A 230,686-nucleotide genomic window follows, 5' to 3' on the forward strand; every position below is an offset into this window, starting at 1 on the left:
GCGGCAAACTCATCGTCCAGCGTGTAGAAATAGCATTCGGGTACGTTCAGGATGCGGGCAAACGCACAGCAGGTTTCAAAATTGGGACGATATATCCCATTTTCATACTGACTAATTCTGGAACGGGCGGTGGACTCATCGATGCCAGCCATGACCGCCAGCTTTTCCTGTGTCAGCTGGGCCCTGTGCCGGGCTTCTTTCAGGCGTTTTGGAATCATCTTCAAATATGAGTAAAGTTAGCTTGATAATCTGTTTAGCATCACTTAACATCAGAGTTGTTTAGAATAACTAAACACTTTATAAGAATAGAACACACATCAGGGTTAGGGCCGGTAATTACCGGCCTGATTTTGTGCTATGTGTAACGCCATCATTCCACTCAGTAAATTTCCCCTGCCCCGCAAAAATCCCGTGCTTTTAATAATTTCCGAGTTTTTTGATCTTTTCTGATTGCTATGACCGTCACGCAATGTCAATCAGAGGTTTACACCCGGTGGCACAGATTGCCGTGGTAGTAATAATTTATTAATGCCAAAAATTGTGAGCTTAATCACATTGAAACGCTTGCCGCCATCCCGCGCACAATGTTCCGCGGACAATTGCTTGAGATAATTTCAAAACGATGTTTTATTAAAAATAAATAAAAACTATTTTTTTTGAAATACATGAGATCAGTCACAACGGTAACCTCATGAAATTGGTTAGCATTGCCCCTCTTTAACGATGTCACTGGTAAGGAATAACCATGTATAAAATTGCAGGCGCGGCCCTTCTTTCATTGCTGTTGAGCAGCAGCTGTTTCGCCCAAAGCGCCGATGCCACGGCGGTAACCAAGGCGGTGGAAACCATGCGCCAGGCCATGGTCAGCGCCAAGAAAGCCGATCTGGAGAAAGTGGGCGCGCCGACGCTGAGCTATGGCCACTCCAGCGGTAAAATCCAGAACAACGCCGAATTTGTCGATGCCATCGTCACCGGTCAATCCAAATTCCTGACGCTGGATCTCAAAGACCAAACCGTGCAGGTCGACGGCGACGTGGCCATCGTCAGGCATATCCTGCAGGCGAAAACCGCGGACGGCGGCAAGCCGGGCGAAGTGAAAATCGGCGTCATGCAGGTATGGCAGAAAAATGCGGCGGGCGCCTGGAAGCTCCTGGCGCGCCAGGCCTATTCATTGCCTAAATAAACCCCTGCCAGCGCGGCTCTCGGATATGAGGGCCGCTGCGTCGTTTTCCCCGCGCCCACCGGGCTTTCCGCTGTAAAAAAAATGTAACTTTTTGTCAACGCAAAAAGAATTCATCTCCTGCTTTTTAGCCGAGCGGTGAAGTTTTACTGTTTTAAATCAATTGATTAAAAAAATAATTTCTTGTATTTCGCCGTTCAATTCTTTTTACCCGCACCACCCGCCGGCGCGGCTTGTCACAAAACGGTAATGAAATCTCGCGCCGTAGCGGATTAATTGCTATACAGATAACTATCACCCATCCCTTACCGGAAGACCGCCTTGAAACGCTGCTGCTATAGCCGGAGGTATTTCCCTTACTGCCCGATGGAGGGAGAACAATGTCAGCGGAAACCCTGTCGATAGTATTATTTATAGCGGCGGTTATTATTTATTCAACGAAAGCCAAAAAAAATAAATATTTGTTTTCATTAGTGCTGTTTGTTTTAGGTATTTATATTCTGCTTAATTTAGTCAGGGTCGCCAGTAATTACTTTACCGGCGCCGGCATCAATGATTCGGTGCTGTATACCCTGACCAGCAGTTTAACCGGCGCCGGATTAGGCAAGTACATCCTGCCCTTTGCCGGTTTCATCCTGGCTTCCCTGCTGGTGTTCAGCCTGATGTCATGGCTGTTGCTATTCAGAAAAGCCGGCGGCGGCCGCACGGCTTACGGCCTGCTGGCTCTCGTTTTGGCCGTGGTCGCCGTGGTTGCCACGCCGGCCAGCGGTGAAATTGCCGGCCTGGTTAAATCCCAGCTGGCAAGCGGCGATACGGACTTTAATACCTATTACAGGACCCCGTCCAAAACACTGGCGAAAGACAGCCCCAACCTTATTTATATCTATGCCGAAAGCCTGGAAAGAACCTATTTCGATCAGGACGCCTTTGCCGGTTTAACCACCGAGCTTAACAGTCAGAAAAACGATGCCATAGATTTCAGCAATACCACCCAATTGCCCGGCACCGGCTACACCATTGCCGGAATGGTGGCGTCGCAGTGCGGCATTCCGTTATTCGCCCCCTTTGACGGCAATGCCTCAAGTTCGTTATCGACCTTTTACCCCCATGATATTTGCCTGGGCGATATACTGCAGGCTTCCGGTTACGATACCTATTTTTACCAGGGGGCCGATATGGCGTTTGCCGGTAAAGGCCTGTTCCTGAAGTCCCATGGTTTTGAGCATATCTATGGTTTCCAGGAGCTTAAGGGACTGGTCAAGGATCCCGGCTACCGCAACGAGTGGGGCTGGTATGACGATACCCTGCTGGATCTGGTCTATGATAAATTTATTGCGCTGTCGCAACAAAAACAGCGGTTTGCCTTATTTGCGCTGACCGTCGACACCCATCATCCGGACGGATATATTTCGCGATCCTGCACCAATCGCTCCTATGCGTATGACAATATGGAAAACAGCTCCCTAAGCGCCGTGGCCTGCAGCCAGGAGCATATTGCGGGGCTTATCAAAAAAATCCGCGCATCGGGCTATTTCAAAAATACGGTGATCGTGGTGTCTTCCGATCACCTGGCCATGAACAATACCGCCTATGATATTTTGAATCAGCACGACAGAAAGGATCTGTTCTTTATCCTGCGCGGCGACAAGGAGCAGCCCCAGGTCAGTAATGTCAAGCGCAGCACGCTGGATAACGGCGCGACTGTATTGGATGTGCTGGGGGGCGATAACTATATCGGCCTGGGCCGGAGCAGTTTATCCTCCACATCGTTATCAACCTATTTTTTAAATCTCGATGATAAGATAACCGCATGGATACCGGATGTTATCCGGCAGTGGGATTTCCCGACCAAGATAAAAAAATATAAAATTGATGTGAATGCCAAAACCATCGGCTTTTCCGGCGTTCAATTTAAAATACCGTTGATTTTAAAAATTGATAAAAATAATATTGAGCCGATGTTCGACGTGTATTTATCCGCGCCGTTAAAACAGCAATTGGCGAAATTGAATGCCCGGGATAAATTTTTATGGATTGATGACTGTAATAAAATGGCCGATATTTGGGATCCATCGCTGAGCCAGGTAACCAATTATTGTGTCGCCGTCGGCAACCTGAGCACCCAGCCGAACATCGTTAAAATCGACTCCGACGTGTATCGCGGCAAGGTGTCGTTCAAAAAACTGCCGCAGGGCGATGAGGCGCAGTTTGAGCAGACCGTCGGCAGACTGAACTTATCCGCTCCCGCGACAAATTAACCCCCGGGCACCGGACGGGGGTTGCAGCGCCGGTGATAGCGCCCGTTGGTTTAGCCTGCCGCCCCTGTCCCGGCGATAAAATGCCGCAGCGATGGTTATTTATTAAACATCCTCATGCTGCGGTTTTATAAAATATCCCGCGCCACCGGCTTCAATTCATTTCTTATTGTCTTGAGTAATAATTATTATTCTTATTTGAATCGCCCGCGGCGCCGCGCCCGCGCCCCGTGTTCACTGGCATAAATGCCCGCCGGCCACTGGCCCGATAGGTCATAAGTTATTCTTATGCTTAGTGGTGATAAACATATGCTTTTTTATACGTGGTTAATTATCGTTGCCTATGTAATATTCCTCAGCAGAAAACCAGCGCCATGGAATAACCCCATGAAGTGGTTAAATTATATTAAAATTATATCAAGGAAAAGCAAATGGCCTTATTCATTAATAGCCGGCCTTCAGCGTTATCGCTGCTGACTGTGTTAGCGTTAGGCAGTATCGTCTCCGTTGCCGCCCATGCCGACCAGTTGGCCAATATCAAGCAGGCCGGCGTTATTCGTGTCGCCACCTTCGATTCCAACCCGCCGTTTGGTTCCGTCGATGCCAAAACCCATAATATCGTCGGCTACGACGTGGACTTTGCCAAGGCGCTGGCAGACGCGCTGGGCGTGAAGCTGGAGCTGGTGCCCACCAATCCGGCCAACCGCATTCCTCTGCTGCAGTCGGGTAAAGCCGATATTATCGTGGCCGACATTACCATCACGCCGGAGCGGGCCAAGGTCATTGATTTTTCCATTCCCTATTTTGTCACCGGGCAGCAGTTCCTGGTGCCGGTAAACTCGCCGGATAAACTGGACGGTTACGCCAACGCGCGTATCGGCGCGGTAAAGGGCACCACCGGCGAGCAGGAATTGCATCATCGTTTCCCGAATGCGCGCGTCTTGTCCTATGATGATATTCCGCTGGCGCTGACGGCGCTGCGCAACGGCAACGTGCAGGCCATCACCCAGGACAGCACCATCCTCGCCGGCCTGCTCGACGGCGCGCCGGATAAAGCCAAATATAAAGTGCTGCCGGAGCTGCTGAGTAAAGAAGAGATAGGCGTCGGGGTGAAAAAAGACGAGACCGCGTTGCTGACCTTCGTTAATAACGAGCTGCTGAAACTGGAAAAAAACGGCCAGGCTACCTCCATCTATAATAATTGGTTCGGACCCCAGACCAAATCGCCTCAACCGCGTCTGTTTACCATAACAGCGAAATAATCAGGCTGAATCAATGCAATCCCAGTACGACAATCTGCAACCATCCGCCGCCCCGGTGGCGGATACCCCTGCCCCACATGCCATCCCCGCCGTCGAGTTCCGCCAGGTTGATAAATTTTTCGGCCCCCACTACGTGATCCGCCAGGTGGATTTCAGCGTCGGACGCGGCGAGGTGGTGGCGATTTGCGGCCCCTCGGGGTCGGGGAAATCCACCCTGATACGCCTGATCAACCAGTTGGAAACCGTAAGCGGAGGTGAAATTCTGATCGACGGCCATCCCACCTCGGCGTTGAAAGGCCGCGCGCTGCGTGAACTTCGCACCCATATCGGTTTTGTGTTCCAGCAGTTTAATCTCTACGGCCATCTTAACGCCCTGGATAATGTCAGCCTGGCGCTGATCACCGTGCACGGCTGGACGCGGGCGAAAGCGCATGCCAAAGCGCAGAGTCTGCTGGAGCGGGTGGGATTGGGCGATAAGGCGTCTTTTCTGCCGTCCCAGCTGTCCGGCGGCCAGCAGCAGCGGGTAGCGATTGCCCGCGCCCTGGTCACAGACCCGACGCTGATTCTTTTTGATGAGCCGACCTCGGCGCTGGACCCGGAAATGATCGGCGAAGTGCTGCAGGTAATGCAGGAACTGGCCCATAGCGGCATCACCATGGTGGTGGTCACCCATGAAATGAGCTTCGCCCGCGAAATAGCCGATCGGGTGGTGTTTATGGACGGCGGCGTCATCCTGGAACAGGCCGACCCGGAGACTTTTTTCAGCGCGCCGGTGCACCCGCGCGCGCAGCGTTTTTTGCAGAAGGTGCTTAATCCGCTGCATGCGCGCCTGGAGGAGAGCTGATGGCCTGGCACCTGGATTGGGCCGGCGTGCTGACCGGCCAGCCCTGGCAATGGATCCTGTCCGGCTTTGCCGCCACCTTGTACGTCACCTTGTTCGGTTGCCTGGCGGCGACGCTGATAACCCTATTGATGCTGGCGCTGCGCCTGGCGCCGGGGCCGATTGGCCGCGCCCTGGCGGCGGCGTTTGTCTCGGTGTTTCGCAACACGCCGCTGCTGGTGCAATTATTGTTCTGGTATTTTGCCGCCTGGGGCGCGCTGCCGCAAGGCGTGCGCCTGTACATCGGCGATATGCACCCCTGGTCGATTCTGCCGGGCAACGTCCTGTGGCTGGCGCCGGAATTCCTTTGCGCCGCCTGGGGATTGTCGCTGTTCTGCGCGGCGTTTTTGCTGGAGGAAATCCAGGCGGGGTTGAACTCCGTGCCGCCGGGACAAACGGAGGCCGCGCTATCGCAAGGGTTCAGCCAGTGGCAAATCCTGCGCCATGTGCTGTTGCCGCAGGGACTGCTCAATGCCTGGCAGCCCCTGGTCGGGCAATACCTGAACCTGATGAAGCTTTCGTCGCTGGCCAGCGGCATCAGCTTCGCCGAATTGACCTATCAGATAGGCCGGGTGGAGAGTTTTAACGCCCACGCGCTTGAGGCGTTTGCGGTGGGCACCGGGCTTTATCTGCTCTTGGGCGTGGCGATGGGATCCCTGCTGATATATGTGGGCCCAAAGCGCCGCGACGGCAGGCAACCGCTGTTGCCGGCGGCCGGCCTCGATGCGCCGCCGGCCGGCAACCCGATAAGCGGAGCGCGCCATGACCTTTAATATCGACGTGATCCTCGCTAACCTGACCTACCTGCTATGGGGACGCCTGGCCGACGGCCAGCCGGGCGGCGTGCTGCTGACGCTGATGATGGCGCTGTGCGCCGGCGTACTGGCGCTGGCGCTCGGCGTCGCGCTGGCGTGCCTGGCCTGGCGCTATCCGGGCTGGACGCGCCGGGCGCTGTTTATCTGGGCTGAAATCATTCGCGGCATACCGCTGATTTTTGTTATCTTCTGGCTGTTTTTCCTGCTGCCCATCCTGTTCGGCGGCTCGATACCCGGTCCGCTGACGGTGATTCTGGCCCTGGCCTGGTTTACCTCGGCGGCGGTGATGCATACCACGCTCGCCGGCCTGAACGCCCTGCCTGCGGGACAGGTGGAAGCGGGCCTTGCCTCGGGACTGGGCGAGTGGCAAATCCTGCGCCGGGTTTTATTGCCGCAGGCCATGCCCAATCTGCTGCCGTCTTATATCGGGCTGATGGTCTCCCTGATCAAGGACACCTCGCTGGCGTTTATCGTTAACGTGCCGGAGCTGACCACCGTGGCGGGCCAGGTCAATAACCGCGAACAGATCTATCCCACCGAGATTTTTGTCTTTATCGGCGTCATTTATTACCTGCTGTGTTATGGCCTGTCCCTGCTGGCCACCCGACTGGGCGCGCCGAAGCCGCTGTCCCGGTAGCGCCCCGCCCGGCGCGTGGGCGGATGCTGCGCCATCCTTACCCGGCGCGGGCGCAATCGCCGGATTCGCTCCCGCGCCGGGCACCATTACAGCATATGGCGCCGGGCCTCGGTCCGCACCCGGTGAAGCACCTGTTGTTTAATGTCGCTGTAGCCTGGGGCCTGCGCCAGGGTCTCGATATCCCGCTGCGGGCCGAACGGCACCCGCACTTCCTCAACGATTTTCCCCGGCCGCGCCGACATCACCAGGATACGGTCGGCGAGAAACAGCGCCTCTTCCACATCGTGGGTGACAAATAAAATCGTCGTGCCGGTTTGCTTCCAGGCGGCGCGCAGCAGTTCCTGCATCATCATCCGGGTTTGCGCGTCCAGCGCGCCGAAGGGTTCATCCATCAGCAATATGTCGGGGTCGGGCAGCCAGGCCCGCGCCAGCGCCACCCGCTGCTTCATGCCGCCGGACAGCTGCCAGGGCGCATGCTGTTCAAAACCCGCCAGTCCCACCCGCTGAAGCCAGGCATTGGCGTCGGCATCGGCCGCCGCCTTTTTCCGGCCCGCCATGCGCGCGCCGAAGGTGACGTTAGCCAGCACCGACAGCCAGGGAAATAAATTGGGCTGCTGGAACACCATGCCCCGGCTGGGATGCGGCCCCCTGACCGGCCGACCCGCGCACAGGATCCGCCCTTGCCGTACCGGCGTAAAGCCGGCAATCATATTCAGGATGGTGGATTTTCCGCAGCCGGAGGGGCCGAGCAATACCACAAACTCCCCGGCGGCCAGTGACAGCGAGACATCGTCCAGCACCGTCAGGGGCGCCTGCCTGCCGGTAAAAACCTGCGTAATATGCTCAACAGCGATATGTGCCGTCATGCGTCCTTCCCCGCCCAGGGCACCAGCCATTTCTGTACTCCCACGATCGCCAGATCCAGCATATAACCGATGGCGCCGAGCAGCAGGATGCCTATCATCACGATATCGGTGCGCAGATAGGCGCTGGCGTTGATCACCATCCACCCCAGGCCCGACGTAGCCGCCACCAGTTCGGCGGCAATCAGCGACGTCCAGCCGACGCCGATGGACAGCCGCACGCTGGTAAATAGCTCGGGCAAGGTATCCGGCAAGACCACCCGCCAGAAAATCTGCCGGCGCGAGGCGCCCAGCGTCTGCGCTACGCGGATGCGGGCATCGCCGATGCGCTCCACCGCGGCGGCGGCGCCCACCACCACGCTCAGAAAAGTAGCGATAAAAATAAGGAAAAATTTCGAGGACTCGCCAATACCCAGCCAGACCACCGCCAGCGGAATAAGGGCGATTTTCGGCAAGGGCCGCAGAAACTGCACAAACGGGTTGAGCGCGGCGGCGATGGGCGCCGACAACCCCATCAGCAGACCCAGCGGGATGCCGCACACGATGGCGACGGCAAAAGCGCTCAGCGCCCGCGCCAGGCTCACCGCGATATGCTCCCAAAGCGGCACCTGGCGGTAGCCGTCGCGCAACAGCTCAACCGTGGTTTCTGCCAGATCCGACAAAGGCGGCAGCAATAGCGGGTCGACCCAGCGCCGTTCCCCGGCGATTTGCCAGAGCAGGAAAAACAGCGCCACCGAGACGACGCTGATAGCAAGATGATGAACAACTTTCATAACGGTATTTATTTACCCGCGGCCTGGCGGATATAGCTGGAATTAATCGCCCCGCTCCAGGTGGCCGGGATATCCCGTTGACGTACCTCGCCGGTGCTCTCCAGGAAATGGGCGGTTTTATTCACCGCCTGTCCGATGCCGCTGGCGTCGGTATTGGTGCCGTCGCCCAGCCAGGCGGCGGTGCCCTGATCGGCGATGGAGGGATATTCCAGGCCGGACAGGGTATTGGTGGCGGTGGTGACGGGCGCGCCTACTTCCCGGGCGACAATGGCGGCGGCGGCATCGGGGTCGCGGCGGAATTCATCCACCTTTTGCTGATGTACCTTCAGGAAGTTGGCCACGATCTCAGGATATTGCCGGGCAAAGGCTTTGCGTACCACGTAGTTGTTATAAATCAGATAACCGTCCTTTTGCAGATCCTTGGTGGCGAACACCTGATGGCCGCCGGACGCTTCCAGCTCCTGGGCAAAAGGCGCCCAGACATAACCGGCGTCGATATCGCCGCGTTTCCAGGCCGCCACCAGTTCCGCCGGGCGCAGCGGGATCAGGGTAATCTTGCCGCGATCGAGTTTATGCACTGCTATCGCCGCTTCCAGCGCGTACTGGGACGTGGAGTTGGGCGGGTAGCCCACACGTTTGCCCTCGATATCCTGCAGGCTATTGATGCCCGGTTTGCCGATCAGGCGCTCATAGGTGGCAATGACGCCGGAAATGCCGACGATTTCCACCGGCAGCTTGCGCACGATGCCGGCGGTGGCCGGGCTGGAACCAAAATTGGCGATATCGATGGCATCGCTGGCGAAATAATTCAGCGCATCGGCGCCCGAGGCGAACTGCACCCACTTCACCTTGGTGCCCAGCGCTTTTTCCAGACTGCCGTCCGCCTTCGCCAACATCAGCACTTGCGAACCGCCGCTGTAGGCAATCCGCACTTCCTGCGGCACCGCCGCAGCGGCAAAGGACGGGGATAATGACATTAACCAGCCGGCCGCGCCAAACGCCGCCGTTATTATTTTATGCATAAAATATCCTGTGAAATGAAAGCGAGTCATTTTATTGTTAGGCCAGTAGCACGGGGCACAGTATAAAGGCAAAGGCTCTGCCTTATTTAGCTAAGATATGAATATTCAAAGTGAATAACTGACTATATGCCGGCCAATACGCTCAACGCCGTCGATATGGCGATAAATTAGGCAGTCGTGAAAAATAATTCTTCTTCTCTTCCGTCAACGCTGTAGAAAAAGAGAATATTATTTCATCAATCTCTTTTCAATAGACTGAAATTTATACTTTTTATATTTTTGACTTGATTATAACCAAATAATAGGACCCCACGAATTGGGCGCTTTGGTAATATTCCGCTTATTTCTAAAAAATAACCGCACGGCAACCTTCGTCCAGAAATTCACTAAGGTTATGCGCTATTTTCATTTTAAGCTCAATTGCGAAATAGTGTATGGTTTTGCGCATGTCCTAATACTATTTATCTCATTATGAGGTTACCCATGACCACCGATACCCTGATCAAACGGATTGACGATGCCATTGATCGGCAGCGGGAAACGTATATTGCCGTCAGCCAGGATATACATGCGCATCCGGAAACCGGCAATAATGAATATTACGCCAATAAGATCCTTACCGGCCTGCTGACCGCGGCGGGATTTACGGTGACATCCAACGTGGCCGGGCATGAAACCGCATTTCACGCCGTCAGGGATAGCGGCAAACCCGGGCCGACGGTGGCCTATCTGGCGGAATACGACGCCCTGATCGGCATCGGCCATGCCTGCGGACACAATATTATCGGCGTGACCAGCATCGCCGCCGCCATTGCGCTCGCGGAAACCTTGCCGGAAACCGGCGGCAAAATCGTGGTATTGGGCACCCCGGCGGAGGAAGGCGGGCTAAAGGGACCGGGCGGGCGAAACGGCAATGTCAAAGCCCGTTTTGTCGAACATGGCTTCCTGCGGGGAGTGGACGCGGCGCTGATGATCCATCCCGCCGGCCGCACGCGCCTGTCGGGCCCGTCGCTTGCCAATAATCATCTTTATTTTAATTTTTACGGCAAGCCTTCCCATGCGGGCAGTTCCCCGCATCTGGGCATCAACGCCCTGGACGCGGTGGTGCTGCTCTATAACGGCATCAGCGTACTGCGCCAGCAGCTGCCGGCGAGCGTTCGGGTACACGGCATTATTACCGATGGCGGCCAGGCCCCGAATGTGATCCCGGAATTCGCCGCGGCGCATTATTACATCCGCGCCAATACCCGCGAGGAAGTGATAGCGCTGGAGCCGCGCATCCGCGCCATTGCCGAGGGGGCGGCGCTGGCCACCGGCACGCGCGTGGAGATAGAACACCAGGTGGGTCCGCGCGATTTTCGCATTAACCACACCTTGAATACCCTGCTGCTGGATGTCCTGTCCGCCCATGGCGAACAGGTGGATCTCACGCCTAAAGAAGGTCTGGGGTCCACCGACGCCGGCGATATCAGCCATGCCGTGCCTACCGCGCATCCCTATATCAAGATAGGTCCCGATGACCTGATAGGCCATACGGTGGCGTTTCGCGAAGCCGCCAATTCCCCACGCGGCTACCAGGCGCTGGTGACCGGCGCCCGGGTGCTGGCTAAAACCGGCTACCGGCTGCTGACCGACGCGCATCTGCTCGAACGTATCAAGCAGGAGCAAGCATGAGCTTAATCAATACCATGCGGTTCCATGCCGCCCTGTTTTTACTGTGCGCGGCCCTGCCCGGGTACACCGCCCCGGCCACCGGCGGCGGCGCCCTGAATATCGCCTACGGCAACCGGCCCGGCACCCTGGATCCTTATCTGACCACCAATAACGCCACCTCGGATGTCGACCGTCATATTTTCGAAGAGCTGTTCGTGATTAACGATAAGTTCGAGCCGGTGCCGGAACTGGTCGATCATTACCAGCTCAGCGACGATCGGCTGGTGTATACCTTTACCCTGCGCGACCATATCGTGTTCCAGAACGGCCAGCCGCTGACCGCGGACGACGTTGTCGCCTCCATGAACCGCTGGCTGGCGTTGTCCACCCAGGGTAAAGCCAACCTGCCCGGCGCCGCCTTTACTAAAATCGACCCGTTGACCGTGCAATTGACCCTGAAAACGCCGTCGCTTATCACGCTGAATATTCTGGCCGATGTGAAGAATATTGCCGCCATCATGCCAAAAAGCATCATAGATAAGGCCAACGAGACGAAAAGCCCGGTGACCGAGCTGATTGGCACCGGCCCCTACAGGCTGGCGGAGTTCAAACAGGGCGAATATCTGCATCTCGCCCGCTTTGACGGTTATGTTTCCCGCAGTGAACCGGCCAGCGGCCTGGCGGGCAAAAAGAACGCCTATGTGAAAGATATTTTTTTCCGGTATGTTACCGATGAATCCACCCGGCTGGCCGGCGCGCTGACCGGCGAGTACGATCTGGTGTTTAACCTGCCCAAGGACAATATCGACCAGCTTAAACAGGCGCCGGGCATTCAGTTATTTGCCCCGGAATCCGGCGGTTCGCTTATCACCTATTTGTTCAATAAGAAAACCGGACCCTTCGCCGACGTCAAGCTGCGCCAGGCGTTTAATACCGCATTGGATGTCAACAGCGTCCTGCTGGCCGGCTATAGCGACCCGCGTTTTTTCAGCGCCGATTCCTCCCTGGGATTTCCGCAGCAGGTGGATTGGTATAGCGGGGCCGGCAAACCTTACTATAACGTCAATAAGCTCGACGAGGCCCGCAGGCTGGTCAAGGAATCCGGCTACCAGGGGCAGGAGGTGGTGATTATCGCCACCAAGGAATATGCCGAACTCTACAACCTGGCGATCGTGGCCCAACAGGTGCTGAAACAAATCGGCGTTAAATCCCGGCTGGATGTCTATGACTGGCCGACGGTATTGCAGCGCCGCCAGGACCCGAAAAATTTCGACCTCTGCGCCCTGGAATTCTCCATGCGCCAGGTGCTGCATCAATATCCGTTCCTCGACTCGCGGGCCAATTTCCCCGGCTGGTCCAACAGCCCGGACATCGACAGCGTTCTGGATCGCATTAAGCAGGCGCCCTCGCTACAGGATGCCAAACCGCTGGTGGACAAGCTGCACGTCCTGACCTGGCAATACCTGCCGGTGATTGTGCTGGGCCATACCCAGCCTGAACCCATTGCCGTCAAGGACGGCGTCAAGGGCTACGCGGACCTGATCGGCCCGATTTTATGGAATGTGCAGGTCCCGGATAAATAACCTTTGCCCGGTCGGTTTTTTAGCGGCCCGCTGCCGGCCCGGTTACGGCGGGCAAGGATAAACAAATGGTATGGTATGCGTTACACCGGCTGTTGGCGCTGATCCCGGTATTGCTGGTGGTGGCGGTGGTGGTGTTCTGCCTGGTGCAGCTTGCGCCGGGCGATCCGGTGCTGGTGGTTCTCGGCAATGACGCCCGGCCGGAAGACGTACTGGCGATGCGCGCCAGGCTCGGCCTTAACCGGCCGCTGGTTGAACAGTTCTGGCTATGGTTTTCCCGCATCCTGCAAGGCGATCTGGGTTACTCCCTGTTTATGCGGGAAAGCGTGATCACGCTGTTCATGCAGCATCTTAAACCCACGCTATCGCTGGCGTTGCTGGCGCAGGGCATGGCCATGCTGCTTGGTATCCTGGGCGGCATCGCGGCGGCTTACCGGCGCGGGCGCTTTACCGATCGCCTGATTATGGCGCTGGCGACCTTCGGGCTGTCGATTCCGGGCTTTTTACTCGGCCTGTTCCTGATTTTCTTTTTTGCCGTCCATCTGCGCTGGTTTCCGGTGATCGGCTATAAATCCGGCCAACTCAGCCTGTGGCAAAACCTGCATTACCTGTTCCTGCCGGCGCTGGCGCTGGCCATCCGCATCGCCGCCCTGCTGGCGCGCATGACCCGCGCGGTCATGCTGGACGTGCTTCATGAGAACTACATCAAGACCGCGCGGGCCAAAGGCGTTCCCGAACGGGGGGTATTGCTGCGCCATGCGTTTAAAAACGCCTGGATCCCGGTACTGAATATCTGCGGCGAATCCTTTGGATCGCTTATCACCGGCGCCATCGTGATTGAAAGCGTGTTCGGCATTCCCGGCGTCGGGTCATTGATTATCGATTCCATCGAGCGGCGGGATTTTACCGTGATCCAGGGGTCGGTGCTGCTGATTACCACCAGCTACGTAGTGATTAACCTGCTGGTCGATCTGTCGTTTGGGTGGATCGATCCGCGCCTTAAGGTGAAGGCGTGATGCGCCGCCACCCCGCTTTTTCGCAACGCATGGCGCCCGCGCCATGGCAACCAGGAGGGCCGCGCCATGACGGGATTGTCGCGTCATAAAATGATGCTGGCCGGCGGCGTGATACTGCTGCTGCTGGTCGTGCTGTCGCTGGCCGCGGGGTATTTCAGCCCCTACGATCTTTATGCCCTCGATCCGCTCAGCCGGTTAAAAAGCCCGACCGCGCAGCATTGGTTCGGCACCGATAACTTTGGCCGCGATGTGTTGACGCGCGTGGCCTACGCCATTCGCATCTCCCTGCTGGTGGGCATGTCGGTCGCCGCGGCCGCCGGGGTATTCGGCTTGATAACCGGCCTGCTGTCCGCCTGGTACCGGCCGGTGGATCTGATCGCCATGCGCGTTTGCGACGGCCTGTTTGCCTTCCCTTCCCTGTTGCTGGCCATTGCCATCGTCGGCATCCTGGGGCCGAACACCCTGAATGTGGTATTGGCGCTGTCGCTGGTATATATCCCCTCCATCGCGCGGGTGGTGCGCTCGGCGGCGTTGGTGATTAAGGAAAAGAATTATATCGAGGGCCTGAGGGCCCAGGGCGCCACCGACGGGCGCATGATCTGGCGCCATATCCTGCCGAATGTGATGTCGCCCTTTATCGTGCAGATCACCTTTATTTTTTCCGTGGCCATTCTTACCGAGGCGGCGTTAAGTTTTCTCGGCTCCGGTGTGCCGGCGCCGATGCCCAGCCTGGGCAATCTGCTGCTGGAGGGTAAAAAAGTGATCTTTACCTCCTGGTGGATGACCTTTTTTCCCGGCATCTCGATCGTTATCCTGATCTTAGCCCTTAATATCCTCGGCGACGGCCTGCGCGACCTGCTGGATCCCACCATCCGCCCCTTGCCGCGACGCGTGCTGGGCATGTTAAGAGACAGGCCTTAGCGTTATGGCAGACAGTATGATATCCGGCGCCCCGCTGCTGGCGGTGAATGACCTGGTGGTCAAAATAGCCACTGAACAGGGCGTCGTCAGGCCGGTGCGCGGTATTTCTTTCGCCGTGAAGGCGCATGAAACCCTGGGCATTATCGGCGAATCCGGCTGTGGTAAAAGCGTCACCGCCGAAGCCGTTATGGGGCTGCTGGACCCCCGCATCACCGAGGCGCAGGGCAGCGTGCGCTTTAACGGCCGCGATTTGCTGGCGCTATCGCAGCGCGAGCGGCGCGCCATCCAGGGCAATACCCTGTCGATGGTTTTCCAGGATCCGCTGTCGAGTTTAAACCCGCTCTTTACCGTCGGCCGCCAGATCGGCGAGAGCCTCCAACTGCACGCCGACCTGTCCCGCCGGCAGCGGGCCGCGCGGGTGATGGCGCTGCTGGAACAGGTGGGCATCCCGGATCCGGCGCGTTGTTGCGCCGCTTATCCCCATGAAATTTCCGGCGGCATGCGCCAGCGGGTGATGATTGCCATGGCCGTGGCCTGCCATCCGGCGCTGCTTATCGCCGATGAGCCGACCACCGCCCTGGATGTGACGATTCAGGCGCAAATCCTGCAGTTGCTGGAGTCGCTTAAGGCCGCCAACGGCATGGGCATCATTTTGATTACCCATGATTTGTCGGTCGTCGCGCAAATGTGCCAGCGGGTAATCGTCATGTATCTGGGTGAAGTGGTGGAGGAAGCCGACGTCATGACCTTATTCGACCGGCCCCGGCACCCCTATACCCGGGGTTTGATGGCGGCAATCCCGTCGCTGCGCGGCGCGCGTCAATCCCGGCTGACGGAAATCAAGGGCAGCGTGCCCCCGCTTACCGACAGCCCGGCCGGCTGCGGCTTCGCCCCCCGCTGCCCGTTTGCCGGCGCCATATGCCGGCGTCATCCGCCGCTGGCGGCGATAAGGGATGGCGGCGCGACCGCCGGCCCGGAGGCTTCGCGTCATGCCGTTCGCTGCTGGAAAGCCGAAGAACTCGACCGGGAAACAGTATTATGAACCCAACTGCCGTTTACCCGCCGCCGCTGTTGCGCGTTAGTCACCTGACGAAAAAATTCAAAGTCCGCCAGGGTCTGCGCACTCGCTGGATCACCGCGGTGGATGACGTTAGTTTTCATGTTGATGAGCGGGAAACCTACGCCTTGGTGGGTGAGTCCGGCAGCGGCAAAAGCACGACCGGCAGGACGCTGCTGCGGCTCACCGACGCCACCGCCGGGCGCGCCGATTTTGCCGGCCGCGATATTTTCAGCCTGTCGGCGGCGCCCCTGCGCGCCCTGCGCAAAGATATACAGATGATATTCCAGGATCCGCTGTCCTCCCTGGATCCCAAGCGTACCATCGGTTACAGCGTGGCGGAGCCGTTAATTATCCACGGTATCGGTAATAGCGCCGAACGCGAGGCCCGCGTCGGGCAACTGCTCGCCAGGGTGGGTTTCAGCCCGGCGGACGCCAAACGCTATCCGCACGAATTTTCCGGCGGACAGCGCCAGCGCGTGGGCATCGCCAAGGCGCTGATCCTCAATCCCCGGCTTATCGTCTGCGACGAGCCGGTCTCGGCGCTGGATGTTTCGATTCAATCGCAGATCCTGAACCTGCTGCTGGAACTGCAGCGGGAAAACGGTCTTGCCTACTTATTTATCGCCCACGATCTCAGCGTTGTGCACCATATCGCCGATCGCATCGGCGTCATGTACCGGGGACGCCTGGTGGAGGAAGCGCCGGCGGACGCGCTGTTTGCCGACCCCCGGCATCCCTATACCCGCTATCTGCTGGCCTCGATACCGCCGTCGCATCCGCGTTTGAAAACCGTCGCCGCCACGCCCGCTCTCCGCGCCGATACGGGGCCGCATACGGGCCGGGGCTGCGTCTTCAGCGGCAAATGCCCGCACGCGATGCCACGCTGCTTTACACAGTTGCCGATTGATCGCCGCGTCGGCGACAGGCATCATGTTGCCTGCCATCTTGCCGGCTGATCGGCGCGCGCCGCAACGCCGGGGCGGGCGGGCATGTTTTCTAACCAATCTGGATTGTCATGGCCATTGTGAAAGATAACCCCCCTGAACAGGCTTTACCGGTCGCCCGCGCCGGCCGCAAAGTGCTGGGCGCGGCCAGCCTGGCGCATTTATATCATGATGGCGCGACAGACATGCACTACCTGCTGTTTGCCGTGTGGCAGCAGCAGTTCGGCCTGTCGATGATGCAAATCGGGCTGCTCAAGACGCTGTTTTCCGGCTCGCTGGCCGTCTGGCAGATTCCAGCGGGCGAACTGGGCAAAGCGTTTGGCGAGCGCAGGCTGTTAATCGCCGGCACGCTGCTGTTGTCCGCGGCGTTATTTTTATATGGTTTCTCCGGCGGCATCCTGCCGCTGATGGCGTTGATTATCGTGGGCGGCATGGGCGCCAGCGTGCAGCACCCGTTGGCATCAAGCTATATTTCACAGTATTTTACCGTCCGGCAGACCCGGCTGGCGCTAAGCACCTATAACTTTTTCGGCGATGTCGGCAAGTGCCTGATTCCCAGCGCCATTTCTGGTTTATTGTTACTCATCGCCTGGGGCTGGTCGGTACGGGTCATCGCGGTTGCGGGCATCCTGGTGGCCGTCGGCCTGCGCTTTTTGTTGCCCCAACGCGTTGCCGGACAAGCCGGCGTTGCGCCGTCGCCGGGACGGGAAGGCGCCGCCTATCAGCCGCTGCCCCGCGTCCCCGAGGCCAGACGCCGGTTAGCCTTTATCTCCTTATGCGTTATCGGCAGTCTGGATAACGCCACGCGCGCCGGCACCCTGACGTTCCTGCCTTTTTTACTGGCCGCCAAGGGCGCGACGCCCGCCGGCGTCGGCTTCGCGCTGACCACCATTTTTATCGGCGGCGCCTGCGGCAAATTAGTCTGCGGCGCACTGGCGCCCAGGCTTGGGGTATTACGCACCGTGGCCGTCAGTGAAATATTCACCGCCGCGCTTATTATTGCTCTGTTATTTACCCCGTTAACCGCCAGTTATCTGTTGCTGATTCCCTTAGGCATCGCGCTAAACGGCACGTCTTCCATCCTGTACGGCACCGTGGCGGAACTCGCCAAACCCGGCCAGCAAACCCGCGCTTTTTCCATTTTTTATACCCTCTCCCTTGGCTGCGGCGCCCTGATGCCTATCGTCTACGGCGCGCTCGGCGATCGTATTGGTATCGTTCCCGCGCTGAATATCGTGGCGCTGTTGCTTATCGGCGTGCTGCCGCTGCTGCTGCCGTTAAGGGTCATCAGCAAATAAAATTTTGCGGATGATGGATTAAAAAAAAAAGGATTTTCGCCCTCCAGCGGTTATATTCTACCGATAGTTCAGCGGCCTTACGGCAACCCATGTTCTGTCCGCCGCTGTTTATTTAGCGGATTAAGCGGGGCGCCATGGCTGCGGCTGTAACAATTTTTATCTTCACGATCGTATTGGTTATCTGGCAGCCCAAGGGACTGGGCATCGGCTGGAGCGCCATGCTCGGCGCCGGGCTGGCGCTCGCGAGCGGCGTGGTAGAGGTGGCTGATATCGCCGTGGTGTGGCGGATAGTATGGAATGCCACCGCCACCTTTATCGCTATTATCATTATCAGTCTGTTGCTCGATGAGTGCGGTTTTTTTTCCTGGGCGGCGCTCCATGTCGGCCGTTGGGGAAACGGCCGTGGCCGGCTGCTGTTCAGCTATACCATTCTGCTGGGCGCCGCCGTATCCGCCTTGTTCGCCAATGACGGCGCAGCGCTTATCCTCACGCCAATCGTGATGTCCATGCTGCTGGCGCTGGGGTTCAAGCGCAGCACCACCCTGGCGTTTGTCATGGCGGCGGGTTTTATCGCCGATACCGCCAGCCTGCCGCTGGTGGTATCGAACCTGGTGAATATCGTCTCGGCCGATTATTTCAAACTGGGTTTTAATGCCTATGCCTCGGTCATGGTGCCGGTCAATATTGCCGCCGTGGCCGCCACCCTTATTACGCTGCACCTGTTTTTCCGGCGTGAAATACCGGCAAACTATGACGTCGCGCGCCTGCCTGCGCCGAAGGATGCCATTCGCGACCCGGCCACCTTCCGTACCGGATGGGTGGTGCTGATCCTGCTGTTGGGGGGCTTTTTCGGCCTGGAACCGCTGGGCGTTCCGGTCAGCCTGATCTCCGCCGCCGGCGCGCTGATCCTGTTTGTGGTGGCGAAAAAGGGCCGCGCCATCAATACCGGCCGGGTGCTGCGCGGCGCGCCCTGGCAAATCGTTATTTTTTCCCTGGGGATGTACCTGGTGGTGTATGGCCTGCGCAACGCCGGTCTGACCCATGCGCTGTCCGCCCTGTTAAGCCGGTTCGCCAGCCAGGGCCTGTGGGTGGCGACGCTCGGCACGGGATTCCTGACCGCGTTCTTATCTTCCGTGATGAATAACCTGCCCAGCGTACTGGTCGGCGCGCTGTCGGTGGAAGGCAGCACCGCCACCGGCGTGGTTAAACAGGCGATGATTTACGCCAATGTCATCGGCTGCGATCTCGGGCCTAAAATCACCCCCATCGGCAGCCTGGCCACCTTGCTGTGGCTGCATGTGCTGGCAAAAAAGAATCTGAGCATTTCCTGGGGTTATTATTTTCGCGTGGGAGTGGTAATGACGCTGCCGGTACTGCTGGTGACGCTGGCGGCATTGGCCCTGCGCCTGTCGTTACCCTTTTAATGCCAGGCGCGGCCAGCGGCTATTCGCCGGCCGCGCCGGAAGATCAGTTTTTCATTACAGCATATTTACCCGGCCCTATCAGCATAATCACCAGGCCGCCGAAAAAGTAGAGCGCTTCCGTTTCCAATGCCCAGGCGCCGACATTCGTGAGTTTATAAAAATGCCCCATGCCAACCAGCAGGGTAGCCACCAGCAGATTAAAAGCGATAATAAACGCCGCCGGCCGGGTCATAAACCCGACAATAATCATGATGGGGGCAATAATTTCGCCGATAAAGGCGCCATAGGCGATAAAACCGGGCAACCCGTGGCTTTGCAATAAATCGGCGATCCAGCCGACGCCATGCTGGGTTTTGGCGTAACCATGAAATAACAGTAATATGCCGAAGGTCAGGCGTAACAGAAGCTTACCCGCGTTGGGGCCATCCACGAAACGTGCAAATCCGTTATTAATAGCAGTAAGCATAAGGGTTATCTTCAATAATATTCGTCACAATGTAGGGCTACGTTAACCGATATCCTCTCCGGCATCTAATCAAATAAACTGATAGAGATAGTCAAAAAAGTATCATGTTATTTAATCTGATGACGCCGACAGCAATATTGTCGCGGTTGATAAATAAAAGCATGAGGAAAATAGTTCAACCTGCCGTGGGTAATAATACCGCGATGGATTATAGCCGCGCCCGGTCAGCCGATCCCCGCCTGATGCAAATCGTGCAGATTAAGCGCGCCGACCAGGCGTCCCTCGGTATCCACGACCGGCGCGGCGGTGATATGGTGCTGGTGCAACGCCGCCAGCGCCGCCCCGGCCCGCCATTCCTGCGGCAACCGATAGCCCGGCTGGGTCATGGCATGCCCGACGCACTCGTCCAGTCCATGTCCTTTCACCAGCCAGCGGCGCAGATCGCCGTCGGTAAATACGCCCGCTACCCGATTTTCGCTATCGCATACCGCCACCAGGCCAAGACCGGTTCGGCTCAGTTCCAGCATGGCGTCCAGCACGCTGTCCTGCTGCTTGATCCTGGGCAAACGGTCGTCGCGGCGCATGACATGATGCACCCGGTTCAACAGACTGGCCCCCAGGCTGCCGCCGGGATGCGATCGGGCGAATTGCTCGGCATCGAATCCGCGGTAACGCATCAGCGCCATCGCCAGCGCGTCGCCGATCATCAGCGTGTTCACCGCGCTTGACGTGGGCGCCAGCCCCATCGGGCAGGCCTCCCGCTCAACGCTGATATCCAGCACGCAGGCGGCGGCCTGCGCCAGCGGTGAATCAAGGTTGCCGGTAATGGCCACCACCGGGATACCGCTTTCGGCCAGCAGCGGCAAAATCAGCCTCAGTTCCTGGGCGCGGCCGGAATAGGAGATAAACACCACCACGTCCTGGCTGCCTATCATGCCCAAATCGCCGTGCAGCGCCTCGGCGGGGTGGACAAAAAACGCCGGCGTGCCGGTACTGGCCAGCGACGCGGCGATCTTTTTACCGATATGCCCCGATTTGCCCATGCCGGAAATCACCACCTTTCCCCGGCAGCCGAGCAACAGCCGGCAGGCGCGCGTTACGCTGTCGTCCAGGCGGTCGCGCAGGCGCCGCGCTTCGGCGATCTCGATATCGAGGGTTTCCCGCGCGTACGCCAGCAACCGGTCACTCATCGTCTTCTCCCACCAGCATCACTTCAATGCCCCTCTCCCGCAGCGCGGCCAGGTACACCGGGTTAATATCGCGATCGGTGATCAGCAGATGGACGGCGTCCAGTTCGCAGACCACGTTGGGGCTTTTACGACCGAATTTAGAGGAATCCACCAGCAGGATGAGCTGCTGCGCCGCGCGGCACATGGCCTGGCTAACCGTGTGGACTTCGTTGAAGGTGGTCACGCCCGCGTTCAGGTCCACCCCGTCCGCGCCGATAAACAATTTATCGAAACTGAAATGGGAAAACGCCGCTTCGGCCAGGCTGCCGTGAAACGATGCCGAGTTTTTACGATAAGTCCCCCCCGGCATCAGGATGGTCTGATCGTTATCCAATTCTACCAGTTCATTGACAATCGTCAGGCTATTGGTCATCACGGTGATATTATTAAACTGCGCCAGATAGGGCACCATTTGCAGCACGGTACTGCCGGCATCGAAGATCAGGGAATCGCCGTCGTTAATCAGGCCGGCGGCCCGGCGGGCGATTTGCTTTTTCTTGGCGGTATTGATATGGGTCTTGCGGTCGATGGGCTGATCGCCCTCCTCCCGGCTTAATACTACCCCGCCATAGGTGCGGATAACCGCCCCCTCTTCTTCCAGCAGGGTTAAATCCTTGCGTATAGTGGTACCCGTGGTGGCAAAACGACTGGCAAGATCCTCCACGGCCGTTTTACCGTGCGTTTGCAGGTATTCCAGAATTGCCGCCTGGCGTTGCTTTGGTTTCATAACAATTTCCGAATCGATTGGCGAAATAGCCACTGACGGAGATTATACCTTGAATACCATTCCAAATGAAAGATACCAGCTTTTAAAATGAAAATATCCTCATTTCGGTTCAATCGCTAAAGACAGCGCGGTTTGCAATGCCGGATCGCGCGGAAATATGACATACGGAATGAGCTGTGCTTTTGACAGGCCGATTAACGCCGTCAGCCGCCGTGGCCGGGCAAATACCGTGATGCCGCGCAGGATAAAACCATCGCATACCCGCTGCTCGCCGTCAAAAGCCAGCGCCAGTACCACCCTGGCCTTAAAGCGGCCGGCGGAACGGCCCACGCCCACGTGTCCCCGCAGGCACAAGGCATCGAAAGCGCGGTTGAAACTGCGGATTTGCCATCCGCCCAGGATAATCTGGCCTATCCAGGCCACGATCGCGATTGACACCAGCAGCGCCGTTGCACTCATCCGGGCATCTCCTCCAGGAATAATTGCCCCGCCGGAGGCTTCCGGCGGGGTGGGTGCGGGTCAGAACATCACCTGCCCGCCGGTAATATTGATGGATTGCCCGGTGCAGTAAGAGGCTTTGTCACTGGCATAAAACAGCAGCATATTCAGCACATCCTGATACTCGCAGCCGCGTTTCAACGGCACCTTGTCGATATAATACTGTTCGACCTGATCCGCGCGCAGGCCAAGCTTTTTCGCATATTGCGGCAACAGCGACTGGAACATCGGCGATTTAAGCAAGTTGCCCAGCATCAGCGAGTGAACGGTGATGCCGTACTCCGCCAGATCCAGCGCCAACGATTGAGTCAGTCCCACGCCGCCGAACTTGGCGGCGCTGTAGCCCGAATTATGCTTACTGCCCACTTTACCCGACTTGGAGTTTATCTGGATAATCCGCCCGGCGATGCCGTCACGGATCATGAGTTTGGTAAATTCGCGCGCGCACAGGAAATAGCCCACCAGGTTCACCTGCAGCGACAGATCAAAATCCACCAGTGCAAACTGGGTGATAGGCGCCGCCTTGGCCAGGCCCGCGCTGTACACCAGCAGGTTGACCTGGCCGAACTGCTGGTCGACCTGCTGCGCCAGACGCGTCACGCTCTCTTCGTTCGTCGCGTCCGCGCCAAAACCAAATGCCGTTCCCTCCCCCAGGCGGGCGTTAATATCCGCCGCCACCTGCCAGGCATGCTGCGCATTTAAATCGGCCACCGCCACCCGGTACCCGGCCTGCGCCAACCCTGCGCATAAAAAGGCGCCGAGGGTTTGACCACCACCAATGACTACCGCAACCTGCTTCATACACGTGCTCCTACAGAATAATAAATCAAGACAAAATGGCTAATACGCTGCCGACGGGGATATCGGCCGGGGTCGGTCCCGCGACATGGACGGTGCCGGGATATTCCGCCTGCCCGGCGCCGTCAAAACGGATGGTGATATGGCCCAGTTCGCGCAGGTTGCTGGTCGCCACATCGCCCACCGCGGTGATGGCGAACGCCTCGTTCGCCAGGGTCAGCGTTTCGCCGGCCCGCAGTTCACCCTGCATATCGCCGTGGCGGTGGATAAAACAGTAGGCCTCGATATCTTCCGGCGCGCCCTCGCGGAAGGTAATCAGCATATTGTCGGCCAGCGACTCGCGCGCGTTTTCGCCGACGCGGGTAAAGGTGGTCTGGTAAATCGTCTGCATACAAACGCCCTCATCAAAAGACTTCATTGGTAAATAAAACCGGATACCGCCCAGGCCAGCAGAACGGTCGGCGCGCCGGTCAGGAAACGACCGACCAGTACCGACGGCACCCCTACCCGGACCGTATCCTGCTTGGCTTCGGCCAGCGACAGGCCGACCGGGATAAAATCGCAGGCCGCCTGGGCGTTGATGGCGAACAATGCCGGCAGCGCCAGATGGGGGGGAATATGGCCTTGGCCTATCTGTACGCCGACGAGGACGCCGATAACCTGCGCTATCACCGCCCCCGGGCCGAGAAACGGCGATAGCAGGGGAAAGGAGCAAATCAACGCCAGCGTCACCAGGCCGATGGGGCTATTGGCCAGCGGCGTCAGGCCGTGGGCGATAAAATCACCCAGTCCCGAGGCGATAATGATGCCGATAAGCGCGGAGACAAAGGCCATAAAGGGCAGTATGGTTTTCAGCACGGTATCAATGGTTTCGCGCCCGGCCTGGAAAAATACCGCCACCACCGATCCCATGCCCATGCCGACTTTCGCCAGCAGCCCGTCGCTTTGCTCGGTAATTTTTTTGCTGGTGTCGTAATCACGGCCGGCGCCCTTGGCCGCCGTGCCGGTATCCCTGACGCGCTCGTTGGCGGCCTGCGGCTGCGGCGACGCGTTGGCCGCCTGGGTATCATCATCCGCCAGCAGTTGGATATTCTGCTCACGCACGCCGGAGACATAAATGTCCTCCAGGATAAATTGCGCCAGCGGACCGGAGCGGCCGGTGGCATGGATATTGACCGTGGGAATGCGCCGCTTGGGGTAAATGCCGCAGCGCAGGGTGCCGCCGCAGTCAATCACCACCACGCCTATCTCATCCGCCGGCGGTTCCCCTTCCTTGAATCCGTCCACCGCCGGCCAGCCGGTGAGCCGGCTCAGGCGATCGACAATCGCCGGACGCGTGCCCGCCGTGATGTACACCACTTTTTTGCCCGGCACGGCCTCAATCAGCAAGGGCCCGCCCCAGCCGCTTTCGCCTTTTTCAATACGGATAAATGTATTCATCGCCTTCTCCTGGGATTACAAGCGGACATGCTGATCAAGTTGGATATGCATTTTGCGTTCAAAAATCGACGTGGTCAGATCGGTTATCCACCCGCGGAAAAAGTTGGTGAACATGCCGACCAGCAGGTAGCTGACCGCCAGCGGCCCCAGCGGCAGGTTCAGCGTGGTCAGCCCGTTGGCGATGCCGAGATAGACAAACAATTCGCCGGGGTTGATATGGGGAAACAGGCCGTTCATGGAGTGGCAGCTGTAAGAGGCGGCGGCGTAATAGCTGGGTTTGTATTTTTCCGGCATAAAGCGGCCGAGGCTTAAGGTCATCGGATTGCAAAAGACAAAGGTGCCGATAACCGGCAGCAGCAGATACCGCGACAGCGGATTACCCGCGCAGCGCTGCGCCAGGCGTTCAATCCTGCTCTGGCCCACAAAAACGATCAGGGCATTCATAATGACCAATAAACTGATAAGCAGCGGGAGGATGCCGGTAACCATGCCGACAAACACCGAACCGCCTTTTTGAAACAGGCCGATAAACCACTCGGCGCCGTGGGCGATCACGTCAATCATAATTTTCTCCATTTCGGGGTACGAACAAGGAAAAGCACCTTTGGCAATACGGGCGTCGATGTACTGCGCTGCTTAAGATAGGCGACTTAGGTTATGGTTTGTTAGATATACGTCACGTTTTGAAAGTTATTTCTTTTGAAATGAAATATTATTGATCGTTTTTGTAATCTTAATGAAATACTGACAATGATATTGCGGGGATCACGGCCCCGTTGGGACCGGCGGAACGGGCTGAAGAAGGAACAAGACAGCGCGCGTTAAGCGCCAAAACCGATACCGGCGCCATCCGGACATTTTCACTTGAGGTTAATCTGAAAGCGACGGCTTTTACATTGCCCCTGCGCCAGTGATAAAACGCTATATTCTCTTTAGTTCAACATCAGCATTAGCAGATTATTTCGCACAAAAATCATCGCCAACCGGATGCCCCTCGCCATGCGCCTCAACTACGCGTTGCCGCCGGCCTGATGAAGTAAAGATAGCGATAAGAATGTTAACCCGCCGTTACCGGGTTCTTCACAATGCCGCCATTCCATGTAAAACTGGATCCGCCGATTTCATCACCAAAAATAATTAAACCGGCCTGGTGTCAGGAGGGTCACTCCAGGAGCAGACCATTCCCCATCCTCTTTGGGCTTATTAATTTAAATGCTACCCCTTGGCGTAATCATGAATACTTCCAGCATTAAGGTTTTACTGGTTGAAGACGACGAACCCATGCGTATGGAGTTCGAGTCCATGGTGTTAAGCCATCCCCGCCTGACCCTGGCGGGAAGCGTCGCCACCCTGGGCGAGGCATGGGCGTTGCTGCGGCATACCGATCCCGATGTCGCCATCATCGATCTGGGCCTGCATGACGGCGACGGTATTGAACTGATCAAGTCGCTGCAGCAGCAGGCGGCGCGCACCGCGGTGCTGGTCGCCACCATCTTCGGCGACGAGGCCCATGTTATCCGCGCCATCGAGGCCGGTGCGCGCGGATATCTGCTCAAAGATACCGCCATTGATGAATTCGCCCGGGCGGTGGAGCTGGTGCACGCCGGCGGCGCCCCGCTATCGCCGCAGATCGCCCGCCATTTGCTTAAACGGTTCGAACCGGCGGAAAAATCCAGCGCCGCGGTGCGCCCGGATGGCCTGACGACGCGGGAAATCGATATCCTGCGGCATATTTCCCAGGGTTTTACCGTGGCGGAATCCGCACGCATGCTGAATATCTCGACGCATACCGTCGCCACCCATATCAAGAATATCTATAGCAAACTGGCCGTTCATAATCGCGTGGAGGCCATTATCCAGGCGCGGAACCAGGGCCTGATCTAATGCGCCCGCTCCTTCGGCGGCGCGGGCTGTGGGCCGGGCTGGCGCTGCTGCTAAGCCTGACCCCGCCTGCGGGTGCGTCTTCTTCCCCGGCCGGCGGCGCCGACGCGGCGCTGGCAACGCGGCTGTTGGATCGCGCGGAGTTTATCTACAGCCGCGATGCCACGCCGCCCGCACGGCATGGCGAGACGGTAGCATTACCGGATAACTGGCGTCTGCGCATACCGGCGTTTAGCGGCATTGCCTGGTATCGGCTGGATTTCCATCTTGACGCGCCGCCGGCGCAGCCGCTGGCCTTATACCTGCCGCATCTATCAGTGGCAGGGGAAGTCTGGCTTAACGGTTCGCTGCTTAACCCGGGCGTGCGTTTCAACGATGCCGCTGGCCGCCACGTTGAACCCATGAAGGAATCGCCATTATATATCGTGCTGCCGGCCGGGTTGTTCCGCAGCGGCGCCAATCAGCTGGCCGTCAGGCTGGAAGGGGACAGCGCGCTGCGCAGCGGGCTTTCCGCCATCCGCCTGGGGCCCGCGCTGGCGCTGCGTGACCTGTGGTTTGAGCGGTATCTTTTGCAGGTCATCGTCCCCTATGTCCTTCTGGTGCTGATTGCCGGTTCCCTGTGTTTCCTGGTGGCCTACACCTGGCGGCAAAAGCGCGTGTTCATCATCCAATTCGCCCTGCTGGCCTCGCTGGCCACGCTGCTCGCCTATCTCGCCGACCTGGCTATTCCCCTCGGGGCCCAGGAAGGGTTGCGGGTGATGATCACCACCATTATGTATTGGGCGCTGTGCGTGGCGGGTTATCGCCTCTGCGGCGCGCGGCTGCGCTGGTTCCCCCCATTGCTGCATGGCCTCACCCTGCTGACGGTTATCAGCGTCGTGGCGCTGATGCTGCTGGGCAAGGCGACGGATCGCGCCTGGCTGATAACCTGGCCCCACGTACTGCTGCGCCTGGTGCCCATCGCCCTGCTGCTGGCGCGGGGCTGGTCAACCCGTTCGGTAAAGCTTATCGCCCTGTCGCTGACCGCGCTGATATGGACGCTCAGCGTCGCCCAGTCTTATTTGATTATTATGGAATGGTTGCCTTGGGACAGTTTTCGCTGGAGTTTTGTCGGCGCGCTGCCGTTTTGTTTTGTCATGATCTATTTTTTTGCCGAGCGGTTTATCATCGATCGTGAAGGCAGCCAGATCGAAAAGCGCGCGGCAATTATCGCCGAACGCGCGCGCATCCTGCAGGACATGCACGACGGTATGGGAGCGCAGCTGATAACCGCGCTGCGCCTGGCGCGCCGCCGCGACACCGACCCGGAGGAACTGGCCCGCCATATCGAGGAGTCGTTACAGGACCTGCGTTTGATTATCGACTCGCTGGACCTGGCCGAGCATGATCTGCTGCCGCTGCTGGGCAACCTGCGCTTTCGGCTGCAGCCGCGCCTGAGGGCGCTGGGCATTGCCCTGGAATGGGATGTGGCGCCCATTCCCGCCCTAAACTACCTGACGCCGGCGTCGGCGCTGTCCATACTGCGAATTGTGCAGGAAGCCATTAATAACGCGCTGCAACATGCGCAGCCTTCCCGGATCCGCATCGAGGTCAAACCGATAGGCGATGAGGTCATGGTGCGGGTCGCCGACGACGGCCACGGCATGCTGCCCGATCTTATCCGGCCGGGTTCGCGCGGACTGGCGGGCATGCATGCGCGCGCCAGTAAGCTTGGCGTGCGCCTGAGGGTACAGGGTGGAGCGGGGGGTACCGAAGTGGCGTTATATCTGCCGTTTTTGGGCTAGCGTCTTTATTATAATCAGGAGAATACCGTAAACAGGGTATGCGCCCCCACCCTTGATTACGTACACTTTGCATCAGTAGGATGCTGGTTGCCGCACATTGCGCGGCAGGTTGTGGGCATGCTGCGTTTACTGCAGGTTATATCATTAGATACACAGCATAGTTAGATTACGTTAATATTGCACTAGGTGATAAAATGCAAATCATTTTACCTGTAATAGGTTTAATCTTGTTAATGGTTTTAATGGTATTTTCATTATTAATGCATCAAAAAAATAAAAGCAAAACAAGATTACCCAACAGATATACCGAAATCAAAGCCAGAAAACGGTTGCGCCTATTTCATTAAGAATAGGATTATCCTTACAAAGGCAAAAGCTATTCCACCCGGTGGCGACACGGGGTGGAATATTTTCTTTATTATTTCCCACCCCTTATTCTTTCATGGCTTCCTCCCCCAAGGTTCTATTGCCAAGCGCCCCCTACCGGCAGCGGGCCGTCGGGATAAAAACCGGCGCATCGCCGCCGGCGCGCGGGCAATGCATTGCAGGGTAGCGTTTACGCTTCAGTTTCCTTAAGATGAAGGTATCATCTGATGGCAAAAAGGATTGGCTCGCATTGAGGATCCCAGGGGTGACGCGATGACGGGCGATGGCACATTTTGCTGTACTTTTCTTATAGGGCTTAATTAATGGAAACGATTCTCAGGCACCTTCCGGTCAACCAACGCGTAGGTATCGCCTTCTCCGGGGGCCTGGATACCAGCGCCGCGCTGCTGTGGATGCGCCAGAAAGGGGCGGTCCCTTATGCCTACACCGCCAATCTGGGCCAGCCGGACGAGGACGATTACGACGCCATCCCGCGCAAGGCGCTGGCCTACGGCGCGGAAAAGGCCCGCCTTATCGATTGTCGCCGGCAACTGGTGGCGGAGGGCATCGCCGCGCTGCAGTGCGGCGCCTTTCACAACAGCACCGCCGGCGTCACCTACTTTAACACCACACCGCTGGGCCGCGCCGTCACCGGCACCATGCTGGTGGCCGCCATGAAGGAAGACGGGGTCAATATCTGGGGCGACGGCAGCACCTACAAAGGCAACGATATCGAGCGCTTCTATCGTTATGGTTTACTGACCAATGCCGAGCTGAAAATCTATAAACCCTGGCTGGACACCGACTTTATCGATGAGCTGGGCGGGCGCCATGAAATGTCGGAATTTATGGCCCAGGCCGGGTTCGATTATAAAATGTCGGCGGAAAAAGCCTACTCCACCGATTCCAACATCCTTGGCGCCACCCATGAAGCCAAGGAACTGGAGTTCCTGAATTCCAGCGTAAAAATCGTCAATCCGATCATGGGCGTCAAATTCTGGGACGAAAGCGTGCGGGTCACGGCGGAAGAAGTGACGCTGCGCTTTGAGCGCGGCCTGCCGGTGGCGATTAACGGCGTCGTCTTCAGCGATCAGGTCGAGCTGATGCTGGAGGCCAATCGGGTGGGCGGCCGCCACGGTCTGGGCATGAGCGACCAAATTGAAAACCGCATTATTGAAGCCAAGAGCCGCGGCATCTATGAGGCCCCCGGCATGGCGCTGCTGCATATCGCCTACGAACGCCTGGTGACCGGCATCCATAATGAGGATACCATCGCGCAATATCACGCCAACGGACGCCAGCTCGGCCGCCTGCTTTACCAGGGCCGCTGGTTCGATTCCCAGGCGCTGATGCTGCGCGACTCGTCGCAGCGCTGGATCGCCAGCGAGATCACCGGCGAAGTCACGCTGGAACTGCGCCGCGGCAACGATTATTCCATTCTTAATACCGTATCGGATAACCTGACTTATATGCCGGAGCGCCTGACCATGGAAAAAGGCGATTCCGTCTTCTCGCCGGAAGACCGTATCGGCCAGTTGACCATGCGCAACCTGGATATCGCCGATACCCGCGAAAAGCTGATCAACTATATGAGCACCGGCCTGCTGTCCGCCAGCGACAACAGCGGCCTGCCGCAGCTGCAGGATAAGACCGGCAAATAATAGTATGATATTTTCTGATAACCGGCGCTGTATTATCAGCGTGGGTTATCAGCCGCACCGCCTGCCACCGTTAATAATCCACGTCAAATATCGTTCATTTTGTATTTAATTTATTTACCCTAACAATATAGCTACAGTAAATTCGATTTCCATAAAACCCGATTTATTTTACTCCGCGTTATTTTTAGCGTATTAAAGGCATGGTTTATTACTTTGCAGAAATAGTTACCATGCTTATTGAAAATGAGAACGCTACAAATTACCTGCCAACGGATAATGCCCTTTCTTCCATCAATGGTAATAATGGGACTTCCTTAACCAACAAAATCACCGCTATCAATAACGGCGGCACCACTTCACTTAATAAAGAAATTCTCGATAGCACATCACATTCTGTGGATAATCCGGGGTCGAAGCACGCCGCGGTTTGGTCAAAGGCCATCGTGCAGCAAGGGCTGAATGAAGCGGCGCCCCTCCCCGGCCCTGACACGAGCAACGAAGAGGATGAATTTTGCATTTTTGACGTTCCGGCGCCAGGCGCGGGCGACACGTCTCCCGTTAAAGCACTCTGCCGCAATACCGAGCTGCCGGGTGGCCTTCAACCGCCAGAGTTTCGACAATCTTCGGGGAAAAATGCCATTTATAACATCCGTCTCGAAACCTATATCCAAGATACGCTGCTCACGGAGGTTAACCATCGCGGCAGACCGCCGTTTTGGTTAAGGCCGCTGGCCACCGTCGCCTCCTGGCTGGGGTTTCATGGCGTGGGTCAAACCAATTGCGTGTCATGCGCCACCGCGGTGGCTGACACGTTTAAAACGGGCACATTACACGGTGCCATACCCGATATGCGCGGCGGTAGCCTCAATACGTTTGAAACCTGCCAGGACGTCGCCATGACGCGATACGACTCGGTCGCGCAGTTAGCCGATAAACTCAAGAATTGCGGCGATATTAATGCGGTAGTGGCTTTGAGGAGACCGTCCTGGTACAAGCTGTTCAGCTCGGTGGACGGGCACGCCGTCAATATTGTCAAAGTCGGCGATACCCTCCATCTGATTGACGCGCAGAAAAAAATTCACATCCCCCTCGATGGCACCCTTGATCAGGGCACCAAATATCAGAAGCTCCTGCGGTTTATCGGCCCGATGTCGGCCGACGAGGGCGCTATTACCCTGGCCGATATCGGCTTCCCCCTATCCGCAAAACGGTAAGCCGCATCCTGGCGCCGGCCCGTTCTGGCGCTGATTCACTTGCAAGATGATAATTGATACGTATTATCAATTATCATCATTTTATTGCCGCGGCACCTATTATGGCTGTGAATCCTTCCCGTCCCGACCTGTCCACCGGCGACACGCCCCGGCCGGATATCCATACCGGCTGCTGTATCGTCGGCGGCGGGCCGGCCGGCCTGATGCTGGGCTACCTGCTGGCCAGGGCCGGCGTCGCCGTCACGGTGCTGGAAAAACATGTTGATTTCCTGCGCGATTTCCGCGGCGACACCATTCATCCTTCGACGCTTGAGATATTGCATCATCTCGGTCTGCTGACGGACTTCCTGGCGCTGCCGCACCAGCGGGTGGAGAAACTGCGCGGCGAATTCCACGGCGAGACCGTGACCCTGGCGGACTTTTCCCGCCTGCCGACCCGGTGTAAATTTATGGCGTTTATGCCGCAGTGGGAATTTCTTAATTTCCTGGCGCAGCGCGCCGAGGCCCTGCCGTGCTTTACGCTGCTGCGCGCCACCACGGCGCGGGAACTGCTTACTGCCGGCGGGCAAGTGCGCGGCGTGCTGGCGACCGGGCCGGACGGTATCACGCTGCGTATCCATGCCGCCCTGGTGGTGGGCGGCGACGGACGGCAATCCATGGTGCGCGCCGCCGCCGGCCTGCCGGTACGTGAATTCGGCGCGCCGCGCGACGTGATATGGCTGCGGCTGCCCAAGCAGGCCGACGACACGCAACAGGCCAGCGGCCACGGCGGCCCGAAAAATAATTTTATCATGCTCGATCGCGGCGACTACTGGCAGTGCGGCTATAGCATCGCCAAAGGCAGTTTTGACACCCTGCGCGGGGAAGGACTGGCGGCCCTGCTGCGGCGGGTGGCGGAGGTCGCGCCGTTCGGTTATGACCGCCTGGCCGGCGCCGTCGCCGACTGGTCGCAGCTTAAACTGCTGGTGATACGCATCGATCGTCTGCAGCGCTGGGCCGCGCCGGGGGTCTTGTGCATCGGCGATGCCGCCCATGCCATGTCGCCCATCGGCGGCGTCGGCGTTAATCTGGCCATCCAGGATGCCGTGGCGACGGCCAATCTTCTCAGCTTTCCGCTGTCGCGGGGCCGGGTCACCTTGCGTCAGTTAAATAAGGTGCAGCGGCGCAGGCGTTTTCCCACCTGGGCGTTACAATCGCTGCAAATTATGCTCACCGGCAAAAACAGCCGGCCGCGGGATCCCGCGCGCAAACCATCTGCCATCGGCGGCTGGATGCGGCGTCAGCCCTGGGTGCCGGCGATCGCCGGGCGCATTATCGGGCTGGGTTTTCGCCGCGAGCTCCCCCGGCCCTTGCCGTCGGCGACGCCCGGATCCCCCCGGTAGACACCGCCCGGCCGTTATCCGGTCATTAATTCCACAAGGAGACGATATTGATTTTGTCCGAATTCATTATTCCCGGCATGCTGATCCGCGATCGCCTGGTCACGGTGCCGCTGGACTGGGCGCATCCCGACGACGGCCGCACCATCAAGGTGTTCGCCCGTGAAGTAGTTGATCCGATGCAGCGCGACGCTGATTTACCCAGGCTGGCCTATATCCAGGGCGGCCCCGGCGGCAAAGGGCCGCGCCCGTCCGCCGGCGGGCCGGTATGGCTTGCGCAGGCGCTGAAAACCCACCGCGTGATCCTAATCGACCAGCGCGGCACCGGCCGCAGCACGCGGGTGGAAACCGCCACCCTGGCCGCGTTTGCGCATGCCGGCGCCGCCGCGGATTATCTCTGGCTGTTTCGCGCCGACAGTATCGTGCGCGACTACGAATACCTGCGCGATCGCGTATTCGGCGGCGGCCGCTGGGAAATCCTCGGACAAAGCTATGGCGGTTTTATCGCCTTAAGCTACCTCTCTATGGCGCCGCAAGGCCTGGCGGCCTGCTATATTACCGGCGGCCTGGCCGGGCTGGACGCCGATGCGGATGAAGTCTATCGCCGCACCTATCCCCGGGTCGCCGCAAAAAATGAGAAGTACTATCGGCGCTACCCGGATGATGGTGCGCGCATCGCCCGGCTGGCAGACGCTATCGCGGCGCAGGATATCCGCCTGCCGGATGGCGATCGCCTGAGCGTGCGCCGCCTGCAAACCCTGGGCAACGATTTCGGCCTGGCGCCGGGGTTTGAAAATATTCATTGGCTGGTGGAGGAAGCCTTCAGCGACGTGGAGGAAACGCGCTTATCCGACCATTTCCTCGCCGCGGTCATGGCGCTGACCTCCTATGACGGTAACCCGCTCTACGCCGTGCTGCAGGAAATTATCTACGGCCAAGGCGAACAGGCCAGCCGCTGGAGCGCGGAGCGCATCCGGGCGTCGTTTCCCGAATTTTCCCCGCAGCGCCGCCCGCTGCTGTTCACCGGTGAAATGATGTATCCCTGGATGTTCGAAGAGATCCGATCGCTGCGCCCCTTCCGCGAGGTGGCCGGGATACTGGCCGAACGCGGCGGCTATCCGCCCCTGTACGACCCGCTGCGGCTGGCGGCCAACGAGGTGCCGGTGGCCGCGGCTATCTATCACGACGATATGTTTGTCGATGCCGGGCTATCGCTGGATACCGCCGCCAGGGTCGGCAACCTGCAGGCCTGGGTGACCAATGAATACCAGCACGACGGCCTGCGCCAGTCGGCGTCGGTGCTGCGCCGGCTCATGGAGGATATCCGCCGGCGCGGCGGGGCCATCCGCTAAAGCGGACCGCTAGTCCTGGCCTGGTCGATACTGCAGGCAATAGACATTATGATCGACATAGCGATCGCCGATTTTTTCCGCCCGCACCTGGCAATAATCGAATTCAAACCCCAGCCGCTGGGCCAGCCGGTTGCTGGGACGATTCGCCACCCCGCAGCGGATGATAAAGGTGTCCAGCTTGCCCGTTTCGCCATACCAGGACATCAGCGCCGTGACCGCCCGCGACATCACACCCCTGCCTTCAAAGCGCGCGGCCAGCCAATACCCGATTTCCGCCTGTTTATCATTAATAGTGTTAAAGGAGAGGATGCCAGCGATATCCCCATCCCAGCGCACCACATACACGGCCGAACGGCCGGCGGCGAAATCGGCGCGGTTATGGCGGATATTGGCCAGGGTATCGCCGACGTTATTAATCAGCGGCGGCCAGGACAAATGGCGGCCCAGCCGTTGACGCTCGGCATGCACCAGATCAAAAAGGGCCTGCGCGTCGCTTTCTTGTTGTAACGCGAGCATGAGCGAGGGGGGACTGATAAGTTCACGGTAATCCAACATGCCGGTTCCTTATTATGACAAAAAGACGTTGAGCGTCTTGAGCCTGAAAGATTATATCGCCATGCCCGGCACCGGCGTCAACACCGGCCGGCCAGCGAAAAAGCGGGTTAAATTCTCCAGCACCCGTTCAAACATGGCGTCCAGCGCCTCCGGCGAGCGCGCGGCCACATGGGGCGTCAGGATAATATTGTCCAATGCCAGCAGCGCGGCGGGCACCTCCGGCTCACCCTCCAGTACATCCAGCGCGGCGCCGGCGATGGCGCGGCGGCGCAGGCACGCGATCAGCGCCCCGGTATCCACCACGCTGCCGCGGGACACATTGACCAAAAAACCGTCCGCACCCAGCGCCGTAAGCGCCTGGGCATTGATCAAATGCCGGGTCGCCGCGCCTCCCGGCGTGCATACCACCAGGAAATCCGCCCAGCGCGCCAGCGCGTCCAGACTGTCGCAATAGCGGTAATCGCTGTCGGCGCGCGGTGTGCGGCTATGGTAGGCCACGTCCATATCAAACCCCCTGGCGCAGCGTTGGGCGATTTTAAGGCCGATATTGCCCAGGCCCAAGATCCCCACGCGCCGCCCGGTCAACTGCGGCCGGGTTCGCCGCGCCTGCTGCCATTCCCCGCGATGGACCGCGCGATCGAGGTCGGGGATATTGCGCACTATCGCCGCCAGCAGCGCTACCGCGTGGTCGGCGACGGCGGTGTCGTTGGTGCCGGCGCCGTTGGTGACCATAATGCCGCGCCCGCGCGCGGCGTCCAGATCGATCTTTTCAAATCCCACCCCCTGACAGCAAATCAGCCGCAGGTTAGGCAACGCGGCGATATGCGCCGCACTCAGGCCGATGGAGCCGATAGTCAGAACGGCCTCCACCCTGGCGGGGTCTATGCTGCCCTCAGCCGGCAGGATCGGACTATGCTCGTTCTCGCGCAACGCGGGACACAGGCGGAAACCGGCCTGCTCGAAGGCGGGACGGAACGCGGCGGGGATATCGACATGCAGCAATAACGAAATAGGCATAGGTCACAGGAGAAAACGAAGCATATTTATAACCATACATGAGATAGTTGACGCATAAAAGTAGCCATGCTCTTAAATAGCGCCTGACGTCTTCAGGCCGATGCCGTTTCCTGAACGCACCTTTAGGGTGTACCGGCGCTTATTTCCCTGCCTGTGCTTTTTGCGCCTTGAACTGGGGATTCACCAGCATAAAACCGCCATCGATAATAAACGATTGTCCGGTGGTATAGGCGGCGCCTTCGGACCCCAGCCAGGCAACCATCGAGGCTATTTCATCGACATGGCCCGGGCGTCCCAAAGGGATGCCGGGCTCTTTGGCGGTCCAGGCATCCTCTTCGCGCATATCATTGATTGGCGTGGCTATCATGCCGGGCGCCACCGAGTTGACCAGTATGCCGTAGGGAGATAATTCCAGCGCCATGGATTTGGTCAGGCCGCCAAGCCCGTGCTTTGCCGCCGTATAGGCGACGGCCGCGGGCAATGGGGTATGTTCATGAACCGACGTGATATTGACTATCCGCCCGCCCTGCCCTTGTTTGACCATGTGTCTTGCGGCGCGCTGCGCGCAAAGAAAAGCGCCGTCCAGCACAATGGAGAACGTCGAGCGCCAATCTTCGTAGGACAAATCCAGAAATGGCGCACCGGCGCTGGCCCCGGCATTATTTACCAGCATATCAAGACGGCCGAAAGACCGGCTGAACTGGTCAATAACCTCCGCCGCGGCGGGCAACTGGGTCAGATCCAGCTGCAATACCTGGGCCTTGCGGCCAAGTTTTAACACTTCACCGGCGGTATCCTCAGCCCCACGCTGGTCTGAATGCCAGGTAATGCCGATATCAAAACCCTGTTTTGCCAAGGCGATGGCACAGGCTTTGCCGATCCCCGAGTCCGATGCCGTGACCACGGCGACGTTGCTTGCAGACTGAGTCATGGTGCTCTCCTCTGATAAACCGACGCGAATATCTTTATCGTTTCAGGACAATTGTCGGTTTCAAAAGTATAGCCTTTCAGCCGGAATCTTCCGGAACGCGGCGGGACGTCTGGGCGGAGGCTGGAGAGACATTTTTTTACCCTTTGGCTATCCTTAGAAAAACCTCAGAAAACGTACTACGTTATGTGCCCCTTTAATTACCAACAGGATTTTGCCAATACGGATTTCCGCCGCCATCCCGAACGGTATCAGGTAGGCCGCGGCGAGCAGGGCGTACTGCTGGTCGAGCCTTATAAAAGCGAGATTCTGCCGCACTGGCGTTTTAAAAACGCCGCTATCGCCAGAACATCGGCGGAAAAAATCCATGCTCTTTTCGAGCAATACCGCCGCCAGGATGATTTTGTCGGCATGGATATGGCGCGCAAATTTATCCAGATGGGCTATACCCGCGCCCGGCGTTACGCCAATCATCAGGGCGGCAAAAAATACGCCGCCGACGGTACCGTGCTGCCTTACATCGTTGACAGGCAAAAAGCCGATGCCGCCGCGGTATTTAAACACTATTGGGATCTGCTGCGCGCGGATGAGGATTACCAGCAACGCAAAAAACATCATCAGCGGTTGTACGGCTGACCGCGTGCCCAGCCCCCATTTGCCGCCTCGCTGATGATGTGCCACTTTGTCATCACTATAATTTTTATAATGGGTTTGTATTTTTGATGGTCAACTTGGGAGACACCGAATGGAGATGTTGAGGAACCTGAATTTTTTCCGCCTTATCACCTCCGGCGATTTTTGGCTGAACATCGCCATTATTATCGCCGCCACCCTGATCATCCACTGGATTATCTCGCGCACGATCCAACTGGTGGGTCGCCGGGTGAAGCAGTGTAGCACCGGGCGGCACAGCGCCTTGTACCAAATTGCGGTTGAGATGCTGGACAACACCAAGCGGTTGCTGATTCTATGCACCGCGTTTTTGATCAGCATGCGTTTTATCGAGCTGCCCGGCACATGGCACAGCGCCCTGGCGCACGGCTGGTTCCTGGTATTCGCCATCCAGATTGCCCTGTGGCTGGACAGCGCCGCCCACGTCTGGTCGCAAAAGGTGGTCAATCAGCCCGGCGCGGTGCGCAATACCGTGACCATGGTGATCCTGGGGGTAATGATTCGTTTGTTGATATGGGCGCTGATGCTGCTGTCCATCCTCGGCAATGTGGGCGTCAATATCACCGCGCTGGTGGCAAGCCTCGGCGTCGGCGGCATCGCCATTGCGCTGGCGATCCAGACCGTGCTGAGCGATGTGTTCGCCTCGCTGGCCATCGGTTTTGACAAGCCCTTTGTTATTGGCGACTTCGTGGTGTTCAATGATATCGCCGGCACCATCGAGCATATCGGGCTGAAAACCACCCGTATCCGCAGCCTGAGCGGCGAACAGATTGTCTGCGCCAACGCCATACTGCTGCAGCAGACCATCCATAACTATAAGCGCATGCAGACACGCCGCATCGTGTTCACCTTCGGCCTGGCCTATTCCACGCCCCCGGATAAGCTGCGCCTGGTGGGGCCGATGATTAAACGCATTATCGAAGAGATTGAGGAAACCCGTTTTGACCGCGCGCATTTCCTGTCATTCGATAATTTCCGCCTGACCTATGAAGTGGTGCATATCGTCGCCAGCGCCGATTATAATAAATACATGGATATCCAGCAGGAAATCAATATTCGCCTGATGGAGGAACTGGCAAAAATGGATATCAAGCTGGCGATACCCACGCAAAATATTTTATTTACCGAAAGGGAATTCCCGCAGATAAAGGTACTGGAGCCAGGATCGCAGGAAAAGACGGCGGCGCCGCAGTAAATCACGCCGGGATATAAAAGACAGGAAGCGTGTTGATAATGCCGGCCGGGGACAGCCACGCTGCCGCGGGTCTACCGGCCGGGATCACCGGCGCGTATCCCCGCGCAGGCGCGGGGCGCGTCGTCACGAAATATTCAGCGATACAATTCGGCATCGCCCGACCACGTGCTGGAATCACCCGGGTTATCCACGCCGATAATACGGTAGTAAGGGGCATTTTCCTCCCTGGCCTTTTGCCGCAGCGCGTGCACCGCGTCGTCGGTGGAGCCGGCCAGCCCGGACACTGACACCGTGCCGATGCTTTGATGCCCGGCCGCCTGCTGCTGGTTGATTTCCTGCGTCGCCTGACTGGAAAAAGAGATACCGGCGACGATGGCGGTAAATAGATAGGGTAATAGTTTCATAATCAGGTCCTCAGTGAGACGGGATCATCGACCCCCGCGCCGTTTTCTGGTGCCGGCGCGGTGCGATCATCGAGGCTTGGTAATAACAGCGTTACACCAGAACGGAACGGTATAGCGATAAAAGTAAGAGTAGGCCAGGACGGCGTCCACTGATATCGGGTGAATGTAACTTAATTTAACGGTGGCCATATATTAACAAAGTTTATACGTCTCCTTTTCCCCTTTAATTTACACCCAAGCGGGCCTCTCCTTTTTTTACTATTGAAAATCATCATATTTTAAATTTATGCCCATTCTCACCGAGAAGGGTTCATGCCAGCGTTATACAGCGTTGACAAATATTTACCTTAATAAGATACATTGGCTCACAGATGGTTTGAATATTACAATGGTATTTATAATCGGCATTATATTAATGACAAGGCCGTGTCCCATTTCCCGCCGAGAACGCCCCTGACCGCCGCAAGCGGTTTGGTAACAAATTTCAACATATTCCTTTATTGATGAACCCGCCGGTAAATCCGATACTTAGCCTGTATCCGCATAAAATTGACGGGTGTGCAATATCAATGTTTAAGGAGATAACATGGATACCGAATTATTGCTGCGTATCGCCCTGGCCGGCGGGTTAGGCGCATTGATCGGGGTGGAACGCCAGCTTCGGGCCAAGGAGGCGGGGTTGCGTACCCATATCCTGGTATGTATCGGCAGCGCGATGTTTATGATTGTCTCCAAATACGGTTTTGCCGACCTTCTGGCGGACAGCCATAATATCACCCTCGACCCTAGCCGGATCTCCGCCCAGGTGGTGAGCGGCATCGGATTTCTCGGCGCCGGCACCATTATGCTCAATAAGCAGTTCGTCCGCGGCCTGACCACGGCGGCCGGGCTATGGGTCACCGCCGCCATCGGACTGATTGTCGGCAGCGGCATGTACGCCATCGGCATTTTCGGCACCCTGATGACGCTGTTGGTGCTCGAGGGCATTCGCCAATTAAGCAACCGGCTTATCGGGCGGCGCTATATGATCATGCTGTCGCTGTCCCCCGCCAGCATTGAACTCGCCATGCAGGCCTTGAGAAAACTGCATATCCGTGTGGTGCGGTCGTCGGTAGTACGTAACGAGAACGACGCCAAAGACTGCAAAATGACGCTGGAAGTCATGATGCGCACCCGCTATAAACCGGTGGAAGTCTATCGCCAGTTGCTGGGCGTTGAGGGGATGCATAAGATTGACATTCGCTAGCCCCGCCAAAGCTAACCGCATTCTGGCCGTTTTGCAGTATAATGCCGCCAATCCCCTCCACCCCACACTTATGGCGAGCTTTTTATCAAAAATAATAGCCTTTCCCGATTCAGTCCGCGCCGTCCTCCCGCCCCGATGCGGGGGCCAAGGCGCGTCATTTTATTCAACAAACCTTACGACGTCCTGCCGCAGTTTACCGACGACGCCGGACGCCTGACGCTGAAACACTATATCCCGGTACCGGATATCTACGCCGCCGGGCGCCTGGATCGCGACAGCGAAGGACTGATGATCCTGACCAACGACGCCAAATTAAAGACCCGGCTGACGCAGCCGGCGGAAAAAACGGCTAAGATTTATTACGTGCAGGTGGAGGGCGAGCCGGAAGACGCCGCGTTAAAACTTTTGCGTACCGGCGTCACCTTAAGCGATGGCCCCACGCTGCCCGCCGGCGCGCAGCGCGTGAAGGAGCCGGCCTGGCTCTGGGCGCGCACGCCGCCTATCCGCGAGCGCAAGGCCATCCCTACCTGCTGGCTTAAAATCACTTTATATGAAGGCCGTAACCGTCAGGTCCGGCGCATGACCGCCCATATCGGCCACCCTACCCTGCGGCTTATCCGCTATCAAATGGCGGATCAGACCCTGGCGGACCTGGCGCCGGGCGAATGGCGCGAAGTGCAGTTGTAAGCAAAAGTACCATCACGGATGCCCGACCAGGGCATCCCGCAATCCGCAAGCGTTAAGGAGCGCGCATGTTCAAGCCGCATGTCACCGTTGCCTGTGTAGTCCAGGCGGAAAATCATTTCCTTATCGTCGAGGAAACCATTCATGGCAATCCCCGCTGGAACCAGCCGGCGGGCCATCTGGAGGCGGACGAAACCATCATCCAGGCCGCGCGGCGCGAATTGTACGAGGAAGCGGGCATCCACGCCCAGCCCCAGGCCCTGCTGCGCATCCATCAATGGATCGCGCCCGATAAGACACCGTTTCTGCGCTTTTTATTCGCCATTGATTTACCAGAGCGCATGACCGCCATTCCCCAAGACGACGATATCGATCGTTGCCTGTGGCTGCCGGCGGATGAAATCCTGGCCTCGGATTTGCTGCGCTCGCCGCTGGTGGCGCAAAGCATCCTGTGCTATCAACAGGATAAACGCTATCCGCTGGAGATGCTCGCCGCGTTTCAATGGCCCTTCGCGCTCTAACGCTCTTTCCGTCACCCCGGCGCGGTGGCGCGCGGGGTGCCTGGCGTGGTAAAATCCGCCCCCTCGTATCATCAGCGCGCAATGTGACATCAAGGCGCGCGCGCCCGTTTGTGAGAATCCCATGTCAGAAAACAGTCAGCTTAAAGTGATCGTCGGTATGTCCGGCGGTGTTGATTCCTCCGTTTCCGCCTACCTGTTGCAACAGCAGGGTTATCAGGTGGAGGGACTGTTTATGAAAAACTGGGAGGAGGACGACAATGAGGAATACTGCACCGCGGCAAGCGATCTGGCCGATGCGCAGGCGGTCTGCGATAAATTGTCCATTCCCCTGCACACGGTGAACTTCGCCGCCGAATACTGGGATAACGTGTTTGAACTGTTCCTGGCCGAATATAAGGCCGGGCGCACGCCCAATCCCGATGTGCTGTGCAATAAAGAAATTAAGTTCAAAGCCTTCCTGGAGTTCGCCGCCGAGGACCTGGGCGCTGATTTCATCGCCACCGGCCACTATGTGCGCCGCCGGGATGAGGCGGGTAAAAGCCAGCTGCTGCGCGGTCTCGACGACAATAAAGACCAGAGTTATTTTTTATATACCCTCGGCCACAGCCAACTGGCGCAGTGCCTGTTCCCGGTGGGCGAACTGGCCAAGCCGGAGGTCAGGCGCATCGCCGCGGAGCTGGGACTTATCACCGCGGCCAAGAAAGATTCCACCGGCATCTGCTTTATCGGCGAGCGCCGGTTCCGCGAATTTCTCGGCCGCTACCTGCCGGCCCAGCCCGGCCCGATCCTGACGGTGGACGGACAGCGGGTCGGCGAGCACCAGGGGCTGATGTACCACACCCTGGGCCAGCGTAAGGGGCTGGGCATCGGCGGCACCCGTGACGGCAATGACGAGCCCTGGTATGTGGTGGACAAGCTGATGGATGATAACATCCTGGTGGTGGCCCAAGGCCATGAGCATCCGCGGCTGATGTCGGTGGGCCTGGTCGCCGGGCAACTGAACTGGGTGGACAGGCGGCCCCTGGCCGGTCCCCTGCGCTGCGTGGTGAAAACCCGCTACCGCCAGCAGGATGTGCCCTGCCTGGTCGAGCCGCTGGCGGACGGGCGGATCAACGTGCTGTTCGACGCGCCGGTGGCCGCGGTCACGCCCGGACAGTCGGCGGTGTTCTATCTGGGTGAACTGTGCCTGGGCGGCGGCGTTATCGAGGCCCGGTTGCCGCTGCAGGAGTGATCCTGATCTGGGTTTACCACGCGATTTGTGGCATGATCGGCGGCAAAGACACGACAACCATTTTATCGCCGGGATAAGTCCGGCCGGCGGCTGAATGCCCCCATGCGTGATTAAACGCCGCCGCATCATCAGGGAAGTGTACAGGAGTAACCTTGGCTAAGAATTATTATGATATTACGCTGGCATTGGCCGGGATCTGCCAAAGCGCGTTATTAGTCCGGCAATTGGCCAATAAGGGCGTGTGCGACGACGACGCGCTCGAAGTCTCGCTGCGCAGCCTGCTTGATCTTAACCCGCCCACGACGCTTAGGGTATACGGCGACCGGCCGGCGAATCTCAAGCCCGGGCTGGAAGCCATGGCGGGCATGCTTAACGCCTCGCGCGAAGGCGTGGGAGCGGAGATAACGCGTTATACCCTGAGCCTGATGGTGCTGGAGCGTAAACTGCATGCCAATAAAGGCGCCCTGGACGAACTGGCGAAGCGCATCGGCCAGCTTGACCGCCAGCTGTCTCATTTCGAATTAATGTCAGAGACCCTGATAAGCGCCATGGCGTCAATTTATGTCGACGTCATCAGCCCGCTGGGTCCACGTATCCAGGTGACCGGCGCCCCGGCCATGCTGCAGAACCTGCAGGTACAGGCCAAGGTGCGCGCAGCGTTACTGGCCGGCATTCGTTCCGCCGTGCTGTGGCAACAGGTGGGCGGCGGCCGTTTGCAACTGATGTTCGCCCGCAATCGCCTGTTTGAACAGGCCCGGCAAATCCTTGCACAATGTTGAAATCTTATCCCAGGAGTCGCAATCGATGGAATTATCCTCACTGACCGCCGTTTCCCCCGTTGACGGCCGCTACGGCGACAAAGTCGACGCCTTGCGCGCTATTTTCAGTGAATATGGCTTGCTGAAATTCCGCGTCCAGGTGGAAGTGCGCTGGCTGCAAAAACTGGCGGCATGCGCCGATATCAGCGAAGTCCCGGCATTTGACAACCACGCAATCGCTTACCTTGATGATTTGGCCGCCAACTTCAGCGAACAGGATGCCGCGCGCATCAAAACCATCGAACGCACCACGAATCACGATGTGAAGGCGGTGGAGTATTTCCTCAAGGAACGGGTGGCGTCGGTACCGGCGTTGCACGCGGTCAGCGAATTTATCCATTTCGCCTGCACGTCGGAAGACATCAACAACCTGTCGCATGCGCTGATGCTGCAAACCGCCCGCCGGGACGTGATCCTGCCCTATTGGCGTAAAATCATCGACGGCATCAAGGCGCTGGCGCATTTGTACCGGGATATTCCGTTGTTGTCGCGTACTCACGGACAGCCCGCCACCCCGTCCACGGTCGGCAAGGAAATGGCGAACGTGGCTTATCGTATGGAGCGTCAGTACCGGCAGTTGTCGCAGGTGGAAATCCTCGGTAAAATCAACGGCGCCGTGGGCAACTACAATGCCCATATCGTGGCGTATCCGCAGGTGGACTGGCACCGGTTCAGTGAGGAATTCGTCACCTCGCTGGGTATTCACTGGAATCCCTATACCACCCAGATCGAGCCTCATGACTATATAGCCGAACTGTTCGACTGCATGGCGCGGTTTAATACCATCCTGATTGATTTCGACCGCGATATCTGGGGTTATATTGCCCTGAACCACTTTAAACAGCGCACCGTGGCCGGTGAAATCGGCTCTTCCACCATGCCGCACAAGGTGAATCCGATCGATTTTGAGAACTCCGAAGGTAATCTGGGGATGGCTAACGCCATCATGGGCCATCTGGCGGGCAAACTGCCGATTTCACGCTGGCAGCGCGACCTGACCGACTCCACGGTGCTGCGTAACCTGGGCGTCGGCATCGGTTATGCCTTAATCGCCTACCAGTCCACGCTCAAGGGCGTCGGCAAACTTGAAGTCAACGGCGATCGTTTGCTGGCGGAGCTGGATCAGAACTGGGAAGTGCTGGCGGAGCCGATCCAAACGGTGATGCGCCGCTATGGCATTGAAAAACCCTACGAAAAACTTAAGGAGTTAACGCGGGGCAAACGCGTTGACGCCGCCGGCATCCAGGCCTTTATCGACGGCCTGCCGCTGCCGGAAGAGGAAAAGACCCGGCTGAAGACGCTGACGCCGGCCAACTATATCGGACGCGCCGTTGCCATGGTCGATGAGCTGAAATAATGCCCGGCGTGTGAAATGCCCTAGCGAACGCTCCGGTTAAAGCTCCGTTGAACATAAGTTTAGCCATCCTCTGGGATACTCTCCCAAAAGACGTCCATCAGCCCAGGGGATTGTTTTTACAGATTGGCAGAGACGGGTGATTCAGGCTCGTTACTGGTGCTTTAACTTAGGAGTTGCGATGCGAGTTCTGGTTATAGAAGATAATTCTCTTCTTCGACATCACCTGACAGTACAAATGCGTGAAATGGGTCATCAGGTCGATGCCGCCGCCGATGCCAGAGAGGCGGATTATTTTTTGCATGAACACCCACCTGATATCGCCATTGTCGACCTCGGCCTGCCCGATGAAGACGGCTTGAGCCTGATACGCCGCTGGCGCACCCATCAGGTAAAAATCCCCATTCTGGTACTCACCGCGCGCGAGGGCTGGCAAGATAAAGTCACCGTGCTGGAAGCGGGCGCGGACGATTATGTGACCAAGCCTTTCCATCTGGAAGAAGTGGTGGCGCGCATGCAGGCCTTGATGCGCCGTAACAGCGGACTGGCTTCGCAGGTCATTACCCTGCCGCCGTTCCAGATTGATCTGTCGCGCCGCGAACTGATGATCAATAACGAACATATCAAATTGACCGCGTTTGAATACACCATCATCGAGACGCTTATCCGCAACGCCGGCAAAGTAGTCAGCAAGGACTCCCTGATGCTGCAGCTTTATCCCGACGCGGAATTGCGCGAAAGTCACACTATCGATGTCCTGATGGGGCGATTGCGAAAAAAAATGCAGGCCGATTATCCGTATGAAGTGATCACAACGGTTCGTGGGCAGGGTTATCGTTTTGATGTTAATTAAGATCTATGGCCCACTTCCCTTATCAACATAAGAAGCCCTTCTCGCTTCGCGTCAGATTCCTGCTGGCTACCGCCTGCGTGGTTCTGGCGCTTTCCTTATGCTACGGCATGGTGGCGGTCATCGGCTACAGCGTCAGCTTTGACAAAACCTCGTTTCGCCTTCTGCGCGGTGAAAGCAATCTGTTCTTCAGCCTGGCGCAGTGGAAAGACAACCAGCTGACTATCGCCGTTCCCCCCAACATCGACATTAACTTTGCCGCCCTGGTGCTCATCTATGACGATAAAGGCCAAATCCTTTGGCGCCAGCGCTATGTGCCGGCCCTGGAAACACGGCTGAAACCCGAGTGGCTGGCAAAAACCGGCTATTTCGAGCTGGATACCGATACCCGCACCAGCAGCGCGGTGCTGGGCGACAATCCCACCGCGCAGGACAAACTGAAAGATTTCGACAGCAGCGACAGCAACGCGCTGACGCACTCGGTGGCGGTGAATCGTTACCCGGCGACCGGGCGGCTGCCCCCGCTGACCATCGTGGTGGTGGATACCATTCCCCATGAACTGCAGCGCACCGACCTGGTCTGGGAGTGGTTCAGCTATGTGTTGCTGGCCAACCTGCTGCTGGTGGTGCCGCTGCTGTGGCTGGCGGCGCATTGGAGCCTGCGCCCGATCAAGGACCTGGTGCAGCAGGTCCGCGAACTGGAGGGCGGCGAACGGGACCGGCTGGATGAAAATCCGCCGCGCGAACTGGGCATTCTGGTGCGCAACCTGAATATTCTGCTGAACAATGAGCGCCAGCGTTACCAAAAATACCGCTCCACCCTGTCGGATCTCACCCATAGTCTGAAAACGCCGCTGGCGGTGCTGCAGACGACGCTGCGCTCCCTGCGCACCGGGAGGGAAACCAATATCGAGCTGGTGGAACCGATCATGCTGGAGCAAATCAGTCGTATCTCGCAGCAAATCGGCTATTACCTGCACCGTGCCAGCGTGCATTCCGATCATAACGTGCTCAGCCGCGAACTGCATTCCGTACCGGCGCTGTTGGACAGCCTGTGCTCGGCGCTCAACAAAGTGTATCAGCGCAAGGGGGTCTCCATTTCACTGGACATCTCCCCTGAACTGACCTTTATCGGCGAAAAGAACGACTTCATGGAGGTGATGGGCAATATCCTCGACAATGCCTGTAAATATTGTTTGGAATTTGTCGAGATCAGCGCGCGCGCGAACGAAAAAGAGCTGCACCTGCTTATCGAAGACGACGGACCTGGCATTCCCGCTTCTAAACGCACCCTGATCTTCAAGCGCGGTCAGCGCGCCGATACCCTGCGCCCGGGACAGGGCCTGGGTCTCTCGGTTGCGGCGGAAATCCTGGAGCAATATGAGGGCGATATCATCGTCGGCGAAAGCGCGCTGGGGGGCGCCCTGGTGGAAGTGATCTTCAAGCGCCAGCAGGGTTACCAGGACGACGACTGATCTACGCAAGCGGCCTATATTTTGATAAAGAAGCGCGTCCTTGGCCTATTTTATAGCGGTATTTTGCGGCATGTCGGATAATTTAACCCCCGTAGCCTACCGGCTTCCGTTATAATCCAGACAGGGTCCCTCACGGTGGAATAGGCTATGGATTATCAACTCGATCTTGACTGGAATGACTTTTTACAGCGCTACTGGCAAAAGCGGCCGGTCATCATTAAACGCGCTTTCAAGAATTTTATCGATCCCTTAACGCCGGATGAACTGGCGGGCCTGGCAATGGAAACCGAGGTCGACAGCCGCCTGGTCAGCCATGAGGACGGGCGCTGGCAGGTCAGCCATGGGCCTTTTGAGAGTTTTGATAAACTGAGCGAGACCAACTGGTCCCTGCTGGTCCAGGCCGTCGACCATTGGCATGAACCTTCCGCCGCGCTGATGCGCCCTTTCCGCCAATTGCCCGATTGGCGGATCGATGATCTGATGATCTCTTTCGCCGTGCCCGGTGGCGGCGTCGGCCCTCATTTTGATCAGTACGACGTGTTTATTATCCAGGGACAGGGCCGTCGTCACTGGCGGGTTGGCGATAAAAAGGCGCTGAAACAGCACAGCCCACATCCGGATCTGCTGCAGGTAGAACCTTTCGACGCCATTATTGATGAAGAAATGGAGCCGGGCGACATGCTGTATATTCCGCCCGGTTATCCGCACGAAGGGTATTCGCTGGAAAATGCGCTTAACTATTCGGTAGGCTTTCGCGCCCCCAGCGGCCGTGAGCTGGTCAGCGGTTTTGCCGATTATGTCCTGGCGCAGGAACTGGGCAGCCAACGCTATAGCGATCCCACCCTGACACCGCGCGCCGACCCGTCCGCCGTTCTGCCGGAGGAGATCGATGCGCTGCGCGCCATGATGATGGATCTGGTTCAGCAGCCGGACAGATTTAATCATTGGTTTGGCGAGTTTATTTCCCAGTCGCGCCATGAGCTGGATATCGCCCCGCCGGAACCGCCTTACCAGGCCGGCGAAATATACGATCTGCTGCAACAGGGCGACCAATTGCACCGTCTCGGCGGCCTGCGCGTATTAAAAGTTGGCGAAGAGTGTTATGTCAACGGCGAACAGATTGTCACCCAGCATAAACAGGCGCTGGCCGTATTGGCCGGCGCTTATGTCATTAGCGGCGCGCAGTTTGGCGCGGCGCTGGACGATCCTTCGTTCCTGGCATTGCTGACGGCGCTGATCAATAGCGGCTATTGGTATTTCAAGAACTAAAACGAGGGATTGAAGCGCCGTAGCGGGGGTTGCTGCTGTCAAACCCGCTGCAAGCCGACGTACACCAGGCCCGGTTTCCACCGGGCTTTTTCGTTATGCCTTATGCGGCAGGCCTTTCGCGCGCAACGCGGTCAGCTCGGCGATGCGCATAATCACCCGCACCGCTTTTTCCATGCCGTCCTGCGAGGCAAATTCATGTTTGCCATGGTAGTTATACCCGCCGGTAAATAAATTCGGACACGGCAGCCCGCGAAACGACAGCTGAGCGCCGTCGGTGCCGCCGCGGATCGGTTTCATTATCGGTTCCAGACCGCACTCGCGCAGGGCCTGCTGCGCCAGCTCGATGATATGCGGATGCTGCGCCACCTGCTCATGCATATTGTAATAACTGTCTTCAATAGTCAGTTCGATATAGCAATCCGGGTGTAGCCCCTTCCCCAGTTCTTCGGCGGTGGTGATCATAAACTGCTTGCGGTCTTCAAAACGCTGACGGTCGAAATCACGCACGATATAATGCATTTCCGCCCGGTCGACGCTGCCTTTCATACTGTTCAGGTGATAAAAACCTGCGTAGCCTTCAGTAGCCTCGGGCGTTTCGTCGGCGGGCATGCGCTGGTGAAAGCGCGTGGCCAGCGTCAAGGCATTCACCATTACCCCTTTGGCGGTGCCGGGATGCACGTTGTTACCGACAATTTTTACCAGCACCGACGCGGCGTTGAAGTTTTCATATTCCAGCTCACCGATGCCGCCGCCGTCCATGGTGTAGGCCCACTGGGCGCCAAAACGCTCGACATCAAAAAACTGCGCGCCTTTGCCGACTTCCTCATCGGGGGTAAAGCCGATACGGATATCGCCATGGGGCAGCTGTTTCTCCTTGATGCGCACCATAGCGGTAATGATTTCCGCTATGCCTGCCTTATCGTCGGCCCCAAGCAACGTTTTGCCGTCGGTAGTGATCAGGGTATGGCCCATCAGCTGATGCAAAACAGGAAACATTACCGGCGAGAGTATTTCATCACCGTTGCCCAAGGCGATATCACCACCGCGATAATTCTCGACGATCTGCGGATTGACATGTTTGCCGGTAAAATCCGGGGCGGTGTCCATATGGGAAATAAAGCCGATAACCGGCACCGGCCAGGCGACATTGGCAGGCAACGTCGCCATCAGGCAGCCATGATCGCTTAATGTCACCTGTTCAAATCCCAGGGCGGACAGCTCTTCCTGCAGCACATGAGCCAGTTTCCATTGCCCTTCGGTGCTGGGGACTTGTTTAACCCCCGGTTTTGATTGGGTATCGATGGAAACGTAATGTAGAAAACGATCGAGTAATTTGTCCATTTTTTCCGCCTGTCGCATCACTGGCACCTATTATGGGTAGCGATGATTTTGCAAATATTGTGTCAGGTCAGTTTTCATGGTTTTGACCTGCAAAAAAGCATAATTGCCTAAGCATAGCGTATTCCGTTTGCCGGCAGAACCTAAACCGGCGGGGTTTGACCTGAAGCATGATTTTATATCCTAGCGGGAAAGGGGTGTTGCCGGAGAATGCCATTGGCAGCCTGCGGGGGGCATATAGTGTGTAGGCTGGGATCGGCGGTTGCGCTTGCCGTCAGCGGGGCGGCGTATGTTGGCTGGGAGATGTTGCGCTTACCGTCAGCGGGGTGGCGTATGTTGGCTGGGGGATGTTGCGCTTGCCGTCAGCGGGGCGGCGTATGTTGGCTGGGGGAGGTTTTGCTTGCCGTCAGCGGGGTGGCGTGTGTTGGCTGGGGGAGGTTGCGCTTGCCGTCAGCGGGGTGGCGTGTGTTGGCTGGGGGAGGTTTTGCTTGCCGTCAGCGGGATGGCGTGTGTTGGCTGGGGGAGGTTTTGCTTGCCGTCAGCGGGGTGGCGTGTGTTGGCTGGGGGAGGTTTCGCTTGCCGTCAGCGGGGCGGCGTATGTCGGCCCGTGCGGGCAATCGACGAAGGGCCGGCAGTCGCCCCGGCCCTTTCGAATCCCGGGCTTCCGGCAGATCGCGCGCCGCTGCGCGGTGCCTTCCGTCCCGGCTGCCGCCCCTGGGACCGCACGGTACGCGCTCCCGGCGCGAACCGTGCTCTCGCCGCCTCCCTGCGGCTCGTCCGGTCGTCCGCCCTGCCGTCAGCGCGCTTGATGCCGGGTCAAGGTCAAGGTCAAGGTCAAGGTCAAGGTCAAGGTCAAGGTCAACATCAACATCAACATCAACATCAAAAATAAAATCAGATTGATGACCTTAGGCAAGTCTGTGGAAATACTGTCTTGCATGACCAGACTTTCGCACCGCCTGCACGTATTTACCCACTGATATAACAGTTAATTTAGACTCCAGTAGTCCACAATATTATTATTATCAAAGGTGACATAGAAACGATTGCCATGGATTTCAGTATTGCCGCTCATTTTCCCTGATACCTTGTTAGCTTGAGAAGAGGCTGAGCTGGCTGTACCAGCCAATCCTAGGGCACTGGAAATCGCGCCGGTACCAGGAATAAAACCGGTTAAACTGGATGCATCGCTTAGCGCGCCGTTTTTATGATAAACCCAGGTGACGCCATTGGATGATTTCTCATTTGAATCCGGTACGCCATACAAACTTTGAACTTGCTGTTGCGTGGTTTTACCCTTGATAATATGAGACTCAACGTAAGATGTGCTGAACTTATCTTCCCCTCCCATCATTCCACCCGAGCAAGCTGTAAGCGCGAGTACCATCATCAAGCCAAAAGCAGCCTTTTTCATTTTTATCTCCAGATATTCCTATAGTAAAAAAAAACAAACGAGCCAAACGAATCATAAATTTTTGTAACATGAAATTAATTAATATCCAACAATTTATCTTCACAATTTAAAAAATAATGCTTTACCTATTGATATATAAGCAATAAAACATTATGGGTTTGTAAAGAAAATGTGAGGAATGTCAATAATTGATTGCGCAGGCTGGATGAGATAATGCGCAGGACAGGCAATGGTGCGGCTCGCAGTTATTGATGTAGGAGAGTCTTCTGGGACCATTTTAATTAAGCATTATATTTTAATTAATAGGCTTTTTATAATTTTTCACCGTAGGCGACAGTAATATTGCCGTCGTAATATATCGCTTTTTTGTAATGAAATGGCGTTTAATCCTGGCGCCATCGAGAAAACCGATACGAATAAAACCTCAGACCGGGCGCTTCAATAAGCATTGTAACGCGGGACAGGTTTTGCCCTTGGCGCAGTCATGGCAAGCGAAACCCTCGCCGAACGACCAGATCCCGACCAAGCCCAAAGCAAACCTTACCCTCGCCGCGCGTCCCAATCCCTGGCAGCGGCAATTCTCCTCAACGCGCCACAGCGTTCCGATTTATCCCCGCTGCTCCACAAAGCCCTCAATAAACCGCGCCACATATGCCGGCACACATTCGCTCGCCGGACCGTAAATCCGCTCCTCGAACTGGCTCTCCACCTGGCTGGGCTCGAGGTTGAGCTCCACCGTCCTGGCCCCGCTTATTCGCGCCTCATGGACAAACCCCGCCGCCGGATAAACATGGCCGGAGGTGCCGATCGCCAGGAAATAATCCGCTTTGCCAAGGGCGTCGTATATGGCATCCATGCCCAGCGGCATTTCGCCAAACCAGACCACGTGCGGACGCAGCACCGCCGGGAATTGGCAGCAATGACAACGGTCGGTTTCCGTAATATCGTCGGTCCACTCGATAATCTGGCCGCTGCTGACGCAGCGCACCTTGAGCAGTTCGCCATGCATATGGATCACGCGCCGGCTGCCGGCCCGTTCGTGCAGGTTATCGATATTCTGCGTGACCAAAAGAAAATTATCGCCCAGCATCTGCTCCAGCTCCGCCAGCGCCACGTGGGCGGCGTTGGGCTTGATTTCCGGCTGCTGCAGCTGGCGGCGGCGGGCGTTATAAAACGCCTGCACCAGCTGCGGGTTACGCTGGAAGCCCTCAGGAGTGGCGACATCCTCGACCCGATGCTCTTCCCACAGGCCATCGGCGGCGCGAAAAGTACGAATACCCGATTCAGCCGAGATCCCGGCGCCGGTAAGCACCACTACAAAAGGTTTTTTCATCTTGGTTACCGCCATGGTGTCACGGTGAAAAATACGTGAGCGCAATCGCTGCTGCCTGAGCCGTTTACTTTTACGAAACCGGATTAACCGGCGATGAATACGCATGCTGCTGATTCCTTAATGCATGGCACGGATAGGCCGCAAGGCGTTTATAAACCGCTGAGCACTCTTGCCGGGTCGATACGGCTGGCCCGCCGCGCCGGATACCAACTGGCCAGCAGGCTAAGCAGCAGCGCCGTGCCCAGCACGATCGCCACGTCAAGCCAATGCAGTTCGGTTGGCAGGAAATCGATATAATAAATATCACCGGATAATAAATTATGCCCCAGCAAACGTTCGATCCCTTTAATCACATCCGTGAGGTTAAGCGCCACCAGCACGCCGGCCACCACGCCGCTCAGGCTGCCCGTAAGGCCGGCAAGCAGGCCATACCAAATAAAAATAGCACGGGTTAAGCGGTCTTTGGCGCCCAGGGTACGCAATATCGCAATATCGGTGCTTTTATCCTTAACCGCCATCACCAGCGTGGAAACGATGTTAAAGCACGCCACGCCAATCACCAGCACCATGGCCAGGTACATGATGGCGCGGATCATCTGGATATCCCGGTACATATAACCGTAGGTGCCCATCCAGCTGCGGATATACACATACGTTTTCGTCACCTCGCCCGCGTCCCGCACCAGCTTATTGGCGATGAAGGGATTATTCACCTTAATGGCGATGCCGCTGACGTCCTGGCCTTTATCCAGGTACTGCTGGGCATCCGCCAGCGGCACCATGGCAAAGCTGTGATCCAGCTGGCCGCTGAGCGCCAGGATACCGCTCACCTGCAGGCGGATACGCTTTGGCTCCAGCAGTTTCATTTGCGGATCGCTGTTGGGGATCATCACGGTCAGCCAGTCGCCCTGCTTGACATCCAGGGCTTGCGCCACCCCCTGGCCGATAATGATCTGCTGCTTACCGGCACTGAACGCCTGCCAGGCATTATCCTGGACATAGCGCGGCAGCGCGCTCAGGTTGGACTCTTGCCGCGGGTCGACGCCTTTGATCTGGATGGCCTTGAGCTTAACACCCCGCTCCACCAGGCCGGTGAAAGTGATGTAGGGCGCCGCCGCGGCGATGCCCGGCACTTTTTCAATCCGGGTTAATATCGCCGGCCAGTCGGTAAAAGGCGGGTTAACCGGCTCGATTTCGCCATGCGGCACTACCGCTAAAATACGGTTATTCAATTCGCGCTCAAAGCCGTTCATGGCGCTCAGGCCGATAATCAGTACCGCCACGCCGAGCGCGATGCCGACGGTGGAGATAATCGAAATCAGCGACACCATGCCGCCGCGACGCCGGCCGCGGCTAAAACGCAGCGCAATTTGCAACGAAAGCGGAAATCCCCTCATTCCTGCGCTCCCAGCAGGTCGCCGTCCCGCCGCAGCTGGCCGTCGCGCATTTCCAACTGACGGTTCAGGCGCCGCGCCAGGTGAAGATCGTGGGTGACGACTAAAAACGCGGTGCCCTGGCGCATATTCAGTTCGCCGAGCAGTTCAAAAATACTGTCGGCGGTGCGCTGATCCAGGTTGCCGGTAGGCTCGTCGGCCAGTACCAGCGCCGGATGGTTGACCAGGGCGCGCGCTATCGCCACCCGCTGCCGCTCGCCGCCGGATAACTCGGCAGGACGGTGATGGCCGCGTTTATCCAGCCCGACCGACGCCAGCATTTCCCGCGCGGTAGCCTTTGCCTGCTGCGGCGTGGTGCCGCCGATAAGCAGCGGCATGGCGACATTTTCCAGCGCGGTGAAATCCGGCAGCAAATGATGGAACTGATAGATAAACCCCAGCCGGCGGTTACGGATCTCCGCGCGCGCCTGGGAGGATAAGGCCGTCAGCTGCTGGCCTTCAAAAATCACCTCGCCGGAGGTCGGCTCGTCCAGGCCGCCGAGCAAATGCAGCAGGGTACTTTTACCCGAGCCCGAACTGCCGACGATGGCCATCATCTCGCCCGGCAGCATCGAAAAGGACACGTCGCGCAGTACATCGGTAAACAACTTGCCTTCCTGGTAACGCTTACTCAAATTGTTACACTGCAACAAAGGAGCATTATTCATAACGTAAAGCCTCAGCGGGATGAACGGCGGCCGCGCGCCAGGAAGGATAAAGCGTGGACAGTAGCGCCACGACCATCGCCAGCACGGCGATGGTGGCAACCTGCAGTGAGTCGATATCGACCGGCAGCTCCGCGCCATCGAGGAAAGCGCCGATCACCGGCATTAAATTATTCAGTTGGCTGGCCAGCAGCACGCCCAGGCCGGTGCCCAGAAGGGCGCCGATAATGCCGGCGCCGGCGCCCTGCACCATAAACACCAGCATCACCTGGCGCCGGGTCAGGCCGAGGGTCTGCAGAATGGCCACCTCACCCTGTTTTTCCATCACCAGCAGGCCGAGCGAGGTGATAATGTTGAACGCCGCCACCGCCACTATCAGGCTCAGCAGCAGGCCCATCATGTTCTTTTCCATGCGCACCGCCTGGAACAGCTCGCCTTTGCGCTCGCGCCAGTCCTTCCATTGGGTGCCTTCGGGAAGCCGCTGGCGGCTGACCGCCTCGACGTCCAGGGGCTTTTGCAGCCACAGGCGCCAGCCGGTGATATTGCCGGCCGGGTAGCGCATCAGGCGCGAGGCGTCCTGCTGGTTGGTCAACAGCTGGTATTGGTCCACCTCGCTGTTGGCGGCAAAGGTGCCGGCCACGGTAAACAGGCGTTGGCTGGGAATGCGGCCCATCGGCGTAAACTGGCTTGAGCCTGGCACCATTAACCGCAGCTGATCGCCGCGTTTCACGCCGAGTTGTCCCGCCAGCTGTTCGCCGAGGATAACCTGGTAACTCCCGGGCTGGAGCGCATCCATATGGATGTTAACCAGGTAGCGGGCCAGCGGTTCGGGATCCTGCGGATTGACGCCCAGCATGACCCCGACGGCTACGCTGCGCGCGCTTTGCAGCACCACGTCGCCGGTGGTCAGCGGCACGATACGGCTGACGCCCTTAAGCGCACCTAGCGCCGAGGGCGGAATGCGTTTAGGATCAAGCGAGCCGCCGGGGGTGGTAATCAATGCCTGGGGCATGACGCCGAGAATGTTACCTTCCAGCTCGCGCTCGAAGCCGTTCATCACCGATAATACGGTGACCAGCGCCATGACGCCGAGGGTAATGCCGATGGTGGATAGCCAGGAGACAAAGCGCCCGAAGCGGTCTGATGCCCGCCCGCGCATGTAGCGCAGGCCAATATATAATGCGACAGGTTGATACATTGAATTCCGTTTGGATGCCGGTTGCCAAAGCAAAGTGATCAAGGATAATAAAGGGTCGTACCCTATTATGGAACTACTAACCGCCGCTACCGCCGGCTTTTATTCTTGTTAGGCTGCCTAACATAAGCCATCATGCTCAATGCACGCACGTTTCGCCATAGTCCATATCGTATTGGCCCCGGCGCAAGAGAAGAGATCTGACCACTGTTTATGTCCGAACAATATCGTTATACCTTACCCACTAAACCCGGTGAACAACGTTTATTGGGTCAACTCACCGGCGCCGCCTGCGCCGTCGAATGCGCCGCCATTGTCGATCGCTACCCCGGTCCCGTGATGCTGGTGGCGCCGGATATGCAAAACGCCCTGCGCCTGCACGACGAAATCCGGCAGTTTACGCGCCATCCGGTGATCACCCTGCCCGACTGGGAAACCCTGCCTTACGACAATTTTTCCCCGCACCAGGAAATCATATCCGATCGATTGTCGACATTATATCAACTGCCGGCCATGGATCGCGGGGTCATTATCCTGCCGATCAATACCCTTATGCAACGGATATGCCCCCATTCATTCCTGCACGGCCACGCGCTGGTGATGAAAAAAGGCCAGCGCCTCTCCAGGGACAAGCTGCGCGCGCAGCTGGAGCAGGCCGGCTACCGCAGCGTGGATCAGGTCATGGAGCACGGAGAGTACGCCACGCGCGGCGCCCTGCTCGATCTTTATCCCATGGGCAGCGAAGAACCGTACCGGATCGATTTTTTCGATGATGAAATCGACAGCCTGCGCATTTTTGATGTCGACAGCCAGCGCACCCTGCACGAAGTGGATCAGATAAACCTGTTGCCGGCCCATGAGTTTCCCACCGACAAAACGGCCATTGAGCTGTTCCGCAGCCAATGGCGCGAACAGTTCGAGGTCCGGCGCGACGCCGAGCATATCTACCAGCAGGTGAGCAAGGGCACCTTGCCTCCGGGCATCGAATATTGGCAACCCCTGTTTTTCAGCGAACCGCTGCCGGCATTGTTCAGCTACCTGCCCGCCAATACCCTGCTGGTCAATACCGGCGATCTGGAAGCCGGGGCCGGGCGGTTCTGGGCGGATGCCGTGGCGCGTTATGAAAACCGCCGGGTGGACCCGATGCGGCCGTTGGTGGCGCCCGAAATGCTGTGGCTACGGGTCGACGGGCTGTTCAGCGAGCTGAAAAACTGGCCGCGGGTACAGTTGATCGGCGAGCGGCTGGACGCGAAAGCCGCCAATATCAATATGGAATATCAGCCGCTGCCGGACCTGGCGGTGGAGGCGCAAAACAAAGCGCCGATGGATAAATTACGCCGGTTCTGCGAGCAGTTCGACGGCTGCGTGATTTTTTCGGTGGAAAGCGAGGGACGGCGCGAAACGCTGCAGGAACTGCTGGCGCGCATCAAGATCAACCCCAAATTAATCGCCCGGCTCGATGATGCCCAAGGCCCCGGCAACTACCTGATTATCGGCGCCAGCGAACGCGGTTTCATCGATCAGTTCCGCGGGCGCGCCCTGATATGCGAAGGGGACCTGCTGGGGGAAAGGGTAAGCAGGCGGCGTCAGGATAACCGCCGCGCCATTAATGCCGATACCCTGATCCGCAACCTGGCGGAATTGCATCCGGGCCAGCCGGTGGTGCACCTGGAACACGGCGTCGGCCGCTACGGCGGCATGACCACCCTGGAAGCCGGCGGCATCAAGGCCGAGTACCTGATCCTGACCTATGCCGGCCACGATAAGCTGTATGTGCCGGTTTCCTCGCTGCATCTGATCAGCCGCTATTCCGGCGGCGCCCAGGAGAACGCGCCCCTGCATAAGCTCGGCGGCGACGTCTGGTCGCGCGCGCGGCAGAAAGCGGCGGAACGGGTGCGCGACGTGGCGGCCGAACTGCTGGATATCTATGCGCAACGGGCGGCGAAGGTGGGCTTTGCTTTCCGGCAAAACCGCGAGAATTACCAGCTGTTTTGCGAGGGTTTCCCCTTTGAGCCCACGCCCGACCAGGCACAGGCGATTAACGCGGTGTTAAGCGATATGTGCCAGCCTCTGGCCATGGACCGCCTGGTGTGCGGCGATGTGGGGTTCGGCAAAACCGAAGTGGCGATGCGCGCCGCGTTCCTGGCCATTGAGAATCATAAGCAGGTGGCCGTGCTGGTGCCGACCACCCTGCTCGCCCAGCAGCATTTCGATAATTTCCGCGATCGTTTCGCCAACTGGCCGGTGCGCATCGAGATGATTTCCCGGTTTCGCAGCGCCAGGGATCAGGCCCAGGTCCTGGAGCAGACCGCCGACGGCAAGGTGGATATCCTGATAGGGACCCACAAGCTGCTGCAAAACGAGATTAAATGGCGCGATCTGGGCCTGCTGATTGTCGACGAGGAACATCGCTTCGGGGTGCGCCATAAAGAGCGCATCAAGGCGATGCGCGCCGATGTGGATATCCTGACCCTGACCGCCACGCCCATCCCGCGTACCCTGAATATGGCCATGAGCGGTATGCGCGATCTGTCCATCATCGCCACGCCGCCCGCCCGCCGGCTGGCGGTAAAAACCTTTGTGCGCGAATACGACAGCCTGGTGGTGCGCGAGGCTATCCTGCGCGAAGTGCTGCGCGGCGGGCAGGTTTATTATCTGTACAACGATGTAGAAAATATTGAAAAAGCCACCCATCGCCTGCAGGAACTGGTGCCGGAAGCACGTATCGCCATCGGCCACGGCCAGATGCGGGAACGGGATCTGGAGCGGGTGATGAATGATTTCCATCACCAGCGCTTCAATGTCCTGGTCTGCACCACCATTATTGAGACCGGTATTGATATCGCCAATGCCAATACCATTATCATCGAGCGCGCCGACCATTTCGGGCTGGCGCAATTGCACCAGCTGCGCGGCCGTGTGGGGCGCTCCCATCACCAGGCCTACGCCTACCTGCTGACCCCGCCGCCCAAGGCCCTGAGCCAGGATGCGTTAAAACGCCTGGAGGCCATTGCGTCGCTGGAGGATCTGGGCGCGGGTTTCGCCCTGGCCACCCACGATCTGGAAATTCGCGGCGCCGGCGAACTGCTGGGAGAAGACCAGAGCGGCCAGTTGCAAACCATTGGGTTTTCATTATATATGGAACTGCTGGAGAGCGCGGTGGACGCGCTCAAGGCCGGGCGCGAACCCTCGCTGGAGGATTTAACCAGCCAGCTCACGGATGTGGAGCTGCGCATGCCCGCCCTGTTGCCGGAAGACTATATTCCCGACGTCAATACACGTTTATCTTTCTATAAACGCATCGCCAGCGCGCCCGATACCCGGGAAATTGAAGAGCTGAAGGTGGAATTGATCGACCGCTTTGGGCTGTTGCCCGATCCGGCGCGTCATCTGCTGGATATCGCCGGCCTGCGGCAACGGGCGCGCAAACTGGGTATCAAACGCATCGAGGGCAATGAAAAAGGCGGGTTTATTGAATTTAGCGAGAAAAACACCGTGGATCCGGTCTATCTTATCGGCCTGCTGCAGCGCGATCCCAAGACCTTCCGTCTCGACGGCCCGACGCGGCTGAAATTCATCAAGCCACTGCCGGAACGGCTGGAACGACTGCAGTATGTGGATCAACTGCTGGCGGGACTGGATCAACATCAGGTTCCCGCCTGAGTCCGTGACTGCCCGGACGGCTTGTCCCGGGCAGTCACGCAGCGGCTCGATGCGGATGACGGCCACCGGCGCTGTTGCGATTGCGGTACTAGACCTGTTTGTTCAAATCCAGACGGCCTTTGCCATCCAAGGGAATCTGCGTGCCTGGATCATGATCCATGCGGATTTTCCCCTGTTCATCGCCGATCTTGTAGGTAACATCGTAACCCAATAGCTTCTGCGATTTATCATAAACCGTCTGGCAGCGCTGCTGGGTGGTGGTATAGGTGTCGCGATTTTGCAGATTGCCCTGTACCTGGTTGCCGGTGTATCCGCCCGCCAGCGCCCCCGCCACCGTGGCCACGTCCTTGCCGCGCCCGCCGCCGAACTGATGCCCTAAGACGCCGCCCGCCACCGCGCCGAGCAAAGAACCGGCGATTTTATTTTCGTCCTGCACCGGACGGCGATGGGTAACGGCGACATTCCGGCATTCCTGGCGGGGGGTTTTAATGGTTTCATTGATTGGCGTTGCCGTGACTACCTGCGCATATCGCGGACCAGAGGAGAACACATCCAGTCCGGCAACCGCCGCAATCCCTGACGCCGCGGCAATCCCGATACCGACACCGGCCAACATTGATTTATTCATGGGAAATCCTCCTGAAGTAATAACCCACGCATTCACTGGCAGCAACCGGATCCCAGAGGCAGTCGATTACGCTAACTACGCCTGGGTTAATGACTGCCGGCCCTCTCCGGACGCTAGCGCAAAACGGAACTCATGGACTCCTCCGGCACGGCGTGCGTGATTCGCCCACCGGATGAACCGAAGTCTGCACAAAGCAGGCGACAGCGGCAATAAGACTAATAGCCAAAATAGGGCATTTATGCATGCGCCAAAGCCAGTTTGGGATAATTCCTAGGGGTTTAAGCGCCATTATCGGCGTTTTATGCTAAGGGTAAGCATTGCTAATACAATATGTTAGCGCCGCAAACCGTGTGATTGCCGCGTCAGCTTGGGCATATTGCAGGGAAAGGGGGCGCAGAGGCATTAGCCGGGCAGATTTTCCTGCCCGGCGGCAGGCTGGCGCCGAACCTGGCGCAGCCGTATCAGAGGGAATGCCTGCCTGCAATTAATGCAGTTTTAAATGCGGCCGGATCACACGGTTAATCCGCCCCACCAGCACGATAAGCCCGGTTTTGAACAGGCCGTGCAGGGCCACTTGATGCATGCGGTACAGAGAAATATACACCGCGCGGGCGATACGGCCCTCTATCATCATGGAGCCGCGCATCAGATTGCCCATCAGGCTGCCCACGGTGCTGAACCGGGATAGCGATACCAGGGAGCCGTGATCCTTATAGACATAGGGTTTCAGTTCCCGGTCTTTTAACAGCGCCAGGATATTAGCGTACGCCCGGCTCGCCATTTGGTGCGCGGCCTGGGCGCGCGGCGGCACAAACCCGCCGGCGGGTTGCGGACAGGACGCGCAGTCGCCGATGGCGAAAATCGCGGGATCGCGGGTGGTTTGCAGGGTGGGCGTCACCACCAGCTGATTGGTGCGATTGGTTTCCAGCCCGGCGATATCCTTCAGGAAATCCGGCGCTTTGATGCCGGCCGCCCACACCATCAGTTCCGCCGGGATAAACTCGCCGTCCTTGGTGGTCAGCCCGCCTGGCCCGGCACTGGTCACCAGCGTCTTGGTCAGGACCCGGACGCCCATTTTTCCCAGCTCATGGTGAGCCGAGGCGGAAATACGCGCGGGCAACGCCGGCAGGATACGCTCGCCCGCCTCGACCAGCGTTACGTTCAGCGCCTGGTTATCGAGGCCTTTAAACCCGTAGCTGTGCAATTCCTGAACCGCGTTATGCAGTTCGGCCGACAGTTCCACGCCGGTGGCGCCGCCGCCGACGATGGCGATATTCACGCGCTCATCCGGGCCGTGCGGCTGGGTGGAAAACTTCAGGAACAGATTGAGCATTTCATTATGGAACCGCTGGGCCTGCGCGGGATTGTCGAGGAAAATACAATTTTCCTTCACCCCGGCGGTGCCGAAGTCGTTGGATACGCTGCCGAGCGCCATCACCAGGATGTCATAAGGCAGCTGGCGCACCGGCACCAGCAGATCGCCGTGGGCATCGCGGATTTCATCCAGCTGCAGCGTTTTATCGTCGCGGTTAATATTGCTCAGGCTGCCCATCTGGAAAAAAAAGTGATGATTGCGGGCATGGGCCAGGTAGCTGATGGCATCTACGCCTTCATCCAACGAACCGGTGGCCACCTCGTGCAGCAAAGGTTTCCATAAATGGCTGTGATTGCGATCCACCAGGGTGATGTCCGCCTTTTTACTGCGGCCCAAGGCGGATCCCAAACGGGTGGCGAGTTCCAGGCCGCCGGCGCCGCCGCCAACGATAACAATCTGCTTCAGGGGTAATGACAAAATAACCTCCAAATGTAAACCAATCGTTAACTAAGAGTAAAAATAAATACCCTTATAAAACACGTGGTTACCTTCAAATAAACTGTTGTTGCTGCAAGATTACCATGAAGGGTCATTTGGTCATACCAAAATTGATATAAATCAATTTTGGCCTAATAAGGCAGAGAATAAAAACGCAACCGGGCACCCGCGCACAGGCGCCCTGATGCCGGTTGGCCGGGGCGCTTAACCCAGCGCCTTGAAACTCTGGATCCTCAGCACATGGGGGGCGATATTTTTGAATTTATGGCTTTGCTCCTCATCCCAGATAATCTCGTAAAACGGCGCCAGCAGCGCCGCGCTGCGGCGACTGTCCAGGGCTTCATCATTGCGCGAAAGCAACACCAGGCAGCGGTCGCGGTTTTTCTCGCGGAAGTTCTCCACGCATTTGGTGGCGATATCCACGTACTCTTCCGGACGATCGATTTTGCCCGGCATATTCTCATCCGGAAATAAATTCGGATTAACGATCACCTGGCGCATGTCGCACAGGAACCCGATGCGCTCCGCCCAGAACCCGCCCAGTCCGACGCCGCAAATCAGCGGACGCTCGTCATCGGTCAGTTGCTGCATCTTGTCCACTTCTTTTAACAGATGCTGCATATCGTGGCGTGGATGACGGGTGCTGTAGCTTATCAGCCGCACATCGGGGTCGATAAACTGAAGCTGCAGCACTTTTTCATGATTACCGGGACTGTTGGAATCAAAACCATGCAAATAGATAATCATCACTATCCTCGTCGCTCAATAAGTCCGGACGCTGAACGTCAGTGGTCCGGGAATTCTATCCGCCGCTGTTTTTCCTCGGCCCACTGCGCTCCCAGCAGCGTAAGCTGTTGATGCACCTGCCGCCAGCGCGTGGAGCCGAGCAGTTCCTTACGGGAAATCACTCCCCGATGGTATAACGTCTCGAGAACGTCGACTTTGATCGGTGACAGATTATCCAGCACCTTGATGGCCCCGGCGCGGTTATTGCACACCAAAATCATATCGCAGCCGGCATCCAGCGAAGCCTGCGCCCGCTCGGCATAGCCCCCCATCACCGCCGCGCCTTCCATGGAGAGATCATCGGAAAAAATAATACCGGCAAAGCCCAGCTCGCGGCGCAGAACCGTCTTCAGCCAAAAAGCGGAAGCGCTGGCCGGCAGGGGGTCCGCCTCGGTATAAACCACATGGGCGGGCATAATGGCGTCCAGCGCGCCGCGCGCGACAAGCGTGGTAAAGACGTGCATATCATGGGCGCGAATCTCGTCCAGGGGACGGCCGTCGACGGGCGTTTCCTTATGCGAGTCGGCGGTCACCGCCCCGTGGCCGGGGAAATGCTTGCCCGTGGCCTTCATGCCGGCCTGATGCATGCCGGCGATAAAATTTTCCGCCAGCTCGATGGCCGGCTCCGCCTGATGGTGAAAGGCGCGTTCGCCGATAGCCAGGCTGCCATGCCCGATATCCAGTACCGGCGCAAAACTGATATCGATATCCATGGCGGTCATTTCCGCCGCCATCAGCCAGCCGGCGTCGCGGGCCAGGGCCGTCGCCTGCGCCATGGGGCGCAGCGCCGCATACGCCTGGGCGGCGGGCAGGAGGGTAAATCCTTCACGAAAACGCTGTACCCGGCCCCCTTCCTGGTCCACCGCCACCACCAGCCGCTGGCGCGACGCGCGGCGAATTTGCGCTACCAGCGCTGCCAGCTGATCGGGATCGTGATAGTTGCGGGTAAAAATAATCACGCCGCCCACCATCGGGTGCTGCAATATTTCACGCTCTTCGTTATCCAACTCATAGCTGGCGACATCTAACATCAATGGACCCACGACAACCTCGTTCAAAACGGTAAACCCAAATGGCGGCGCAGCGGCGCCGCATGCCGCAAAAAATGCCGTTGGCGCGTTTGCCGCCAGCGGACTTCGTACCACATCAACATCAGGTAATCGACCCACGGCGCCCAGGCGGCAATGCGCCGCCGGAGAACGGCCGTGGCATAGCCAGGGGAGCTTGAGCCGGCCTGGTAGGCGCGCAGGAAATCCGCCTGCAGACCTTCGTCCAGCCCGTTGCCGCGAAACAGCGCCGCCAGTTCCAGGGCGATATCGCCGTCGCCGGCGTATTCCCAGTCAATCAGCCGCAGCCCGCCGTCAGGCGCGCGCAGCACATTGCCGGGGTGGATATCCATATGCAACGGCGCGCAGCACAGCGGCGCGGGCATTTTGGCGCGCATAAACCGCTGCTGCAGCCGCAGCCAGGCCGGACAGCGGCGCGCCGGATCGCTGGCCTGCCAGTAGGCGGCGTACCGGGCCCGCAGGGCAATAGGATAACCGTGGCGCGGCCCGCGATGCAATTGCGCCAGCACGGCGGCAAGCTGGCCTCCGGCAACCGCCGCCTGCCACCCGGCCGGCGTCAGGCATTCCCCGGCAAGCCACTCCAACAGCAGCCATTGCGCCGTACCGGCCAGCGGCTTTGGCGCCGGGGTGCCGGCGGGCAAGCGCCGCAGCAGGCGATATTCCCGCCGCCGGTCCACGCCCAGCAGCCGTTCAGACGGCGTCGCTTCCCGCGCGATGAGATCCCCACCCGCGGCGCTGACCCGCCAGCTGGCGCCGGTCAGGCCATGCACCGGCGCCACCCTCCGGCCGGCGACATTCATCGCCGGCACCTGCGTCAACAGAACATCAAGGGAGACGCTACTCTTGCGCAAGCCCTTTACCCGACCAGACAATCTCGCCGGATTGCACCAGCATTAACTGCATCTCGATGTCGGGCAGTTTTGCATCGCCATTGGCGTCGCTGTAAAGCACATATTGCGCATTGAGATAGCGCGCCAACCCTACCGCCTTGCTGCGCGACTCCAGACTATCGTCCACCGACAGTCCCAGGGTCTGCTTGGCCGACGCCATCTGGTCCTGGCTGATGATGGTAAAGGTCTTATCCGCCGCCAGGGCGCTGTAGATTGCGGCGGTAGCTTTGCCGGTCTGTATGCTGCCATTGGTATTGTTTTTCATGCTATTGATCAACAGTACGCTGCCAGGCGCGATCCCCTGGGCGCCAAGCATTTGCTTGACCAGCGGCGCGACGCTTGCCGGCCAATCCAGAGTCCTGAGCTTAGGCGGCTGCGGTACCGGCTGCGGCTGTGGCTGCGACGGAACCGGCTCAGGCGCCGGCACCGGCTGGGCCGGTTCAATAGTGGCGGGCGGCTGCTCCGGTTCCGGCGCGCGCGTCGGACATCCGGTCAGCACCAGCGCGGCTAATGCGACAAAGAGATACTTTTTCATCATCCATCACTCAAACATAGGTTACAAAAACAGATAGAGGCGAACGCGCCTGGCCTCGAGATTACCGGTGATGGATTCAACGGTGACATCGGCGCCCGGCGGGATCACCAGTGTACGGGTAGCGGGGAAAGGCAGTACGTCCAGACCCTGCGGGTCGTACCAATAAAACCGGTAATTGACGGTAACGGCATGATCCTGTCCGTTGCCGATCGTGGCGTGCGCACGGCGGCGGCCCTGGTCGTCGCCGATGGTGGGCGCTTCGGCGGTAATCCCGGCCGTCATTACCGACGGATCCATAATCAGCGTCTGCCGATCGTTAATCATCAGCGTCTTGTTATGACTGGCGGTACAACCCGTGATAAGCAGCAGCATGGCTAAAAACGGCGGCGTAAAACGCATAGGCCTCCCCGATTGCTTGTGTGTCCCATCGCCCTGCGGCCGCTCAAAAATTCACCAGCGGACCGAGCGCCCTGCCGCCGAGAAGATGCATATGCAGATGATAGACTTCCTGGCCGCCGTGGCGGTTGCAATTGACTATCAGGCGAAAGCCGTCTTCGGCGATGCCTTCCTGCCGGGCAATTTTGGCGGCGGCGGTAAACATGCGGCCCAGCGCCGCCTCGTGTTCGGCGGTAACGTCGTTTACGGTTGGGATCAGGATATTGGGTACGATCAGGATATGGCTTGGCGCCTTGGGGGTAATATCACGAAAGGCAGTAACCAGTTCGTCTTGGTAAACGATTTCCGAGGGTATTTCCCGGCGAATAATTTTACTGAAAATAGTTTCTTCAGCCATGACATCTTTCCTTGTATCAAAACAGGTTAGTGCATGGAGTATGAGCGACTTACCCCCATTATTTCAACCTTGGGATGGTTTTATTACAGCGAGGGACGGTACGCGCGGGTACGGTGGGCAAAAGCATCAATGGCGTGCACATGTTATCGGCAGACTATAAGGGAGGCCTTCGCCCCCCTGTGGTACTGCCGCACGCGTTATAGCGCCATCATGACACGCTATGGCGCATATATTCATCCATATCGGTTTTCAGGTTATCCGACTTGGTGCCGAATATCGCCTGTACCCCGGAGCCGGCCACGACCACGCCGGCCGCGCCGAGCAATTTCAGCCCTGGCTGGTCCACCTTGGAAATATCCGCCACGCTGATGCGTAAACGGGTAATGCAGGCATCCAGGTTGGTGATATTGTCCCGGCCGCCGAACGCCTTGACCAGCGCTCCCGCCATTTCCGTGCCGCCCTGGGCGATCTGCTGGCTGCCTGTCGCTTCACGGCCGGGCGTTTTCAAATCCAGTTTGACAATCAATACCCGGAAAAGGGTGTAGTAAACCAGGCCGTAGAGGATACCCACCACCGGGAACAGCCAAATGCGGCTGCTGTTGCCGCTCAGCACCACAAAGTCGATCAGGCCGTGGGAAAAGCTGGTGCCGTCACGCATGCCGAGCAGGATACATATAGGAAACGCCAGGCCCGCCAGGATGGCGTGGATCACGTAAAGAATGGGGGCCACAAAGATAAAAGCGAATTCAATCGGTTCGGTAATGCCGGTCAGGAATGCGGTCAGCGCGCCGGAAATCATGATGCCGCCCACTTTGGCGCGGTTTTCCGGTTTAGCCGAATGCCAGATGGCAATCGCGGCGGCCGGCAGTCCGTACATCTTGAACAGGAAGCCGCCGGACAGCTTGCCTGCGGTGGGGTCGCCCGCCATATAACGCGGTATATCGCCATGGAACACCTGGCCCGCGGCGTTGGTGAACTCGCCCACCTGCATCTGGAACGGCACGTTCCAGATATGATGCAGGCCGAAAGGCACCAGCGCGCGTTCCACCAGGCCGTAGATGCCGAAGGCCACCACCGGGTTCTGGTATGCCGCCCATTGGGAGAAGTCCTGGATGGCCGACCCGATCGGGGGCCAGATAAAGGATAAAACGACGCCGAGCAGGATGGCGATCAGGCCGGAAATAATCGGCACGAAACGTTTACCGGCAAAAAAGCCCAGGTATTCCGGCAGCTTGATGCGGTAAAACCGATTGAACATATAAGCGGCGATGGCACCCGAAATAATGCCGCCCAATACGCCGGTGTCGGCCAGATGCTTAGCGGCGATTTCCTGCGCCGGCAGGCCGAGAACCAGTGGCGCCACTACCGCCATGGTTTTCACCATGATGCCGTAGGCCACTACCGCCGCCAGGGCGGAAACGCCGTCATTATTGGTGAACCCCAGCGCCACGCCGATGGCGAAAATCAACGGCATATTGGCAAAAACCGAACCGCCGGCCTCCGCCATGACATGGGAAACAACGGCGGGTATCCAGCTGAATTCAGCGGAACCGACGCCGAGCAGGATGCCGGCAATCGGTAATACGGATACCGGTAGCATTAGCGATTTACCTACTTTTTGCAGGTTGGCGAATGCGTTCTTAAACATAATGATGAATGCTCCTAGTAATAATGCCGGATCCGCCCGCGCCAGGGCGCGAGCTCAAATTGCGCTGGCTTTTTGTCTTATGAACCGCTGGGGTTGTATTTATTACGCAGTGTAAAATAAATCGCCGGCCGGGTGTTTGATGATAATCACGTTTCACTGACGCCGGCCAAACGCGCCATGACACCGGCGCCCATGGCCATGACGCGCGAGGTGATTAAAACATCCGCAACCCGCCCCGGCGCGCGTTTATTTCACCCCATTACGCGCTGGAAATACCGCCGGACTCAACTATGCGCGGCGAGGCGCGCGGGATCAACATGAAACAACCGGCCGAAATTCGCGGTGGTGGCCTGCGCCAGTTGTTCCACCGTCACGCCTTTCAGGCCGGCCATAAAATCGGCCACGTCCCGCACATAGGCCGGCTGGTTTTCCTTGCCGCGATACGGCACCGGCGCCAGATAAGGCGAATCGGTCTCCACCAGCAGCCGGTCGAGCGGAACATAGCGCGCCGCCTCGCGCAGCGCCTCGGCGTTGCGAAAGGTGACGATGCCGGAAAACGAAATATAAAAACCCAGGTCCAGCAGGGTCTTGGCGGTGGCGATATCTTCGGTAAAGCAATGCAGCACGCCGCCGCACTCCCCCGCCCGTTCTTCATGCAGGATAGCCAGCGTGTCTTCCCGCGCCGAACGGGTATGCACGATTACCGGCTTGTTCACGGCCCGGCCGATGCGGATATGCTCGCGCAGCGCCGCCTGCTGTTCGGCCTTATTATCCTGCTGGTAAAAATAATCCAGCCCGGTCTCGCCCAGGGCCACCACGTTGTCGCCCGCGGCCAGGCGCCTGAGTTCGGCAAAATCATAGGGCTCATCCAGATTCAGCGGATGGACGCCGCACGACATCAGCACCTCGTCGCGCTGGCCGATCAGTTCGCTCATCTTGCTAAAACCCGCCAGGGTGGTGGCCACAGCCAGCATCAGATGAACATCGCGCGCCTTGGCCTTGGCCACCACGTCGGCAACATCGCGATGCAGGGTCTCGTAATTCAACCCGTCAAGATGGCAGTGGGAATCGACTAAAAACATGACATTACCTTTTTATAGAGTCCAGGGATGGGTGCGCCCGTCCGGCGCGCCGTTTTCCCAGTTAAGCAATTGATTGGTCAGCAACAATTCGCGGTTAACACCGGCAATCTCCCGCCACTGCCGCCGGCACTGGAGCCACTGCTGCAATTGATGATGCAGGGCGCCGGGCTGGAATCGCGCGGCCAGCTCGCCCACCAGCGCCAGCTGATCCTGGTTGAGCATAAACCCGGCGGCGCCCTGTTGCCATTTCAGGGCGTCCGTGAGCAGGCTGAGCAGCCAGTATACCGGTTCGTCATCCTTGTCCTTGTTTAACAGCGGCAATAGCCTCAGAAAATCGCCGTCGGCAAGCGCGCGGCCCAGCCCGTCGCACAGCGCCGCACGTTCCGCCCAGCGGCCCGGCTGCAGAAGCTCCAGGGCGCCGACCGGCGCACCGCTGGTAAGCCGCAGCGCCGTGCGCGCCTGCTCTTGCGCCGTGATGCCCTGCTGCTGGAGCCACCGCAGGCCGGCCGGCTCTTCCGGCGACGGCAGGTGCCAGTACAGACAGCGGCTGCGCAGGGTGGGCAACAGGTGCGACGGTTCGCGGCAGCCGAGCAGGAAAAAGGTGCGGTCAGGCGGTTCTTCCAGGGTCTTGAGCAATGCGTTGGCCGCCGGCTCGGTCAGTATTTCACTGTGGGGCAACCAGACCACCTTGGCCCCGCCCTGCTGCGCATGATGGTAGAGCGGGTCGATAATCTGGCGGATATTATCCACCCCCAGGCTCAACCGCCCTTTCTCCGGTTCGGGCTGATAAAAATCGGGGTGGGTGCCGGCCAGCATCAGGCGGCAACTGTGGCAATGGCCGCAGCTTTTGATGCCGTCCGGCCGCTGGCAAATGAGCCAGCGGCTCAGGGCATAGAACAGCGATGACACGCCGCTGCCCTTGAGCGCATGGATAAGCAAAGCGTGATGGCCCTTGCCCTCCTGATAGCGGGCGAGAATCTGCCGGTAGGGCGTATTCAGCCACGGATACCATTTCACGGCCGGGACTCCGGCGCGTCCAGCCAGCGGTTCAGGCTGGCGCGCAGCGCGTCGCTAACCTGCGCCAGCGAACGGCTGGCGTCAATGGTAACGATGCGCGCATCCGCCGCGGCCAGGGCCTGGTAACGCGCCCGGATGCGGTCAAAAAAGGCCAGCGACTCCTGCTCGATGCGATCAAGCTCGCCGCGCGCCCGCGCGCGCTGAAGGCCAATGGCCGGGGGGAGATCCAGGTACAGGGTTAAATCGGGGCGGAAATCCCCCAGCACCAGGTCGCGCAGCGCCGTCAGCAGTTGCGGATCCACGCCGCGGCCGCCGCCCTGGTAAGCCTGGGATGAGAGATCGTGGCGATCGCCGATTACCCACGCGCCACGCGCCAGCGCGGGTTTGATCACATTCTCCACCAACTGGACGCGCGCGGCGTACAGCATCAGCAGTTCCGCTTTATCGGTTACCGGCTCGTTGTCGATACCGTCCTTGATTAAGCGGCGCAACGCTTCCGCCAGCGGGGTTCCGCCCGGCTCGCGGGTAAAAACCACATCAGTGATGCCGCGGGCCCTGAGCGTCTCCACCAGCACGGCGATGGCGCTGGTTTTCCCGGCGCCCTCAAGCCCTTCGATCACGATGAATTTACTGTCCATGGTTTTCCTTTACGCTTTCACGATATTGCTGTACGGCTTGATTATGGCTTGCCAGGTTGGTGCTGAAAATATGGCCGCCCTTGCCGTCGGCGACAAAATAAAGATACGACGTCTTGGCAGGATGCGCGGCGGCCTCAAGCGACGCCTGCCCCGGCATGGCGATCGGCGCGGGGGGCAGTCCGGTAATCAGATAGGTATTATACGGCGTTGGCGTCGCCAGGTCTTGCTTGCTGATGATACCTTTATAGTTCTCGCCCATGCCGTAGATCACCGTGGGATCGGTTTGCAGGCGCATGCTCAGGCGCAGGCGGTTGATGAATACCGAGGCCACCTTGGGGCGTTCGTCCGCCACACCGGTCTCTTTTTCCACAATCGAGGCCATGGTCAGCAAATCCAGCGGCGTCTTATACGGCAGTCCCGGCGCCCTGTCCCGCCAGACTTCATCCAGCGTTTTATCCATCCGCTGTCCCGCGCGCTTTAACAAAGCGATATCGGGGGTTTGCGCGGTATACAGATAGGTATCGGGATAAAAGCGCCCTTCCAGCGTGGACGATGGCTCCCGGCCCAGCAGGCCGGCTACCTGATCCGCCGCCACCCCGTCCAGGGTATGTTTCAGGTAAGGCGCCTTGGCGATGATGGCCAGCCACTCCTTAAACGTGGACCCCTCGACAAAACGGATGGAAAACTGGGCTTCCCGGCCGCTGGCTAATAACGCCAGCGTCTGGCGCACCGTCATGCCGGGTATAAACCGGTAGGTGCCCGCCTTGAAGCTGGCCAGCTCCGGCTCCAGTTGCCACAGCGCCGGCAGCCAGCGGGTACGCTTGACGATATGCTGCTGGCGCAGCGCGGTTTTCAGCCCCTCGCGCCCGGTGCCGGCGGGCAAGGTAAAAATAGTCTCTTGTTTAATGACCAGCGGCGACGCGGCGAAATGCTTGACCTGGTACAGGCAAAACGCGATGCCAGCGGCCAGCAGGAGGATAATGGCGATAAAAAACGTTTTTTTCATGCAATAACTCAGTTAACAGTGCGGGCTGACGAAGTCGAACAGGGCCCTGGCGGGATAGCGGCGCTGCGCGATACGGTTGACCGGCAATACCGGCATCAGCGCATTGCAAATGATCACTTCCTCGGCGTCATCGAGCGCGGCGGCCGGCGCCTCGACCTGTTGCAGGCTGAACGGCGAGGCCGCAAGCAGGTGCATGATATGACGCCGCATAACCCCCGCCACGCCGGCATGGGTCAGCGCCGGTGTATAAACCCGATCCCCGGTGCGCCAGAAAATATTCGCCGCGCAGCATTCAACGATAAAACCCTGCGTATCAAGCACCAGCGCCTCCTCGGCGACGGCATCCCGTTCCAGGTGAGCGCGGATTAATACCTGCTCCAGGCGGTTAAGGTGCTTTATGCCGGCCAATAGCGGACCGCGGGCCAATCTGACTGGACTCAGGGCAAGGCTGACGCCGCTTTCGCGCCAGGCGACATAATGCGCCGGCGCGGCCGTATGGGACATAATACGTAACGGCGCATCGCAACCGGCCGCGCTATACCCCCGGCCGCCGCTGCCGCGGCTGATGAGTACTTTGAGCACGCCTTGCTGTCGGAGTTCCGCCACCCGGCGCATTTCGCTGGTTAATAACCCGCGGTCCAGCGGCGCAAACAACAACCGCTCGCCGGCCTCGGCCAGCCGGTCCAGATGGTAGGGCAGTAAATCGATCGCACCCGCGCGTATGCGCGCGGTGGTAAAAAAACCGTCGCCGAATTGGGTGGCGCGATCGTTTACGGGCAATTGGCGCCGGGGTTTTCCGTTGATCCAATACATAGTTCACCTGGTAAGCGGTCGCCGATGCGGCAATGATAAAAAAATGGCCCGATAAACGGGCCATTAGGCATCACTCTACGATTATATCCGGCGGAATACCAGTGACCCGTTGGTGCCGCCGAAACCGAATGAGTTGCATAATGCATATTCCATTCCAGGCACCTGACGAGCTTCATGGGGCACAAAATCCAAATCGCACTCGGCGTCAGGGTTGTCCAGATTAATGGTGGGCGGAATAGCCCGATCGCGCAGCGCCAGTATGCTGAAAATAGACTCTATCGCCCCGGCGGCGCCCAGCAAATGCCCGGTCATCGATTTCGTGGAGCTGATCATGACCTTGTACGCATCCTGGGCGAACACGGATTTCACCGCGTAGGTTTCCGCTTTATCACCCACCGGCGTGGATGTGCCGTGCGCGTTGATATAGCCGACCTGCGACGGGGTGATGCCCGCGTCACGCAGGGCGTTGACCATGGCCAGCGCCGCCCCCGCGCCGTCTTCCGGCGGCGAGGTCATATGATAGGCATCGCTGCTCATACCAAAACCCACCACTTCGGCGTAAATTTTCGCGCCGCGCTTTTTAGCATGCTCGTACTCTTCCAGCACCATGACGCCGGCGCCGTCGCCCAGCACAAAGCCGTCACGGTCACGATCCCAGGGGCGGCTGGCCGCCTGCGGGTTATCATTACGGGTAGACAGCGCGCGCGCGGCGCCGAAACCGCCGACGCCCAAGGGCGTGCTGCCTTTTTCAGCGCCACCGGCCAACATGACATCCGCATCGTTATAGGCGATTATCCTGGCGGCATGGCCGATATTGTGCACACCCGTGGTACAGGCCGTCGCCACGCAGATACTTGGTCCGCGCAGTCCGCACATGATGGTCAGGTGCCCGGCTATCATGTTGACGATGGTGGAAGGCACAAAAAAAGGACTGATTTTGCGCGGTCCGCCATTCACCAGGGCGGTATGATTTTCTTCAATCAATCCCAACCCGCCGATGCCCGAGCCGATTGCCGCACCGATACGCGGCGCGTTTTCCTCGGTGACCACCAAGCCGGAATCCTGCATGGCCTGGATGCCGGCCGCAATGCCGTACTGTATGAAAATATCCATCTTGCGCGCATCTTTGCGCGACAGATAATCTTCACAATTAAAATTTTTCACTAAGCCAGCAAAACGTGTTGCATAGGCAGTAGTATCAAAATGGTCGATCGGGCCGATGCCACTCTGTCCGGCTAGGAGCGCGCTCCACGTAGATTCTACGGTATTGCCGACAGGAGACAACATGCCAAGTCCGGTCACAACTACTCGACGCTTAGACACGCTTGTCCTCCAAGGAGGGAAAAAAGACACTGTGTGGGACAAAAAACTTAGGCGGTCGAATGACCGCCTAGGGATGTTCGCTTACTGCTGGCTTGCCTGAATAAAATCAATAGCTGCCTGGACAGTAGTGATTTTTTCAGCTTCTTCGTCCGGAATTTCTGTATCAAATTCTTCTTCCAGCGCCATTACCAGCTCAACGGTGTCGAGAGAATCAGCGCCGAGGTCATCGACAAAAGAAGCATTGTTTACGACTTCTTCTTTCTTAACACCCAGTTGCTCAGCGATGATTGCCTTAACGCTTTCTTCGATAGTGCTCATACTCTTAAATTTCCTATCAAAACTCGCTTTCGCGATGGTTTTCGTAGTGTATAAAATGTTGAAAAAGATGCAACTAAATCCCGGCTGGTCAAACCACGATTTTATGCTATTTTGCGGTGTTTACCACAAATAACGCAAATGATTTTCGTGCTTTTTACAGCATATACATGCCGCCGTTGACATGTATCGTTTCACCGGTAATGTATGCCGCCTCGTCAGAGGCGAAAAAAGCAACAGCACTGGCAATTTCTTTCGGATCGCCAAGACGATTTGCCGGAATCCGGGACAAAATGTCCGCACGGTGGTCATCTGTCAACGCATCAGTCATATCAGTCGCAATAAAACCGGGCGCCACCACGTTTACCGTAATGCCGCGCGAGGCGACTTCACGGGCCAACGATTTGCTAAAACCGATCAATCCGGCTTTGGCGGCGGCATAATTCGCTTGCCCGGCGTTACCCATAGAGCCTACAACAGAACCGATAGTAATGATTCTGCCGTAACGCTTTTTCATCATCGCGCGCATTACCGCCTTGGACATGCGGAAAACGGATGTCAGGTTTGTATCAAGGATAGACTGCCATTCGTCTTCTTTCATGCGCATCAGAAGATTATCACGCGTGATTCCGGCATTATTCACTAAAATATCAGCTTCGCCAAATTCTGCGCGCATTTTCTCTAAAAGAGAATCAATGGATGCGATGTCAGAGACATTAAGTTGCAGCCCTTTGCCCCGGTTGCCCAGATAGGCGCTGATGGCGTCGGCGCCCTGCTCGCTGGTGGCCGTGCCTACGACTGTTGCGCCGCGTTCGGCCAGCAATTCAGCGATAGCGCGACCGATTCCGCGGCTGGCGCCGGTGACCAGGGCGATTTTACCTTCAAAGCTCATTGCATTCCCCATGATTATTGCCCAAGCGCCGCTGCCAGCGACGCCGGATCGTTTACCGCCGCGCCGGAAAGGGTGTCGGCGATGCGTTTGGTCAAGCCGGTGAGCACTTTGCCCGGCCCCGCTTCCAGCACCTGGTCGACCCCTTGCGCGGCAAGGTATTGCACCGTTTCAGTCCAGCGTACCGGATTATACAGCTGGCGCACCAGGGCCAGGCGTATCGCGTCCGGATCCGTCTGCGCCACCACGTCGACATTATTCACCACCGGCACCCTAGGCGCGGAAAAGGCGATGTCCGCCAATGCCAGCGCCAGCTTATCCGCCGCGGGTTTCATTAACGCGCAATGCGAAGGCACGCTGACCGGCAGCGGCAGCGCACGCTTCGCGCCGGCCGCCTTGCAGGCCGCGTTCGCGCGCTCGACCGCCTCTTTATGGCCGGCGATAACCACCTGTCCGGGAGAATTGAAATTCACCGGCGACACCACCTGTCCCTGCGCCGACTCGCGGCAGGCCTGCTCAATGGCGGCATTGTCGAGGCCGATAATGGCCGACATGGCGCCGATACCCGCGGGCACGGCTTCCTGCATCAGTTTGCCGCGCAGTTCCACCAGCCGCACCGCCTGGGCGAAATCAAGCACCTCCGCGCAGACCAGCGCCGAGTATTCGCCCAGGCTATGGCCGGCCAGCCATGACGGCTGTTGTCCGCCCTGCTGCTGCCAGACGCGCCAGATGGCCACCGAGGCCGCCAGTAGCGCCGGCTGTGTCTGCCAGGTTTTATTCAGCTCTTCCGCCGGGCCTTGCTGGGTCATCTGCCAGAGATCATAACCTAAAGCGGCGGACGCTTCTGCGAAGGTGGCCTCAACCAGCGGAAATTGTGCCGCCAGTTCCGCCAGCATACCGACGGTCTGGGATCCCTGGCCCGGGAATACCATTGCCAATATTGTCATTTTTTTTTAATTCCTGTTAATTCAAAACCGAATCAATGCCGAGCCCCAGGTAAAGCCGCCGCCGAACGCCTCCAGCATCACCAGCTGCCCGCGCTTAATACGGCCGTCGCGCACCGCCTCGTCCAACGCCAGCGGTACGGAGGCGGCGGAGGTATTGCCGTGCCGATCCAGGGTCACCACCACCTTATCCATGCTCATGCTCAGGCGTTTTGCCGTGGCGGTGATGATACGCAGGTTGGCCTGGTGCGGCACCAGCCAGTCCAGCGCCGAGTGGTCCAGTTGATTGGCGTTCAGGGTTTCATCGACGATATGGGCCAGTTCGGTCACCGCCACCTTGAACACTTCATTGCCCGACATGGTCAGGAACGCAGGGGCCGTCGGATCGATGCGGCTGTGGTACGGCAGGGTCAATAGATCGCCATAGCGCCCGTCCGCGTGTAAATGGGTCGATAAAATGCCAGGCTGTTCGGAGCGGCCGAGCAGCACCGCGCCCGCGCCGTCGCCAAACAGGATCAGCGTACCGCGATCGCTGGGATCGAGGGTGCGGCTCAGGGTATCGGAGCCGATCACCAGCGCATAATCCACCGCGCCGTGTTTAACATATTGATCCGCCACGCTCAGGGCGTAGGCAAAACCGGCGCAGGCCGCGGCCATATCGAAAGAGATGGCGTCCCGAAGGCCTAGATGATGCTGGATTTCGCACGCCGAGCTGGGGAAGGCATTGCTCGACGAGGTGGTGGCGACGATGATCAAACCGATCTTGCCCACCTCGACGTCCGCCATTTCCAGCGCGCGCTGCGCGGCGATGAAACCCATGGTGGAAACGGTTTCATCCACCCCGGCGATACGGCGTTCACGAATACCGGTACGCGTTACGATCCATTCGTCGGAGGTATCGACCATTTTTTCCAGGTCCGCATTCGACCTTATTTGTGCCGGCAGATAACTGCCGGTACCGAGAATCTTTGTATACATGTACGCTTAATCACTCTTGGGTAATACCGCATCTAGGCGAGCGGCAATCCGCTCGGGAATCCGCCGCTCCACCGCTTGCATTGCCTGATCGATAGCGACAGCGAACGCGCGCTGATTCGCCGCCCCGTGGCTTTTGATCACCGTGCCACGCAAACCTAACAGGCAAGCGCCATTATATTGGTCAGGATTAAGATGGCCGAATTGGCGCGCGAGGCGTTTTTTCACCCAGCGTTTGACAAGTTTCATCAGCCAACCCTGCCTGCCGCCGTCCCCTGAGGATTTAAGCAAAGACAGAAAAAGTCTTATCACCCCTTCCATGGTCTTTAATGTGACGTTGCCGACAAACCCATCACAGACCAGCACATCGGTCTTCCCTGTCAGCAACTCGTTGGCTTCAAGATAACCTATATAGTTGATTGACGGAATACTTCTCAGTATCGCCGCGGCCTGGTGGATATTATCGAGACCCTTGGTCTCCTCCTCGCCGATATTAAGCAGCGCCACCCGCGGGTTAGCCACGCCCACGATATCCTCCGCCATCACCGCGCCCATAATGGCGAACTGGGCCAGCATCTCGCCACCGCATGCCACATTGGCGCCGAGGTCCAGCACGACCGTATTGCCCCGCTGCTGGTGCGGCAGCACGGTCATCAACGCCGGACGCTCGATGCCGTCCAGCGGTTTAAGCAACATTATCGCCAACCCCATCAACGCCCCGGTGTTGCCGGCGCTGACACAGGCCTGGGCCTTTCCATCCTTGATCAGCTCAAGCATGATGCGCATTGAGGTGCCGCGGCTGGCCCTGATGGCCTGGGATGGTTTGGCGTCACCGGCAATAACAGATTCGGCGGGAACAACCGTCAATCGCTCAAGTAGAACGGAATCAGTTTTTGCCAGTAAAGGATTTATCGCAGCGGGACTGCCGACAAGCAGCAATGCTAATTGCGGATGAGAAGCCAGTGCCTGCAATGCAGCAGGCACTGTCACGGCGGGACCGAAGTCGCCGCCCATAGCATCTAACGCCAGGGTTAGACGTATCAATGTATCGCCTTGGAATTACTTGGCGATAACTTTGCGACCGCGGTAGAAACCGTCGGCGGTGATGTGGTGACGCAGGTGGGTTTCACCGGAGACTTTGTCCACTGATACGGTAGAGGTGGTCAGCGCGTCGTGTGAACGGCGCATGCCACGGGTAGAACGGGTGGGTTTATTCTGTTGTACGGCCATGGACCTTACTCCTTAAATTACTTTCGCTTTAAACTGGCTAATACGGAAAACGGGTTAGGTTTTTCAACCTCGGACGGCAGCTTGCCGAACACCTGCTCCGCGTCGGACACTTCACAGTGTTCAGTATCATGAACCGGCGCGATCGGCAGCGAAAGAATAACTTCATCTTCAATCATTGCCAGCAGGTCTATCTCGCCAAAACCATCGACATAAACCGCCTCATACGCTTCCGGCAATGCCTCAGCCTGTTCGTCGGTGACAACCGGGCTGAAACAAAATGTCGTGTGCACCTGATGCGCGAACGGCTGGTTGCAGCGCTGGCACAGCAGCGTCACCGCTACGTCCGCACTGCCATCGATCACCGCCAGGCGCTGATTATCAATATTAAATGACAACGACGCCTGAACATCACTATCCACACTTACCACGGATTCGGCAATACGCTTTACCTGCTCAGGCGCATAGACACCAGCATAGTCCAGGCGTTTCTGTGCAGTACGGGCCGCATCGATAGTCAGGGGTAATTTTACTTTTTGCATAGGGCGCGCATATTAACTTTGTAACGGCATAGAGTCAAAGAAAAAGGCCATATTTACCTGCCTTTATCAATATTCGCTTCCGAAGCGGCGAACAGTTTAAAATGACGCACGGAAATACGCCATCGTTGGATGAAAAAATATGTGCAAAATTGTCTTGGCTTCATCGTCGCCGTTTCGCCGGGCGCTAATGGAAAAATTAACCCTGCCGTTTATCGCCATCGCGCCGGACATCGACGAAACCAGGCTTGCGGACGAATCCGCAGACCACATGGTGCTGCGCCTGGCCGAGGGCAAAGCCCGTGCGCTGGCCGGCCGATACCCCGCTCATCTGATTATCGGCTCCGATCAGTGCTGCGTGCTTGAAGGCCGCATTACCGGCAAACCCCATACGCACGAAAACGCCGTCGGCCAGCTACGGCAAGCCAGCGGCCGGCGCGTGACGTTTTATACCGGCCTGGCGCTGCTTAACAGCCTGACGGGCAGGATCCAGCGTACGGTAGAACCCTTTCATGTCACTTTTCGCACCCTGAGCGAGGCGGAAATCGCGGGTTATGTGGCGCTGGACCAGCCGCTGCACAGCGCGGGCAGCTTCAAAAGCGAGGGGCTGGGCATCAGCCTGTTCGACGCGCTGGAAGGGCGCGATCCCAATGCGTTGATCGGCCTGCCCCTGATTGCGCTTGGCGGGATGCTGCGCAACGAGGGCATCAATCCCCTGCTCACGGACGCGCAGGCGCGCTTGCGCTAGCAGGGCCGCAGCAATCGCCGGCGGGATGGCGATACCGTCGCCCCATTTCCTGCGCGCCGCCTTATTTATCGTTGGCGCGCAGGTAAACCAGGCAATGGCGCAAGCCTTTATCCAGCGGCGCCTCTATGCGCATGGTCTCGCCGGTGGCGGGATGATCGAAGCGCAGGGCCGCGGCATGTAAAAACAGCCGGTGCAGGCCCGATCCCTTGAGCTGTTGATCAAATTGCGCGTCGCCGTAACGATCGTCAAAGGCAATCGGGTGGCCGGCATATTGGGCATGGACGCGTATCTGGTGCGTGCGGCCGGTCACCGGGCTGGCTTTTACCAGGGTGGCGTGCACAAAACGTTCTTCTACCTTGAAGCGCGTTTCCGAGGGTTTGCCGTCGCTGCCCACCCGCACGATGCGCTCGCCGCTGGCGAGGATATTTTTCAACAACGGCGCGCTGACCGTCTTGGTCTGCGACGGCCACTCTCCGGCGACCAGCGCCAGATAGTCCTTCTGCATGCCTTTCATGCGCAGCTGCTCGTGCAGTAAACGCAGGGCCGATCGTTTTTTGGCCACCAGCAGCACACCCGACGTATCCCGATCCAGGCGGTGAACCAGTTCCAGGAACCGGGCATCGGGGCGCAGCGCGCGCAGCCCTTCAATGACGCCGAAACTTAAGCCGCTGCCGCCGTGCACCGCCGTACCGGAAGGCTTGTTTAAAATCAGCAGGTGATCGTCTTCATACAGAACCGCTTCCGCCAGCGCCGCCACTTTGTCCAGCAGCGGCGAAACGGTGTTTTCATCCGGCGCGGACTGACGCACCGGCGGAATCCTGAGCTCATCGCCGTCCAGCAGCTTGTATTCGGGCTTGACCCGTTTTTTATTGACCCGCACTTCCCCTTTTCGCACGATACGATAAATCATGCTCTTCGGTACGCCTTTTAATCGGGTACGCAAAAAGTTGTCGATCCGCTGGCCTGCTTCATCCGCGGAAACGGTTATAAACTGTACGCCTGCATTATTTTCATTCATGGGACGCGATTCTAAATATACCGCCAGCATAGCGCCACTCCTTTTTCTGTGCTTAACTGTGCTTTAATTGGTAAAAAAGTTTTTCGGGTGGATTTCGGCTACGCAGCAGGCAGGCCAGGCAGAAATGTAACCATAAGTCGGAATCTTGTTGCCAAGAGGTAAAGTCGCCTTGCTATATAGGTGTCAGCGGTGGAATAATGCATAAACTTTCCACTCTGCGCCCGTTAAAGGCGAGAAATCGTGGAATTTTTAAATTTGCCTGATCAACCATACACGCAGCAATGGCGTAAGACGTAGTGATTAATCAGGCAGTTAGCGGGCTGCGGATTGCAGCTTGGCCGGCAAAAGGAATTCGTTCTGGCGACCGTTATCAGACGCTATTCCCGCTGTAAATGCGCTGTCTTTCTCTCTGAAAACAGGCTACCGAAACAATGCGCCCCTCTGCGAGCGACAACCGTGAGGTTGACGGCTCGCGACAAGTCACGGGGCCGTCGGTTATCGCCCGGTCATGCGTTTTTTTGCCCGCAGCTCTGATGCCAATGCATAAAAAAGAGTAAGTTAAGATGAAGAGAATGTTAATTAACGCGACTCAGCAAGAGGAGTTGCGCGTTGCTCTGGTAGATGGCCAAAAGCTGTATGATCTGGATATTGAAAGCCCGGGTCATGAACAGAAAAAAGCTAATATTTACAAGGGTAAAATCACCCGAATTGAGCCAAGTCTTGAAGCGGCGTTTGTCGATTACGGCGCCGAGCGACACGGATTTCTTCCCTTGAAAGAAATTGCACGCGAGTATTTTCCCGCGCAATACGCCTCCCACGGCCGCCCCAATATCAAGGACGTGCTGCGTGAAGGGCAGGAAGTCATTGTCCAGGTTGATAAGGAAGAACGCGGCAATAAAGGCGCCGCGCTCACCACCTTTATCAGCCTGGCCGGCAGTTATCTGGTGCTGATGCCGAACAATCCCCGCGCCGGCGGCATCTCCCGTCGTATCGAGGGTGACGATCGCACTGAGCTGAAGGAAGCGCTGTCGTCGCTGGAACTCCCCGACGGCATGGGCCTTATCGTCCGTACCGCCGGCGTGGGTAAATCCGCCGATGCGCTGCAGTGGGATCTGGCGTTTCGCATCAAGCATTGGGAAGCGATTAAAAAAGCCGCCGAAGGACGTCCCGCGCCCTTCCTGATTCATCAGGAAAGCAACGTCATCGTGCGCGCCTTCCGCGACTATCTGCGTCCGGATATCGGCGAAATCCTGATCGACAATCCCAAGGTGCTCGAAAAAGCGAAAGAACATATCGCCTCCCTCGGCCGCCCCGACTTCAGCAGCAAAATTAAATTGTACAGCGGCGAAATTCCGCTGTTCAGCCATTACCAGATTGAATCGCAAATCGAATCCGCCTTCCAGCGCGAAGTGCGCCTGCCGTCCGGCGGTTCCATCGTTATCGACACCACCGAAGCGCTGACCGCCATCGATATCAACTCCGCCCGCTCCACCCGCGGGGGCGATATCGAGGAAACCGCCTTTAACACCAACCTGGAAGCCGCCGACGAAATAGCCCGTCAATTACGCCTGCGCGACCTGGGCGGCCTTATCGTTATCGACTTTATCGATATGACCCCCGTGCGTCACCAGCGCGAGGTGGAAAATTGCCTGCGTGAATCAGTGCGCCAGGATCGCGCGCGCATCCAGATCGGCCGCATCTCGCGTTTTGGTTTGCTGGAACTCTCGCGCCAGCGCCTGAGCCCGTCGTTGGGTGAATCCAGCCACCATGTCTGCCCGCGTTGCGGCGGTACCGGCACCATTCGTGATAACGAGTCGCTGTCGCTATCCATCCTGCGCCTTATCGAAGAAGAGGCGCTGAAAGAGAATACCCACGAGGTGCATGCCATCGTGCCGGTGCAGATTGCCTCGTACCTGCTCAATGAAAAGCGTGATTCGGTCAACGCCATCGAGCGCCGCCAGGGCGGCGTGCGGGCGATTATCGTGCCGCACGATCAAATGCAAACCCCGCATTACGCGGTGCTGCGCGTGCGCAAGGGCGAAGAAGCGCCAACCCTGAGCTATCTGTTGCCGCAACTGCACGAAGCGGAAATGGCCCAGCCGTCCGAAGAACCGGCGGCCGAGCGTAAGCTGCCTGAACAACCCGCGCTGGCTGCTTTCGTTATGCCGGATTCGCCGCCGATGTCGCCTGAGCCGGTGATTGAGGAACCCGCGCCGGTAGCCCGGGAAACCGGCGTCAAGGCCGTCGCCAAGCCCGAAAAATCCGCTGAGCCGGCTTCCGCCGGGTTATTCAGCCGCGCGGTAAACCGCCTAAAAAGCTGGTTTAGCGATCCTGAGGAAGATACCTCGGTAAAAACCGCCGAACCGGTCCTGCCGAAGGAAGAGACCCCTGCCGTAGCCGAACCCGCCGAGGCGCCGCGTCGCCAGCAGCAGGATCGCCGCGGCCAGCGCCGCCAGAATGTCCGCCGCGATCGCAACGGCGAGCGTGAGCAGCGCGCGCCGCAGGAAGGACGCCAGCCGCGTGAAGCGCGTGAGCCCCGTGAACCGCGCGAACGCCGCGAACCCCGTGACGATGCGCGTAGTAAAGGCAAACGCCAGAACGCGCCGGTCGAGACCGAGATGCTTGACGCCGTGATAGCCGAGAAGCCGCAGACCGAGGAGGAGCAGACGCAACGCCGCGAACCGCGCGCCGATCGTCCGCGCCGTCGCCAGGAAGACAAGCGCCAGCCGCAGGAAGCCAAACCCCTGCCGGTTGAGGTTGAGGCTGAGCCCGAGATGATCGAGCCCGAAGCCGTAGCCCTGGCCGAACCGGTGAACGATGACGATAAACCGACGCCTATCGTTCCGCGCCGCCAGCGTCGCAATCTGTCCCAGAAAGTGCGGGTCACCGATGACGCGGCCGACGTTACGCAGGTCGCCGCCGCAGGCGAAAGCGTCCGCGAAGACACCGGCTCGCAGCCGGATATCAAGTTCCAGGCCGGCAGCGCGCCGACCCCTGACATCATGTTCCAAACCGAGGACGCTCCGGCGCCCGAAGGGCTGGACAACAGCGCGCAGGAAGGCCGCAACGGCAACGAAGCGGGCCTGCCCCGCCGTTCGCGCCGCTCCCCGCGCCATTTGCGGGTCAGCGGCCAGCGTCGCCGCCGTTATCGTGACGAGCGTTATCTTGGGCAATCGCCGATGCCGCTCAGCGGCGCGGTGGCCTCTCCCGAGATGGCGTCCGGCAAGGTCTGGATCAGCTATCCCATCACGCCTGTCGAACGTTTTGAACAAAACCCGTCGACGGTGACGGAACTGCCGGAACCTGTCGCGACGACCGCGGTAAACGTCATGCCGCTGCCTGAACCGACCACGGCGGGGGCGGAAAACACCGCGCCGCCACAGGTCGCCGATGCTACCGGCAGCCAGGGCGGCGGCAACGAGCACACCCGTGACCGCGACGTGGCCAGCGCCCTCGACAGCATTGTCGACAGCAGCACCGTCGCCGGGCCGGCAGGCGTCGCCACCACCGACGCCCTGGCGCCGCAGGAATTGCCCGCGGCGACCCTGGTTCCGCTTGAGCCGACCCCGGCCCAACTGGCGGCGGCCGATGAGGTACCCGATGTCATCCAGGCGCAAGATCGCGGCGTGGCGCAGGACACCCTGGCCGCAGCCCAACCGGCCGCGTCCGTGGCGGATACCGACGCCGCGTCGTTTGCCACGCTGGCCCCGGATCTGACGGAACAGGAACAGCCGGCAAGCGTAACGCCGCCGGCTGTCGCGAGCCAACCGGCCGTTGTCCTGCTTTCCGATGATATCATTGCCGCCTTGCAGGTATCGCGTCTGTCGCCGCCACGCCAAGTAGCGGAAGCCGCGCCGCTGGTCAGCGCCCCGGTGGCACCGCACGCTACCGTCGCCGATACGCAACCGGCCCTGGCATCCCCGGCGGCGGACGCCGCCGGGGCGCAATCGGCCCACGCGGCGCCGACGCCCGTTGCCGACGGGCAACCGCAACCGGCCCCCGCTATCCCGAACGGACAGCAGGAAGGCCAGCCAGAAGACGACAAGGCGCAGCCCATTCTTAAACAGCATGTCAGCGCCCCCATGACCAAGGCCCCTGCGCCCGTTTACAGCCCGGCCCCCGAGCCTGTGAAGCAGTGGCAGCGTCCGGAGTACCGGTTCGAGGGACGCGGTTCGGCGGGCGGCCACGCGGCCGCAAATCAGGCCGCCGCCCCGGCGACCCGGCCAACGCCGAAGGACGACGACTGATATTGCCATCCAAACCCGCTGCGGCGGGTTTTTTTATAATGCAACTTCCGCCCGATATGCTTATTCTAATACCCCGCCGTTAATCTGACATTGACCCGTTTGTCCGTACTCAATAGCCGGAGCCTTATTCATGACCGCACAGCCGACAGAACTCCATATCCGCCGTCCCGACGACTGGCATCTGCATTTACGCGACGACGATATGCTGCGTACCGTATTGCCTTATACCAGCCGCGTCTTTGGCCGGGCTATCGTGATGCCGAACCTGACGCCGCCGATTACGTCCATAGAGCAGGCCGTTGCGTATCACGGGCGGATACTGGCGGCATTGCCCGCCGGCCACCGTTTCCAGCCTCTGATGACCTGCTACCTTACCGATACGCTGGATAAAACGCAGTTAGTGACGGGATTCCAGCAAGGCGTTTTCAGCGCCGCGAAATTATATCCGGCCAACGCCACCACCAATTCCAGCCACGGCGTGACCAGTGTTCCCGGCATTTACCCCCTGCTCGGCGCCATGGAAGAAATCGGCATGCCGTTGCTGATCCACGGCGAGGTCACGGCGCCTGAGATTGATATCTTCGATCGCGAGGCGTGTTTTATCGATCGGATCCTGGAACCGGTACGCCGGCGCTTTCCGGCGCTGAAAATTGTCCTGGAACATATCACTACCCGCGAAGCGGCGCAGTATGTACTGGCCGCGGACAGCCATCTGGCCGCCACCATCACCCCGCAGCACCTGATGTTCAACCGCAATCATATGTTGGTGGGCGGAGTACGGCCGCATCTCTACTGCCTGCCGATCCTGAAACGCAATACGCATCAGGAAGCGTTGCGCGCCGCCGTTGCCGGGGGCTGCGATCGACTGTTCCTGGGCACCGATTCGGCTCCGCACAGCCGCGACCGCAAAGAGTGCGACTGCGGCTGCGCCGGCGTGTTTAATGCGCCTAACGTTCTCGCCGCTTATGCCACGGTATTTGAGGAAATCGGCGCCTTGGCGCACTTTGAAGCGTTCTGTTCGCTGAACGGCCCACGCTTTTATGGGCTGCCGCCGAACGATGATTTCATTACCCTGCGTCGGCATACCCATCTGCAGCCGGACAGTATTCCGCTGGGCGACGACGTCCTGGTGCCGTTTCTGGCCGGACAGGCGCTGCACTGGTGGGTGGAAGCCTGATGGACGCAAGTCGATGCCGATGGGCTTTATCAGTATCCGCCGTAAAATAAAAGCCTGTTGGCGCTTGCACTGGCGACGGCGACACTGTATAAATAAACAGGCGTTGATACTATGAGAAAAAATATGCGTATCGAAATTACTCTTGCTAAAGCGACACCGCTTCCCGCAGGCGCGCTTGAGGCATTGACCAAGGAATTTACGGCCCGGATTGATAAACAGTTTACTGATTCCCATGTCCAGGTGCGCTATGCGGGCGCCAACGGCATTAGCGTTATGGGAGGCAGTAAAGAAGACAAGGCGCTGATCACCGATATCCTGCAAGAAACGTGGGAAAGCGCCGACGATTGGTTTGACTCTCAATAATAAGAAGTTTGTACTGTCGCTTCGCCGGGATTCATTCCCGGCTTTTTTATGCCAAAAATTCTGTTAAACGACGCTTTTAGCGAATTTTTGCGCTTCCCCTATTGGCAAATGCGTTTTTCTGGGCTGTAATCACCCCAAGCAGCGCATTGTGCACAAACCGTCCCGGGGAGAATGCCTATATGATTGCCAATAAACCTGAAGAAGCAATGACGTTCGGCGAACTGCTGGCATTAATTGGCGAGCAGCAGCGCAGGCTTAATGTACTGGAGATCGCGTTTTCTTACCTGTCATTCAGCCTGGATGAAAAAGCCAATCAGTTACTCATCCACAACCTGATGCTGGAATCCCAAAACCAAAACCGCGATGCGATCATGCAAAAATATTTCGCCCAGCTGGCCGAAGAGCTGGCCAAACGCATCGGCCCGGTAATTCCGCCCGCCGCCGTCTAATTCCATCCACACGCCCACCCCGCCCACGGTAGCCAATACGTCGTGGCCTCGCGCTATTTCTGATGACGCGTTTAACGAAATAGTACAAAAGTTAAAAAAAATCGTTCAATTAGCAAAAAAAGTGACAAACAAGGGTATACTTAAATTGCTCGCTAAAATGGAGCCGCACTGAGCCTCAAAGACACTCTTTGTTTTATTAAACGAGTCAGAAAAAGGGGTATTTATGGACAGAAAAAACGAGATAATCCATACCCATCCATTGGTCGGCTGGGACATCAGCACCGTAGACGCCTACAATGCCATGATGATCCGCCTGCATTACATCAATTCCCCCAGCCAGGCCACCGAAGATGCGGAAGTGGACAGAACCCTATGGCTGACCACAGATGTCGCGAAGCAATTGATTTCGATCCTTGAAGCGGGCATCGCCAAAATTGAAGCAACGGAATATCACGATATTGATCACCGAAAACATTAATCTCGACCACTACCCCTCAGGCACCCGCTGCTTTGCACCGGGTGTTTTTTTTATTATGCTGGGGCCATGTTTCCGCCAGATGACAATGCCCTCCTAATTCCAGATTTTTCCCCGTATCCTCGACCTGAGGGTTTGAGCGGGGCCCAGCAGGAAAAATGAGCATGGTATACGATCTGATTATTATCGGCAGCGGTTCCGTGGGTTCCGCGGCAGGGTTTTACGCTACCGAAGCCGGCCTCAATGTGTTGATGATTGACGCCGCGTTCCCCCCCCACCGCGGCGGCAGCCATCATGGCGATACACGCATTATCCGCCATGCCTATGGCGAAGGGAAAAAATACGTTCCCCTGGCGCTGCGGGCGCAAACGCTCTGGGAAGAGCTCTCGGCGCGGGGCGGCACGCCGGTGTTTCACCGCAGCGGCGTACTTAATCTGGGACCGCGCCAGGCGGAGTTTATCAAACGGGCCATCGACAGCGCCCACGCCTATAAACTGCCGTGCGAAATACTCAATGCCGGCCAGGTTGTCGCCCGCTGGCCGGCGTTCAGCCTGCCGGATGATTATCTTGGGGTCTTTGAACCCCAGGCGGGTTATCTCAAGTCGGAGCTGGCTGTGGCCACTTATATCCGCCTGGCCGAGCAGGCCGGCTGCGCCCAGCTGTTTAACTGCGGCGTTACCGATATCAGCCATGGCGCCATGACCTTCGACATCACCACGGTGGAAGGCAGCCACTACCAGGCGCATAAGCTGCTGGTCTCGGCCGGCACGTGGGTGAAAACCCTGCTGCCGTCGCTGCCGGTGCAACCGGTGCGTAAGGTGTTTTCCTGGCATCAGGCCGACGGGCGCTTCAGCGAGGACAATCATTTCCCGGCGTTTACCGCCCTGACGCCGGACGGCAGTCAATATTATGGCTTCCCGGCCATCAAAAACGAACTCAAGGTGGGTAAACACGACGGCGGGCAGATGATCGACGAGCCGGGACAGCGCACGCCTTTCGGCAGCCATGCGGCGGACGGCAATGAAACCTTTGGTTTTCTGCGCTATTTCTTGCCGGGGGTCGGCGTTTGCCTGAGCGGCGAAGCCTGTACCTACGATCTCTCGCCGGATGAGGATTTTATTATCGATACCCTGCCCGGCAACGACGACCTGCTGATCATCAGCGGCCTGAGCGGCCACGGCTTTAAATTCGCCAGCGTGCTGGGCGAAATCGCCGCCGGGTTTGCCGCCGGACGCGAGAGCGGCTTTGACCTTTCACCCTTCCGGCTGCGGCGCTTCGGATAAGGCTTACCCGCCGCTGGCGGGCAGCCCGTGCCTTGCGCCGCGTGCGGCTTTAACGGCCGCCGTTTTCCTCAGGCCGATCCTCGGGCCGGGTCAACGATAAACGCTGCCGCGATTTATTAAAGATTTTCATCCCGTTCTCGCGGCCCGCACGCCGCGCCCGCTGTTCTTCCGGCGGCAGCGCCAGTTCGTCGCGGCAGATGGGGCTGCAGCAGCCTTGATAGCGTTGCGCGCAGTCCGGGCATTGGATAAACAACAGATGGCACCCCTGGTTCCTGCAGTTAACATGGGTATCGCAGGGCGCCCCGCACTGGTGGCAATGGGCGATGACATCAGGCGTAATACGCTCGCCAAGGCGCTCGTCGAAGACAAAATTCTTGCCGGTGAATTTCAGCGGCAAGCCCTGCTCCCTGGCCCGCCGGGCGTACTCGATGATGCCGCCCTCAACATGATAGACATTGGCAAAACCATGATGCCGCATATAGGCGCTGGCTTTTTCGCAACGAATGCCGCCGGTGCAATACATGACGATATTTTTGTCTTTGTCCTTTGCCAGCATCTCTACCGCCCTCGGCAGCTGCTCACGGAAAGTATCCGAGGGGATCTCGATGGCGTCCTGGAAATGGCCGACCTCATATTCATAGTGGTTGCGCATATCGACAAATACCGTTTCGGGATCGCCGGCCATGGCGTTGACCTGCTCGGCATTCAGGTAATGGCCGACATTGGATGGGTCAAAGGTCGGATCGCTGATGCCGTCGGCAACGATGCGTTCCCGAACCTTCATGCGCAGCACCCAGAAGGATTTGCCGTCATCATCCAGGGCAATATTCAGCCGCAGCCCGTCCAGCGAAGCATCGGCGGCATACAGGGCGGTTTTAAAGGCGGAAAAGCGATTTTGCGGCACGCTGACCTGGGCATTTATCCCTTCAGCGGCGATATAGACGCGGCCAAACACGCGCAACCCCGTCATGACTTGATACAAATCATCACGGAAGGCCCGCGGGTCGGCAATACGAAAATATTTGTAAAAAGAGAGAGTAACGCGCGGCTCGGTTTCGGCCAGCATCAGCGCCCTGAGCTCGTCGTTCGATACGCGGTTATGTAACACTGGCATGGTGTACTTTCCTGTCGCTGGGGAAAAAAAGCATTTATCGTTGGTTTAAAAGCACATTAACTTGCTAACGTTACATAATACCATGGTTATGACATAACAAATCGCCATTATAGCGAACATTGTTAATCAAATGTTTATTAGGGTTACTATATAGAGGCAATGTAATGAGCCAGCTTTTCTCCCGCTATGACATCGGCCGGCTTACCCTGGCCAACCGCATCGTTATTGCGCCGATGTGTCAATATTCCGCCGATGAAGGCAAGGCAACCTCCTGGCATCAGATTCACCTGGGGCACCTGGCGCTGTCCGGCGCATCCCTGCTGATCGTGGAAGCCACCGCAGTCGCGCCCGCGGGGCGCATATCACCGCAGGATCTCGGCCTCTGGGACGACGGTACCGAACAGGCGCTGGCGGACGTGGTAAAAACCGTCAGGCAGCATTCGTCCATCGCGCTGGGGATACAACTGGCTCATGCCGGGCGTAAGGCATCGACCCGGGTCCCCTGGGAAGGCGGGGACAATATCCATCCCGACGCGGGTGGCTGGCAAACCTTGGCGCCATCCGCCCTTTCGTTCGCCGCGTCCGACTTTCCACCGCGGGCCATGACCGGCGATGACATCGAGGCGCTGAAAGCCGATTTTGTCGCGGCGGCCCTGCGCGCGCAGCGCATCGGCTTTGACCTGATTGAGCTACATGCGGCTCATGGCTACCTGTTGCATCAATTTCTCTCGCCGCTCGCCAACCGGCGTACCGATCAATACGGCGGCAGCCTGGAGAACCGGCTGCGCCTGACGCTGGAAGTCTTCCAGGCGGTACGCGCGGCGGTAGCCGCCGATATCCCGGTGGGCGTGCGTATTTCCGGCTCCGACTGGGTGGAAGGCGGATGGGATATCCAGCAATCCATTGCGTTGGCCAGGGCGCTGCAAGACCTGGGCTGCGACTACATCCACGTCTCAAGCGGCGGATTGTCGCCGCAGCAGAAAATCCCGGTCGGTCCCGGCTACCAGATTCCCTTTGCCCGGCAGATTAAAGAAGCCACCGGCATGAATACTATCGCGGTCGGGCTTATCACCGAACCCGAGCAGGCGGAAGCCATTGTCGCCACCGGCGAGGCGGATATGATTGCCCTGGCGCGCGCCGTACTTTACGATCCCCGCTGGCCCTGGCATGCGGCGGCGAAACTCGGCGCCAAGGTCCACGGCCCCAAACAGTACTGGCGCAGCGAGCCGCATTATGTGAAGGATTTATTTCTCAAGGAATAACCCGGCGGCACAGCGCCGTATGCCCGGCGCAACATGTGCTCACTTGAGAAAATTTAACTTTGTTTGCCGGGCTGTTTATTTCCCCTTTTTGAAAAAGATGCCAGAATAAAATGTAGTATGGCGGAAATATCGTCTTTGGCCGGTAATTCCGCTTTTTACACCTAAGATGCCGAGATCCCATGACACATATTCCAACTTTTAACCGTTCTTTGCTGCATCCCCGTTATTGGATAACCTGGGTTGGCATCGGCCTGTTATACCTGGTGGTATTGTTGCCCTATCCGCTGCTTTATCGTCTCGGCACCAGCCTGGGGCGCCTGTCGATGCATTTTCTCAAGCGCCGCGTCCATATCGCCAGACGCAACCTCGAGCTCTGCTTCCCCCATCTTTCAGGTACGGAAAGAGAAGCGCTGCTCATCAAAAATTTTGAATCCGTCGGGATGGGCCTGATTGAAACCGGCATGGGGTGGTTTTGGCCCGACTGGCGCGTCAAGCGCTTATTTCACGTGTCCGGGTTGGAAAATATCGATCTGGCCCGCCAGCATAACAAAGGGGTACTGCTAATCGGCCTGCATTTTTTGTCCCTGGAGCTGGGCGCGCGCATCTTCGGCATTTACAATCCCGGCATCGGCGTCTATCGCCCCAACAACAACAAGCTGATTGATTGGCTGCAAACCTGGGGGCGCATGCGCTCCAATAAATCAATGCTGGACCGCTCGGATGTCAAGGGCATGATCCGCGCCCTGAAAAACGGCGAAATTATCTGGTACGCGCCGGATCATGACTACGGCCCGAAAAGCAGCGTCTTCGCGCCGCTGTTTGCCATTGAGCAAGCGGCGACCACGTCGGGCACCCATGTACTGGTCAAACTCGCCAAACCGGCGGTTATCCCTTTTGTGCCGCGGCGTTTACCGAACGGCCGGGGCTATGAGCTGCTTATCCTGCCTGATGAGGACGCCCTGCCCGTTGACAGCGACGTGGCCACGGCGACCCACATGAATAAGGTGCTGGAGCAGGCCATCCTGCTGGCGCCCGAGCAGTATATGTGGCTCCACCGCCGCTTCAAGACCCGGCCGCCGGGCCAGCCGTCGCTATACTGACGGCGAAGCGGCGGCGCTGTCCGGACACCCGTTTTACCCGCGGGCGTTGCGGCTGCCAAGGACGCCGAGCGCGGCGTTTTGCCCCCGCCGGATGGTGCAAAACATGCCCCGCAAATTGCCCCATGCCCCGTTTGAGCGCATACTTTCACGCTACTGCTCAATTCCCGGCGAGAACGCCTTCGTGCCCTGTCAACGTAACTGACCGCCGTTATCTTTGTTATTAGGATGTTATGACGCCGGTACCGGAACCCATCAACTGGAAACGTAATCTGTATATTGCCTGGCTCGGCTGTTTTCTCACCGGCGCCGCCTTTAGCCTGATCATGCCTTTTTTACCGCTCTATGTTGAAATGCTCGGCGTAACCGATGCCCGGGAACTCAATATCTGGTCGGGGGCGGTATTCAGCATTACTTTTCTGTTTTCGGCCATCGCGTCCCCGTTCTGGGGCGCGCTGGCGGACCGGAGGGGACGTAAGCTGATGTTGCTGCGTTCGGCGCTGGGCATGTCGATCGTGATGGTGCTGATGGGCATGGCGCAGAATGTGTGGCAATTTTTGATCCTGCGGGCGCTGCTGGGCCTGTTGGGGGGATTTGTGCCCAACGCCAACGCTCTTATCGCCACCCAGGTGCCGCGCAATAAAAGCGGGTGGGCCCTGGGCACGCTCTCCACCGGCGCCGTCAGCGGCGCGCTGATTGGCCCGCTGATAGGCGGCCTGCTGGCGGACCATTACGGCCTGCGGCTGATATTTTTTATCACTGCGCTGGTCTTGTTTATCTGCTTTATCACCACGCTTATCTATGTGCAGGAGCGCTTCACGCCGGTGCTGAAAAAGGACATGCTTACCGCCCGGCAGGTGTTTGCTTCGCTGAAAAAACCCCGCCTGGTGCTGAGCCTGTTTGTCACTACCATGATTATCCAGGTGGCCACCGGCTCCATCGCGCCCATCCTGACGCTGTATGTCCGCGAACTGGCGGGCAATATCCAGAACCTGGCGTTTATCAGCGGACTGATTGCGGCGGTACCTGGCGTGGCGGCCCTTATCAGCGCGCCGAGACTGGGACGCTTGGGTGATAAAATCGGTCCGGAGCGGATATTGATCGCCATGCTGGGGCTTTCCATCGTACTGCTGATCCCGATGGCATTCGTGCAGTCTCCCCTGCAATTGGGAATACTGCGTTTTTTGCTCGGCGCCACCGACGGCGCCCTGCTGCCCGCGGTACAGACCCTGCTTATCTATAACTGCACCAATCAGGTCGCCGGCCGGATATTCAGCTATAACCAATCTTTCCGCGATGTGGGCAACGTCAGCGGCCCGCTGATCGGCGCCGTCGTCTCCGCCAGCTACGGCTACCGCGCGGTATTTTGCGTAACCGCGCTGGTAGTGTTGTTTAACGTGGCCTATTCATGGTGGAGTTTGCAATACGGCCCGTCCCGCATACGCATACCCGGTGAATAACGCCAGCGCTTAGCCGGCTGACGCCGGCGGCGTATCCGTGGCCGGATGAGGCCCCTTGTCCATCGGATGTTCGGGTACGCGCTCCACCGAAACCCGCACCCGATAATGGCCGCCATTGGCCGCCGGTAAAATGCCGTTAAGCTTTTGCAGGGTGTCGGCCGGGTTATCGGTTTGCACCGCCGCGCAGAACAGTTCCCCGCCGCGGCAGAAGCCCGGCTCATGCGGCGGCAGCCGGCCCGGAGGCTGGAATAGCATCGGCATCGGATAACCCGCGCCCGGTCCTTCCTGGTGCATGGCGGCGGCGGGCTCCTGGTCCGGCGCCGCGGGCGCGGCCAGGACGGAAAAACTCAGCGCGGCGACAGTGCAGGCCAGAGCGGGCAGCGCGGCGCTTAACAATGATTTACGGCTAGCAGACATGCTTTTTACTCCTTAGGACGATTCCAGCTTTTACTGTAGCGCGTGCCGGTCCGCCGCAAAGCCTTTCCCGCCCGTTTTTGCCAAACCTTTACCTAACCTTCACATTTCATGCAGTGTCTTACACCCCGTAATGCCTCCATTACGCGAACCGTTGCGTGTCGCCGTAGCGTTTTCCCCGTCTTTGACCCGCTAGCAAAGATTGATATCCATTCCGACTTGAAAGTTTCCAGACTGCGACAACAATTACTGTTAGGCCCGAACAGGGCGAGGCGACAGTCAGACCACACCGACGATCACAGGAGAGCCATAATGAGCATGTACGCAACTCTGGAAGAAGCCATCGATATGGCGCGGGAAGAGTTTATCGAGTCTTCCCGTGAAAACAGCAATGACGATGAAGACCCTGCGGTACATCAGTTCAGCCTGCAAAAATATATCATGCGGGACGGCGAGATTATGTGGGAAGCTGAATTTATGGCCGATGAAAACGAGGCCGCCGAGGCCCTGCCGTTTCGCATCGGTGAAGCCGCCCAGGCGATTTTCGACGGTGATTTCGACGAAGCGGAGCTGCGCGCCGAATGGCAGGAAGAAAACACGCTGCACGAATGGGACGAAGGTGAGTATCAGTATGAGCCGTCATTGGACACCGAGGAGGGACAAGCCGCCGCGGACGAGTGGGAGGAACGTTAAACCCACGGCCAAGCCCGTGGGGAAAATCCATCGGCGGCGCGGCGACTAGCGATAGGGGCCGTGCCGCATATCCACCGGCAGCAATATCGTGTCCACCACCATCGACAGCGGCAAATCGATGATGGTGATATATTTCCAGGGCGTATCGCGCAAATCCCACTGCACGCCGGGGTAATATTGATGGCCGTGGCCTTGTCCCGGAAACGTGCGGCTGATGATGCTGCCGCAACCGGTCAGCAGGAACAGGACTAGCGTTAACAGCAAAATCCTACCCATAGCGAGGTGTCATCCCTGTAGAGCCGGTAGCGGGCGGCGGGTGTTATACCGGCCGGTGAGGCTCGGCACGGCCGGATCGCTGTTTATCCAACGTATAGGATAGGGTCGCCAGCAGGCACAGGCAGTAGCCGAACAGTTCGCTGCCCTCCTCCACGGCATTTTTTATCGCACGCAGGTAATTCTCATCCAGCAACGAGCGCCAAAGCCCGCCGATGCCCATCAGGCGCGAGAATACCAGCACATTCAGCAGGCCGGCGCAAACCAGGCCATAACTGGGATGTCCGAAATATCCCGCCAGTCCGCGCAGCGCGCGTTTAGCATCCGCGGCGGCAAAGGCCAGGCAAACCAGCGCAATCGCCGTGGCCACCCAAAACCACGAACCGTGGCGGATGGCATCAAAGGCGAAATCCATTTCACGCACCAGCATACAGGCAAAGAACCCCGCCACCAGCAGGCTGCTGGCGCGTAACGCCGGATTGCGCATCAGCCACAGGTGCAGGGCGACGATGGCCGCCAGCACCAATTCCTGGGCGACTTCGGTCAGGGAGGACTCCTTGACGATATCATGCAGGAAGTGGAGATCGATAAACAAAAATGACGTAAACGCCGCTACCACCGCCGCATATAAGACAAAGGAGCCCATTTTTTTGAGTATAAACAACATGTCGTATTGCATCAGGCGCCCCGTTATTCCGCAAAGGCCAAAATTTTAGCGGCGAGCGGCGCCTTCCGAGTAGCAAATAATGCTAACGCCGTCTTATTTTTGCCCGATGAAACCGCCGGTTACCGTAACAGGCGTCATCGCCGTTATCAGGACAAAAAAAAACCGCCCATCAGGGCGGCTTAAGTATAGGACGGGAAGACGTTAACTTTTCTTCCAGGCCAGCCAGGTTTCCGGCCGCGACCATACGCGCAAATGCAGACGCGACAGGACCACCGGATCGCTTATCACGGCCAGGCGCTGCGGACCACTCATGGCGTCGGGACCGCTTTGCAGGGCCAGTTGCACATGCTCGTCACGCACGCGCTCGATAGCCTGGCTGATACCGTGCCGCGCAGTGGCCATTCCCACCGCCAGGGCATTGTAAGCCGGATCGACCACCGCATGGCGGAAACCGTCGGCCAGCGCCCGCGCCTGGTTGCGCCGCAAATAGGTTTCGGTATCGACCAGTTCCTTCGGCGGCGAGTATTCCTCGGGGATCAGGAACAGGCTGACGCGCTGTGAGGCCAGGCCGAGATTGGCCCGGCTGGAGAATACCGACACCCAAGGCGACAGGATCAGCGAAAACACGATGGGCGACAGCCACCAGAGAAAACGCAAATCCAGCCAGGCCATGCCGCTGGCCCATACCAGCCCTAACAACATCTGAGGACCGTGGCGTACAAAGGATTCGCTCCAGGGCGTGGCGTCATCGTCACGCTGCGGGGAGTTCCACTGTACCGACCAGCCCAGGAAGGCGCTGACCACGAATACGGTATGGAACAGCATGCGCACCGGGGCCAGCAGCACGGAGAACAGCATTTCCAGCAGCATCGAGCAAAACAGGATAGCCGCCCCGCCATACTCCTTGGCGCCCTTGGCGATGATCAAAATAACGCTGAGCAGCTTGGGCAAAAACAACAGCACCATGGTGGTGGAGAACAACGCCACCGCCAGTTCAGGCCGCCATTGCGGCCACACCGGGAACAGCTGGCGCGGCTGGAGAAAATACTGCGGCTCCATCAGGGTATGCACCACCTGCAGCGCGGTGGACAGCGCCAGGAACATAAACCACAGCGGCGCCGATAAATAGGACATGACGCCGGTCAGGAATACCGCCCGGTGAACCGGATGCATGCCCTTCACCAGGAACAACCGGAAATTCATCAGGTTCCCCTGGCACCAGCGCCGATCCCGCTTAAGTTCATCCAGCAGATTGGGCGGCAGTTCCTCGTAGCTGCCGGGCAGATCATAAGCTATCCAGACCCCCCAGCCGGCACGCCGCATCAGCGCCGCCTCGACAAAGTCGTGCGACAGTATCGAGCCGGCAAAGGAGCCTTCACCCGGCAGCGGCGCCAGGGCGCAATGCTTGATAAAAGGCTCGACGCGGATAATGGCGTTATGCCCCCAATAATGGGACTCGCCCAGTTGCCAGTAATGCAGCCCGGCGGTAAACAGTGGACCGTAGACCCGGGTGGCGAACTGCTGGCAGCGCGCGTACAGCGTGTCCATGCCGGACGCCTTCGGCGCGCTTTGGATAATGCCGGCGTTCGGATTGGCTTCCATCAGCCGCACCAGGTTGGTCAGGCAACCGCCGCTCATAACGCTATCGGCATCCAGGATCACCATATAGCTGTATTGCTTGCCCCAGCGGCGGCAGAAGTCGTCAATGTTGCCGCTTTTACGTTTTACCCGCCGGCGGCGGCGGCGGTAGAATATGCGGCCGAATCCGCCGGTTTCCTGGCAGAGTTCCATCCATGCTTTTTGCTCGGCGATGCAAATGTCGGCGTTATAGCTATCGCTCAGGATATAAACGTCGAAATGCTCAATCTGTCCGGTCGCTTCCACGGATTCGTAGGTGGCGCGCAGACCGGCGAACACACGCTCCACGTCCTCGTTACAGATGGGCATGATAAGCGCGGTGCGGTGCTTGGGATTGAGCGGTTCGTCGCCGGTGGTGCTGGCGGAAATACTGTATTTGTCATGGCCGATCAGCAACTGCAGAAACCCCATAAGGGCGGTCCAGAAACCGGCCGAAACCCAGCAGAATAATATCGCGAACAAGATCAGGATGCCGCTTTGCAGGATATACGGCAGCAGTTGCAACAGCGATCGCAGCCAGTCCTGGTTCAGCATATCCATCGGATCGATCAGCGCCCAGCCCTGATAAGGAAGAATAGTCTTCATATACCATGTGGCGATGGCGGTCTGGAACAGCGTCAGCGCCAGCAGGATATAACGGCGTATCGTCCCTACCCGGCGCCAGTTGCCTTCTTCGCGGGCCGCTTCCTGCTTGTGGCGCGGCGCACGGGTGTGGCCGCGCATCGCGTCCCAATAGCGCACGATGGGGTTGGTCAGCCAGGGTTCGGGAAACATCGGCGTGCGGGTAATGGTGGGCATGGCCTTGATGGCGGTGCGCCCCTGGCTATCCTCCACCACGACATCGTCGCGGCTGGCGGCGTCCGGCCAGGCCATTTTCAGCCTGGACTTTACCGAGTACAGCGCCGCGTTGTCTTCATCTGCGGGAAGGTCGATACCGGGGGCGGAACCCCCGAGATCAACATGCAGGGATGCGAGGGAATGACTGCCATCCGGCGGCACCTGTGCGCGCAAAGTGCCTTTTTGCTCGGCAGAAAGGGGCAAAGCCTCGATATAATCGAGGCCGGGTTCAGTTAAATTATTCATTGGCAGGTAGCAAGTAGCTCCAGGTTTCGGTCAATGTCTTATCGCCGTTCACCAATGCGGCGCGCATCTCGGTGGGTTGTTTTTCATCTTTCACGCGCAGGCGCAGTGTCAGACGCCAGCCGTGCGTCACTGAATTATAGCGGACATTGTTTTCGACCACTTCGGCATTATCGCCCACGCTGATTTGCGAGGCCACCGGGGTATTGTCTGGCAGATCCCGCAATGGCTGCCCGACAAAATCCACCTGGAACGCGGTGGTGCCGTCCGGCTGGCGAATCAGGTTGGACTGCTTGACATCCCCGGCGGAACGCAGGGTTTGTTTCACATAGGCGAACTCGGGAGTGTGGATTTTATCCTCATCGCGGGAAAAGTGCATCCGGTAGGCGATATCAAAGGGTTTGCCGACTTCCGGCAATTTTTCCGGGGTCCAGAATGCCACGATATTGTCGTTGGTTTCATCGGCGGTGGGAATCTCCACCAGTTCAACGTGCCCTTTGCCCCAGTCACCGTGCGGTTCAATCCAGCCGCTGGGACGCAGATCATACCGATCGTCCAGATCCTCATATTCGGAGAAGGAACGGCCGCGCTGCAATAAACCGAAACCACGTGGGTTTTCCACCTGGAAAGTGCTGACGGACAAATGCTTGGGATTATTCAGCGGGCGCCAGATCCACTCGCCGTTACCGGCATGGATGGACAACCCGTTGGAATCGTGCAGCGCCGGGCGATAGTTCATGGTCGGCGAAGGCTGGTTAGGTCCAAATAAAAACATGCTGGTCAGCGGCGCCAGGCCCAGCTTGCCCACTTTATCACGCAGGAAAACCCTGGCCTGCACATCGACGCTGGTATCGCGTCCCGGATAGATGACAAACCGGTAAGCGCCGGTGGCGCGCGGTGAATCCAGCAGGGCGTAAAGCACCAGGTGTTTATCGTTCGCCTGCGGCCGTTCAATCCAGAACTCACGGAAACGCGGGAACTCCTCGCCCGAAGGCAACGCGGTATCAATGGCCAGGCCGCGGGCGGATAACCCATAGACCTGCCCTTTGCCGATAACGCGGAAATAGCTGGCGCCCAGCATGCTGGCGATTTCATCGCTCTTGTCGGCCTTATTGACCGGGTAGAGGATCTTAAACCCGGCGAAACCCAGGTTCTTCACCAGTTCGGGATCATGATTCACCGAACCAAAGGTAAACAGGTCCGGAGTATATTTAATCTCGGTGACTGCGGAGGACGTCACTTCGTTGATTTTTACCGGCGTGTCGAAATACATCCCCTGATGGTAAAACTCCAGTTTGAACGGGGTCTGCTGATCGTGCCAGTATGACTTTTCATGGTTGAATTGAATCTGCTGGTAATCAGCAAATTTCATTTCACGGAATTGAGAAGGCAAATTGCTTTTAGGCGCCTCATAACCTTTACCAGCCAGTTCCTGCGCTTGTTTAGCCACATCGTCAATAGTAAATGCCCATGAAGGCAAAGCGTATAACGACAACAACACCGTTGCTCCCAGCAAACGGAGACTCGCTTTGGGTAACTTGACGAAAAATTTATTATTTGGCACATCCCCCCCTATGCGTGTGCTCTTAATCATTCAAAGCAATTTTAATTGATAAATCACTTCTCGGACAGCACGGTACAGCGATCGTTCATCACCTTTCCCTTACCGGGTCAGCGTTTGATCAATAGGCTATAAAGCAAGCTCATCTACCGGTAAAAGATAGTCTAAAACAGCACATTCCAACAATCGGTACCGCCCGCTGATTTTACCTGACCCACCAGCGGGGGGTTAATCATTTTTGACATAAACGCAAAGTTATTAAAAAAAGAGGACCTTAAAGCCGCTGAATGCTCCTTAACCGGGGAAAAGGCGCGGGCGGCCTTTCCCACCGACCGCGCCCTGGCGGCAAATTATTTTATTTCACCGGTTTTATAGGAAAAATCTTATTACATTGTATTAGCCATATTGGCCGCTTTCCGGCTGCCGATTATAATAGCCAATCGACCGGCAAATGATAAAGCGCGCGAATAAGCCAGCGCTCCACTATATTGGTGGCCGGTTCCCGCCGGTGAATCACCTCGCGCTCCCCTTGATATTCGCGCCAATACATTTTTCCCTGTTCATCCAGGCAAACCTGGTACGCATTCTGGCGCAGGGTGCCGATAAACAAGCGGTGTATGGTTTCGGCCAGCTCTTCGCTGCCGATAACAAAGCCCATTTCGGTATTGAGCATGGCGGAGCGGGGATCAAAATTAAATGAACCGACAAAAACCTCCCGGCTGTCGACGCTAAACGTCTTGGCATGCAGGCTGGAGCCGGATTTACCGGTCAGGCCGCGGTCCCGCGGCTGGTGCTGTTCCGAACTGTTGCGTTTCAGTTCATACAGCTCGATGCCATGGGTCAGCAACGCCCTGCGCCATTTGGCATAACCGGCATGCACAATCGCCACGTCGTTGGCGTTAAGGGAATTGGTCAGAACCGCAATTTTCACCCCTTTGGCGGCGAGGGCGGCCAACTGCTCCACCCCGGCCCTGGTGGGCACAAAATAGGGTGAAATAATATCCAGGCGTTGTTCCGGTTCATCAATAACGCTTTTTATCCGGCTGGTGAGCAGGCCATGATCGGCAACCTGCCCCAGGGCTTTGGCCGGGTCGTCGCTGAGCAGCCGCGTCCTGGCCCAGATAAAAGGCAGGCTGCCGGCCTGCAGCTGGACAAAAAAATCCGCCCTCTCCAGTCGTTTGACATAACGTTCGGCGTGGGGATTTAAACTGATCTGTCCCATCATGCTGCTGATGCTGTTCTTGCCGCCCAGGCGGGAAGAGCGTACCGCGCGCGCCACAGGGCAAACCGAAGGGCAATCCCAATAGCGCTGGAAATCGCGTCCCACCTGCTCCACCACCGGCCCTATCGCCAGCACGTCGAGATCGGTAAACAACTGTTCGCCGCCGGCGCTGAAATAGGCATCGCCCACGTTGCGGCCGCCGATGATCGTGGCCTGGTTATCAACGGTAAAACTTTTATTATGCATGCGCCGGTTCAGGCGCGAAAAATCGGTCAGGTAGGAAAACGCCCGCACCGTGCGGGTCTGGAAGGCGTTGAACAGACGGACCTCGATATTCGGATGCTGGTCGAGGGCCAGCAAAATCTGGTCCAGGCCGCGGGTATTGTTATCGTCAAGCAGCAACCGTACCTTGACGCCGCGATCCGCCGCGCGCTGCACCACGCTATACATCAGCATGCCGGACATGTCCTTGTTCCAGATATAATATTGCAGATCCAGGGTCTGCTCGGCCAAATCGGCAAGCTTCATGCGCGCGGCAAAAGCATCCAGGCCGTCCGACAGCGGATAGATGCCGGATTGTTCGGGGTGGACGTGCGTCAGACGCGAAATGGCTTGGCCGATACGCGCGTTAAGTCGCTGCATAAAAAAAGCCCGAAGAAAAAGAAGAGGCCATAATACTCCATGTCAGTATAAAGGAAGACATTTCATCATAGCCGCGCCCCGGACAATTGCCTGCCCGGATGATAATGATGGCGGTTGTGCGCCCGCTAAGTTTGTAATGAGGATCGCAAAGTAGGCGATAGCCAGAACCTTATTGATCGTAACCTGTCTACTTTAAATGATATGTCGTACGGCCTCGGTAGGTAAAGGCTGTCATGGAAAGGGGGGAAGTCCGATGCAAGATCAAATCACGCATGAAATACCACCCATGTATAAACCGTCGCTGTTCCAAAGCTTCCTGCAGGGGGGCTTTGACTGCTCGACCGAGGTGCGCGGTGACGGGCGCCGCCTGGACCTGATTCTCTCCAGTGGCCATGAGATGCTGGCCGCGAAGGACTACGCGCAGCTGGCGGAACAGAACCTCACCACCGTGCGCGACGGCCTGCGCTGGCATTTGATCGAAGCGGTTCCCGGCCAATACGACTGGTCGAGCTTTTTGCCGATGCTGCATGCCGCGCAGGTGAACCATGTCCAGGTGATTTGGGATCTGTGCCATTTCGGCTGGCCGGACCATGTCGATGTATGGCAACCCGACTTTATCGAGCGCTTTGCGCGTTTTGCCGGCGCGGTGGCCGCGCGGGTGCGCGACGAAGGCATCGCGGCGCCCTGTTATACGCCGATAAACGCCATTTCTTTCCTCGCCTGGGCCGGCGGCGACATGGCGCATATTCAGCCCATGGCCGCTAATAAAGGCAAGGCGTTGAAAATACAGTTGGTCAAGGCAACCCTGGCCGCCATTGACGCCATTCGCGCGGTGGACCCATCGGCGCGCTTCCTCCAGCCTGAGCCTGTGGTGCATATCAACGCGCCCGAGGGCATGCCCGAGCAGGAATTGGATGCGGAAACGCTGCGGCTGGCCCAGTTTGACGTCTGGGATATGCTCAGCGGCAAACTGCGGCCGGAGCTTGGCGGCGGCCCTGGCTACCTGGATATTCTGGGCGTTAATTACCGCCCCGGTAACCAATGGTTCCACCAGGGCGGGGCCATCGATTTCGAAGACAGCCACTACCGGCCTTTCGCCACCATCCTGCGGGAAATCTCCCAGCGCTATCAGCGGCCGCTGCTTATCGCCGAAACAGGCGCGCAAAGCGATATGCGCGTACCCTGGATGCGCTATATCTTCGAGCAAACCGTCCTGGCCATGAAAAACGACGTGGCGGTGGAAGGGATTTGTATTTATCCGGTGGCGGACTACCGTAGCTGGAGCGGCGAGAAGCATCAGCCGTTCGGGTTGCTGGGCATGCAGGATGTCAACGGCTGCCGTTCGCTCTATGAACCCCTGGCGCTGGAAATCCGCAGCCAGCAGATACGCCTGAAAGGCCTGCTTGAAGATAGCCTGCCTGATGAGCGGGCCATGCCGGCCTGATGCAGGGGCGAACACGCATGCCGGCACGGCGCGTGGCCGGATAACCGGCTGGGCGCCCTTGCCGGCCGCCCCTTCCCGCCGGCAAGGGGCGGATTAAAGCGAAGATTCCGCCCGTGCGTTAGCGTTATAACAGGCGCCGGCATCCACCGCGGGGGGGTTATGCCTTACGTCATAAAAATAGGCGATGCCGAATAATACCGACACCACAATTAAGACCGATATTAACAACCCGATAATGGCGATCAGTTTGGTATCATCCAGACTGCTGTTTTCCATGTCTGTTCCCTCCATTTGCCGCTGCGGACTTAAATAATCCACAGCGTCACTACCATGACAAAGCTGATAAGCGTACCCGCTGCTATGGCCAGTACCGCAATCGCGAACTGAGCGTCACCCAGCGTTTCCCGATACGCCCTGTCGCGCTGAACAAAACGGCTCTTTTTCACACGGGTTTTTTATTCTACAGAATATTAACAAGAAGACCTGCCGGGGTAACCTGGCGGCAAACCGCTTATAAAATAAGCGAATCATTGATGCGATGCAAGGGACAACGTCCGCAGCGCCGCGTGAATTATCCGCGGGGCCGCGCCGGGATGCGGCGCCGCGGACAGGCTGATGTCAGCAAACCCCGAAGTCGCCGTCTTCCTTATACAACGATAGCTCTTCCGGTTTGAACTGTTTCGCGTTCTCCACGCCGGAATCCATCATGCCGCAGAATACGATGCCGTTTTCTACCTTAACCACGCTCATTGCCGGTCCGCCTTTAATCGGCTGGACCACATCGCCGGTTTCAAAAGCCATATCACTCCTCCTCGCCCGTGGGCGGTTATCGGCCGGGCCGGGGATGGGCCAGGCCGGCTGCCTGTCCTTCCAGCGTACAAGCCATGATGGCATACGTCAAAGGCCCAAAGGGTAAAAGAAATTGAAGAGACACAAGCTCAACGCGAACGCCTTGCCCATATGGGTTAAAACCGCTGTTGCGCCTTACACATGCCTTATATTGGGAATGGCACGCTATAGTACTTTTTAAAATGAATTTTTTTGCCGTGAATTTTTGATGACAAGTTGATAAATTAGCCCGATACTTAACGCCTATTCACTATTATCCGGTGATGCGGCGGGCCAGTAGCCTACCGCATAACGCAGCGATAACTGACCCTGACGACGCCATGATCCAGAAAAATAAATACTCAACCGATTTTGCCAATGCCAAGCTTGATAAACAGGGCATGGCGCTGCATTCCGGCTGGATTGTCGCGTACTGCGCCCATCCGGTGACGCGGGAATATCTTTGCGCCACCGTGGAACATCTCTGCGCCGGGGCGCGACTGCCCGCCTTTAGCTATCAGGACAAACCGGTATTGCCCGCAGCCAATATGGCGCTGGTCAGATCGCTGGACGGTAAGCGTTGGGAGGCGGTGGCCGATTTACGCGGCCAGACCGCTTATCGCATTAGCGACGGAGTGACGATCCGCATTGATTTCCTCACCGCGCTGCCGCCGTCAATGACGCTGCTGGCGCCGTTAAATAGCACCGATCGCTGGGATGGCGATAAATGGATCGATTCCAGCCTGCTAATGCCGCACCTGCCCAAGATCGTCAGTCGTCCTCCGTTACTGCTGAAATAGCGTTTCCCCCGGCGTCCGGCTCATGGCGAACCGCGCCGGAGAACCGGCGGCCCCGGGGGCTATGACCGCACACGAAAACGCGCCAGGGTCTCTTCATCCAACTGGTAGTACTCCCCTTTCAGCTCCGCGCACAGCTTACTCATAAACGTGACCAGATAATCAATGTTGTAGGCCGCCATTCTGCGCCCCATCTCCGTTTGCATGCTATCGGCCAGGGTCAGCAATTTGGTTTGGAAATGATCAAAGGTATAACTGGTATCGTCAAGCGGGCGATGCAGGGCCAGCGGGTCCTCCGCATGGAACAGGCCGCGGCCCAATTGCCCCGCCACATGAAATACCCGCGCCAGGCCGATGGCGCCCAACGATTCAAGCCGGTCGGCGTCCTGGACGATTTTCGCCTCCAGGGTCTCGGGCGTGATGCCCGCGCTGAAGCTATGGGCCTCGATGGCATGGGCTACGCCCGGGTAAGCGCCGGCCGGAAAATCCGGAAAGTGCTGCGCCAGGATCCTTATTGTTTCCCGGGCGGCTCGCCTGGATGCCAGATGACGATCCGGATGGTTTTTCGGCAGGTTGACCACATCATGAAAATAACACGCCGTTAGAACGGTTAATTCATCGGCGGCCGAGAGATGCATTATCTTCTGGGCGGTATGCCATACGCGGCTGAAATGGGCGAGATCGTGCGCTTTATCGTCTTGCGGAAAGTGTTTCTCCAAATACTCTTTAAACCGGCGTTCCCATTCGTGCAGTGCCATATTTCCTCCTGCCAGCTATTAGACGCTTATTATATCCCGTGCTGATGCCTCTCCCGATGATTTCCCGCTCCAGGCCCGCCCGCTGCCGGGAGGCCCTGTGCCGTCGACCCACATCCTGTTTAATCGGGGGGTTAATAGTAATAAGCCACATCCGGCGCCGCGCTTCAAGCATTAAACTGAAGGAGCGCCGGCGCGCAATAACCGGATGTCATTGCCCAGCCGCCAGTATCCGGGCGATAAAACGTCCCGCCATCGCCACGGCGTCCGCGTTCAGACTATGGCCCAGCCCGGGCAAAATATAGGAGGCGACGTCCACGCCCAGTCCACCCGTCCCGCCAGGCCGTGTTCCGTCATCAGCCGGCTCAGGGTGGCATCGAATGCGGGCCTGACCGCCGGTACCCGTTCCGGGCGATTTTGTTCCGTGACGCCGGTAATGCTGAACCATTGGCGGCCCGGTCCCTGTTCAAAAGAAAAAGGCGCGTCCGGCGCCGCAAACGCCGTTTCCGGCAGATTTGGCCGCCAGATGCCGCCCAACGGCGCCATACCGTCGCCTTGACTTCCCATGCCGTGCAGCATGATCACCACATGTTGGCTCATGGATAATGCTCTTATTTTCTCTGTAACCCGCTGTAAGAAAATAACAATATCCAAGGCGCGCGGGGCCATGTCCCAGCGCCGCGCCGCTTGCCGCCAGCAGACTGCTGTACCCAAGGTTACACATATTATTTCCCTCTTTGGCCGTTGTGAACATATAATGCCCATCCGGTCATCCGCGAGCCGGAATAAACTTTCCAATTACTGCCAGTGTGGCGATAACATCTGACTAACTATGAAAATGAATATGCGTGCAATCTTTACGGTAATTCTGGCAATGGCTGCCTTCAGTCACTCAGCCTTTGCCGTGGTATACCCTCTTCCGGCCGGCACCAGCCGCCTGGTAGGGGAAAATCTGGAAATAGCCATCCCCCAGGACAGCAAGTTACCGCTGGAGCATTTTGCCGCGCAGTTCCAGATGGGCCTGAGCAATATGATCGAGGCCAATCCGGGAGTCGACCCCTTCCTGCCGTTGCCGGGCAGCAAGCTGATTATTCCCCATCAATTGATTTTGCCCGATACGCCGCATGAGGGCATCGTGGTAAACAGCGCGGAAATGCGTCTTTATTACTACCCCAAAGGCACCAATACGGTAGTTGTATTGCCCATCGGCATCGGCGAACTGGGCAAAGATACGCCGGTTAACTGGGTGACCAGCGTACAACGCAAGAAAAATGGCCCAACCTGGACGCCGACCAAGGCGATGCATGCGGAATACGCGGCGCGCGGCGAAACGTTGCCCGAAGTCTTCCCGGCCGGCCCGGATAATCCGATGGGTTTGTATGCGCTTTATGTCGGCCGCCTGTATGCCATCCACGGCACCAATGCCAATTTCGGCATCGGCCTGCGCGTGAGCCACGGCTGCGTACGTTTGCGTGCCGACGATATCAAATATCTCTTCGATCATGTCCCGGTCGGCACCCGGGTGCAATTTATCGACGAACCGGTTAAAGCAACCGTTGAACCTGACGGCACCCGTTATCTCGAAGTGCATAATCCCCTGTCTTCCACAGAAGAGCAGTTCAATTCTAACGAGCCGGTGCCCATTACTCTGCCGGTGAGCGTGAGCAAAGTGCTGGTCGACCAGGTCGTCAATCAGGATTTGGTTAATGCCGCCCTGCAAAATCGCGCCGGCATCCCGGTAAACGTATCTGCCGCCACAGCCACCCCGCCGGTGGTGATGCCAGTTGCCGCACCGGCGGAAAATACCCCGGCGGCGGCACCGGATTCCGCCCAAGGCTCCGGCGCATCGGCGTCCGGCGCCACGACGCCAGCCCCGGAGGCGGCGCCGGCGCCCATCACCGCGCCTGACACCAACACCCAGGCCGTCGCGCCCGACTCAGCCTCTGCGGTCACGACCGCGCCAGCAGGCCAAACCCAGCAGACCGGTACGATTAACTAAACCGCCCCGCGGCAACCCTGGCATGGACGCCGGGTTGCGCGCTTTTGCTTGCCCCCGAAAAACCCCTCGTTAACCACGTCGCTTTGCCGATGTTAATAAAACCTGCGCTGGATAATCGCGATGTCATCACTGCGGGTGAACATTGCCGGTAAATTTAATTTATGGATTAGTGGGAGAGAGATTAACCGCAAGCCAGGCGCGCGGCCCATAGCCACGCCGGCGCACAACCCCGCGGTGAATCGCCCCTTCATGCCTGTATCGGCACGGCGGCTCGCCGATAGCATCCTTTACCAATGGCTAAAGGTGAACGTTATTATTACTTAGGGTATAAATATATTGATTTCATTCATTGAAATTCAGAATAAAAAAAATTAAACATTAGAAAATAAAATCCAACAATAATATAAATGTAGCATTTAAATAAATTACCTTATATAGACAATATTCGTGACATACATTCCAATTAATAAAAAAACAACACAATGCGTTGTTTAAAAATGAAATCTTCATGAAATAAATGCGGTTATGACGTTATGATAATAACTTATTCGGTAAGGTTCATTTGCGTCCGTATTCAAAACGCAGTGTCACCCTGCCCGGGTAAAACCACTTTCATTTCACTTCACTCAGCCGTTGGGATTATCCTGGCTACAGGAGTTTATAATGCAAACCGATATACCGCATTCAGCCGAACCAGCTCGGCGCACCGTATTAAAACGCGCCGCGGGTCTTTCCGTTTTAGGGATAGCGGGCGTTGTAGGCATGGGCTTGCCCTCACTATCCTATGCAGCCGCATTGAGTAAAGCAGAGCGCGATAAGATGACCCCGGATCAAATCATCGAGGGTCTCAAGCAAGGCAATATCCGCTTTCAAACGGGGAAAGCGCATCAACATGACTACCTGGCGCAAAAACGCGCCAGCGCGGCTGGACAGTATCCGTCGGCGGTGATTCTCAGCTGTATCGACTCCCGCGCGCCAGCGGAAATCATCCTGGATACGGGCATTGGAGAAGCGTTTAACAGTAGGATCGCGGGCAATATTTCCAATGCCGATATTCTCGGCAGCCTCGAGTTTGCCTGTGCTGCGGCCGGGGCCAAAGTTATTGTGGTCATGGGGCATACTGCCTGCGGCGCGGTGAAAGGGGCTATCGATAATGTTGAGTTGGGTAACCTGACGGGTCTGCTGGATAAAATCAAACCAGCCATTGATAAAACAGAATATACCAAGGAGAGGGTGAGCAGTAATGATGAATTTGTCGATGCGGTAGCGGCGACCAACGTAAAACTCACTATTGAGGAAATCAGGAAAAGCGATATTCTTCATAAACTTGAGTCCGAGGGCACTATAAAAATCATTGGTTCCATGTATCACCTGAACGGCGGAAAGGTAGAGTTTTTCGCCTAACCTGTCGCTACAGCCCAGCCAGCGCCGGGCTGTTAGCATTTTTCGTTATTCGCGCGGTAAAAGAATACGCTCATTCATCAGCGCGTAAGCGGCCCCTAATTACAATTACTCATAATTAATACGCTAATTGCAAGAGCATATACATCGTTAATATTATTCTCATGTTTCTATTGACGGTCTGGTTGCCATCCCGGCGCTACTTTTATTCAATAATCATTAAAATATAGTCAATTTAATTATGTTTAATAAATATTTAATCATTTTATGCGATTGTCTTACCGCATTCCTTTGTTTTATTTTGGTTTCCTACTGATTCCTTTGGCGTACGGGCATTTATGCCCGTTTTTTTTATCCTGTCACCGGCTGTTGCTGGGTCATCCTGTCCGCCCCGAAACCCAAGCACAGGATTCAGCAGCTTCAAACGGGATAACTCTCCTCAAGAATTGTATGACAAATTAAGTATATGTGATGCACGTCACTATTTTTAGCAAAATTTACTCATAAAATAGTGACAGATATCACAATTGAGCTAAGGAAAAATGATGGACATAACCCAAAAAACCGATGACGTATTATTACGCATCTGCTGGCTGTTTGTACTTGGCGGTATTATCTTTGGCGGCATCTTGTTTAAAATGTTTTGGTAGTTTGTTAATAAAAAGAATTTTTAGTGATCTATTATGCCGTCCCTTTTCAGCCTCTGGGGTGTTTTGTTGATATATCGTCACGATTGCATTCTCTCAGGACAAATCGTGCGGCCGTAGCGTTGAAAGCAATACCCGCCTTGCCCGGCCTTTGCGCACCGGATAAGGTGACACTGACAAACGACCCGCAATCTGTTCGGTATAAGTGCTATGATTTGATCATTGCCACTTGCCAGGATTTACGATGAAATTACTCATCCTCCCCATTGCATTAAGCCTGCTACTGTTAACGGGCTGTAGTGGGGCTGCGGGCTCCTTGTTCAGAATCATTCCTGCGGATACCGACGTTTGTCCTCATGGCCACAACGTCTTTACCAATCAATGTAATCCTTAGCATTAACCATGATCAAGCGTGCCCGTCATTATTATGTAAGGCATGATCCTGTTTGCGCTGTATTCCGAGGGAAGCGGCAGCTGCAGGGGAAGGCTCGCGCGGGGTAGCATCCGTTCGGGCGTGATGGATCCACCGAACCATTGCCATGCATTGGCGATATGATCCGGTTTCTTGCTATTTTTTTATGTATGTTTTCAATCTTCACAATACGGTGCCGATATAACAGAGAATTCATTCACTCAAGGTCATCAAGATGGCATATGCGGCGTTTGTGCTTATTGGGTCAGGAATCGGTCTAACAGTCATCATCTTTTTGATTTACAGAATAGAATCCATGACTGGTCACTTTGAATCCTATGAGTTTATCGACAAACGGACCAATCATGTCACTCTGCATATGAAGCCGTCGTCTATCCCGACCGATCCGAAGCACGCCATAAGGCTGATAAGATCATTTATCAGGACATTAGATTATTTGCATACCAACAATTACACGCAGGTCAGTTTTTGTACGCATTTGCTTAACGAAAGGCGGGTTAAAAGCCTGAGCCGGATCTTAAGCAAGCATGGGTATTTTATCAGCCATACGTTTTGCCTTAAAACCTCAGTACGGCATCGCCGCATCACCTTCTGGACGACATTGTTATACAGCTGGAAAAGGATAAAGGTAGCCGACATGTCATGGGATATGACCATCAGGCTGAAATAGCGGCGGCAAATAACACCCATTTTCACCGTCGTCCGGCAATCGCATCGCCCGAAGCGCCATCCGCTGGCCCGAGTTAAAACAGCACTCTGTCCTGCTTTAGCCTCCAGGTCGCCTCTCCCGACCCGCTGACGGCATGCCGACGGCGCACCCCTGGTTATAGCCTGCCATGACGCCGCCTTGATTCTGGTAAATAAGTCACAGCACGTAGCGCGTTAATCAGCCATGATAAAGCGACTGACGCGAAGGGAGGTAACGACTATGCAAGTCAAATTCGATTGGCATATGTTTTTGCTCGGCTTATTCACGCTATGTGTTCTTATCGCCCTGGCGGTAGGCTGAGATGACGGCGGCTGCCGCAGCCTGCACATCGAGCCGGCGGCGGGAGAATGTATCCACCGCCGTCAGAAGGACACGATGTCCGGCGGTGTGCGGGCAATACTGGAGACGACGGCCACTTATCCTCTGACAACATCCGCGCCCACGGGACGGCGTCCATGTCCGCTACTCCCCCGGGGCTGGAGGGTCAATTAATCTTCAGCATCTGCTTAACATCATTTTTATTGCTCTGCTGTTCATTACCATGGGCATCGGTATAACGGATCATGCCCGTATCATTATCAATGTCGGGTTTACACTCGGTTACCATCATATGCCCGTCGTTAGTGCTGCGTGCGTAGCTACTTGAACTGCCCCCAGCATGGTTGCGAGCACCATGCTGAATAAAATAAATAAAGCCTTATACATAATACGCTTCTTTATTTGTTTAATTATTGAGTTAGCATAGAAAACCTGACGCAGTATTGATGCCCGCCCTGGTGCTAATCATGGCACTGATTAACCGAAAATAGCATCATCGTGCCGCACGCGGGCTTGCAAACTTGCGCCACGATGAAAAAAACCAATAAGGAGTGATTAAACATGAAACGGCGTACCGGACTTTGCATGCACACCACAATTTTTGCCGCGTTGCTTACCGCCTTTTCGCTTGCCGCCTGCAGCGGTGCAGAAAAATCAGCCGCCACGCAAAGCGCGGTCAAACCGCTTACCGCTGATGACACCTGCATGGCTAACAATTTCAGGAACCTGATCGGCAAACCCGAAAGCGTCCTGGACGGTATGCGTTTTTCAATGCCCATGCGCCTTATCAAGCCCGGCCAAGCCGTCACTATGGACTTTGATCCGAAACGGCTGAACTTTATGTCCAACAAGGAAGGCATCATCACCAGCGTCCATTGCTCTTGATATCAGTTCTCGCGGGCACTGCATGCCGCCCCGCCACCGCGCAACGGTTGGACAGCGGACATTCCGCGGTATCGCCGGAAATGACCCTGAAACTTTCGGCGGTGCTTGGCAGCTCGGCGAAGTTTTGGCTCAATCTCCAAATCAATTACAGCCTTTGGGTAGCCCAGAAAGAAGTTGATATCTCACAGCTACACCGGTTGGTTGCAGCCTGATGACTGCGGTACTCTCCCATAGCTTCCCTGCACTTGTGTGTCTCGCGAGTAAAGATGCATGAGTAGCCCGGTTAAACCGCGCTTATTTATCAACTCGACAGCTATTTTTGCAGGTCGCAGATCATTGGGACAAAGTGAGTAGCCTTAGTATTTTTATTTTGAAATGATATTATGAAAGCCAAACCCCAGGCATAAAAAACCGCCTATCGGCGGTATCAACCTGCTTTTCTACTTTGTTTTTATTACGAATTCCGGGTAGTACCCGGGGCGGGACTTGAACCCGTACAGCCATAAAGCCGATGGATTTTAAAAACCTTCATAGCTTTATATAAATCAAGGCGTTGAATAAATACAGCACCTTATAAACCATCATATGGGTTTATCTGGGTGATTGCGGCGGCGGTAGTCATTATTCAGCGCTAAACTGCCATTCTCACCAGCGCATCCCGCATATTGCATTCTTACAAAATGCCATCTAAAATAACCCAAACGTTTAGGTTTAGGTTGCCCATGCCAACAATTTTCAGGTTTAAAGGATGGCGGGTGATGATTTACACCATGGATCATTTACCTCCGCATGTACATGTTATAGGAACCAATGGCCAGGTTGTTTTTGTTTTGCTAAAAGACAACATTGAGCTGAGAGAAATGATTGGCGTAAAACCTAAGGAACTCGCGGAGATCGAGAAGGAGCTTCTTAAACAACTGCCACAACTACAGTCAGCATGGGAGCAAATCCATGGCAACTAAAACACAAATCGATGCAGCCGTGCAGCGCGGCCAGGAAACGATGAATAGCCCGTTACGTGCCATTGCGGCCCGCTATGATGCCAAATCGCAACGCGTCATCGTAACATTAGTATCTGGTATCGAATTGGCCATACCGCCGGCGATTGTTCAGGGATTAAGCACTGCTAGCGCTGCGGAACTGACAGACATAGAGATTACGCCTCTGGGGAACGGACTTTACTTCCCGGCTATTGACGCCGATGTGTTTATCCCGGCGATAATGGATGGCTATACAGGAACCAGCAAATGGATGGCACGCGAACTTGGCCGCAAAGGAGGTTCCGCGACCTCCGAGAAGAAACGCGCTGCCTCAAAGGCGAATGGCAAGCTTGGCGGTCGGCCTAAAAAAGTAAACGTGGCTTGAATACCAGCGGATCATGGCGTCACCGCATGGCCTCCGTGGCGTTCAATCTTTGCAAAATCAGTGTATTCATCTAATATTTCAGGCGATATCATCGTCACAATAAATCAGCATTGTCAGGATGTAGTCATATTCTGGTTTTGGCGGCAAATCCCAGGTATAAAAAAACCGCCTATCGGCGGTATCAATTTGTTCATACTACTTTGTTTTTATTACGAATTATGGCGTGGTACCCGGGACGGGATTTGAACCCGTACAGCCATAAAGCCGAGGGATTTAAAAACCCTCAGTATGATATTGAAATCATAGAGTTACGTATAATCAGCCGGTTGCAAATCATGATGGCGGGTTAATTTGGGCTGATGCGGATTGTGTAGTCACTATTTGAATGAAGATACTCATTCCCGCCACTCCCCCGCTAGCATACAATCAAAAAAGTGTTGCGTGCTGAGGAACAGTGTTATATTGTTCCTTAGTACGCAACACCCAGAGCCACTTCATGATTAAAAGCTTTTTGCACAAAGGATTGCGCCTGTTTTTTGAGAAAGGGTCAACCGCAGGTATCAACGCTCAGCAGTCTGGTAAACTCCGCCTACGTCTAGCGGTTATCGATGCGGCGGAAGATATCAAAGATATTGACCGGCCGGGATATTGCCTTCACGCGCTTACCGGGGACAGGAAAGGCCAATGGTCTATAACCGTTACGGGCAACTGGCGCATTACATTTGAATTTATGGATGGCAACGCCTATGTCATTAATTATGAGGATTATCACTGATGACTATGTTTAATCCGCCGCACCCAGGTGAAATCATTGCAGAAACCCTGGACGATCTTAATATCGGCATTCGTGAGTTATCCCGCGCACTGCATGTCGCCCCTTCCACCGCACAACGGCTGGTGAGCGGTCATTCTGCGGTTTCTCCAGAAATGGCCCTGAAACTTTCAGCGGTACTTGGCAGTTCGGCGAAATTCTGGCTCAATCTCCAAGACAATTACAGCCTTTGGGTAGCCCAGAAAGAAGTTGATACCTCACAGCTACACCGGTTGGTTGCAGCCTGATGACTGCGCTACTCGCCCATAGCTTGGGGTAAAGATGCTTGAGTAGCCCGGTTAAACCGCGCTTATTTATCAACTCGACAGCTATTATTGCAGGTCGCAGATCATTGGGAAAAAGAGAGGAGCTTTAGTATTTTTATTTTGAAATGCTATTACGACAGTCAAACCACAGCCATAAAAAAACCGCCTATCGGCGGTATCAACTTGTTCATACTACTTTGTTTTTATTACGAATTCTGGTGTGGTACCCGGGACGGGACTTGAACCCGTACAGCCATAAAGCCGAGGGATTTTAAATTCTGCATCTTTCATTGATTAAACAAGGGGTTAATGCATTTCTTCCTAACATACCGGTTGTAACGAGCAATTCAAATCAAGGGGTTAACCACACCATGCGCATTATCTTAGGCGCATAAATAACCTATTTTGGTGAAATGAAATTTAATTCGATTAATTAGTGAACACTTCATTACCGGGTGTACATTAAGATAGTTACCAGCCTGTTACTATATAGTTTATTAAATGTAATCCATTAAAGAAGACTTAGATAACGTATGGCAGCAATGAGATGCTAGTGGTAGTATAACTAAATAATTAGCATGGTCATTAGTGGAGTCCTGACATAATGTTAGGGATAATCAGATTTTTTCTCGCGAGTTCCGTCATCCTATTTCACTTAAGTGCAAAATTTCCAGATCTGGGTTTGTATGCCGTAAACTGTTTTTATGTCATTAGCGGCTATTTAATCACGTTAATTCTTAATAGAACCTATAAATTTGAATTTGCTCCATTTGCGTTAAATAGATTCCTTCGTTTATTTCCTACATACTGGTTTGCGTCTATCACCAGCATTGTTATTATTTATTTCGCGAATAACCCTACCACCTTTCATCCTTCGTATGGGCTTCATTTTTCATTTAAAGAAATCATCAGTAATATTTTTATGATACCGTGGGCCTTTGTTTCAGATAATATTATTATATCTCCATTCCAAACATTTACAACTCCAGAATTTTTAAACTTTAACGGTTATATGTTTAGAGCCGTAACTTCCTCTTGGTCGGTTGCCGTAGAGATTGTGTGTTATTTTTTCCTTTGGCTATTTGTGGCAAAAGGGCCTAAAAGAGCCTGTTTAATAATAATAGTAAGTTCTATGTATCATTGGTATTCACTTCATCACAATGAGAGTACTATCGCTACTTACTCCCCTTTTCTTGCTGCTATGTTACCCTTTAGCATTGGTTCCTTAGGGTATTTTATTTCAGCTTTTATCGAAAAAATAAGACCAAACATAGGTAAAGAATTTAGACATCAAATTGCTTATTTATTAATATTTATTGCTGCTTTTCTTATAAACTGGCTTATCGGATGGCTCGAAGGGAAAACCTTAGCATCGTTATATTATTACTTCAATAATGTCATTGCTTTATTTGCAGTTATTTCCTTACATGCAACTAAGCTTCCTGATCGTTTTAAGAATTCCGGAAAGTTTTTTGGTGACATGTCATATCCCATATTTTTATGTCAGTTTTTCTTCGGCCTTGTTGCTTGGAGTATTCTTGGCGAACCCGAAAAAACAAGAGGTTGGTATATATTTTTTATTGGATACTCCTTTTCTTTGCTATTTGGATACATATCGATATTACTGATAGACAGGCCAATTTCTAAAATAAGAGATAAAATAAGACCGTAAATTAAGCCCCGATTGGGGGCTAATCATTTACGCATTTACCAGCTTACCGTTAATTGTCGTGAATTTATCATCATCATAAAACCCGCCATCAGACTCATTATAATACGTCGCAGGTTGACAGAAAATGCCCTCATTAATTTTCACTAACGCAAACCCCGACAAAGTAAATGATGTTTCCGCCACGATGATATTGATAATCAAGTTGCTACCACTTTTAATCTGTGCATAATTTTCTACTGACATCGCTTACCACTCCACAATGATTATACCAGGCATGCCTTCACCACCTGACTTACCGGTTGAAGTAGGAACATCTATATTGTTCGCACCCCCGCCACCGCCGCCACAACCATATCCATAACCACTTTTACCCGCACTGGTACTCGATCCCGCGCTGGCACCGCCAGCACCCCCACCGCCATATTGGGTACTCCCCCCTTGACCAGCGATTCCATATGTTGTTGCAGAACATGAAACCGAATTGCCACCTTGTGGATAACCGTCTCCGCCAATTCCTCCGGTAGCAATACTTGCTGAATACTGCCCTGCACCGCCCCCTTACCTCCGGCCAGAGTAAGTAACGCACCGAACGAAGAATTACCGCCATTTCCTCCGGCGGACGCCGTGCCACCAGAACCGGCTGCACCAGAGGAACCAGCCAATCCGATCGTAATGCTGATAACATCACCGGGCTGCACTGGAATAGAATATTTCACCACGCATTGGCCGGCACCACCGCCCCCACCGCCTGATGCTGCATAGGAAGCAGAAGCACGGCCGGCGCCGCCGCCATCGCCGCCACCAGCCGCACATCCAGAAAGGTAAATGGTATAAACCCCCTGTGGTACCGTAAACGTTCCGCTGCTGGTAAACTTTTGCAGGCGCCCATTAAAAATCGATCGCAGTGCCGCCAGTAATTGAGCGTCGTTGGTAGGATCGAGAGCCAACCCTCCCCCCTGTACAACATTTGCCAGCTCACGCTGTATGGTATTAAGCCAGGCCGCATCCAGTATGGTCGGCGAGACGCCACCGGCGACATTGCCATTGGTCCATTCTCCGTTAATATCAGCGGTGTTAGTAATATTGCCTATTTTTTGCATAGCAGATCTCTCGCTAGATAAAGCGCTTTAAAAAGGATAATTAAGAGGGTTAGTTGGCGTAGCCGAATTTAACGATGGTATGGGATGGAGCCAGGGCTGATAACCGACATTCAAGCCGTTTGTTTCCCCACGACCGAAGCGGGTCGCCGCAATAGCTTAATCCCGCCTGAGCATAAATGACGGTGGTAAGCGGCGCGGTAACCAGCCAGACGAAAGGCCAGTTTTCGCCGTTTAACGCATCACCGCAGCGCGACATGCCGGCGCGCGCCTGGCGATATTGCGTGATGGTAATGGTGTAGCCCAGCGCTGCGGCAACGCTGATAAAATAAGCGTTCGACTGGCCGCCGGAACTAAACAGTTTCGCGACTACTGCTTTTTGGCGCAGCACCATGCTGTCGGTTTCACCTATGGCGCAATCATCCGGCAGCCCCAGGGTATTTTCCCATTCCTTGAGCAATATCGTGGCGGTGCGCGGGAAGGCGCCGGCCAGCAGCGCCATGGCGGCATCGTCGCTGCGTTGATAGCTATTCCCCAGCGCGCGAAGCACCGCGTTCTGTACCGTGCCGTTTTCACGCGGCCATGCTTGCCCTGGCGGCAGCAGTCCCTGCAACGCCGCCGTATAATCATCGGCTGAAAACTGGCTCATAGATAAGTGACCTTGCCCAATACCGGCAACCCCCCGGAGTCCATGGTGATATTGTCGGTCGGCGCGGTGAGGATAAACCCCGTGGTGCCGGTCACGTCACCGATCGCCGCCAGAAGGTCCGATAAATAGATGGTGCCCCCCGGAGCGCCATACTCGAAAAACACATTATCGATCGCCGTGCTTATCGCGGCCGTGGTATCGCTTAATGCGCCCGACAGCCCGCCGATGGTGAAATCCACCGGCGTTTTGATCGGCGAGCACACATACACCAGCGCCGTGGTCGGCTGTAACGGAAAAATATGATCGGCCACTCGCCCTTGGTCGCCATCGGCCTTAACCGCGCCCCAGACATCAAGCTGGGAAATGCCGTCGGTGCCTACCGGGGCGGCCAGGGAATGATCGTTGTTTACGTCTGGATTTTTCTAATCACGGTGATACAAGGGAAGTGGTATCGGCGACAGTTGCCTGTATTTCCGGTGCGGTAGATAAGGATGGATTAACAACGCTGCTATCAACCGCAGGCATCAATTTCTTCACGCTATTATATGTAGCGACACCCGAGTCGATAAAAAGGGATAGGTCATTTTTCACCGTTTCCCAATCCGTATTGACGCCATCAGCGGCAACGGATAATACAGCCAGCACGGTATTCTTTTTTGTCTGGCCGGTCCCGGCGGAAGTGGCATAAGCGGCTTCGACTTTTTCAATCAGATCGCTTGCCAGCGCGTACAGCTTTTCAGCGCCGGCAACAACGGACAAACTGGATGAAATGGCGGTAGCAATGGAGCTTAAAGAGAATGACATGGTGATATCCTTGGCAATGATGGTATGAGTGGCAACAACGAGCGGTTGAACCGGCTTCGGCTCTTCCCTTTGGGTTAGGCAGGTTTCAGGGTTGGCATAGGGCGCTATCCGGCTGGTTTTCAGGTAGGCAATCAAGCTGGTAATCAATCGCCAATACTCTTTTATTACGATGAACAGATTCATAACAGCGCGCCCTCGGCAATTTTCAACCTGCTGCGTCGGTCACTCAGGCCATTAGTGCCGCCGTTAATAACCTTGGTCATTTGGTTAAAGTCACCGTTATCGGCATATTGATTGAGATTATGCCATTGCCAGAACCAACCGGCTGACCGGGCAGCGTATTTGTACACCAGCAGCAGGTCAGGATTTGCCACCAGATCAATGCCGAGAGCGTTTCCGCATTGCCGGTAGTTATCCAGGAAAGTCACCTGCTTTAACCCCGCCCCGAAATTTCCAGCCATCGCCTGGGGCTTTATTGCCGTAGCGGCCCTGGTAGACCAAATTGGCAATGGCGGTCTGTTGTGCCGGCCTGTCACCGCTTCGCCCAAGCATTTCGCATTGATACGCGCTTAGCCGGCCAGCGCAGGTGTCTTTTAGGCCCTGGATAGAATAATTAAACGATTCGGCCAACGTTGTGAAGCCCGCCGATTCACAGCCTATTTGTGCAATAAAGGCGGCTTGGCGTTTGGGGGTATTGATTTCAAACTCGACCATGGTATCGGTGAAAGGCGAAAACCAACGCGCAGCAAGCCCCGCGCTGAGGTTAGCCGTGCGCTGAAATTGGTTAAGATTCATGGTTATCTCGATACTTTGAAAATTTGGACGATATTGCCGCCGGTTTTGATAACGGCCCCGCAGATCACGGCGTTAATAAATATCTGCATCCAGTCCACCAGCACGTATTCACCCAATAGCGTGCGGATCGGATAAGAACCGTAAAACACAATCAGGATATAAGCCAGCCAACGTCCCCATGGCCGATGGGTGGCCCCGTTGCGTTTAAACAACATCAGGCGCAGCGCAATCATGCCGCAGATGATCGTATTCAAGATTAGCAGCGTTTCACCCCCGTTTGGGATAATCAGTACTATCTTGTCAGCCATCCTTACCTCCCTTCCCTGAAGAGGATAAAAACGCCCCGAGGCTGCCCAGCAATTTTGCCGTCCCGCCACCGATACTGCTCGCCATCAGAATTTTGATGGCCATTGCCCCCGCCACCAGCGCGCCGATAGAGTCAGGCAATCGGGTATGTAACAACAAAACGGTGGTGATAATTTCCGAGGCTGGGCGGCAAGCTAGTACGCCGAATACCAGGCTGACGATAAAAAATCCCAACCGCTTAGGGACGGTGAGATCGGCAGCCGATGTGACGAAAAAAACCGCGCCGGCGAAGGAACCGATAACCACTGCCGGGTCCAAACCACTAAACCAACCCAGGGTGGCGACACCGGCCCCCGTTGTCACGACGGCAGTTGCAGAGACCGGCTCGGACATGATGATTCCCTCGTTGTTTGTCCTCATTGAGGGTATAACAAGGCCACCCGCAAGCAGCCGCAGAGTCATTAGAAAAATAATTAGATTTTACTTGCCTTGATTAGATATTTATCTTATTATCTAATCATCCCAAGCGGATATGTTCTTATAAACGAGGGAATATGGTTAACGTCCGATGGTCGAGGAAAGCGCTTAAGCAAATGGGCGCAATCGACAGCAGGTACCGGAAAACCATCGTAGAAAAAGTAAATAGTTTGGCATCGTTCCCCAGCGTTCAGCTTGATATCAAGAAGATGAAAGCCGTTGATAACCAGTACCGATTGCGGGTGGGCGATTACAGAATTATTTTCGAGATTGACGACGGTGAACCGGTAATTTGCACCATTCAGGCAGTGAAGCGTAGAACATCAACAACCTATTAGGCGGGGAAACCCGCTATTCCTCACACGACATAACGCGAAAACAGAGAAACCCGAATATGTCTAAAATACAGTACATCAATGACGTTTCAGGTCGGCCGCAGTTCGTGGTGTTACCGATAGCGGAATATGAAAGCCTGATCAATGACGGCTGGGAAGATATTCCTTACCACGCCGACAAACACGACGATGAAACCGTTCCTGGTGAAGTGGTTGCCATCATGGTTGATCAAGATGTCAGTCTGCCGGCCGCGTGGCGTATCCATTCAGGATTGTCACAATACGATGTTGCCGAAAAACTCGGCACCACTCAGTCCGCCGTGTCGCAGTGGGAATCCGTGGACTCAAAACCACAGAAAAAAACCCGTGAAAAGTTGGCGGCGCTGTATGGCTGCCGACCGGAACAGCTAACGCTTTAAAACGTGGCCCCAGTAGGGGCTATTTGCTCGACCTCTTTGACGGTCTGCAGAAAACGTTCTTCCTCCAACTCCACGCCGATAGCGCGGCGACCGAGCGCCTGCGCCGCTTTTATCGTGGCGCCGGAACCCATAAAAAAATCCGCTACCACATCGCCGGGCCGGCTGCTGGCCTGAATGATATGCCGCATCATGTCGGCCGGCTTTTCGCAGGGATGCTTGCCTGGGTATGACTGAACGGGCGTAATGTCCAAACGTCGGTATAAAGCACATCCTTGGTGACAGCGAACGGCCGGCGCATCTGCTGGTACTCCCGGCGTAACGATGCATATTCAATGGCAAGGCCGGCGTAGGTTTGTTGCAACATCTGATATTGCGCCGACAAACGTACGGTAGGTTGCCCGCGCCGGCAATCGAGCGCTCCACCAGCTGCATGGCGGCCATTTCCATGCTGAATATCAGCATCCCGCCGCCGTTGCGCGTTGCGCCCTCCACCATGGACAACAAAATCTCGGTTTTGCCCATACCCGGCCGTCCGGCCAGTAGCACCAAATCCTGGCGGTTGATGCCGCCCAGCATGGCGTCCAGCTAGGGAATACCGGTCATCAGGTTGGTGATGCTGGCATCGCTGCTCATGCGCTTATCAATCAAGTCCATGTAGGACGGCAGAAGATCTTGGATATGCACCGGAATGATATCGCCGCTGTCGGTGGTTAGCTCGACCAGGTTTGCCAACGCGCCTTCAATCACCTGGTCACGCTGTTGCTGATTACGCGCCTCTCGGATAGAGTCGGCCATTCCCTGAAACAGGGCAATCGCTTTGCGGGTAAACCAGCTTTTGCCGGTCAGCTTGGCATAGCCTTTTAGGTTGGATTCCACCGTCGGCTGCCGCATGGCCTCAGTGAACTCGGAAAGGCTGTCGCCGCCCAGGGCCTCGCTTAACAGCAGTCCGTCGATAACGCCCAAACTCAGGGCGTGTTTTTTGATTTCTCAATACGCCGTGCGGTAAAACCCGATGTTAAATGCCTCATCCGGCAACGTGGCCAGAACATCCAGGGCGTCGGGTGAGGCGCCGCTTTTCAGCAGCCCGCCGATAGCCGACAAGTTTGACGCGACCTATTCCCTGGTTCGTAATCTTGATGGGCTGGCAAAAAACTGTGATGAAGAGGCGGCGCGGCTTTCTGCCCGCAAAAAAAGCTTCGAAACGCAGGCGAAAAATCTTAAGAACTATATTTTAAACTGCTTACTTGCCGCGACTCAGGACAGTTTGAATACTACCTCCGATACATTTACCGCCGCTAAAGGTTCGGCCAGGGTGATTATCGACAATGAAAGCCAATTGCCCGATGAGTTTGTCGATATCAGCGTGATAACGGCACCGGATAAAAAAGCCATCAAGGACGCCATTGATACTGGCGTCATAGTGCCTGGCGCGCATATTGAAACAAGCCCCCGCTCGCTGCGCGTTCGATGAAAGATACTTGTAAATATGTATGGCGCCCACTAAGCGCAACGGATTATCAATTCCACAAGACATAACAGGCGGGAAATAACATGTTGCAAACCTATTTGGCGCGCGGCGATGTGCGACCGCATGGCTAGCATGGTGGAATCCCACAAGGAGACCATCATACAACCATGGCAACCGGGCATTTGCCTGCTTTCAGCATTAGATATGAAAATCGGACGATTATTTTTTACTGCCCGTAAACAGCAAATGATTCAGCAGGATATCGCCGCCTGCGAAGCGGCAGACCAGGCGATAGAACGATTGAGAGAAATAACGAGGCAAGGCCATGAAAGACGATCACGACACCATCACCTTAGAAGAAATGATTGAGATAACCGGATTCCGTTATAAGTCCAAGCAATGCGAGTTGCTTAAAAATGCCGGCATCTTCTTTATCAAAAAAGCCGATGGGCATCCCTGCACCACGTGGGGCCACTTTATGAACCCCGGCGGCGCGCGACGCTTCGTCGAAAAAATAGAAAGCCAGGAACCTAACTTCGAGGCGATGGATTGATGTCAGGGAAACGTAAGAATCCGGCCGACCGCGCGCTACCATCCCGCGTCTATCGGGGAAAAACCAAATATGAATTCCACCCGGCGCTGGGTGGTTCAATATCATTATGTTCTCTTGACGCCCCGCTATCCGAGATGTGGAGCCATTTCGAGCGGGTGAATAGCAAAAAGCGGGTTATCAGTGATTTTACCGGATTAAGCGAAGAGTTTTTCCACTCAGCGGATTTTGGCGAACTGGCCATCGAAACGCAGAAGGATTACCGTAAATACGCCACAAGGTTGCTGAAAGTGTTTGGTGAAATGGAACCGAATAATATCAAACCTGAGCATATCAGAAAGTATATGGATAAACGTGGGGTCAAAAGCCCAACGCAGGCAAACCGGGAGAAAGCCTTTCTGTTGCGCGTTTACCGCTGGGCCTATGAACGCGGCAAAGTGAAAATGAACCCCTGCAAAGGGGGTAGACAATTCAAGGAGGTTTCCCGCGATCGCTATATTTCCGATGCGGGATATCAGGCTTTATACTCCATCGCGCCGGACGTTGTGCGCGCCGCTATGGAGCTGGCTTACCTGTGTTGCGCCCGGCAGGCCGACATATTGTCGCTAAAGCGCAGCCAGTTATTAGCCGAGGGGATTTTTATCACTCAGGGTAAAACCGGCAAGAAACAGATTAAGGCATGGAGCGATCGCCTACGTCGCGCCATCGCTATAGCTGAAGGATTACCGCAGTCCCCTGGCGTGACCAGCCTGTATATCCTTCATCAACCGTCCGGCCACGGTTACAGCCGCGATGGGTTTAACAGCCGCTGGCGTAATACCAAACTCACCGCGGCGGCCACGTTTCCCGATCTAGACTTTGACTTTACGTTTCATGATTTGAAGGCTAAAGGCATATCGGATCTGGAGGGTACATTGGCAGCAAAACAGGTGATTTCCGGGCATAAAAACGCCTCGCAGACGGCGCGCTACGATCGCAAAACCGAAGTGGTCCCCGTCGTCGGCGGTCAAAAAAAATGAATAGTTATGCGACTCACAAAAATCATGTTAGGAAGTGATGTTAGCAATGCAGGAAATCAGGCATAAAAAAACCGCCTATCGGCGGTATCAATTTATTCATACTACTTTGTTTTTATTACGAATTCTGGTGTGGTACCCGGGACGGGACTTGAACCCGTACAGCCATAAAGCCGAGGGATTTTAAATCCCTTGTGTCTACCGATTCCACCACCCGGGCGTCGGGGAATAACATATTGGAGGCGCGTCCCGGAGTCGAACCGAGGTGGGCGGATTTGCAATCCGCTGCATGGCCACTCTGCCAACGCGCCTTTGCTGCCTCTTAAAAAGGCTTCGTTGTACATCTGGAGCGGGAAACGAGGCTCGAACTCGCGACCCCAACCTTGGCAAGGTTGTGCTCTACCACTGAGCTATTCCCGCATCGATGAAAGCTACTTGTTTTAACTTACTAATTTTTACTGTTATCGTCTGGCAATCGGTCGTTGCTTTCGATGCGTTGCATTCTACTGACCTGACGTAGCGAGTCAATAGAATTATCGCGCCCAGGCGCCTGTTTGTTGATTTTTACGGCGCTTCGATCAGTGTTCGAACAAATCATGACGGGCGGCGTTCAAATACTGAAACATCGACCAGAATGTCAGTACCGCGGCAACATAAAGCGCGGCGATGCCGATACCGGTGACGATCTGCTCGGGGCGCCAGAGCAATGCAACCAGCGCCAGCATCTGGGCGGTGGTTTTCACCTTGCCGATCCAGGAAACGGCGACGCTGCTGCGTTTGCCAATCTCAGCCATCCACTCGCGCAGCGCCGAAATAATGATCTCACGAGCGATCATCGTCGCCGCGGGCAGCGTTATCCACCAGGAATGAAAATGTTCCGCCACCAAGACCAAGGCGATGGCCACCATGACTTTATCCGCCACCGGATCCAGGAACGCGCCGAAACGCGTCGTTTGCTTCCAGCGACGTGCCAGGAAGCCATCAAACCAGTCAGTGACCGCCGCCAGGATAAAGATCAACGCGCAGGCCAGGGGCGCCCAGTAGAAAGGCAGGTAAAAAGCCAGGACGAAAAAAGGTATCATTACGACACGCAACAATGTAAGCCAAGTCGGTATATTCAATTGCATAATGCCACGTTAACTATCTGGCTGGACGGAGATAACGAGTATGTTGCTACATCGCCGTTAGTGTTTCAATGCATTAAAAATTTTTTCTGCCAATGCGTTCGAAATACCGGGCACCTGAGCAATTTCCTCAAGACTTGCGTTCCGTAAAGGCTGCAAACCGCCCATGTATTTTAACAGGGTTTGTCGACGTTTAGGGCCCACACCCTCAATTAATTCCAACGCGCTGGTATTTTTGACCTTTGCGCGTTTGTTGCGGTGCCCGGTAATCGCATGGTTATGCGAATCATCCCTGATATGCTGGATGACGTGCAGGGCTGGCGAATCAGGCGGCAGCGATATGCCTTCGCCGTGGGCTTTGAAAAACAGCGTTTCCAACCCGGCCTTACGGTCGGTGCCTTTGGCCACCCCCAACAAAATAACACGTGATTTATCCCAGGGCACATCCAGCTGGGCAAACACATCAATCGCCATCCCCAATTGTCCCTTGCCGCCGTCGATAATCACCACATCGGGAATCTTGCTTTCCTCCAGCGCCTTGCCATAGCGGCGGCGCAATACCTGGGTCATGGCCGCGTAATCGTCCCCAGGGGTAATGCCCTCTATATTGAAGCGGCGGTACTCGGCCCGCACGGGTCCATTGGCGTCGAATACGACGCAGGAAGCAATGGTTTGTTCCCCCATGGTATGACTGATGTCAAAACATTCCATCCGCTTGATGGCATCCAGGCCCAGCAATTCCGCCAACGCCGCCAGACGCTGATGAATCGTGGACTGCTGCGCTAACTTTGTCACCAGCGCCGTTGCGGCATTGGTACGCGCCAATTTCAGATAACGCGCGCGATCGCCGCGGGGGTGGGACTGGATGTGGACTTTACGACCGGCCAGTTCACTTAACGATTCCGATAACAAATCTTTTTCCGGCAGGGAAAAATCAAGCAGAATTTCCCCGGGCAATGTCCGCATCTGGCTGCCTTGCAGGTAGAACTGACCGACAAACGTCTGCACCACTTCGGAAAGGTCGGTTCCTATCGGCACTTTAGGAAAATAACTGCGGCTGCCCAAGACCTTGCCCTGCCGGATGAATAACACGTGCACGCACGCCATTCCGGCATCGAACGCCACGCCGATAACGTCCAGGTCCTCATGATCCCCCGTAACAAACTGTTTTTCGGTGACCCGTCTTACCGCCTGTATCTGATCGCGCGCCCGGGCGGCCTCTTCAAAATTCAACGCCCGGCTCGCCAGCTCCATGCGCTCGACCAGCTGATTCAGGACCTGCTGATCCTTGCCGGATAAAAACAAGCGGACATAATCAACCTGATGTTGGTACTCCTCATCGCTCACCAGTCCTTTAACGCACGGCCCCAGACAGCGCCCGATCTGGTATTGCAGGCAGGGGCGGGAACGGTTGCGGTAAACGCTGTCCTCGCATTGCCGGATGGGAAACAGTTTTTGCAACAGCGCAAGCGTTTCCCGCACGGCGTAGCCGTTGGGAAAAGGACCGAAATACTCGCCCTTGGCATGCTTGGCGCCGCGGTGAAAGCTCAGGCGCGGATGCGTATCGCTGCTAAGGAAAATCAACGGGTAGGATTTATCATCCCTGAGCAAGACGTTATAACGCGGTTGGAACAACTTGATATAATTATGTTCCAGTAACAGCGCCTCGGTCTCGGTATGGGTGATGGTGACGTCGATTTGGGCGATGAGCTTGACCAAGGCTTCGGTTTTGCGACTGGAAACCTGCAGACGGAAGTAACTCGCCAGACGTTTTTTCAGGTCCTTTGCCTTGCCGACATAAATGACAGTGTCCGTAGCGTCGTACATTCTGTAGACGCCGGGCTGACTGGTGACGGTTTTAAGAAATTCTTTAGGATTGAAGCTGTCAGTCACTGCTTAATAAACTCTCCGCATTAAACAACCCGTGCCGAATGGCCAGATGTGTTAACTCAACGTCTCCACCGATGTTAAGTTTACTAAACATTCTATAACGATAGCTATTAACCGTTTTAGGACTCAGGTTGAGTTGTTCTGAAATTTCATTCACTTTTTGCCCCTTCGTGATCATCAGCATGATCTGCAGCTCGCGTTGGGACAAACATTCAAACGGGGTCTCAGTCTGTGGCTCGAGCTGGCTCAAGGCCATTTGCTGTGCGATATCAGAAGCGATATAGCGTTTGCCTGCATTGACGGAGCGGATGGCACAAATCACTTCCTGAGGCGCCGCCGCTTTGCTTAGATAACCTGCGGCTCCCGCCTGCATTACTTTAGCAGGTAATGGATTCTCAGTGTGAATGGTGAGCATGATAACTTTAATATCAGGTGAGAAGCGTATGATCTTACGGGTAGCCTCCAGACCGCCAATACCCGGCATGTTCATATCCATCAGCACGACATTTACACAGTTGCTGCGACACCATTTTACCGCATCTTCACCGCACTGCGCCTCGCCAACCACTTTAAAACCTTTGATATCATCAAGAATACGGCGTATCCCTGCACGCACCAATTCGTGGTCATCAACAAGAAAAACGCTTATCAAAGATAAAATCTCCAAAAAAAGGGAGTGATGTAAAGCGAATCAAATATTTATGACTTAATATTACTGCTTTTTAAGTAAATAATGAATATAGATATCCGCTTATACTATAAAAATTCAGCAGTGCCACCTGTTGATACTCATTTTAGACAGATCGGTTAAGCTACGGCAAGAGAATTTAACAACATTCGCTTGACTGTTTCACAATCCTTTGATGGCGCTACCCTCGCCCTCCGTATTGATATTCAGTCCACAGTTTATATCGCTTAAAAGTTGACCGTCGCGCAAAATAGTGAAAAGACATTAAAAACAATGAATTAAAAAAAATAATTATAAAATTACATATCAATAAATCATACTTTTTGAAAAGATATTCATTAAAATATTAATTAGTTATTACTTTCGAACTTACATTTTACGCTATCGAGCGCATATTGCCGCTTGCGGATGAATGCCTCGCCGGCCCATGCCGCTTTGCCCGCGGTAAATTATATCCCTGGCGGGAGCAAATTTTTTAACCTCTTCACTGAAGATACTCCGGTGTTTCGTTAAATATCCAAAACAAATCTGTTATAATTGGCACTGAAATGGTGTTGATACGGCCTTGCCACTGCAACCGGATCGACCGAGACCACATTAAATTCCAGGAGACCCAATGGGCAATGTTGAATTTTCCACCGACAATGATAACGCCGTTCTGGCGCAGGAGCTCAATTGCATGAAGGCCATGGTGACATTGATACTCAAAGCCATGGGACAAGCCGACGCGGGCAAAGTCATTATCAAGATGGAAAAATATATCACCGAGCTGGAAGACCCGGCGCAGGCGGATGTCTTCAGCAATACGATAAAACAGATCAAGTACGCCTATAAGCAGTAGTCGTTCAGGCGCATACCCTGGCAGGGTGCCTCTTAACCGATGCCAGGGTAAGCGCCATAGGCCACAGCGGACCTGAAGTAAACCATGCTAAAATGCCAATCCTGACTTCAAGTACGTTAGTGATTCCATGAATTTATTACTGAAAGCCTTGTTGGGCGCCGCAATTGTCGTATTAATCGGGGTGCTGTCAAAAACGCGCAACTATTATCTTGCCGGACTGCTTCCCCTCTTTCCCACCTTTGCGCTTATCGCGCATTATATTGTCGGCGGCGAGCGCGGCATCGATGCGCTGCGCACCACCATCCTGTTCGGCATTTGGGCGGTGATCCCCTACCTGATCTATCTTATCTCCCTGTATTTTCTTATCGGTTCCTGGCGGCTGCCCTATGCCTTATTTGGTGCGGTCTTATGCTGGACGGCCGCCGCCTGGCTGGTGATCATCGTTTGGCAACGCTATTATGCCGCGGGTTGACCGCCTTACCGCTATCAATCTTATTTTCGTATTGATTTCATGGCGAAATCCATACTGGATTTAATTAAAAGCAGGCTATAATCAAAAAAAATGGCAGGAGTAAACGATGAAAAAGGCATTGTTTTTAGCGATGATTGCGCTGGCGGGATCGATTCTTACTGGCTGCGTTGAACCCCGGGCCTCTTCCGATCCGGTGCCACAAGGCAGCCCGCAAAATGTCGGAAATTGTACTTGCAGCAGCCTGGTAACCTGTTCTTGCGGTTCGAGTACCAAACCCTGATATGAATCTGCGATAACGCGAACGCCAGGGCTTGGATGATAGTGAGCCGAACCTTGGCCTTCAAAGTGAGCGTAGCCAGACTACTTGCGATTCGTTCATATTTTCCAGCGCCCACAATTCGTGATGCTCTTTGCGCGCCTGGTTGGGCGTCAGGCCATAAGCGGAGAAAAACAGACGGTTAAACGCGGCCGGTTCAAACTGCCAGTAATAGGCGATTTCGGCCACCTTCCACTGTCGATATTGCGGTTTAAGTAACATTCGCGTTGCGGCGACGATTCTCTTTTTGCGGATATGGGCGACAATGCCGCCAAAAGGTTCAAACAACCGGTAAAGCGAGGAGCGCGACAAACCGAATTTTTGACAGATCAATTCCGCGCCGAGCGCCGGCAAACGGAGATGCTCTTGAATAAAGTCGCAAATCCGCGTGATGATATGTATTTTCGTGTCCATCATGATGGGCTGAATGATTGCGTGAGTAGAGCGTATGGCTGAAATAACAAAGTCGATCACAGGCCTTGCAACCTGGTTTACCTCACTGTCGCTGAAATTAGCACTGTGGCTCATCAAGGCGGCAATATTAGTGGCGATAAGGCGGCTCAGGAAATCTTTTTGGGGAATTATTTTTCCGTGTAGTTGACAGCAATCATCAATTTCCGAGAGCAGCGCGCGCGGGATAGCCACGTAAAGGACATCGACATAATTCGACTTGCGCCCTTCTTTCATCTGCATTTTAATCGGCTGCAATACGTCGAGTAAAATAATATCCCCAGGGGAAAGCTCAATATCAACATACCCCGCTTTGCCTTCAATACCCCCCTCTACCACGACCATCAAAATAAAATGGTCATTTAAATTATCATATTTGTGCGGTAAATTAATGAGACTTTGGCCAGTAGACCTCAGTCGCCCGCAAATAAACACATCAAAATGATGAGCCTCGACACTCCAGGTAAGCTGTTCAGCCTGGCTATGCGAAAAATTGGATTCAAGCAAGGCGGCGTTAACACCCGAGCGCCAACGATCGACTTTAGATGTAATGCCTTCTGTCGCAAGGGATTTATCGAGGATAATACGACTGCTGTGGTTAGTCATCTGAATGCTTATGTCGAGTAAAAGACCCTGCGCCGGAAAATAAACTACGACGCAACCATACTATATGTCTAATATCATAAACAGGCATGACATGATGCGAAATCAACCATAAAATAATAAAAAGTATAATTATTATACACTATAATCTTTAGCTTTTTATTTTGCAAGAGATCTTTTTTAGGATGGGCCAGCGTGAACGCCTGACAGTAACGACCGGTATCGCATCACTATTCATAACATAAGCCTGTAATTGCCTGGGGTTTGCTTCCCACCGCCACGAGAACCAAGGAGCCACAGCATAAAACACATCGTCGGCATTGCTAAGAAATCCCGTCAATAACAAAAAAATTGATCTACATCCATAATAACGGCCGCTGAAGGGCGCAGTATTCGTAGGCCAACCCATTTAGAGTGGCAAATGTCGTTATCTATGGTTAAGGAATAAGCATGTCCAAGAAACCTGTTGAAAATTCAAGCAAAAAAAACAATGCGTCCACTGCTGAGCTAAAGAACGGCAAGAACGAAAACCGGTCTGCCGGCAACGAAGCAGGCAACGCGCAACCCGCACAAACCAAGCAGGGTCATGACAGAGAACAAAACAAAAAATCCCACGAAAATAAACATAAATAATTCATTTTTTGTAGGTATGTGTTAAACGTTATACCGGATGCCGCTTATTTCCGCCATCCGGTTTTATGTCCAGCTAGTGGCCCATTGGCCGCAATTTGATATTTTTCCTCGTTGCCAGTTTTCTGATGCTATCCAGCACATTCCTGATCCTGCGCTGCGCTGCGCCAACCCTGCGTGCGCTTGACAGTATTTTCCCTAAGTGAAAATGTCATTAAACCTAGTACTTATTATAAATAATAATTTTCCATTTAGATAATTACTTAAAATTATATTAAAGTTAACGCTTTGATATTATTGAATTAAAACATAATGCCAAATACTTGCCAATAAAAATAATTCATATTGCTATGTAAATTCAACGGAGTAACGTTATTAGCGGTATTGATCAAAACTTAAATTTTCTACAAGGAATCAATACCATATAAAAATGGTAAGATTATTCGCAAACAAAATGTAAATTTGCGCTTTTCCGCCAGCTCTTCTAACCTTTATTTACTGGTGATAAGGATTACTTATACCACCAACTCATCATCTGGGTTTGGCGCTATTTTTATTGCCATTCTTCAGATGAATCTTATTAATCGTTTTTAATAAATTTAGGTGAGTATTATGGCAGAACATCGTGGTAGTAACGGTAACTTCTCTGATGATAAACAAAAAGCGTCGGAAGCGGGTAAAAAAGGCGGCCAGAAGAGCGGCAGCGGCGGCGGTGGCTTCAAAAATAATCCTGAAAAGGCATCTGAAGCTGGTAAAAAAGGCGGTTCCAGCAGCCATAAATAATGGCCGCTCATCTCTGCCCACCGCGGGTTATGGCAATCTCCTGCCCAAGATTCTTATAACCCGGATTTATTCTCTATTTTAATAAATGTTTAAGGACTTATCCATGCCTGTAAAATTAAAATAGAGCAATCACCGATGCCCTTTCACTTTGCGAAAGGGCATTAAACTTTGCAACTCCCACGCCTTTAACAGCCTGGCACCCACGAAAACTTTACCTTCAGATCATGTATAGCGCCGGATTCAACGCCTTTGTGATATGGCCATACTTACCTATTCACGACGCTTGCTGAAACTCGCGGTCAGCTGAAGCAGGCATCAGGTAAACATTGACTTTTGATTAGATTTTAATCAGCATGCAGTCATTCATTCACACGACGACAACCTGGGAAATTGACAAAAACCTTCTCCCACAAACCCATAATGGGTTTAAAAAAGTTGGCCTGATAGCGATATCGACACTTCCAGGATATTCGCATACATTATGTTATGCCTGCTTAAATAATAAGCCAAACAAATAATGTGCGGTATTTTTATTGGCGGATACAGGATTGACGTGAGGCGATATTGGGGTTTTGGTGAGTCTAAAATTGTAATACAGATCACAACAGGGAGGGGGTTGTTGGTGGGTCGTGCAGGGTTCGAACCTGCGACCAATTGATTAAGAGTCAACTGCTCTACCAACTGAGCTAACGACCCAACGCCGTGCATTATTCTCTAGTTGAGCCCTCCTGTCAAACGCTTCGTGGTGTTTTATAACAAAAATGCGCAAACACGCGTTTGGCAGCTTATATTTGGTGGAATTATGGCCACACTTAACCACTTGTTAACAAAGGCGATTACTTATTAGCCATGTTGATGACAGATCATTTTGCGGTTTTTTTTGCCATGGTACGAAATAGCGACGGACAAATCTGGAAACGCCTGCGGAATAAGGCGGAAAAATGTGCATGGCTGCTAAAACCACACTCCAGAGCAATATCCGCCACGCGCAGCGTGGTGCTGAGAAGCAGCTCACCGCTTTTCTTGAGCCGTTTTTCCATTAACCACTGTTTGATCGGCATCCCGTATTGTTGATAAAAGACAACGTTCAATTTTGGGGGGGAAATGCCCAGCTCCCTGGCATATCTGGCCACGGCCCACTGTTTCAGGTAATTTTGTTCAAAAAAGTCCAGTAACGTATTATTCATATTGACGCCGACAAATTGACGCAACAGGTGCGAAAAATAACATTTGTCAATGCCAAGGCAATAGAGGTACAAAAAGCAGCTCGGTAAACTGTTTGCCATACGCATGAGTTTTTCTGTACTTTCGATAATCAAACTATCAATAGGGAATGACCGATACAAGATTTTATTTGCATACCTAGAATCTGTTAGAGAATTTTCCTCGAAAATAATGTCCTGACGTAAGTGTAATAAGTCTGCCGGGTAACAGCGGATAAAGACTGCATCGTCATTATCTTGTTTACCGGTGATAATTCTCTGGTCCGCCACGACAATATAATTTTTTTTAATAATATGGCATTCCCCTTCAACACGTAACGAACCGTTTTTTTTGAAAAGAATAAAATGCATAACGTCCATTAAATTTTTAAGTCCTCACTATCTCGCAGCGTGCTATTTTTGACGTCTATATCTACCTGACCAGAGTTCAACCTAAGCATAATAAAGCCGTTATTGGTCGGTGAGTTCTGACCTGTTACGCGATGACTGGCCATTACGCTGGCGCACACCGGTTAGCTGGCCTGGCGCCCCATCGTTTTTTGCTGACGGCATAGGGGGTGATGTGCAAAGCGCAGGTAAACATAAACGACGGGATCTGCCCGCCGGCAGAAGATGCGGGCATAGATGTCCCTGCACACGGCGCCGGCGCCAGGCAATAGGCGCCGGTCAGCGCCCCGGGTTGGCGGAAAGGGCCGGTCCGGTGCCGGGCGTTGGCACCAGAGAAAAATTCAGGACATGATGACAGTTACCTTTCAGGGTACATAAGGCCTTATGATGGGCAAAGGACAGGTTCGTGCCAGGCCATATGCGACCCCATTGACAGGTTTTGTACGTCACGACGCGCTCTTGTCGCAAGTGCGGGCGCTTTTATTCAACTATTTTTTTTAAACTCAACAAAATTTGATTAAAGTCATTAAATTTATGCCCACTCGATGATTTTATAAGGTCAGTGGTTTGTTGGTTATGTCAGTGATGCGCTTCACGCAAATGCTGCATTATCTAAAATTCATCATTGAGATCGGGAGTTTTTCCATGTCCATTATTCGCACGCGGCTGAAACTATTTGGTGGCGACACGGTTGTTGTCCATTGTTCCCAGAAATGCAATATTCATTTGCTCTGTGAAAATCAGCAGCCTACCGAGCCATCCGCCCTGGGATTCAGCGATATCCCCGGGGTCAGCAACCGGGCGACAGCCTATCTGGGCGTGCCATACAGCGGGTTATGGAGTGTAGTGATTGATGCGAAAAGCGAAAGCCCGGAGCATTCCGTCAGTTATCTGCCGGCATAATACGCGCGACCGGCTCGCCTGTGAAAAACCGTGGGGTCGAACCTGAATTGGCCTGCTTCCCAATAATAACCAGCACCCGCTGCTCGCAAAAAAATTTTGACGCATAAAAAAACCGCCGGGTTTCCCCGGCGACAGGTGGTCATGTCCATTGCGGTTTAAGACTGGCGCCCGCTATTACTGCTGCGGCCGCCTTTTTCACCGGCTCTGGACGCACGCTGCGGGTCATTTTTGAAATTTCCCCCGCTGTGCTGACCTCCTTTCCTGCCTGCTTCTGATGCTCTTTCACGATCTTCCGCAAAGTTACCTGAACCGCCACGATGTTCGGTCATTGTTAACCTCCGAGTTAAGTTAAGAGAATCATAGGGCATAATGAAGATAATCATCTTGAAGCATTATCTTCATTAAGACGCTGGTTCACAAAATCAAACAGCGTATTACCAACGCCTTGATAAACAGTATAGCTAATCCTGCAGCCGACAGGCAAAATATTAATAATATGAAACAAAACACCGATGAAAAAACTTTATTATTTCAACGGGCTAATGTAATGCATTGAACCTAAATAAATTTTGTCGAAAGGCATTACTATTGCCCCTGGGAATCAGAAATATTTATTATCATTTATCGGCTTTATGAATACCCTTTTCATCGTAAGGCCAGCCACCGCAAAACCAATCCATTATAATTCATTTGCATAGTGTGGCTAAACTATTATGGTTAAAGACAATCAGGCGGATTCATCAGGCAGGATCAGGCGATACCCTATCATCCCACCGATCAAGGCATCAGCAGGCTGATGCCCTATCTTCTCACCGATAAGGAAGCACTTATATGGCTAAGATTCTGGTACTTTATTATTCTATGTACGGTCACATCGCCACCATGGCCCAGGCGGTTGCCGAAGGTGCGCGCAAGGTAAGCGGCGCCGAGGTCACCGTAAAACGGGTGCCTGAAACCATGCCGCCGGACCTGTTTGCGCAGGCGGGAGGAAAATCCAGCCCGGATGTCCCTGAAGCCAGGCCGCAGGAGCTGGCCGATTATGACGCCATCATTTTTGGCACTCCTACCCGCTTTGGCAATATGAGCGGACAAATGCGTACTTTTCTCGACCAAACCGGCGCTTTATGGGCCGCCGGAGCGCTTTACGGCAAGATAGGCAGCGTATTTACCTCCACCGGCACCGGCGGCGGACAAGAACATACCATTACCTCTACCTGGACGACGCTTGCCCATCACGGCTTTATTCTGGTGCCTATCGGCTACGGCGCTAAACAGCTGTTTGATATCTCGCAGGTGCGGGGAGGGACGCCCTATGGCGCGTCGACGCTTGCGGGAGGAGACGGATCGCGCCAGCCTTCGGCCCCGGAATTGGATATTGCCCGTTACCAGGGCGAATATGTCGCCGGTATTACGTTAAAAATGAAAAGCTGATCCCTGACCCGCCTTGTTGCGCCAGCCGCGAGCGCCGTTCCCCAATACGGCGCCGCTTGTCAGGCCATGCGGGCAGGAAGGCGGTCTGCCCGTAATTGCACTATAGTTCAGGTTGTATCATTACTAGGTATATGCCTCGCACCCACCCACCTTATAAAACGCATTAAGGAGAAACCATGGCGGATAACATACAAGCATGGGCTGAGATTCGGGAAACGTCCCTTGAAATTGCCGAAGCTATCTTCCAGGTCGCTGATAACGATGAGGCCCTGGCGCAGAAAATCTGGGAAGATGGCAGTGATGAAGCGCTGGAAATCGCTTTCGCCAAAACCTCGAAAGACACGCTTTTTTGGGGTGAGGAAAGGGTTGAACGAAAAAACGTTTAGAGGTCTATAACCCTCGCAAACATCTGCCCGGTGACAGGAGCAAACAGACGATGCCACACCGGGCACTGCCATGCCGGCGCGATAGAGTGCAGATGGCCTTGGCATCATTAGCCTTCATAACGAAAACGCTGGCCCGGTGTTAGTCGCCGGTAAACAGAGTAATTAATTTAGTAAAAGGCCATTGAAAGAAAATCAAAAAAAGTGACATTAAATATTAAAACCTTATTTTATTTTTACCTCGAGCCGTGGGCTCTCTGTTATTAAAATAAATTAACCGCGAAAGGTTTTTATAACATTTCAACCCTATCCCCATGCTAACTATAGGGTTTATATCGTTTTCCCGTTGCATCATCTAATGTAACTTATAATAGACGCCCGCTTAAAAACTTAATATCCCTCGCAAAATGGATATTTTTATAGCGATCATTATCCAAGCTGCCAAGAAGCTGTTATGCTAGCCCTCTTTGGGACGGCTATGCCGGTAATGAATGGTTAGTTTCTATATTACATAGATCCAAGATGCATGTTTACCAGACGCTGATGATTAACGCCCGGAAGAAGGTAAACGGGCTGCGTATTTTATTCCGATTCGCCGCGCGGGTATTTTGATGCTGATAATATCCCGGCAATCATAACCAATTCATTTTCTGAGATTATCATCTCTTTTTAACGGATAAATGCAATTTTATGGGTAAAGTTGATTTTTTAATGAGGCTGAGGCGCTGCAATACGGTTGAAACGCTGGAAAAAGTCGTCGAACATATGAAGGATAGACTGCCGGAAGCGGAACTGGTCGAATTCTACGGTGCGGCGGATCACCGCCTTGCGGAGCTGACGATGGGAAAACTGTATGACAAGGTCCCCCCAACCGTATGGCAATACGTGAGATAGGCGTCAGAACACCCGCTTAACAGTGCCGTTTTAATACGTCAGGTGCTATAGGGTTCATTGTAGCGGTGCCAACGACGCCGCCATCCCGATATCAGTGGCGCCCTGAGAGTCACCTCTCGCTGAGCTGCCCACGATCATACATGACAATTTACGCAACTGGCTTTGCTGCCAAGCACCAGTTGGCCCTGGTGGTTTTGCAAACGGGTAACCTAACCAGCAACGACATTAACTCACTTTCTGCTGGCGGTCGCTGTCGTAACGCTTGCGCAAAAACTCATAGCCCAGCTCTGTTATACCGCCTGCCACCAGCACCTTGGAAAAGGTTAATCGCTCCGTAAAATCGGCAATGCCAAACTGGCAATGTTCCACCAATCCTTCACTGTCCGCATAACTGATAGCTTTGGCTATCGACTGAAAGGCGTCCATTGCTTCCTGAGTACCGGCTTCGGGGAGAAACAATTTTTTACCCGCGCAGATTTCTTCCAGTGCATTTTCGAGGATTAACCCTAGTGTCTTCATAATTATCAACCTACTAATGAAAAACTACAGCTGAGCGGCCTATTCGCAAGACCCAATAATTATCTCAATCTTAAAAATAGTATATTCGTCAGGGCCAGGAATGCTCGCTCAAAAAAACAATTTATAATATCTCTCTAAAAATAGTACTTTAAATAGTGAAAAATATTTTTTCCCTGAAGAAAACCCTTGTTTTATCGGCTTCTGGCGGCAACACAAGCTGGCTGATGGGCGAGGGCCCCCATAGCGCTATATATAAAAAAATATAACGCCAGACACAAAGTGAATGTCGGTTGGTTCTGAAAACCGCGCGCTGTCAACGACGTTTTGCCACGGCCGTGATGCGTTCGATATTGCTGCCGAGCAGATCAAGATCGGATTTGTAGGCAATATCCGTTCGTTGCCGCATCTCGTCAAGGGCTGTTTCCACCGTGGTGATAACATCCTTTTTTTGAGCCGGCGCCAGGGCTGAAATCAGCGCGGCGACTAATATTTCCAGCGATTCAACCGTGGCGTGCAGTTCTTTTTCCGCCGCTTCTTTTTGGGCAAGCGTGATCAGCAATTGGGACAATAAGCTGTTCATTAGGGTTCCTTTAATGAAATCGGGTGCGAGCGCGCTTTAATAACGTTTAAAGCGGCTCGCATTTTTTAGCATATTAATTGATTAGATTAATTTATATCAAGCAAATATTGATAGTGGACAGCATAGCGTCCAGGACACGCGTGATGTGGATAACCGGTAAAAAAAAACGGCACCCGTTGATACCCGGGTGACCGTTTCGTTGTGGCTGCCTAGGTCAACTCAGGCTAGCTGGCCAGCAGCAATGCCTGTTTTTCCTGGGCGGGTTTTGCGGAAGTCGCCAGGGACGTCAGCAGATTCTTGACCACAGTAGCCGAAGGGGAAAGGGGCAAGCGCGACGACATGTTCAAGGTGAGGGGTAAAGGCAAACCAGGGCTGACGATCCGCGACATCCAGGCGTTCGCCGAACGCACTACGGCCGAGGCGGTGGATTCTGGCAGTACCGCCGCGCCCATGCCGCTGGCCACCGCTGCGGTCAATGTGGCGATGGAATCTATTTCACCGATGATTTTCGCACTCAGGCGCCTTAAGGAGAAAGCCTCATCCACGCGTTTGCGGATAGCCGAAAAATCACATGGCAGGAACAATTGCCGGCTGGCGACATCGTGCAATTCGATACTTTTGCCAGGATTGTCCTGGGTGCCCACCAAATACAGATCTTCCTTTAGCAACGGCAGGCTATTAATGCCTGAATAAATGGCCGGGTCATAATGAACAGCTAAATCCAGATGCCCGCTACTCACCTTTTCATTCAGCACCGTAGAGCTATTTTCATGCAGATAGACCGTTAACTGCGGATATTGGTCTCTGACGGATTGCAACAAAGGCATGATAAGCGGACAAGATGACGTACCCGGCGCCAGGCCGATGGAAACTTGCCCATTCAAGGTTTGGTCAACGTTGCAGACGGCTTTTTGCGCAAGCTCGCATTGTTGTAAAATAGCCCGGGCATGCGAATAAAGAATTTTGCCGGCTTCGGTGGGCGTTACCCCCCGTTTGGTCCTCACCAGCAATTTCTGGTCGAGTTCACTTTCCAGCGTGGCAACTTGTTGACTTAGCGCGGGTTGTGCAATATGCAGGACTTCCGCCGCCTGTGTCAGGCTACCGATATCGACGATTTTCACAAAGTATTTTAGTCGTCTTAAATTCATTTCTGCCTCCGTCGCAGCTTTGCCATAACTAACGAAGAGAATTAATGCAAGAAGCAGACCAAAAAATATCGTTTTACTTAAATTTAACCATTAAGCAAAGTTTACAGTTAAATAAGAATAAGTTATGGCGAACACTGTCTTCTTTTAGCGCGCTTCTCCGGACGGGACGGCAGGGTTGCAGCCCGTTTGCATCGTGCCTGTGCACCATAAAGACGCATGGCATCCCCCTTGATTACCATAACAACGCCTAGCGCCGGACAAGGACGCATGGTAAGTCCGGAAAATAAGTATTGCGCCGCAGGAGGCCGGACTGCCTGGTATTGTATTGGGATAGTGTTTGGGATGGGGCGGAAAATACAGGGAAAGATGGCGGAGGAGTAGAGATTCGAACTCTAGAACGCTTGCGCGTCGCCGGTTTTCAAGACCGGTGCCTTCAACCACTCGGCCACTCCTCCGCAACGAGGCGAACTATAAACAGAGTCGTTTCTGTTGTAAAGCGCGTTTTGATCCAATCGCTTGAAATTTCATCCATAATGATGCGGGAGAGTATTTTATAGTCTTTTGACGCATCGCCGGGCGGTAAGCCGCCGCCGCCCGCGTCCGCAGCGTAAAGAAGGGTAAAACGATTTTGCCGGGCGCCGGCAACCTATTAATCTGACAATCGAATACCTGTCAATACACCCTAAGAGGCTATCCCATGGATCGTTTGGTCGCGACAAACTCGCGTGAGCATTCGCTATTAAGCACACACAAAGTGCTGCGTAATACTTATTTCCTGCTGTCGTTGACGTTGGGCTTTTCGGCATTGACGGCCACCGCCAGCACATTGCTGCAATTACCCGCGCCGGGCCTTATCCTGATGATGGTCGGGTTTTATGGCCTGATGTTCCTGACCTACCGCTTGGCTAACAGCCCGGCGGGAATCGTGGCGGCTTTCGCGTTTACCGGTTTCCTGGGTTATGCGCTGGGTCCCTTGCTGAGCATGCTTCTTAGCTCGGGCGCCGGCGACGTGATCATGGTGGCGCTGGGCGGCACCGCGCTGGTCTTTTTTGCCTGTTCCGCTTATGTCCTGACCACCCGCAAGGATATGTCGTTCCTGTCGGGCATGATGATGGCGGGATTCGTGGTGCTATTGGTGGCGGTAATCGCCAATCTGTTCCTGCAAATTCCGGCGTTGTCCCTGGCGATAAGCGTGCTGTTTATCCTGTTTTCGTCGGGTGCCATTTTATGGGAAACCAGCAATATCATCCACGGCGGCGAAACCAACTATATCCGTGCGACGGTGGGCCTGTATGTCTCGCTGTACAATATTTTCGTCAGCTTGCTGAGCATTCTTGGCGTTATGCGCAATAATTGACCGCTGGCACGGCCCCTTCCCGATACCCCGCTTCGGCGGGGTTTTGTTTTTCAACAGAACAAAATTTGTTATTATGGATGCGCAATCGTTTATTGATAACGGGAAGATGTGATGCAGTTTAATGGCGTGGAAATAGCGACCGATACGCAGGGTTATTTGAAAAACAGCGCGGATTGGCATGAGGCGCTGGCGAGGGAGATTGCCTTGCGGGAACACATCGAGATGACGGAAGCCCATTGGCAGGTGATTCATTTCGTGCGCGACTTCTACTTGCAATATAATACCTCCCCCGCCATCCGGATGCTGGTCAAAGCCATGGGGCAGAAATACGGCGAAGAGAAAGGCAATAGCCGCTACCTGTACCGGTTATTTCCGCAGGGGCCGGCCAAGCAGGCAACCAAAATCGCCGGATTGCCTAAACCGGTCAACTGCATCTGAATCAATGACGGATTTGGAATCCGTTAAAATCGACGGCGTTTTTCGGCTCGGTCAGGATACGCTCGATCTGCGCGCCGCGCGGCCCTCCCTGTTTTAACCACGCCAGCAGTTTTTCCACCTGCGCCGGTTCACCGCAGACCATGACTTCGACGCCGCCGTCGTCCTGATTGCGGGCATAACCCGAGAGACCCAGTTGTCTTGCCTGATGCTGGGTTGAGTAGCGAAACCCTACGCCCTGCACTACACCATAGACGTAAACGGCGGTACATACCTTGTCCATCATTTCCCCCTCGCGTCGGCTAATGTTTGCAATTGACTGCGCTTATTCGCAAAATGGCGCTCCATTTCTCAGGTTTAGTATACCTTATGATGACAAAACGTCTTTTCCTGGCCAAAGGCCGTGAAAAATCACTGCTCCGCCGCCACCCCTGGATTTTCTCCGGCGCCGTCCACCGCCTGGAAGGCAAACCCCAGTCTGGCGAAACCATCGATATCTGTGATGATAAGGGCAACTGGCTGGCCCGGGCGGCGTACTCGCCATCCTCGCAAATCCGCGCCCGCGTCTGGACGTTTGTCGCCGACGAAGAAATCGATGTCGAGTTTTTTGTCCGCCGCCTGAATGTTGCCCAGGATTTTCGCACCAGGCTGGCCGCCAGGGATGGGCTGGATGCTTATCGGCTGATAGCCGGCGAATCCGACGGCCTGCCGGGCATTACTATCGATCGCTACGGCCGTTTTTTTGTCTTGCAGCTGCTGTCGGCCGGCGCGGAGTATCACCGGCCGACGCTGACGCTGGCGCTGCAACGTTGTTACCCCGATTGCGCTATTTACGATCGTTCCGATGTCTCGGTACGGAAAAAAGAGGGCCTCGAATTAGCCAGCGGGGTGATTGTCGGCGAGACACCGCCGGAACTGTTGGCCATTCGCGAGCATGATATGGCGATCCTGGTGGATATCACGCAGGGACATAAAACCGGTTTTTATCTTGATCAGCGTGATAGCCGTCTGGCCGCACGTAAATATGCCGCCGGCCGGCGGGTATTGAATTGTTTTTCCTATACCGGGGCCTTTTCGGTGTCGGTACTGCTGGGGGACTGCCTGCAGGTCACCAGCGTCGATACGTCCCAACACGTGCTGGATATCGCTAAAAGCAATATTGAACTCAACCATCTTGACGTGGATAAAGCCGAATTTGTCCGTGAAGATGTGTTTCAGTTGCTGCGTAAATATCGCGAGGAGGGACGGCAATTCGATATGATCATCATGGACCCGCCCAAATTCGTTGAAAATAAAAACCAGCTGGCCAGCGCCTGTCGCGGTTATAAAGATATTAATATGCTGGCTATGCAATTACTGGCGCCGGAAGGCATTTTATTAACCTTTTCCTGTTCCGGCCTGATGACCACCGATCTGTTCCAGAAAATCATCGCCGACGCCGCGCTGGATGCCCACCGGGATATGCAGTTTATCGAGCAGTTTCGCCAGGCGGCCGACCATCCGGTCATGGCGCCCTACCCTGAAGGACTCTATTTGAAAGGATTTGCCTGTCGCGTCATTTGATGGCGTTAGCGCGTCCCCCCTTGAAATCGCCCACTTATCCCCCATATTTAAGATAAGGCGGTATTTAGGCACTTACCATGACGCCATACCGGGCGCATTTCGCGGCATTGTTGAGAACGCTACACTATGCCGCGCAGGTACTACATCGCGGGGGATTGATATGATAGCCAGCAAATTTGGAATCGGACAACAGGTTCGTCATAAGTTATTGGGATATTTAGGCGTTGTCATTGATGTCGATCCTGAATACTCATTGGAAAAACCTTCTCTGGATGAAATTGCGGCTGACGATAAGCTGCGTTCCGCGCCCTGGTACCATGTGGTTATGGAGGACGAGGAAGGAAAGCCGGTCCATACCTACCTGGCTGAAATCCAGTTGGGGTACGAGGCGACGCCGGTACATCCCGAACAGCCCACCCTGGACGATCTGGCGGAATCTATCCGCCAACAGCTCCAGGCGCCCCGGCTGAGAAACTGACCCAGCGGCTTGCGGCGGGCCGCCCCGCCCGCCGTTGCCGCAGTCAGCCGCTTACAGGCGGTGCTGCGCTGCAAGCAGCCGCACATTCCATGGCGCTGAAAAAACCGGTGTCTATTTTGCCAATCCCAGGCGCGGGATTTCAATTTTCGGGCAGCGATCCATCACCACCTTCATGCCGACATTCTTCGCCAGCACCGCCGCCTGCTCGTTAATCACGCCCAATTGCATCCAGAGTACCTTGGCGTCAATGGCGATGGCTTCCTGGGTCAGATCATAGACCGCTTCCGAACGCCGGAACACATCCACCATATCCACCTTGACCGGAATCTCCGCCAGGCTGCCGAAGACCTTTTGGCCCAGGATTTCCCCGCCGGCAAGCGCCGGGTTAACCGGGAACACCTGATATCCCTGCTGGAGTAAATACGCCATGACGCCGTGGCTGGCCCGGGCGGGATTATCACTGGCGCCCACCAAGGCAATAGTCTTTACAGAAGTCAGAATATCGGCAATATCACTATCGGTCATGAGGCTTCTCCGGTTGCATTTATTGAGTTAAGTGTATACCAAGGCACAAAAATTTAGATAAAACGAACCGGTATAATGATTTCAAAATAAAATTATTTGTGACTAAATGATACAAAAACATTATTATCCGCTAATCAGTTCCGCTTCATGAAGCCAGCGCTGTAGTAAGGAGAGAGAATGCGTTTCTTGATCGCCCTCGTTCTCGGGATCGGCCTGTTTGCCGTTTTCCCGGTCCTGGCGACGACGCTGCGTTTGCCCGCGGAGATTGAGTTATTGATTGTCGACGGCTCGCCCATTGGCAGCACGCTGCTGCGGGGCGCCGACAGCCTGGAGCTGGCGCGGGGCCGCCATCAACTGGTGCTCACCGTCAGCGACCGGGGGTCTGCGGCCACGGCAAGCCGGCATGCCTATACCTCACCTTATATTGTTGTCCAGTTCCACACCCGCAATGCCCGGCAATTAACCTTCCAACTGCCGCCCCTGGCCACACCCGAGCAACGCGACCGTTTCAGCCGCCAGCCGCTAATGCGGCTGATTGATCAGAACGGTGACGCCATTGATGCCACGTTCAGCCGGCTTATCGCCGATCGGGAGGCGTTGCTGGACGCCCTGCGTGGTTACAATCTTAACCGGGAGCCACAGCCGGACGCGTCCCCGTAGCGCCATTGGCGCTAACCGCGGATAAGGTTGTCTTCCCCTGGCCCCGGGCGCGCCCAAGGCCGGTCCGGCACGATATATCCGGGCCAGGGTTTATTTTATCGTAATGCCGGTTTACCGCTTTGCAGTGAAACGGAGTTTCAGTAGTCTATAGACAGACTATTCTATTGAAGGGACAGGAAATGGAGTCAATTAACCGCACCATCGCCGTACGTAAGCATATTGCGTTGGTGGCGCACGATCACTGTAAACAGTCGCTGCTGAACTGGGTGGAAATCAATAAGGATCTGCTGGCGCAGCATATTCTTTACGCTACGGGGACCACCGGCAACCTGGTGCAGCGCAACACCGGCCTGCCGGTGCACAGTATGCTCAGCGGCCCAATGGGGGGCGACCAGCAAGTGGGCGCGCTGATTTCGGAAGGGAAAATCGATGTGCTGATCTTTTTCTGGGACCCGCTGAACGCCGTGCCCCACGACCCGGACGTTAAAGCGCTGCTGCGCCTGGCCACGGTGTGGAATATCCCGGTCGCCACCAACCGCTCCACCGCCGACCTGCTTATCAGCTCGGCACTCTTCAGCGGGGAAATCACTATTGAGATCCCGGATTACCAGCGTTACCTGACGGAACGTTTACAATAAGGCACGGGCCAGGGCCATCCCCCAGCCGGGCGCCCCTGGTCCCACGGTTAGGGTTTTTTGGCCTTCGGCACGCCCAGGCGCGCCAGCTCATCGATAAAGGGCGACGGATGTTCATTATCCGCCAGCAGCCATACTTGCTCTTTTGCCCGGGTCAGGGCGACATATAACAGGCGGCGTTCCTCGGCGTCGGGAAAATCTTCCGGCAGCGGCAACAGCGCCTGTTCAATCACAGATTCCCGCGCCGGCGCGGGGAAGCCGTCCTTACCTTGCGCCAATCCCAGGATAATCACATACTGCGCCTGCTGCCCTTTGCTGCCGTGGATGGTCATGAAATCAAGATTCAGCGTCGGCCAGCGGGTGGCGGCTTTATCCAGCTGCGCCGGGCGCAGATAGTGGTAACGGGCCAGCACCAGGATCCGCTCATCGGGGCGCGCGTAGCCGCTGAGCTTGTCCAGCAGCGCATCCAGGGCGTCGCCCGGCAGAATCATCACCGATTTTTTGGTCCCCTTGGCAAGGCTGTTAAGCGGTTTTTTCAACTGATGGGGATTTTGCAGCACAAACGCATTGGCCACTTCGCCGATACGTTGGTTAAAACGGTAGGTCGTATCCAGCGCGCACAGCGCGCCTGCGCCAAAGCGCTCGCCAAAGGACGTGGTCAGGGCAAGCTCGGCGCCACTGAACCGATAGATGGACTGCCAGTCGTCGCCGACGGCAAACAGGGACGTCCTGCGGTTTTGCTGATACAGCGCGTCCAGCAGTCGCGCGCGCTGGGGCGAGATATCCTGGTACTCATCCACCAGGATATGTTTCCAGGGACTGATAAAGCGGCCTTTTTGCAAAATATCCACCGCCTGGTGTATCAGGCCGGAAAAATCAACCGCGCCCTCGTCCTTGAGCGCCTGCTTCCAGGCCTTTAACAGCGGCGCCAGCAGCCGGACACGTTTGGTAAACAGATCGCGGATCTCTTCCGGCGCCTGTTCAATCATTTGCGCCTGGCTGCCGCCGTGCATGCGCAACAAGCCTATCCAGCGCTCTATCCGCACCGCCAGGCGCTGGGCCAGGCGCTCATCGTGCCAAAAATCGTCCGCGGGAATTTCCCAACCGAGTTCATCGGCGATCCATTGCCGCCATCCTTTCGCCTGCGCCTTTTTCTGCGCGCACTGTTCACGCCAATGGGCGACCAGTAATTTGCGCCGCGCCAGGGTATCGGTTTCCAATGCGCTTACCACCGGGGCCTTTTTACTGCCCTGGCGGATGATAAACAACGCCAGGGCATGGAAAGTCCAGGCCTTGACCCCGTCAACCTGCAATCGCGACCGGATGCGCTCGTCCATTTCCCGCGCCGCCTGCCGGCCGAATGCCAGCATCAGGATCTGTTCCGGCAACGCTTCTTGACGCCGCAACAGCCAACCGGCGCGCGCCACCAGCACCGAGGTTTTGCCGCTGCCCGCCCCTGCCAATACCAATAACGCGTTTTCGCCATTGATGACGGCGCGGCTTTGGGCAAGGTTCAGCGGCGAGCTTTCCACGGTATTGAAAAAATCCTGATGCGCTATCAGCATTTTTTCGCTCCACTGCTGGTTGCGCTGCGCCACCATTGCCGGCCCCTGCTCCAGCCACGCCAGACAGCGGTGATAAGACGCGCGGCAGGGTTCGAACTCATCCAGGCGCGTTACCGGCAGCGGCAACGCGGCGAAGGCTTCACGAATACTTTCCTGCAAAGCCGCCAGTTGATGCAGCGCAAACCAGCTGTCCCGGGAGGTCGCCTGCTCGATGGCGGTGATCTGCTGATGCAGGACGGTGGCGCAGATGCCGCTCATCTCGCGGCTCCATTCCTGCCAGGCCTTCTGCAGATAATGGTGAAAGCGCTGCGTCTCCTGCCATTCGGTGCCATGCAGGCGCACCACCTTGTCCTGCGGCAGCACAAACTCCAGTTCTCCCCAGACGATACCCCGCTTGCAATGGATGGCGACGATTTGGTTGAAAGGAATCAGGTATTGATGCTTATCGCCGCTGACCTCGACGCCGGCATGGAGCAGCCGCACCCGGTTGTAGGGATGCTGGGCGAGGTGCTTGCCGAACGAGGTGGATTTCAGTTCCATAAAGGTATGCCCGGGTTCCGTATCGTTTATGCGTCGGGACGTAGTGTACCCATTTTAACTTGTTCTGCTCCAGCCTGGAAATCAGGGTAGAATAACCGTTATCCTGTCGGGATAAACGGTTTTAATAACAGAATTGTGAATTGACACTTTGGGGACTATGCGTACTTTACTTAATATTCTGAACTTTGTTTTAGGTGGTTTTTTTACCACGCTGGCGTGGCTTCTGGCCACCGTGCTCAGCGTGGTGCTGATCTTCAGCTTGCCTTTTACCCGCTCCTGCTGGGAGATAACCAAACTCTCCCTGCTGCCTTTCGGCAATACCGCCGTGCATGTGGATGAACTTTATCCGGAAAACCGCAGCGCGGTACTGTCATCGGGCGGCACGCTGCTTAACGTGGTGTGGTTTGTCCTGTTCGGCTGGTGGTTGTGCCTGTCGCATATTCTTACCGGCATTGCGCAATGCCTGACGATTATCGGCATTCCCCCGGGCATCGCCAATTTTAAGCTGGCCGTTATCGCCCTATGGCCGGTGGGACGCCGTGTGGTTCCCGTCGAGCTTGCGGAGCAGTTGCGCGCGCATCCGGACCGCCGTTTCTACCGTTGAAGCCATCATAAGGATAGAGTGTGGGATACAGTGTGCTGACATTTGCACCGGGCTTGCGGCGTTTTGCCTTCAGCAGCCGCTGGCGCTACAACCTGCGGATTTTTATTGCGTTGAGCGGCGCGGCGGCGCTGCCGTGGTGGCTGGATATGGCCACGCTCACCATTCCCCTTACCCTTGGCGTGGTTGCCGCGGCGCTGGCGGATCTCGACGATCGCCTAAGCGGCCGGCTGCGCAATCTGCTTATCACCCTGGTGAGTTTTTTCATCGCCGCGGTATCGATTGAACTGTTGTTTCCTTATCCCTGGCTATTCGGTATCGGCCTGGCCGGCTCCACCTGCGGTTTTATTCTTTTGGGCGCACTCGGACAGCGTTACGCCACCATCGCGTTCGGCGCGCTCTTGATCGCCGTGTATACCATGCTGGGGGCCGCCATGTACCAGACCTGGTATCTGCAGCCGGCGTTACTGCTGACGGGCGCCATCTGGTACAACCTGCTGACCTTGTTCGGCCATCTGCTGTTTCCCATCCGGCCATTGCAGGATAACCTGGCCCGTTGTTATAGCCACCTGGCGCACTATCTTGATGCCAAGGCCAACCTGTTCGACCCGGATACCGAAGACGACGACGACGCGCTTATCGAGGTGGCGATGGCGAACGGCAATCTGGTGCAGGCGCTGAATCAAACCAAAGCGTCGCTGCTGACCCGGCTGCGCGGCGATCGCGGCCAGCGCGGCACCCGCCGTACGCTGCATTATTATTTTGTGGCCCAGGATATTCATGAACGGGCCAGTTCGTCCCATGTGCAATACCGGCAATTGCGCGAACAGCTGCGTTACAGCGACGTGCTATTCCGCTTCCAGCGGCTGCTGGCGATGCAGGCGCGCGCCTGCGAAGCCCTATCACAATCGATCCTGCTGCACCAGACTTACCAGCACGACAGCCGTTTCGAACGCGCCTTCAGTCATCTGGATGCCGCCATCGGTCGTGTCGTGGCGCCCAGCCAGATAAAAGCGCTGAAACATCTGCTGAACAACCTGCGCGCTATCGACGCGCAGTTGTCCACCATTGAGTCGGAACAGGCGGTTGCCCGCAACAGCCCGGAAGAGAACAATCTGGCCGACGATAAGCTGACCGGCTGGAGCGATATCCGCATGCGCATCAGCCGCAACCTGAGCCCGGACTCGGCGCTGTTTCGCCATGCCGTGCGCATGTCGCTGGTGCTGTGCGTCGGTTATGCCTTTATCCAGCTCAGCGGGATGCGTTACGGCTATTGGATCCTGCTGACCAGCCTGTTCGTCTGCCAACCCAACTACCAGGCGACGCGTCGCCGGCTGGCGTTAAGGATAATCGGCACGCTGGCGGGTATCCTTATCGGCCTGCCGATCCTCTATTTTGTCCCGTCCATCGAAGGTCAACTGATCCTGATCGTGGTCAGCGGTACGCTGTTTTTTGCCTTTCGCAACGTGCAATATGCCCAGGCGACCATGTTTATCACCCTGCTGGTGATGCTGTGTTTTAACCTGCTGGGCGAGGGATTCGATGTGGCGGTGCCGCGGGTGTTCGACACCTTTGTCGGCTGCGCCATCGCCTGGGCCGCGGTCAGCTTTATCTGGCCGGACTGGCGTTTTCGCCGCCTGCCGGTGGTGGTGAACAACAGCCTCGCGGCCAACTGCCGCTACCTTGACGCCATTCTGGTGCAGTATCATCAGGGCAGGGATAACCGCCTGGAATACCGCGTAGCGCGGCGGGATGCCCATAACCGCGACGCGGAGCTGGCCTCGGTGGTATCCAATATGGCGGCGGAGCCGAGAACCCGCAGCGAGCTGCTGGAGTCGGCGTTTCGCCTGTTGTGCCTGAATCACACCCTGCTGAGCTACATCTCGACGCTTGGCGCGCACCGGGAGCGCATTGTTGACCCGGCGCTGATGGCGGTGCTGGACGATGCCGTCTGTTATGTGGACGACGCGCTGCAATGCCAGGAGCATTTCGCGCAGCGGGTGGAACAGGAACGGGAACGGCTTATCGCGCGCATCCAGCGGCTGTTGCCGGACCCGGAAGCCAGGGAACAGCTGGTTTTGCAGCAAATCAGCCTGTTGCTTGATTTGCTGCCGGAACTGATTGAGCGTAAACAGCACATAGAAAAACAGTGACGGCGCCGCATGCCGCCGCCGGGCGGCATGCATTAACCGGCGGCTAGCGGCAGGGGAGCCGCGAAAACCAGTCCAGAAGCTCGCTGCGCTGCACCTGGGGCAACGCGGCATAGTGGCGCCCTGACAATGCCCCTTCCAGCGCGAGCAGCACGGTGACGCCCAGGTTCCGCTTGATTTTACGCAGTTTCAAATAGCTGCTTTTGGCGCCGTAATAGCGCAAGGCATCGATATCCCTGATACCGGCCTTCCATAACAGGCGCTCGATACCCTGCCCGATATTGGGCAAATCCTTTAACCGCAAGCTGGCCGCCTTGATGCGCGTTTCCTGCCTGGCCTCGTCGATGGCGCGGCGCGCCAGGTCCAGCAGCGTGTGTACGTCTTCCCACAGGCGTTCATCGACGTGATAATAGTTAAGCGCCACCGGCAGGCCCCGTTTGGTATAAATCAGCCGGCTCATTCCCTGCCCGAGGTAGATATGCTCGCTTTGCCGGGTGCCGCGCAGGTACAGTTCGCCGTCCAGAATCAGGCCGAACATGATTTTATCGGCGGCGATGCTGTACCCGCCGAACTGTGAACGGGTGGAAATATCACCCAAGGGAGAAAAGCAGTTTTTAGCCTGTGCAATGCGGCATTTATGTAGTACTTCCATGAACTTCTCCTTGTTGTGGACCGCGAGATTCCTTACTCAAAATTCGCAACAGCCCATAAAAATACGGTATTTTCCCAGCGGTTTTCAACTTAATCTCGGCGCGACGATCATTAAGTGGCAATTCTGCGAAGGTCATTAAATTTTTGATTGATTTTCGCGCCAAACCTCTATACTGTGTTTTTATACAGTGACACAGGGGCGGACACAAAATGCAGACTCAATACCATGCCAATTCTTCTCGGACGCAGCCAAGCCAGGGTGAACAGCCGATCGACAGCACGACGGCCCGTCCGGAGCAGGGTTTTATCAGCGAAGTGGTTTATTTCGAGGATCAGCCGGTTGTGGGGAATATTCTGTTGCCGTTGCTGCGTCTGCTGGGCACGCAGTCGCGCTGGCTGCTCTGGCTTACGTCGTCTCGCAGATTGAGCCGCCCCTGGCTTGAACAGTCGGGCCTGCCCCTGGAAAAAATGGTGCAGTTGCGCCATCGCACCGCGTTCGATACCGTCGCCGCCATGGAGAAAGCACTCTGGACGGGGAATTACAGCGTCATTTTGGGCTGGTTTCCGACGGAATTGACGGCGGATGAGAAAATTCGCCTGCGTGACGCAGCGCAGCATGGCGGCACTTATGGGTTCATCATGTACCCGCAAAATGAGGTTTGCCGGAAATCTGGACAGTTTTCAGGCTTAAAGATTCATTCTACTTTGTATCATTAAGTAAATTTAAGATTAATCTCATTAGGGGCGTCGCATCTTGTGATTTCCGCCCCTGTAACTCAGAACAATCCAGTATATACGCGGTTCCCCGCCCGCAACGGCGCCTAAAGCGATATCACTTTTTTCGTCCCTATCATCAATAAAGCCTATATGAAACGCTGTTTTTTATTAGCGGCTTACTACATCTTACTTGTAAGTTTCCTACTTCGTTGTAGACTTTAATTCGCCAGGGCTGCTCTATAACGCCTTTTAAGGGCGATGTACAAACCCAGAGCATGGACACTGGCAATGGAATATTTAAATTAGCTTTAAGAGCTCATTGCCTATTTGGATGATAACGAGGCGCAAAAAATGAAAAAGACAGCTATCGCACTTGCAGTGGCACTGGCGGGTTTCGCGACCGTAGCGCAAGCCGCTCCGAAAGACAACACCTGGTACACCGGTGGTAAACTGGGCTGGTCCCAGTATCACGATACCGGGTTCTACGGTAACGGTTATGACAGCCGCATCGGCAATGGCCCAACCCGCAACGATCAAATCGGCGCAGGTGCTTTTGTTGGTTACCAGGCTAACCCTTACTTAGGGTTTGAACTGGGTTATGACTGGCTGGGTCGTATGGCCTATAAAGGCAGCGTTGATAACGGTGCATTTAAAGCCCAGGGCATTCAGTTGACCACTAAACTGAGCTACCCGCTTAACGATGACCTGGATATCTATACCCGTCTGGGTGGTATGGTATGGCGTGCTGACTCCAAAGCTAACTATGCTAATGGAGCCGGTGGTCGTCTGAGCGACAACGACACTGGCGTTTCTCCGTTGGCGGCTGCAGGTCTTGAATACGCAGTAACCAAAAACTGGGCAACCCGTCTGGAATACCAGTGGACCAACAATATCGGTGATGCCGGTACCGTTGGCGCCCGTCCTGACAATGCTCTCGTGAGCGTAGGTGTTTCCTACCGTTTCGGTCAAGATGAAGTTGCCGCTCCTGCACCGGCTCCTGCCGCTGCACCGGCTCCTGTTGTCCAGACCAAACACTTCACCCTGCGTTCCGACGTGCTGTTCGGCTTCAACAAATCTCAGTTGAAACCTGAAGGCCAGCAGGCTCTGGATCAGCTGTATTCCCAGCTGAGCTCGATGGATCCTAAAGACGGTTCTGTTGTCGTTCTGGGCTATACCGACCGTATCGGTTCTGAACAATACAACCAGAAACTGTCTCAGGCTCGTGCGCAAAGCGTAGTGACCTACCTGGTATCCAAGGGTATCCCTTCCGACAAGATTTCCGCACGTGGCATGGGCGAATCTAACCCCGTCACCGGCAATACTTGCGATAACGTGAAACCGCGTGCAGCATTGATCAACTGCCTGGCACCGGATCGTCGCGTAGAAATCGAAGTGAAAGGTATCAAAGAAGTGGTAACACAGCCGCAGGCTTAAGTGTTGTCAGCTTCATAAAAAAACCCCGCCTGGCGGGGTTTTTTATTGTCCGTCCCACCCTATTTCCCCGCTAGCCCTCTTCACCCAGGATGGCTTTCAAATCTTCTTTCAGGGAAGACATCTGCGTGGCGTATTTCTCTTTACGCTCGGCATCTTCCAGCAGGTTAACAATGGTTTCCGAGAGGGTTTTACCCCGCCGCTGCGCCAGGGCCGCCAACCGTTGCCATACCAGGTATTCCAGGTCGATGGATTTTTTGCGCGTGTGCTGATGCTCGGCGTTGAAATGACGTTTGCGTCTTGCCCGTATCGTCTGCTTCATCCGGTTGTCGAGCGCAGGATTCATATTCTCCCGGATCCAGAGAACGATGTTGTCCGGTTGATGCTCATAAAGCATCAAGGTGGCGACCGCTTCCTCCGCCGCGCTATTTTCTTCATGCCGGGTGATTCGTTCACCTTCACGATGTTTTTTTACCAGATAGGTCCATTTCCATCCGGTTTCCAGATTTTCAAGCTGCTGGTATTTCATATATCGCCCACCCGTGACCGTGTAACGTTAGACCGATAATAGCAGTTCCGCGCGTAAAATTTCTAACATTCGTTTCATTCCGCCTATTTTTTAATCATACACGGCGACAAGTTTCCCTGAATCGCCGATGAATGCAAGATGCGTGAGACTCGGAGAGGGGAATTCTTGTATAATCCCCGTTTCCCTGTTTAGCGACGTTACCGATTACCTTGACCATTAAACAATTAGAATGGAAATATTTAATTCCCGAGCTTTCGCCTTTCGAAGCGGTGTTTGCCCAACCCTCCCAGCCACTGCCAGCACCCATGGATGTGCTGCAGCCTCGTTTGATGGACGGCCTGACGCAATTTTGCCACTCCCGCTCGCCGAGCCGTTTTCTGCTGCTTACCGCGCAGGAAGATGAGGAATATTTCCAGTTAATCACCGAGACGGTTAAACAGCTGCTGCCCCAGGGCGAAAGCGTTATCGGCAGCCGGTATGTCATTACGGGTAATGGCGTGACAGTGCAGCCCGCCACCCGGCGCGACGATAATTTTGCCGGGCGCGCCAGGGGGCTGTACCAGCCCTGGATTGAACATGAGCAGTTATTCGGCTGCGTCAGGTGCTACCGCGACGTACTTGATCTGCAGCCGGGCAAGATGCATGAAGCCAATGGCGGGGTGCTGGTGCTGGGCGCCAAGGCCCTGGCCAGCCAGCCGTTAATGTGGCTGCGTCTCAAGCAGATGATATTGCAGCAGCGTTTCGACTGGCTGGCATTGGACGAAACCCGTCCGCTGCCGGTGTCCATACCGTCGATGCCGCTCGATCTGCGCCTGGTGATCATTGGCGATCGCGAGTCGCTGGCCGACCTGAACGATCTGGAACCCGATCTGACCAAACTGGCGTTGTATGCCGAATTTGAGTCCGACGTAAAGATCCTGGCGGCCGAGGATATGCAGAACTGGTGCGCCTACGTCAACAGCCTGCTGCGCACCCTGGCGCTGCCGCAGCTGACCCCTGACGCCTGGCCGGAAATGGTCAGGCAGGCGGTGCGCTACAGCGGCGATCAGTACCAACTGCCGCTTTGCCCGCATTGGCTGACCCGGCGTTTCAGGGAAGCGGTGCTGTATAGCGAGCAGGGAGCCATCACCGCCGAGGCCCTGTATAACAGCAACCGGACCCGGATCTGGCGTGAAAGTTATCTTACCGAGCGCATGCAGGATGAGATATCGGAAGGACAGATCATGGTTGAAACCGAGGGCGCCATGGTCGGCCAGGTCAATGCGCTGTCGGTGCTGGATTTCCCGGGCCATCCCCTGCCGTTTGGCGAGCCCTCGCGCATCAGCTGCGTAGTCCATCTCGGCGACGGCGAAATCAACGATGTTGAACGTAAGGCCGAGCTCGGCGGCAATCTTCATGCCAAAGGCATGATGATCATGCAGGCCTTCCTGATGGCGTCCCTGGAACTGGACCAGCAGTTGCCCTTCTCCGCGTCGCTGGTGTTTGAGCAATCCTACGGTGAAGTGGACGGCGACAGCGCGTCGCTGGCGGAATTGAGCGCCCTGATAAGCGCCCTGTCCGGCAAACCGATAGTGCAGCAGATTGCCGTTACCGGATCCGTGGATCAGTTTGGCCGCGTCCAGCCCATCGGCGGCGTGAATGAAAAAATCGAAGGTTTCTTTGCCCTGTGCGAGAGCCGCGGGCTTGATGGTTCGCACGGCGTGATTATTCCCGCCGCCAATGTGCGCCATCTGTGTCTGCACGAAGAATTGGTCGAAGCGGTGCGGAATGAGCAATTCCATATCTGGCCGGTGGAGACCATTGATGAGGCGTTGGAGTTGCTGACCGGGATCCCCTACGATCACGAGCAGAAGCCCAATCTGATTGCTTCAATACGCGAGCGCATCGCTTATATTAATCAGCACGAACGCCTGCGTTTACCCTGGGGATTCCGCTGGCTTAACTGGTTCAATCAGAGCTGATGGACTTGTCCCGGGTAAGGATGTTGGTTAATGTGCGTGATTCATTAATAAAGGTTTGGATAACATGGTAGATAAACGCGACTCATATACAAAAGAAGACCTGCTTGCCTGTGGCCGCGGGGAATTATTCGGTAAAGAAGGCCCGCCGCTTCCCGCGGGAAACATGCTGATGATGGACCGCGTGGTTAAAATGACCGAAGACGGCGGCAGCCATAATAAAGGTTACGTCGAAGCAGAATTGGATATCCATCCCGATATGTGGTTCTTCGGTTGCCATTTTATCGGCGACCCGGTGATGCCCGGCTGCCTGGGGCTCGACGCCATGTGGCAGTTGGTGGGATTTTACCTCGGCTGGCTGGGCGGTGAAGGCAAAGGCCGCGCCTTAGGCGTGGGCGAAGTGAAATTTACCGGCCAGGTGCTGCCCAGCGCTAAGCGGGTCACTTATCGTATTCATTTCCGTCGGGTAGTGAACCGTCGCCTGGTGATGGGTCTTGCGGATGGCGAGCTGCTGTGCGATGGTCAGGTTATATACACCGCAAGCGATTTGAAAGTCGGTCTGTTTAAAGATACCGGCGCATTCTAAGCGCCTGGATATGAAACCTCCGCGAAAGCGGAGGTCAATTCCTTTGCTGACAAGTGGCTTACAACGTCACCGACCTGTCCTCCATGGCTTTTCGCCAACCTCCCAACCAGTGAGACCGTGCATCCAGGGACTGAAAAGGACATATCTCACTTGAGCGTCCGGATAATCCCGCTTGATAACCACGTGAATGTGCGCGTTCAAGGCGATCTCGTTTTTGTCTCTTCATGCCGTGTTTCCCTCATCTTGTTTGGTGGAAAGAAAACGGTAATCACATTTCTGCAATTACCCTTTATCTTTAGCGATAAAAGAGTAAGAAATCAACGCAGCATTTCACAAAAGCGTCATACCAAAAATGCATAATGGGCACATTTTGCCTGCAAAGTTGGCGGTTACAGGCAGCTTAAGCTACTGAAAACCGGCTGAACTGCGCGCCTGGAGAGTTAAGGAATCTTAACCTGCCGAGGCGCGTTTTGGTTTTAGAACGTTTTGTTATTAGGGCAGCCGGGAAATTTGTGCGGCCGCTTCCTGGCCGATTTGCTGCCAGCCCTGCGCCAAGGTCCTGACCAGGGCGTCATAGCCGTCCTGGTCCTGTTTCAGCGTCAGGATGAACGGGTGGCGGGTCACCTGGCTATTATGCGTCAATACCCACTCGCCCTGAATAACCGCCCGCCCGTCGTAACGGCCGTGAAAACCGGTGACGTTGAATTCCAGCGTATCCTGATCTCCCTGCCCCTGGCTTGCGGACACCAGCACGCCGGGAAGCCGATTGCTTAAATGGGCGATCATGGTTTGCTGCAATTGCTGCTCCAGCGGACTGGCCCACAGGTTATTGCTGGCGGTGACGTAGCGCACGTCGCTTTGCTGGTAGACTACGCCGCTGCCGGCCAGATAATCCGACACGTTAACCCGGGAGAGCCATATATGCCGCGTGACGCCGGCGGACGGCAGTCCCTGCCCGGCGTTGTCCTGGGCCGCGACCGGCAGTTGGTAATAATGCTTGTCGCTGTTGCCGCCGCAGGCGGCCAGCAATAACGCCAGCGCCAGCAGAATCCCTTTTCTCATCATTTCGCCCTCTTCGGCTTCGGATCTTTGCCGCTATCGGCCTCGAACACCAGCGCGTTGCTCTTGTTGTTCAGCGTGCGCAATACCGGCTGCAGTTCCCGCAGAACCTGATCGAGTCGTTGCATATTATCCACCATTTTATTGTAGGCCGGGGAACCGGGCTGGAACCCTCTCATGCTGCTGTTCAGTTCGCGCAAGGTACGCTGCATATCCTGCGGCAATTGCTGCATCGACTGGCTCCCGGTAATCTGGTTCACCGATTTCAGCGTCTTTTGCAGCTCGCGCAGGGTACTCTGGCTTTGCGCCAGGGTACTGGTGGCTTCATTAATCATCGGGTTGAGCGGCAGGCTATTGATCTTATCAAGAGTCAGCATCAGCTTCTGCTGGATTTGCGCCAGGCCGCCGCTGGTGGTCGGCAGCACCGGATAACCGTTAACGACTTTTTCGCCGTCCCAGGGCTTGGCCTGCGGATAAAAATCAAGATCGACGAACAGCGAGCCGGTCAGCAGGCTGGCGCTTTTTAACGAGGCGCGCAGCCCGTGTTCGCCGGCTTCCTTGATGCGGGAATTAATATCAAATTTGTCGCCCAGTTTGCCGGCCAGGCGGTCTGGTTCAATGCGGATCAGCACCGGTATCTGGTAATTATCATCGATAGCCTGCTTGATCGCCGTCTCGAGGAACGGCACCTGGGCGACGGTGCCCAGGCGGATGCCGCGAAACTCGACCGGCGCGCCAGGCTGCAGGCCGCGGACGGAATCATTGAAGAACAGCAGATAATCCTTATGCACCGTATACAGCGAATCCGAGATGCTGTTCTTATTATCAAACAGCTGGAAGGACTGGTGTTCAGTCGCGCGATCGCCCAGATCCCAGCCGGTGGGTACGTCAAAACTCACGCCGCCACTGAACAGGGTGGTCAGCGACCCCATCTCCACCCGCATTCCCTGGGCGGACATATCAAAAGCCACGCCGCTGTCTTTCCAGAAACGCACGTTGGTGGTTACCAGGCTGTCGTAGGGCGCGCTGATAAACAGCTGGTAGCGCATTTTGCGCTGTTGCGGATCGAAGTAGCTGGTTTGTACCGTGCCGACCCTGAAGCCGCGGAACAGCACCGGATCGCCGGCATTGAGCTGCCCGGACTGGTCGCTGTCGAGCTCGACGCGAATACCCTTGGCATCCGGCGAGGCCAGCGGCGGCGAGTCAAGCAGATTGAAGGTGTCGGCGTCCTCGGCGTTGGCGCCGGGCTGCAGCTGGATATAGGCCCCGGACAACAGGGTTCCCAGGCCGGAGATGCCCTCGCGGCCAATCTGCGGCTTGACGACCCAGAACGCGGAATCGCGGCGCAACAGCTTTTCCATGCCGTTATTGATGCGAGCTTTGATTTCCACCTGCTGCAGGTTATCGCTTAGCACCACGCTTTCCACCATGCCGACGTCGACGCTGCGGCTTTTAATGGCGGTTTTGCCGGCCTCGATACCTTCCGCGCTGGTGGTGGTCAGGGTAATGACCTTACCCTGGTGACTGAAGTGGTAATAGAGGATCCACGCGCCTATCAACACCGTCACGATCGGAATGATCCATACCGGCGACCAGCGCTTGATTTTCTCCACCTGGGCGACGTCGTACTTATTGTCCGTCAACGGAAGACTCCTTTTGGTTTTTACTTTCGGTCCGATCCCAGATAAGACGCGGGTCGAACATCTGCGCGGCAAACATGGTTATCATCACCACCATGGCAAATAACACCGCGCCGATGCCCGGTGTAATACTCATTAACTGCCCCATCCTCACCAGCCCGGACAGCACCGCGATCACAAAGACATCAATCATCGACCAGCGGCCGACAAATTCGACGATTTCATAGAGAAAATGCATCCGCTCGCTGTCGCGCCGGCCTCTGTCCGCGCGCGCATCCCAGCACAGCCAGGCCAGGGCGATCATTTTCAGGGTCGGCACCATGATACTGGCGATAAAAATCACCATCGCCACCGGATAGGAACCGTCATCCCACAAGATGATCACCCCGGCGATAATCGTCGAGTTAAGTTTGCTGCCCAAGCCTTCGGTTATCATGATCGGCAGGATATTGGCCGGGATATACAGCATGATGGAGGTCACCAGCAGCGCCATGGTCCACTGCAGGCTGTTATGCCGCCTGGCGTGCTCTCGGGTACGGCAGCGCGGGCAGGTACGCTGTCCGGCGGGCAGGATCAGGGTGCAGCAGCTGCACGCGCGGATCCCCTGCGCCAGGCCGCCGACCCCCGGGCGCACCCTGGTCACCGGCGACACCGCCGGCATGATGTTATCCCATAGCCAACGCTGATCGATGCATTGGAATGCCCGCTGCTGCAGCAGGCAGAACAGGCAAAACGGCAGAAAGCTGATGCCTACGCCGATATCGCCGTAGGCCATCAGCTTGACAAAACTGACCAGCACGCCCGCCAGAAAAATTTCCGCCATGCCCCAGGCGCGCAGGGCGAACAGCGACTTGGCCAGGAAAGCCTTCAGACGAAACGACAGGGGAAACCCAAGGCACAGGAGGATGATGGCGACCATGCATACCGCGGGGATGAGCTGGACAAACAACAGGAACAGGCTGGCCAGGCTGGCGAAATGATCCGCCACCATGATCCCGGGAATTTGCGGCAGGGTAATCTGGCGTCCGATGCCCGACACCTTCATATTGACGAAAGGAAATAAATTGGCCAGCACCAGCATTATCAGCGCGCTGATGGCAAACATCACCGGCTGGAGGCGCGGGTTGGACCAGCGGCTTATCAGGGTATTGCCGCAGCGGGGACAGACGCCTTTCTGGCCGTCGGTCAATTCCGGCAGGGCCACCAGGAGATCGCAATGCGGACAAAGCACGTACTTAGGGTGATGGACGGCAGAACACATGCATTTCTCCTCATAGCACCGATGCCGTTTGGCGGCCCGATCGGGATTCCCATCGTTCCCGATCGGGTTCATGTCACTCTTTTGGTCCGTTCTTTAACGCTTCAAGCTCTTCCCAGCGGGCAAAGGCCGTTTCCAGCGCCTGTTCGGCGCCGGCCATGCGCGCAATCACCGCCTGGGTTTTTTCGTGCGGCTGGCTGAAAAAATCCGCGTCCGCCATTTCGGCCTGGAGGGCATTGATTTCCTGCTCCAGGCGTTCAATCTCCTGCGGCAACATGTCCAGCTCACGCTGTAGGTTATAACTCAATTTGGCGGGGGCGCGCTTCGCATTAAGCGGCTTTGGCGCCTCGGCGACGCGATTTTTTTCGGCATGGGCGGGCGCGACGCGCAGCGAGCGCATATTTCGGCGCTGGTTCTGGGCGTCGAAATAGCCGCCGACAAAGCTGCTGATTTGACCTTCCCCTTCAAAAATCCAGCATTCGGTCACCGAGTTGTCCACGAACTGACGGTCATGGCTGACCAGCAGCACCGTGCCCTGGTAGCCGTCGATCATCTCTTCCAGCAGTTCCAGCGTCTCGACGTCCAGGTCATTGGTCGGTTCATCCAGAATCAGCAGGTTACTGGGATTGAGGAACAATTTGGCCAGCAGCAGCCGGTTGCGCTCGCCGCCGGACAAGGCTTTTACCGGCGTCATGGCGCGCTTGGGGTGAAACAGGAAATCCTGCAGGTAACCCAGCACATGGCGCGAACGGCCGTTGACCATCACTTCCTGTTTACCTTCGGCCAGGTTGTCCATGACCGTGCGTTCGGGATCCAGTTCGGCGCGATGCTGGTCAAAATAAGCCACTTCCAGCTTGGTGCCGCAGTGGATGCGTCCGCTGTCCGGCTGCAGTTGGCCGAGCATCAGTTTTAACAGCGTGGTCTTGCCGCAGCCGTTAGGGCCGATCAGGGCGATTTTATCGCCACGCTGTACCTGGGCGCTGAAGCCGCTGACCAAGACTTTATCCGCCAGGCGATAGCTGACGTCTTCCATTTCAAAGACGATTTTACCCGAGCGGGTGGCTTCCTCCACCTGCATCTTGGCGCTGCCGATAACCTCGCGCCGTTCGCTTCTTTCATTGCGCAGCGCCTTTAACGCGCGCACGCGGCCCTCGTTACGGGTGCGCCTGGCCTTGATGCCCTGGCGGATCCACACTTCTTCCTGCGCCAGTTTCTTGTCAAACTCGGCGTTTTGCAGTTCCTGTACCCGCAGCTCTTCTTCCTTGCCTTCAAGGTATTTGTCGTAATTGCCTGGCCAGGACACCAGCTTACCGCGATCCAGATCGACAATGCGCGTCGCCATATTGCGGATAAACGAACGGTCATGGGAAATGAAAATAATGCTGCCGGGGAAACTTTTCAGGAAGGTTTCCAGCCAGTCGATGGTTTCAATATCCAGATGGTTGGTCGGTTCATCCAGCAGCAAGACCTGGGGCTCGCAGACCAGGGCCCGGCCGAGCGCCGCTTTACGCAGCCAGCCGCCCGAGAGGGCCGACAGCTCCGTATCGGCGGTCAGACCCAGCTGTTCCAGCACTTCGTTGATGCGTTTTTCCAGATGCCATAAATTCTGGTGGTCAAGGATCTCCTGCAGACGGCCCATTTCCATCAGGTTTTTATCGCTGGGATCCTGTTCCACCAGATGGGAAACGGCATGGTAGGCCTTCAGCGTTTGCGCCTGTTCCTGCACGCCCTCGGCGACGAAATCATAGACGCTGCCGCTCACGTTGCGCGGGGGATCCTGCTGCAGGCGGGCAACGATGGTATCCTGCTCGAAAATCAGTTGCCCGTCGTCCAGCGGCACCTCTTTGCTGAGGATTTTCATCAGGGTGGATTTGCCCGCCCCGTTGCGCCCGACCAGGCAGACGCGTTCGTTACGTTCTATATGAAGCTCGGTATTATCCAGCAACGGCGCATCGCTGAACGATAGCCAAGCGCCGGAAAGGCTGATTAATGACATGGCGTTTATTGATCCTGATCGGCATGGCTTATCAGCCAGCTGTTGTGAATATGGCGATTACGGGCGAAGTCCTGGGAGCGGGTTTGCTCGGTGATGGACCGCGCCTTCAGGCCGAGGGCCTGTAATCCTTCGGCATCCAATTGGAAACCGCGTTTATTATTGGAGAACATCATGGTGCCGCCCGGGCGTAACAATCTTTTCAGATCTTTCATCAGCACCAGGTGATCCCGTTGCACGTCGAAGCTTTCAGACATGCGTTTTGAATTGGAGAACGTGGGGGGATCGATAAAAATCAGATCGAAGGTTTCCTGCGACAGTTCAAGCCAGGACAGGCAATCAGCCTGGATCAGGCGATGCTGCTTGCCGACCAGCCCATTGCTGCGCAGGTTTTTTTCCGCCCATTCCAGATAAGTGCGCGACATATCCACCGAGGTGGTGCTGCGCGCGCCGCCGATGCCCGCATGCACGCTGGCGCTGCCGGTATAAGCGAACAAGTTGAGGAAATCCTTGCCGCGGCTCATCTCGCCCAGCATTTTACGCGCGATGCGATGATCGAGGAACAGACCGGTATCCAGATAATCGGTCAGGTTGACCCAGAGTTTGGCGTCATATTCGTCCACCAGCAGAAATTCGCCCTTCTGCGCCAGCTTCTCGTACTGGCTTTTGCCTTTCTGCCGCTCGCGGGCCTTCACCACCAGTTGGCTGGCGGGGATATCCAGCACCGACAGGGTCGCCGAGATGGCGTCGTAGAGTCGCTGGCGCGCTTTTTCCGGCTCAATGGTTTTTGGCGCCACATACTCCTGGATCACCACCCATGAACTGTAGCGATCGATGGCGACGTTATATTCGGGCAAATCGGCGTCATAAAGACGATAACAATCCAGATGCTGCTTGGCGGCCCATTTTTCCAGGCCGCGGATATTTTTACGCAGCCGGTTGGCGAAATCGGGCGCGATGTCGCGGGCTACCGCCACGTTCGGCGTCTCGGCCAGCAGGTAGTTTTTCTGCTCGCAGTCCAGCGGGCCGTTTTTTGCTTTAAACGAACGCTCCGCGCGTAATTGCAGCGCGCTTAACAATACCGGCGACGCGCTGAACAGCGACAGCCGCCAGCCGCCGAACCGGCTTTTCATGATGCGCCCGAGCAGATTATACAACGCGATCAGCGCCGGCTCGCTTTCCAGCCGCTCGCCATAGGGCGGATTGCTGATCACCGTGCCGGTCGGGCCGTCAGGCTGCGGGTTGGCCAGATTAGCCACATCATTAACCGAGAAGGTGATCAGATCGGCGATGCCTGCGTGACGGGCATTGGCGCGCGCTTTTTCCAGCACGCGCGCATCGTTGTCGGAGCCAAAAAAGCGTGAAGCGGCGCCGGCCCCCGCCGCGGCGCGCGCGCGCGCCGCGTCCAGCACTTCCTGCCACAGGGATTCGTTATGGCCGCGCCAGCCGTAAAAGCCCCATTGCTGACGCAGCAGGCCGGGCGCACGATCCGCCGCCATCAGCGCCGCTTCGATCAGCAGGGTGCCGGAGCCGCACATTGGGTCCAGCAGCGGCGTGCCCGCCTGCCAGCCGGAGCGCAGCACGATGGCGGCCGCCAGGTTTTCCTTGAGCGGCGCCTGGCCCGCGCCGTCGCGGTAGCCGCGCTGGTGCAGCCCGCCGCCGCTCAGGTCCAGCGATACCATGGCATGGTCGCGGTGCAAAAACACCTGCACGCGGATATCCGGCTGCTGTTTGGCCACGTCCGGACGCTGGTCCAGGGCATCGGCGAAACTGTCGACGATGGCGTCTTTTACCCGCAGAGTGCCGTACTGGCTGTTGCGGATAGCCTCATTGGTGCCGCTGAAATGCACGACAAAGGACTTATCCACCGAAAAAATCGCCGGCCAGTCGATACCCCGCACCCCTTGATAGAGGTCATCATCGCTGAAAACGTCAAAATCGGTCAGCGGCAGCAGGATGCGCGAAGCCAGGCGGCTCCAGAGCAGGCTTTGGTACAGCAGCCGATCGTCGCCGTGAAAGTGCACCCCGCCCAGGGCTATTTTACAGTCGAGCGCACCCAGTGCTTCCAGCTCGCTTTTTAACAGTTCTTCTAAACCTTGTGCCGTACTGGCAAAGAGTGCGTTCATCATGTCACTTATCATCAAAAAGAAAAATCGTTGGGCATTATAGCTAATCCCGACCCATTGTCATAAAGTTGGCCCAACAGAGTGTTCCGGCAGGGAGGCAAAGTGGTCAGTTTATCGCGGTTATATATTCATCCGGTGAAATCAATGCGCGGTTTGCAGGTATCCCATGCGCTGGCGGGCGCCGAAGGTCTGGCCTTTGACCGGATATTCATGGTTACCGACCCGGACGGTACTTTTATTACCGCCCGCCAATATCCGCAAATGGTGCTGTTTACGCCGGTGATGGTACAAAACGGCCTGCACCTTGGCGCGCCGGACGGACAAAGCATGTTGGCGCGCTTTGCCGATTTCACGCCTGACGGCCGCCCCACCGAAGTCTGGGGCAACCATTTTACCGCGTATGTGGCACCCGAGGCCATCAATAACTGGTTAAGCGGCTATTTAGGTCGCGCGGTGCAGCTACGCTGGACCGGGGAGCAAAGCCACCGGCGGGTCAAACGCTATCCCGGCATACCGCTGTCGTTTGCCGACGGTTACCCCTTTTTGCTGATCGGCGAGGCTTCGTTCAGGGATTTGCAGGGGCGCTGTCCCGCCGGCATCAATATTACCCAGTTCCGGCCGAATTTGGTGGCGGCGGGCGCGGCGCCTTTTGCCGAGGACGGCTGGCGGCGCATTCGCATCGGCGACGTCGAGTTCGAGGCGGTCAAGCCCTGCAGCCGCTGCGTGCTCACCACCGTGAGCGTGGAACTGGGCCGTAAACACCCGGCGACGGAGCCTTTGCGCACCTTGCAGGGCTACCGCACCGCCGATAACGGCGATGTGGATTTCGGCCAAAATCTGATCGCGCGCTCCAGCGGCATCATCCGCGCCGGCGACATGATTGAAATACTGGCGGAACAGGAGCCCAGGCGTTACGGAGGCGGCGCGGTAAGCGCAACCCTGGCGGCGCCGGTGGACGGCGAGCGGCAGGTGATGATTGATTACCAGGGACGGCGCTTTCGCGGCAATAACCAGCAGGTATTGCTGGAGCAGCTTGAGCAACAGGGGATTCACATTCCTTATTCATGCCGGGCAGGCATCTGCGGCACCTGCAAGGTAAGGTTGCTTGAAGGCGAGGTCGCGCCGCTGAAAGCCAGCGCGGTCGAAGAACCCGGCCAGGTGCTGTCCTGCAGTTGCATACCCAAAAGCGATTTGCGTCTTGGCTAACTTCCGGGCGGCATACGCGCCCCGCATACGCCGAAAGGCGGCTACACCGCGGCGGCGTACTGGATATCGTCCTGGCGCGGGTAAGGTAATAACCGGTCGTGCATAATTTTGATGGCGTCGCCCAGCACGATTTTACGCGCGGCCAGGGTAAGCTGCGCCTGCGCCAGCACGCACAGGCTGGCGTTATCGCCCGCTTCCGCCACCAGCAGCCGCGCATATTCGCCATTGTCATTCAGGCGCACCAGCACGTCGTCGCCCATCACGGGATGCCAGTTCAACGGCGTGGGCTGCGGCCGGAAATGCCAGCTCTTCGGCATCAGTGGTTTGAGGAAGCGCAATGCCACCAGGGCATTGAGGATAAGCTCCGCCTGCTGTTCTTCCTTTAACGGCAGCGCCCGACACTTTTCGGCTAAGGTAAAATAGAGCGCGGCGTCGTCTACGCAGAATACCGTTTCGCTAAACGCATCGGGCGTCAGTGTCTTAGCGCAAAAGCGTGAACGGAATATCATACCGTCAGCGAGATCCAGCATCATCCGATCATGCTCGGCATCATAAAACCAACGCCAATTATCGCCGGGAGTGAATTTCATCTTTAAATCCTTTCATCACGTCGCAATCGATTATGAAATATCCTGCAAAGAATTTTAGCGTTTAGAAAATAATTCTACGGATAAATTAACAGCAAACGGATAAAAGATAAACGAGCCTGGGGAATAAATAAACCCCCCAAGCCGTTTAATGAGAAAAAAATGATCAAATATGGGTAACAATGTCTTTAATCAGACGGGGACCGTGAAAAATAAAGCCGGAATATATTTGAATAAGCGCGGCGCCGGCGTCCATTTTTTCCCTCGCGGCGATCAGGGAATCAATTCCCCCTACCCCGATGATGGGCAATTTGCCGTTTAATTCACGGAACAGTCGGCGAATCACTTCCGTACTGCGCGCTTGTAAGGGACGGCCGCTTAACCCGCCGGTCTGGTTGCAATGGTTCAGGCCCTGCACCAGGTGCCGGTCGGTGGTGGTGTTGGTGGCGATGACGCCGTCGATATTATGACGGACCAGGCTGTCGGCAACCTGGACCAGCTCTTCGTCCGTCAGGTCGGGGGCTATTTTGACCGCAACCGGAACATATTTGTGGTGATACTTTTGCAGTTCGGACTGCTTATTCTTAATCGCCAACAATAAATCGTCCAGCGCTTCGCCGAATTGCAGCGTGCGCAGTCCCGGGGTATTGGGGGAGGAAATGTTTATCGCTATATAGCCTGCGTAAGGATATATCTTATCCATGCACAGCAGATAATCCTCCTTGCCCTGCTCCACCGGCGTCGCCTTGTTTTTGCCGATATTGATTCCCAACACGCCGCCAAAATGGGATTTTTTAACGTTTTCAACCAGATAATCCACGCCTTTATTGTTAAATCCCATCCGGTTGATCAGCCCTTCCGCCTCGACAAGCCGGAACAGGCGTGGTTTATCATTACCGGGCTGCGGACGCGGCGTTACCGTGCCGACCTCGATAAAGCCAAAACCCATGGCGCCGAGCGCGTCGATGCAATCACCATCTTTATCCAGGCCGGCGGCGAGTCCCAGCGGATTCTTAAACGCTATCCCCATGCAATTGACCGTCTTGGTCGGCACCGACTGGCGCACCAGAAACTCGAATGGCGTGCCGCTAATTCGGCGCAACTGCTGGAAGGTTAATTCATGGGCACGTTCTGGATCGAGCTGGAATAAAGCCTGTCTGATGAGGGGATAAAACATATCGTCTCCTGATATCCCGGTGGCAACCGGGGCGGTATTATCAAGTATCGGGCGCGGAAAAGAAATCAAACGGCGTAAAAAAAGCGCGATCGCTCGCGCCAGATCAAAAAAGCCCCCTTGCGGCGGGGTTATGGCGCGTCGGCGGGGCGCCATAACCCCGCCGCCGCCGGTCTAACCTAAGGCCTTGGTGATTTTTTCATACAAATCCCCGGACAGGTTCGGCAGCGCCTGCAACGTCGCCAGCGCCTCGCGCATCAATGCCTGGCGCGACTCATCGTAACGCCGCAGCCGGATCAGCGGCTCGATAAGCCTTGAGGCCACCTGCGGATTACGCGTATTCAGCTCGACCAGGATTTCGGCCAGGAAGCGGTAGCCGCTGCCGTCGGCGGCATGGAACGCCGAGGGATTGCCCGCGCTGAACGCGCCGATGAGCGACCGGATACGGTTAGGGTTGTTCAGGCTGAAGGAGCGATGGGTCAGCAGGGATTTAACCTGGGCGAGCACATCGTCGGCCGGGCTGGTGGCCTGCAGGGTAAACCATTTATCCATCACCAGGCCGTCATGATGCCAGCGCTCGTCGAACTCGGCCAGCAGCGTCGCCTGGCACGGCAGCTGCGCCGCCACGGCGGCGGACATCGCCGCCAGCGCATCGGTCATATTGTCCGCCGCGTGATACTGCGCGGTGGTGAGCCTGACCGCCCGATCGTGTTCGCCGAACGCCAGGTAATACAGGCAAATATTGCGCAAAGCGCGCTTGCCGATATCCGCGTGCACGACCCGGTATACCGGCGTCTTGTTGGCCTGGTAAACCGCCAGCAGCTCATCGGCCAGCTCCGTCGCCAGACAGCGGATCAGCGCCTCATGCACTTCATGGATGGCCGCCGGATCGATAACGCTGAATAATTCCGCCATCTCGTTTTCGCTGGGCAGCGTCAGGATCTGCGCCGCCAGCGCCGGGTCGAGGGAGGGGTCGAGCAACACGCCCCGGAAGGCATCGGCCACATGCAGCGGCAGGCTCAGCGGCAGGCCCTGGCTCACGCGCGCCACGCTCAGGCGAATATAAATCGACAGCAGGCTCTGCGCGGCGTCCCAACGGGAAAACTCGTCGGTGGCAAAACGCATCAGCAAGGTAAGCTGCTGATCGCTATAGGGGTAATCGAGCTTCACCGGCGCGGAGAATCCGCGCAGCAGCGACGGCACCGGCAACGACGGCACATCGTCAAAAATAAACGTCTGCACCGCGTCGGTGATATTCAGCACATTGTTCACCGGCCGGCCGTCGCGCCGCAAAGGAATCACCTGGCCCTGGATATCATAAAGCTCGATATCCAGCGGAATATGCAACGGCAGTTTCTCTGCCTGATCGGCGGTCGGCGGGGTCATCTGGCTGACGTGCAGCTGATATTGCCGCAACTCGGGGTTATAGTCATCGCGCACCGACAATACCGGCGTACCGGACTGGCTATACCACCGGCGGAACTGGGTCAGGTCGATACCGGAAGCCTGTTCCATGGCGTTGACAAAATCATCGCAGGTGGCGGCGGATCCGTCGTGGCGCTCAACATACAGCCGCATCCCGGCCTGGAACTTTTCTTCGCCCAAAAGCGTATGCAGCATGCGGATCACTTCCGCGCCCTTTTCATAGACCGTCACGGTATAGAAGTTATTCATCTCGATAACCTTCTCGGGACGAATCGGGTGGGCCATCGGGCTGGCGTCCTCGGCAAACTGCGAGCCGCGCATCACGCGCACGTTGCCGATGCGGTTCACCGGGCGCGAGCCGAGATCGGCGCTGAATTCCTGATCGCGAAAGACCGTCAACCCTTCCTTCAGGCTCAGTTGGAACCAGTCCCGGCAGGTGATACGGTTGCCGGTCCAGTTATGGAAATACTCATGGCCGATAACCCGCTCGATATTCAGATAATCACTATCGGTGGCGGTCTCAGCGCGCGCCAGCACATATTTGGAATTGAACACATTCAATCCCTTGTTTTCCATGGCGCCCATATTAAAGAAATCCACGGCGACAATCATAAAGATGTCGAGATCGTATTCCAGGCCGAAGCGGGCTTCATCCCAGCGCATCGCCTGCTTAAGCGAGGTCATAGCCCAATCGGCGCGATCCAGGTTGCCGCGATCGACAAACAGCTCCAGCGCCACCTCGCGTCCGGAACGGGTGGTGAAACTGTCGCGCAGCACGTCGAAATCGCCGGCCACCAGGGCAAAGAGATAGCAGGGTTTAGGGAACGGGTCCTGCCAGACCACCCAATGGCGGCCGTCGGCCATTTCGCCGCCGTCAATGCGGTTGCCGTTGGACAGCAGGAAGGGATAGCGTGTTTTGTCGGCGATAATGCGGGTGGTAAAGCGCGCCAGCACGTCCGGGCGGTCCAGATAATAAGTAATATGGCGGAAACCCTCCGCCTCGCATTGCGTGCACAGGGCGTCGCCGGACAGGTACAGCCCTTCCAGCGCCGAGTTCTGCGCCGGATGAATCACATTCACGATGGTAAGGGTAAACGCCCCGGGCAGCTGTTCAATCACCAGCAGCGGCCCTTCCTGACGGTAGTGCGCCCAAGGCTGCCCATCGATGCTGACGTTAAGCAGCTGCAGGTCCTCGCCGTTTAATACCAGCGGCGCTCCCGCCGGTCCTTTCCTGACAACGTTACTGACCGCCGTTACCGTAGTGGTTTCGGCGTTAAGATCAAACTCCAGGCTGATATCGGTGATGGTATAATCCGGCGCACGATAATCATGGCGGTATTTTGCTAGCGGCTGTTGAGTCATAATTAACCTTTTGGCATCGTCATTGATTTCTCTGTGATAAGTCTATTCCTGTTAAGACCATGTTGCCATTGTTAAGCGGCATGGCCCGTTAAAATGCCCGCGCAGGGGGTTGAAAAAGATCGTGACGCTGCACCACGGGTTTTATCATGTCGTTTCAGCCCGGACGGCACGTTTAAGCCTCGACGTTGCAGCGCCATTTATGATTTGATGTGACTACACTTACAGAACAAGCCGGGTACACTTCAGTCGATTTGCCATTTATCCGACTGTATTTATGTGTCGCAAGAGGATGCTGTAGCGCGCCATGACTTTAGCCATTGAGCCGATTTTAACGTCGATACTTGACACTGATGCCTACAAGTTGCATATGCAGCAGGCGGTTTATCATCGTTACCATGATGTTACGGGTACCGCCGAGTTCCGCTGCCGCGGCGACGATATGCTGGGCGAATACGCCGCCGAAATCGGCGCGCAAATCGAGCTGATGCGTAACCTGGCGCTGAGCGACGAGGAATTCGCCTTTCTCTCGGCGCTGCCTTTTTTCCACCAGGATTATCTGGCGTGGCTGCGCGCGTTCCGGTTCGACCCGCGCCAGGTGCGGGTGCGCGATCATAACGGCAAGCTCGATATCCGCATTACCGGCCCGTGGCGTGAGGTGATCCTGTGGGAAGTGCCATTGCTGGCGGTCATCAGCGAAGTGGTCCATCGCCGGCGCACGCCTTTCGATGTGCGCGACATGGCGCTGACGCAGCTGCGGCAAAAACTGCAGCATTTCCGCGACCGCAGCCGCGATATCGATATCTCCCGTTTCAAACTGATGGATTTCGGCACCCGCAGGCGGTTTTCGCGCCAGGTCCAATACGATGTGGTCCGCGAACTGCAGCGGGACTTCCCTTATCTCATCGGCACCAGCAACTACGATCTGGCCCGGCGGCTGTCGTTAACGCCGGTGGGCACCCAGGCCCATGAATGGTTTCAGGCCCACCAGCAGATAAGTCCGGTACTGGCCAATAGCCAGCGCGCCGCGCTTCAGGCCTGGTTGGACGAATATCCCGATCAGTTGGGCATCGCCCTGACCGATTGCATTACCATGGATGCGTTCCTGCGTGATTTCGGCGCCGGCTTTGCCACGCGCTACCAGGGATTGCGCCATGATTCCGGCGACCCGGTGGAATGGGGAGAGAAGGCGATTGCCCATTACCAGAAGCTGGGGATCGACCCGCTGACCAAGACCCTGGTCTTTTCCGACAGCCTTGACTTCGACAAGGCGCTGGCGCTGTATCGCCACTTCTGGCAGCGGATTAACCTGGTGTTCGGTATCGGCACCCGGCTAACGTGCGATATCCCGGCGGTTAAGCCGCTGAATATCGTGATAAAGCTTGTGGAGTGCAACGGCAAACCGGTGGCGAAACTGTCCGACAGCCCCGGTAAAAGCATGTGCCAGGATAAAGAGTTCGTCCGCGCGCTGCGCAAGGCCTTTGATTTACCGCTGGTGAAAAAAGCCAGCTGATGCTTGCCCTACCCCGCGCCGGCTCCTCTTCCGGCGCGCGCATCGCGCCTCATTGTTCCCCTTACCCGGCGATTGTTTGCGCCCGCAGGCAAAATCTGTCATTAAATGATGATTTTCGCTTGTGTCCTTCTGCCCGCCAAGTAACATATTACAGCTTTCGCCGCGGCGATAATGTTTAATCCCCCATCACAATGAGTTAAGAGAGTCATTTATGAGCGTAGTGCCTGTAGTCGATGTACTGCAAGGGCGCATACCTGCTGACAGTGAAGTCACTGTATATGGTTGGGTGCGTACCCGGAGAGATTCTAAAGCCGGTATCTCCTTTCTCGCCGTCTATGACGGTTCCTGCTTTGATCCTTTACAGGCCGTCATAAATAATACTCTGCCGAATTACAAGTCGGACATCCTGCGCCTGACCACCGGCTGTTCGGTGGCGATCACCGGCCGGGTGACCGAATCGCTGGGCGGCGGCCAGCGCTTCGAGATCCAGGCGGACAAAGTGGACGTGCTGGGCTGGGTGGACGATCCCGACACGTATCCGATGGCGGCGAAACGGCACAGCGTGGAATATCTGCGCGAGGTGGCGCACCTGCGCCCGCGCACGAATATGATCGGCGCCGTCGCCCGGGTGCGCCATACCCTGGCGCAGGCCATCCACCGCTTTATGGATGAGCGCGGCTTCTTCTGGGTCTCCACGCCGCTTATCACCGCATCCGACGCCGAGGGCGCCGGTGAGATGTTCCGCGTCTCCACGCTGGATTTTGAAAACCTGCCGCGCACCGCCCAGGGCAAGGTTAACTTTGATGAAGACTTTTTCGGCAAGGAAGCGTTCCTGACCGTCTCCGGCCAGCTGAATGCGGAAACCTATGCCTGCGCGCTATCCAAGGTCTATACCTTCGGCCCGACGTTCCGCGCCGAGAACTCCAATACCACCCGCCATCTGGCCGAGTTCTGGATGATGGAGCCGGAAGTCGCTTTCGCCAATCTGGATGATATCGCCGGCCTGGCGGAAGCGCTGCTGAAATATGTCTTCCAGGCGGTGCTCACCGAGCGCGCCGACGATATGAAATTTTTTGCCGAACGCGTGGATAAGGACGCCATTACCCGCCTGGAACATTTTGTGGCATCCGATTTTGCCCAGGTTGATTATACCGAGGCGGTGGAGATTTTAATCGCCTCCGGCCAGCCCTTCGAAAACCCGGTCTCCTGGGGCGTCGATTTGTCCTCCGAGCATGAACGCTACCTGGCGGAGAAACATTTTAAAGCGCCGGTGGTGGTAAAAAATTACCCCAAAGACATCAAGGCGTTTTATATGCGTCAGAACGACGACGGCAAAACGGTGGCCGCCATGGATGTGCTGGCGCCGGGAATCGGCGAAATCATCGGCGGTTCACAGCGTGAAGAACGTCTGGACCGGCTTGACGATCGTTTGGCGGAAATGGGGCTGAATAAAGAAGATTATTGGTGGTACCGCGATCTGCGTCGTTACGGCACCGTGCCGCATTCGGGTTTCGGACTCGGGTTTGAACGTTTGATCGTTTATGTCACAGGAATGCAAAATATTCGTGACGTAATCCCATTCCCACGCAGCCCGCGCAATGCGAACTTCTAATTTTCTTCTTAAAATATAAGAAAAACATATATATAACTTCTGGAGGCCAGCGATGCTGGCCTTTATCTTTTCAAAGTTTGAGTTCTCTCACAAAGTTCCGTGAAATTTACATCTTGTAACACACGGTTTCCCGCTGAAACATCATTGCGACCTTTGTAGCATTTTCCATGTGGATTAACAGGTCCACGAATGGAACACTGCGTGCAGACACAGGAAGACACCAAACTCTCAATAATGTTTCATCTAGAAATGTTAGCGGCAGTGGCAGGTGTCCGAATAACACCAATGAGGGTAGTAATAATGATGAAGCGCAATCTTCTTGCAGTGGTAATTCCGGCCTTGTTGGCTGCTGGCGCGGCTAATGCGGCCGAAGTTTATAATAAAGACGGTAACAAACTGGATTTGTACGGTAAAGCTGTCGGCCTGCATTACTTCTCTAATTCCAACGACAATAGCTTTGCGGGCGACGGCGATCAGACCTATGCGCGTCTCGGCTTTAAAGGCGAAACCCAGATTAACGACCAACTGACCGGTTACGGCCAGTGGGAATACCAGTTTAACGCCAACCACACTGAAGGCGGCTCCGACGCGCAAGACGGCAATAAAACCCGTCTGGGCTTTGCCGGCTTGAAATTCGGTGACTACGGTTCATTCGATTACGGCCGTAACTACGGCGTAGTGTACGACGCCCTGGGCTGGACCGATATGCTGCCGGAGTTCGGCGGTGATACCGCCTACTCCGATAACTTCTTTGTTGGCCGTACCACCGGCGTTGCCACTTACCGCAACACCAATTTCTTCGGCCTGGCCGACGGCCTGGATTTTGCCTTGCAGTACCAGGGCAAAAACGACCGTACCGGCTCTGATTTCGGCCGCGCTAACGGCGACGGCTACGGCGGTTCCGTATCATACGTTTCTCCTATCGGCTTGGGCATCGTAGGCGCTTATGCTTCCTCCGATCGTACCGAAACGCAGAACGCCTCGCCGATTGGCCAGGGCGACCGTGCCGAACAATGGGCAACGTCGGTTAAATATGACGCTAACAATATTTACCTGGCTGCCACCTACGGCGAAACCCGTAACGCAACCCGTATCACCGCGCCGGTTACCACTGGCGGCGTGACTACCGGTGTTGATGGCTTTGCCAATAAAACCCAGGACATCCTGCTGGTTGCCCAGTATCAGTTTGACTTCGGTCTGCGTCCGTCCATCGCTTACGGCCAGTCCAAAGCGAAAGATGTTGAAGGCATCGGCGACACTGATATCCTGAAATACTACGAAGTTGGCGCTACCTACTACTTCAACAAAAACATGTCCACCTATGTTGACTACATCATCAATAAAGTTGATGACAACAACAAGCTGGGCATGGGTACCGACGACACCGTGGCACTGGGCCTGGTTTACCAGTTCTAAGCCGACACGGACGTCCTTGCAGCGCATCATAACTGCAGGTCAAGATAAAGAAGCGGGGTAGCTGCCCCGCTTTTTTTTTGCCTTTTTCCCCCAATGCCGTCCCTTTGCCCTTTTCCGGTAAATTCCCTTGCGCCGTCACAGCGTTTTTTTCCCCAGCCTGTTGGCAAAGCACGTTTCTGGCGGTAACCTGATAACACTCTACGCTCACCTTTAGTTACCTTCTGGAACCCTTCATAATGTTTGAAACTATCCCCCTGGCCGCCGCCGATCCTATCCTTGGTTTGCTGGACGTTTTCCGTGCCGACGATCGGCCCAATAAAATCAACCTGGGCATCGGCGTGTACAAAGATGAAACCGGCCAGACACCGGTGCTCACCAGCGTCAAAAAAGCCGAACAATTGCTGCTGGAAAACGAAGTCACCAAAAATTATCTCGGTATCGACGGCTTGCCGGCGTTCGCCCGCTGTACCCAAACGCTGCTGTTCGGCACCGGCAGCGCGATTATCAGCGCCAACCGCGCCCGCACGGCGCAAACGCCCGGCGGCACCGGCGGGCTTCGCGTCGCCGCGGATTTCCTGGCCAGCAACACCACGACCCGGCGCGTCTGGATCAGCACACCCACCTGGCCGAACCATAAAAATATCTTCGCCGCCGCCGGTATTGAAACCGCCGACTACGATTATTACGACGCCGTCAGCCACCAGCTTAACTTCGCCGGCATGCTGGCAAGCCTTGAGCAGGCCCAGGCCGGCGACGTCGTGTTATTCCACGGCTGCTGCCATAACCCCACCGGTATCGACCCGACAGAGGCGCAATGGCGTACCCTGGCCGAGCTGTCGCGGAGCAAAGGCTGGCTGCCGTTATTTGATTTCGCCTATCAGGGGTTTGCCCATGGGCTGGAAGAAGATGCGCAGGGCCTGCGTATCTTTGCCGAGAACCATGCGGAAATGATTATCGCCAGTTCGTATTCCAAAAATTTCGGTCTGTATAATGAACGCGTTGGCGCCTGCACCCTGGTCGGCGCCGATGCCGACACCGCCGACAAGATCTTCAGCCAGCTAAAATCCTGTATTCGCGCCAATTATTCCAATCCGCCGGCCCACGGCGCCGCGATTGTCGCCACCATTCTAGGCAACGAGGCGCTGAAGGCGCTGTGGGAGCAGGAACTGACCGAAATGCGCCAGCGTATACGGCGCATGCGCCAGCTGTTCGTCAATACCCTGCGGGAGAAAGGCGCGCAGCAGGATTTCGAGTTTATCAATGCGCAAAACGGCATGTTCTCGTTCAGCGGCCTGACCAAAGATCAGGTATTGCGGCTGCGCAGCGAGTTCGGCGTGTATGCGGTGAACTCCGGCCGGGTGAATGTGGCGGGCATGACCACCGGGAATATGGCGCAATTGTGCGAAGCCATCGTGGCGGTGCTTTAACGGCGTGCAATCGTATAACGTGCGCGTTTACGGGCATCGGCAAGGTTTGCCGGCGGGGTGATGTCTGTTGACCGGGCGCGGTTTTGGCGGCGGGGGTGGCGGATGTCGCGTCGCCTGGACGCCGGATTGTCCCGGTGGCAGCGAAAGCACCGGCCTCCTGCTCATTGATTAAGAATAAGCAGGAGGCGGGTCCGTCAACAGTCTGAACCGCCTTAACCGGCGGTTTTTTTTATCGCAGGAAAGGATTGGTCAGGCGTTCATGGCCAAGGGTGGACATAGGTCCATGGCCGGGCAGAAAATCGATATCGTCGCCCAGGGGCAGGAGTTTGGTGCGAATAGAATTGATTAAATCCTGATGATTGCCGCGCGGAAAATCGCTGCGGCCAACCCCGCCGTAAAACAGCACATCGCCCATCAGGATAAAATGCGCGGCGGCGTTATAAAATACGATATGTCCGGGAGTGTGGCCCGGGCAGTGCAGGATGGCGAAACGCTCTTCGCCGACCAGGACCTCGTCGCCCTCTTCCAGCCAGCGATCCGGCGTCAGGGGCCGGCAGTCATCCAGGCCGAACATGCGGCTTTGCTCCGGCAGCCCCGCCAGTAAAAAAAGATCTTCGCGCTGCGGGCCAACAATGGGTACGCCATAATGGGCCGCAAGCTCGGCGGCGGCGCCGACATGGTCCAGATGGCCATGGGTCAGCAGAATTTGTTTTATCGCAACCGGTTTTTCCGCCACCGCCGCGATAAGCCTGGCCGCGTCGCCGCCGGGATCGACCAGCGCCGCTTCGCCGGTTTTGTCACACCATATCAGCGAACAATTCTGGCTGAAGGCGGTAACCGGGACAATATGGTATTTCATCATACTTCATTACTCTCTGTTTTCGCCTGCCGCCGCTACCCGGGGCCCGGCGATAACAGGCTCACCAGGCTCTAACCGGACCGGTATCGATATGGACGAAGTTACTGCTGGGATAATAGCCTACCCCGCCCATGCGCATTTTCATTGCCGCCTTGCGGATGTTGCTCAGCTGCACGCCCTGGATATGGAAATCCATCGCTTTACCCAGCGTATGGTAGCTGTGCTTGGCCACCCCGGAACTGTGCGCGCGCAGTTCGTTGTTGGTGTCCACCGAACGGTAACCTGAAATCAATTGTACCGGTTTGTTGGTATCGAGCATCATTTGCAGGCGGTAGATATGATCAAACAAGCGCGGATCGATACTCGTCACTTTATTGGCGCGGTAATCACGGAAAAAATGATTAAGGCGCGACAATTCCGAGGCATTATACCCTTTACCGTTAAAGAATTCGGTTTTTAATGTTTCTCCGGTGTTCAGGTTATTCAGCGAGAGAATACGGGGCCTGGGCGTAGAAAGCATGGCAAAGGAGGTACTGGGCAGCAAGGCGGCACCCATTGCGGCACAGCTTAACGTCAAGAGTTTGCGGCGGTGATGATTTATATGATCCATGAGCGAAATAACCAATCGGCATAAGGAAACGAACGTATTGCACATAAGCGCACCGTCGGGAACCATAACCGCAGTTATTGGTGCAGTCAACCAACGCTTTGTCAAGGTTTGCAAAGGTTCACAGAATAGGCGGCCGGCGCGTTATCGCTCCGGCCGTAAATAATTCTCATTCGTTCAGCAGGTTATTGCAGCAGCCGCTGCGCATTGGCCAGGCTTTTGGCCCCTACTTTTATCGCGGAATCATAATTGTAAATATCTGTACGAAATTGTGGTTTGCCGTCATCAGCCACCCAGGCGGTAAGATAAAACAGATTCACTGGAATTTGGTGGCGTATCGGCACATAGGTGGTATTGCCTTCCTTGAGCGTGGCGCTGACCCGCGTATCGCCCCAGCCGGCGTCCTGCAGCAGCATATTGGCCAGGTCGGACGCCTTGTTGACCCGCACGCAGCCCGAGCTGAGCGCGCGCATATCGCTAAGGAACAGATTATGGTTGGGCGTATCGTGCAGATAGATGGCGTCCGAACTGGGCATATTAAACTTATACCGCCCCAGCGCGTTGTTGGCGCCCGGATTCTGGCGCAGCCGGAACGGGAAATGGGCAGGGGAAATCATGCCCCAGTCCAGGGTGCCGGGATCGATGGCCTCGGCGTCGCTGCTCCAGCCCGACAGAACGGTAAAACCGTTGCGCTGCAGGTAACCGGGATCGCGCATCGCCTTGGGGACGATATCCTGCCGCACCAGCGAGGTGGGGACATTCCAGGGCGGGTTCAGCACCACGCTGCTGAGCGCGCTGCGCATCAGCGGGGTTTTGCGGCTTGGCCGGCCGACAATCACCCGCGATGAAAGCACCTGGGCGCCCTGCTGATAATACACCAGCGAAAAATTGGGGATATTAACCTGGATACCGGTATTGATACGGTTATTCAACAGCCGCAGGCGCTGTATGTTCAATGCCAGCAGCGTCACCCGCGTTTGCGGCGACACGTTCAGCCAATCCCGTGTCTGGCGGCCGATAACGCCGTCGGCCGTCAGCCCTTGCCAGCTCTGGAAGCGTTTTACCGCCTCCACCAGATCGGGAGTATAGGCCTTATCCTGCGGGTCGACCGTCGCCACCACGGCCGGATCGGACGTCGAAGCGGACGGCGCCAGGGAATCGGCCGCCGGGCTGACCACCACCGACTGCTGCCCATCCGTCACCGGAGGGGTGGTGCGCACATCCGCCGGCATATTATCGGCGGTGGGCAGCGGGGTGGCCGACGCCGGCAATATCATGCCGCTACGGTGCAGGATTTCGCGCAGCGCCGGGATATCATCGCTTAGCTGCCCGGGGCGCAGGCTTTCATTGCCATTGAGCTGGGGCCAGGGATGATTATCCGTCAGCATGGTTTTCAACGCTTGGTGCATCTTGGGATATTGCGGGTGCTGCGGCGCCAGGCCGGCTATAAAGCGCGTGATGCCGCCGTCTTTAATCGCGTGCTGCCAGTGCTCGACCGCCAGTACCGGCGGCGGCGCCAGGCGATACGGCTTGTTGTTGTAAAGCCAGACCTCGCCGTTTTGCTCCACCCCGGTGACAAATTGCAGGTAGCCGAGCATGGCGTCGGACAAGATGACGTCGCGCGCCATAGGACTGATATCGGGATTGGTCAGCCATTGCGCCCAGGAGATAAATTGCGGCTGGACGCCGGATAGCGCCAGTTCGGCCAGTTGCTGCTGGAATTGCTGGATGGCATCGCGATCCTGCCACATGGGCTGGTTATGCCGGGCGGCATAAAGCGCGTTAAGCTCAGCGGAATAATAGGGCTTGACGCCGGCGGGCAGCACCGCCGCCAATGCGGACGGACTGTGGCCCAACGTCTTGGTATCCGGCATGATGGGGGCGGTGGCCACCTGAGCGCGGACGGCCAGCGGGATCAGGCTTGATGCCAGCAGGCAAGCGAGAAGCCCACGTCGCCATAACACATAATTGGTGAGTAACATCCCATGTCCCCTGTATGCAGAATTGTTAATTATTATCGTCTTATTATTTACACTCAACTTTACCTTAGTATATAAGCAGAAAGCCAACTCTGCGCTGTCTGTATGCGGCTTAATGTGTAATCGTTTCTCCGGTGCGCCTGTTTACCCCGGCGCGGCATAAAAAACCGCGCTAAACCCGGCATGGTCACGGGAGGGCATGCCGTTGGGGTCGAATCGGGCGTGCTTTTCCCGCCCGACCGGGCGGCCCATGGCAGGCCAGGCCCGCTAACGCTGAACTTAAAGCAGGCGTGTTACAGGGAGAGCGTGCCAATGGGGTCGAATCGGGCGTGCTTTTCCCGCCCGACCGAGCGCCCCATGGCACGGTAGGCCCGCTAACGCTGAACTTAAAGCAGGCGTGTTACAGGGAGAGCTGGCCAGCACCTCAGGAGGTTTCCTGCGCCGCAACGACCGCCGGCACCGGCGGAATATCCCCGCCAAACCCACGCAAGCCCACCACATGCACATGTTCCTGATTATTGAATACCTTACGTACCAGTTTATACGTGGTGCCTTTTTCCGGGCTGATATTTTCCGGCGCGGCGATAATCAGCTGCATCTGCAACCGGTCGCACAGCTCAAACAGCGTGGCGATGGATTTGGCGTCAAGACGCGCCGCCTCATCAAGGAATAACAGGCGGCAGGGGGAAATATCCTTACCGCGCAGGCGGCTGGACTCTTCTTCCCAACTCTGCACCACCATCACCAGGATCGACATACCGGTACCGATGGCCTCGCCGGTGGACAGCGCCCCGCTCTCCGCGCGCAGCCAGCCGTCGGCGCCGCGGTTGACCTCCACTTCCATTTCCAGATAGTTGCGGTAGTCCAGCAATTCCTCGCCGATGGTCTGCGGCGTGCGCTGTCCCATATCGATATGCGGATTCAAACGCTGATACAACTTCGCCAGCGCCTCGGAGAAAGTCAGCCGGTTGCTGCTGAACAAATCCTGATGCTGCTCCTGCTGCTCGCTCAGCACATCAAGCAGCGTGGCGTGGGCTTCGCGCACGTTCACATTCAGCCGCACGCTCTTCACCTGGCCGAAGCTGACCGCCTGCAATCCCTGGTTGAGCATGCGGATGCGGTTCTGCTCGCGCTGGATGGTTTTGCGAATAATGTTCGATACGCTCTTGGAACTGATGGCCAGTTTCTGTTCGCGGGCCGTCAATTCCTCGGTCAACCGGCTCAGTTCAATTTCCATTTGTTCAATGGCGTCGACCGGATCGTCGGTACGGATGATATCCTGGCGGATACGTTCGCGCAGATGCTGGTAAACCGCGATAAAAAACTGGATTTTCCGCTCCGGCCGTTTGGGATCTTCCGACAGCCGCAGCACATCGCGCAGATGCTCGTTATCCGCCACCGCCAGGCGCAGGGCGCCCAACGCCTTGTCGGACATGGAGCGCAGTTCTTCCGCCTCCAGGTAGGCCAGTTCGCGCCGGTGCAGCCGGCGTTCGACGCCGTTATCCCGCACCAGGCGCATAACCGCGCACCAACCGGCCTTGGCGGTCACCACCTGCTCGCGCATCTGATGATAATCGCGCTCCAGCTTGGTCAGTTTTTTGCGCAGGGCGTCCATCTCCGTTTCACAGAAGGTCAGCTGTTTCTCCAACTGGTTGCGCCGGCTGCGGTTCTGGCTCAGGGCGGCGTGCAATTGATCGCGGCGCTCCTTGGCGCGGGCTTCGGCGCTGGCATCGGCCTGTACGCCGATATCCTGCAGTTCCTGCGTCAGCTCGGCAAACATATCCCGTTTGGCGTCGTAGGCGCTTTTCAGCGAGGCCAGCACCTGGTTTAGCTGGGTCAACTGCGCCTGATGCTGGCGCAAGGCGTCGCGCGCCCGGCTGCGCTCGGCCTCCGCCTGCTCCAGGCGCTGGCGCAGCTTGTCGTTCAGATCCGAGTTTTCCGTCAGCATGCCGGCGGAATCGGAATAGCTGAAATGGGCGCGGCGCTGCACCACCTCGGTCAGGGCGAACGCCTGCTGCTTAGCCTGGCGCTGCGCCTGCTGCGCCTGCTGGTAATCCGCCTGCAGCTGCTCGTGCTGCTCGGGGTCGCTTTGCAATACCGCAAGCAGCGGCTCCAGCTGATCCAGCGCATCGCGGTGGCGCTGCAAATAACGCACCGCGTCCTGGGCGTCTTCCCACTCTTCGCGCACGGTGTCGAGACGATCGGCCAGCGTCTCGTCGCCCAGCAGGCTGATGCGCGGGATCAGTCGGTTCAACAGGCCAAGCCCCTCGCGCGCCTGTTCATATTGCTGGCGCTGCTGCTGGTTCTGGCCCTCATGATCGCTGAGCAGGCGTTCCAGCTCGCCGCGCCGGCCACCCAGGCGGCGGATCTCGGCCTCGGGATCGTCTTCAAACGCCACCGCCAGATGGGTGCCGACAAAACGACCGAACGCCTGGTGCAAACGCTGGATTTTCTGCACGTCAAACGACAGGGTGGCGTACCGTTCCGCCAGCGCGTCGCGCTCTTCGTTAAGGATTTCCAGGCGTTTCTCGCGCGCCGCCCGGCCGAACAGCGGCACCGCCGGAAAACGGGAATACCGCCACTGGCGATCGGCCACCTTCACCAGGACCGCCCTTTCCAGCTCCTCGATACCGAATACGCTATCGTCGAACGACTGCGGGTCACCCTCGATCAGGTAGAGATCGTCGGGACATTCGTCCAGGCCGTCAAGCTGATCGCGGATGCGCGACAGGTCGGGAACCACGATAGCGTGGCGCGAGGGTCCATACAGCGCGGAGAAATAAGGCGCGTCGTCAAAGGTGACATCATCATAGATTTCCGATAACAGCACGCCGCCAAAACGCTCCGCCAGGGTGGCCAGACGCGGATCCTCGCCGCCCCCCGGATGGCTTAGCCGCTCGATCTGATCTTCAAGCTCGCGTTTGCGCCCCGCCACCTCGTCGCGCTCCACGGTGGTTTCGCGCTCGCGTTCCAGCAGTTGCTGCATATATTCGGTGACGTGCGAGCCGTTCTCAAGCTGCTCGCCGCTCTGTTCCTCAAGCGCGGTCAACGCATCCTGCGCCGCCAGCCATGCCGGCGCGCGTTGCGTCAGCAGTTGCAGTCGCTGCAGGATCTGATCGAGCTCCTGGCGTAATGCCATACGCCGCTCCCCCGCCTCGGATACGCTGAGCGACAGGGTTTCCACCCGCGCTTCCAGCTCCTGCTGCGCCGCGTCCAGCTCGTCCGGCTGGTAATCGGCGCCGATACGTTTACCGAATTCCGTCAGCAGGCGCTGGGCTTCCTGCTGCTCACGCAGACGCTGCTCCAGTTCATCAAGCTGGCTGCGCAACGGCTGCAGCCGCTCGGCCTGATGCGTGAGCGACGCCGCATCGCGCAGCAGCTCGCGGGCGGTTTGCCAGGCTTCGCTCCTCGCCACCTGCCCGGCGATTTGCGTCACCAGTTTAAAGGCATGTTCGAACTGGCCGTGCGCCGCCTGGGCCACGCTCAGTTTTTGTTCCAGCCCGAGCAGAACGTCGGTGGCTTCCTGCTCCCGCGCCTGGAAGACGTCAAGCTCCCGCTCGGCGTCCACGGCGCTAAGTCCGGGCAGGCCGCAAAGTTCGCGGGCGCGGTCCAGCGCCTGCAACGCCTGTTGATACTGGATGGCGCGCGTTTGCTGCACGTCCAGCGCCTGCTGGTAATCCGCCAGCTGGCTTTTCAGCTCATCGACTTCCAGTTCGGCGGCCTCAGCGCGCGCCTCATGGTCCTGATGCAGGTCCTGGGCCTCGGCCACCACCTCGTTTTGCTCTTCCAGCCGGAAGGTCAGCTCGTCGATATCATCACGATAGCGGCTGATTTTATCCTGCTGGCGCATGGCGGTCTGCACCAGGTTTAAATGGTCGCTGGCCGCCTGGTAGTCGGTTTCCAGATCCGATTCGCTGCCGGTGGTTTCTTCCAGTTCGCGCGCCATGTCCACATGGCGGTATTGTTCCACTGCCAGCGATTTGCGGCTGCCGAGCAGATCGCGCCGCAGGCTCAGCGCCTGGTCAAGATGGATGCGCCGCTCGTTGGCATGACGCATGTAGTCGGCCGCCACGTAGGATGTGGCTTCCGAAATCAGGTGCTTAAACAGGTCGCGATCGGACTGGGTAACGCGTATCGCTTCAAGCGTCATGCGGTTTTCGCGCAGCGCCGCTTCCATATCCTGGAACGCTTTGCGCACCCCGCCGTTCTCCGGCAACAGATAGTCGCGCAGCGAGCGGGTGATGGCGCTGGAGATACCGCCGTACAGCGAGGCTTCAATCAGGCGGTAATATTTGCTGCGATCGGCGGCCGAGCGCAGACGGCGCGGAATAACGCCTAAATCAAACATTTGGGCGTGATAGTCGGTAATGGAATTGAACACCTTGAACTGTACGCCTTCGGTTTCCTCCACCCGCTCCTTGAGTTCCTGCAGGCTCAAGACCCGCGCCTGGCGATCCCCTACCGCCTGGGTCAGGATTTCCGTAGGCATAACCGCGACCGGCAGCCCCTGGATCATAAAGGGTTTGATATCGACTTTGCGATCGCGCCCGGCGATTTGCTGCAACCGTACGCCCACCAGCACCCGCTGATGGCGGGAGTTGATCACATCCAGCGCGGCGTAGCAGACGCCGGCGCGCAGCTTGCCGTGCAGCCCCTTGTCGCGGGAACCGCTGGTGGCGCCGGCTTCGGTGGTATTACGGAAATGGAGCAGCGTCAGGTCCGGGATCAGGGCGGTGATAAAAGCCGCCATGGTGGTGGACTTGCCCGCGCCGTTGCCGCCGGACAGGGTGGTCACCAACCCGTCCAAATCAAAGGTACGGGCGAAAAAACCGTTCCAGTTAACCAATGTCAGTGAGCGAAATTTACCACGTTCAATCATGCCAGTTCATCCTCGGCGCTTTCCGACGATCCGTCATTAAGATTGCCATTGTCGTCGTCCTGCTCGTCATTTAGCGATAAGGCCTGTTCAATGGGCATCGCCTCCCCGTCGCGGATCATGCGCAGCTGCGCCTCGCGCGCGTCATCGCCGCTGCGTACATCGGCGCCGAAGCGAAACACCGACTCGGTAATGCGAAATTTCGAGGCGTCGTTGCCCATAAACCACACCATGCCCAGACGGCGCAGGCGGTTAAGCGACGTGCGCACCTTTTCCTGCAGCTTCTGCCGGTCGAGATCGGAGCCGGTGGAACGCTGGTTAACAAGCTTAAGCAGTTTGTTTTCGTCCGCCAGACCAAGCAGTTCGTCGTAAAGCTCCTGCTGGGTAAAAATCCCTTCATGGGCCAGGCGCTCGGGGCTGAGATAGAGATAACACAGGATTTTACCCACCATCATATCCAGCTCGGACAGAACCGAGCGCGGAATCAGCGTGGTGGACCGCGGGCGCAGGTAAAAAAAGCCTTCCGGCGCGCGCACCAGTTCCACATTGTAGCGGCGGTAAAAGCTCTCGAGCTCCTCCTGGAAATCCATCAGGAACGCGTGGTTGTCCAACTCCTCGACGCCGATATGGCGGCCGGAGCGCAACAGACTGTCGAGAGCCGGAAACAGGGGATTCGACAGGGCTTTTGCCAGCTTGACCGGCATGGTTTCTTCAATACTTATCGATGACATGGGCCTGTACCTTAGCACCGTAATCGTTGATTGCCTGCCACTGCGGCGGTAATCCGGAAAAGTCTGATCCGGCGACACCCAGACGTACTGCCTGATCAACTAAAATACGCGCGACGTCGAAATGGCGCGCGCGCGGGAAACGGGCCAGGTAATCACGCATAACCTGGCCGAGATCCAGCGGCAGATGCTGCTGCGGGTACTGCGCCAGCGCCTGGTCGATCATGGCGGTCAGCTGCTCGCGGATCTCGTTGAATTCTTCATATTCCATGTCCGGCGGCAATTCGCCGGTCACCTCTTCGCTGCGCAGCGCCAGTTCCTCGTCGCGCATGTCCAGCAGACGGTCGGCGTTGGCGTAGGTCAGCGCCCAGGGATGGTCGAAATAGTTCTGTACCGACTGGCGCAGCCGCTGGGCGAAGACCCGGTTTTTATCCATATCGATGGCGGTGCGGATAAAACGGTGCACGTGGCGATCGTAGCCGATCCACAGATCTATCGCCTGCTGTCCCCAACTGGTAATCCGGTCCAGCTTGTTTTGCAGATCAAAGACCAGCTTGTCGAGAAAGGCCAGATGCTGATGGCCGAGGATCGAGTCCTGGATGCGCAGCAGGTTGGCCTGTAGCTTATCCCCCGCCGCCTCAAGGGTATCCTGGAGTTCCCGCAGGGTACCGGAGGTTTCCGACAGCAGCTGCTCGCAGCTGGCGATGGCGGCGCGCCAGTCCTGGTTGAGCAGCGCCGCGATGTCGTCCTTCACCGACTGCTGCTGTTCGTCCATGATGCGCTGGGTCATGTCGATGCTGTCGAAAATTTCCGCCACCGAATACTTCAGCGGGGCAAATACGTTGCGGTGCCAGTGGAACTCATCGCCGTCCTCTTCCGCCGCCTCGGCCGCCCGCTGCAATTCCTGGGCGACAATGGAGAGCTGCACCGATAACCGCAGCGTGGAAAATTCACGCTGGCGAATATAGTAGTCGCTGATGCCGATACCCAGCGGCGTGAGGCGATAGATGGCGTTGCCGTCCGCCAGCTCGCTGACAAAGCGGTTGAGCAGGCGTTGGCGCACCAGATCGTTGATGGCGTTGTTGGCGCGCACCGCCACCGTTTCGTTGGTCTGCGCAAACCCCTGGCTGACGTGACGAAAGGCGTCCACCAGATCGACTTCGCTCATTTCACCGTCCATGCGTTCGCTGTTAAGCGTAGCGATGGCCAGCACAAACGCCAGCCGCTCGATGGGCAGCGAGAGCGAGAAGTCATTTTTCCGGGCCCAGGCGACCAGTTCCGGTACAGTCTGGGAAAATTCACTCATAATTCATCCTTCAGGGAGGGTTTATGCGCCATGACGTGGATGTAGCGCCCCATGCTGATAAAGGGTTCCTGCCGGCAATACCGTTGTTCCATCGCCAATAAGGCCGGAAAATCATCCTGTTGCTGCTGCTTGTTTTGCAGATAGTCATGAAACACCCGCACACCGCTTTTGCCGCTGAGCGTCATGCCCATGGCGGTCAGCCAGCCGAACACCTGTTCAGGATCGCAGGGATGGTCCGGCATCAGGGAGCGTTTTTTTCGTTTCGGCATCCCGGCGGCGACAAATTCAATATTGCCCAGGATCATATTACGCATGACCAGACCGTGCTTATTGTAAAACATTAATGACAGAGCGCCACCTGGCGCCAGGCAATCATACAGCCCTTGCAATAACGCGCGCGGCTCGCTTACCCATTCCAATACCGCATGCAACAATATCAGATCGGCCGGCCTTTCCAAATGGGGCGCGATATCCTGCGCGGCGCTTTGCACAAATTGCATGTGATCCATCACAGACCGCTCCTGCGCCGCTTGCCGCGCCCGCTCAATCATGCCGGACGACAGATCGCACAGCAGCACCCGGTGCCCCAGGGCCGCCAGCTGGCAGGCCATACGGCCCTCGCCGCCGCCGGCATCGAGGATATACAGCGGGCGGGCGGGCAGCCGCGTCAGCAATCCTTCTAAATCCTGCCAGACCACCGCCTGGCGGATATGCCCTTTGGTGGTGCCGTAAATATTGCGCGCAAATTTTTCAGCAATATCGTCAAAATTGCGGTCCTGCATAATCAATGCTCCGGGCACGACGGACGGGAAAGGCGTTTTTACCATAAACCCGCCGTGAATTGACTATTTTGTCACAGGCTGACTTAGAATGAATCTTTATGGCGCCGGATTGCGCCTGGTTGACTACATTTCATCCAATTGGAGCGTTTTCCGATGCTTTTTGACCTTAAAAAAATCGTCGGCGGGTTATTGTTGCCGCTGCCGCTGCTGATTTTGCTCATGGGCGCCGGGCTATTACTGCTGTGGTTCACGCGCTGGCAGCGGACCGGTAAGGGTCTGGTGACCCTGGGCTGGTCGGTTTTATTGCTGCTGAGCCTGCAACCGGTGGCCGATAGCCTGCTGGCGCCGCTGGAGGCGGCATACCCCACCTATCACGGGCGCCAGCCGGGTATCGCCTACGTGGTGGTGCTGGGCGGCGGCTACACCTTTAATCCCTTATGGGCGCCCAGTTCCAACCTGATTAACAACAGCCTGCCGCGGGTGGCCGAAGGAATTCGTCTTTATCATGACCATCCCGGCGCCAAAATGGTATTTACCGGCGCGGCGGCGCCGGGCAATCCCGTCAGCAGCGCCGAAACGGCGGCAAGGGTGGCGCAAAGCCTTGGGGTGCCGGCGGGAGATATTATCGTGCTGGAGGCGCCGCGCGACACCCGCCAGGAAGCGGCAAGCGTAGCCGCCCTGGTGGGCAAGGCGCCGTTTTTGCTGGTCACGTCTGCCAACCATATGCCACGCGCCATGGGGTTTTTCCGGGCCCGGGGGCTGACCCCCATCCCTGCCCCGGCCAACCAGTTGGCGATCGACAGTCCGTTAAACCCGTGGGAAAAGGTGCTGCCGTCGCCCCTATGGCTGGGGCATGCCGACCGCGCCTGGTATGAAACCCTGGGACGCGCCTGGCAAAAAATAACCGGCGACAGCGACGCGCCGGCATCCTGATTGATGCCGCCGTACCGGGGCGATAGCGCCGCGCAAGGCGGGCGCTATCGCCGGCGCACGTCCGTTTAATCAAGCCAGGGGACGAGTTCGCGACCGGCCAGGTCGAATACCGCGCGGTCGAGCAACCCGGTGTGGATATAGCGCGCCGCCGCTTCCCAGATACCGTATAGCCAGCGCCGGTAGAGGAACGCCTCCGACACCGGCGCCTTGCTCAGGTAATGGTAGAGCAGCTCGTTCGCCATGCCGTCCTCGCACAGGCGGAACAAATCGTACTCGCGCGGCGCCCACAGCATGGTGCCGGGATTGAGCATGGCGAGCAGTTGATCGGTGCGCTGGTCCTTGAGCATGCTGCGCAGCGTGAGGTTGCCGTGCACCAGCACGCTGTTTTCCTGATAATCGGCAAACAGTTTTTCACGGCTCTGGCGGGTGCGGAACAACAGGTTGCGGTCTTCATAGGTCAGCAGCGGCGCGGAGACTTTCAGCAGCGTCGACCAAATCACTTCGATGCGTTGCGCATACCAGTTGGGCCAGGTATTTTCCTGCGTGCTGTCCACCGTGCCGACGTAGCCATGGCTGTCGATACGGTGCCAGGCCAGCATGCTTTCGACAATCTGATCTTTCAGCAGCTCCCAGCGCTGCGGCGTACGGGTTGGGGCTTCCGCCGAGACCCCGCGCAGACGTTCCATCAGCAGCAGTTCCTTATACGGCGCCTGCTGGGTTACCACCAGCCCGTAGACCGTGGGCAACCGCACTTCGCCCTCGCGGGCCAGCATGGAAAGCTTGTACGCCTCCTGCTGTGCGATGCCTTGGCAGATATAGCTTTTTGCCAGCAATGAAAGCGGATGTCCTTCCTTATCATACATAGCATAAAGATGCGCATAAGGTTGTTCGCTGATCCGCTCCAGACGGCTCAGGGATTCCCCCAATACTGCGCTTAACTCAGCTTTCAACTGTTCCATGACAGACTCAACCTTTATATAATGGACAAACGTGTGAATAACAAACACGGGCCATCATGCTGGCTTCACCGGCAAACTTCTTCGTTTCAGATCAAGATTTAGCGGAATATCAGCGGTTATGGCGCATCAGTTCGCGCACGCGCAGCAGCTCTTCCGGCGTATCGACGCCGATGCCCGGCACCTCTTTCGCCACCGCGACATGGATCTTTTCGCCATACCACAGTACCCGCAGTTGCTCGAGCATCTCAATCTGCTCCAGCTGGCTCGGTTGCCAGCCCACATAACGGCGGATAAAACCGGCGCGATAGCCATAGATGCCGATATGGCGCAAAAAGGTGTCGCCGATGGTCGCCCGGGAAACAGTGAAGCGTTCACGTTCCCAGGGAATGGCGGCGCGGGAAAAATACAGCGCGAAACCCTGGGCATCCATCACCACTTTGACCGCGTTCGGATTAAAGGCTTCCTCGGCGGTGGTGATGGGCACCGCAAGCGTGGCCATGCCCGCCTGGCAATGGGCCAGATTATCAGCCACCTGGCGGATAATGACCGGCGGGATGAGCGGCTCGTCGCCTTGCACATTGACGACGATCTGGTCATCGGGAAATTGATAGCGGTCGATCACTTCCGCCAGGCGTTCGGTACCGGAGTGATGATCGGGGCGGGTCATGCAAACCTCGCCGCCCGCCTGGCGGACGGCATCCACCACGCCGGCGTGATCGGTCGCCACGATAACCCGGTCCGCGCCGGATTCCTGCGCGCGCTCCATGACATGCACCACCATCGGCTTGCCGTTAATATCCGCCAGGGGTTTGCCCGGCAGGCGGCTGGAGGCGAACCGCGCGGGAATGATAGCCACGAAACTCATTGATTTGTCTCGTCCAATGTCAGGGCGCGGGCCTCGCTCTCCAATAACACCGGTATACCGTCCCGGACCGGATAGGCCAGGGCATCCGATTTACAGATGAGTTCCTGTTTTTCTTTATTAAAATACAGCTTGCCGTTACATACCGGGCACGCCACGATTTCCAATAAACGGTGATCCATGTTTCCTCCAGCATACACACCCTGCGATGCGTCGATGGCCCAGAGAATAGCATAATGCGGCGGCGGGCGGGAATGGTTACGGCGATTAGCTGTAATTGACGTCACAACGATTGACGCAGGCTATTAACATTTTTGCAAAATAGGGTTGATCCAGGCACAGGAACGGCGTAATATTTTTTGTGAGCTACATCACACTTTAGACATTTAAGAGACAAACCTGCCATGAAAAAATTAAATAAAATAATTGCTTTGTTTGCTAATTTTAGCCGCTAAGCAAAAAATAACATCGCTCTCTCGGCCCGATCATCCCTGATGACCGGGCCGATTGTTTTTTCGCCGCCAAAAAAACGCCCCCTTATCAGCCCGCCCGGTTCCGGCGTGATTGACGCTAGCGCTTTTGCCGCGAGGCGATAATCGCCCGCTCAATAGGCGCCAGCAGCGCCTGCGCGTCCCGCTCCGGCAACTGGGCGCTTACCGGCAGATACCACCAGTTGGCCTGGGCGAAAGCGCGGCATTTCACCGCGTCTTTTTCCGTCATCAACAGCGTCTGGTGCGGCAAGGCCAGCGGCGCCAATTGCTCCAGGCGATAAGCCTGATGATCGCCGAAGGCAATTTCACCTTCGGTGACCACGCCAAGGGCGCGCAGGGTGGCGAAAAACCGCGGCGGATGCCCGATGCCCGCCATCGCCACGACCGAGCGCAGTTGCCCGGCAGGCCGGGTTTCACCGCTGGCCAAATTGACCGCGTCGCCCGGCACCAGGCGCATGGGAATCTCACCCGGCAACGCCTCGCCCCCGTTGACAATCACGGCGTCGACGCGTTTCAGCCGGCCGGCCCGCTCGCGCATGGGGCCCGCCGGCAGCCACCAGCCGTTGCCAAAACGCCTGACACCATCCACCACGACCCATTCGATGTCCCGCGCCAGCGCATAATGCTGCAGGCCGTCATCGGTGATAATCACATCCAGCGGCCGTCCGGCCAACAAGGCCGCCACCGCGTCCGCGCGCTTAGGCGCCACCGCCACCGCGGCGCCGGTGCGCTGGAAAATCAACACCGGCTCATCCCCCGCCTGTCGGCTGGTGGTATTGTCGTCCAGCAGCAGCGGGTAGCTGTCGGCCCGCCCGCCGTAGCCGCGGGATACCACGCCGACCCGCCAGCCGCGCCGCTGCAAATGCTCCACCAGCCACAACACCACGGGTGTTTTGCCGTTGCCGCCGGCGGTCAGGTTGCCCACCACCACCACCGGCACCGGGAAGCGGTAGGTTTTACGCCATCCCAGGCGATAGCCCAGCTTTATCAGCGCGCTGACCAGGCCGTATAGCCAGGATAACGGCAGCAGCAGCCAATACAGTTTCGACCCGCCGAACCAGATGCGATCAATCATTGCCGAACTGCATCCGGTGCAGTTGGGCATACGCGCCCTTCTGCGCCAGCAGGTCCTGATGCGAACCGCGCTCCACGATACGGCCGTTTTCCACCACCAGGATCTCATCGGCTTTTTCGATGGTCGACAGCCGATGGGCAATCACCAGCGAGGTGCGATTTTTTTGCAGCGCGTCCAGCGCCTTCTGGATGGCGCGCTCCGATTCGGTGTCCAGCGCCGAGGTGGCCTCGTCAAGGATCAGGATCGGGCAATCACGCAGCAACGCGCGGGCAATGGCGATGCGCTGCCGCTGTCCGCCGGACAGCAGCACGCCGTTTTCACCGATGACCGTATCCAGGCCCTTATCCATTTTGGCGATAAAATCCATGGCGTACGCCATGCGGGCCGCATTCTCGATTTCCTCGCGCGAAAACCGGTCCTTGCGGGCATAGGCAATATTATTGGCGATGGTATCGTTAAATAAATGCACATTTTGCGAGACCAGCGCCACCTGATCGCGCAGCGATGACAGCTTGTATTCCCGCAGGTCATGTCCGTCCAGCAACACCGCGCCCTCCTGGACATCGTAAAACCGCGTCAGGAGGTTGGCGATGGTGGATTTGCCGGATCCGGAACGCCCGACCAGCGCCACCGTTTTGCCCGCGGGGATGGTTAGGCTGATATGTTCAAGGGAGGGTGTTTCCTTGCCGGGGTAATAAAAAGTGACGTCGCGGAATTCAACATGGCCTTCGGCGCGCTCGATCTCCAGCGTACCCTCATCCTTCTCCTGCTCCATATCCAGGATGGCAAACAGGGTCTGGCAAGCGGCCATGCCCCGTTGGAACTGGGAATTAACGTTAGTGAGCGATTTCAGCGGGCGCATCAGTGCAATCATGGATGAGAACACCACGGTAATGGTGCCGGCGGTCAGGTTTTGCATCACGCTCGGGAAACTGGCGGCATACAGGACAAACGCCAGTGCCAGTGAGGCGATAAACTGGATCACCGGGTCGGAGACCGACGAGGCGGAAACCATTTTCATGCCCTGCTGGCGCATGCGGTTGCTGACATGGTTGAAACGTTCGTTCTCGACCTTTTGGCCGCCGAAAATCAATACTTCCTTATGGCCTTTCAGCATCTGCTCGGCGCTGGTGGTGACCTGCCCCATGGTGTTCTGCATATTTTTGCTGATATTGCGAAAGCGTTTCGACACCTGGCGGATGGCAATGGAAACAATGGGGGCGATAACCACCAGGATCAGCGACAGTTGCCAGCTGTAATAGAACATCATGATAAACAGGCCGATAATCGAGGCGGTTTCGCGGATAACGGTAATCAGCGCGCTGGATGACGAGGAGGCCACCTGTTCCGAATCATAGGTAATGCGCGACAGCAGGGTACCGGTGGATTGCTGATCGAAAAAGGACACGGGCATGCCCATCATATGGCTGAACAGCCGGCGGCGCATTTGCATCACGACTTTGCCGGATACCCAGGATACACAATAACTGGAAACAAAACCGGTTGAACCGCGCACCACCATCAGGCCGATAACGGCCAGCGGCATCCACACCAGGATGCTGTTGTCGCTTTTGCCGAACCCGTCGTCCAGCAACGGCTTGAGTAATGACAGCATCAGGGTATCGCTGGCGGCATTCAGTATCAGGGCGATGGCAGAGACTATCAGGCCCGCCTTAAAAGGGGAGATCATCGGCCATAGGCGACGGAACGTCTGCCAGGTGGAGAGATCTTTATCATTAAGCATGCATTTAACCAGCGCTGAGTCTAAATAGCCGACCATTCTACTCATTATCGGCGTGGACGCCAAACCACTGGTGATACCAACGTGGCATAATTTGCTCCCGATATCCTTTTATCACCCAATTATTGTCATAAAAATGAATACTGACCTGACCTGAGCGGGCGGTATCATGCCAGGCGATGCCTTCCTGCCGGTAACGCTCCCTGATGAGCGGCGCGGGCAGGCGCCAGGGATTAAAGCGCGCCGCCGACGCCAGCGCCGCCGCTGGACGCACCGCGCGTAAAAAGGCCCGGGTGGACGAGGTTTTGCTGCCGTGGTGGGGGATCTGGAGAATATCGGCGCGCAGCCGGCCGCGGGCGGTCATGAGCAAGGCCCGCTCGGCCGGCGCCTCGATATCGCCGGTTAACAGCACGCTGAACGCGCCGTCCTCTATTTTGATCACGCAGGAATCATCATTGCCGGCTTTTTTAACCTGCGCCGGCGGCCACAGGACGCTGAACGTCAGTCCCTGCCATTGCCAGCGCTGTCCCACGACGCAGGGAAGATGGCCATTGCCGCGGTAAGAGCTGGCGACCGGCACCCCCGGGAACGCCCGTTTGAGGGTGCCGAGCCCGCCGATATGATCCTGATGGCTGTGGCTGAGGTAAATACCTTCCGGCGACAGACCGCGCCAGGCCAGATAAGGCAGGATTTCCGCTTTGCCGATATCGCCGCCGCGCCAGCCGGCGCCGGTATCATATATCAGCGCTTTACCATGGCGCTCCACCACCACCGCCAGCCCGTGGCCGACGTCCAGCATATCCAACCGCCAGCGAGGCCGATCCGCCCTGTCGCGCGGTGCCAGCAGCAGCGCGCCGAGCACCAGCATATTGAGTCGATAGGTGCGCCACCAGCCGAAACGCCAGATAATCACCGCCAGCCAGCCGCCGATGCTCCACAGGATGCCGGTTTCCGGCAAATCCCGCCACCCACGCTGTAGCGGCGCCAGCGGCATAAAGACCAGCGTCAGCGATTGGTCGGCCAGATACCACAGCAGACGGCTCAGCGGCGGCAGCATGCCCAGGCAGATTGCCGCCAGGATCAGGGGCGTGGTGATAAACGACACCAGCGGCACCGCCCACAGGTTGGCAGGCAGCGACAGCGGATTAACGCCGTGGAATAATCCCCATTGCAGCGGCAGCAGCAACAGGGTCATGCCGGCCTGCAAATGTATCCAGCGCAGCCAGGCCCAGCGCAGCCCGGACTGGAAACGCGCCGGCAGCGGCGCCCACTGAAACCAGAAAATCAGCGCCGCCACCGCCAGGCATGACAGCCACAGGCTGCTTGACAGCACGCTAAGCGGGTCGGTAACCACTATCAGCGCCACGCACCACAGCCAAACCTGCCAGGCCCCGCAGCACACGCCGCGCATACGCAGCAGGAGCCATAGCGTCAGCGCCAGCAGCGCGCGGATGGCCGGAAAATTCACGCCGGAAATCCATACATACCCCGCCGCGGCCAGCCAGCCGATCGCCAGCGGCATCACCGGGCCGACCCAGCGCCCGGGCAGGACAAACTGGCCGCCGCGCGCCAGCAGCCAGCCAAACAGGGCCGCCAGTGAAATATGCAGGCCGGATATGGCCATCAGATGTGCGGTGCCGGTTTGCTGTAACAGCAGGCGTAGATCCTCCGGCATGCCCCGGCTTTCGCCAAACCCCAGCGCCAGTAAAATGGACGGCCAGCGCAGATCGGCGAACCGGGCGGCGGCGTTGTCGATAAGCCTTTGCCGCAAGCCGCAGCGGGCGTCTTCCACTTTGGCTTTGACGACCCGGCCCACCAGCGGTTGATGATTGGCGACGGCCCAGCGCTGGCTGTCAAAACCGCCCTGATTGAGCCGGCTATGCTGGGGGCGCAGCTTCAGCATCATTTTCCACTGCTGCCCGGCGCACCAGCGCTCCGGCAGCGACGCCCAGCTGATGGCGGCATGGACCGGAGGAAACACCCGTTTGCCCCCGGCCTGGGTTATTTTAATCACCGCGCCCGCGCGCGGGTTATGCCCATGATGGATACTGACGATATGGGCGCGCACGATAGCCCTGGATTGGGATAATAGCGCCGTCTGCTCCAGTAATTGTATGGCGCAAAAACCGCTCCAGGCGAACGCGGCCAGAAATACCGCCGCTAAACGGCACCCTGGAGCGGGAAATAAGAGCAAGGCCCAGGCGGCCAGCGCAACGCCATGCAGCGCGGTGGGGGCCGGCAATACGGGTAAAAAGCCCAAGGGCACTATGCCGGCTATGGCGCAAAACGCCATATGGTTAACGGATAACGGCATCAGTAATAGGGTCCGGCAATCATCGGCGTGCCATCCTGGCGACATGACAGTGACGCCGAGTATTGTCCATGCCATCGGTCGCCGCCATCAGGGGTATGTGATAAGGCGATGCCGCTTCAGGACAATAAGATAGCCTTAACAGCCGGGCGCGCCAGGCTGCGCGCAAGCGCGCATTTGCCCTGGCGCAACCGGCGGCGCTTTTTTCACCGCCGCTGACGTCCAGGCATAAAAAAAGACACCCGAAGGTGTCTTGTTTGCGGCTGGCTTACAACGCCGGTGGGTCAACGCCCGCAGGCATTATGAGCCATAAATATTGGCGCGGTCGCGCAGCTCTTTGCCGGGCTTGAAATGGGGGACATATTTGCCTTCCAGTTCAACCTTATCCCCGGTTTTAGGGTTGCGTCCGACACGCGGTGCACGGTAGTGAAGTGAAAAACTGCCGAAACCACGGATTTCAATGCGCTCACCGCCGGCGAGGGTGGTCGCCATATGTTCGAGCATCTCTTTCACAGCATCCTCGACGATTTTTGCCGGGATATGAGCGTGCTGTCCAGCAAGTCTTTCAATAAGTTCAGACTTGGTCATAGTTCCTCCAAGTGCGCATTCCAGCGGATAAAGCAGGAACACGACCCAACTTAGCTACCGTCCAGGAGCGGCCGTCTCGCCGCTCCCCCATTATTATTCGCCTTTAGCTGCCTTGAACGCTTCAGCCATTGCACTGGAGAAATTGCTGGTATCTTCCTGCTTGTTGGTGCTGTTCACAGTGGCGATAGCATCTTTCTCATCAGCTTCATCCTTAGCACGAACGGACAGGCTGACAACGCGGTTTTTACGATCAACGCCGGTGAATTTAGCTTCAACGTCGTCGCCCACGTTCAGGACCAGGGTAGCGTCTTCAATGCGGTCACGCGATGCTTCGGAAGCACGCAGGTAACCTTCAACGCCGCCAGCTAATTCAACTGTAGCACCTTTAGCGTCAACTGCAGTGACTTTACCGGTAACAATGGTACCTTTCTTGTTCAAAGACAGGTAGTTATTAAACGGATCTTCAGCCAGTTGCTTCACGCCCAGTGAAATACGTTCGCGTTCTGCGTCAACCTGCAGGACCACGGCCGCGATTTCGTCGCCTTTCTTGTATTCGCGCACGGCTTCTTCGCCGGCAACATTCCAGGAGATGTCGGACAGATGAACCAGGCCGTCGATGCCGCCGTCCAGGCCGATGAAGATACCAAAGTCAGTGATTGACTTGATCTTGCCTTCGACGCGGTCACCCTTATTATGGGTTTCGGCGAACTGCTGCCATGGGTTGGCTTTGCACTGCTTGAGACCCAGGGAGATACGGCGACGTTCTTCGTCGATATCCAGAACCATGACTTCAACCACGTCGCCCACGTTAACAACCTTGGACGGATGGATGTTTTTGTTGGTCCAATCCATTTCGGAAACGTGAACCAGGCCTTCAACGCCTTCTTCGATTTCAACGAAGCAGCCGTAATCGGTCAGGTTGGTCACGCGGCCGGTGAGGCGGGTGCCTTCCGGGTAACGTTTGGCGATAGCCACCCACGGATCTTCGCCGAGCTGTTTCAGGCCCAGGGAAACACGGGTACGTTCACGGTCGAATTTCAGGACCTTAACGGTAATTTCATCGCCGACATTGACGATTTCGCTCGGATGCTTAACACGCTTCCAGGCCATATCGGTAATATGCAGCAAGCCATCGACGCCGCCCAGATCGACAAACGCGCCATAGTCGGTAAGGTTCTTGACGATACCCTTAACTTCCATGCCTTCCTGCAGGTTTTCCAGCAGCTGATCGCGTTCCGCACTGTTTTCGGACTCGATCACCGCGCGACGGGAAACCACCACGTTGTTACGTTTCTGGTCCAGCTTGATAACTTTAAACTCAAGCTCTTTGCCTTCCAGATGCAGGGTATCGCGTACCGGACGCACGTCAACCAACGAACCCGGCAGGAACGCACGGATGCCGTTCAGTTCGACGGTGAAACCGCCCTTCACTTTGCCGTTGATGATGCCGGTAACGGTCGCGGCTTCTTCGTAGGCTTTTTCCAGCATCAGCCAGGCTTCATGGCGCTTGGCTTTTTCGCGAGACAGCAGGGTCTCACCGAAACCGTCTTCCACCGCGTCAAGCGCGACGTCGACCTGATCGCCAACCTTGATTTCCAGCTCGCCCTGAGCATTTTTAAACTGCTCGATAGGAATAGCGGATTCGGATTTCAGACCGGCGTCAACCAGTACGACATCTTTATCGATGGAAACAACGGTACCGCGCACGATGGAACCGGGACGGGTTTCGATTTCTTTCAGGGATTCTTCAAAGAGTTGAGCAAAAGATTCTGTCATATTTGATAATCTTCAGGTGTTTTTGATTAACGTCCATCCGGCATCCTGCTCGATGGGGTTGTTTTACACGCCCTATTGCCAATCCCTGCAACGGGGTAGTTGTTTCCAAGGCTACGACAACGCCAGTATACGCCGTGAATGCGCCAATGCCTGAGCTATCACTTCATCGATAGTCATGCGGGTGGAATCCAGTACCAGAGCATCTGATGCCGGAACCAGCGGCGCCACCGGGCGGTTCCTGTCGCGTTCGTCCCTTTCCTTTATCTCGGATAAAAGGCGTTCAAAGTTAACACTAAAGCCCTTTTCCTGCAACTGCCGCATGCGGCGGTGCGCTCTTTCTTCCGAGGACGCGTCGAGAAAAATCTTCACCGGCGCCTCGGCAAACACCACGGTGCCCATATCCCGGCCGTCGGCAATCAGGCCCGGCGCCTCGCGGAATGCCCGCTGCCGACGCAGCAGGGCCTCGCGCACCCGGGGAAACGCGGCAATCTTGGAGGCGGTATTGCCCACCTCCTCGTTACGGATTTCACCGCTGACATCCTCGCCCTCGAGGATGATTTCCAGCTCGCCCGCCTGTACCTTGAAGCGTACGTCGAGATGCGCCGCCAGCGGCACCAGCGCTTCCTCCGCGTTGATATCGACCTGGTGGTGCAACGCCGCCAGGGCCAGGACGCGGTAAATGGCCCCCGAATCCAGCAGATGCCACCCTAATGCTTCCGCCAATGCTTTACACAGCGTGCCTTTCCCTGCACCGCTCGGTCCGTCGATGGTGATCACCGGGACTACTGCTGTCATTGTTTTCTCCTCTCAGCGGTTTGATTCTGGTTCCATAAATAATGAATTTACTATGATGCATTATACGCATCATAAGGAATAACGGTTACCCTTCGGCGTCAGGATCGTGAAATTAAGACACCGCGCGCGCGTTTTCATTCACCGGCGCGCCGCACGGCCGGTGAATAAACGGGAAAAGCGGGTTACGCCAGGGTGCTGATGGCGGCCAACTGGCGGAAATAATCGGGGAAGGTTTTATTGGTGCACTTCGGATCGCGGATAGTCACCGGGGTATCGGACAACGCCACCAGGGAGAAGCACATCGCCATACGGTGATCGTTATAGGTGTCGATCGCGGCGGATATCAGCCTGGCCGGCGGCGTGATGGCGATATAGTCCTCGCCCTCCACCACGCCGGCGCCCACTTTGCGCAGCTCGGTGGCCATGGCCGCCAGCCGGTCGGTTTCCTTGACGCGCCAGTTGTAGATATTGCGCAGGGTGGTGGTGCCGCCGTCGGCGAACAGGGCGGTGGTGGCGATGGTCATGGCGGCGTCGGGAATATGGTTCATGTCCATATCGATGGCGTGCAGCCCGCCCCGGCGGCATTCGATAAAATCATCGCCCCAGCGGATGGTGGCGCCCATGCGCTCCAGCACATCGGCGAAGCGGATATCGCCCTGCACGCTGTTTTTGCCGATACCGGTAACCCGCACCGTGCCGCCGCGGATGGCCGCCGCCGCCAGGAAATAAGACGCGGACGAGGCATCGCCCTCCACCAGATACTCGCCCGGCGAGCGATACCTCTGGCCGCCTTGCAGGTAAAACACCCGGTAGTCGTCATGGCGCGCCTGTATGCCAAAGGTTTTCATCAACGCCAGGGTGATATCAATATACGGCTTGGAAACCAGCTCGCCTTTGATGCGGATGGTGGTATCCCCGGCGGCCAGCGGCGCCGTCATCAGCAGGGCGGTGAGAAACTGGCTGGACACGCTGCCGTCGACGGTAATATCGCCGCCGCGAAAACCGCCGCGCAAACGCAACGGCGGGTAATTTTCCTGCTCCAGGTAATCCACCTCCGCGCCGCCCTGGCGCAGGGCATCCACCAGATGGCCGATGGGACGCTCTTTCATGCGCGGCTCGCCGGTCAGGGTAATGTCATGCCGGCCCAGGCACAGCACGGCTGCCAGGGGCCGCATGGCGGTGCCGGCGTTGCCGAGAAACAGCGACAGCGGCGCCGGCGCGGTCAGGGCCTGCCCCCGGCCATCGATCTCGCATGTCCTGCGATCGTCGCTTAACCGGCAGACGACCCCGAGCGCGGCCAGGGCATCGAGCATATGGCGCACATCGTCGCTGTCGAGCAGATTGGTCAGGCGGGTGGTGCCGTCGGCCAGCGCCGCCAGCAACAGCGCCCGGTTCGAAACGCTTTTCGAGCCGGGAAGATTAATGGTGCCATCGACAAGTGCCACCGGTTGTAGGGTCAGGGATTCCAGCATGTGAAGCGCGTTCTCCAGCAAAAACAAAAACTCAGGCGATTGTAAACCCGCACAACAGCGTGAAGCGGGGGTAATAGGCAAGGAGGGCAAAGCGCGGCGCGCCGGGAACGCCTTAAAATAACGCACAGGCGTTGACCCGCAGGGCGGATCTCACGGATGAGAGCCGCAACGGCGCGCCGGAGTTTCCAAGGCGGTATTTACCGCGGCTTAACGACCCGGCCCCTCCTGCCCGTCAGTACGGAGTTAGCCATGGCGCCGGGCGAATCCATCCATAAAGGTCACCAGCGCCTCGACGCCCGCCAGGGGCATGGCATTATACAGGGAAGCGCGCATCCCGCCCACGACGCGATGGCCTTTCAGCGCGTGCAGCCCCGCCGCGACGGATTCATCCAGGAACAGTTTATCCAGCGCCGCATCCGCCAGTAAAAAGGGCACGTTCATGCGCGAACGGTTGGCCGGGGCGACATCGTTGCGGTAGAAATCGCTTTGGTCGATGTAATGATACAATGTATCCGCCTTGGCCTGGTTGCGTTTGTCCATTTCCACCAGCCCGCCCTGCGCCTTCAGCCATTTAAATACCAGGCCGGACAGGTACCAGGCAAAGGTGGGCGGCGTATTGAACATGGAGTCATTCTCCGCCAGCACCTTATAATCCAGCACCGACGGCAGCTCGCGCCGCGCCTTGCCCAGCAGGTCGTCACGCACAATCACCAGCGTCAGGCCCGCCGGGCCGATATTCTTCTGCGCGCCGGCATAGATCACGCCAAAACGGCTGACATCCAGGGGACGGGACAAAATAGTGGAGGAATAATCGGCGACGACCACTTTATCGCCGAAATCAGGCAATTCATCAATCGCCAGGCCGTCGATGGTTTCGTTCGGACAGTAATGCACGTAGGCGCCGTCGGCGGATAAGTTCCATTCGCGCATGGGCTTGATCGCGCGCAGGCCGTCAATCCGTGTTTTGACGTCGATAACCTTCGGGTCACAATATTTCTGCGCTTCGCTTATGGCGCTGTGCGCCCAGTAGCCGCCGTCGATATAGTCGGCGCTGGCGCTGTCGCCCAACAGATTGAGCGGCACCGCGGCAAACTGAGCCCGCGCGCCGCCGTGGCAGAACAGCACCTTATAATGGTCCGGAATACTCAGCAGCTCGCGTAGATCCTGTTCGGACTCCCGGGCCACCTCGATAAATTCCTTACTGCGATGGCTTATCTCCATCACCGACGTACCCAGACCGTGCCAGTTGCACAGTTCCTGCTCCGCGCGCCGCAAGACTTCCACCGGTATCATTGCCGGACCGGCGCTAAAATTAAACACCTGATTCATTTCCATCCACCACGTTGGCCAAAAAATTCGTTAATACTCATTCTATCGTTTTTATCACTCGCATCGGGGCGTCGCAACGGTTATTGCTTATCGGGCGTAATTTCAGCGCCGCCACCCGCACCCGGTCTTAACGGCGCCAGGGCGGATAAAACTGGCCGCTGCCGCGCTCACGATCGGGGGAATACATGGAGGCACGGCAGAAAACACCGTATTATGCGCCTTTCAAGACAATAAAAAGAGAACCTGCATGTCACAAACATTTATTCCCGGTAAAGACGCCGCCCTAGAAGACTCCATCGCCCGCTTTTACCAGCAGCTCGGCGCGCTGGGATTTAATATCGAAGAGGCTTCCTGGCTCAATCCCGTGCCGCACGTGTGGTCGGTGCATATCCGCGATCGCGACTGTCCGCTGTGTTTTACCAACGGTAAGGGCGCCAGTAAAAAAGCCGCCCTGGCGTCGGCGCTGGGCGAGTATTTCGAGCGGTTGTCCACCAACTATTTTTTTGCCGATTTTTATCTTGGCGCCAGTATCGCCAATGACGGGTTCGTGCATTATCCCAACGAGAAATGGTTCGCGCTGCCCGCCGATGGCCGTTTGCCGTCGGGTATCCTCGACGATGGCCTGCGGGCATTTTACGATCCGCAGCAGGAACTGACCGCGCCCGCGCTGGTCGACCTGCAATCAGGCAATGCCGCGCGCGGCATCTGCGCCCTGCCGTTTGAGCGTCAGTCTGACCGGCAGACGGTGTATATCCCGGTGAACATCATCGGCAACCTGTATGTCTCCAACGGCATGTCGGCGGGCAATACCGCCAATGAAGCCCGGGTGCAGGCATTGTCGGAAGTGTTCGAGCGCCATATAAAGAACCGGATTATCGCCGAGTCCATAAGCCTGCCGGCTATCCCGCCGGCGGTAATGGCCCGCTATCCCGGCGTGATCGAGGCCATCGCCCGCCTGGAAGAGGAGGGCTTCCCGATTTTCGCCTATGACGCGTCGCTGGGCGGGCTGTATCCGGTGATGTGCGTGGTATTGTTTAATCCCGCCAACGGCACCTGCTTTGCCTCGTTTGGCGCGCATCCGGACTTCGGCGTGGCGCTGGAACGCACGGTAACCGAATTGTTGCAGGGCCGCAGCCTGAAAGACCTGGATGTGTTCACGCCGCCGACCTTTGACGACGAGGAAGTGGCGGAGCAGACCAATCTGGAAACCCATTTTATCGACTCCAGCGGCCTGATTTCCTGGGATCTGTTTAAGCAGGATGCTGATTACGACTTTGCCGACTGGGACTTCAGCGGCAGCACCGGCGACGAATTCACCACCCTGATGGCCATTTTCCAGCGCCTGCACGCCGAAGTCTATATCGCCGATTACGAGCATTTGGATGTGTATGCCTGCCGCATCCTGGTGCCCGGGATGTCGGATATCTATCCGGTTGAAGACTTGCTGTTGGCCAATAACACCATGGCCGCCCATCTGCGCGCCACCCTGACCAGCCTGCCCGGCAGCCGCTGGCCGAAGCAGCGCTACCTGGCGCTGATAGAGCAGCTGGACGACGAAGGGCTGGACGATTTCACCCGCGTCCGGGAACTGCTGGGGCTGGCGACCGGCAGGGATAACGGCTGGTTTACCCTGCGCGTGGGCGAACTGAAGGTGATGCTGGCGCTGGCGGGCGGCGACCTGGAGCAGGCGCTGATGTGGACCGAATGGACCAGGGACTTCAATGCATCGGTTTTTACGCCGGAACGCGAAAATTTTTACCGCTGCCTGCATAGCCTGCTGTTGCTGACCCAGGAACCGGACCGCGAGCTGGGGCAGTATGTTGCCGCCTTTGCGCGCATGTACGGCCAGGCCACGCTTGAGCGCGCGCAGGCGGCGCTTAAGGGCGAAAACTGTTTTTACGGCTTATTCGATATCGACAGCGACCTGCACGCCCTGCCCACCCACCGCGCCCTGCTTGCCGCCTATGAAAAGCTGCAGGCGGCCAAACGCCGCTATTGGCGCCCGGCATAAGGTTACGCCGGCGCGCCGCTGCAAACCGCCGATCCGCCGCGCCGGGACGGTGAACATCCCGGCATCACATGCACGACCGTCGGGCACCGCGCCCGGCGGCCATGACGACGGCCCGCCGTGCCCGTGGGCCACAAGATAACCCTGCATTTTTTGTGCCTTGCGCGTATAGTAGAGCCATAAATAGGAAGCCGCGATGAAGATAACAGCGCGGTTATTGACGTTTCCTTTTTAGCGTCATTGTTTCAGGAAAGTAAAATCCGGCAAAATAATAGGTCCGGATGAAACAAATTACCCACATTAATGGCTATTTCATAACGCGTCAAAATGTACAAAAAATGTGGTCTTCAAATCTTTATGTAATAATTAAAATTTATTTTTTCTATATTTATCAAATATTTGAAATAAATGAGACGTCTTATCTTGCCTGTCAAGGGGGATTAAGTTTGGGCCATTATGATCTATATCAATTTTTGCTCTATACTCGTTTGTTAGAATTAGGTCGTTAATTAATCCAACGAGAGAGTTTGTGTGAAGTCTGACAACCCTTTTGACCTGAAATTACCCGATGCCATGGCGAAAGTTGCTGAAGAGGCGGGCGTCTATAAAGCAACCAAGCAACCGTCAAAAACGTTTTTTCTGGCCATTACCGCCGGCGTTTTTATTTCCATAGCCTTCGCGTTCTATATTACAGCTACCACCGGTGCCGGCACCATGCCTTACGGCATCTCCAAGCTTATCGGCGGTATATGCTTTTCGTTGGGATTAATGTTGGTGGTGGTTTGCGGCGCCGACCTGTTCACCTCCACGGTGCTCATCATGGTGGCGAAAGCCAGCGGACGCATCACCTGGGGACAGCTGGTTCGCAACTGGATCAACGTCTACATCGGCAACCTGTTCGGCGCGTTGTTTTTCGTCGCCCTGATTTGGTTCTCCGGTGAGCATATGGTGGCAAACGGCGCGTGGGGCCTTAACGTTTTGCAAACCGCCGATCATAAAATGCACCATACTTTTATCGAAGCGGTATGTCTGGGGATCCTGGCTAATCTGATGGTCTGCCTGGCGGTGTGGATGAGTTATTCCGGCCGCAGCCTGACGGATAAAATGTTCGCCATGATTTTCCCGGTCGCGATGTTCGTTGCCAGCGGTTTTGAGCATAGCATCGCCAATATGTTTATGATCCCGCTGGGCATCGTTATCAAGAATTTCGCAGCGCCGGAATTCTGGCAGGCCGTTGGGATGGCACCAGAACAGTTTTCACACCTGACCATTAGCAACTTTATCATCGATAATCTGATACCGGTTACCATCGGCAACATTATCGGCGGGGGGTTACTGGTAGGGTTGACGTACTGGATGATTTATCTGCGCGGTGGGAACAAGCATTAACCTGTTTGTCTCGCATCGTAAAGCCGGGTTTCAAGAAATCCACATTAGAAGGTAGGTATACAATGACCGATCTGAACACAAAACTAGCCACTGCTTGGGAAGGTTTTAGCAAAGGCGACTGGCAGAATGAAGTCAATGTTCGTGACTTTATCCAGAAAAACTATACCCCCTATGAAGGCAACGAAGCCTTCCTGGCAGGTGCTACTCCCGCCACCACGGAACTGTGGGGCAAGGTTATGGAAGGCATCAAAACCGAAAACCGCACCCATGCGCCGGTTGATTTTGATACGGATGTTGCCTCTACCATTACCTCCCATGACGCCGGTTATATCGCCAAGGGCCTGGAAAAAATCGTCGGCCTGCAAACCGACGCGCCGTTGAAACGCGGCCTGATTCCGTTCGGCGGCATCAAGATGGTTGAAAGCTCCTGCAAAGCGTATGACCGCGAGCTGGATCCGGAAATCAAGAAAATCTTTACCGAATACCGCAAGACCCATAACCAGGGTGTGTTCGATGTCTATACTCCGGACATCCTGAAATGCCGTAAAACCGGGGCCCTGACGGGTCTGCCCGATGCCTACGGCCGTGGCCGCATCATCGGCGACTACCGTCGTATCGCCCTGTACGGCATCGACTTCCTGATGAAAGATAAATTCGCCCAGTTCACCTCTTTGCAAAGCAAAATGGAAAACGGCGAAGATCTGGAAGCGACTATCCGTCTGCGTGAAGAAATCGCCGAACAACATCGCGCCCTGGCGCAAATCAAGGAAATGGCCGCCAAATACGGTTGCGACATCTCCGTTCCGGCAACCACCGCGCAGGAAGCCGTGCAGTGGACCTACTTCGGCTATCTGGCCGCGGTGAAATCCCAGAACGGCGCCGCCATGTCCTTCGGCCGTACCTCGACGTTCCTTGATATCTTTATCGAACGCGACCTGAAAGCCGGCAAAATCACTGAAGAACAAGCACAGGAACTGATTGACCACCTGGTCATGAAACTGCGTATGGTCCGTTTCCTGCGTACCCCGGAATATGACGAACTGTTCTCCGGCGACCCGATTTGGGCCACCGAATCCCTGGGCGGCATGGGCGTTGACGGCCGTACCCTGGTTTCCAAGACCAGCTTCCGTTTCCTGAATACCCTGTACACCATGGGACCGGCTCCTGAACCGAACATGACCATCCTGTGGTCGGAAAAACTGCCGATCAGCTGGAAGAAATTCACCGCCAAGGTGTCTATCGATACGTCTTCCGTACAGTATGAAAACGATGACCTGATGCGTCCCGATTTCAACAACGACGATTACGCTATCGCCTGTTGCGTCAGCCCGATGGTTGTCGGTAAACAAATGCAGTTCTTCGGCGCCCGCGCCAACCTGGCCAAAATGGTGCTGTACGCAATCAACGGCGGCATGGACGAAAAAGCCAAAATCCAGGTCGGCCCTAAAACCGCGCCAATCATGGATGCCGTACTGGACTATGATACCGTGCTGAGCAGCATGGACCACTTCATGGACTGGCTGGCTAAACAGTACGTCACCGCGCTGAACGTCATTCACTATATGCATGACAAGTACAGCTACGAAGCCGCGCTGATGGCGCTGCATGACCGCGACGTATACCGTACCATGGCCTGTGGTATCGCCGGCTTGTCCGTTGCCGCCGACTCACTGTCCGCCATCAAGTACGCCAAGGTTAAGCCTATCCGTGATGCCGAAGGCATGGCCGTTGACTTTGATATCGAAGGCGAATATCCGCAGTTCGGTAACAATGACTCACGCGTCGATGATATCGCCTGCGACCTGGTGGAACGTTTCATGAAGAAAATTCAGAAACTGCCGACCTACCGTAACGCGGTACCGACCCAGTCCATCCTGACCATCACCTCGAACGTGGTTTATGGTAAGAAGACCGGTAATACCCCTGATGGACGTCGTTCAGGCGCGCCGTTCGGACCGGGCGCCAACCCGATGCACGGCCGTGACCAGAAAGGCGCCGTCGCCTCGTTGACCTCGGTTGCCAAACTGCCGTTTGCCTATGCGAAAGACGGTATTTCCTACACCTTCTCCATCGTGCCTAAAGCATTGGGTAAAGATGAAGATGTGCGCAGGGCCAACCTGGCGGGCCTGATGGACGGTTATTTCCATCATGAAGCCGGCGTTGAAGGCGGTCAGCATCTGAACGTGAACGTGATGAACCGTGAAATGCTGGTGCAAGCCATGGAACATCCGGAAGACTACCCTAACCTGACCATCCGTGTGTCCGGCTATGCGGTACGCTTCAATTCATTGACCAAAGAACAGCAGAAGGACGTCATTACCCGTACCTTCACCGCGTCAATGTAATTTCCCTCACCGTCTGAAAAGGCGTAAAATAAAGGCTCCACGAAAGTGGGGCCTTTTTTAATCAAATGGAGAAAACCCCGCAATGTCAGTACTTGGTCGCATCCATTCGTTTGAATCCTGTGGTACCGTCGACGGCCCCGGCATCCGTTTCATCATTTTTTTCCAGGGCTGCCTGATGCGCTGTCTCTACTGTCATAACCGCGACACCTGGGATACCCATGCCGGCAAGGAAATCACGGTTGAAGAAATCATGAAGGAAACGGTGACCTACCGTCATTTCATGAACGCGTCCGGCGGCGGCGTTACCGCGTCCGGCGGTGAAGCCATACTGCAGGCGGAATTTGTGCGCGACTGGTTTCGCGCCTGCCATGCCGAAGGCATTACCACCTGCCTGGATACCAATGGCTATGTCCGGCGCTACGATCCGGTCATTGACGAACTGCTGGACGTCACCGACCTGGTCATGCTGGATATCAAGGAAATGAACGACGATATCCATCAAAACCTGGTGGGCGTGTCCAACCACCGCACGCTGGATTTTGCGCGCTACTTGCAAAAAATCAACAAGCGTACCTGGCTCCGTTATGTGGTGGTGCCGGGATGGTCGGACGACGATAAATCCGTGCATATGCTGGGCGAGTTCACCAAGGACATGGCCAATATCGAAAAAATCGAGCTGCTGCCCTACCATGAGCTGGGTAAGCATAAATGGATTGCCATGGGTGAAGAGTACAAGCTCGACGGCGTTAAGCCGCCCTCTACGGAAATCATGGAACGCGTGAAGAATATCCTGGCCGGCTATGGCCATAAAGTGATGTACTGATGATGTCCCCCATTGCCCCCGGGGGATATGATCGACCACGCATTCACGGCCGGCCGGGATGATACCCGGTCATTCATCCCAAATCCCGCCCCCGCCCCTCTTGTTCCGGTATCGCTCCGGGCCACGCCGTTTCGCGGCGCCGGTGATATCCCGCATAAGACGCCTGGTATAACCGGGCTGTGTAAGGTCTTCTTTTTTCACGACAGGAGTTGTTACACCTTTAGGTGCTAAACAGGCTCATTATTTTTAGAGAACTGGGAGCCTATGCCGTATTATTGCCTTTTTGAACAATTGAAAACGATACGTTAACTATGAAAGCTTCACCCATTAAAGCTGCGGGCTGGCGGGAAATCTGGCAGTTGATTAAGCCGTTTTGGCGTTCCGAGGAAAAATGGCGCGCCTGGGGTATGCTGGCGGTGATTATTATCCTCTCATTGTCCACGGTGTATATCAGCGTACTGTTCAATGAATGGAACCGGGTATTTTATGACGCGTTGCAAAATAAAAATTTTGCGGTGTTCAAAAGCCAGCTGATCAGGTTCACTTGGCTGGCATTGTTATTTATCCTGATCTCCATCTATAAAATTTACCTCACCCAGGGCCTGCAAATGTATTGGCGGCGCTGGATGACGCGGCAATATATGGCGAAATGGCTGCATCATCATGCCTATTACCATACCGAGCAACAGCAGACGGTCGATAACCCGGATCAGCGTATCGCCGAAGACCTGAACGCGCTGACCAGCGGCACCCTGTCGCTGGCCCTGGGTTTGCTCTCAAGCGTGGTGACTTTTGTTTCTTTTATTTCCATTTTATGGTCGGTGAGCGGACCGCTGTCGTTTACCCTGAGCGGGCATCTGTTTACCGTGCCGGGGTATATGGTGTGGTTCGCCATATTATATGCCGGGCTGGGATCGCTGCTGATTTGGTATGTAGGCAGACCGCTGGTGCGTTTGGGTTTCCAACAGGAAAAATTTGAGGCTAATTTCCGGTTTGGCCTGATTCGTATTCGCGAAAATAATGATGCCATTGCCCTTTACCAGGGCGAACCCCGGGAAGCGAACCTGCTGGACAACAAGTTCGAAGCCATCCGCGCCAACTGGTGGTCCATTATGCGCGTTAGCCGGCGGCTGAATGTGGCCAGCAATTTCTATGGTCAGTTTGCCATTATTTTCCCGATCCTGGTGGCGGCGCCGCGTTATTTTTCCGGTGCCATCCAGCTTGGCACGCTGATGCAGATTTCATCGGCGTTTGGTGAAATACAGGGCGCGCTGTCATGGTTTATCGACGCGTTTAATCAGTTGGCCAACTGGAAAGCCTGTATTAACCGGTTGGCGGGGTTTAACGCCGCGGTGGAGCGTCACAGCAGCCAGAAGACGGCCATTACGCGCGACGACGCCACGGATACCGCCCTGGCGCTGACCGGCCTGAGTTTAACCATCCCCTCGGGTCGTGTCCTGTTCCACGACGCCACGCAAGCCATCGCCCCGGGCGAACGGGTGCTGATCGCCGGCCCCTCCGGCTGCGGCAAGTCCACCCTGCTGCGGGCTATTGCCGGCATCTGGCCGTATGGCGCCGGGAATATCAGCCTGCAGGCGGGCAAAAAAGTGCTGTTTTTACCGCAGCGCAGCTATATCCCTATCGGTAACCTGCTCGAAGCGCTGTGTTATCCGGAAGCGCCGGATCACTTTACAGAAGATCATATGCGCGCGATGCTGGACCTGTGTCGTCTGGGTCATTTGCAACCCATGCTGCACCAGCAGGCCAACTGGAGCCACTGGCTATCGCCGGGCGAGCAGCAGCGGCTGGCGTTTGCCCGCGCGCTGCTGATTAAACCGGATATCCTGTTTCTGGATGAGGCAACCAGCGCGCTGGATGATGAAAACGAACAGTTGATGTACCGCCTGCTGACGGAGCGGCTTCCGGGGATCACCCTGATAAGCGTCGCCCACCGTAACAGCGTTGCCCGTTATCATACCCGGTGCTGGCGGTTCGAGCGCGGCGAGGATATGGACAGCGCGGTGCTTAACCTGAGTCCGCTGCCGCGGAGCAGCTAATTGACCGGGCCCAAACCGGGGCCTTGCGTCGGTTGGCGCACCGGCCGCCTTGATGGGGCGCTACGCTCGGGGATTGGGTATGTTGGGTTGTTTAACGCTGGGCTGGTGAGGGGATGTCGCGGCGGCGGGGTGGTGTGTGTCACGGGGTGAGGTGGTGTGTGTCACGGGGTGAGGTTTTCGCTTGCTTTAGTTTGAGGGGGCTATGTATTGCCTGGCGCCGGCAAGCGACCAGAGGGACCGTACGCACGGTCCCTCTGGACTCCCTGGCGTCCGGCAGATCGTGCGCCGCTGCGCGGTTCCCGGCAGCGCCCATCCCGGCTTTGGGACCGCACGGGACGCGCTCCCGGCGCGGCCCTTAGCTTTCGCCGCTCCCGGCGGCTCATCCCGCCGTGATGCTCGCCGCCGGCGCACTTTATGCCGGCACAACGTCAACACCATCGTCTGTAGGTAAAACAACGTGTTAGGGTACTTAGCGGTATGCGCTTACCGGGAAAAACATCACATTTATTTTAGGTCGGAGACTACCGGCTTGTAGGTGAAGGTTGGTGCTTGGTGGTTGGTGGCTGGTGGCTGGTGGTTGGTGGTTGGTGGTTGGTGGCTGGTGGCTGGTGGCTGGTGGCTGGTGGCTGGTGGCTGAAAGTGTAATGCTTACTGTTAAAACTTAGAGCTTAATATTGAATGATAAACACGTTGCTGCCTTAATATATGCCTGCCTGACCGATAAGTGTACCTCTGTACGACCTGCTTTTCGCAGCGCCAGCGGCATGCCACACCCATTGCATCCCATAATGGTCAATCCTATCCCGACGCCGGTCCTGTCCCAAGCAACAGCGCCGCAGCCACTTCATAAAACGCATGGCCAACAGCGACATGTGGACCGGCATAAAGCGCGCTGACGTCGCCTGTGCCCCCGGCATGAGCCGCCGGGAGCGGCGAAAGGCCCGGTTGCGCCGGGAGCGCATACCGGGCCGGTGCATTACGGGGGCATGGGCGGCGGAAGGCATCGCGCAGCGACGCGCGACCTGCCGGGCGCGCGGAGGTCAAGGAGGCCGTCGCGGTACGGCCTCTTTGTCGCTTGCCGGCGCCCGGCGCTACATATAACCACCTAACGCACGGCAAGCGAAACCCACTCCGGCGTATCATACGCCGCCCCACAAGCCCCAAACGAAACCCACGCCGCGATAACTTACACCGCCCCGCAAGCCCCCAGCGAAACTCACGCCGCGATAACATACACCGCCCCGCAAGCCCCCAGCGAAACCCACTCCGCGGCAACATACGCCTCCCCGCCAGCCGCCGCCGCGGCAAACCGCCTACCACGACCAAAACGCACCGGTTGACCGCAACCGCAAGACCCCAACCGGGGCCCTGTTTTATTCAGGCCGTCGCCACCGGGGTTTGATGATGATCCGGTTTGCGCAACAGCATTGCCAGATAAACCAGCGCCACCAGCGCAATCATAACGAACAGCACGCGGTCGGAGTAGCGTTGCATCAGTAATGCCGTGGCGCTCGGCCCCAGCAGGCTGCCGACCGTATAGCTCAGCAGCAGCGCCTGGTTCATCGCCACCAGCTCATCCGGGCTGACCTTTTCACAGGCCCAGGACATCGCCACCGGATAAAGGGTAAAACCCGAACAGCCCAGCAGGAACAACGCCGGCGCCATGGCCGCGTGACTGAGCATCGACAGGCTGCCGATAATGACCATAAACACCTGTACCCGCAAAATCATCAGGCGGCCGTAGCGATCCGCCAGCCGGCCGATAGGCCACTGGCCGAGAATACCCGCGCTGACCAGCAGCGCCATCCAGTATCCCACGCTGCCGTCGCTGAGCCCCTGATGGGAAAGATAAAGCGGCAGCAGGCCATACAGCGACCCCAGCACCACGCCCGAGATGATGCAGCCGTTGATCCCCAAGCGGGCGTTGCGACGCCGCAGCATCGGCCAGATGGCGATCCGGGGGGCATCCATGCCCTGCCCCTCGATGCGGTTGCACAATAACGGCAACACCGCCGCAATCATCAACGTGGTCGCCCAGGGCAATACCGATATCAATGCGGTGGAGACGCCGCTGAGCAGCAGTTGGCCGATCACCGTGCCCATATAATACACCATCATATACGCTGCCAGCAGTTGCCCGCGGGTATGGGGGGTGCCGCTGCGCATCAGGGCACTTTCCACCACCACCCAGATCAGCGCGCAGGCGATGCCGGCCACGAACCGGAACAGCACCCAGGTGCCAAAACCGATGGAAAGGCCCAGCCCCAGTGTCGCGACGGCAAACAGCAGGCATGAATACTGATAACTGCGGTTGAAACCCACCGCTTTAATCAATGCTCCCGCCAGCAGGGTCCCCACGAGGTTACCGCTAAAATAGGAAGAGCCGACCAGCCCGATTTGCCAGGTGGGCATGGCTTCGTGGGACAGCCACAGCGGCACCAGGGTATTTAATACCGCGATGGAAATGGTCAACGACAGCAACCCGGTGAGTAGCATTACCACCGGGCGGGAATAGACGGACATGATGAATAAACCGGACTCAACGCGCAGGAATTGGGCGCATCATGCCACTATGGTAAAAAAAGTCAATCAGGCGAAATAAGCGCCAGCATTTTTTGATAGTGTTCAGGCAATTAGCGGCCACATGACGCAGCTGACGCCAACATCGCATACTTCATCCGGGATAAAAATCAGGGTACCGAACGTAGGGTTGCCCTGTTAAAGGGAGAGCGTGCCAATGGGGTTGAATCGGGCGTGGTATTTTCGCCCGACCGAGGCCCCATGGCGCGGTAAGCCCGCTGACGCCGCACCTGCACTTGACGTGTTAAAGGGAGAACGCCAGTGGTGATTAGCCGATATGGGTCAGGCCGTTCATATACGGCGCCAGCGCCGCCGGGATTTCAATGCGCCCGTCGGCCAACTGGTAGTTTTCCATTACCGCCACCAGGGTGCGCCCCACCGCCAGGCCGGAGCCATTCAGGGTATGCACCAGGCGTGGTTTTTTATCTTCTTTGGCGCGGTAGCGCGCCTGCATGCGCCGCGCCTGGAAATCGCCCATATTCGAGCAGGAGGAAATTTCCCGGTAGGTATTCTGCGCCGGCAGCCAGACTTCCAGATCGTAGGTCTTGCTCGAGCCAAAGCCCATGTCGCCGGTGCACAGCAGGATCTTGCGGTAAGGCAGGTTCAGCAGTTGCAGCACCTTCTCCGCATGGCCGGTCAGTTCCTCCAGCGCGCGCATGGAATCTTCCGGTTTCACCACCTGGACCAGCTCGACTTTGTCAAACTGGTGCATACGGATCAACCCGCGCGTATCGCGGCCGTAGGAGCCGGCCTCGGAACGAAAGCACGGGGTATGGGCCGTCATCTTCAGCGGCAGTTGGTCTTCTTCCAGGATTTCGTCGCGCACCAGGTTGGTCAGCGGGACTTCCGCCGTGGGGATCAGGGCATAGGCGCTGGTGTCGGCTTCTTCGCTCAGGGGCTGGGTATGGAATAAATCCCCGGCGAATTTCGGCAATTGGCCGGTACCGAACAGCGATGCGTGGTTTACCAGATAAGGAACATAATTTTCCTGGTAGCCGTGCTGCTCGGTATGCAAATCGAGCATAAATTGCGTCAGCGCGCGATGCAGGCGGGCAATCTGCCCTTTCATCACCACAAAACGCGCGCCGGTCAACTTGACGGCCGCGGCGAAATCCAGCCCGCCGGCCATTTCCCCCAGGGAAACATGGTCGCGCACGTCGAAATCATAGCGGCGCGGTTCGCCCCAGCGGCTGATTTCTTCGTTTTCGGTTTCATCCTTACCAGAGGGAACGCGGTCGTCCGGAATATTAGGCAGCGACAGCGCCACGTCGCGGATGGCGGCTTGCAAAATATCCAGTTCGGATTTGGCCGCCTCGAGGCGATCGCTCAATCCGTTGACTTCCTGGCGCAATGGCTCGATATCCTCGCCACGGGCTTTCGCCGCGCCGATCAGTTTGGAGCGGGAATTACGCTCGGCCTGCAATGTTTCGGTTTCGACCTGCAGTACCTTGCGCCGCTCTTCGTGTTTACGCAGCGTATCGACATCCAGGGTAAAATTTCTGCGAGCCAGTTTCTCGGCAACTGCGTCTAGCTCATTGCGCAGCAGATTGGGATCGAGCATGCTAGTCCTGTGCTTATTGTTATCAGATTGATGTATATGACTTCGCGACGCCGTCAGAGACTATCGCGGCAACGGATTTTCTATCGCTAACCTTACCGCAACGGCCTGGTTATCGGTAGCGTTTTGTTGGGCTATTTTGATCCTGCGCGCTAAGCCAGGCAAGCTTTTCGCCAATTTTTCCTTCCAGTCCGCGCGGGCTTGGATAGTAGTAGCGGGTGTGCGCCATCTGCTCGGGAAAATAGTCTTCGCCGGCGGCATAGGCGTTCGGTTCATCATGGGCATAGCGGTATTCGGCGCCCAGCCCCATTTCCTTCATCAGCTTGGTGGGGGCGTTGCGCAGATGCTCTGGCACATCATAATCGGCGTTTTCGCGGGCATCATGCATCGCGGCTTTAAAAGCGGTGTAAACCGCGTTGCTTTTTGGCGCGCAGGCCAGATAGACAATCGCCTGGGCAATCGCCCGTTCCCCTTCCGCCGGACCGACGCGGGTAAAACAATCCCAGGCCGCCAGGGCAACCTGCATGCCGCGCGGATCGGCATTGCCCACATCCTCCGAGGCGATGGCCAGCAGGCGGCGCGCCACGTAAAGCGGATCGCCGCCGGCGGTGATGATGCGCGCATACCAATATAGCGCCGCGTCCGGCGCGGAACCGCGCACCGATTTATGCAGCGCCGAAATCAAATCATAATAACGATCGCCCTTATTATCAAAACGGGCGTTGCGCTCGCCGGAAATTTCCTTCAGCAGCAGCGGCGTAAGCACCCGGTTGCCCTGGGCATCGGTTTGCGCCATATCCGCCATCATTTCCAGGCTGTTGAGCGCGCGGCGTGCATCGCCGTTCACCCACTCCGCCAGCACCCGGCGCGTCTCGTCCGGCAGCACGATATTCTGGCCGCCATAGCCCCGCTCCGTATCGGTCATGGCCTGGGCCAGCACCTGTTCGATATCCCCGGCGGTAAGCGCCTTCAGCAGGTAAACTTTGGCGCGGGAGAGCAGCGCGGAGTTAAGCTCGAACGAAGGGTTTTCCGTAGTGGCGCCAATCAGGGTAATGGTGCCCTCTTCCACATGCGGCAGGAAGGCGTCCTGCTGGCTTTTATTAAAGCGATGCACTTCGTCGACGAACAAGATGGTGCGGCGGCCGGCATCACGATTGTGGCGCGCGCGCTCGATCGCCTCGCGGATTTCCTTGATGCCCGAGGTCACCGCCGAAATACGCTCCACATCGGCGTTGCCGTAACGCGCAATCAGCTCCGCCAGCGTGGTTTTTCCGGTACCAGGCGGCCCCCACAGGATCATGGAGTGCAGTTGCCCGTTCTGGATGGCGCGCGGCAGCGGCTTGCCCGGCGCCAGCAGATGCTGCTGCCCGACATATTCTTCCAGCGTTCTGGGGCGCATGCGCGCGGCCAGCGGCTGGAATTCGTTATGGGAAAAATCAAGCGACAGATTGCTCATTTTTACCTCACTGACGCTGATCGTCCAGCGTCACGCCCTTGGGAGGGGTAAAACGGAATTTGGCGTCATCCACCTGGCCGTTATTCTGGCTTTTCAGCTGGTAGGCGCTGCGCTGCCCGTCCTGCTCGACGGCGGTAAAGCTGTTGATGGTGCCGCTGGCGCTGACGTCGATGGTAAATTGCCTCAGGTTGCCGCTGGCGGTCTTGGGCGTCAGCTCAAACCGATCGTTGGTTTGCTTGACGTTGTATTGCCGCCAGTCGTCCGGGCTATTGCGGGTAATCAGCATAAACGGCGTATTGCCGGTGGCGTTTTTCAGCCAAGTGGCGGTGGCCTGTTCGACAAAGGGATTATAAAACCACAGCGTTTTACCGTCTGAAATCAGCAGGCTCTCATCCGGCGCGGTCATATGCCAGTTAAACAGATTCGGCCGTTTTACCCACAGTTCGCCTTCTCCTTCCTGCACCGCGCCGCCGTCCGCGCTGGTCACTTTCTGGGTGAATGCGGCATGGAAACTGTTGACTCGGTTCAGGCGGCTTTGCAGCGCGCCGGCATCATCGGCCAGCGCCGGCGCGGCAACCACGGCGCTAAGCAGGCAAGCGACTAATAACCTTTTATTCATTATAAGCATTCCTTGAAAAATGAAAGGCGCAACATCCGGGCCGGCAAGAAATAGACCGGCCGGCAGGCGACACCCTGATAGGCTTAACTTTATCGGAACAATGACGGGAAGGCATAGGCCAATCCTCTGAAAACCTGCCGCTTTACGCATCTTTGCACAGGGGGTTACCCCCCTGGCGGCCAAAGCAGGCCTGTCATGGGCACCAGCGCGTTAATCCGGCGATGGCGGGGCCAGTACTTCACGGTTGCCGTTATGGCCCTGCGAACTGACGATGCCCTGGATCTCCATTTGCTCGATGATGCGGGCGGCGCGGTTATAGCCGATGCGGAACTGGCGCTGCACCCCGGAAATCGAGGCGCGGCGCTTGTCGACCACGAACTGCACCGCCTGATCGAATAACGGATCCAGTTCCTCGTCGCTGTCCATGCCGCCGGGACCGGCCTCACCCTCTTCGCCCGCGCTGGTGATGCTGTCAATATACTGCGGCCGGCCACGGGCCTTCCAGTCGCTGACGACCGCGTGCACCTCCTGGTCGCGCACAAAGGCGCCGTGCACACGCACCGGTATGGAAGAGTTGGGCGCCAGGTACAGCATATCGCCCATGCCGAGCAATGATTCCGCCCCCGACTGATCGAGAATGGTACGGGAGTCGATTTTACTGGACACGGTAAAGGCGATACGGGTCGGGATATTGGCCTTAATCAGGCCGGTTATCACGTCAACCGACGGCCGCTGGGTCGCCAGCACCAGATGGATGCCGGCGGCGCGGGCTTTCTGGGCCAAACGCGCAATCAGCTCTTCCACCTTTTTGCCCACCGCCATCATCAGGTCGGCGAACTCGTCCACCAACACCACGATATATGGCAGTTTTTCCAGCATCGGCGGCGAATCGGCCATGCCGTCGCCCGGTTTCCAGAAAGGATCCGGCACCGGCCGGCCCATGGCGATAGCCTGTTCAATACGTTCGTTATAGCCGGCCAGGTTACGCACCCCCAGGGCCGACATCAGTTTATAGCGGCGCTCCATCTCGCCCACGCACCAGCGCAGGGCATTGGCGGCGTCTTTCATGTCGGTGACCACTTCGGTCAGCAGGTGGGGAATGCCTTCGTACACCGACAGTTCCAGCATTTTCGGGTCAATCATGATAAAGCGCACCTCTTCCGGCGTCGCTTTATACAGCATGCTGAGGATCATGGCGTTGACCCCCACCGATTTACCTGACCCGGTGGTACCGGCCACCAGCAGATGGGGCATTTTGGCCAGATCGGCAATCACCGGCTGGCCGGCAATGTCCTTGCCCAGCACGATAGCCAGCGGCGAGACGGTCTCGCGGAATTTATCGCAATCCAGCACTTCGCGCAGGTATACCGTCTGGCGGCGCTTGTTCGGCAATTCCAAGCCGACGTAAGGTTTGCCGGGGATCACTTCCACCACCCGCACCGCCACCGCCGACAGGGAGCGCGCCAAATCCCGCGACAGATTGGAAATGCGCGCCGCTTTCACGCCCGGCGCCAGGTCCAGCTCGAAGCGAGTAATAACCGGACCGGGAGAAATACCGACCACCTCGGCCTTCACGCGGTAGTCCGCCAGCCGCGCTTCAACCAGCCGCGCGGTTTGCTCCAGCGCGAACATATCCACCGGTTCGTCCTCCACCGGCGGCGACGTTAACAGGTCCAGCGTCGGCAGCGGCGTGGTGGGCTTGTGCAACGGTTGTTCATTACGCATCAGGAAGGGATGGATCAGGCTGTCCATGGCGGGCGCCGCCGGCTGAACCACCGCGCGCCCTCCCACCGGCGACGGCAATGGCGCCGGCGCGGCGCCTGCCCCTAGCCGTGCCGAAGGCTGGACATGCCCGTCCGACAGCGCGTCCTCATCGTCGGCCGGATAATCCTCTGCGCGGGAATGAGCCTGCTCGTCATAACCGCCGGGAACATGCCCGGCCGCGGTCGACGCGCCGGAACCGAACTCGTGACCAGGCTGCGTGGAGGGCGTAAACCGGGCTGCGAGAGTATCATCCACCCGATCGGCCCGCGGCGGCGGAGCGAACGCCGCAGGCGCATCAATGCCGGCCGGCGGCGAAACCGGCGATGTCGGCATGGCCCGTTCGTCGGCGTCCGCCACGTAACGCATCTCCTGCCGGCGTTGAAATTCGGCGGCCAGCTGCTGTTGCTGCCAGGCGTCTTCTTCCTCGTCGTCGCCCTCGTTCCCGGCCGCGCCATAGCGTTGTTCCTGCTGCTGCAGAAATTCCTGGTGCAGCGCCGATTGCTGGGCGGCGGCTTGTTCTTCCTCGGACTGCGGCGCCTGCGACAGCGCGTCTTCTTCCTGCGGGCGTTGCTGCGCCGTCGCCGTCGCGTTGCGCTGCGACGGCAGCTTGATGCCAAACGAGGCAAGCTCCCGGCGCGTGGGGATGCGTACCCGGTTAGGACGCGGCAATTCAGGACCGATGCCCTGCTTGACCTGCGGATTTTCGTCGCTGGTGGCGCTGAACGCCGGCATAAAGGTCAGCGCGGCGGCGTCATAAGGCGGCGTGGAAGCAGTGACCTGCCCGCTGCTGCGCTGCGCCACGTTGAAATCGTATGGCGTGTGCGATTCGTCACCGTCGTGCTGCCAGTCGCCCATCTGCGGACCATCATCGTCTTCATCGGGAAAGCCGCCCTGGGAAGGAGGAACGGACGGTGCGTCCGGCAACTCAAAACGATATTGCGGGATAGCCTGCGCGGACGCCGACTGGGGGGCCGGCGCGGCGGGCTGCTGGGAGTAGACGGCGGCAGGCGCGGGGCCGGCCGCAGGGGCCGCCACCGGCGGCGACACCGCGCCCGGCGGCGTGACGGCCAGCGGGTCGCCGGTCTGCTCGGCGAGCTCCGGATGGCTGGACGTGGCGGAAGGCCCCGCCACCGTGCCGATAGCCGCGGGAGCGGCATCAGGCTTGGTCCCGGCGGCATCAGGGCCGGAGGTCGCCAGCAGCGGGTCAAGCGCGTCCAACGCTTCGGCGCGGACCGCGTCGTCCCCTGCGGCCTCCAGGTCTTCGTCATCGTACTCGTCGTCGTAGTCCCGCTCGTCGCGGCGGGAGCGGTTCGACATAAATGTCAGGCAACCCATGACCACGCCGCCGATTTTTTCGGCAATGGTGAGCCAGGACCAGCCGGTAAACAGGGTCAGGCCGGACGCCCATACGCAGAGCAGGGTCAGGGTGGCGCCGATGCCGTTAAACCACGGCAGCATGGCGTTGCTGAGCAGGCTGCCGATCACGCCGCCCGAGGCAAAGTAATAGAGATCGTCGACATTGAGCGCGGCCAGGCCGCATGAGGTCAGGATCAGCGCCAGCGTCCCAATCAGCCGCAGCGATAGGGCAAAATAGTCCACATAGTCCTGCTCTTCCCGCTGGCGAAACGACGTCCAGCAGAAAATCAGCATCAGCGGCGGAAGGGCATAGGCCAGCACGCCGAAGGTGAAGAACAGCGTATCGGCAAACCAGGCGCCGATGCCGCCCCCCAGGTTATGGATAGGACCATGCCAGGCAGTTTGCGACCAACTGGGGTCGGAAGGGTTGAAACTGACTAGGGAAATCATCAAATAGAGGGCAAAAATCGCCATGACAATCAGAACAGCCTCGAGTAACCGGCGACTGCTGCTGAGCGTTTTCAATTCAACTTCTTTATCTTCTGTATATTCCTGGCTCAAGAAAGGCTCTCCAGGGTTATCTATGCCGATATAACCGATATAATAGCTTAATAACAGCGCCGGCCGTCATGCCGCCGGCGCTGAAACTGTATGAATGCACAGGAGTGTAACCATAAAACGTGAAATTTGCACCTGTGTTATGACTTAGCGTGTCTTAATGACCAGCCGGTTGCTCTGCTTCACTTCTTCCATCACCACGTAGGTACGCGTATCGTTGACCCCCGGCAGGCGCAACAGCGTCTCGCCCAGCAGTTTACGATAGGCCGACATATCAGGCACCCGCGTTTTCAGCAGATAGTCGAAATCACCCGAAACCAAATGGCATTCCTGAATTTCTTCCAGCTTTTGTACGGCGGTATTGAATTGCTCAAACACATCGGGCGCACCCCGGTTAAGGGTAATCTCCACAAACACCAGTAAAGACGCATCAAGATAATGTGGATTAAGTAAAGCGGTATACCCTTGGATGAAACCCTGGCGCTCAAGACGGCGCACGCGTTCCAGGCAAGGTGTTGGGGATAATCCAACCCGTTTAGAAAGTTCGACGTTTGATATCCGGCCATCCTTTTGCAACTCATTGAGGATGTTACGGTCAATACGATCGAGATCCTTTCCCGGGCGCTTTTTATTGTCTACCATTATTATTGTCTCTCTTAGTACCTTCCCTGTGCTTGCCACACCCCTGCCGACTTCAATGTATCAGGGTTTGCTTTAAGACCCGTTGTCTGTTTTATTTTAGGGCCAACTGTTTCAACTGCCTTGCTAACTGCCTGTCCGAAACCAACGCATCATTTTCCTTACCCTGATGTTTTCGCAAAAGCGCAGCGTATTGTCAAAGTAAAACGATAAAAATCAGAACAACATGCCGATTAAATCCTGCGGAAACACATTGTCCGGGGCTTAAGGGCTCTTTTTAGCCCGATAATGTCCTAATTGATGGTAAAATCCGCCTATCGATAGTCCATAACGATGATAAAAATCGCCAACAACTTTTTGCATCCTTTTCATTGTCTGGTAACTTTCTTATCATCGACGAGTTGGGATCTAAGCGGTGAGTTAAACGAGGAAAATATGTCTACGGCGAAACACAGTAAATTAATTATCCTGGGGTCGGGACCGGCGGGATATACCGCCGCGGTTTATGCCGCCCGCGCCAACCTGCATCCGGTGCTGATAACCGGTATGGAACAAGGCGGCCAGCTGACCACCACCACCGAGGTCGAGAACTGGCCGGGCGATCCGGAAGGGCTGACCGGACCTTCGCTGATGGAGCGCATGTACGCCCACGCCGTAAAATTCAACACCGAAATCATTTTCGATCATATTAACCAGGTCGATTTACAAAACCGCCCTTTCCGGCTGACCGGCGATACCGGTGAATTTACCTGTGACGCCCTGATTATCGCCACCGGCGCATCCGCGCGCTATATCGGCCTGCCGTCGGAGGAAGCCTATAAGGGCAAAGGCGTATCCGCCTGCGCCACCTGCGACGGTTTCTTCTACCGCCAGCAAAAAGTCGCGGTGGTCGGCGGCGGCAATACGGCCGTGGAAGAAGCGCTGTATCTGTCCAATATCGCCACCGAGGTGCATCTGATCCACCGGCGCGATATCTTCCGCGCGGAAAAAATCCTGATCGATCGCCTGATGGATAAGGTCGCCAGCGGCAGTATCGTGCTGCATACCGGCCGCACCCTGGAAGAAGTGGTGGGAGATGAAATGGGCGTGACCGGCGTGCGGCTGAAGAACGTCGTCAGCGGCGTGGTCGACACGCTGGCGGTCGCCGGCGTATTTATCGCCATCGGTCATCATCCCAATACGGCGATTTTCGGCAACCAGCTGGAGCTGGAGAACGGCTATATCCGCGTACAGTCCGGTATTGCGGGCAACGCCACCCAGACCAGCATTCCGGGCGTATTTGCCGCGGGCGACGTGATGGACCATATCTACCGCCAGGCGATTACCTCGGCCGGCACCGGCTGCATGGCGGCGCTGGACGCTGAACGTTATCTGGACGGGTTGGTGCCGGTAAACGATCGGTAAGGGCGTTTCGAGGCGCGGCGTTGATGCGCGGTTCCTGTCGCCACAACCAGCCCGTTTTTTGGACCGTCCGGGACGCGCTCCCGGCGCGACCCTGAGCTTGAGCCGCTCCCGGCGGCTCATCCAGCCGGGCTTTGTGCCGCCAGCGCACGCTATGCCGTTACAACGTCAAAACCACTGTTTGCAACGTTAACGCTTTCTTTTTGTTTTATGTGATATTTGATACCGGGAGGGGATGGCGCTACTGCCATCCCCTTGTCGCATGCCGGCGCCCGGCATACCATGAAAACGCCCAACTTATGGCATGCGAAAAAGCGGCAGAATTTCATATCCCCACGGCGCCGTCCAGTCGGCTGAAATGCCGTTGCGCCCGCAGGCAAAGGTCCCCTGATAAATGTCATTATTATTTTCACCTCCGCCGCAACAGGGTAATATGTCGGCACGCTGGAGAACGCCTGCCCTTTTCCGGCTTTTCGCTTCCCCACATGGGATTTTCGACTTACATACACATCACACCGGCTGAAATTGTCTTCAATGAATAAAAACCGACAGCAAGTGCTTGTCCGCTGGCTCAAGTCGCAAAGCGCGCTGGTAAAGCGCTGGCTTCGTTTCTCTTTACTGCTGGGCCTGCTGAGCGGCCTGGTTATCATCGCCCAGGCCTGGGTATTGGCTTATCTGCTGCAGGCGCTGATTGTCGGGCAGCAGCCGCGCGAGGCGCTTACGGGCTGGTTTATCGCCATGGCGGCGCTGTTTGCGCTGCGGGCGTTGGCAGGCTGGCTGCGCGAGCGGGTCGGTTTTATCGCCGGACAGGTGCTGAGACGGGAAATACGCCGCCAGGTGCTGGATCGGCTGGAACTGCTGGGCCCCGCCTGGATCCAGGGCAAACCCGCCGGCAGTTGGAGCAGCCTTCTGCTTGAGCAGATTGAGGACATGCAGGATTATTATGCGCGCTATCTGCCGCAAATGTATCTGGCGGGCCTGGTGCCGCTGCTGATTTTACTGGCGGTGTTCCCGGTGAACTGGATGGCCGGGCTGATATTATTTTGCACCGCGCCGCTGATCCCCTTGTTTATGGCGCTGGTGGGGATGGGCGCCGCCGACGCCAACCGCCGCAACTTCCTGGCGCTGGCCCGGCTGTCGGGCTATTTCCTCGATCGCCTGCGCGGCCTGGACACGCTAAGACTGTTTGATCGCGCGCAGGCGGAAACCGAGCATATCAGCCGCGCCACCAACGATTTCCGTTTACGTACCATGGAAGTCCTGCGGCTGGCGTTTCTTTCCTCCGGTGTGCTGGAATTTTTTGCCTCGATTTCCATTGCGGTGGTGGCGGTGTATTTTGGCTTTTCGTATCTCGGCGAGCTTCACTTCGGCAGCTACGGCACCGGCGTCACCTTGTTCGCCGGTTTCCTGGTCTTGATACTGGCGCCGGAGTTTTTTCAGCCGCTGCGGGATTTAGGCGCTTTTTACCACGCCAAGGCCCAGGCGGTGGGCGCGGCGGAATCGCTGGTTGCCTTTCTCGAGACCGACGTGCAGTCGCAGGGCGCGGGTCTCGCCGCGCCCGTCCTGGGCCCCATCGGCCTGCGCGCCGAACAACTGGTCATCATGGCGCCGGACGGCACGGCGCTGGCCGGCCCGCTGAATTTCACGCTGGAACCCGGCCGGCGATTGGCCATCGTCGGGCAAAGCGGGGCCGGCAAAAGTTCGCTGTTACATGTGCTGTTGGGATTCCTGCCCTACCAGGGTTCATTGCGCGTTAACGGCCATGAGCTGCGCGACCTGTCGCCGTCGCATTGGCGCAGCCAACTGAGCTGGATCAGCCAAGACCCGTTCCTGCCCGCGCCGACGCTGAAGGATAATATCCTGCTCGGGCGGCCCGACGCGGATGCCGCCGTTCTAAAACAGGCGGTGGAGCAGGCCTATATCAGCGAATTTTTACCGCTGCTGCCGCAGGGACTGGATACCGTGCTTGGCGACAATGCCGCGCGCCTGTCCGTCGGCCAGGCGCAGCGTGTCGCCCTGGGACGCGCCCTGCTGCAATCCCCGGCGCTGATGCTGCTCGACGAACCGACCGCCAGCCTGGACGCCCACAGCGAAAAGCTGGTCACGGCGGCGCTGGACCGGGCATCCCGGCGGCACACCACGATACTGGTCACCCATCAACTGGCGGATATCCGCGATTTCGATGATATCTGGGTCATGGGCAACGGCCAAATCGTGCAGCAGGGACGCTATGCGCAGTTGGCCTCTTTACCCGGCCCCTTTGCCGACCTGCTGGCCTATCGTCGCGGAGGACTCTGACTATGCGCGTATTATTCCCCTTCCTGGCCCTGTATCGCCGCCATGCCGGCCAGATTGCCCTGGGCATGCTCCTGGCCATCGTCACGCTGCTGGCCAGCATCGGCCTGCTCAGCCTGTCCGGCTGGTTCCTGGCCGGCTCGGCGCTGGCGGGCATGGCGGGCTTATACAGCTTTAACTATATGCTGCCGGCCGCCGGGGTGCGCGGCGCAGCCATAACCCGCACCGCCGGCCGCTGGGCGGAACGGGTGGTCAGCCATGACGCCACTTTCCGCGTCTTGCAGCATTTGCGCATCTACACCTTTCAAAAAATCCTGCCGCTTTCCCCCGGCGCGCTGGCCGGTTTTCGCCAGGCGGAGCTGCTTAACCGCCTGGTGGCGGATGTCGATACCCTGGATCACCTCTATTTACGCGTCCTCTCGCCCCTGCTGAGCGCTTTTGTGGTGATTCTGGTGGTCACCGTGGGGCTAAGCTGGCTCGACGCCTCCCTGGCCCTGACATTGGGCGCAATCATGCTGGCGGTGCTGCTGATCGTCCCTCCGCTGTTCTATCGGGCCGGGAAGCCGGTGGGGGAAGCGCTGACCCGGCTGCGCGCCGATTACCGGCAGCACCTGGCCACCTGGCTGCAGGGCAATGCCGAACTAACGGTTTACGGCGCCGCCGCGCGCTACCGCGGGCAATTGGACGAGACTGAACGGCGCTGGCAGCAACGTCAGCGGCAGCAGGCCAACCTGGCCGCCCTGGCGCAGGGGATGCTGACGCTGATAACCGGCATGGCGGTCACCTTGATTTTGTGGCTTGCCGCCGCCGGCATCGGCGGCGACAGTCATCCCGGCGCGCTGATTGCGTTGTTCGTGTTTACCACGCTGGCGGCGTTCGAAGCGCTTGGCCCGGTAGCCGGCGCCTTTCAGCATCTCGGCCAGGTTATCGCCTCGGCCGGACGTATCGCCGACGTCATCGGCCGCGACCCGGCGGTGGTTTTCCCGGCCGACGGACCGGCGGCCGGCGGCGATGCCGCGCTGGTCCTCGACGCCGTCGGTTTCCGTTATCCCGATCAGCCGCTGCCGGCGGTTGCCGGGGTGTCGTTGCGGATAAACGCGGGAGAACATATCGCCATCCTGGGCCACACCGGCAGCGGCAAATCCACCCTGCTGCAATTGCTGACCCGCGCCTGGGACGTGGACCGCGGGCAAATTCTGTTAAACGGTCAATCCCTGGCGCGCTGGAGTGAACCGGCGCTGCGCGCCATGATGAGCGTGGTGCCCCAGCGGGTGCATATTTTCAACGCCACGCTGCGCGACAATCTGCTGTTGGGCGCGGCCCAGGCGGACGACGCGCGGCTGGCCCATATCCTTTCGCTTCTGGGGCTGGACAAGCTCCTGGAAAACCAAGGCCTCGACGCCTGGCTGGGCGAAGGCGGACGGCAGTTATCCGGTGGTGAACAGCGGCGGCTCGGCATCGCCCGCGCCCTGCTCCACGACGCGCCGCTGCTGCTGCTCGACGAACCGACCGAAGGGCTGGACGCCGCCACCGAACGGCGTGTATTGGACGCGTTGCATCAGTTGGGCCGGGCCAAGACCCTGGTGATTATCACCCATCGGCTGCAGGGCCTGGATATGATGGATAGAATTTATGTCATGGATCGGGGCGGGATCGCTGAACAAGGCTCCCATGCGACGCTGATGGCGGAAAAGGGGCGGTATTTTCGTTATCACTCTTCGGGTGGCGTATAATTATCGCTAAAGCGGACGGTTGAGGAGAATAAAAAATAAGCGCTATGCGACTGTACCGGCTTTCTCCGGATTCAATACGATTTCCCGCGCCGACATCCGCGCTGCATGAACCCAACGGGCTGTTGGCCTTCGGCGGGGATCTTTCCCCAGAGCGCCTGCTGGCCGCCTATCAACTGGGCATTTTTCCCTGGTACTCGCCGGGGGATGCCATCTTGTGGTGGTCGCCGGATCCCCGCGCGGTGCTGTTCCCGGAGGAATTCCATATCAGCCGCAGCCTGAAACGTTTTCTCAGGCACAGCCCGTTTCGCGTTACGCTCAACCAGGCGTTTGCCGAGGTGATCGCCGCCTGCGCCGAACGGGGCATAGAAGGCACCTGGATTGGCCCCGAGGTGGTTTTGGCCTATCGCCGCCTGCATGCCCTGGGACAGGCTCACTCGGTGGAAGTCTGGCAGGGCGATGAACTGGTGGGCGGTATGTACGGCGTGGCGCAGGGCGCCCTGTTCTGCGGCGAATCCATGTTCAGCCGCCGGGACAACGCGTCCAAGACGGCGTTGCTGACTTTTTGCCGTTTCTTTAGGCAACAAGGGGGAAAACTGATAGACTGTCAGGTATTGAACTCACACACGGCCTCGTTAGGCGCACGGGAAATACCGCGACGCGACTATCTGACCCTGCTGAGTCAGTTACACCCTTTAACGCTGGCACCCCATTGCTGGCAACCACAAACCCTCTCTGCCGGCAGCGTAGACAGCGACCCCGATCGTTGTGAATAATGCGGCGTTCTTCATCACTTCTTTACATAATGAGGGTTTTTCGGCATTATCTTGCCGGTTAAAAACTATGGTATTTAAACCTAGAGGATTCGATGGCCAAAGAAGACAATATTGAAATGCAAGGCACGGTACTGGATACATTGCCTAACACCATGTTCCGTGTGGAATTGGAAAACGGGCATGTGGTAACCGCTCATATCTCCGGTAAAATGCGCAAAAACTATATCCGCATCCTGACGGGCGACAAAGTCACTGTTGAGCTGACCCCGTACGACCTGAGCAAAGGCCGCATTGTCTTCCGTAGCCGCTGATAGGCTTCCTTACCGCCGATATGCGCCGTGCGGGCGTTTATCCGCGCCGACCTGATACTCCATAATGATACCTGCCGGTGCCGGAACACGGCCCGGCCCCCTGTCGCGCAGCCGGACCTCGTCCGCCGCCGCTCCGCTGGGGGAATAAAAAAAGGCGATGCAGCGCATCGCCTTTTTATCTTGCCCGTTACCCGCTGATCGGGGTTTAGTGGACCACGCCTTCCGCTTTGCGTTTTTGCGCGCTGAGGAAATGGTAGGTCAGCTCTTTCTTGTCCTTGTTCAGCTCTACGGTGACTGAACCGCCATCGACCAGCGACCCGAACAGCAGTTCGTTGGCCAGAGGCTTCTTCAGGTTCTCCTGCATCACCCTGGCCATCGGCCGCGCGCCCATGGACTTGTCATAGCCCTTGGTGGACAGCCAGTCGCGGGCTTCATCGCTGACTTCCAGCGACACGCCCTTGGCATCCAGCTGCGCCTGCAGTTCCACGATAAACTTGTCCACCACCAATTGGATGATTTCCGGCGACAAGTGATTAAACCAAATCACGTTATCCAGGCGGTTGCGGAATTCAGGGGTAAAGATCTTCTTGATCTCGCCCATGGCATCCGTACTGTTATCCTGCTGGATCATACCGATAGACTGGCGCGTGGTTTCCTGCACCCCGGCATTGGTGGTCATCACCACTATAACGTTGCGGAAGTCCGCCTTACGGCCATTGTTATCGGTCAGCGTACCGTTGTCCATCACCTGCAGCAGCAGATTGAACACGTCCGGATGCGCTTTCTCGATTTCATCAAGCAGCAGCACGGCGTGCGGATGCTTGAGGACCGCATCGGTCAACAGGCCGCCCTGGTCGTAGCCCACATATCCCGGAGGCGCGCCGATCAGCCGGCTGACCGTATGACGCTCCATATATTCGGACATATCAAAGCGCAGCAGCTCGATATCAAGCGCTTTCGCCAGTTGCACCGTGACTTCGGTTTTACCCACGCCGGTCGGACCCGCGAACAGGAAGGAACCTACCGGCTTATGATCCTGGCCCAGCCCGGCGCGGCTCATCTTGATCGCTTCGGTCAGCGCCTCGATGGCCTTATCCTGTCCGAACACCAGCATCTTCAGGCGTTCGTTCAGGTGCTTGAGCACATCGCGATCGCTGGAGGAGACGGTTTTTTCCGGAATCCGCGCGATACGCGCCACCACCGATTCGATATCCGCCACGTTAACGGTCTTTTTACGTTTGCTCACCGGCATCAGCCGGCTGCGGGCGCCCGCCTCATCGATAACATCAATGGCCTTGTCGGGCAGATGGCGATCGTTGATGTATTTCACCGCCAGCTCAACCGCCGCGCGCACCGCCTTGGCGGTATAACGCACGTCATGATGGGCCTCATATTTTGGCTTAAGCCCGGTCAGGATCTGCACGGTCTCTTCCACCGACGGTTCGGTGATATCAATTTTCTGGAAGCGACGCGCCAGCGCCCGATCCTTTTCGAAAATATTACTGAATTCCTGGTAGGTGGTGGACCCCATGACCCGGATCTTGCCGCTGGAAAGCAGCGGTTTGATCAGGTTAGCCGCATCGACCTGACCGCCCGAAGCGGCGCCGGCGCCGATGATGGTGTGGATCTCATCGATAAACAGGATGCTGTTTTTATCTGATTCAAGCTGCTTGAGCAGGGCCTTGAAGCGCTTCTCGAAGTCGCCGCGGTATTTCGTGCCGGCCAGCAACGAGCCGATATCGAGTGAATAAATCGTGCAGTCGGCGATAACCTCGGGCACGTCGCCCTGGACGATGCGCCAGGCCAGGCCTTCCGCAATCGCCGTTTTACCGACGCCGGATTCGCCCACCAGCAGCGGGTTGTTTTTACGGCGACGGCATAATACCTGTACGGTACGTTCCAGCTCCCGCTCACGGCCAATCAGGGGATCGATCCCGCCCACCCGGGCGAGTTGGTTAAGATTGGTAGTGAAATTTTCCATACGCTCCTCCCCGCCTGCCTGCTCTTCGTTAACCGGATTTTCAGGGCCGGGTGCCTGCGTTTCATCTTTACGGGTGCCGTGGGAGATGAAATTCACTATGTCGAGCCGGCTGACATCATGCTTACGCAGCAGATAGGCCGCCTGGGACTCCTGTTCGCTAAAAATAGCAACCAGGACATTGGCGCCGGAGACTTCACTGCGTCCTGATGACTGGACATGGAACACCGCGCGCTGCAATACGCGCTGGAAGCTGAGCGTAGGCTGCGTATCGCGCTCTTCGTCACTGGTCGGTAAGGTCGGTGTGGTCTGTTCGATGAATGCTTCGAGCTCCTGGCGTAACGCCACCAGGTCAACCGTGCACGCCTCGAGCGCTTCCCGCGCAGAAGGGTTGCTGAGCAATGCCAGCAGCAGATGTTCCACGGTCATAAACTCATGCCGGTGCTCGCGCGCTCTGGCGAAAGCCATATTTAAACTGAGTTCCAGTTCTTGATTGAGCATTGGCACCTCCCCAAATTGATTGCCTGTTCAGGCCTTTTCCAGCGTACAAAGCAACGGATGCTCATTTTCCCGGGCATAACGATTAACATGAGCGGCTTTGGTTTCGGCGACTTCGGCGGTGTAGACTCCGCAGATAGCCTTGCCGTGATAATGAACCGTAAGCATCAGTTGCGTTGCACGTTCAACATCATAAGAAAAGAACTTTTGCAGTACGTCAATGACAAATTCCATCGGAGTGTAATCGTCATTGATAAGTATCACTTTATACATTGATGGGGGTTTTACCGCATCTTTCAATAGGTCTTCGGCAAAATTCTGTTCGCCTGGCCTTTCGCTTGTGTTACCCATCGCCTTTCCGTCAATACGTTGCTCTTTCTTGATATACCGCTGCAACCGCCGACTACCCCGGAGCGCAGCCCCATCATGGTTAACAGTCTACCATTAGATGTTCAAAACCGCCGCCTGCTAAAACCTATAACAATAATAGGATTTTGATCGCGACCGGCGCCTTGAGATTTTGTCAAAAAAGCGTCAATATCGTTACCTGCTTCAAAGTTTAGTAATATCATCAGCCAACTCCTCCAGCATCCTCTTGACCTGTGCTTCCTATCCTCTAGAGTGTACTTGCGTAAGCCGCTGCTGTTTTGACCAATCAGGCTTACGACGTCAACAATCCTCATCACATATAAGATTCGGTTGCGAGGGATGTAGAAGCATGGAGACGGGTAAAGTAAAATGGTTCAATAACGCCAAAGGTTTTGGGTTTATCTGTCCTGAAAGCGGCGGCGAGGATATATTTGCGCATTACTCAACAATCCAAATGGACGGTTATCGCACGCTCAAAGCCGGGCAAGTGGTCAGATTCGACGTTCATCAGGGTCCCAAGGGGAACCATGCGAGTCTGATTGTGCCTGTTGAAACCGAGACTGTTGCCTGATGACGCGCCTCGCGATTAATGCCTAAGGATGCTAGTGAAATGCCAGTGAATCGCTGGCATTTTTTTCGCAAGCTGGTCCCTGCATACTCAAGGTATAACATTTTTCTTTTAAGACGCAAGCATAATTATATCAGTAGCAATCACTAAATCGCCTTAAGTTTTCCCCGCGCGCGCTGATTCCCTCCTCCCGCCATTTCACCCCCGGCTGACGCGATATCCTGCGGTCCAAGCCCTGCACCATAAACATATGGTAAACAAGTTATTATCTCTTCTTCATCCCCCCGCCATATTGACCAACCGTTTAACAAGGCCTTGTTGAAATAGGCTTTTGTTTTAAACCAGGTCATACAGATATGTCACAGCTTGTATCCAGTCTGGAAAAACCGGATTCATTAACCGGTTGGCAATTGGCGCTGGCCCTGTTTTTCGGCAAGCTGATGCCGGGCGCGGCTTGGGCCCGCCCGGTTTATCGCTGCAAGTTCATGCTCCGCTATCTCTGCACGTTCGCGTATTCCGCGCCCTGGCTGGCATACCTGGCGCAATCCCCGCTGTTGCCGCAGATGCTCGCCTCACAGCCGGGGCTGCCCTGTAAGCTGCACCGCCCCTATCTCGCCGCGAACATGCGCCGTAAACAACGGCTGGACGCCCTGCTGTTTCACTACACCTATACCCAGGCGCACCTCCCCCCGTCCCTGCTCAACGGACACCTGACGGGCGCAGGCATCATCCTGGCGGAGCTTGCGGCCAGGGACGGGCGGCGTTTTTACCTGCGCCTCGACTCGCTGGACCATTTAAACCGCGAAGGCGAGGCCACCGTGCTGCTTACCGATGAACACCATGTCATGCTGGCCGAGATAACCTTTGCCATTACCCCCGGCCAGGGTGCCACGCTCTTTATCGGCGGCCTGCAGGGGGCGGGGCGGCAGGTGGCCCACGAGGCGATACATGCCGCCACAAAATCCTGCCACGGCCTGTTTCCCAAGCGGCTGGCGCTCGAGAC

Annotated in this window: 212 protein-coding genes, 5 tRNA genes and 4 pseudogenes (2 of these 221 cut by a window edge); 97 read left to right on the plus strand and 124 right to left on the minus strand. The window is 56.7% G+C overall.

Annotated features, from left to right (window positions below; genetic code table 11):
* Positions 1–218 (minus strand): annotated as a pseudogene (locus tag ACL2XM_RS12980) (helix-turn-helix transcriptional regulator) (its annotated part extends 28 nt beyond the left edge of the window); the annotation flags it as partial.
* Between the two features lie 527 nt (positions 219–745).
* On the opposite strand from ACL2XM_RS12980, the gene ACL2XM_RS12985 reads away from it, so the two are divergent.
* From ACL2XM_RS12985 to ACL2XM_RS13010, 6 genes are all read left to right on the plus strand, one after another.
* Entirely contained in the window at positions 746–1,183 is a 438-nt protein-coding gene (locus ACL2XM_RS12985; RefSeq protein ID WP_413722464.1) for a nuclear transport factor 2 family protein, read from the plus strand.
* A 377-nt stretch (positions 1,184–1,560) separates the two neighbouring features.
* Positions 1,561–3,438: a phosphatidylglycerol--membrane-oligosaccharide glycerophosphotransferase gene (gene opgB / locus ACL2XM_RS12990; protein WP_413733107.1), complete on the plus strand. Its 1,878-nt coding sequence runs from the start codon at positions 1,561–1,563 to the stop codon at positions 3,436–3,438.
* Positions 3,439–3,866: 428 nt separating this feature from the next.
* Positions 3,867–4,697: an ABC transporter substrate-binding protein gene (locus tag ACL2XM_RS12995; protein WP_413728654.1), complete on the plus strand. Its 831-nt coding sequence runs from the start codon at positions 3,867–3,869 to the stop codon at positions 4,695–4,697.
* 13 nt (positions 4,698–4,710) lie between these two features.
* Positions 4,711–5,541 (plus strand): amino acid ABC transporter ATP-binding protein, encoded by an 831-nt coding sequence (locus tag ACL2XM_RS13000; RefSeq protein ID WP_413733108.1) that lies wholly within the window; start codon positions 4,711–4,713, stop codon positions 5,539–5,541.
* Positions 5,541–6,350 (plus strand): amino acid ABC transporter permease, encoded by an 810-nt coding sequence (locus tag ACL2XM_RS13005; RefSeq protein WP_413722460.1) that lies wholly within the window; start codon positions 5,541–5,543, stop codon positions 6,348–6,350. The genes ACL2XM_RS13000 and ACL2XM_RS13005 overlap by 1 nt, the downstream gene beginning before the upstream one ends.
* A complete protein-coding gene (locus ACL2XM_RS13010; protein ID WP_413733110.1) occupies positions 6,340–7,029 on the plus strand; it encodes an amino acid ABC transporter permease in 690 nt (229 codons plus the stop codon). The genes ACL2XM_RS13005 and ACL2XM_RS13010 overlap by 11 nt, the downstream gene beginning before the upstream one ends.
* A gap of 86 nt (positions 7,030–7,115) precedes the next feature.
* Here ACL2XM_RS13010 and ACL2XM_RS13015 read toward each other — a convergent pair whose 3' ends face one another.
* Genes ACL2XM_RS13015 through ACL2XM_RS13025 form a run of 3 tightly spaced genes read right to left on the minus strand, consistent with a single transcriptional unit; the run spans position 7,116 to position 9,687 of the window.
* A complete protein-coding gene (locus tag ACL2XM_RS13015; RefSeq protein WP_413733111.1) occupies positions 7,116–7,895 on the minus strand; it encodes an ABC transporter ATP-binding protein in 780 nt (259 codons plus the stop codon).
* Positions 7,892–8,665 (minus strand): ABC transporter permease, encoded by a 774-nt coding sequence (locus ACL2XM_RS13020; protein WP_410015698.1) that lies wholly within the window; start codon positions 8,663–8,665, stop codon positions 7,892–7,894. The genes ACL2XM_RS13015 and ACL2XM_RS13020 overlap by 4 nt, the downstream gene beginning before the upstream one ends.
* 8 nt (positions 8,666–8,673) lie before the next feature.
* Positions 8,674–9,687, minus strand: a complete 1,014-nt coding sequence (locus tag ACL2XM_RS13025) for a glycine betaine ABC transporter substrate-binding protein (RefSeq protein ID WP_413733113.1) — start codon at positions 9,685–9,687, stop codon at positions 8,674–8,676.
* Positions 9,688–10,170: 483 nt separating this feature from the next.
* Between ACL2XM_RS13025 and ACL2XM_RS13030 the strand changes: the two genes are divergently transcribed.
* From ACL2XM_RS13030 to ACL2XM_RS13065, 8 genes are all read left to right on the plus strand, one after another.
* Entirely contained in the window at positions 10,171–11,361 is a 1,191-nt protein-coding gene (locus ACL2XM_RS13030) for a M20 family metallopeptidase (RefSeq protein ID WP_410015699.1), read from the plus strand.
* The gene (locus tag ACL2XM_RS13035) at positions 11,358–12,923 is read left to right on the plus strand and encodes an ABC transporter substrate-binding protein (protein WP_413722456.1); all 1,566 of its coding nucleotides are present in this window, start codon (positions 11,358–11,360) and stop codon (positions 12,921–12,923) included. The genes ACL2XM_RS13030 and ACL2XM_RS13035 overlap by 4 nt, the downstream gene beginning before the upstream one ends.
* Positions 12,924–12,988: 65 nt before the next feature.
* Positions 12,989–13,936, plus strand: coding sequence for an ABC transporter permease (locus tag ACL2XM_RS13040; RefSeq protein WP_413733115.1), 948 nt, complete (start codon positions 12,989–12,991; stop codon positions 13,934–13,936).
* 66 nt (positions 13,937–14,002) lie between these two features.
* Positions 14,003–14,857 carry an ABC transporter permease gene (locus ACL2XM_RS13045; RefSeq protein ID WP_413730683.1) on the plus strand — a complete coding sequence of 285 codons (855 nt, stop codon included), beginning with the start codon at positions 14,003–14,005 and terminating at the stop codon, positions 14,855–14,857.
* A gap of 4 nt (positions 14,858–14,861) precedes the next feature.
* Positions 14,862–15,899, plus strand: a complete 1,038-nt coding sequence (locus ACL2XM_RS13050) for an ABC transporter ATP-binding protein (protein ID WP_413733117.1) — start codon at positions 14,862–14,864, stop codon at positions 15,897–15,899.
* A complete protein-coding gene (locus ACL2XM_RS13055; RefSeq protein WP_413733118.1) occupies positions 15,896–16,873 on the plus strand; it encodes an ABC transporter ATP-binding protein in 978 nt (325 codons plus the stop codon). Before ACL2XM_RS13050 ends, ACL2XM_RS13055 begins: the two co-directional genes overlap by 4 nt.
* 59 nt (positions 16,874–16,932) lie before the next feature.
* Entirely contained in the window at positions 16,933–18,159 is a 1,227-nt protein-coding gene (locus tag ACL2XM_RS13060; RefSeq protein WP_413733120.1) for an MFS transporter, read from the plus strand.
* 134 nt (positions 18,160–18,293) lie between these two features.
* Positions 18,294–19,583: an arsenic transporter gene (locus ACL2XM_RS13065; protein WP_410015706.1), complete on the plus strand. Its 1,290-nt coding sequence runs from the start codon at positions 18,294–18,296 to the stop codon at positions 19,581–19,583.
* A gap of 43 nt (positions 19,584–19,626) precedes the next feature.
* Here ACL2XM_RS13065 and ACL2XM_RS13070 read toward each other — a convergent pair whose 3' ends face one another.
* From ACL2XM_RS13070 to ACL2XM_RS13105, 8 genes are all read right to left on the minus strand, one after another.
* Complete coding sequence (locus tag ACL2XM_RS13070) at positions 19,627–20,049, minus strand: DoxX family protein (RefSeq protein ID WP_410015707.1); 423 nt, start codon at positions 20,047–20,049, stop codon at positions 19,627–19,629.
* A 224-nt stretch (positions 20,050–20,273) separates the two neighbouring features.
* Positions 20,274–21,239: an arabinose-5-phosphate isomerase GutQ gene (gene gutQ / locus ACL2XM_RS13075; protein WP_413722452.1), complete on the minus strand. Its 966-nt coding sequence runs from the start codon at positions 21,237–21,239 to the stop codon at positions 20,274–20,276.
* Complete coding sequence (gene srlR, locus ACL2XM_RS13080) at positions 21,232–22,005, minus strand: glucitol operon DNA-binding transcriptional repressor SrlR (protein WP_413733121.1); 774 nt, start codon at positions 22,003–22,005, stop codon at positions 21,232–21,234. The genes gutQ and srlR overlap by 8 nt, the downstream gene beginning before the upstream one ends.
* Before the next feature lie 99 nt (positions 22,006–22,104).
* The gene (gene gutM / locus ACL2XM_RS13085; RefSeq protein WP_410015709.1) at positions 22,105–22,464 is read right to left on the minus strand and encodes a transcriptional regulator GutM; all 360 of its coding nucleotides are present in this window, start codon (positions 22,462–22,464) and stop codon (positions 22,105–22,107) included.
* A 60-nt stretch (positions 22,465–22,524) separates the two neighbouring features.
* A complete protein-coding gene (srlD, locus tag ACL2XM_RS13090; protein ID WP_410015710.1) occupies positions 22,525–23,304 on the minus strand; it encodes a sorbitol-6-phosphate dehydrogenase in 780 nt (259 codons plus the stop codon).
* Between the two features lie 25 nt (positions 23,305–23,329).
* Positions 23,330–23,692 (minus strand): PTS glucitol/sorbitol transporter subunit IIA, encoded by a 363-nt coding sequence (gene srlB / locus ACL2XM_RS13095; protein ID WP_413733123.1) that lies wholly within the window; start codon positions 23,690–23,692, stop codon positions 23,330–23,332.
* Positions 23,693–23,715: 23 nt separating this feature from the next.
* Complete coding sequence (locus ACL2XM_RS13100; protein ID WP_413722448.1) at positions 23,716–24,741, minus strand: PTS glucitol/sorbitol transporter subunit IIB; 1,026 nt, start codon at positions 24,739–24,741, stop codon at positions 23,716–23,718.
* Positions 24,742–24,756: 15 nt separating this feature from the next.
* Positions 24,757–25,305 carry a PTS glucitol/sorbitol transporter subunit IIC gene (locus ACL2XM_RS13105; protein WP_410015713.1) on the minus strand — a complete coding sequence of 183 codons (549 nt, stop codon included), beginning with the start codon at positions 25,303–25,305 and terminating at the stop codon, positions 24,757–24,759.
* Positions 25,306–25,974: 669 nt separating this feature from the next.
* On the opposite strand from ACL2XM_RS13105, the gene ACL2XM_RS13110 reads away from it, so the two are divergent.
* From ACL2XM_RS13110 to ACL2XM_RS13135, 6 genes are all read left to right on the plus strand, one after another.
* A complete protein-coding gene (locus ACL2XM_RS13110; RefSeq protein WP_413722447.1) occupies positions 25,975–26,625 on the plus strand; it encodes a response regulator in 651 nt (216 codons plus the stop codon).
* A complete protein-coding gene (locus ACL2XM_RS13115; protein ID WP_413733125.1) occupies positions 26,625–28,406 on the plus strand; it encodes a sensor histidine kinase in 1,782 nt (593 codons plus the stop codon). The genes ACL2XM_RS13110 and ACL2XM_RS13115 overlap by 1 nt, the downstream gene beginning before the upstream one ends.
* Before the next feature lie 689 nt (positions 28,407–29,095).
* A complete protein-coding gene (gene argG / locus ACL2XM_RS13120) occupies positions 29,096–30,433 on the plus strand; it encodes an argininosuccinate synthase (RefSeq protein ID WP_410015716.1) in 1,338 nt (445 codons plus the stop codon).
* 230 nt (positions 30,434–30,663) lie between these two features.
* Positions 30,664–31,647: a toxin glutamine deamidase domain-containing protein gene (locus ACL2XM_RS13125; RefSeq protein ID WP_413733126.1), complete on the plus strand. Its 984-nt coding sequence runs from the start codon at positions 30,664–30,666 to the stop codon at positions 31,645–31,647.
* A 101-nt stretch (positions 31,648–31,748) separates the two neighbouring features.
* The gene (locus tag ACL2XM_RS13130; protein ID WP_413733128.1) at positions 31,749–33,029 is read left to right on the plus strand and encodes an FAD-dependent oxidoreductase; all 1,281 of its coding nucleotides are present in this window, start codon (positions 31,749–31,751) and stop codon (positions 33,027–33,029) included.
* Positions 33,030–33,076: 47 nt separating this feature from the next.
* Positions 33,077–34,378, plus strand: coding sequence for an alpha/beta fold hydrolase (locus ACL2XM_RS13135; protein ID WP_413733129.1), 1,302 nt, complete (start codon positions 33,077–33,079; stop codon positions 34,376–34,378).
* Positions 34,379–34,387: 9 nt separating this feature from the next.
* On the opposite strand, the gene ACL2XM_RS13140 is transcribed toward ACL2XM_RS13135, so the two are convergent.
* The 3 genes from ACL2XM_RS13140 to ACL2XM_RS13150 form a co-directional block, all read right to left on the minus strand.
* A complete protein-coding gene (locus ACL2XM_RS13140) occupies positions 34,388–34,933 on the minus strand; it encodes a GNAT family N-acetyltransferase (protein ID WP_413733130.1) in 546 nt (181 codons plus the stop codon).
* Between the two features lie 51 nt (positions 34,934–34,984).
* Entirely contained in the window at positions 34,985–35,950 is a 966-nt protein-coding gene (locus ACL2XM_RS13145) for a 2-hydroxyacid dehydrogenase (RefSeq protein ID WP_413733131.1), read from the minus strand.
* A 139-nt stretch (positions 35,951–36,089) separates the two neighbouring features.
* The gene (locus tag ACL2XM_RS13150; RefSeq protein ID WP_413728665.1) at positions 36,090–36,881 is read right to left on the minus strand and encodes an SDR family oxidoreductase; all 792 of its coding nucleotides are present in this window, start codon (positions 36,879–36,881) and stop codon (positions 36,090–36,092) included.
* 183 nt (positions 36,882–37,064) lie between these two features.
* Here ACL2XM_RS13150 and ACL2XM_RS13155 point away from each other — a divergent pair, with 183 nt between their 5' ends.
* Both ACL2XM_RS13155 and ACL2XM_RS13160 read left to right on the plus strand, forming a co-directional pair.
* Positions 37,065–37,514, plus strand: a complete 450-nt coding sequence (locus tag ACL2XM_RS13155; protein ID WP_410015723.1) for a DUF4385 domain-containing protein — start codon at positions 37,065–37,067, stop codon at positions 37,512–37,514.
* A gap of 109 nt (positions 37,515–37,623) precedes the next feature.
* Positions 37,624–38,745, plus strand: a complete 1,122-nt coding sequence (locus ACL2XM_RS13160) for a mechanosensitive ion channel family protein (RefSeq protein ID WP_413733132.1) — start codon at positions 37,624–37,626, stop codon at positions 38,743–38,745.
* Between the two features lie 134 nt (positions 38,746–38,879).
* Here ACL2XM_RS13160 and ACL2XM_RS13165 read toward each other — a convergent pair whose 3' ends face one another.
* A complete protein-coding gene (locus tag ACL2XM_RS13165; protein ID WP_413733134.1) occupies positions 38,880–39,149 on the minus strand; it encodes a DUF1471 domain-containing protein in 270 nt (89 codons plus the stop codon).
* Positions 39,150–39,735: 586 nt separating this feature from the next.
* Here ACL2XM_RS13165 and ACL2XM_RS13170 point away from each other — a divergent pair.
* From ACL2XM_RS13170 to ACL2XM_RS13210, 9 genes are all read left to right on the plus strand, one after another.
* On the plus strand, positions 39,736–40,395 hold the full coding sequence (locus ACL2XM_RS13170; protein ID WP_410015726.1) for an MgtC/SapB family protein: 660 nt from the start codon (positions 39,736–39,738) through the stop codon (positions 40,393–40,395).
* 84 nt (positions 40,396–40,479) lie between these two features.
* Positions 40,480–41,082 carry a 23S rRNA pseudouridine(2457) synthase RluE gene (rluE, locus tag ACL2XM_RS13175; RefSeq protein WP_410016579.1) on the plus strand — a complete coding sequence of 201 codons (603 nt, stop codon included), beginning with the start codon at positions 40,480–40,482 and terminating at the stop codon, positions 41,080–41,082.
* Between the two features lie 65 nt (positions 41,083–41,147).
* Complete coding sequence (locus ACL2XM_RS13180) at positions 41,148–41,600, plus strand: NUDIX domain-containing protein (RefSeq protein ID WP_410015727.1); 453 nt, start codon at positions 41,148–41,150, stop codon at positions 41,598–41,600.
* Between the two features lie 121 nt (positions 41,601–41,721).
* Positions 41,722–42,831 (plus strand): tRNA 2-thiouridine(34) synthase MnmA, encoded by a 1,110-nt coding sequence (gene mnmA / locus ACL2XM_RS13185; RefSeq protein WP_410015728.1) that lies wholly within the window; start codon positions 41,722–41,724, stop codon positions 42,829–42,831.
* A gap of 152 nt (positions 42,832–42,983) precedes the next feature.
* The gene (hflD, locus tag ACL2XM_RS13190; protein WP_410015729.1) at positions 42,984–43,610 is read left to right on the plus strand and encodes a high frequency lysogenization protein HflD; all 627 of its coding nucleotides are present in this window, start codon (positions 42,984–42,986) and stop codon (positions 43,608–43,610) included.
* Positions 43,611–43,635: 25 nt separating this feature from the next.
* Positions 43,636–45,006 (plus strand): adenylosuccinate lyase, encoded by a 1,371-nt coding sequence (gene purB, locus ACL2XM_RS13195; protein WP_413722438.1) that lies wholly within the window; start codon positions 43,636–43,638, stop codon positions 45,004–45,006.
* A 178-nt stretch (positions 45,007–45,184) separates the two neighbouring features.
* The gene (gene phoP, locus ACL2XM_RS13200; RefSeq protein ID WP_162364562.1) at positions 45,185–45,856 is read left to right on the plus strand and encodes a two-component system response regulator PhoP; all 672 of its coding nucleotides are present in this window, start codon (positions 45,185–45,187) and stop codon (positions 45,854–45,856) included.
* Positions 45,857–45,861: 5 nt separating this feature from the next.
* Positions 45,862–47,328, plus strand: a complete 1,467-nt coding sequence (gene phoQ / locus ACL2XM_RS13205) for a two-component system sensor histidine kinase PhoQ (RefSeq protein ID WP_410015731.1) — start codon at positions 45,862–45,864, stop codon at positions 47,326–47,328.
* A gap of 147 nt (positions 47,329–47,475) precedes the next feature.
* Positions 47,476–48,597 (plus strand): JmjC domain-containing protein, encoded by a 1,122-nt coding sequence (locus ACL2XM_RS13210; protein WP_410015732.1) that lies wholly within the window; start codon positions 47,476–47,478, stop codon positions 48,595–48,597.
* 93 nt (positions 48,598–48,690) lie between these two features.
* On the opposite strand, the gene pepT is transcribed toward ACL2XM_RS13210, so the two are convergent.
* From pepT to lolC, 6 genes are all read right to left on the minus strand, one after another.
* Positions 48,691–49,938 (minus strand): peptidase T, encoded by a 1,248-nt coding sequence (pepT, locus tag ACL2XM_RS13215; protein ID WP_413722436.1) that lies wholly within the window; start codon positions 49,936–49,938, stop codon positions 48,691–48,693.
* A gap of 985 nt (positions 49,939–50,923) precedes the next feature.
* Positions 50,924–51,349: a hypothetical protein gene (locus tag ACL2XM_RS13220; RefSeq protein WP_413722435.1), complete on the minus strand. Its 426-nt coding sequence runs from the start codon at positions 51,347–51,349 to the stop codon at positions 50,924–50,926.
* 607 nt (positions 51,350–51,956) lie between these two features.
* Positions 51,957–52,787 carry a Sir2 family NAD+-dependent deacetylase gene (gene cobB, locus ACL2XM_RS13225; RefSeq protein ID WP_410015735.1) on the minus strand — a complete coding sequence of 277 codons (831 nt, stop codon included), beginning with the start codon at positions 52,785–52,787 and terminating at the stop codon, positions 51,957–51,959.
* Between the two features lie 44 nt (positions 52,788–52,831).
* On the minus strand, positions 52,832–54,079 hold the full coding sequence (gene lolE, locus ACL2XM_RS13230) for a lipoprotein-releasing ABC transporter permease subunit LolE (RefSeq protein WP_410015736.1): 1,248 nt from the start codon (positions 54,077–54,079) through the stop codon (positions 52,832–52,834).
* Entirely contained in the window at positions 54,076–54,783 is a 708-nt protein-coding gene (gene lolD, locus ACL2XM_RS13235; RefSeq protein ID WP_410015737.1) for a lipoprotein-releasing ABC transporter ATP-binding protein LolD, read from the minus strand. The genes lolE and lolD overlap by 4 nt, the downstream gene beginning before the upstream one ends.
* Complete coding sequence (gene lolC, locus ACL2XM_RS13240; RefSeq protein WP_410015738.1) at positions 54,776–55,978, minus strand: lipoprotein-releasing ABC transporter permease subunit LolC; 1,203 nt, start codon at positions 55,976–55,978, stop codon at positions 54,776–54,778. Before lolC ends, lolD begins: the two co-directional genes overlap by 8 nt.
* Before the next feature lie 210 nt (positions 55,979–56,188).
* Between lolC and mfd the strand changes: the two genes are divergently transcribed.
* Positions 56,189–59,638: a transcription-repair coupling factor gene (gene mfd, locus ACL2XM_RS13245; RefSeq protein ID WP_413728666.1), complete on the plus strand. Its 3,450-nt coding sequence runs from the start codon at positions 56,189–56,191 to the stop codon at positions 59,636–59,638.
* Positions 59,639–59,726: 88 nt separating this feature from the next.
* Here the strand turns inward: mfd and ACL2XM_RS13250 are convergent, their stop codons facing one another.
* From ACL2XM_RS13250 to yceD, 22 genes are all read right to left on the minus strand, one after another.
* Positions 59,727–60,266 carry a glycine zipper 2TM domain-containing protein gene (locus ACL2XM_RS13250; protein ID WP_410015740.1) on the minus strand — a complete coding sequence of 180 codons (540 nt, stop codon included), beginning with the start codon at positions 60,264–60,266 and terminating at the stop codon, positions 59,727–59,729.
* 484 nt (positions 60,267–60,750) lie between these two features.
* Positions 60,751–62,058 (minus strand): NAD(P)/FAD-dependent oxidoreductase, encoded by a 1,308-nt coding sequence (locus tag ACL2XM_RS13255; RefSeq protein ID WP_410015741.1) that lies wholly within the window; start codon positions 62,056–62,058, stop codon positions 60,751–60,753.
* A 225-nt stretch (positions 62,059–62,283) separates the two neighbouring features.
* The gene (gene ycfP / locus ACL2XM_RS13260; protein ID WP_410015742.1) at positions 62,284–62,826 is read right to left on the minus strand and encodes an alpha/beta hydrolase YcfP; all 543 of its coding nucleotides are present in this window, start codon (positions 62,824–62,826) and stop codon (positions 62,284–62,286) included.
* 38 nt (positions 62,827–62,864) lie between these two features.
* Positions 62,865–63,908 carry a beta-N-acetylhexosaminidase gene (gene nagZ, locus ACL2XM_RS13265; protein WP_410015743.1) on the minus strand — a complete coding sequence of 348 codons (1,044 nt, stop codon included), beginning with the start codon at positions 63,906–63,908 and terminating at the stop codon, positions 62,865–62,867.
* A gap of 11 nt (positions 63,909–63,919) precedes the next feature.
* The gene (locus tag ACL2XM_RS13270) at positions 63,920–64,783 is read right to left on the minus strand and encodes a phosphotransferase (RefSeq protein ID WP_413722433.1); all 864 of its coding nucleotides are present in this window, start codon (positions 64,781–64,783) and stop codon (positions 63,920–63,922) included.
* Complete coding sequence (gene lpoB, locus ACL2XM_RS13275; RefSeq protein WP_410016580.1) at positions 64,770–65,357, minus strand: penicillin-binding protein activator LpoB; 588 nt, start codon at positions 65,355–65,357, stop codon at positions 64,770–64,772. The genes ACL2XM_RS13270 and lpoB overlap by 14 nt, the downstream gene beginning before the upstream one ends.
* 21 nt (positions 65,358–65,378) lie before the next feature.
* Positions 65,379–65,756, minus strand: coding sequence for a YcfL family protein (locus tag ACL2XM_RS13280; protein ID WP_410015745.1), 378 nt, complete (start codon positions 65,754–65,756; stop codon positions 65,379–65,381).
* 43 nt (positions 65,757–65,799) lie between these two features.
* Complete coding sequence (hinT, locus tag ACL2XM_RS13285; protein WP_410015746.1) at positions 65,800–66,150, minus strand: purine nucleoside phosphoramidase; 351 nt, start codon at positions 66,148–66,150, stop codon at positions 65,800–65,802.
* 208 nt (positions 66,151–66,358) lie between these two features.
* Positions 66,359–67,798 carry a PTS glucose transporter subunit IIBC gene (gene ptsG, locus ACL2XM_RS13290; protein ID WP_410015747.1) on the minus strand — a complete coding sequence of 480 codons (1,440 nt, stop codon included), beginning with the start codon at positions 67,796–67,798 and terminating at the stop codon, positions 66,359–66,361.
* A 284-nt stretch (positions 67,799–68,082) separates the two neighbouring features.
* Entirely contained in the window at positions 68,083–68,880 is a 798-nt protein-coding gene (locus tag ACL2XM_RS13295) for a metal-dependent hydrolase (RefSeq protein ID WP_413722432.1), read from the minus strand.
* 12 nt (positions 68,881–68,892) lie between these two features.
* On the minus strand, positions 68,893–69,897 hold the full coding sequence (gene holB / locus ACL2XM_RS13300; RefSeq protein WP_410015749.1) for a DNA polymerase III subunit delta': 1,005 nt from the start codon (positions 69,895–69,897) through the stop codon (positions 68,893–68,895).
* Positions 69,894–70,535 carry a dTMP kinase gene (gene tmk / locus ACL2XM_RS13305; RefSeq protein ID WP_410015750.1) on the minus strand — a complete coding sequence of 214 codons (642 nt, stop codon included), beginning with the start codon at positions 70,533–70,535 and terminating at the stop codon, positions 69,894–69,896. The genes holB and tmk overlap by 4 nt, the downstream gene beginning before the upstream one ends.
* On the minus strand, positions 70,525–71,541 hold the full coding sequence (gene mltG / locus ACL2XM_RS13310) for an endolytic transglycosylase MltG (RefSeq protein WP_413733136.1): 1,017 nt from the start codon (positions 71,539–71,541) through the stop codon (positions 70,525–70,527). The genes tmk and mltG overlap by 11 nt, the downstream gene beginning before the upstream one ends.
* Before the next feature lie 12 nt (positions 71,542–71,553).
* Positions 71,554–72,354 (minus strand): aminodeoxychorismate lyase, encoded by an 801-nt coding sequence (pabC, locus tag ACL2XM_RS13315; protein WP_410015752.1) that lies wholly within the window; start codon positions 72,352–72,354, stop codon positions 71,554–71,556.
* A gap of 81 nt (positions 72,355–72,435) precedes the next feature.
* Positions 72,436–73,677 carry a beta-ketoacyl-ACP synthase II gene (gene fabF / locus ACL2XM_RS13320; RefSeq protein ID WP_410015753.1) on the minus strand — a complete coding sequence of 414 codons (1,242 nt, stop codon included), beginning with the start codon at positions 73,675–73,677 and terminating at the stop codon, positions 72,436–72,438.
* 81 nt (positions 73,678–73,758) lie between these two features.
* Positions 73,759–73,995 carry an acyl carrier protein gene (acpP, locus tag ACL2XM_RS13325; protein ID WP_011410921.1) on the minus strand — a complete coding sequence of 79 codons (237 nt, stop codon included), beginning with the start codon at positions 73,993–73,995 and terminating at the stop codon, positions 73,759–73,761.
* Between the two features lie 154 nt (positions 73,996–74,149).
* A complete protein-coding gene (fabG, locus tag ACL2XM_RS13330) occupies positions 74,150–74,884 on the minus strand; it encodes a 3-oxoacyl-ACP reductase FabG (RefSeq protein ID WP_413728669.1) in 735 nt (244 codons plus the stop codon).
* Positions 74,885–74,898: 14 nt separating this feature from the next.
* On the minus strand, positions 74,899–75,828 hold the full coding sequence (fabD, locus tag ACL2XM_RS13335; RefSeq protein WP_410015755.1) for an ACP S-malonyltransferase: 930 nt from the start codon (positions 75,826–75,828) through the stop codon (positions 74,899–74,901).
* 21 nt (positions 75,829–75,849) lie between these two features.
* Positions 75,850–76,803 carry a beta-ketoacyl-ACP synthase III gene (locus ACL2XM_RS13340; protein WP_410015756.1) on the minus strand — a complete coding sequence of 318 codons (954 nt, stop codon included), beginning with the start codon at positions 76,801–76,803 and terminating at the stop codon, positions 75,850–75,852.
* 6 nt (positions 76,804–76,809) lie between these two features.
* On the minus strand, positions 76,810–77,844 hold the full coding sequence (gene plsX / locus ACL2XM_RS13345) for a phosphate acyltransferase PlsX (RefSeq protein ID WP_410015757.1): 1,035 nt from the start codon (positions 77,842–77,844) through the stop codon (positions 76,810–76,812).
* 15 nt (positions 77,845–77,859) lie between these two features.
* A complete protein-coding gene (gene rpmF, locus ACL2XM_RS13350) occupies positions 77,860–78,030 on the minus strand; it encodes a 50S ribosomal protein L32 (RefSeq protein WP_162364591.1) in 171 nt (56 codons plus the stop codon).
* 17 nt (positions 78,031–78,047) lie between these two features.
* Entirely contained in the window at positions 78,048–78,569 is a 522-nt protein-coding gene (yceD, locus tag ACL2XM_RS13355; protein ID WP_331122489.1) for a 23S rRNA accumulation protein YceD, read from the minus strand.
* A 139-nt stretch (positions 78,570–78,708) separates the two neighbouring features.
* Here yceD and ACL2XM_RS13360 point away from each other — a divergent pair, with 139 nt between their 5' ends.
* Entirely contained in the window at positions 78,709–79,314 is a 606-nt protein-coding gene (locus ACL2XM_RS13360) for a Maf family protein (RefSeq protein ID WP_410015758.1), read from the plus strand.
* A 61-nt stretch (positions 79,315–79,375) separates the two neighbouring features.
* Here ACL2XM_RS13360 and rluC read toward each other — a convergent pair whose 3' ends face one another.
* Complete coding sequence (rluC, locus tag ACL2XM_RS13365) at positions 79,376–80,332, minus strand: 23S rRNA pseudouridine(955/2504/2580) synthase RluC (RefSeq protein WP_410015759.1); 957 nt, start codon at positions 80,330–80,332, stop codon at positions 79,376–79,378.
* 563 nt (positions 80,333–80,895) lie between these two features.
* On the opposite strand from rluC, the gene rne reads away from it, so the two are divergent.
* The 6 genes from rne (at position 80,896) to solA (ending at position 88,326) form a co-directional block, all read left to right on the plus strand.
* Positions 80,896–84,579 (plus strand): ribonuclease E, encoded by a 3,684-nt coding sequence (rne, locus tag ACL2XM_RS13370; protein ID WP_413733138.1) that lies wholly within the window; start codon positions 80,896–80,898, stop codon positions 84,577–84,579.
* 130 nt (positions 84,580–84,709) lie between these two features.
* The gene (gene pyrC, locus ACL2XM_RS13375) at positions 84,710–85,756 is read left to right on the plus strand and encodes a dihydroorotase (protein WP_410015761.1); all 1,047 of its coding nucleotides are present in this window, start codon (positions 84,710–84,712) and stop codon (positions 85,754–85,756) included.
* Between the two features lie 123 nt (positions 85,757–85,879).
* On the plus strand, positions 85,880–86,119 hold the full coding sequence (dinI, locus tag ACL2XM_RS13380; RefSeq protein ID WP_410016581.1) for a DNA damage-inducible protein I: 240 nt from the start codon (positions 85,880–85,882) through the stop codon (positions 86,117–86,119).
* Positions 86,120–86,298: 179 nt separating this feature from the next.
* Positions 86,299–86,568, plus strand: coding sequence for a hypothetical protein (locus tag ACL2XM_RS13385; RefSeq protein ID WP_410015762.1), 270 nt, complete (start codon positions 86,299–86,301; stop codon positions 86,566–86,568).
* A gap of 223 nt (positions 86,569–86,791) precedes the next feature.
* A complete protein-coding gene (gene bssS / locus ACL2XM_RS13390) occupies positions 86,792–87,046 on the plus strand; it encodes a biofilm formation regulator BssS (protein WP_410015763.1) in 255 nt (84 codons plus the stop codon).
* 161 nt (positions 87,047–87,207) lie between these two features.
* Positions 87,208–88,326 carry an N-methyl-L-tryptophan oxidase gene (gene solA / locus ACL2XM_RS13395; protein WP_410016582.1) on the plus strand — a complete coding sequence of 373 codons (1,119 nt, stop codon included), beginning with the start codon at positions 87,208–87,210 and terminating at the stop codon, positions 88,324–88,326.
* Between the two features lie 49 nt (positions 88,327–88,375).
* On the opposite strand, the gene ACL2XM_RS13400 is transcribed toward solA, so the two are convergent.
* A complete protein-coding gene (locus tag ACL2XM_RS13400) occupies positions 88,376–89,440 on the minus strand; it encodes a rhodanese-related sulfurtransferase (RefSeq protein WP_410015764.1) in 1,065 nt (354 codons plus the stop codon).
* Between the two features lie 164 nt (positions 89,441–89,604).
* Between ACL2XM_RS13400 and ACL2XM_RS13405 the strand changes: the two genes are divergently transcribed.
* The 3 genes from ACL2XM_RS13405 (at position 89,605) to mdtG (ending at position 93,259) form a co-directional block, all read left to right on the plus strand.
* A complete protein-coding gene (locus ACL2XM_RS13405; RefSeq protein WP_413733140.1) occupies positions 89,605–90,702 on the plus strand; it encodes an NADH:flavin oxidoreductase/NADH oxidase in 1,098 nt (365 codons plus the stop codon).
* A 179-nt stretch (positions 90,703–90,881) separates the two neighbouring features.
* Positions 90,882–91,802, plus strand: a complete 921-nt coding sequence (locus ACL2XM_RS13410) for a Kdo(2)-lipid IV(A) acyltransferase (RefSeq protein WP_410015766.1) — start codon at positions 90,882–90,884, stop codon at positions 91,800–91,802.
* Between the two features lie 230 nt (positions 91,803–92,032).
* Positions 92,033–93,259 (plus strand): multidrug efflux MFS transporter MdtG, encoded by a 1,227-nt coding sequence (gene mdtG, locus ACL2XM_RS13415; protein ID WP_410015767.1) that lies wholly within the window; start codon positions 92,033–92,035, stop codon positions 93,257–93,259.
* A gap of 9 nt (positions 93,260–93,268) precedes the next feature.
* Here the strand turns inward: mdtG and ACL2XM_RS13420 are convergent, their stop codons facing one another.
* Positions 93,269–93,676 carry a hypothetical protein gene (locus tag ACL2XM_RS13420; protein ID WP_413733142.1) on the minus strand — a complete coding sequence of 136 codons (408 nt, stop codon included), beginning with the start codon at positions 93,674–93,676 and terminating at the stop codon, positions 93,269–93,271.
* A 309-nt stretch (positions 93,677–93,985) separates the two neighbouring features.
* Between ACL2XM_RS13420 and ACL2XM_RS13425 the strand changes: the two genes are divergently transcribed.
* On the plus strand, positions 93,986–94,366 hold the full coding sequence (locus ACL2XM_RS13425; RefSeq protein ID WP_413733144.1) for a MysB family protein: 381 nt from the start codon (positions 93,986–93,988) through the stop codon (positions 94,364–94,366).
* A gap of 45 nt (positions 94,367–94,411) precedes the next feature.
* Here the strand turns inward: ACL2XM_RS13425 and ACL2XM_RS13430 are convergent, their stop codons facing one another.
* From ACL2XM_RS13430 to ACL2XM_RS13450, 5 genes are all read right to left on the minus strand, one after another.
* On the minus strand, positions 94,412–94,642 hold the full coding sequence (locus ACL2XM_RS13430; RefSeq protein WP_410015770.1) for a YceK/YidQ family lipoprotein: 231 nt from the start codon (positions 94,640–94,642) through the stop codon (positions 94,412–94,414).
* A 43-nt stretch (positions 94,643–94,685) separates the two neighbouring features.
* A complete protein-coding gene (locus ACL2XM_RS13435) occupies positions 94,686–95,318 on the minus strand; it encodes a hypothetical protein (protein ID WP_413733146.1) in 633 nt (210 codons plus the stop codon).
* A 189-nt stretch (positions 95,319–95,507) separates the two neighbouring features.
* On the minus strand, positions 95,508–98,027 hold the full coding sequence (gene mdoH, locus ACL2XM_RS13440) for a glucans biosynthesis glucosyltransferase MdoH (RefSeq protein WP_410015772.1): 2,520 nt from the start codon (positions 98,025–98,027) through the stop codon (positions 95,508–95,510).
* Positions 98,020–99,588: a glucan biosynthesis protein G gene (locus tag ACL2XM_RS13445; protein ID WP_410015773.1), complete on the minus strand. Its 1,569-nt coding sequence runs from the start codon at positions 99,586–99,588 to the stop codon at positions 98,020–98,022. The genes mdoH and ACL2XM_RS13445 overlap by 8 nt, the downstream gene beginning before the upstream one ends.
* A gap of 424 nt (positions 99,589–100,012) precedes the next feature.
* Entirely contained in the window at positions 100,013–101,449 is a 1,437-nt protein-coding gene (locus ACL2XM_RS13450) for a phospholipase D family protein (protein ID WP_413733148.1), read from the minus strand.
* A 253-nt stretch (positions 101,450–101,702) separates the two neighbouring features.
* Here ACL2XM_RS13450 and ACL2XM_RS13455 point away from each other — a divergent pair, with 253 nt between their 5' ends.
* A complete protein-coding gene (locus ACL2XM_RS13455; protein ID WP_410015775.1) occupies positions 101,703–102,893 on the plus strand; it encodes a beta-glucosidase in 1,191 nt (396 codons plus the stop codon).
* Positions 102,894–102,986: 93 nt separating this feature from the next.
* Here ACL2XM_RS13455 and ACL2XM_RS13460 read toward each other — a convergent pair whose 3' ends face one another.
* From ACL2XM_RS13460 to ACL2XM_RS13470, 3 genes are all read right to left on the minus strand, one after another.
* On the minus strand, positions 102,987–103,169 hold the full coding sequence (locus ACL2XM_RS13460) for a hypothetical protein (RefSeq protein WP_410015776.1): 183 nt from the start codon (positions 103,167–103,169) through the stop codon (positions 102,987–102,989).
* A gap of 29 nt (positions 103,170–103,198) precedes the next feature.
* Positions 103,199–103,339 carry a hypothetical protein gene (locus ACL2XM_RS13465; RefSeq protein WP_410015777.1) on the minus strand — a complete coding sequence of 47 codons (141 nt, stop codon included), beginning with the start codon at positions 103,337–103,339 and terminating at the stop codon, positions 103,199–103,201.
* Between the two features lie 172 nt (positions 103,340–103,511).
* Entirely contained in the window at positions 103,512–103,694 is a 183-nt protein-coding gene (locus ACL2XM_RS13470; protein WP_410015778.1) for a DUF2158 domain-containing protein, read from the minus strand.
* 368 nt (positions 103,695–104,062) lie between these two features.
* On the opposite strand from ACL2XM_RS13470, the gene ACL2XM_RS13475 reads away from it, so the two are divergent.
* The gene (locus tag ACL2XM_RS13475; protein ID WP_410015779.1) at positions 104,063–104,521 is read left to right on the plus strand and encodes a tail fiber assembly protein; all 459 of its coding nucleotides are present in this window, start codon (positions 104,063–104,065) and stop codon (positions 104,519–104,521) included.
* A 59-nt stretch (positions 104,522–104,580) separates the two neighbouring features.
* Here ACL2XM_RS13475 and ACL2XM_RS13480 read toward each other — a convergent pair whose 3' ends face one another.
* Both ACL2XM_RS13480 and ACL2XM_RS13485 read right to left on the minus strand, forming a co-directional pair.
* The gene (locus tag ACL2XM_RS13480) at positions 104,581–105,276 is read right to left on the minus strand and encodes a phosphohydrolase (RefSeq protein ID WP_413722421.1); all 696 of its coding nucleotides are present in this window, start codon (positions 105,274–105,276) and stop codon (positions 104,581–104,583) included.
* Between the two features lie 270 nt (positions 105,277–105,546).
* A complete protein-coding gene (locus ACL2XM_RS13485; protein WP_413733150.1) occupies positions 105,547–105,873 on the minus strand; it encodes a hypothetical protein in 327 nt (108 codons plus the stop codon).
* Between the two features lie 232 nt (positions 105,874–106,105).
* On the opposite strand from ACL2XM_RS13485, the gene ACL2XM_RS13490 reads away from it, so the two are divergent.
* Positions 106,106–107,272: a L,D-transpeptidase family protein gene (locus ACL2XM_RS13490; protein WP_413733152.1), complete on the plus strand. Its 1,167-nt coding sequence runs from the start codon at positions 106,106–106,108 to the stop codon at positions 107,270–107,272.
* Positions 107,273–107,935: 663 nt separating this feature from the next.
* The gene (locus tag ACL2XM_RS13495) at positions 107,936–108,676 is read left to right on the plus strand and encodes a carbonic anhydrase (protein ID WP_410015783.1); all 741 of its coding nucleotides are present in this window, start codon (positions 107,936–107,938) and stop codon (positions 108,674–108,676) included.
* Between the two features lie 575 nt (positions 108,677–109,251).
* Here the strand turns inward: ACL2XM_RS13495 and ACL2XM_RS13500 are convergent.
* Positions 109,252–109,404 (minus strand): hypothetical protein, encoded by a 153-nt coding sequence (locus tag ACL2XM_RS13500; protein WP_410015784.1) that lies wholly within the window; start codon positions 109,402–109,404, stop codon positions 109,252–109,254.
* 1,542 nt (positions 109,405–110,946) lie between these two features.
* Positions 110,947–111,153 carry a YgdI/YgdR family lipoprotein gene (locus ACL2XM_RS13505; protein ID WP_410016583.1) on the minus strand — a complete coding sequence of 69 codons (207 nt, stop codon included), beginning with the start codon at positions 111,151–111,153 and terminating at the stop codon, positions 110,947–110,949.
* A 188-nt stretch (positions 111,154–111,341) separates the two neighbouring features.
* Between ACL2XM_RS13505 and ACL2XM_RS13510 the strand changes: the two genes are divergently transcribed.
* From ACL2XM_RS13510 to ACL2XM_RS13540, 7 genes are all read left to right on the plus strand, one after another.
* Positions 111,342–111,665, plus strand: a complete 324-nt coding sequence (locus ACL2XM_RS13510) for an I78 family peptidase inhibitor (protein WP_410015785.1) — start codon at positions 111,342–111,344, stop codon at positions 111,663–111,665.
* Complete coding sequence (locus tag ACL2XM_RS13515; protein WP_413723595.1) at positions 111,662–111,877, plus strand: HigA family addiction module antitoxin; 216 nt, start codon at positions 111,662–111,664, stop codon at positions 111,875–111,877. Before ACL2XM_RS13510 ends, ACL2XM_RS13515 begins: the two co-directional genes overlap by 4 nt.
* A gap of 546 nt (positions 111,878–112,423) precedes the next feature.
* Positions 112,424–112,627, plus strand: coding sequence for a DUF4160 domain-containing protein (locus ACL2XM_RS13520; protein WP_410015794.1), 204 nt, complete (start codon positions 112,424–112,426; stop codon positions 112,625–112,627).
* Positions 112,617–113,030: a DUF2442 domain-containing protein gene (locus ACL2XM_RS13525; RefSeq protein WP_410015795.1), complete on the plus strand. Its 414-nt coding sequence runs from the start codon at positions 112,617–112,619 to the stop codon at positions 113,028–113,030. The genes ACL2XM_RS13520 and ACL2XM_RS13525 overlap by 11 nt, the downstream gene beginning before the upstream one ends.
* Positions 113,031–113,526: 496 nt before the next feature.
* Positions 113,527–113,805, plus strand: coding sequence for a type II toxin-antitoxin system RelE/ParE family toxin (locus ACL2XM_RS13530; protein WP_413722419.1), 279 nt, complete (start codon positions 113,527–113,529; stop codon positions 113,803–113,805).
* Complete coding sequence (locus ACL2XM_RS13535) at positions 113,805–114,089, plus strand: HigA family addiction module antitoxin (RefSeq protein ID WP_162364622.1); 285 nt, start codon at positions 113,805–113,807, stop codon at positions 114,087–114,089. The genes ACL2XM_RS13530 and ACL2XM_RS13535 overlap by 1 nt, the downstream gene beginning before the upstream one ends.
* Positions 114,090–114,711: 622 nt before the next feature.
* Positions 114,712–115,779 carry an acyltransferase family protein gene (locus tag ACL2XM_RS13540; protein WP_413733154.1) on the plus strand — a complete coding sequence of 356 codons (1,068 nt, stop codon included), beginning with the start codon at positions 114,712–114,714 and terminating at the stop codon, positions 115,777–115,779.
* A 27-nt stretch (positions 115,780–115,806) separates the two neighbouring features.
* On the opposite strand, the gene ACL2XM_RS13545 is transcribed toward ACL2XM_RS13540, so the two are convergent.
* The 8 genes and pseudogenes from ACL2XM_RS13545 to ACL2XM_RS13580 form a co-directional block, all read right to left on the minus strand.
* Positions 115,807–116,022: a hypothetical protein gene (locus ACL2XM_RS13545; RefSeq protein ID WP_413733156.1), complete on the minus strand. Its 216-nt coding sequence runs from the start codon at positions 116,020–116,022 to the stop codon at positions 115,807–115,809.
* A gap of 71 nt (positions 116,023–116,093) precedes the next feature.
* A complete protein-coding gene (locus tag ACL2XM_RS13550; protein ID WP_413733158.1) occupies positions 116,094–116,879 on the minus strand; it encodes a hypothetical protein in 786 nt (261 codons plus the stop codon).
* Between the two features lie 49 nt (positions 116,880–116,928).
* On the minus strand, positions 116,929–117,525 hold the full coding sequence (locus tag ACL2XM_RS13555; protein ID WP_413733160.1) for a YmfQ family protein: 597 nt from the start codon (positions 117,523–117,525) through the stop codon (positions 116,929–116,931).
* The gene (locus ACL2XM_RS13560; RefSeq protein WP_413733161.1) at positions 117,522–117,836 is read right to left on the minus strand and encodes a baseplate J/gp47 family protein; all 315 of its coding nucleotides are present in this window, start codon (positions 117,834–117,836) and stop codon (positions 117,522–117,524) included. The genes ACL2XM_RS13555 and ACL2XM_RS13560 overlap by 4 nt, the downstream gene beginning before the upstream one ends.
* A 115-nt stretch (positions 117,837–117,951) precedes the next feature.
* The gene (locus ACL2XM_RS13565; protein ID WP_413722414.1) at positions 117,952–118,512 is read right to left on the minus strand and encodes a hypothetical protein; all 561 of its coding nucleotides are present in this window, start codon (positions 118,510–118,512) and stop codon (positions 117,952–117,954) included.
* Positions 118,509–119,124, minus strand: a pseudogene (locus ACL2XM_RS13570) (glycoside hydrolase family 19 protein). The gene ACL2XM_RS13565 and the pseudogene ACL2XM_RS13570 overlap by 4 nt, the downstream one beginning before the upstream one ends.
* A gap of 2 nt (positions 119,125–119,126) precedes the next feature.
* Positions 119,127–119,432: a phage holin family protein gene (locus ACL2XM_RS13575; RefSeq protein WP_413722413.1), complete on the minus strand. Its 306-nt coding sequence runs from the start codon at positions 119,430–119,432 to the stop codon at positions 119,127–119,129.
* On the minus strand, positions 119,425–119,823 hold the full coding sequence (locus ACL2XM_RS13580) for a putative holin (RefSeq protein ID WP_413722412.1): 399 nt from the start codon (positions 119,821–119,823) through the stop codon (positions 119,425–119,427). Before ACL2XM_RS13580 ends, ACL2XM_RS13575 begins: the two co-directional genes overlap by 8 nt.
* A 161-nt stretch (positions 119,824–119,984) precedes the next feature.
* Here ACL2XM_RS13580 and ACL2XM_RS13585 point away from each other — a divergent pair, with 161 nt between their 5' ends.
* Both ACL2XM_RS13585 and ACL2XM_RS13590 read left to right on the plus strand, forming a co-directional pair.
* On the plus strand, positions 119,985–120,245 hold the full coding sequence (locus ACL2XM_RS13585) for a type II toxin-antitoxin system RelE family toxin (RefSeq protein WP_410015826.1): 261 nt from the start codon (positions 119,985–119,987) through the stop codon (positions 120,243–120,245).
* 56 nt (positions 120,246–120,301) lie between these two features.
* Positions 120,302–120,661, plus strand: a complete 360-nt coding sequence (locus tag ACL2XM_RS13590; protein WP_413722411.1) for a helix-turn-helix domain-containing protein — start codon at positions 120,302–120,304, stop codon at positions 120,659–120,661.
* Here ACL2XM_RS13590 and ACL2XM_RS13595 read toward each other — a convergent pair.
* The 3 genes and pseudogenes from ACL2XM_RS13595 to ACL2XM_RS13605 all read right to left on the minus strand — a co-directional run.
* A pseudogene (locus ACL2XM_RS13595) lies at positions 120,658–121,046 on the minus strand (site-specific DNA-methyltransferase); the annotation flags it as partial. The gene ACL2XM_RS13590 and the pseudogene ACL2XM_RS13595 overlap by 4 nt on opposite strands.
* A 65-nt stretch (positions 121,047–121,111) precedes the next feature.
* A pseudogene (locus ACL2XM_RS13600) lies at positions 121,112–121,237 on the minus strand (DnaB-like helicase C-terminal domain-containing protein); the annotation flags it as partial.
* A 9-nt stretch (positions 121,238–121,246) separates the two neighbouring features.
* A complete protein-coding gene (locus tag ACL2XM_RS13605; protein ID WP_413722410.1) occupies positions 121,247–121,624 on the minus strand; it encodes a hypothetical protein in 378 nt (125 codons plus the stop codon).
* Positions 121,625–121,673: 49 nt separating this feature from the next.
* On the opposite strand from ACL2XM_RS13605, the gene ACL2XM_RS13610 reads away from it, so the two are divergent.
* From ACL2XM_RS13610 to ACL2XM_RS13620, 3 genes are all read left to right on the plus strand, one after another.
* Positions 121,674–122,132, plus strand: a complete 459-nt coding sequence (locus tag ACL2XM_RS13610) for a siphovirus Gp157 family protein (RefSeq protein ID WP_413722409.1) — start codon at positions 121,674–121,676, stop codon at positions 122,130–122,132.
* 322 nt (positions 122,133–122,454) lie between these two features.
* Positions 122,455–122,682: a DUF4224 domain-containing protein gene (locus ACL2XM_RS13615; protein WP_413728679.1), complete on the plus strand. Its 228-nt coding sequence runs from the start codon at positions 122,455–122,457 to the stop codon at positions 122,680–122,682.
* Positions 122,682–123,698: a tyrosine-type recombinase/integrase gene (locus ACL2XM_RS13620; RefSeq protein ID WP_413722407.1), complete on the plus strand. Its 1,017-nt coding sequence runs from the start codon at positions 122,682–122,684 to the stop codon at positions 123,696–123,698. Before ACL2XM_RS13615 ends, ACL2XM_RS13620 begins: the two co-directional genes overlap by 1 nt.
* A 130-nt stretch (positions 123,699–123,828) precedes the next feature.
* Here ACL2XM_RS13620 and ACL2XM_RS13625 read toward each other — a convergent pair.
* The 6 genes from ACL2XM_RS13625 to uvrY form a co-directional block, all read right to left on the minus strand.
* Positions 123,829–123,915: transfer RNA gene (locus ACL2XM_RS13625), tRNA-Leu, on the minus strand.
* A 17-nt stretch (positions 123,916–123,932) separates the two neighbouring features.
* A tRNA-Cys gene (locus ACL2XM_RS13630) sits at positions 123,933–124,006 on the minus strand.
* A 34-nt stretch (positions 124,007–124,040) separates the two neighbouring features.
* Positions 124,041–124,115 (minus strand) — tRNA-Gly (locus ACL2XM_RS13635).
* A gap of 158 nt (positions 124,116–124,273) precedes the next feature.
* A complete protein-coding gene (gene pgsA / locus ACL2XM_RS13640) occupies positions 124,274–124,822 on the minus strand; it encodes a CDP-diacylglycerol--glycerol-3-phosphate 3-phosphatidyltransferase (RefSeq protein WP_410015849.1) in 549 nt (182 codons plus the stop codon).
* A 57-nt stretch (positions 124,823–124,879) separates the two neighbouring features.
* Positions 124,880–126,712: an excinuclease ABC subunit UvrC gene (gene uvrC, locus ACL2XM_RS13645; protein WP_410015850.1), complete on the minus strand. Its 1,833-nt coding sequence runs from the start codon at positions 126,710–126,712 to the stop codon at positions 124,880–124,882.
* A complete protein-coding gene (gene uvrY, locus ACL2XM_RS13650) occupies positions 126,705–127,361 on the minus strand; it encodes a UvrY/SirA/GacA family response regulator transcription factor (RefSeq protein ID WP_410015851.1) in 657 nt (218 codons plus the stop codon). Before uvrY ends, uvrC begins: the two co-directional genes overlap by 8 nt.
* Before the next feature lie 652 nt (positions 127,362–128,013).
* Here uvrY and ACL2XM_RS13655 point away from each other — a divergent pair.
* The gene (locus ACL2XM_RS13655; protein WP_410015852.1) at positions 128,014–128,238 is read left to right on the plus strand and encodes a DUF2594 family protein; all 225 of its coding nucleotides are present in this window, start codon (positions 128,014–128,016) and stop codon (positions 128,236–128,238) included.
* A gap of 127 nt (positions 128,239–128,365) precedes the next feature.
* Complete coding sequence (locus tag ACL2XM_RS13660; protein ID WP_413733163.1) at positions 128,366–128,710, plus strand: GlpM family protein; 345 nt, start codon at positions 128,366–128,368, stop codon at positions 128,708–128,710.
* Between the two features lie 340 nt (positions 128,711–129,050).
* Here ACL2XM_RS13660 and ACL2XM_RS13665 read toward each other — a convergent pair whose 3' ends face one another.
* Positions 129,051–130,082: a helix-turn-helix domain-containing protein gene (locus ACL2XM_RS13665; RefSeq protein ID WP_410015854.1), complete on the minus strand. Its 1,032-nt coding sequence runs from the start codon at positions 130,080–130,082 to the stop codon at positions 129,051–129,053.
* Between the two features lie 447 nt (positions 130,083–130,529).
* Between ACL2XM_RS13665 and ACL2XM_RS13670 the strand changes: the two genes are divergently transcribed.
* Positions 130,530–130,712 carry a hypothetical protein gene (locus ACL2XM_RS13670; protein ID WP_410015855.1) on the plus strand — a complete coding sequence of 61 codons (183 nt, stop codon included), beginning with the start codon at positions 130,530–130,532 and terminating at the stop codon, positions 130,710–130,712.
* A gap of 609 nt (positions 130,713–131,321) precedes the next feature.
* Entirely contained in the window at positions 131,322–131,492 is a 171-nt protein-coding gene (locus ACL2XM_RS13675) for a KGG domain-containing protein (RefSeq protein ID WP_410015856.1), read from the plus strand.
* 620 nt (positions 131,493–132,112) lie between these two features.
* Here ACL2XM_RS13675 and ACL2XM_RS13680 read toward each other — a convergent pair.
* Positions 132,113–132,188 (minus strand) — tRNA-Lys (locus tag ACL2XM_RS13680).
* Between the two features lie 167 nt (positions 132,189–132,355).
* On the minus strand, positions 132,356–133,075 hold the full coding sequence (locus ACL2XM_RS13685; protein ID WP_413730707.1) for a helix-turn-helix domain-containing protein: 720 nt from the start codon (positions 133,073–133,075) through the stop codon (positions 132,356–132,358).
* Positions 133,076–133,747: 672 nt separating this feature from the next.
* On the opposite strand from ACL2XM_RS13685, the gene ACL2XM_RS13690 reads away from it, so the two are divergent.
* On the plus strand, positions 133,748–134,005 hold the full coding sequence (locus ACL2XM_RS13690; RefSeq protein ID WP_410016585.1) for a DUF1883 domain-containing protein: 258 nt from the start codon (positions 133,748–133,750) through the stop codon (positions 134,003–134,005).
* Between the two features lie 155 nt (positions 134,006–134,160).
* Here the strand turns inward: ACL2XM_RS13690 and ACL2XM_RS13695 are convergent, their stop codons facing one another.
* Positions 134,161–134,334 carry a general stress protein gene (locus ACL2XM_RS13695; protein WP_410015858.1) on the minus strand — a complete coding sequence of 58 codons (174 nt, stop codon included), beginning with the start codon at positions 134,332–134,334 and terminating at the stop codon, positions 134,161–134,163.
* A 502-nt stretch (positions 134,335–134,836) separates the two neighbouring features.
* On the opposite strand from ACL2XM_RS13695, the gene wrbA reads away from it, so the two are divergent.
* From wrbA to ACL2XM_RS13710, 3 genes are all read left to right on the plus strand, one after another.
* Complete coding sequence (wrbA, locus tag ACL2XM_RS13700) at positions 134,837–135,436, plus strand: NAD(P)H:quinone oxidoreductase (protein WP_410015859.1); 600 nt, start codon at positions 134,837–134,839, stop codon at positions 135,434–135,436.
* Between the two features lie 176 nt (positions 135,437–135,612).
* On the plus strand, positions 135,613–135,822 hold the full coding sequence (locus tag ACL2XM_RS13705; protein WP_410015860.1) for a YccJ family protein: 210 nt from the start codon (positions 135,613–135,615) through the stop codon (positions 135,820–135,822).
* A gap of 687 nt (positions 135,823–136,509) precedes the next feature.
* A complete protein-coding gene (locus tag ACL2XM_RS13710) occupies positions 136,510–136,713 on the plus strand; it encodes an HHA domain-containing protein (RefSeq protein ID WP_410015861.1) in 204 nt (67 codons plus the stop codon).
* A 225-nt stretch (positions 136,714–136,938) separates the two neighbouring features.
* Here ACL2XM_RS13710 and ACL2XM_RS13715 read toward each other — a convergent pair whose 3' ends face one another.
* From ACL2XM_RS13715 to ACL2XM_RS13730, 4 genes are all read right to left on the minus strand, one after another.
* The gene (locus ACL2XM_RS13715; RefSeq protein ID WP_410015862.1) at positions 136,939–137,232 is read right to left on the minus strand and encodes a hypothetical protein; all 294 of its coding nucleotides are present in this window, start codon (positions 137,230–137,232) and stop codon (positions 136,939–136,941) included.
* Between the two features lie 313 nt (positions 137,233–137,545).
* Positions 137,546–137,812 carry a sigma-S stabilization anti-adapter protein IraP gene (locus ACL2XM_RS13720; RefSeq protein WP_410015863.1) on the minus strand — a complete coding sequence of 89 codons (267 nt, stop codon included), beginning with the start codon at positions 137,810–137,812 and terminating at the stop codon, positions 137,546–137,548.
* Positions 137,813–138,036: 224 nt separating this feature from the next.
* On the minus strand, positions 138,037–138,960 hold the full coding sequence (gene nac / locus ACL2XM_RS13725; RefSeq protein ID WP_410015864.1) for a nitrogen assimilation transcriptional regulator NAC: 924 nt from the start codon (positions 138,958–138,960) through the stop codon (positions 138,037–138,039).
* A gap of 367 nt (positions 138,961–139,327) precedes the next feature.
* Positions 139,328–139,415 (minus strand) — tRNA-Ser (locus ACL2XM_RS13730).
* A 242-nt stretch (positions 139,416–139,657) separates the two neighbouring features.
* Between ACL2XM_RS13730 and yccA the strand changes: the two genes are divergently transcribed.
* Together yccA and ACL2XM_RS13740 are read left to right on the plus strand one after the other, a co-directional pair.
* A complete protein-coding gene (yccA, locus tag ACL2XM_RS13735) occupies positions 139,658–140,317 on the plus strand; it encodes an FtsH protease modulator YccA (protein ID WP_410015865.1) in 660 nt (219 codons plus the stop codon).
* Between the two features lie 111 nt (positions 140,318–140,428).
* A complete protein-coding gene (locus ACL2XM_RS13740; RefSeq protein ID WP_410015866.1) occupies positions 140,429–140,755 on the plus strand; it encodes a TusE/DsrC/DsvC family sulfur relay protein in 327 nt (108 codons plus the stop codon).
* Position 140,756: 1 nt separating this feature from the next.
* Here the strand turns inward: ACL2XM_RS13740 and yccX are convergent, their stop codons facing one another.
* Complete coding sequence (gene yccX / locus ACL2XM_RS13745; protein WP_410016586.1) at positions 140,757–141,035, minus strand: acylphosphatase; 279 nt, start codon at positions 141,033–141,035, stop codon at positions 140,757–140,759.
* Between the two features lie 89 nt (positions 141,036–141,124).
* Here yccX and rlmI point away from each other — a divergent pair, with 89 nt between their 5' ends.
* Positions 141,125–142,315, plus strand: coding sequence for a 23S rRNA (cytosine(1962)-C(5))-methyltransferase RlmI (gene rlmI, locus ACL2XM_RS13750; RefSeq protein WP_413723417.1), 1,191 nt, complete (start codon positions 141,125–141,127; stop codon positions 142,313–142,315).
* A 160-nt stretch (positions 142,316–142,475) separates the two neighbouring features.
* Positions 142,476–142,793, plus strand: coding sequence for a heat shock protein HspQ (gene hspQ, locus ACL2XM_RS13755; RefSeq protein ID WP_162364646.1), 318 nt, complete (start codon positions 142,476–142,478; stop codon positions 142,791–142,793).
* Between the two features lie 111 nt (positions 142,794–142,904).
* Here the strand turns inward: hspQ and ACL2XM_RS13760 are convergent, their stop codons facing one another.
* The gene (locus tag ACL2XM_RS13760) at positions 142,905–143,318 is read right to left on the minus strand and encodes a CoA-binding protein (RefSeq protein WP_410015867.1); all 414 of its coding nucleotides are present in this window, start codon (positions 143,316–143,318) and stop codon (positions 142,905–142,907) included.
* Between the two features lie 177 nt (positions 143,319–143,495).
* Here ACL2XM_RS13760 and ACL2XM_RS13765 point away from each other — a divergent pair, with 177 nt between their 5' ends.
* Positions 143,496–143,978, plus strand: coding sequence for a DUF2057 family protein (locus tag ACL2XM_RS13765; protein WP_413728724.1), 483 nt, complete (start codon positions 143,496–143,498; stop codon positions 143,976–143,978).
* A 179-nt stretch (positions 143,979–144,157) separates the two neighbouring features.
* Positions 144,158–144,616: a methylglyoxal synthase gene (locus ACL2XM_RS13770; RefSeq protein ID WP_410015869.1), complete on the plus strand. Its 459-nt coding sequence runs from the start codon at positions 144,158–144,160 to the stop codon at positions 144,614–144,616.
* A gap of 47 nt (positions 144,617–144,663) precedes the next feature.
* Here ACL2XM_RS13770 and helD read toward each other — a convergent pair whose 3' ends face one another.
* Complete coding sequence (gene helD / locus ACL2XM_RS13775; RefSeq protein ID WP_413722403.1) at positions 144,664–146,718, minus strand: DNA helicase IV; 2,055 nt, start codon at positions 146,716–146,718, stop codon at positions 144,664–144,666.
* A 157-nt stretch (positions 146,719–146,875) separates the two neighbouring features.
* On the opposite strand from helD, the gene ACL2XM_RS13780 reads away from it, so the two are divergent.
* Both ACL2XM_RS13780 and yccS read left to right on the plus strand, forming a co-directional pair.
* Positions 146,876–147,322, plus strand: coding sequence for a YccF domain-containing protein (locus tag ACL2XM_RS13780; protein ID WP_410015871.1), 447 nt, complete (start codon positions 146,876–146,878; stop codon positions 147,320–147,322).
* Between the two features lie 32 nt (positions 147,323–147,354).
* Positions 147,355–149,472, plus strand: coding sequence for a YccS family putative transporter (gene yccS, locus ACL2XM_RS13785; protein WP_410015872.1), 2,118 nt, complete (start codon positions 147,355–147,357; stop codon positions 149,470–149,472).
* Between the two features lie 43 nt (positions 149,473–149,515).
* Here yccS and ACL2XM_RS13790 read toward each other — a convergent pair whose 3' ends face one another.
* On the minus strand, positions 149,516–150,121 hold the full coding sequence (locus ACL2XM_RS13790; RefSeq protein ID WP_410015873.1) for a TfoX/Sxy family DNA transformation protein: 606 nt from the start codon (positions 150,119–150,121) through the stop codon (positions 149,516–149,518).
* A 209-nt stretch (positions 150,122–150,330) separates the two neighbouring features.
* Here ACL2XM_RS13790 and sulA point away from each other — a divergent pair, with 209 nt between their 5' ends.
* Positions 150,331–150,837, plus strand: a complete 507-nt coding sequence (sulA, locus tag ACL2XM_RS13795; RefSeq protein ID WP_410015874.1) for an SOS-induced cell division inhibitor SulA — start codon at positions 150,331–150,333, stop codon at positions 150,835–150,837.
* 351 nt (positions 150,838–151,188) lie between these two features.
* A complete protein-coding gene (gene ompA, locus ACL2XM_RS13800) occupies positions 151,189–152,271 on the plus strand; it encodes a porin OmpA (RefSeq protein WP_410016588.1) in 1,083 nt (360 codons plus the stop codon).
* A gap of 70 nt (positions 152,272–152,341) precedes the next feature.
* Here ompA and matP read toward each other — a convergent pair whose 3' ends face one another.
* Complete coding sequence (matP, locus tag ACL2XM_RS13805; RefSeq protein WP_410015875.1) at positions 152,342–152,797, minus strand: macrodomain Ter protein MatP; 456 nt, start codon at positions 152,795–152,797, stop codon at positions 152,342–152,344.
* 209 nt (positions 152,798–153,006) lie between these two features.
* Between matP and ACL2XM_RS13810 the strand changes: the two genes are divergently transcribed.
* The gene (locus tag ACL2XM_RS13810; RefSeq protein WP_413722402.1) at positions 153,007–154,758 is read left to right on the plus strand and encodes an AAA family ATPase; all 1,752 of its coding nucleotides are present in this window, start codon (positions 153,007–153,009) and stop codon (positions 154,756–154,758) included.
* A gap of 64 nt (positions 154,759–154,822) precedes the next feature.
* On the plus strand, positions 154,823–155,341 hold the full coding sequence (gene fabA, locus ACL2XM_RS13815) for a bifunctional 3-hydroxydecanoyl-ACP dehydratase/trans-2-decenoyl-ACP isomerase (protein WP_413733165.1): 519 nt from the start codon (positions 154,823–154,825) through the stop codon (positions 155,339–155,341).
* 58 nt (positions 155,342–155,399) lie between these two features.
* On the opposite strand, the gene rmf is transcribed toward fabA, so the two are convergent.
* The 6 genes from rmf to rlmKL all read right to left on the minus strand — a co-directional run bounded on the left by rmf (position 155,400) and on the right by rlmKL (position 163,417).
* Entirely contained in the window at positions 155,400–155,567 is a 168-nt protein-coding gene (gene rmf / locus ACL2XM_RS13820; RefSeq protein WP_162364658.1) for a ribosome modulation factor, read from the minus strand.
* Between the two features lie 266 nt (positions 155,568–155,833).
* Positions 155,834–156,403, minus strand: a complete 570-nt coding sequence (gene pqiC, locus ACL2XM_RS13825; protein WP_410016589.1) for a membrane integrity-associated transporter subunit PqiC — start codon at positions 156,401–156,403, stop codon at positions 155,834–155,836.
* Positions 156,403–158,043, minus strand: a complete 1,641-nt coding sequence (gene pqiB, locus ACL2XM_RS13830) for an intermembrane transport protein PqiB (protein WP_413728726.1) — start codon at positions 158,041–158,043, stop codon at positions 156,403–156,405. The genes pqiC and pqiB overlap by 1 nt, the downstream gene beginning before the upstream one ends.
* Positions 158,030–159,301: a membrane integrity-associated transporter subunit PqiA gene (gene pqiA / locus ACL2XM_RS13835; RefSeq protein ID WP_410015879.1), complete on the minus strand. Its 1,272-nt coding sequence runs from the start codon at positions 159,299–159,301 to the stop codon at positions 158,030–158,032. The genes pqiB and pqiA overlap by 14 nt, the downstream gene beginning before the upstream one ends.
* Positions 159,302–159,374: 73 nt before the next feature.
* Positions 159,375–161,294: an ABC transporter ATP-binding protein gene (locus tag ACL2XM_RS13840; RefSeq protein WP_413733167.1), complete on the minus strand. Its 1,920-nt coding sequence runs from the start codon at positions 161,292–161,294 to the stop codon at positions 159,375–159,377.
* Between the two features lie 5 nt (positions 161,295–161,299).
* Positions 161,300–163,417 (minus strand): bifunctional 23S rRNA (guanine(2069)-N(7))-methyltransferase RlmK/23S rRNA (guanine(2445)-N(2))-methyltransferase RlmL, encoded by a 2,118-nt coding sequence (gene rlmKL / locus ACL2XM_RS13845; protein ID WP_413730962.1) that lies wholly within the window; start codon positions 163,415–163,417, stop codon positions 161,300–161,302.
* Positions 163,418–163,519: 102 nt separating this feature from the next.
* Here rlmKL and ACL2XM_RS13850 point away from each other — a divergent pair, with 102 nt between their 5' ends.
* On the plus strand, positions 163,520–164,623 hold the full coding sequence (locus ACL2XM_RS13850) for a YcbX family protein (protein WP_413730713.1): 1,104 nt from the start codon (positions 163,520–163,522) through the stop codon (positions 164,621–164,623).
* 41 nt (positions 164,624–164,664) lie between these two features.
* On the opposite strand, the gene ACL2XM_RS13855 is transcribed toward ACL2XM_RS13850, so the two are convergent.
* The 3 genes from ACL2XM_RS13855 to pepN form a co-directional block, all read right to left on the minus strand.
* Positions 164,665–165,213: a cell division protein ZapC gene (locus tag ACL2XM_RS13855; RefSeq protein WP_413728729.1), complete on the minus strand. Its 549-nt coding sequence runs from the start codon at positions 165,211–165,213 to the stop codon at positions 164,665–164,667.
* Positions 165,214–165,376: 163 nt separating this feature from the next.
* Entirely contained in the window at positions 165,377–166,387 is a 1,011-nt protein-coding gene (gene pyrD, locus ACL2XM_RS13860; RefSeq protein ID WP_410015883.1) for a quinone-dependent dihydroorotate dehydrogenase, read from the minus strand.
* A gap of 171 nt (positions 166,388–166,558) precedes the next feature.
* Positions 166,559–169,171, minus strand: a complete 2,613-nt coding sequence (gene pepN / locus ACL2XM_RS13865; RefSeq protein ID WP_410015884.1) for an aminopeptidase N — start codon at positions 169,169–169,171, stop codon at positions 166,559–166,561.
* Between the two features lie 304 nt (positions 169,172–169,475).
* Here pepN and pncB point away from each other — a divergent pair, with 304 nt between their 5' ends.
* The 4 genes from pncB to ACL2XM_RS13885 all read left to right on the plus strand — a co-directional run bounded on the left by pncB (position 169,476) and on the right by ACL2XM_RS13885 (position 175,136).
* Entirely contained in the window at positions 169,476–170,681 is a 1,206-nt protein-coding gene (pncB, locus tag ACL2XM_RS13870; protein ID WP_413728730.1) for a nicotinate phosphoribosyltransferase, read from the plus strand.
* A gap of 211 nt (positions 170,682–170,892) precedes the next feature.
* Positions 170,893–172,293 (plus strand): asparagine--tRNA ligase, encoded by a 1,401-nt coding sequence (gene asnS / locus ACL2XM_RS13875; protein WP_410015886.1) that lies wholly within the window; start codon positions 170,893–170,895, stop codon positions 172,291–172,293.
* Between the two features lie 300 nt (positions 172,294–172,593).
* Positions 172,594–173,709 carry a porin OmpF gene (gene ompF, locus ACL2XM_RS13880; RefSeq protein WP_413722395.1) on the plus strand — a complete coding sequence of 372 codons (1,116 nt, stop codon included), beginning with the start codon at positions 172,594–172,596 and terminating at the stop codon, positions 173,707–173,709.
* A 236-nt stretch (positions 173,710–173,945) separates the two neighbouring features.
* Entirely contained in the window at positions 173,946–175,136 is a 1,191-nt protein-coding gene (locus ACL2XM_RS13885) for an amino acid aminotransferase (protein WP_413728732.1), read from the plus strand.
* A gap of 229 nt (positions 175,137–175,365) precedes the next feature.
* Here the strand turns inward: ACL2XM_RS13885 and ACL2XM_RS13890 are convergent, their stop codons facing one another.
* The 7 genes from ACL2XM_RS13890 to cmoM form a co-directional block, all read right to left on the minus strand.
* Positions 175,366–175,995 carry an MBL fold metallo-hydrolase gene (locus tag ACL2XM_RS13890; protein ID WP_413728813.1) on the minus strand — a complete coding sequence of 210 codons (630 nt, stop codon included), beginning with the start codon at positions 175,993–175,995 and terminating at the stop codon, positions 175,366–175,368.
* A gap of 61 nt (positions 175,996–176,056) precedes the next feature.
* The gene (locus ACL2XM_RS13895; RefSeq protein WP_413731104.1) at positions 176,057–176,605 is read right to left on the minus strand and encodes a DUF882 domain-containing protein; all 549 of its coding nucleotides are present in this window, start codon (positions 176,603–176,605) and stop codon (positions 176,057–176,059) included.
* A 182-nt stretch (positions 176,606–176,787) separates the two neighbouring features.
* The gene (ldtD, locus tag ACL2XM_RS13900) at positions 176,788–178,584 is read right to left on the minus strand and encodes a L,D-transpeptidase (protein ID WP_413728733.1); all 1,797 of its coding nucleotides are present in this window, start codon (positions 178,582–178,584) and stop codon (positions 176,788–176,790) included.
* 421 nt (positions 178,585–179,005) lie between these two features.
* Positions 179,006–183,460 (minus strand): chromosome partition protein MukB, encoded by a 4,455-nt coding sequence (gene mukB / locus ACL2XM_RS13905; RefSeq protein ID WP_413731105.1) that lies wholly within the window; start codon positions 183,458–183,460, stop codon positions 179,006–179,008.
* Entirely contained in the window at positions 183,457–184,188 is a 732-nt protein-coding gene (mukE, locus tag ACL2XM_RS13910; RefSeq protein ID WP_410015893.1) for a chromosome partition protein MukE, read from the minus strand. Before mukE ends, mukB begins: the two co-directional genes overlap by 4 nt.
* A complete protein-coding gene (gene mukF, locus ACL2XM_RS13915) occupies positions 184,169–185,491 on the minus strand; it encodes a chromosome partition protein MukF (protein ID WP_413722390.1) in 1,323 nt (440 codons plus the stop codon). The genes mukE and mukF overlap by 20 nt, the downstream gene beginning before the upstream one ends.
* On the minus strand, positions 185,488–186,273 hold the full coding sequence (gene cmoM / locus ACL2XM_RS13920; RefSeq protein WP_410015895.1) for a tRNA uridine 5-oxyacetic acid(34) methyltransferase CmoM: 786 nt from the start codon (positions 186,271–186,273) through the stop codon (positions 185,488–185,490). Before cmoM ends, mukF begins: the two co-directional genes overlap by 4 nt.
* Before the next feature lie 153 nt (positions 186,274–186,426).
* Here cmoM and elyC point away from each other — a divergent pair, with 153 nt between their 5' ends.
* Entirely contained in the window at positions 186,427–187,206 is a 780-nt protein-coding gene (gene elyC, locus ACL2XM_RS13925) for an envelope biogenesis factor ElyC (RefSeq protein ID WP_413731108.1), read from the plus strand.
* Positions 187,207–187,271: 65 nt separating this feature from the next.
* Here elyC and ACL2XM_RS13930 read toward each other — a convergent pair whose 3' ends face one another.
* The 11 genes from ACL2XM_RS13930 to serC form a co-directional block, all read right to left on the minus strand.
* Positions 187,272–188,165, minus strand: a complete 894-nt coding sequence (locus ACL2XM_RS13930) for a YcbJ family phosphotransferase (RefSeq protein ID WP_410015897.1) — start codon at positions 188,163–188,165, stop codon at positions 187,272–187,274.
* Between the two features lie 109 nt (positions 188,166–188,274).
* The gene (kdsB, locus tag ACL2XM_RS13935) at positions 188,275–189,030 is read right to left on the minus strand and encodes a 3-deoxy-manno-octulosonate cytidylyltransferase (protein WP_410015898.1); all 756 of its coding nucleotides are present in this window, start codon (positions 189,028–189,030) and stop codon (positions 188,275–188,277) included.
* A complete protein-coding gene (locus ACL2XM_RS13940) occupies positions 189,027–189,209 on the minus strand; it encodes a Trm112 family protein (RefSeq protein ID WP_162365646.1) in 183 nt (60 codons plus the stop codon). The genes kdsB and ACL2XM_RS13940 overlap by 4 nt, the downstream gene beginning before the upstream one ends.
* A gap of 388 nt (positions 189,210–189,597) precedes the next feature.
* Positions 189,598–190,593, minus strand: a complete 996-nt coding sequence (gene lpxK, locus ACL2XM_RS13945; protein WP_413728738.1) for a tetraacyldisaccharide 4'-kinase — start codon at positions 190,591–190,593, stop codon at positions 189,598–189,600.
* Entirely contained in the window at positions 190,586–192,337 is a 1,752-nt protein-coding gene (msbA, locus tag ACL2XM_RS13950) for a lipid A ABC transporter ATP-binding protein/permease MsbA (protein ID WP_410015900.1), read from the minus strand. The genes lpxK and msbA overlap by 8 nt, the downstream gene beginning before the upstream one ends.
* 37 nt (positions 192,338–192,374) lie before the next feature.
* Positions 192,375–194,648 (minus strand): ComEC family protein, encoded by a 2,274-nt coding sequence (locus ACL2XM_RS13955; protein ID WP_413733224.1) that lies wholly within the window; start codon positions 194,646–194,648, stop codon positions 192,375–192,377.
* 297 nt (positions 194,649–194,945) lie between these two features.
* Positions 194,946–195,233: an integration host factor subunit beta gene (ihfB, locus tag ACL2XM_RS13960; RefSeq protein WP_331120830.1), complete on the minus strand. Its 288-nt coding sequence runs from the start codon at positions 195,231–195,233 to the stop codon at positions 194,946–194,948.
* A 93-nt stretch (positions 195,234–195,326) separates the two neighbouring features.
* Complete coding sequence (rpsA, locus tag ACL2XM_RS13965; protein ID WP_410015901.1) at positions 195,327–197,009, minus strand: 30S ribosomal protein S1; 1,683 nt, start codon at positions 197,007–197,009, stop codon at positions 195,327–195,329.
* A gap of 111 nt (positions 197,010–197,120) precedes the next feature.
* Positions 197,121–197,804 (minus strand): (d)CMP kinase, encoded by a 684-nt coding sequence (gene cmk / locus ACL2XM_RS13970; RefSeq protein ID WP_410015902.1) that lies wholly within the window; start codon positions 197,802–197,804, stop codon positions 197,121–197,123.
* 182 nt (positions 197,805–197,986) lie between these two features.
* Complete coding sequence (aroA, locus tag ACL2XM_RS13975) at positions 197,987–199,276, minus strand: 3-phosphoshikimate 1-carboxyvinyltransferase (protein WP_413731109.1); 1,290 nt, start codon at positions 199,274–199,276, stop codon at positions 197,987–197,989.
* Positions 199,277–199,519: 243 nt separating this feature from the next.
* Positions 199,520–200,605, minus strand: a complete 1,086-nt coding sequence (gene serC, locus ACL2XM_RS13980; protein WP_413731110.1) for a 3-phosphoserine/phosphohydroxythreonine transaminase — start codon at positions 200,603–200,605, stop codon at positions 199,520–199,522.
* Between the two features lie 247 nt (positions 200,606–200,852).
* On the opposite strand from serC, the gene ycaO reads away from it, so the two are divergent.
* From ycaO to ACL2XM_RS14005, 5 genes are all read left to right on the plus strand, one after another.
* On the plus strand, positions 200,853–202,616 hold the full coding sequence (gene ycaO, locus ACL2XM_RS13985) for a 30S ribosomal protein S12 methylthiotransferase accessory factor YcaO (protein ID WP_413731111.1): 1,764 nt from the start codon (positions 200,853–200,855) through the stop codon (positions 202,614–202,616).
* A 528-nt stretch (positions 202,617–203,144) separates the two neighbouring features.
* Positions 203,145–204,002 (plus strand): formate transporter FocA, encoded by an 858-nt coding sequence (gene focA, locus ACL2XM_RS13990; RefSeq protein WP_410015906.1) that lies wholly within the window; start codon positions 203,145–203,147, stop codon positions 204,000–204,002.
* Positions 204,003–204,064: 62 nt separating this feature from the next.
* Positions 204,065–206,347 (plus strand): formate C-acetyltransferase, encoded by a 2,283-nt coding sequence (gene pflB / locus ACL2XM_RS13995; protein ID WP_413722383.1) that lies wholly within the window; start codon positions 204,065–204,067, stop codon positions 206,345–206,347.
* Between the two features lie 82 nt (positions 206,348–206,429).
* Complete coding sequence (gene pflA, locus ACL2XM_RS14000; RefSeq protein ID WP_410015908.1) at positions 206,430–207,170, plus strand: pyruvate formate lyase 1-activating protein; 741 nt, start codon at positions 206,430–206,432, stop codon at positions 207,168–207,170.
* 311 nt (positions 207,171–207,481) lie between these two features.
* Positions 207,482–209,227 carry an ABC transporter ATP-binding protein/permease gene (locus ACL2XM_RS14005; RefSeq protein ID WP_413722382.1) on the plus strand — a complete coding sequence of 582 codons (1,746 nt, stop codon included), beginning with the start codon at positions 207,482–207,484 and terminating at the stop codon, positions 209,225–209,227.
* A 1,377-nt stretch (positions 209,228–210,604) separates the two neighbouring features.
* On the opposite strand, the gene ACL2XM_RS14010 is transcribed toward ACL2XM_RS14005, so the two are convergent.
* From ACL2XM_RS14010 to lrp, 6 genes are all read right to left on the minus strand, one after another.
* A complete protein-coding gene (locus ACL2XM_RS14010) occupies positions 210,605–211,750 on the minus strand; it encodes an MFS transporter (RefSeq protein ID WP_413731112.1) in 1,146 nt (381 codons plus the stop codon).
* A gap of 325 nt (positions 211,751–212,075) precedes the next feature.
* Complete coding sequence (serS, locus tag ACL2XM_RS14015; protein ID WP_410015912.1) at positions 212,076–213,368, minus strand: serine--tRNA ligase; 1,293 nt, start codon at positions 213,366–213,368, stop codon at positions 212,076–212,078.
* A gap of 109 nt (positions 213,369–213,477) precedes the next feature.
* Entirely contained in the window at positions 213,478–214,821 is a 1,344-nt protein-coding gene (locus ACL2XM_RS14020) for a replication-associated recombination protein A (protein WP_413728745.1), read from the minus strand.
* Positions 214,822–214,828: 7 nt separating this feature from the next.
* The gene (gene lolA, locus ACL2XM_RS14025; protein ID WP_413731113.1) at positions 214,829–215,440 is read right to left on the minus strand and encodes an outer membrane lipoprotein chaperone LolA; all 612 of its coding nucleotides are present in this window, start codon (positions 215,438–215,440) and stop codon (positions 214,829–214,831) included.
* Positions 215,441–215,650: 210 nt separating this feature from the next.
* Positions 215,651–219,121, minus strand: a complete 3,471-nt coding sequence (locus ACL2XM_RS14030) for a DNA translocase FtsK 4TM domain-containing protein (RefSeq protein WP_413727000.1) — start codon at positions 219,119–219,121, stop codon at positions 215,651–215,653.
* A 144-nt stretch (positions 219,122–219,265) separates the two neighbouring features.
* Positions 219,266–219,760, minus strand: coding sequence for a leucine-responsive transcriptional regulator Lrp (gene lrp, locus ACL2XM_RS14035; RefSeq protein WP_005287608.1), 495 nt, complete (start codon positions 219,758–219,760; stop codon positions 219,266–219,268).
* 432 nt (positions 219,761–220,192) lie between these two features.
* On the opposite strand from lrp, the gene trxB reads away from it, so the two are divergent.
* From trxB to infA, 5 genes are all read left to right on the plus strand, one after another.
* Complete coding sequence (gene trxB / locus ACL2XM_RS14040; RefSeq protein WP_410015916.1) at positions 220,193–221,161, plus strand: thioredoxin-disulfide reductase; 969 nt, start codon at positions 220,193–220,195, stop codon at positions 221,159–221,161.
* A 531-nt stretch (positions 221,162–221,692) separates the two neighbouring features.
* On the plus strand, positions 221,693–223,456 hold the full coding sequence (cydD, locus tag ACL2XM_RS14045; protein ID WP_413722379.1) for a heme ABC transporter permease/ATP-binding protein CydD: 1,764 nt from the start codon (positions 221,693–221,695) through the stop codon (positions 223,454–223,456).
* A gap of 2 nt (positions 223,457–223,458) precedes the next feature.
* Positions 223,459–225,186 carry a heme ABC transporter ATP-binding protein/permease CydC gene (gene cydC, locus ACL2XM_RS14050; protein ID WP_413731114.1) on the plus strand — a complete coding sequence of 576 codons (1,728 nt, stop codon included), beginning with the start codon at positions 223,459–223,461 and terminating at the stop codon, positions 225,184–225,186.
* Between the two features lie 44 nt (positions 225,187–225,230).
* The gene (gene aat / locus ACL2XM_RS14055; protein ID WP_410015919.1) at positions 225,231–225,959 is read left to right on the plus strand and encodes a leucyl/phenylalanyl-tRNA--protein transferase; all 729 of its coding nucleotides are present in this window, start codon (positions 225,231–225,233) and stop codon (positions 225,957–225,959) included.
* Positions 225,960–226,051: 92 nt separating this feature from the next.
* Positions 226,052–226,270, plus strand: a complete 219-nt coding sequence (gene infA / locus ACL2XM_RS14060) for a translation initiation factor IF-1 (protein ID WP_002211347.1) — start codon at positions 226,052–226,054, stop codon at positions 226,268–226,270.
* Positions 226,271–226,475: 205 nt separating this feature from the next.
* On the opposite strand, the gene clpA is transcribed toward infA, so the two are convergent.
* Both clpA and clpS read right to left on the minus strand, forming a co-directional pair.
* A complete protein-coding gene (clpA, locus tag ACL2XM_RS14065) occupies positions 226,476–228,749 on the minus strand; it encodes an ATP-dependent Clp protease ATP-binding subunit ClpA (RefSeq protein WP_410015920.1) in 2,274 nt (757 codons plus the stop codon).
* 27 nt (positions 228,750–228,776) lie between these two features.
* Complete coding sequence (gene clpS / locus ACL2XM_RS14070) at positions 228,777–229,097, minus strand: ATP-dependent Clp protease adapter ClpS (RefSeq protein WP_331122169.1); 321 nt, start codon at positions 229,095–229,097, stop codon at positions 228,777–228,779.
* Positions 229,098–229,464: 367 nt separating this feature from the next.
* On the opposite strand from clpS, the gene cspD reads away from it, so the two are divergent.
* A complete protein-coding gene (cspD, locus tag ACL2XM_RS14075; protein WP_132922666.1) occupies positions 229,465–229,686 on the plus strand; it encodes a cold shock-like protein CspD in 222 nt (73 codons plus the stop codon).
* A 353-nt stretch (positions 229,687–230,039) separates the two neighbouring features.
* Positions 230,040–230,686: the 5' portion of a VirK/YbjX family protein gene (locus ACL2XM_RS14080; protein ID WP_413722377.1), read on the plus strand. Its footprint extends 304 nt past the window's final position; 647 of the gene's 951 nt are visible here — the first part of the coding sequence; its start codon is at positions 230,040–230,042; its stop codon lies off the right edge, out of view.

It is taken from the genome of Sodalis sp. RH20 (assembly GCF_047324205.1).
Taxonomy (GTDB): domain Bacteria; phylum Pseudomonadota; class Gammaproteobacteria; order Enterobacterales; family Enterobacteriaceae; genus Acerihabitans.

What these genes read in the sequence shown, in the direction of transcription:
- ACL2XM_RS12995 (WP_413728654.1), top strand. Translation starts at nt 3,867, where the DNA reads ATGGCCTTATTCATTAATAGCCGGCCTTCAGCGTTATCGCTGCTGACT.
- ACL2XM_RS13590 (WP_413722411.1), top strand. Translation starts at nt 120,302, where the DNA reads ATGTCTAAAATACAGTACATCAATGACGTTTCAGGTCGGCCGCAGTTC.
- ACL2XM_RS13180 (WP_410015727.1), top strand. Translation starts at nt 41,148, where the DNA reads ATGTTCAAGCCGCATGTCACCGTTGCCTGTGTAGTCCAGGCGGAAAAT.
- lolA (WP_413731113.1), bottom strand. Translation starts at nt 215,440, where the DNA reads ATGAATAAAAGGTTATTAGTCGCTTGCCTGCTTAGCGCCGTGGTTGCC.
- ACL2XM_RS13130 (WP_413733128.1), top strand. Translation starts at nt 31,749, where the DNA reads ATGGCTGTGAATCCTTCCCGTCCCGACCTGTCCACCGGCGACACGCCC.
- pflB (WP_413722383.1), top strand. Translation starts at nt 204,065, where the DNA reads ATGACCGATCTGAACACAAAACTAGCCACTGCTTGGGAAGGTTTTAGC.
- ACL2XM_RS13790 (WP_410015873.1), bottom strand. Translation starts at nt 150,121, where the DNA reads ATGGAAGTACTACATAAATGCCGCATTGCACAGGCTAAAAACTGCTTT.
- ACL2XM_RS13115 (WP_413733125.1), top strand. Translation starts at nt 26,625, where the DNA reads ATGCGCCCGCTCCTTCGGCGGCGCGGGCTGTGGGCCGGGCTGGCGCTG.
- pqiA (WP_410015879.1), bottom strand. Translation starts at nt 159,301, where the DNA reads ATGTGTTCTGCCGTCCATCACCCTAAGTACGTGCTTTGTCCGCATTGC.
- ACL2XM_RS13780 (WP_410015871.1), top strand. Translation starts at nt 146,876, where the DNA reads ATGCGTACTTTACTTAATATTCTGAACTTTGTTTTAGGTGGTTTTTTT.
- yccX (WP_410016586.1), bottom strand. Translation starts at nt 141,035, where the DNA reads ATGGACAAGGTATGTACCGCCGTTTACGTCTATGGTGTAGTGCAGGGC.
- lrp (WP_005287608.1), bottom strand. Translation starts at nt 219,760, where the DNA reads ATGGTAGACAATAAAAAGCGCCCGGGAAAGGATCTCGATCGTATTGAC.
- argG (WP_410015716.1), top strand. Translation starts at nt 29,096, where the DNA reads ATGGAAACGATTCTCAGGCACCTTCCGGTCAACCAACGCGTAGGTATC.
- pncB (WP_413728730.1), top strand. Translation starts at nt 169,476, where the DNA reads ATGACTTTAGCCATTGAGCCGATTTTAACGTCGATACTTGACACTGAT.
- ACL2XM_RS13610 (WP_413722409.1), top strand. Translation starts at nt 121,674, where the DNA reads ATGTTAAATGCCTCATCCGGCAACGTGGCCAGAACATCCAGGGCGTCG.
- lolD (WP_410015737.1), bottom strand. Translation starts at nt 54,783, where the DNA reads ATGAATAATGCTCCTTTGTTGCAGTGTAACAATTTGAGTAAGCGTTAC.
- ACL2XM_RS13535 (WP_162364622.1), top strand. Translation starts at nt 113,805, where the DNA reads ATGACTATGTTTAATCCGCCGCACCCAGGTGAAATCATTGCAGAAACC.
- mdoH (WP_410015772.1), bottom strand. Translation starts at nt 98,027, where the DNA reads ATGAATAATTTAACTGAACCCGGCCTCGATTATATCGAGGCTTTGCCC.
- ihfB (WP_331120830.1), bottom strand. Translation starts at nt 195,233, where the DNA reads ATGACCAAGTCTGAACTTATTGAAAGACTTGCTGGACAGCACGCTCAT.
- ACL2XM_RS13495 (WP_410015783.1), top strand. Translation starts at nt 107,936, where the DNA reads ATGCAAACCGATATACCGCATTCAGCCGAACCAGCTCGGCGCACCGTA.
- ACL2XM_RS13220 (WP_413722435.1), bottom strand. Translation starts at nt 51,349, where the DNA reads ATGAAAAAGGCTGCTTTTGGCTTGATGATGGTACTCGCGCTTACAGCT.
- rlmI (WP_413723417.1), top strand. Translation starts at nt 141,125, where the DNA reads ATGACAAAACGTCTTTTCCTGGCCAAAGGCCGTGAAAAATCACTGCTC.
- ACL2XM_RS13105 (WP_410015713.1), bottom strand. Translation starts at nt 25,305, where the DNA reads ATGATTGACGTGATCGCCCACGGCGCCGAGTGGTTTATCGGCCTGTTT.
- clpS (WP_331122169.1), bottom strand. Translation starts at nt 229,097, where the DNA reads ATGGGTAACACAAGCGAAAGGCCAGGCGAACAGAATTTTGCCGAAGAC.
- clpA (WP_410015920.1), bottom strand. Translation starts at nt 228,749, where the DNA reads ATGCTCAATCAAGAACTGGAACTCAGTTTAAATATGGCTTTCGCCAGA.
- rluC (WP_410015759.1), bottom strand. Translation starts at nt 80,332, where the DNA reads ATGAATGAAAATAATGCAGGCGTACAGTTTATAACCGTTTCCGCGGAT.
- ACL2XM_RS13480 (WP_413722421.1), bottom strand. Translation starts at nt 105,276, where the DNA reads ATGGCACTGCACGAATGGGAACGCCGGTTTAAAGAGTATTTGGAGAAA.
- srlB (WP_413733123.1), bottom strand. Translation starts at nt 23,692, where the DNA reads ATGCAGACGATTTACCAGACCACCTTTACCCGCGTCGGCGAAAACGCG.
- ACL2XM_RS13525 (WP_410015795.1), top strand. Translation starts at nt 112,617, where the DNA reads ATGGCAACTAAAACACAAATCGATGCAGCCGTGCAGCGCGGCCAGGAA.
- ACL2XM_RS14010 (WP_413731112.1), bottom strand. Translation starts at nt 211,750, where the DNA reads ATGTCCGTCTATTCCCGCCCGGTGGTAATGCTACTCACCGGGTTGCTG.
- ACL2XM_RS13110 (WP_413722447.1), top strand. Translation starts at nt 25,975, where the DNA reads ATGAATACTTCCAGCATTAAGGTTTTACTGGTTGAAGACGACGAACCC.
- serC (WP_413731110.1), bottom strand. Translation starts at nt 200,605, where the DNA reads ATGAATCAGGTGTTTAATTTTAGCGCCGGTCCGGCAATGATACCGGTG.
- msbA (WP_410015900.1), bottom strand. Translation starts at nt 192,337, where the DNA reads ATGCTTAATGATAAAGATCTCTCCACCTGGCAGACGTTCCGTCGCCTA.
- cydC (WP_413731114.1), top strand. Translation starts at nt 223,459, where the DNA reads ATGCGCGTATTATTCCCCTTCCTGGCCCTGTATCGCCGCCATGCCGGC.
- ACL2XM_RS13930 (WP_410015897.1), bottom strand. Translation starts at nt 188,165, where the DNA reads ATGGAACAGTTGAAAGCTGAGTTAAGCGCAGTATTGGGGGAATCCCTG.
- acpP (WP_011410921.1), bottom strand. Translation starts at nt 73,995, where the DNA reads ATGAGCACTATCGAAGAAAGCGTTAAGGCAATCATCGCTGAGCAACTG.
- ACL2XM_RS13855 (WP_413728729.1), bottom strand. Translation starts at nt 165,213, where the DNA reads ATGAAATTCACTCCCGGCGATAATTGGCGTTGGTTTTATGATGCCGAG.
- ACL2XM_RS13840 (WP_413733167.1), bottom strand. Translation starts at nt 161,294, where the DNA reads ATGTCATTAATCAGCCTTTCCGGCGCTTGGCTATCGTTCAGCGATGCG.
- ACL2XM_RS13125 (WP_413733126.1), top strand. Translation starts at nt 30,664, where the DNA reads ATGCTTATTGAAAATGAGAACGCTACAAATTACCTGCCAACGGATAAT.
- ACL2XM_RS13430 (WP_410015770.1), bottom strand. Translation starts at nt 94,642, where the DNA reads ATGGGTAGGATTTTGCTGTTAACGCTAGTCCTGTTCCTGCTGACCGGT.
- ACL2XM_RS13360 (WP_410015758.1), top strand. Translation starts at nt 78,709, where the DNA reads ATGTGCAAAATTGTCTTGGCTTCATCGTCGCCGTTTCGCCGGGCGCTA.
- aroA (WP_413731109.1), bottom strand. Translation starts at nt 199,276, where the DNA reads ATGCTGGAATCCCTGACCCTACAACCGGTGGCACTTGTCGATGGCACC.
- ACL2XM_RS13660 (WP_413733163.1), top strand. Translation starts at nt 128,366, where the DNA reads ATGAATTTATTACTGAAAGCCTTGTTGGGCGCCGCAATTGTCGTATTA.
- trxB (WP_410015916.1), top strand. Translation starts at nt 220,193, where the DNA reads ATGTCTACGGCGAAACACAGTAAATTAATTATCCTGGGGTCGGGACCG.
- rpmF (WP_162364591.1), bottom strand. Translation starts at nt 78,030, where the DNA reads ATGGCCGTACAACAGAATAAACCCACCCGTTCTACCCGTGGCATGCGC.
- ACL2XM_RS13670 (WP_410015855.1), top strand. Translation starts at nt 130,530, where the DNA reads ATGTCCAAGAAACCTGTTGAAAATTCAAGCAAAAAAAACAATGCGTCC.
- ACL2XM_RS13295 (WP_413722432.1), bottom strand. Translation starts at nt 68,880, where the DNA reads ATGTTTTTAGTCGATTCCCACTGCCATCTTGACGGGTTGAATTACGAG.
- ACL2XM_RS13885 (WP_413728732.1), top strand. Translation starts at nt 173,946, where the DNA reads ATGTTTGAAACTATCCCCCTGGCCGCCGCCGATCCTATCCTTGGTTTG.
- ACL2XM_RS13005 (WP_413722460.1), top strand. Translation starts at nt 5,541, where the DNA reads ATGGCCTGGCACCTGGATTGGGCCGGCGTGCTGACCGGCCAGCCCTGG.
- nac (WP_410015864.1), bottom strand. Translation starts at nt 138,960, where the DNA reads ATGAATTTAAGACGACTAAAATACTTTGTGAAAATCGTCGATATCGGT.
- gutQ (WP_413722452.1), bottom strand. Translation starts at nt 21,239, where the DNA reads ATGAGTGACCGGTTGCTGGCGTACGCGCGGGAAACCCTCGATATCGAG.
- ldtD (WP_413728733.1), bottom strand. Translation starts at nt 178,584, where the DNA reads ATGTTACTCACCAATTATGTGTTATGGCGACGTGGGCTTCTCGCTTGC.
- ACL2XM_RS13410 (WP_410015766.1), top strand. Translation starts at nt 90,882, where the DNA reads ATGACACATATTCCAACTTTTAACCGTTCTTTGCTGCATCCCCGTTAT.
- ACL2XM_RS13280 (WP_410015745.1), bottom strand. Translation starts at nt 65,756, where the DNA reads ATGCGTTTTACGCCGCCGTTTTTAGCCATGCTGCTGCTTATCACGGGT.
- ACL2XM_RS13740 (WP_410015866.1), top strand. Translation starts at nt 140,429, where the DNA reads ATGCAGTTTAATGGCGTGGAAATAGCGACCGATACGCAGGGTTATTTG.
- ACL2XM_RS13760 (WP_410015867.1), bottom strand. Translation starts at nt 143,318, where the DNA reads ATGACCGATAGTGATATTGCCGATATTCTGACTTCTGTAAAGACTATT.
- mdtG (WP_410015767.1), top strand. Translation starts at nt 92,033, where the DNA reads ATGACGCCGGTACCGGAACCCATCAACTGGAAACGTAATCTGTATATT.
- ACL2XM_RS13070 (WP_410015707.1), bottom strand. Translation starts at nt 20,049, where the DNA reads ATGCTTACTGCTATTAATAACGGATTTGCACGTTTCGTGGATGGCCCC.
- ACL2XM_RS13050 (WP_413733117.1), top strand. Translation starts at nt 14,862, where the DNA reads ATGGCAGACAGTATGATATCCGGCGCCCCGCTGCTGGCGGTGAATGAC.
- mnmA (WP_410015728.1), top strand. Translation starts at nt 41,722, where the DNA reads ATGTCAGAAAACAGTCAGCTTAAAGTGATCGTCGGTATGTCCGGCGGT.
- ACL2XM_RS13665 (WP_410015854.1), bottom strand. Translation starts at nt 130,082, where the DNA reads ATGACTAACCACAGCAGTCGTATTATCCTCGATAAATCCCTTGCGACA.
- rlmKL (WP_413730962.1), bottom strand. Translation starts at nt 163,417, where the DNA reads ATGAACGCACTCTTTGCCAGTACGGCACAAGGTTTAGAAGAACTGTTA.
- ACL2XM_RS13155 (WP_410015723.1), top strand. Translation starts at nt 37,065, where the DNA reads ATGTGCCCCTTTAATTACCAACAGGATTTTGCCAATACGGATTTCCGC.
- fabA (WP_413733165.1), top strand. Translation starts at nt 154,823, where the DNA reads ATGGTAGATAAACGCGACTCATATACAAAAGAAGACCTGCTTGCCTGT.
- ACL2XM_RS13405 (WP_413733140.1), top strand. Translation starts at nt 89,605, where the DNA reads ATGAGCCAGCTTTTCTCCCGCTATGACATCGGCCGGCTTACCCTGGCC.
- pepN (WP_410015884.1), bottom strand. Translation starts at nt 169,171, where the DNA reads ATGACTCAACAGCCGCTAGCAAAATACCGCCATGATTATCGTGCGCCG.
- ACL2XM_RS13065 (WP_410015706.1), top strand. Translation starts at nt 18,294, where the DNA reads ATGGCTGCGGCTGTAACAATTTTTATCTTCACGATCGTATTGGTTATC.
- ACL2XM_RS13470 (WP_410015778.1), bottom strand. Translation starts at nt 103,694, where the DNA reads ATGGCTTTTGAAACCGGCGATGTGGTCCAGCCGATTAAAGGCGGACCG.
- ACL2XM_RS13160 (WP_413733132.1), top strand. Translation starts at nt 37,624, where the DNA reads ATGGAGATGTTGAGGAACCTGAATTTTTTCCGCCTTATCACCTCCGGC.
- lpoB (WP_410016580.1), bottom strand. Translation starts at nt 65,357, where the DNA reads ATGAAAAAGTATCTCTTTGTCGCATTAGCCGCGCTGGTGCTGACCGGA.
- rpsA (WP_410015901.1), bottom strand. Translation starts at nt 197,009, where the DNA reads ATGACAGAATCTTTTGCTCAACTCTTTGAAGAATCCCTGAAAGAAATC.
- dinI (WP_410016581.1), top strand. Translation starts at nt 85,880, where the DNA reads ATGCGTATCGAAATTACTCTTGCTAAAGCGACACCGCTTCCCGCAGGC.
- bssS (WP_410015763.1), top strand. Translation starts at nt 86,792, where the DNA reads ATGGACAGAAAAAACGAGATAATCCATACCCATCCATTGGTCGGCTGG.
- opgB (WP_413733107.1), top strand. Translation starts at nt 1,561, where the DNA reads ATGTCAGCGGAAACCCTGTCGATAGTATTATTTATAGCGGCGGTTATT.
- ACL2XM_RS13580 (WP_413722412.1), bottom strand. Translation starts at nt 119,823, where the DNA reads ATGTCCGAGCCGGTCTCTGCAACTGCCGTCGTGACAACGGGGGCCGGT.
- tmk (WP_410015750.1), bottom strand. Translation starts at nt 70,535, where the DNA reads ATGGACAGTAAATTCATCGTGATCGAAGGGCTTGAGGGCGCCGGGAAA.
- cobB (WP_410015735.1), bottom strand. Translation starts at nt 52,787, where the DNA reads ATGCGTATTCATCGCCGGTTAATCCGGTTTCGTAAAAGTAAACGGCTC.
- cmoM (WP_410015895.1), bottom strand. Translation starts at nt 186,273, where the DNA reads ATGCAGGACCGCAATTTTGACGATATTGCTGAAAAATTTGCGCGCAAT.
- ACL2XM_RS12985 (WP_413722464.1), top strand. Translation starts at nt 746, where the DNA reads ATGTATAAAATTGCAGGCGCGGCCCTTCTTTCATTGCTGTTGAGCAGC.
- ACL2XM_RS13145 (WP_413733131.1), bottom strand. Translation starts at nt 35,950, where the DNA reads ATGCCTATTTCGTTATTGCTGCATGTCGATATCCCCGCCGCGTTCCGT.
- ACL2XM_RS13545 (WP_413733156.1), bottom strand. Translation starts at nt 116,022, where the DNA reads ATGTCAGTAGAAAATTATGCACAGATTAAAAGTGGTAGCAACTTGATT.
- solA (WP_410016582.1), top strand. Translation starts at nt 87,208, where the DNA reads ATGGTATACGATCTGATTATTATCGGCAGCGGTTCCGTGGGTTCCGCG.
- ACL2XM_RS13020 (WP_410015698.1), bottom strand. Translation starts at nt 8,665, where the DNA reads ATGAAAGTTGTTCATCATCTTGCTATCAGCGTCGTCTCGGTGGCGCTG.
- cydD (WP_413722379.1), top strand. Translation starts at nt 221,693, where the DNA reads ATGAATAAAAACCGACAGCAAGTGCTTGTCCGCTGGCTCAAGTCGCAA.
- ACL2XM_RS14005 (WP_413722382.1), top strand. Translation starts at nt 207,482, where the DNA reads ATGAAAGCTTCACCCATTAAAGCTGCGGGCTGGCGGGAAATCTGGCAG.
- ACL2XM_RS13895 (WP_413731104.1), bottom strand. Translation starts at nt 176,605, where the DNA reads ATGGATCATATAAATCATCACCGCCGCAAACTCTTGACGTTAAGCTGT.
- ycaO (WP_413731111.1), top strand. Translation starts at nt 200,853, where the DNA reads ATGTCACAAACATTTATTCCCGGTAAAGACGCCGCCCTAGAAGACTCC.
- ACL2XM_RS13250 (WP_410015740.1), bottom strand. Translation starts at nt 60,266, where the DNA reads ATGAATAAATCAATGTTGGCCGGTGTCGGTATCGGGATTGCCGCGGCG.
- srlD (WP_410015710.1), bottom strand. Translation starts at nt 23,304, where the DNA reads ATGAAGCAGGTTGCGGTAGTCATTGGTGGTGGTCAAACCCTCGGCGCC.
- mukF (WP_413722390.1), bottom strand. Translation starts at nt 185,491, where the DNA reads ATGAGTGAATTTTCCCAGACTGTACCGGAACTGGTCGCCTGGGCCCGG.
- mukB (WP_413731105.1), bottom strand. Translation starts at nt 183,460, where the DNA reads ATGATTGAACGTGGTAAATTTCGCTCACTGACATTGGTTAACTGGAAC.
- ACL2XM_RS13400 (WP_410015764.1), bottom strand. Translation starts at nt 89,440, where the DNA reads ATGCCAGTGTTACATAACCGCGTATCGAACGACGAGCTCAGGGCGCTG.
- kdsB (WP_410015898.1), bottom strand. Translation starts at nt 189,030, where the DNA reads ATGAGTTTCGTGGCTATCATTCCCGCGCGGTTCGCCTCCAGCCGCCTG.
- ACL2XM_RS13025 (WP_413733113.1), bottom strand. Translation starts at nt 9,687, where the DNA reads ATGCATAAAATAATAACGGCGGCGTTTGGCGCGGCCGGCTGGTTAATG.
- fabD (WP_410015755.1), bottom strand. Translation starts at nt 75,828, where the DNA reads ATGACAATATTGGCAATGGTATTCCCGGGCCAGGGATCCCAGACCGTC.
- serS (WP_410015912.1), bottom strand. Translation starts at nt 213,368, where the DNA reads ATGCTCGATCCCAATCTGCTGCGCAATGAGCTAGACGCAGTTGCCGAG.
- ACL2XM_RS13510 (WP_410015785.1), top strand. Translation starts at nt 111,342, where the DNA reads ATGAAACGGCGTACCGGACTTTGCATGCACACCACAATTTTTGCCGCG.
- ACL2XM_RS13340 (WP_410015756.1), bottom strand. Translation starts at nt 76,803, where the DNA reads ATGTATACAAAGATTCTCGGTACCGGCAGTTATCTGCCGGCACAAATA.
- mltG (WP_413733136.1), bottom strand. Translation starts at nt 71,541, where the DNA reads ATGAAAAAAACGTTTTTTATCGCCATTATCCTCCTGCTGGCCGCTGGC.
- ACL2XM_RS13695 (WP_410015858.1), bottom strand. Translation starts at nt 134,334, where the DNA reads ATGACCGAACATCGTGGCGGTTCAGGTAACTTTGCGGAAGATCGTGAA.
- ACL2XM_RS14020 (WP_413728745.1), bottom strand. Translation starts at nt 214,821, where the DNA reads ATGAGCAATCTGTCGCTTGATTTTTCCCATAACGAATTCCAGCCGCTG.
- yceD (WP_331122489.1), bottom strand. Translation starts at nt 78,569, where the DNA reads ATGCAAAAAGTAAAATTACCCCTGACTATCGATGCGGCCCGTACTGCA.
- lpxK (WP_413728738.1), bottom strand. Translation starts at nt 190,593, where the DNA reads ATGATTGATCGCATCTGGTTCGGCGGGTCGAAACTGTATTGGCTGCTG.
- ACL2XM_RS13060 (WP_413733120.1), top strand. Translation starts at nt 16,933, where the DNA reads ATGGCCATTGTGAAAGATAACCCCCCTGAACAGGCTTTACCGGTCGCC.
- ACL2XM_RS13420 (WP_413733142.1), bottom strand. Translation starts at nt 93,676, where the DNA reads ATGTCTGCTAGCCGTAAATCATTGTTAAGCGCCGCGCTGCCCGCTCTG.
- ACL2XM_RS13940 (WP_162365646.1), bottom strand. Translation starts at nt 189,209, where the DNA reads ATGGATCACCGTTTATTGGAAATCGTGGCGTGCCCGGTATGTAACGGC.
- ACL2XM_RS13615 (WP_413728679.1), top strand. Translation starts at nt 122,455, where the DNA reads ATGAAAGACGATCACGACACCATCACCTTAGAAGAAATGATTGAGATA.
- ACL2XM_RS13475 (WP_410015779.1), top strand. Translation starts at nt 104,063, where the DNA reads ATGATCCAGAAAAATAAATACTCAACCGATTTTGCCAATGCCAAGCTT.
- ptsG (WP_410015747.1), bottom strand. Translation starts at nt 67,798, where the DNA reads ATGTTTAAGAACGCATTCGCCAACCTGCAAAAAGTAGGTAAATCGCTA.
- purB (WP_413722438.1), top strand. Translation starts at nt 43,636, where the DNA reads ATGGAATTATCCTCACTGACCGCCGTTTCCCCCGTTGACGGCCGCTAC.
- ACL2XM_RS13435 (WP_413733146.1), bottom strand. Translation starts at nt 95,318, where the DNA reads ATGCAATACGACATGTTGTTTATACTCAAAAAAATGGGCTCCTTTGTC.
- ACL2XM_RS13045 (WP_413730683.1), top strand. Translation starts at nt 14,003, where the DNA reads ATGACGGGATTGTCGCGTCATAAAATGATGCTGGCCGGCGGCGTGATA.
- ACL2XM_RS13690 (WP_410016585.1), top strand. Translation starts at nt 133,748, where the DNA reads ATGTCCATTATTCGCACGCGGCTGAAACTATTTGGTGGCGACACGGTT.
- phoQ (WP_410015731.1), top strand. Translation starts at nt 45,862, where the DNA reads ATGGCCCACTTCCCTTATCAACATAAGAAGCCCTTCTCGCTTCGCGTC.
- ACL2XM_RS13685 (WP_413730707.1), bottom strand. Translation starts at nt 133,075, where the DNA reads ATGGACGTTATGCATTTTATTCTTTTCAAAAAAAACGGTTCGTTACGT.
- ACL2XM_RS13165 (WP_413733134.1), bottom strand. Translation starts at nt 39,149, where the DNA reads ATGAAACTATTACCCTATCTATTTACCGCCATCGTCGCCGGTATCTCT.
- ACL2XM_RS13100 (WP_413722448.1), bottom strand. Translation starts at nt 24,741, where the DNA reads ATGAATACATTTATCCGTATTGAAAAAGGCGAAAGCGGCTGGGGCGGG.
- aat (WP_410015919.1), top strand. Translation starts at nt 225,231, where the DNA reads ATGCGACTGTACCGGCTTTCTCCGGATTCAATACGATTTCCCGCGCCG.
- ACL2XM_RS13455 (WP_410015775.1), top strand. Translation starts at nt 101,703, where the DNA reads ATGCAAGATCAAATCACGCATGAAATACCACCCATGTATAAACCGTCG.
- pqiC (WP_410016589.1), bottom strand. Translation starts at nt 156,403, where the DNA reads ATGAGAAAAGGGATTCTGCTGGCGCTGGCGTTATTGCTGGCCGCCTGC.
- ACL2XM_RS13210 (WP_410015732.1), top strand. Translation starts at nt 47,476, where the DNA reads ATGGATTATCAACTCGATCTTGACTGGAATGACTTTTTACAGCGCTAC.
- rmf (WP_162364658.1), bottom strand. Translation starts at nt 155,567, where the DNA reads ATGAAGAGACAAAAACGAGATCGCCTTGAACGCGCACATTCACGTGGT.
- ACL2XM_RS13565 (WP_413722414.1), bottom strand. Translation starts at nt 118,512, where the DNA reads ATGAATCTGTTCATCGTAATAAAAGAGTATTGGCGATTGATTACCAGC.
- ACL2XM_RS13530 (WP_413722419.1), top strand. Translation starts at nt 113,527, where the DNA reads ATGATTAAAAGCTTTTTGCACAAAGGATTGCGCCTGTTTTTTGAGAAA.
- ACL2XM_RS13765 (WP_413728724.1), top strand. Translation starts at nt 143,496, where the DNA reads ATGCGTTTCTTGATCGCCCTCGTTCTCGGGATCGGCCTGTTTGCCGTT.
- elyC (WP_413731108.1), top strand. Translation starts at nt 186,427, where the DNA reads ATGCTTTTTGACCTTAAAAAAATCGTCGGCGGGTTATTGTTGCCGCTG.
- ACL2XM_RS13555 (WP_413733160.1), bottom strand. Translation starts at nt 117,525, where the DNA reads ATGAGCCAGTTTTCAGCCGATGATTATACGGCGGCGTTGCAGGGACTG.
- ompF (WP_413722395.1), top strand. Translation starts at nt 172,594, where the DNA reads ATGATGAAGCGCAATCTTCTTGCAGTGGTAATTCCGGCCTTGTTGGCT.
- asnS (WP_410015886.1), top strand. Translation starts at nt 170,893, where the DNA reads ATGAGCGTAGTGCCTGTAGTCGATGTACTGCAAGGGCGCATACCTGCT.
- ACL2XM_RS13385 (WP_410015762.1), top strand. Translation starts at nt 86,299, where the DNA reads ATGATTGCCAATAAACCTGAAGAAGCAATGACGTTCGGCGAACTGCTG.
- ACL2XM_RS13140 (WP_413733130.1), bottom strand. Translation starts at nt 34,933, where the DNA reads ATGTTGGATTACCGTGAACTTATCAGTCCCCCCTCGCTCATGCTCGCG.
- wrbA (WP_410015859.1), top strand. Translation starts at nt 134,837, where the DNA reads ATGGCTAAGATTCTGGTACTTTATTATTCTATGTACGGTCACATCGCC.
- matP (WP_410015875.1), bottom strand. Translation starts at nt 152,797, where the DNA reads ATGAAATACCAGCAGCTTGAAAATCTGGAAACCGGATGGAAATGGACC.
- ACL2XM_RS13040 (WP_413733115.1), top strand. Translation starts at nt 12,989, where the DNA reads ATGGTATGGTATGCGTTACACCGGCTGTTGGCGCTGATCCCGGTATTG.
- ACL2XM_RS13460 (WP_410015776.1), bottom strand. Translation starts at nt 103,169, where the DNA reads ATGGAAAACAGCAGTCTGGATGATACCAAACTGATCGCCATTATCGGG.
- srlR (WP_413733121.1), bottom strand. Translation starts at nt 22,005, where the DNA reads ATGAAACCAAAGCAACGCCAGGCGGCAATTCTGGAATACCTGCAAACG.
- ACL2XM_RS13150 (WP_413728665.1), bottom strand. Translation starts at nt 36,881, where the DNA reads ATGACTCAGTCTGCAAGCAACGTCGCCGTGGTCACGGCATCGGACTCG.
- pyrD (WP_410015883.1), bottom strand. Translation starts at nt 166,387, where the DNA reads ATGTTTTATCCCCTCATCAGACAGGCTTTATTCCAGCTCGATCCAGAA.
- ACL2XM_RS13890 (WP_413728813.1), bottom strand. Translation starts at nt 175,995, where the DNA reads ATGAAATACCATATTGTCCCGGTTACCGCCTTCAGCCAGAATTGTTCG.
- gutM (WP_410015709.1), bottom strand. Translation starts at nt 22,464, where the DNA reads ATGAGTGCAACGGCGCTGCTGGTGTCAATCGCGATCGTGGCCTGGATA.
- ACL2XM_RS13705 (WP_410015860.1), top strand. Translation starts at nt 135,613, where the DNA reads ATGGCGGATAACATACAAGCATGGGCTGAGATTCGGGAAACGTCCCTT.
- ACL2XM_RS13490 (WP_413733152.1), top strand. Translation starts at nt 106,106, where the DNA reads ATGAAAATGAATATGCGTGCAATCTTTACGGTAATTCTGGCAATGGCT.
- pyrC (WP_410015761.1), top strand. Translation starts at nt 84,710, where the DNA reads ATGACCGCACAGCCGACAGAACTCCATATCCGCCGTCCCGACGACTGG.
- ACL2XM_RS13485 (WP_413733150.1), bottom strand. Translation starts at nt 105,873, where the DNA reads ATGAGCCAACATGTGGTGATCATGCTGCACGGCATGGGAAGTCAAGGC.
- ACL2XM_RS13030 (WP_410015699.1), top strand. Translation starts at nt 10,171, where the DNA reads ATGACCACCGATACCCTGATCAAACGGATTGACGATGCCATTGATCGG.
- pepT (WP_413722436.1), bottom strand. Translation starts at nt 49,938, where the DNA reads ATGGACAAATTACTCGATCGTTTTCTACATTACGTTTCCATCGATACC.
- ACL2XM_RS13770 (WP_410015869.1), top strand. Translation starts at nt 144,158, where the DNA reads ATGGAGTCAATTAACCGCACCATCGCCGTACGTAAGCATATTGCGTTG.
- cmk (WP_410015902.1), bottom strand. Translation starts at nt 197,804, where the DNA reads ATGACAGCAGTAGTCCCGGTGATCACCATCGACGGACCGAGCGGTGCA.
- mukE (WP_410015893.1), bottom strand. Translation starts at nt 184,188, where the DNA reads ATGTCATCGATAAGTATTGAAGAAACCATGCCGGTCAAGCTGGCAAAA.
- ACL2XM_RS13015 (WP_413733111.1), bottom strand. Translation starts at nt 7,895, where the DNA reads ATGACGGCACATATCGCTGTTGAGCATATTACGCAGGTTTTTACCGGC.
- yccA (WP_410015865.1), top strand. Translation starts at nt 139,658, where the DNA reads ATGGATCGTTTGGTCGCGACAAACTCGCGTGAGCATTCGCTATTAAGC.
- rne (WP_413733138.1), top strand. Translation starts at nt 80,896, where the DNA reads ATGAAGAGAATGTTAATTAACGCGACTCAGCAAGAGGAGTTGCGCGTT.
- ACL2XM_RS13055 (WP_413733118.1), top strand. Translation starts at nt 15,896, where the DNA reads ATGAACCCAACTGCCGTTTACCCGCCGCCGCTGTTGCGCGTTAGTCAC.
- mfd (WP_413728666.1), top strand. Translation starts at nt 56,189, where the DNA reads ATGTCCGAACAATATCGTTATACCTTACCCACTAAACCCGGTGAACAA.
- ACL2XM_RS13550 (WP_413733158.1), bottom strand. Translation starts at nt 116,879, where the DNA reads ATGCAAAAAATAGGCAATATTACTAACACCGCTGATATTAACGGAGAA.
- ACL2XM_RS13710 (WP_410015861.1), top strand. Translation starts at nt 136,510, where the DNA reads ATGGGTAAAGTTGATTTTTTAATGAGGCTGAGGCGCTGCAATACGGTT.
- ACL2XM_RS13000 (WP_413733108.1), top strand. Translation starts at nt 4,711, where the DNA reads ATGCAATCCCAGTACGACAATCTGCAACCATCCGCCGCCCCGGTGGCG.
- pabC (WP_410015752.1), bottom strand. Translation starts at nt 72,354, where the DNA reads ATGTATTGGATCAACGGAAAACCCCGGCGCCAATTGCCCGTAAACGAT.
- ompA (WP_410016588.1), top strand. Translation starts at nt 151,189, where the DNA reads ATGAAAAAGACAGCTATCGCACTTGCAGTGGCACTGGCGGGTTTCGCG.
- ACL2XM_RS13010 (WP_413733110.1), top strand. Translation starts at nt 6,340, where the DNA reads ATGACCTTTAATATCGACGTGATCCTCGCTAACCTGACCTACCTGCTA.
- helD (WP_413722403.1), bottom strand. Translation starts at nt 146,718, where the DNA reads ATGGAACTGAAATCCACCTCGTTCGGCAAGCACCTCGCCCAGCATCCC.
- ACL2XM_RS13720 (WP_410015863.1), bottom strand. Translation starts at nt 137,812, where the DNA reads ATGAACAGCTTATTGTCCCAATTGCTGATCACGCTTGCCCAAAAAGAA.
- phoP (WP_162364562.1), top strand. Translation starts at nt 45,185, where the DNA reads ATGCGAGTTCTGGTTATAGAAGATAATTCTCTTCTTCGACATCACCTG.
- hinT (WP_410015746.1), bottom strand. Translation starts at nt 66,150, where the DNA reads ATGGCTGAAGAAACTATTTTCAGTAAAATTATTCGCCGGGAAATACCC.
- ACL2XM_RS13170 (WP_410015726.1), top strand. Translation starts at nt 39,736, where the DNA reads ATGGATACCGAATTATTGCTGCGTATCGCCCTGGCCGGCGGGTTAGGC.
- ACL2XM_RS13655 (WP_410015852.1), top strand. Translation starts at nt 128,014, where the DNA reads ATGGGCAATGTTGAATTTTCCACCGACAATGATAACGCCGTTCTGGCG.
- ycfP (WP_410015742.1), bottom strand. Translation starts at nt 62,826, where the DNA reads ATGATTATCTATTTGCATGGTTTTGATTCCAACAGTCCCGGTAATCAT.
- ACL2XM_RS13520 (WP_410015794.1), top strand. Translation starts at nt 112,424, where the DNA reads ATGATTTACACCATGGATCATTTACCTCCGCATGTACATGTTATAGGA.
- ACL2XM_RS13715 (WP_410015862.1), bottom strand. Translation starts at nt 137,232, where the DNA reads ATGAAGACACTAGGGTTAATCCTCGAAAATGCACTGGAAGAAATCTGC.
- ACL2XM_RS13620 (WP_413722407.1), top strand. Translation starts at nt 122,682, where the DNA reads ATGTCAGGGAAACGTAAGAATCCGGCCGACCGCGCGCTACCATCCCGC.
- ACL2XM_RS13425 (WP_413733144.1), top strand. Translation starts at nt 93,986, where the DNA reads ATGAGCATGTACGCAACTCTGGAAGAAGCCATCGATATGGCGCGGGAA.
- ACL2XM_RS13675 (WP_410015856.1), top strand. Translation starts at nt 131,322, where the DNA reads ATGGCAGAACATCGTGGTAGTAACGGTAACTTCTCTGATGATAAACAA.
- ACL2XM_RS13575 (WP_413722413.1), bottom strand. Translation starts at nt 119,432, where the DNA reads ATGGCTGACAAGATAGTACTGATTATCCCAAACGGGGGTGAAACGCTG.
- infA (WP_002211347.1), top strand. Translation starts at nt 226,052, where the DNA reads ATGGCCAAAGAAGACAATATTGAAATGCAAGGCACGGTACTGGATACA.
- ACL2XM_RS13540 (WP_413733154.1), top strand. Translation starts at nt 114,712, where the DNA reads ATGTTAGGGATAATCAGATTTTTTCTCGCGAGTTCCGTCATCCTATTT.
- ACL2XM_RS13955 (WP_413733224.1), bottom strand. Translation starts at nt 194,648, where the DNA reads ATGCCGTTATCCGTTAACCATATGGCGTTTTGCGCCATAGCCGGCATA.
- pgsA (WP_410015849.1), bottom strand. Translation starts at nt 124,822, where the DNA reads ATGCAATTGAATATACCGACTTGGCTTACATTGTTGCGTGTCGTAATG.
- ACL2XM_RS13450 (WP_413733148.1), bottom strand. Translation starts at nt 101,449, where the DNA reads ATGCAGCGACTTAACGCGCGTATCGGCCAAGCCATTTCGCGTCTGACG.
- ACL2XM_RS13035 (WP_413722456.1), top strand. Translation starts at nt 11,358, where the DNA reads ATGAGCTTAATCAATACCATGCGGTTCCATGCCGCCCTGTTTTTACTG.
- cspD (WP_132922666.1), top strand. Translation starts at nt 229,465, where the DNA reads ATGGAGACGGGTAAAGTAAAATGGTTCAATAACGCCAAAGGTTTTGGG.
- pflA (WP_410015908.1), top strand. Translation starts at nt 206,430, where the DNA reads ATGTCAGTACTTGGTCGCATCCATTCGTTTGAATCCTGTGGTACCGTC.
- fabG (WP_413728669.1), bottom strand. Translation starts at nt 74,884, where the DNA reads ATGAGCTTTGAAGGTAAAATCGCCCTGGTCACCGGCGCCAGCCGCGGA.
- lolE (WP_410015736.1), bottom strand. Translation starts at nt 54,079, where the DNA reads ATGAGGGGATTTCCGCTTTCGTTGCAAATTGCGCTGCGTTTTAGCCGC.
- hspQ (WP_162364646.1), top strand. Translation starts at nt 142,476, where the DNA reads ATGATAGCCAGCAAATTTGGAATCGGACAACAGGTTCGTCATAAGTTA.
- sulA (WP_410015874.1), top strand. Translation starts at nt 150,331, where the DNA reads ATGCAGACTCAATACCATGCCAATTCTTCTCGGACGCAGCCAAGCCAG.
- lolC (WP_410015738.1), bottom strand. Translation starts at nt 55,978, where the DNA reads ATGTATCAACCTGTCGCATTATATATTGGCCTGCGCTACATGCGCGGG.
- ACL2XM_RS13585 (WP_410015826.1), top strand. Translation starts at nt 119,985, where the DNA reads ATGGTTAACGTCCGATGGTCGAGGAAAGCGCTTAAGCAAATGGGCGCA.